General features: G+C 72.5%; 195 protein-coding genes, 5 tRNA genes and 4 pseudogenes (2 of these 204 cut by a window edge). 110 read left to right on the forward strand and 94 right to left on the reverse strand.

Going from position 1 to position 230,686, the window contains the following annotated elements; translation table 11 throughout:
* A protein-coding gene (locus tag FHS34_RS00755) for a fumarylacetoacetate hydrolase family protein (protein ID WP_184958381.1) crosses the window boundary here: on the forward strand, positions 1-464 show its 3' portion. Its footprint begins 394 nt before the window's first position; only the last 464 of its 858 coding nucleotides appear in the window; the start codon falls outside the window, past its left edge; it ends in the stop codon at positions 462-464.
* 189 nt (positions 465-653) lie between these two features.
* Here FHS34_RS00755 and FHS34_RS00760 read toward each other — a convergent pair whose 3' ends face one another.
* The gene (locus FHS34_RS00760) at positions 654-1,145 is read right to left on the reverse strand and encodes a heme-degrading domain-containing protein (protein ID WP_184958383.1); all 492 of its coding nucleotides are present in this window, start codon (positions 1,143-1,145) and stop codon (positions 654-656) included.
* A complete protein-coding gene (locus tag FHS34_RS00765) occupies positions 1,145-2,218 on the reverse strand; it encodes a Gfo/Idh/MocA family protein (RefSeq protein WP_184958385.1) in 1,074 nt (357 codons plus the stop codon). Before FHS34_RS00765 ends, FHS34_RS00760 begins: the two co-directional genes overlap by 1 nt.
* Before the next feature lie 125 nt (positions 2,219-2,343).
* Here FHS34_RS00765 and FHS34_RS00770 point away from each other — a divergent pair, with 125 nt between their 5' ends.
* The 14 genes from FHS34_RS00770 to FHS34_RS00835 all read left to right on the forward strand — a co-directional run bounded on the left by FHS34_RS00770 (position 2,344) and on the right by FHS34_RS00835 (position 16,623).
* A complete protein-coding gene (locus FHS34_RS00770; RefSeq protein ID WP_225817711.1) occupies positions 2,344-3,651 on the forward strand; it encodes an ROK family transcriptional regulator in 1,308 nt (435 codons plus the stop codon).
* Positions 3,652-4,234: 583 nt separating this feature from the next.
* On the forward strand, positions 4,235-4,594 hold the full coding sequence (locus FHS34_RS00775; protein WP_225817712.1) for a hypothetical protein: 360 nt from the start codon (positions 4,235-4,237) through the stop codon (positions 4,592-4,594).
* 405 nt (positions 4,595-4,999) lie between these two features.
* The gene (locus FHS34_RS00780) at positions 5,000-5,923 is read left to right on the forward strand and encodes a hypothetical protein (RefSeq protein ID WP_221508396.1); all 924 of its coding nucleotides are present in this window, start codon (positions 5,000-5,002) and stop codon (positions 5,921-5,923) included.
* A 258-nt stretch (positions 5,924-6,181) separates the two neighbouring features.
* Positions 6,182-6,937: a GntR family transcriptional regulator gene (locus FHS34_RS00785; protein WP_184958392.1), complete on the forward strand. Its 756-nt coding sequence runs from the start codon at positions 6,182-6,184 to the stop codon at positions 6,935-6,937.
* Positions 6,938-7,070: 133 nt separating this feature from the next.
* On the forward strand, positions 7,071-8,195 hold the full coding sequence (locus tag FHS34_RS00790) for a TIGR03364 family FAD-dependent oxidoreductase (RefSeq protein WP_184958394.1): 1,125 nt from the start codon (positions 7,071-7,073) through the stop codon (positions 8,193-8,195).
* Between the two features lie 5 nt (positions 8,196-8,200).
* On the forward strand, positions 8,201-8,908 hold the full coding sequence (locus FHS34_RS00795; RefSeq protein ID WP_184958397.1) for a phosphonatase-like hydrolase: 708 nt from the start codon (positions 8,201-8,203) through the stop codon (positions 8,906-8,908).
* A 1-nt stretch (position 8,909) separates the two neighbouring features.
* Positions 8,910-9,962 (forward strand): ABC transporter ATP-binding protein, encoded by a 1,053-nt coding sequence (locus FHS34_RS00800; protein WP_184958432.1) that lies wholly within the window; start codon positions 8,910-8,912, stop codon positions 9,960-9,962.
* Positions 9,952-10,842, forward strand: a complete 891-nt coding sequence (locus FHS34_RS00805; RefSeq protein ID WP_221508398.1) for a 2-aminoethylphosphonate ABC transporter permease subunit — start codon at positions 9,952-9,954, stop codon at positions 10,840-10,842. Before FHS34_RS00800 ends, FHS34_RS00805 begins: the two co-directional genes overlap by 11 nt.
* Positions 10,829-11,626 (forward strand): ABC transporter permease, encoded by a 798-nt coding sequence (locus FHS34_RS00810; protein ID WP_184958434.1) that lies wholly within the window; start codon positions 10,829-10,831, stop codon positions 11,624-11,626. Before FHS34_RS00805 ends, FHS34_RS00810 begins: the two co-directional genes overlap by 14 nt.
* 47 nt (positions 11,627-11,673) lie before the next feature.
* The gene (locus tag FHS34_RS00815) at positions 11,674-12,729 is read left to right on the forward strand and encodes a 2-aminoethylphosphonate ABC transporter substrate-binding protein (RefSeq protein WP_184958436.1); all 1,056 of its coding nucleotides are present in this window, start codon (positions 11,674-11,676) and stop codon (positions 12,727-12,729) included.
* Positions 12,730-12,919: 190 nt separating this feature from the next.
* A complete protein-coding gene (locus FHS34_RS00820) occupies positions 12,920-14,401 on the forward strand; it encodes an alkaline phosphatase family protein (RefSeq protein ID WP_184958444.1) in 1,482 nt (493 codons plus the stop codon).
* Between the two features lie 77 nt (positions 14,402-14,478).
* Positions 14,479-15,261, forward strand: coding sequence for an HAD-IIA family hydrolase (locus tag FHS34_RS00825; RefSeq protein WP_184958452.1), 783 nt, complete (start codon positions 14,479-14,481; stop codon positions 15,259-15,261).
* Between the two features lie 114 nt (positions 15,262-15,375).
* Positions 15,376-15,951, forward strand: coding sequence for a hypothetical protein (locus tag FHS34_RS00830; RefSeq protein ID WP_184958454.1), 576 nt, complete (start codon positions 15,376-15,378; stop codon positions 15,949-15,951).
* A 6-nt stretch (positions 15,952-15,957) separates the two neighbouring features.
* Positions 15,958-16,623, forward strand: a complete 666-nt coding sequence (locus tag FHS34_RS00835) for a class F sortase (protein ID WP_184958456.1) — start codon at positions 15,958-15,960, stop codon at positions 16,621-16,623.
* Positions 16,624-16,635: 12 nt separating this feature from the next.
* Here the strand turns inward: FHS34_RS00835 and FHS34_RS00840 are convergent, their stop codons facing one another.
* Together FHS34_RS00840 and FHS34_RS00845 are read right to left on the reverse strand one after the other, a co-directional pair.
* A complete protein-coding gene (locus FHS34_RS00840; protein WP_184958459.1) occupies positions 16,636-17,325 on the reverse strand; it encodes a FadR/GntR family transcriptional regulator in 690 nt (229 codons plus the stop codon).
* A gap of 76 nt (positions 17,326-17,401) precedes the next feature.
* Positions 17,402-17,475 (reverse strand) — tRNA-Lys (locus FHS34_RS00845).
* 185 nt (positions 17,476-17,660) lie between these two features.
* Here FHS34_RS00845 and FHS34_RS00850 point away from each other — a divergent pair.
* From FHS34_RS00850 to FHS34_RS00870, 5 genes and pseudogenes are all read left to right on the forward strand, one after another.
* Positions 17,661-18,938 (forward strand): peptidoglycan-binding protein, encoded by a 1,278-nt coding sequence (locus tag FHS34_RS00850; RefSeq protein ID WP_184958461.1) that lies wholly within the window; start codon positions 17,661-17,663, stop codon positions 18,936-18,938.
* Between the two features lie 93 nt (positions 18,939-19,031).
* Entirely contained in the window at positions 19,032-20,168 is a 1,137-nt protein-coding gene (locus FHS34_RS00855; RefSeq protein WP_184958463.1) for an SPFH domain-containing protein, read from the forward strand.
* A gap of 123 nt (positions 20,169-20,291) precedes the next feature.
* Complete coding sequence (locus FHS34_RS00860) at positions 20,292-20,897, forward strand: lytic polysaccharide monooxygenase auxiliary activity family 9 protein (protein WP_184958465.1); 606 nt, start codon at positions 20,292-20,294, stop codon at positions 20,895-20,897.
* Between the two features lie 118 nt (positions 20,898-21,015).
* Entirely contained in the window at positions 21,016-21,483 is a 468-nt protein-coding gene (locus FHS34_RS00865; RefSeq protein WP_184958467.1) for a DUF3592 domain-containing protein, read from the forward strand.
* Positions 21,484-21,523: 40 nt separating this feature from the next.
* Positions 21,524-23,217: pseudogene (locus FHS34_RS00870) on the forward strand (AMP-binding protein).
* On the opposite strand, the gene FHS34_RS00875 reads toward FHS34_RS00870, so the two are convergent.
* The 6 genes from FHS34_RS00875 to ehuB form a co-directional block, all read right to left on the reverse strand.
* A tRNA-Lys gene (locus FHS34_RS00875) sits at positions 23,183-23,256 on the reverse strand. The pseudogene FHS34_RS00870 and the gene FHS34_RS00875 sit on opposite strands and share 35 nt — an antisense overlap.
* A gap of 116 nt (positions 23,257-23,372) precedes the next feature.
* Positions 23,373-24,125 (reverse strand): IclR family transcriptional regulator, encoded by a 753-nt coding sequence (locus FHS34_RS00880; protein ID WP_184958469.1) that lies wholly within the window; start codon positions 24,123-24,125, stop codon positions 23,373-23,375.
* 195 nt (positions 24,126-24,320) lie between these two features.
* Positions 24,321-25,118, reverse strand: coding sequence for an ectoine/hydroxyectoine ABC transporter ATP-binding protein EhuA (gene ehuA / locus FHS34_RS00885; RefSeq protein ID WP_184958471.1), 798 nt, complete (start codon positions 25,116-25,118; stop codon positions 24,321-24,323).
* Positions 25,108-25,758 carry an ectoine/hydroxyectoine ABC transporter permease subunit EhuD gene (ehuD, locus tag FHS34_RS00890; protein WP_073900418.1) on the reverse strand — a complete coding sequence of 217 codons (651 nt, stop codon included), beginning with the start codon at positions 25,756-25,758 and terminating at the stop codon, positions 25,108-25,110. The genes ehuA and ehuD overlap by 11 nt, the downstream gene beginning before the upstream one ends.
* Positions 25,755-26,474 carry an ectoine/hydroxyectoine ABC transporter permease subunit EhuC gene (gene ehuC, locus FHS34_RS00895; RefSeq protein ID WP_184958473.1) on the reverse strand — a complete coding sequence of 240 codons (720 nt, stop codon included), beginning with the start codon at positions 26,472-26,474 and terminating at the stop codon, positions 25,755-25,757. Before ehuC ends, ehuD begins: the two co-directional genes overlap by 4 nt.
* Complete coding sequence (gene ehuB, locus FHS34_RS00900; RefSeq protein WP_184958475.1) at positions 26,471-27,388, reverse strand: ectoine/hydroxyectoine ABC transporter substrate-binding protein EhuB; 918 nt, start codon at positions 27,386-27,388, stop codon at positions 26,471-26,473. The genes ehuC and ehuB overlap by 4 nt, the downstream gene beginning before the upstream one ends.
* A 46-nt stretch (positions 27,389-27,434) precedes the next feature.
* On the opposite strand from ehuB, the gene FHS34_RS00905 reads away from it, so the two are divergent.
* Positions 27,435-27,929: a DUF3830 family protein gene (locus FHS34_RS00905; protein WP_184958477.1), complete on the forward strand. Its 495-nt coding sequence runs from the start codon at positions 27,435-27,437 to the stop codon at positions 27,927-27,929.
* Between the two features lie 59 nt (positions 27,930-27,988).
* Here the strand turns inward: FHS34_RS00905 and FHS34_RS00910 are convergent, their stop codons facing one another.
* Both FHS34_RS00910 and FHS34_RS00915 read right to left on the reverse strand, forming a co-directional pair.
* Positions 27,989-29,395, reverse strand: coding sequence for an amidase (locus FHS34_RS00910; protein WP_184958479.1), 1,407 nt, complete (start codon positions 29,393-29,395; stop codon positions 27,989-27,991).
* Positions 29,396-29,412: 17 nt separating this feature from the next.
* Positions 29,413-30,366: a D-2-hydroxyacid dehydrogenase gene (locus FHS34_RS00915; RefSeq protein WP_184958481.1), complete on the reverse strand. Its 954-nt coding sequence runs from the start codon at positions 30,364-30,366 to the stop codon at positions 29,413-29,415.
* A gap of 127 nt (positions 30,367-30,493) precedes the next feature.
* On the opposite strand from FHS34_RS00915, the gene FHS34_RS00920 reads away from it, so the two are divergent.
* The 5 genes from FHS34_RS00920 to FHS34_RS00940 all read left to right on the forward strand — a co-directional run bounded on the left by FHS34_RS00920 (position 30,494) and on the right by FHS34_RS00940 (position 33,230).
* Entirely contained in the window at positions 30,494-31,279 is a 786-nt protein-coding gene (locus FHS34_RS00920; RefSeq protein WP_184961255.1) for a maleate cis-trans isomerase family protein, read from the forward strand.
* On the forward strand, positions 31,276-32,007 hold the full coding sequence (locus FHS34_RS00925; RefSeq protein WP_184958483.1) for a maleate cis-trans isomerase family protein: 732 nt from the start codon (positions 31,276-31,278) through the stop codon (positions 32,005-32,007). The genes FHS34_RS00920 and FHS34_RS00925 overlap by 4 nt, the downstream gene beginning before the upstream one ends.
* A 109-nt stretch (positions 32,008-32,116) precedes the next feature.
* The gene (locus FHS34_RS00930; protein ID WP_184958485.1) at positions 32,117-32,485 is read left to right on the forward strand and encodes a DUF8844 domain-containing protein; all 369 of its coding nucleotides are present in this window, start codon (positions 32,117-32,119) and stop codon (positions 32,483-32,485) included.
* A 30-nt stretch (positions 32,486-32,515) separates the two neighbouring features.
* Positions 32,516-33,166 carry a bifunctional DNA primase/polymerase gene (locus FHS34_RS00935; protein ID WP_184961257.1) on the forward strand — a complete coding sequence of 217 codons (651 nt, stop codon included), beginning with the start codon at positions 32,516-32,518 and terminating at the stop codon, positions 33,164-33,166.
* A tRNA-Lys gene (locus tag FHS34_RS00940) sits at positions 33,157-33,230 on the forward strand. Before FHS34_RS00935 ends, FHS34_RS00940 begins: the two co-directional genes overlap by 10 nt.
* A gap of 238 nt (positions 33,231-33,468) precedes the next feature.
* Here FHS34_RS00940 and FHS34_RS00945 read toward each other — a convergent pair.
* A complete protein-coding gene (locus FHS34_RS00945; RefSeq protein ID WP_184958487.1) occupies positions 33,469-34,728 on the reverse strand; it encodes a M6 family metalloprotease domain-containing protein in 1,260 nt (419 codons plus the stop codon).
* 321 nt (positions 34,729-35,049) lie between these two features.
* On the opposite strand from FHS34_RS00945, the gene FHS34_RS00950 reads away from it, so the two are divergent.
* The gene (locus tag FHS34_RS00950; protein ID WP_184958490.1) at positions 35,050-36,855 is read left to right on the forward strand and encodes a putative bifunctional diguanylate cyclase/phosphodiesterase; all 1,806 of its coding nucleotides are present in this window, start codon (positions 35,050-35,052) and stop codon (positions 36,853-36,855) included.
* Here the strand turns inward: FHS34_RS00950 and FHS34_RS00955 are convergent.
* From FHS34_RS00955 to FHS34_RS00975, 5 genes are all read right to left on the reverse strand, one after another.
* The gene (locus tag FHS34_RS00955; protein WP_184958492.1) at positions 36,834-37,931 is read right to left on the reverse strand and encodes an LLM class flavin-dependent oxidoreductase; all 1,098 of its coding nucleotides are present in this window, start codon (positions 37,929-37,931) and stop codon (positions 36,834-36,836) included. The two genes, FHS34_RS00950 and FHS34_RS00955, sit on opposite strands and share 22 nt — an antisense overlap.
* Before the next feature lie 119 nt (positions 37,932-38,050).
* Positions 38,051-39,388 (reverse strand): AAA domain-containing protein, encoded by a 1,338-nt coding sequence (locus FHS34_RS00960; protein WP_184958494.1) that lies wholly within the window; start codon positions 39,386-39,388, stop codon positions 38,051-38,053.
* Positions 39,385-40,974, reverse strand: a complete 1,590-nt coding sequence (locus tag FHS34_RS00965; protein ID WP_184958496.1) for an amino acid adenylation domain-containing protein — start codon at positions 40,972-40,974, stop codon at positions 39,385-39,387. The genes FHS34_RS00960 and FHS34_RS00965 overlap by 4 nt, the downstream gene beginning before the upstream one ends.
* The gene (locus tag FHS34_RS00970) at positions 40,965-42,239 is read right to left on the reverse strand and encodes a hypothetical protein (protein WP_372478610.1); all 1,275 of its coding nucleotides are present in this window, start codon (positions 42,237-42,239) and stop codon (positions 40,965-40,967) included. Before FHS34_RS00970 ends, FHS34_RS00965 begins: the two co-directional genes overlap by 10 nt.
* Positions 42,136-43,080, reverse strand: coding sequence for a phosphatase PAP2 family protein (locus FHS34_RS00975; protein ID WP_184958498.1), 945 nt, complete (start codon positions 43,078-43,080; stop codon positions 42,136-42,138). Before FHS34_RS00975 ends, FHS34_RS00970 begins: the two co-directional genes overlap by 104 nt.
* A gap of 240 nt (positions 43,081-43,320) precedes the next feature.
* On the opposite strand from FHS34_RS00975, the gene FHS34_RS00980 reads away from it, so the two are divergent.
* Entirely contained in the window at positions 43,321-43,917 is a 597-nt protein-coding gene (locus FHS34_RS00980; protein WP_184958500.1) for a histidine phosphatase family protein, read from the forward strand.
* Between the two features lie 178 nt (positions 43,918-44,095).
* Here FHS34_RS00980 and FHS34_RS00985 read toward each other — a convergent pair whose 3' ends face one another.
* Positions 44,096-45,589 (reverse strand): NsdA family TPR-like regulatory protein, encoded by a 1,494-nt coding sequence (locus FHS34_RS00985; protein ID WP_184958502.1) that lies wholly within the window; start codon positions 45,587-45,589, stop codon positions 44,096-44,098.
* Positions 45,590-45,854: 265 nt separating this feature from the next.
* On the opposite strand from FHS34_RS00985, the gene FHS34_RS00990 reads away from it, so the two are divergent.
* The 3 genes from FHS34_RS00990 to FHS34_RS01000 all read left to right on the forward strand — a co-directional run bounded on the left by FHS34_RS00990 (position 45,855) and on the right by FHS34_RS01000 (position 47,694).
* Positions 45,855-46,265 (forward strand): hypothetical protein, encoded by a 411-nt coding sequence (locus tag FHS34_RS00990; protein ID WP_184958504.1) that lies wholly within the window; start codon positions 45,855-45,857, stop codon positions 46,263-46,265.
* 34 nt (positions 46,266-46,299) lie between these two features.
* Complete coding sequence (locus tag FHS34_RS00995) at positions 46,300-47,181, forward strand: spermidine synthase (RefSeq protein WP_184958506.1); 882 nt, start codon at positions 46,300-46,302, stop codon at positions 47,179-47,181.
* Between the two features lie 165 nt (positions 47,182-47,346).
* A complete protein-coding gene (locus FHS34_RS01000) occupies positions 47,347-47,694 on the forward strand; it encodes a hypothetical protein (RefSeq protein ID WP_184958508.1) in 348 nt (115 codons plus the stop codon).
* 76 nt (positions 47,695-47,770) lie between these two features.
* On the opposite strand, the gene FHS34_RS01005 is transcribed toward FHS34_RS01000, so the two are convergent.
* Positions 47,771-48,283: a hypothetical protein gene (locus tag FHS34_RS01005; RefSeq protein WP_184958510.1), complete on the reverse strand. Its 513-nt coding sequence runs from the start codon at positions 48,281-48,283 to the stop codon at positions 47,771-47,773.
* Positions 48,284-48,382: 99 nt separating this feature from the next.
* Here FHS34_RS01005 and FHS34_RS01010 point away from each other — a divergent pair, with 99 nt between their 5' ends.
* The 3 genes from FHS34_RS01010 (at position 48,383) to FHS34_RS01020 (ending at position 52,077) form a co-directional block, all read left to right on the forward strand.
* Positions 48,383-49,087 (forward strand): response regulator transcription factor, encoded by a 705-nt coding sequence (locus FHS34_RS01010; protein ID WP_184958569.1) that lies wholly within the window; start codon positions 48,383-48,385, stop codon positions 49,085-49,087.
* Positions 49,084-50,487, forward strand: a complete 1,404-nt coding sequence (locus FHS34_RS01015; RefSeq protein WP_184958572.1) for a sensor histidine kinase — start codon at positions 49,084-49,086, stop codon at positions 50,485-50,487. The genes FHS34_RS01010 and FHS34_RS01015 overlap by 4 nt, the downstream gene beginning before the upstream one ends.
* Positions 50,488-50,619: 132 nt before the next feature.
* Positions 50,620-52,077: a glycoside hydrolase family 18 protein gene (locus tag FHS34_RS01020; RefSeq protein ID WP_184958580.1), complete on the forward strand. Its 1,458-nt coding sequence runs from the start codon at positions 50,620-50,622 to the stop codon at positions 52,075-52,077.
* 90 nt (positions 52,078-52,167) lie between these two features.
* Here FHS34_RS01020 and FHS34_RS01025 read toward each other — a convergent pair.
* A pseudogene (locus FHS34_RS01025) lies at positions 52,168-52,380 on the reverse strand (family 1 glycosylhydrolase); the annotation flags it as partial.
* Between the two features lie 14 nt (positions 52,381-52,394).
* Positions 52,395-53,474 carry a LacI family DNA-binding transcriptional regulator gene (locus FHS34_RS01030; protein WP_184958582.1) on the reverse strand — a complete coding sequence of 360 codons (1,080 nt, stop codon included), beginning with the start codon at positions 53,472-53,474 and terminating at the stop codon, positions 52,395-52,397.
* Positions 53,475-53,969: 495 nt separating this feature from the next.
* Here FHS34_RS01030 and FHS34_RS01035 point away from each other — a divergent pair, with 495 nt between their 5' ends.
* From FHS34_RS01035 to FHS34_RS01055, 5 genes are all read left to right on the forward strand, one after another.
* The gene (locus FHS34_RS01035) at positions 53,970-55,289 is read left to right on the forward strand and encodes an ABC transporter substrate-binding protein (RefSeq protein WP_184958586.1); all 1,320 of its coding nucleotides are present in this window, start codon (positions 53,970-53,972) and stop codon (positions 55,287-55,289) included.
* Positions 55,290-55,629: 340 nt separating this feature from the next.
* Positions 55,630-56,622, forward strand: coding sequence for a carbohydrate ABC transporter permease (locus FHS34_RS01040; protein WP_184958588.1), 993 nt, complete (start codon positions 55,630-55,632; stop codon positions 56,620-56,622).
* A gap of 14 nt (positions 56,623-56,636) precedes the next feature.
* On the forward strand, positions 56,637-57,557 hold the full coding sequence (locus FHS34_RS01045) for a carbohydrate ABC transporter permease (RefSeq protein WP_184958590.1): 921 nt from the start codon (positions 56,637-56,639) through the stop codon (positions 57,555-57,557).
* 258 nt (positions 57,558-57,815) lie between these two features.
* On the forward strand, positions 57,816-59,258 hold the full coding sequence (locus FHS34_RS01050) for a GH1 family beta-glucosidase (protein WP_184958592.1): 1,443 nt from the start codon (positions 57,816-57,818) through the stop codon (positions 59,256-59,258).
* A 127-nt stretch (positions 59,259-59,385) separates the two neighbouring features.
* Positions 59,386-60,441 carry a LacI family DNA-binding transcriptional regulator gene (locus FHS34_RS01055; protein WP_184958594.1) on the forward strand — a complete coding sequence of 352 codons (1,056 nt, stop codon included), beginning with the start codon at positions 59,386-59,388 and terminating at the stop codon, positions 60,439-60,441.
* Between the two features lie 36 nt (positions 60,442-60,477).
* Here FHS34_RS01055 and FHS34_RS01060 read toward each other — a convergent pair whose 3' ends face one another.
* On the reverse strand, positions 60,478-61,104 hold the full coding sequence (locus FHS34_RS01060; protein ID WP_225817714.1) for a TetR/AcrR family transcriptional regulator: 627 nt from the start codon (positions 61,102-61,104) through the stop codon (positions 60,478-60,480).
* A 118-nt stretch (positions 61,105-61,222) separates the two neighbouring features.
* Here FHS34_RS01060 and FHS34_RS01065 point away from each other — a divergent pair, with 118 nt between their 5' ends.
* Positions 61,223-62,680, forward strand: coding sequence for a DHA2 family efflux MFS transporter permease subunit (locus FHS34_RS01065; protein WP_184958596.1), 1,458 nt, complete (start codon positions 61,223-61,225; stop codon positions 62,678-62,680).
* 8 nt (positions 62,681-62,688) lie between these two features.
* Here FHS34_RS01065 and FHS34_RS01070 read toward each other — a convergent pair.
* The 4 genes from FHS34_RS01070 to FHS34_RS01085 form a co-directional block, all read right to left on the reverse strand.
* Positions 62,689-62,761, reverse strand: a tRNA-His gene (locus FHS34_RS01070).
* 128 nt (positions 62,762-62,889) lie between these two features.
* On the reverse strand, positions 62,890-63,492 hold the full coding sequence (gene orn / locus FHS34_RS01075; protein ID WP_184958598.1) for an oligoribonuclease: 603 nt from the start codon (positions 63,490-63,492) through the stop codon (positions 62,890-62,892).
* Positions 63,493-63,617: 125 nt separating this feature from the next.
* The gene (locus FHS34_RS01080; RefSeq protein ID WP_184958599.1) at positions 63,618-64,835 is read right to left on the reverse strand and encodes a helix-turn-helix domain-containing protein; all 1,218 of its coding nucleotides are present in this window, start codon (positions 64,833-64,835) and stop codon (positions 63,618-63,620) included.
* Between the two features lie 378 nt (positions 64,836-65,213).
* Complete coding sequence (locus tag FHS34_RS01085; RefSeq protein WP_184958601.1) at positions 65,214-65,483, reverse strand: hypothetical protein; 270 nt, start codon at positions 65,481-65,483, stop codon at positions 65,214-65,216.
* A gap of 313 nt (positions 65,484-65,796) precedes the next feature.
* Here FHS34_RS01085 and FHS34_RS01090 point away from each other — a divergent pair, with 313 nt between their 5' ends.
* Both FHS34_RS01090 and FHS34_RS01095 read left to right on the forward strand, forming a co-directional pair.
* Complete coding sequence (locus FHS34_RS01090; RefSeq protein WP_053710488.1) at positions 65,797-66,324, forward strand: universal stress protein; 528 nt, start codon at positions 65,797-65,799, stop codon at positions 66,322-66,324.
* A 144-nt stretch (positions 66,325-66,468) separates the two neighbouring features.
* Positions 66,469-67,029: a GPR1/FUN34/YaaH family transporter gene (locus tag FHS34_RS01095; protein ID WP_184958603.1), complete on the forward strand. Its 561-nt coding sequence runs from the start codon at positions 66,469-66,471 to the stop codon at positions 67,027-67,029.
* Between the two features lie 151 nt (positions 67,030-67,180).
* Here the strand turns inward: FHS34_RS01095 and glmS are convergent, their stop codons facing one another.
* Both glmS and FHS34_RS01105 read right to left on the reverse strand, forming a co-directional pair.
* Positions 67,181-68,998 (reverse strand): glutamine--fructose-6-phosphate transaminase (isomerizing), encoded by a 1,818-nt coding sequence (gene glmS / locus FHS34_RS01100; RefSeq protein ID WP_184958605.1) that lies wholly within the window; start codon positions 68,996-68,998, stop codon positions 67,181-67,183.
* 45 nt (positions 68,999-69,043) lie between these two features.
* Positions 69,044-69,301 (reverse strand): hypothetical protein, encoded by a 258-nt coding sequence (locus FHS34_RS01105; RefSeq protein WP_184958607.1) that lies wholly within the window; start codon positions 69,299-69,301, stop codon positions 69,044-69,046.
* A gap of 165 nt (positions 69,302-69,466) precedes the next feature.
* On the opposite strand from FHS34_RS01105, the gene FHS34_RS01110 reads away from it, so the two are divergent.
* Positions 69,467-71,032 carry a purple acid phosphatase family protein gene (locus tag FHS34_RS01110; protein ID WP_184961262.1) on the forward strand — a complete coding sequence of 522 codons (1,566 nt, stop codon included), beginning with the start codon at positions 69,467-69,469 and terminating at the stop codon, positions 71,030-71,032.
* Positions 71,033-71,054: 22 nt separating this feature from the next.
* Here the strand turns inward: FHS34_RS01110 and FHS34_RS01115 are convergent, their stop codons facing one another.
* Positions 71,055-71,972: a DUF4429 domain-containing protein gene (locus tag FHS34_RS01115; protein ID WP_184958609.1), complete on the reverse strand. Its 918-nt coding sequence runs from the start codon at positions 71,970-71,972 to the stop codon at positions 71,055-71,057.
* 79 nt (positions 71,973-72,051) lie between these two features.
* On the opposite strand from FHS34_RS01115, the gene FHS34_RS01120 reads away from it, so the two are divergent.
* Positions 72,052-73,653 (forward strand): beta-N-acetylhexosaminidase, encoded by a 1,602-nt coding sequence (locus FHS34_RS01120; protein ID WP_225817715.1) that lies wholly within the window; start codon positions 72,052-72,054, stop codon positions 73,651-73,653.
* Positions 73,654-73,709: 56 nt separating this feature from the next.
* Here the strand turns inward: FHS34_RS01120 and FHS34_RS01125 are convergent, their stop codons facing one another.
* From FHS34_RS01125 to FHS34_RS01150, 6 genes are all read right to left on the reverse strand, one after another.
* A complete protein-coding gene (locus FHS34_RS01125; RefSeq protein WP_184958613.1) occupies positions 73,710-75,479 on the reverse strand; it encodes an IucA/IucC family protein in 1,770 nt (589 codons plus the stop codon).
* Positions 75,476-76,000, reverse strand: coding sequence for a GNAT family N-acetyltransferase (locus FHS34_RS01130; RefSeq protein WP_184958615.1), 525 nt, complete (start codon positions 75,998-76,000; stop codon positions 75,476-75,478). Before FHS34_RS01130 ends, FHS34_RS01125 begins: the two co-directional genes overlap by 4 nt.
* A complete protein-coding gene (locus FHS34_RS01135; RefSeq protein ID WP_184958617.1) occupies positions 75,997-77,283 on the reverse strand; it encodes a lysine N(6)-hydroxylase/L-ornithine N(5)-oxygenase family protein in 1,287 nt (428 codons plus the stop codon). The genes FHS34_RS01130 and FHS34_RS01135 overlap by 4 nt, the downstream gene beginning before the upstream one ends.
* Positions 77,267-78,709 carry a lysine decarboxylase DesA gene (desA, locus tag FHS34_RS01140; protein WP_184958619.1) on the reverse strand — a complete coding sequence of 481 codons (1,443 nt, stop codon included), beginning with the start codon at positions 78,707-78,709 and terminating at the stop codon, positions 77,267-77,269. Before desA ends, FHS34_RS01135 begins: the two co-directional genes overlap by 17 nt.
* Before the next feature lie 113 nt (positions 78,710-78,822).
* A complete protein-coding gene (locus FHS34_RS01145) occupies positions 78,823-79,674 on the reverse strand; it encodes a siderophore-interacting protein (protein WP_184958621.1) in 852 nt (283 codons plus the stop codon).
* Positions 79,675-79,729: 55 nt separating this feature from the next.
* Complete coding sequence (locus FHS34_RS01150; RefSeq protein WP_184958623.1) at positions 79,730-80,776, reverse strand: ABC transporter substrate-binding protein; 1,047 nt, start codon at positions 80,774-80,776, stop codon at positions 79,730-79,732.
* A gap of 300 nt (positions 80,777-81,076) precedes the next feature.
* On the opposite strand from FHS34_RS01150, the gene FHS34_RS01155 reads away from it, so the two are divergent.
* The 3 genes from FHS34_RS01155 (at position 81,077) to FHS34_RS01165 (ending at position 92,112) form a co-directional block, all read left to right on the forward strand.
* Positions 81,077-84,784 (forward strand): LamG domain-containing protein, encoded by a 3,708-nt coding sequence (locus FHS34_RS01155; protein ID WP_184961264.1) that lies wholly within the window; start codon positions 81,077-81,079, stop codon positions 84,782-84,784.
* A 158-nt stretch (positions 84,785-84,942) separates the two neighbouring features.
* Positions 84,943-91,569 (forward strand): RHS repeat-associated core domain-containing protein, encoded by a 6,627-nt coding sequence (locus FHS34_RS01160; RefSeq protein WP_184958625.1) that lies wholly within the window; start codon positions 84,943-84,945, stop codon positions 91,567-91,569.
* Between the two features lie 90 nt (positions 91,570-91,659).
* The gene (locus tag FHS34_RS01165; RefSeq protein WP_184958627.1) at positions 91,660-92,112 is read left to right on the forward strand and encodes a hypothetical protein; all 453 of its coding nucleotides are present in this window, start codon (positions 91,660-91,662) and stop codon (positions 92,110-92,112) included.
* Positions 92,113-92,207: 95 nt separating this feature from the next.
* On the opposite strand, the gene FHS34_RS01170 is transcribed toward FHS34_RS01165, so the two are convergent.
* The 4 genes from FHS34_RS01170 to FHS34_RS01185 are packed head-to-tail and all read right to left on the reverse strand — an operon-like array spanning position 92,208 to position 97,871.
* Complete coding sequence (locus FHS34_RS01170; protein ID WP_184958629.1) at positions 92,208-93,368, reverse strand: acyl-CoA dehydrogenase family protein; 1,161 nt, start codon at positions 93,366-93,368, stop codon at positions 92,208-92,210.
* A gap of 5 nt (positions 93,369-93,373) precedes the next feature.
* A complete protein-coding gene (locus FHS34_RS01175) occupies positions 93,374-94,315 on the reverse strand; it encodes a hydroxymethylglutaryl-CoA lyase (protein ID WP_184958632.1) in 942 nt (313 codons plus the stop codon).
* Positions 94,312-96,243, reverse strand: a complete 1,932-nt coding sequence (locus tag FHS34_RS01180) for an acetyl/propionyl/methylcrotonyl-CoA carboxylase subunit alpha (protein WP_184958634.1) — start codon at positions 96,241-96,243, stop codon at positions 94,312-94,314. Before FHS34_RS01180 ends, FHS34_RS01175 begins: the two co-directional genes overlap by 4 nt.
* A gap of 11 nt (positions 96,244-96,254) precedes the next feature.
* The gene (locus FHS34_RS01185) at positions 96,255-97,871 is read right to left on the reverse strand and encodes a carboxyl transferase domain-containing protein (RefSeq protein WP_184958637.1); all 1,617 of its coding nucleotides are present in this window, start codon (positions 97,869-97,871) and stop codon (positions 96,255-96,257) included.
* A gap of 97 nt (positions 97,872-97,968) precedes the next feature.
* Here FHS34_RS01185 and FHS34_RS01190 point away from each other — a divergent pair, with 97 nt between their 5' ends.
* From FHS34_RS01190 to FHS34_RS01200, 3 genes are all read left to right on the forward strand, one after another.
* Complete coding sequence (locus FHS34_RS01190) at positions 97,969-98,574, forward strand: SACE_7040 family transcriptional regulator (RefSeq protein WP_184958639.1); 606 nt, start codon at positions 97,969-97,971, stop codon at positions 98,572-98,574.
* 199 nt (positions 98,575-98,773) lie between these two features.
* Positions 98,774-99,931 carry an acyl-CoA dehydrogenase family protein gene (locus FHS34_RS01195; protein ID WP_184958641.1) on the forward strand — a complete coding sequence of 386 codons (1,158 nt, stop codon included), beginning with the start codon at positions 98,774-98,776 and terminating at the stop codon, positions 99,929-99,931.
* 36 nt (positions 99,932-99,967) lie between these two features.
* Positions 99,968-100,843 (forward strand): acyl-CoA thioesterase, encoded by an 876-nt coding sequence (locus FHS34_RS01200; protein ID WP_184958643.1) that lies wholly within the window; start codon positions 99,968-99,970, stop codon positions 100,841-100,843.
* A gap of 319 nt (positions 100,844-101,162) precedes the next feature.
* Here FHS34_RS01200 and FHS34_RS01205 read toward each other — a convergent pair whose 3' ends face one another.
* From FHS34_RS01205 to FHS34_RS01215, 3 genes are all read right to left on the reverse strand, one after another.
* Complete coding sequence (locus tag FHS34_RS01205; RefSeq protein WP_184961360.1) at positions 101,163-101,567, reverse strand: hypothetical protein; 405 nt, start codon at positions 101,565-101,567, stop codon at positions 101,163-101,165.
* Positions 101,568-101,640: 73 nt separating this feature from the next.
* On the reverse strand, positions 101,641-102,429 hold the full coding sequence (locus FHS34_RS01210) for a phosphatase (RefSeq protein ID WP_184958645.1): 789 nt from the start codon (positions 102,427-102,429) through the stop codon (positions 101,641-101,643).
* 78 nt (positions 102,430-102,507) lie between these two features.
* A complete protein-coding gene (locus FHS34_RS01215; RefSeq protein ID WP_184958647.1) occupies positions 102,508-104,304 on the reverse strand; it encodes a PucR family transcriptional regulator in 1,797 nt (598 codons plus the stop codon).
* Between the two features lie 234 nt (positions 104,305-104,538).
* On the opposite strand from FHS34_RS01215, the gene FHS34_RS01220 reads away from it, so the two are divergent.
* The 6 genes from FHS34_RS01220 (at position 104,539) to FHS34_RS01245 (ending at position 111,774) form a co-directional block, all read left to right on the forward strand.
* On the forward strand, positions 104,539-105,999 hold the full coding sequence (locus FHS34_RS01220; RefSeq protein WP_184958649.1) for a sodium:solute symporter family protein: 1,461 nt from the start codon (positions 104,539-104,541) through the stop codon (positions 105,997-105,999).
* A gap of 56 nt (positions 106,000-106,055) precedes the next feature.
* The gene (speB, locus tag FHS34_RS01225) at positions 106,056-107,036 is read left to right on the forward strand and encodes an agmatinase (protein WP_184958652.1); all 981 of its coding nucleotides are present in this window, start codon (positions 106,056-106,058) and stop codon (positions 107,034-107,036) included.
* A complete protein-coding gene (locus tag FHS34_RS01230; RefSeq protein ID WP_184958654.1) occupies positions 107,033-108,718 on the forward strand; it encodes a thiamine pyrophosphate-binding protein in 1,686 nt (561 codons plus the stop codon). Before speB ends, FHS34_RS01230 begins: the two co-directional genes overlap by 4 nt.
* Before the next feature lie 32 nt (positions 108,719-108,750).
* On the forward strand, positions 108,751-109,173 hold the full coding sequence (locus tag FHS34_RS01235; RefSeq protein ID WP_184958655.1) for a hypothetical protein: 423 nt from the start codon (positions 108,751-108,753) through the stop codon (positions 109,171-109,173).
* A gap of 137 nt (positions 109,174-109,310) precedes the next feature.
* The gene (locus tag FHS34_RS01240) at positions 109,311-110,651 is read left to right on the forward strand and encodes a VanZ family protein (protein WP_225817716.1); all 1,341 of its coding nucleotides are present in this window, start codon (positions 109,311-109,313) and stop codon (positions 110,649-110,651) included.
* A 181-nt stretch (positions 110,652-110,832) separates the two neighbouring features.
* A complete protein-coding gene (locus FHS34_RS01245) occupies positions 110,833-111,774 on the forward strand; it encodes a serine hydrolase (protein ID WP_184958657.1) in 942 nt (313 codons plus the stop codon).
* A gap of 65 nt (positions 111,775-111,839) precedes the next feature.
* Here the strand turns inward: FHS34_RS01245 and FHS34_RS01250 are convergent, their stop codons facing one another.
* The gene (locus tag FHS34_RS01250; RefSeq protein ID WP_184958659.1) at positions 111,840-112,220 is read right to left on the reverse strand and encodes a hypothetical protein; all 381 of its coding nucleotides are present in this window, start codon (positions 112,218-112,220) and stop codon (positions 111,840-111,842) included.
* 358 nt (positions 112,221-112,578) lie between these two features.
* Here FHS34_RS01250 and FHS34_RS01255 point away from each other — a divergent pair, with 358 nt between their 5' ends.
* The 5 genes from FHS34_RS01255 (at position 112,579) to FHS34_RS01275 (ending at position 120,783) form a co-directional block, all read left to right on the forward strand.
* On the forward strand, positions 112,579-113,502 hold the full coding sequence (locus tag FHS34_RS01255; RefSeq protein WP_184958661.1) for a serine hydrolase: 924 nt from the start codon (positions 112,579-112,581) through the stop codon (positions 113,500-113,502).
* 53 nt (positions 113,503-113,555) lie between these two features.
* Positions 113,556-114,620, forward strand: a complete 1,065-nt coding sequence (locus FHS34_RS01260; RefSeq protein ID WP_184958663.1) for an esterase-like activity of phytase family protein — start codon at positions 113,556-113,558, stop codon at positions 114,618-114,620.
* Positions 114,621-115,016: 396 nt separating this feature from the next.
* Entirely contained in the window at positions 115,017-118,736 is a 3,720-nt protein-coding gene (locus tag FHS34_RS01265) for an ABC transporter ATP-binding protein (RefSeq protein ID WP_184958665.1), read from the forward strand.
* A 136-nt stretch (positions 118,737-118,872) separates the two neighbouring features.
* On the forward strand, positions 118,873-119,262 hold the full coding sequence (locus FHS34_RS01270; RefSeq protein WP_184958667.1) for a hypothetical protein: 390 nt from the start codon (positions 118,873-118,875) through the stop codon (positions 119,260-119,262).
* 105 nt (positions 119,263-119,367) lie between these two features.
* Entirely contained in the window at positions 119,368-120,783 is a 1,416-nt protein-coding gene (locus FHS34_RS01275; protein ID WP_184958669.1) for a S28 family serine protease, read from the forward strand.
* 199 nt (positions 120,784-120,982) lie between these two features.
* Here the strand turns inward: FHS34_RS01275 and FHS34_RS01280 are convergent.
* From FHS34_RS01280 to FHS34_RS01330, 11 genes and pseudogenes are all read right to left on the reverse strand, one after another.
* Positions 120,983-121,765, reverse strand: a pseudogene (locus FHS34_RS01280) (histidine phosphatase family protein); the annotation flags it as partial.
* Between the two features lies 1 nt (position 121,766).
* A complete protein-coding gene (locus FHS34_RS01285) occupies positions 121,767-122,237 on the reverse strand; it encodes an SRPBCC family protein (protein WP_184958674.1) in 471 nt (156 codons plus the stop codon).
* 12 nt (positions 122,238-122,249) lie between these two features.
* Positions 122,250-122,753, reverse strand: coding sequence for a nucleoside deaminase (locus FHS34_RS01290; protein ID WP_184958676.1), 504 nt, complete (start codon positions 122,751-122,753; stop codon positions 122,250-122,252).
* A 139-nt stretch (positions 122,754-122,892) separates the two neighbouring features.
* A complete protein-coding gene (locus FHS34_RS01295) occupies positions 122,893-124,689 on the reverse strand; it encodes a carbamoyltransferase family protein (protein ID WP_184958678.1) in 1,797 nt (598 codons plus the stop codon).
* 26 nt (positions 124,690-124,715) lie between these two features.
* A complete protein-coding gene (locus FHS34_RS01300) occupies positions 124,716-125,762 on the reverse strand; it encodes an NAD(P)/FAD-dependent oxidoreductase (RefSeq protein ID WP_184958682.1) in 1,047 nt (348 codons plus the stop codon).
* Positions 125,759-126,727 (reverse strand): cucumopine synthase-related protein, encoded by a 969-nt coding sequence (locus FHS34_RS01305; RefSeq protein ID WP_184958684.1) that lies wholly within the window; start codon positions 126,725-126,727, stop codon positions 125,759-125,761. Before FHS34_RS01305 ends, FHS34_RS01300 begins: the two co-directional genes overlap by 4 nt.
* Before the next feature lie 486 nt (positions 126,728-127,213).
* Positions 127,214-129,073, reverse strand: a complete 1,860-nt coding sequence (locus FHS34_RS01310; protein ID WP_184958686.1) for a glycoside hydrolase family 3 protein — start codon at positions 129,071-129,073, stop codon at positions 127,214-127,216.
* Between the two features lie 339 nt (positions 129,074-129,412).
* Positions 129,413-130,660 (reverse strand): MFS transporter, encoded by a 1,248-nt coding sequence (locus tag FHS34_RS01315; protein ID WP_184958689.1) that lies wholly within the window; start codon positions 130,658-130,660, stop codon positions 129,413-129,415.
* Between the two features lie 265 nt (positions 130,661-130,925).
* Complete coding sequence (locus FHS34_RS01320) at positions 130,926-131,726, reverse strand: sugar phosphate isomerase/epimerase family protein (RefSeq protein ID WP_184958691.1); 801 nt, start codon at positions 131,724-131,726, stop codon at positions 130,926-130,928.
* Between the two features lie 18 nt (positions 131,727-131,744).
* Entirely contained in the window at positions 131,745-132,674 is a 930-nt protein-coding gene (locus FHS34_RS01325; RefSeq protein WP_184958694.1) for a bifunctional helix-turn-helix transcriptional regulator/GNAT family N-acetyltransferase, read from the reverse strand.
* A gap of 176 nt (positions 132,675-132,850) precedes the next feature.
* Positions 132,851-133,897 carry a LacI family DNA-binding transcriptional regulator gene (locus FHS34_RS01330; RefSeq protein WP_184958702.1) on the reverse strand — a complete coding sequence of 349 codons (1,047 nt, stop codon included), beginning with the start codon at positions 133,895-133,897 and terminating at the stop codon, positions 132,851-132,853.
* Positions 133,898-134,161: 264 nt separating this feature from the next.
* Between FHS34_RS01330 and FHS34_RS01335 the strand changes: the two genes are divergently transcribed.
* From FHS34_RS01335 to FHS34_RS01350, 4 genes are all read left to right on the forward strand, one after another.
* Positions 134,162-135,313 carry a Gfo/Idh/MocA family protein gene (locus FHS34_RS01335; RefSeq protein ID WP_184958705.1) on the forward strand — a complete coding sequence of 384 codons (1,152 nt, stop codon included), beginning with the start codon at positions 134,162-134,164 and terminating at the stop codon, positions 135,311-135,313.
* Positions 135,310-136,461 (forward strand): dihydrodipicolinate synthase family protein, encoded by a 1,152-nt coding sequence (locus FHS34_RS01340; protein ID WP_184958709.1) that lies wholly within the window; start codon positions 135,310-135,312, stop codon positions 136,459-136,461. Before FHS34_RS01335 ends, FHS34_RS01340 begins: the two co-directional genes overlap by 4 nt.
* Positions 136,458-137,294: a sugar phosphate isomerase/epimerase family protein gene (locus tag FHS34_RS01345; RefSeq protein ID WP_184958712.1), complete on the forward strand. Its 837-nt coding sequence runs from the start codon at positions 136,458-136,460 to the stop codon at positions 137,292-137,294. Before FHS34_RS01340 ends, FHS34_RS01345 begins: the two co-directional genes overlap by 4 nt.
* Before the next feature lie 314 nt (positions 137,295-137,608).
* Positions 137,609-138,034 carry a peptidoglycan-binding domain-containing protein gene (locus FHS34_RS01350; RefSeq protein WP_184958715.1) on the forward strand — a complete coding sequence of 142 codons (426 nt, stop codon included), beginning with the start codon at positions 137,609-137,611 and terminating at the stop codon, positions 138,032-138,034.
* Positions 138,035-138,134: 100 nt separating this feature from the next.
* Here the strand turns inward: FHS34_RS01350 and rbsD are convergent, their stop codons facing one another.
* The 5 genes from rbsD to FHS34_RS01375 all read right to left on the reverse strand — a co-directional run bounded on the left by rbsD (position 138,135) and on the right by FHS34_RS01375 (position 144,071).
* Positions 138,135-138,524, reverse strand: a complete 390-nt coding sequence (rbsD, locus tag FHS34_RS01355) for a D-ribose pyranase (RefSeq protein ID WP_184958736.1) — start codon at positions 138,522-138,524, stop codon at positions 138,135-138,137.
* Positions 138,521-139,498, reverse strand: a complete 978-nt coding sequence (locus FHS34_RS01360) for a ribokinase (RefSeq protein ID WP_184958738.1) — start codon at positions 139,496-139,498, stop codon at positions 138,521-138,523. Before FHS34_RS01360 ends, rbsD begins: the two co-directional genes overlap by 4 nt.
* 79 nt (positions 139,499-139,577) lie before the next feature.
* Entirely contained in the window at positions 139,578-141,527 is a 1,950-nt protein-coding gene (locus tag FHS34_RS01365) for an ABC transporter permease/substrate-binding protein (RefSeq protein WP_184958740.1), read from the reverse strand.
* Positions 141,517-143,037, reverse strand: a complete 1,521-nt coding sequence (locus tag FHS34_RS01370) for a sugar ABC transporter ATP-binding protein (RefSeq protein ID WP_184958743.1) — start codon at positions 143,035-143,037, stop codon at positions 141,517-141,519. Before FHS34_RS01370 ends, FHS34_RS01365 begins: the two co-directional genes overlap by 11 nt.
* A complete protein-coding gene (locus FHS34_RS01375; protein ID WP_184958745.1) occupies positions 143,034-144,071 on the reverse strand; it encodes a LacI family DNA-binding transcriptional regulator in 1,038 nt (345 codons plus the stop codon). The genes FHS34_RS01370 and FHS34_RS01375 overlap by 4 nt, the downstream gene beginning before the upstream one ends.
* A 188-nt stretch (positions 144,072-144,259) precedes the next feature.
* Here FHS34_RS01375 and FHS34_RS01380 point away from each other — a divergent pair, with 188 nt between their 5' ends.
* Positions 144,260-144,595 carry a hypothetical protein gene (locus tag FHS34_RS01380; protein ID WP_184958747.1) on the forward strand — a complete coding sequence of 112 codons (336 nt, stop codon included), beginning with the start codon at positions 144,260-144,262 and terminating at the stop codon, positions 144,593-144,595.
* Positions 144,596-144,917: 322 nt separating this feature from the next.
* Here the strand turns inward: FHS34_RS01380 and FHS34_RS01385 are convergent, their stop codons facing one another.
* The 3 genes from FHS34_RS01385 to FHS34_RS01395 form a co-directional block, all read right to left on the reverse strand.
* Positions 144,918-145,874 (reverse strand): transposase family protein, encoded by a 957-nt coding sequence (locus FHS34_RS01385; protein ID WP_184958749.1) that lies wholly within the window; start codon positions 145,872-145,874, stop codon positions 144,918-144,920.
* Positions 145,875-146,028: 154 nt separating this feature from the next.
* On the reverse strand, positions 146,029-146,895 hold the full coding sequence (locus FHS34_RS01390) for an AraC family transcriptional regulator (RefSeq protein WP_184958751.1): 867 nt from the start codon (positions 146,893-146,895) through the stop codon (positions 146,029-146,031).
* A gap of 311 nt (positions 146,896-147,206) precedes the next feature.
* Positions 147,207-147,824 (reverse strand): TOPRIM nucleotidyl transferase/hydrolase domain-containing protein, encoded by a 618-nt coding sequence (locus tag FHS34_RS01395; protein WP_184958753.1) that lies wholly within the window; start codon positions 147,822-147,824, stop codon positions 147,207-147,209.
* A 1,206-nt stretch (positions 147,825-149,030) separates the two neighbouring features.
* Here FHS34_RS01395 and recD2 point away from each other — a divergent pair.
* On the forward strand, positions 149,031-151,247 hold the full coding sequence (gene recD2, locus FHS34_RS01400) for an SF1B family DNA helicase RecD2 (protein ID WP_184958755.1): 2,217 nt from the start codon (positions 149,031-149,033) through the stop codon (positions 151,245-151,247).
* 178 nt (positions 151,248-151,425) lie between these two features.
* A complete protein-coding gene (locus FHS34_RS01405; protein ID WP_184958761.1) occupies positions 151,426-152,715 on the forward strand; it encodes a citrate synthase in 1,290 nt (429 codons plus the stop codon).
* Positions 152,716-153,341: 626 nt separating this feature from the next.
* Here FHS34_RS01405 and FHS34_RS01410 read toward each other — a convergent pair.
* Both FHS34_RS01410 and FHS34_RS01415 read right to left on the reverse strand, forming a co-directional pair.
* Entirely contained in the window at positions 153,342-155,606 is a 2,265-nt protein-coding gene (locus FHS34_RS01410; protein ID WP_184958763.1) for a heavy metal translocating P-type ATPase, read from the reverse strand.
* 86 nt (positions 155,607-155,692) lie between these two features.
* Positions 155,693-155,932, reverse strand: coding sequence for a heavy-metal-associated domain-containing protein (locus FHS34_RS01415; RefSeq protein ID WP_184958765.1), 240 nt, complete (start codon positions 155,930-155,932; stop codon positions 155,693-155,695).
* A 397-nt stretch (positions 155,933-156,329) separates the two neighbouring features.
* Here FHS34_RS01415 and FHS34_RS01420 point away from each other — a divergent pair, with 397 nt between their 5' ends.
* Positions 156,330-156,965 carry a chaplin gene (locus FHS34_RS01420; protein ID WP_245002066.1) on the forward strand — a complete coding sequence of 212 codons (636 nt, stop codon included), beginning with the start codon at positions 156,330-156,332 and terminating at the stop codon, positions 156,963-156,965.
* A gap of 669 nt (positions 156,966-157,634) precedes the next feature.
* Here FHS34_RS01420 and FHS34_RS01425 read toward each other — a convergent pair.
* Entirely contained in the window at positions 157,635-157,910 is a 276-nt protein-coding gene (locus FHS34_RS01425; protein ID WP_184958769.1) for a hypothetical protein, read from the reverse strand.
* Positions 157,911-157,979: 69 nt separating this feature from the next.
* Complete coding sequence (locus tag FHS34_RS01430) at positions 157,980-158,636, reverse strand: hypothetical protein (protein ID WP_184958771.1); 657 nt, start codon at positions 158,634-158,636, stop codon at positions 157,980-157,982.
* A gap of 452 nt (positions 158,637-159,088) precedes the next feature.
* Between FHS34_RS01430 and FHS34_RS01435 the strand changes: the two genes are divergently transcribed.
* The 3 genes from FHS34_RS01435 to FHS34_RS01445 all read left to right on the forward strand — a co-directional run bounded on the left by FHS34_RS01435 (position 159,089) and on the right by FHS34_RS01445 (position 160,597).
* Entirely contained in the window at positions 159,089-159,577 is a 489-nt protein-coding gene (locus FHS34_RS01435; RefSeq protein ID WP_184958773.1) for a hypothetical protein, read from the forward strand.
* A gap of 222 nt (positions 159,578-159,799) precedes the next feature.
* A complete protein-coding gene (locus tag FHS34_RS01440; protein ID WP_184958775.1) occupies positions 159,800-160,084 on the forward strand; it encodes a hypothetical protein in 285 nt (94 codons plus the stop codon).
* Between the two features lie 222 nt (positions 160,085-160,306).
* Entirely contained in the window at positions 160,307-160,597 is a 291-nt protein-coding gene (locus FHS34_RS01445; RefSeq protein WP_184958777.1) for a hypothetical protein, read from the forward strand.
* Positions 160,598-160,746: 149 nt separating this feature from the next.
* On the opposite strand, the gene FHS34_RS01450 is transcribed toward FHS34_RS01445, so the two are convergent.
* From FHS34_RS01450 to FHS34_RS01470, 5 genes are all read right to left on the reverse strand, one after another.
* On the reverse strand, positions 160,747-161,091 hold the full coding sequence (locus FHS34_RS01450; RefSeq protein ID WP_221508403.1) for a hypothetical protein: 345 nt from the start codon (positions 161,089-161,091) through the stop codon (positions 160,747-160,749).
* Positions 161,092-161,408: 317 nt separating this feature from the next.
* On the reverse strand, positions 161,409-161,714 hold the full coding sequence (locus FHS34_RS01455; RefSeq protein ID WP_184958779.1) for a hypothetical protein: 306 nt from the start codon (positions 161,712-161,714) through the stop codon (positions 161,409-161,411).
* Positions 161,715-161,844: 130 nt separating this feature from the next.
* Entirely contained in the window at positions 161,845-162,189 is a 345-nt protein-coding gene (locus FHS34_RS01460; RefSeq protein WP_184958780.1) for a hypothetical protein, read from the reverse strand.
* A gap of 46 nt (positions 162,190-162,235) precedes the next feature.
* Positions 162,236-162,481 (reverse strand): hypothetical protein, encoded by a 246-nt coding sequence (locus FHS34_RS01465; RefSeq protein ID WP_184958782.1) that lies wholly within the window; start codon positions 162,479-162,481, stop codon positions 162,236-162,238.
* A 254-nt stretch (positions 162,482-162,735) separates the two neighbouring features.
* Positions 162,736-164,148, reverse strand: coding sequence for a condensation domain-containing protein (locus tag FHS34_RS01470; protein WP_184958784.1), 1,413 nt, complete (start codon positions 164,146-164,148; stop codon positions 162,736-162,738).
* 245 nt (positions 164,149-164,393) lie between these two features.
* Here FHS34_RS01470 and FHS34_RS01475 point away from each other — a divergent pair, with 245 nt between their 5' ends.
* On the forward strand, positions 164,394-165,473 hold the full coding sequence (locus FHS34_RS01475) for a zinc-dependent alcohol dehydrogenase family protein (RefSeq protein WP_184958786.1): 1,080 nt from the start codon (positions 164,394-164,396) through the stop codon (positions 165,471-165,473).
* Here the strand turns inward: FHS34_RS01475 and FHS34_RS01480 are convergent, their stop codons facing one another.
* A complete protein-coding gene (locus FHS34_RS01480; RefSeq protein ID WP_184958788.1) occupies positions 165,474-165,674 on the reverse strand; it encodes a helix-turn-helix transcriptional regulator in 201 nt (66 codons plus the stop codon).
* A 292-nt stretch (positions 165,675-165,966) separates the two neighbouring features.
* Between FHS34_RS01480 and iolC the strand changes: the two genes are divergently transcribed.
* The 5 genes from iolC to mmsA all read left to right on the forward strand — a co-directional run bounded on the left by iolC (position 165,967) and on the right by mmsA (position 172,101).
* A complete protein-coding gene (iolC, locus tag FHS34_RS01485) occupies positions 165,967-166,917 on the forward strand; it encodes a 5-dehydro-2-deoxygluconokinase (RefSeq protein ID WP_184958790.1) in 951 nt (316 codons plus the stop codon).
* Positions 166,918-167,024: 107 nt separating this feature from the next.
* Positions 167,025-167,861: a Cgl0159 family (beta/alpha)8-fold protein gene (locus FHS34_RS01490; RefSeq protein ID WP_184961272.1), complete on the forward strand. Its 837-nt coding sequence runs from the start codon at positions 167,025-167,027 to the stop codon at positions 167,859-167,861.
* A 7-nt stretch (positions 167,862-167,868) separates the two neighbouring features.
* The gene (iolB, locus tag FHS34_RS01495) at positions 167,869-168,708 is read left to right on the forward strand and encodes a 5-deoxy-glucuronate isomerase (protein WP_184958791.1); all 840 of its coding nucleotides are present in this window, start codon (positions 167,869-167,871) and stop codon (positions 168,706-168,708) included.
* Positions 168,705-170,582: a 3D-(3,5/4)-trihydroxycyclohexane-1,2-dione acylhydrolase (decyclizing) gene (gene iolD, locus FHS34_RS01500; protein WP_184958793.1), complete on the forward strand. Its 1,878-nt coding sequence runs from the start codon at positions 168,705-168,707 to the stop codon at positions 170,580-170,582. The genes iolB and iolD overlap by 4 nt, the downstream gene beginning before the upstream one ends.
* A gap of 16 nt (positions 170,583-170,598) precedes the next feature.
* Positions 170,599-172,101 carry a CoA-acylating methylmalonate-semialdehyde dehydrogenase gene (mmsA, locus tag FHS34_RS01505; protein ID WP_184958795.1) on the forward strand — a complete coding sequence of 501 codons (1,503 nt, stop codon included), beginning with the start codon at positions 170,599-170,601 and terminating at the stop codon, positions 172,099-172,101.
* Positions 172,102-172,155: 54 nt separating this feature from the next.
* Here mmsA and FHS34_RS01510 read toward each other — a convergent pair whose 3' ends face one another.
* The gene (locus FHS34_RS01510; RefSeq protein ID WP_184958798.1) at positions 172,156-172,986 is read right to left on the reverse strand and encodes an SCO4651 family lipoprotein; all 831 of its coding nucleotides are present in this window, start codon (positions 172,984-172,986) and stop codon (positions 172,156-172,158) included.
* A gap of 431 nt (positions 172,987-173,417) precedes the next feature.
* On the opposite strand from FHS34_RS01510, the gene FHS34_RS01515 reads away from it, so the two are divergent.
* From FHS34_RS01515 to FHS34_RS01530, 4 genes are all read left to right on the forward strand, one after another.
* Entirely contained in the window at positions 173,418-174,872 is a 1,455-nt protein-coding gene (locus FHS34_RS01515) for an APC family permease (RefSeq protein ID WP_184958800.1), read from the forward strand.
* A gap of 267 nt (positions 174,873-175,139) precedes the next feature.
* A complete protein-coding gene (locus FHS34_RS01520) occupies positions 175,140-177,788 on the forward strand; it encodes a CocE/NonD family hydrolase (protein WP_184958802.1) in 2,649 nt (882 codons plus the stop codon).
* Positions 177,785-178,639 (forward strand): ABC transporter permease, encoded by an 855-nt coding sequence (locus FHS34_RS01525; protein ID WP_184958804.1) that lies wholly within the window; start codon positions 177,785-177,787, stop codon positions 178,637-178,639. Before FHS34_RS01520 ends, FHS34_RS01525 begins: the two co-directional genes overlap by 4 nt.
* 91 nt (positions 178,640-178,730) lie before the next feature.
* A complete protein-coding gene (locus FHS34_RS01530) occupies positions 178,731-180,656 on the forward strand; it encodes an AMP-dependent synthetase/ligase (RefSeq protein ID WP_184958806.1) in 1,926 nt (641 codons plus the stop codon).
* A gap of 51 nt (positions 180,657-180,707) precedes the next feature.
* Here the strand turns inward: FHS34_RS01530 and FHS34_RS01535 are convergent, their stop codons facing one another.
* Positions 180,708-181,106: a rodlin gene (locus FHS34_RS01535; RefSeq protein WP_184958809.1), complete on the reverse strand. Its 399-nt coding sequence runs from the start codon at positions 181,104-181,106 to the stop codon at positions 180,708-180,710.
* A 246-nt stretch (positions 181,107-181,352) separates the two neighbouring features.
* Between FHS34_RS01535 and FHS34_RS01540 the strand changes: the two genes are divergently transcribed.
* The 4 genes from FHS34_RS01540 (at position 181,353) to FHS34_RS01555 (ending at position 185,186) form a co-directional block, all read left to right on the forward strand.
* A complete protein-coding gene (locus tag FHS34_RS01540; protein WP_184958811.1) occupies positions 181,353-181,751 on the forward strand; it encodes a rodlin in 399 nt (132 codons plus the stop codon).
* Between the two features lie 243 nt (positions 181,752-181,994).
* Entirely contained in the window at positions 181,995-182,222 is a 228-nt protein-coding gene (locus FHS34_RS01545; protein WP_184958813.1) for a chaplin, read from the forward strand.
* 121 nt (positions 182,223-182,343) lie between these two features.
* On the forward strand, positions 182,344-183,534 hold the full coding sequence (locus tag FHS34_RS01550; protein WP_184958815.1) for a chaplin family protein: 1,191 nt from the start codon (positions 182,344-182,346) through the stop codon (positions 183,532-183,534).
* A 347-nt stretch (positions 183,535-183,881) separates the two neighbouring features.
* Positions 183,882-185,186 (forward strand): glycoside hydrolase family 26 protein, encoded by a 1,305-nt coding sequence (locus FHS34_RS01555; RefSeq protein WP_184958817.1) that lies wholly within the window; start codon positions 183,882-183,884, stop codon positions 185,184-185,186.
* 61 nt (positions 185,187-185,247) lie between these two features.
* Here FHS34_RS01555 and FHS34_RS01560 read toward each other — a convergent pair whose 3' ends face one another.
* The 8 genes and pseudogenes from FHS34_RS01560 to FHS34_RS01595 all read right to left on the reverse strand — a co-directional run bounded on the left by FHS34_RS01560 (position 185,248) and on the right by FHS34_RS01595 (position 194,972).
* On the reverse strand, positions 185,248-186,372 hold the full coding sequence (locus FHS34_RS01560; RefSeq protein ID WP_225817718.1) for a GNAT family N-acetyltransferase: 1,125 nt from the start codon (positions 186,370-186,372) through the stop codon (positions 185,248-185,250).
* Complete coding sequence (locus FHS34_RS01565; RefSeq protein WP_184958822.1) at positions 186,369-187,022, reverse strand: YveK family protein; 654 nt, start codon at positions 187,020-187,022, stop codon at positions 186,369-186,371. The genes FHS34_RS01560 and FHS34_RS01565 overlap by 4 nt, the downstream gene beginning before the upstream one ends.
* Positions 187,019-188,176: a glycosyltransferase gene (locus tag FHS34_RS01570; protein WP_184958826.1), complete on the reverse strand. Its 1,158-nt coding sequence runs from the start codon at positions 188,174-188,176 to the stop codon at positions 187,019-187,021. The genes FHS34_RS01565 and FHS34_RS01570 overlap by 4 nt, the downstream gene beginning before the upstream one ends.
* Entirely contained in the window at positions 188,173-188,934 is a 762-nt protein-coding gene (locus FHS34_RS01575) for a polysaccharide deacetylase family protein (protein WP_184958842.1), read from the reverse strand. The genes FHS34_RS01570 and FHS34_RS01575 overlap by 4 nt, the downstream gene beginning before the upstream one ends.
* Positions 188,918-190,828, reverse strand: a complete 1,911-nt coding sequence (gene murJ, locus FHS34_RS01580; RefSeq protein WP_184958933.1) for a murein biosynthesis integral membrane protein MurJ — start codon at positions 190,826-190,828, stop codon at positions 188,918-188,920. The genes FHS34_RS01575 and murJ overlap by 17 nt, the downstream gene beginning before the upstream one ends.
* A gap of 425 nt (positions 190,829-191,253) precedes the next feature.
* Positions 191,254-192,264: pseudogene (locus tag FHS34_RS01585) on the reverse strand (O-antigen ligase family protein); the annotation flags it as partial.
* Positions 192,265-192,267: 3 nt separating this feature from the next.
* Positions 192,268-193,689 (reverse strand): exopolysaccharide biosynthesis polyprenyl glycosylphosphotransferase, encoded by a 1,422-nt coding sequence (locus FHS34_RS01590; protein WP_184958964.1) that lies wholly within the window; start codon positions 193,687-193,689, stop codon positions 192,268-192,270.
* On the reverse strand, positions 193,686-194,972 hold the full coding sequence (locus FHS34_RS01595) for a glycosyltransferase (protein ID WP_184959161.1): 1,287 nt from the start codon (positions 194,970-194,972) through the stop codon (positions 193,686-193,688). Before FHS34_RS01595 ends, FHS34_RS01590 begins: the two co-directional genes overlap by 4 nt.
* Positions 194,973-195,568: 596 nt before the next feature.
* Here FHS34_RS01595 and FHS34_RS01600 point away from each other — a divergent pair.
* The 6 genes from FHS34_RS01600 to FHS34_RS01625 all read left to right on the forward strand — a co-directional run bounded on the left by FHS34_RS01600 (position 195,569) and on the right by FHS34_RS01625 (position 199,366).
* Entirely contained in the window at positions 195,569-195,808 is a 240-nt protein-coding gene (locus FHS34_RS01600) for a chaplin (RefSeq protein WP_184959163.1), read from the forward strand.
* Between the two features lie 172 nt (positions 195,809-195,980).
* Positions 195,981-196,916 carry a hypothetical protein gene (locus FHS34_RS41860; protein WP_221508405.1) on the forward strand — a complete coding sequence of 312 codons (936 nt, stop codon included), beginning with the start codon at positions 195,981-195,983 and terminating at the stop codon, positions 196,914-196,916.
* Positions 196,917-197,048: 132 nt separating this feature from the next.
* Positions 197,049-197,441, forward strand: coding sequence for a hypothetical protein (locus FHS34_RS43690; RefSeq protein ID WP_308288328.1), 393 nt, complete (start codon positions 197,049-197,051; stop codon positions 197,439-197,441).
* A gap of 200 nt (positions 197,442-197,641) precedes the next feature.
* A complete protein-coding gene (locus tag FHS34_RS01615; protein ID WP_184959165.1) occupies positions 197,642-198,133 on the forward strand; it encodes a DUF5949 family protein in 492 nt (163 codons plus the stop codon).
* Positions 198,130-198,717 carry a vitamin K epoxide reductase family protein gene (locus tag FHS34_RS01620; RefSeq protein ID WP_184959167.1) on the forward strand — a complete coding sequence of 196 codons (588 nt, stop codon included), beginning with the start codon at positions 198,130-198,132 and terminating at the stop codon, positions 198,715-198,717. The genes FHS34_RS01615 and FHS34_RS01620 overlap by 4 nt, the downstream gene beginning before the upstream one ends.
* A 130-nt stretch (positions 198,718-198,847) precedes the next feature.
* Positions 198,848-199,366, forward strand: coding sequence for a hypothetical protein (locus FHS34_RS01625; RefSeq protein ID WP_184959169.1), 519 nt, complete (start codon positions 198,848-198,850; stop codon positions 199,364-199,366).
* A 130-nt stretch (positions 199,367-199,496) separates the two neighbouring features.
* Here FHS34_RS01625 and FHS34_RS43985 read toward each other — a convergent pair whose 3' ends face one another.
* Positions 199,497-199,586, reverse strand: a complete 90-nt coding sequence (locus tag FHS34_RS43985) for a hypothetical protein (protein ID WP_372478611.1) — start codon at positions 199,584-199,586, stop codon at positions 199,497-199,499.
* Here FHS34_RS43985 and FHS34_RS01630 point away from each other — a divergent pair.
* Both FHS34_RS01630 and FHS34_RS01635 read left to right on the forward strand, forming a co-directional pair.
* Positions 199,558-200,031 carry a tyrosinase family oxidase copper chaperone gene (locus FHS34_RS01630; RefSeq protein WP_225817721.1) on the forward strand — a complete coding sequence of 158 codons (474 nt, stop codon included), beginning with the start codon at positions 199,558-199,560 and terminating at the stop codon, positions 200,029-200,031. The genes FHS34_RS43985 and FHS34_RS01630 overlap by 29 nt on opposite strands.
* On the forward strand, positions 200,015-200,881 hold the full coding sequence (locus FHS34_RS01635; protein WP_184959173.1) for a tyrosinase family protein: 867 nt from the start codon (positions 200,015-200,017) through the stop codon (positions 200,879-200,881). Before FHS34_RS01630 ends, FHS34_RS01635 begins: the two co-directional genes overlap by 17 nt.
* Positions 200,882-200,953: 72 nt before the next feature.
* Here the strand turns inward: FHS34_RS01635 and FHS34_RS01640 are convergent, their stop codons facing one another.
* Positions 200,954-201,241 carry a chaplin gene (locus FHS34_RS01640; RefSeq protein WP_184959175.1) on the reverse strand — a complete coding sequence of 96 codons (288 nt, stop codon included), beginning with the start codon at positions 201,239-201,241 and terminating at the stop codon, positions 200,954-200,956.
* A gap of 298 nt (positions 201,242-201,539) precedes the next feature.
* On the opposite strand from FHS34_RS01640, the gene FHS34_RS01645 reads away from it, so the two are divergent.
* Complete coding sequence (locus tag FHS34_RS01645; protein ID WP_184959177.1) at positions 201,540-202,154, forward strand: DUF2087 domain-containing protein; 615 nt, start codon at positions 201,540-201,542, stop codon at positions 202,152-202,154.
* Positions 202,155-202,164: 10 nt separating this feature from the next.
* Here FHS34_RS01645 and FHS34_RS01650 read toward each other — a convergent pair whose 3' ends face one another.
* Positions 202,165-203,124 carry a D-2-hydroxyacid dehydrogenase family protein gene (locus FHS34_RS01650; RefSeq protein ID WP_184959178.1) on the reverse strand — a complete coding sequence of 320 codons (960 nt, stop codon included), beginning with the start codon at positions 203,122-203,124 and terminating at the stop codon, positions 202,165-202,167.
* Positions 203,125-203,290: 166 nt separating this feature from the next.
* Here FHS34_RS01650 and FHS34_RS01655 point away from each other — a divergent pair, with 166 nt between their 5' ends.
* The 6 genes from FHS34_RS01655 (at position 203,291) to FHS34_RS01680 (ending at position 208,111) form a co-directional block, all read left to right on the forward strand.
* On the forward strand, positions 203,291-203,686 hold the full coding sequence (locus tag FHS34_RS01655; protein WP_184959180.1) for a hypothetical protein: 396 nt from the start codon (positions 203,291-203,293) through the stop codon (positions 203,684-203,686).
* Positions 203,687-203,830: 144 nt separating this feature from the next.
* Positions 203,831-204,025, forward strand: coding sequence for a hypothetical protein (locus FHS34_RS01660; protein ID WP_184961362.1), 195 nt, complete (start codon positions 203,831-203,833; stop codon positions 204,023-204,025).
* A gap of 225 nt (positions 204,026-204,250) precedes the next feature.
* Positions 204,251-204,577: a hypothetical protein gene (locus FHS34_RS01665; RefSeq protein ID WP_184959182.1), complete on the forward strand. Its 327-nt coding sequence runs from the start codon at positions 204,251-204,253 to the stop codon at positions 204,575-204,577.
* 225 nt (positions 204,578-204,802) lie between these two features.
* Positions 204,803-205,429 (forward strand): hypothetical protein, encoded by a 627-nt coding sequence (locus FHS34_RS01670; RefSeq protein ID WP_184959183.1) that lies wholly within the window; start codon positions 204,803-204,805, stop codon positions 205,427-205,429.
* 362 nt (positions 205,430-205,791) lie between these two features.
* On the forward strand, positions 205,792-206,334 hold the full coding sequence (locus FHS34_RS01675; RefSeq protein ID WP_184959185.1) for a hypothetical protein: 543 nt from the start codon (positions 205,792-205,794) through the stop codon (positions 206,332-206,334).
* A 709-nt stretch (positions 206,335-207,043) separates the two neighbouring features.
* Positions 207,044-208,111: a CAP domain-containing protein gene (locus FHS34_RS01680; RefSeq protein ID WP_184959187.1), complete on the forward strand. Its 1,068-nt coding sequence runs from the start codon at positions 207,044-207,046 to the stop codon at positions 208,109-208,111.
* A gap of 322 nt (positions 208,112-208,433) precedes the next feature.
* Here the strand turns inward: FHS34_RS01680 and FHS34_RS01685 are convergent, their stop codons facing one another.
* Together FHS34_RS01685 and FHS34_RS44345 are read right to left on the reverse strand one after the other, a co-directional pair.
* Positions 208,434-208,781 carry a hypothetical protein gene (locus tag FHS34_RS01685; RefSeq protein ID WP_184959188.1) on the reverse strand — a complete coding sequence of 116 codons (348 nt, stop codon included), beginning with the start codon at positions 208,779-208,781 and terminating at the stop codon, positions 208,434-208,436.
* Between the two features lie 61 nt (positions 208,782-208,842).
* The gene (locus tag FHS34_RS44345) at positions 208,843-209,175 is read right to left on the reverse strand and encodes a hypothetical protein (protein WP_425578943.1); all 333 of its coding nucleotides are present in this window, start codon (positions 209,173-209,175) and stop codon (positions 208,843-208,845) included.
* Positions 209,176-209,345: 170 nt separating this feature from the next.
* Here FHS34_RS44345 and FHS34_RS01695 point away from each other — a divergent pair, with 170 nt between their 5' ends.
* Complete coding sequence (locus tag FHS34_RS01695) at positions 209,346-209,621, forward strand: hypothetical protein (protein ID WP_184959190.1); 276 nt, start codon at positions 209,346-209,348, stop codon at positions 209,619-209,621.
* Between the two features lie 356 nt (positions 209,622-209,977).
* Here the strand turns inward: FHS34_RS01695 and FHS34_RS01700 are convergent.
* Positions 209,978-210,050, reverse strand: a tRNA-Arg gene (locus FHS34_RS01700).
* Positions 210,051-210,369: 319 nt separating this feature from the next.
* On the opposite strand from FHS34_RS01700, the gene FHS34_RS01705 reads away from it, so the two are divergent.
* The 7 genes from FHS34_RS01705 to FHS34_RS01735 all read left to right on the forward strand — a co-directional run bounded on the left by FHS34_RS01705 (position 210,370) and on the right by FHS34_RS01735 (position 220,401).
* Complete coding sequence (locus FHS34_RS01705) at positions 210,370-211,977, forward strand: dynamin family protein (protein ID WP_184959198.1); 1,608 nt, start codon at positions 210,370-210,372, stop codon at positions 211,975-211,977.
* A gap of 645 nt (positions 211,978-212,622) precedes the next feature.
* Positions 212,623-214,797: a GTPase gene (locus tag FHS34_RS01710; protein ID WP_372478566.1), complete on the forward strand. Its 2,175-nt coding sequence runs from the start codon at positions 212,623-212,625 to the stop codon at positions 214,795-214,797.
* Between the two features lie 366 nt (positions 214,798-215,163).
* Positions 215,164-215,640, forward strand: coding sequence for a single-stranded DNA-binding protein (locus FHS34_RS01715; RefSeq protein ID WP_184959228.1), 477 nt, complete (start codon positions 215,164-215,166; stop codon positions 215,638-215,640).
* A gap of 330 nt (positions 215,641-215,970) precedes the next feature.
* On the forward strand, positions 215,971-217,359 hold the full coding sequence (locus tag FHS34_RS01720) for a Cys-Gln thioester bond-forming surface protein (protein ID WP_184961276.1): 1,389 nt from the start codon (positions 215,971-215,973) through the stop codon (positions 217,357-217,359).
* Between the two features lie 283 nt (positions 217,360-217,642).
* On the forward strand, positions 217,643-219,307 hold the full coding sequence (ettA, locus tag FHS34_RS01725) for an energy-dependent translational throttle protein EttA (protein ID WP_184959230.1): 1,665 nt from the start codon (positions 217,643-217,645) through the stop codon (positions 219,305-219,307).
* A 6-nt stretch (positions 219,308-219,313) separates the two neighbouring features.
* Positions 219,314-219,727 (forward strand): acyl-CoA thioesterase, encoded by a 414-nt coding sequence (locus FHS34_RS01730; protein WP_184959232.1) that lies wholly within the window; start codon positions 219,314-219,316, stop codon positions 219,725-219,727.
* Positions 219,724-220,401 carry a DUF8185 domain-containing protein gene (locus tag FHS34_RS01735; protein WP_184959234.1) on the forward strand — a complete coding sequence of 226 codons (678 nt, stop codon included), beginning with the start codon at positions 219,724-219,726 and terminating at the stop codon, positions 220,399-220,401. The genes FHS34_RS01730 and FHS34_RS01735 overlap by 4 nt, the downstream gene beginning before the upstream one ends.
* A gap of 75 nt (positions 220,402-220,476) precedes the next feature.
* Here the strand turns inward: FHS34_RS01735 and FHS34_RS01740 are convergent, their stop codons facing one another.
* The 4 genes from FHS34_RS01740 to FHS34_RS01755 form a co-directional block, all read right to left on the reverse strand.
* Positions 220,477-221,427, reverse strand: coding sequence for an ABC transporter ATP-binding protein (locus tag FHS34_RS01740; protein WP_184959236.1), 951 nt, complete (start codon positions 221,425-221,427; stop codon positions 220,477-220,479).
* Between the two features lie 223 nt (positions 221,428-221,650).
* A complete protein-coding gene (locus FHS34_RS01745; protein WP_184959238.1) occupies positions 221,651-224,398 on the reverse strand; it encodes an FtsX-like permease family protein in 2,748 nt (915 codons plus the stop codon).
* Between the two features lies 1 nt (position 224,399).
* A complete protein-coding gene (locus FHS34_RS01750; RefSeq protein ID WP_184959240.1) occupies positions 224,400-227,729 on the reverse strand; it encodes an ABC transporter permease in 3,330 nt (1,109 codons plus the stop codon).
* 151 nt (positions 227,730-227,880) lie between these two features.
* Positions 227,881-228,285: a globin gene (locus FHS34_RS01755; protein ID WP_184959242.1), complete on the reverse strand. Its 405-nt coding sequence runs from the start codon at positions 228,283-228,285 to the stop codon at positions 227,881-227,883.
* 75 nt (positions 228,286-228,360) lie between these two features.
* Here FHS34_RS01755 and FHS34_RS01760 point away from each other — a divergent pair, with 75 nt between their 5' ends.
* Entirely contained in the window at positions 228,361-229,338 is a 978-nt protein-coding gene (locus FHS34_RS01760; RefSeq protein WP_184959244.1) for a methyltransferase domain-containing protein, read from the forward strand.
* Between the two features lie 51 nt (positions 229,339-229,389).
* On the opposite strand, the gene FHS34_RS01765 is transcribed toward FHS34_RS01760, so the two are convergent.
* Positions 229,390-230,686, reverse strand: the 3' portion of a protein-coding gene (locus tag FHS34_RS01765; RefSeq protein WP_184959246.1) for an FHA domain-containing protein. 518 nt of this gene lie beyond the right edge of the window; only the last 1,297 of its 1,815 coding nucleotides appear in the window; the start codon falls outside the window, past its right edge; it ends in the stop codon at positions 229,390-229,392.

Below are 230,686 nucleotides of genomic sequence, written 5' to 3' on the forward strand. Positions count from 1 at the left end.
TCGTCATCGGCCGTACGGCCCGCTATCTGGACTCGGCCGAGGAGGGGCTCGCGCACGTCGCCGGGTACGCGGTGGCGCACGACGTCTCCGAGCGGGAGTTCCAGATCGAGCGCGGCGGGACGTGGGACAAGGGCAAGAACTGCGAGACGTTCAACCCGCTGGGGCCGTGGCTGGTGACGGCCGACGAGGTGGCCGACCCGCAGTCCCTGCCGCTGAAGCTGTGGGTGAACGGGGAGCTGAGGCAGGACGGTACGACGGCCGAGCAGATCTTCCCCGTGGGGGAGGTCGTGCGGTACCTCAGCCGGTTCATGACCCTGCACCCCGGTGACGTCATCAACACGGGGACGCCGGCCGGCGTGGCGATGGGGCAGCCCGAGCCCAAGCCGTATCTGCGGGCCGGGGATGTGGTCGAGCTGGAGATCGAGGGGCTCGGGCGGCAGCGGCAGGAACTCAAGGACGCGTAGCGCTCCGCTGGGGGCGGCGGGGAGGTGCGGCGGGGAGGTGCCGGGCCGCTTTCGGGTGCGGGTGGGGTGTGGCTGGTCGCGCAGTTCCTCGCGCCCCTTGGGTTGGGGCGGCCGGCCCCGTTGCAAGGCTTGTGGTGTTGGTTTTCGGGTGCTGCCGGCCTGGGGGCGTGGCGTCGGTCGCCCGTTCCCTCAGCCGGTTGGACGGTCGAGGAACTGTTCCAGTGCCTCCACCACCAAACGGTGGTCCTGGAGCTGGGGCAGGCCGGAGACGGTCACCGTGCCGATCACTCCGGCGCCGTCGACCGTGATCGGGAAGGAGCCGCCGTGGGCCGCGTAGACGTCCGGGTCGAGACGGGAGGACTCCTCGAACGTCGTGCCCTTGGCCCGGAAGCGGGCGCCGACCAGGTAGGAGGCGGCGCCGTAGCGCTCCACCACCCGGCGCTTGCGGGCGATCCAGGCGTCGTTGTCCACGGTGGAGCCCGGCAGGGCCGCGTGGAACAGCTGCTGGCCCGCGCGGTGGATGTCGATGGCGACCGGTGCCTGACGCTCCCGGGCCAGCCCGACCAGCAGGGAGCCGAGGGCCCAGGCGTCGTCGTGGGTGAACCGCCGGAACACCAGGCGCCGTTGCTGCGCCTCCAGTTCCTCGACGGACGGGGCGGGTTCGGAAGTGATCCGCGGCATCAGAGGCTCACCGTCACCTTGTCCCGGGCGGACCTGCGGGCCGCTTCCAGCACGTCGAGCGCGGCAGCCGCCTCCAGGGCGGTCACCGGGTTGGGGCCGGCGCCGCGCAGGGCGTCGGCGACGGCCGCGTAGTAGGCGGGGTAGTCACCGGGCAGGGTCGGTACGGGCGTACCGCCGCCGGACATCGGGGACTCACCGGACCCGACGCGACCCCACAGCGACTCGTCCTCCACGCCCCAGTCGGCGATGGTGTCGGGGCGGCCGCCCTCGCGCAGGGCCGCCTCCTGGGGATCCAGGCCGTACTTGACGTAGCCCGCGCGGGAGCCCAGCACCCGGAAACGGGGGCCGAGTTGGGCGGCCGTCGCGGAGACGTAGAGGTGGGAGCGGACACCGTTCGCGTGGGTGAGCGCGATGAAGGTGTCGTCGTCGGTCTCGGCACCGGAGCGTCGGACGACCGCCTCGGCGTAGACCTCGGTGACCGGGCCGAAGAGGACCAGGGCCTGGTCGACGACATGGCTGCCGAGGTCGTACAGCAGACCTCCGATCTCTGCCGGGTCGCCGGACTCGCGCCAGCCGCCCTTGGTCTGCGGCCGCCAGCGTTCGAAGCGGGACTCGAAGCGCCAGGCGTCGCCGAGTTCACCGTCCGCGAGGAGCCGGCGGAGGGTCAGGAAGTCGTTGTCCCAGCGGCGGTTCTGGAAGACCGAGAGGAGCAGGCCGCGCTCCTCGGCGAGGGCGGCGAGATCGCGGGCCTCGGCCGCGGTGCCGGCGATCGGCTTGTCCACGACCACCGGCAGGCCCGCCTTGAGAGCGGCCGTGGCCAGCGGGACGTGCGTCTTGTTCGGGGAGGCGATGACGACGAGGTCCAGCTCGCCCACGCGGTCGAACAGCTCGTCGGGGGAGGCGGCCGTCGTCACGTCCGGGAACTCGGCGCGGGCCTGCTGCTGCCGCTCCGGGTTGGAGGTGACCACCGTGTCCAGGGCGAGGCCCTCGGTGGCGGCGATCAGCGGGGCGTGGAAGACGGAGCCGGCCAGGCCGTAGCCGATCAGGCCGACGCGGAGGGGGGTAGCAGTCATGCCTCCCACTTTGGCAACGCTGTTGCGAAAGTGCAAGCGGCGAGGAGAATGGGGGCGTGGACAGGACGAGGGCGACGGCGGGGACGACGCGGAGGACGACCGTGGGGACGACGGCGAGTGTGGCGGTGAGTGCCTCTGAGGGTGCCCCTGGGAGGGCGACGGCGAGGAGCGGTGGACCGGCGGGGGCGAACCTGGGCGTGGTGCGCAGTCACAACGCCGCGCTGGTGCTGGGGCTGCTGCGGGACGCGGGGGCCGAGGGGATCAGCCGGCTGGAGCTGGCCGAGCGCACCGGGCTGACCCCGCAGGCCGTCAGCAAGATCACCGCGCGGCTGCGGGAGCAGGGGTTCGCGGCGGAGGCCGGACGGCGGGCGTCGACCGGGGGCAAGCCGCGGACCGTGCTGCGGCTGGTGCCGGAGGCGGGGCACGCGGTCGGGGTGCATCTGGACCGCGACGAGCTCCGGGTGGTCCTCGTGGATCTGAACGGGACCGTGGTGGGGGAGCGGCGCGGGGAACTGGACCTGGGAGCGGGCGCCGAGGCCGTGCTGGGGGCGGTGTGCGCGGCGGTTCGCGGGGTGGTGGGGGAGCTGGCGGTCGCGGAAGCGGCGGGGGTGGAGGAAGCGGCGGGGGTGGCGGGAGGTCGTGGTGGTAGGGCTGCCGGTGTTCGTGATGCGGGCGTCGGTGGGGCAGGGCTCGCTGGGGTGGGGTCGCTGGTGGGGGTGGGGGTCGCGCTGCCCGGGCCGTTGGATCACACGCGTGGGGTGCTGCACCGGGTCACCGGGTTCACCGAGTGGGACGGCTTTCCGCTGCGGGACGCGCTCGCGGAGCGGCTCGGGGTGCCGGTGGTGGTGGACAAGGACACCAACGCGGCGGCGCTCGGGCTGGCGGTCGGGGGCGCGGCGGACGCGGCGGACACGGCGGGTGGATCGGGCGGGGCGAGCGCGTCTGGCGGGGCGGGCGCGTTGGGTGGGTCCTTCGCCTATCTGCACCTCGGTACCGGGCTCGGGGCCGGGCTGGTGTTCGGCGGGAGCGTGCATCGCGGGTCGCGGACCGGGGCGGGGGAGTTCGGGCACCAGGTGATCCAGCTGGACGGACCGCTGTGCGACTGCGGCAACCGGGGCTGTGTGGAGGCGCTGTGCCTCGGGGCAGCGGCGCGCGGGGAGGTGGCCGAGGCGGCGCGGGTGCTGGGGGTGGCGGCCGGGAATCTGGTGGGGCTGCTGGACATCGACGTGGTGCTGCTCGGGGGGCGGACGGTCGCGCGGTCGCCTGAGGCTTACGTGCGGGGGGTCGGCGAGGTGCTGGGCGCGCGGGCCCGGCGGGAGGGGCTGAGCGAGGGCTCCGTACCGGTGCGGGTCGCTCCGCGGGGGGAGCGGGTGGTGGCCGAGGGCGCGGCGCAGTTGCTGTTGGCGCCGCTGTTCGGGCGGGGGGACGTCTGACGCGGCGATCGGTGCCGGAACCGGGCGCCCGGGGATGAGCGCGCTCGCCCGCACCGGCGCCGGCGGGCCATGACGGTGGGGCGTCTCTACCTGGATGGGCGCCGTCACCCGGAACAGGCGTCGCTATCTGGATGGGCGTCGCCACCCGGAACAGGCGTCGCCACCTGGACGGTCGTCGCCACCCGGAACAGGCGCCGCCACCCGGATTGGCCGCCGTCACCCGGACAGGCGCCGCCACCTGGATGGTCGTCGCCACCCGAATGGGCGTCGGGGAATCGGGCGACCACTCCGACCTGGTGACCAGCCACCGGCCCACGCGGTCGGCGCCCCGTCTGCGCGCCCAGCCTCCGCCCGGCGCACTGACCTGCCCCCGGACCTCGGATTCGGCCCCCACCTGCGCGGTCGGCCCTCACACGTGCGTTCGGCCTCGAACCGCGCAACCCGGCCTGATCCCCCCGGCGCCTGGCGTCACTCTGTGGCCCACTCCGGACGCGGTCCCGCCCCCCCGCCCGCCGTGTGCGAAGGAAGATGGGTCCGGGTACTCGACGCACCCGGTCTTCCCTTCCGGCAAGGAGGGCACGAAGTGGATTCGACCAGGATGAGAACGGCCGCGGGCCTGCTGGGAGCCGTCGCGCTCTGCCTCGCGGCCCCCGCCCAGACCTTCGCGGGCACGCACCGGGCACCGGACCGCAAGCCCGTCCTCTGCGGCACGGACCAGGCGTCCGGGCTCGCGGTGTGGGCCGCCGACAAGGGGTCCTGCACGACCGCCGTCCAGGTGGGGGCCGCCTACACCAAGGCCGCACGGGACTCGGCGCGCGCGCCCGTGGAGGTCCGCGTGGCCGGAGCCGCGTGGAAGTGCCGGGAACGCCAGGGCGACCCCAACCCGTACCTGGAATGCGTCAGCACGAGTGACGGCGGCCGATGGGTCAGGCTCTCCTCCTGACCGGGAATCCCACCCCGGAGGTCCCTTCATGGTGTCCATCCGTCTTCCGCTCGCCGCGCCGGCACCGCCGCGCTTCTCGCGCTCTGCCCGACGGTCCATGCCTCGCCCGCCACCGCCCGGACCGCCTGCGACCAGGCCCTGGCGGCCGCCGACCGGGCGGAGCACGACTACCAGGCCCTGAAGGAGGAACTGCGGCGGATCACCGCCGACGGGGGGCACCCGGACGCCTCCCAACGGCAGGCGCTCGCGGACGCCGAGGCGAAGACCGTCTCCACGGCGTCGCAGGCGCAGCGCGTCTGCGGTCCCTGACGCGGTGCCGGGCGTGCGCTGATCGGGGGGACCGCGCGGACGTACCCGGAGTGGCGGCCCCGGACGCCCCGGCGCTTCCGGCATGGTCATGTGTTCATGCGACTGCGCACGTCCCTGTCCCTCGGCCTGGCCGCAACCGTCGCCACCGCCACCCCCCTCCTCCTTCCGGCATCGGCGGCGCACGCGGCCGCCGAGTCCGCCTGCGCGAGCACCGACGCGCGGGCCTTCCCGCTGGCCACCCGGATCCGGGGCGGACCCGGCTCCTACGAGGCCGGGGGCGGATACGGCACCTGGTACATCGACCTCACCAACACCACCGGCCGGACCTGCGCCGGCGTCCACCCGGTCGTGGTCCTGGTCGACGACAAGCGCGCCCTGCGGGCGAACCAGCCCCAGCTGGAGTTCTACGACGGCCCCCGGGCCCGGCCGGTGACCTTCGAGACCACCGACGAGCAGGAACTGGTCGGTGTGCTGGACGCACCCGGGTTCGGCGGGTTCAGCGTGCCGGCGGGCAAGACCGTCAGCGTGCGGGTCCGGCTCGCGCTCACCTCCGACGCCGAACCCGACCAGGTGACCGTCAGTGCCGCGGCCGTGCAGCGGCGGAACGGGGACGGGGACTGGGTCGGTCAGTCCAACGCGTACCGCTTCGGGATCGACCGGGAGGAGGGGGGCGCCCGGGAGACTCAGGACGCCGAGGAGACCCAGGACACGGAAGAGGCACGGGAAGCCGAGGAGACCCGGGGTACGCAGGACGCGGGGAAGACCCCGGGCACGGAAACGCGGGGCACCGGGGACGTCCCGGACAGCCAGGACGCCCAGGAGACCGCGGGCGTGCCGACCCGGCCCGGCAGCGAGCCGCCCACCCCCGGCGCCACCGGTACCCCCTCCCCGGCCTCCTCGGCCCCGGCGTGGCAGCTGGCCGGAACCGGGCCGGGCCTCGCCCTGGGACTGCTCGCCGCCGTCGTCACCCTGTCCGGCCTGGGCGCCGCCGCGTTGCTCCTGGCCCGCACCCGCCGCTGACCGGGCCTGTCACGTCGGCCCCTTCCCGCCGCCCGCACCCGCCGCTGACCGGGCCCGCCCTCCGTCGGCCTCTTCCGGCCGGCCGCTGAGCCAGGCCACGTCCGCCCCCTCCCTCCCCTCCCCCCCCCGCCGCCGAGCCGGACCCCATCCCACAACCCCTCGTCCCCCGCCCGCGTCGTCCCCTTCCCGCCGCCCCCGCCCTCCGCCGAAGCAGGTCCCGTGCCCCGCCCCTTCCCCCCGGTCTGCGACGATCTTTGCGTGGACTACCCGAACGACCAGGCCCCCGGCGCCCCCGTCCGCTCCGGCATTCCCGAGCACGGGCGCATTCCCAAGTACTACGCGGTGAAGGCGCGGATCGCCGCGCTGCTGGAGGAGCTGGGGGAGGACAGCGTCATCCCCACCGAGCGGGACCTCGCCGAGCGGTACGACGTGGCCCGCGAGACCGTGCGGCAGGCCGTGCGGGAGCTGGTGCTGGAGGGGCGGCTGCGGCGCCGGGGCCGCGGGACGGTCGTCGCCGGGCCCAAGCTGGCCCAGCCGCTGTCCCTCGCCAGTTACACCGAGGGCGTGCGCCGGCAGGGACGGGAGCCCGGCCGTACCCTCGTCACCCTCGACCGGTTCCCGTGCCCGGAGGCGCTCGCCGCCGAGACCGGGCTCACCCGGGGCGAGCCCGTCTGGCACCTGGAGCGCGTGCTGCTCGCCGACGACGAGCGGGTCGGCCTGGAGAGCACGTACGTCGCCGTCGAGCGGGTGCCGCGGCTGGGCGACGACTTCGACCCGGACTCCTCCTTCTACGCCTATCTGGAGGGCCAGGGCATCGTCTTCGGCGACGCCGACGAGCGGATCGAGACCGTGCTGGCCACGCCCCGCGAGGCCCTGCTCATCGGCACCCCGCCCGCCCTGCCGATGCTGCTGATCCACCGGGTGTCCCGGGACACCGAGGGCCGCCCGCTGGAGCGGGTGCGGTCGCTGTACCGGGGCGACCGGTTCTCCTTCACGGCCCACCTGCAGGGCTGAAAAAGCAAGCCCTCGGACCCCGGAATCTCCGTAACGTATTGATAACGGGTCTAGCCCAAAAGTGATGGGTCGTTCACGCTCTCGTTGTCAGCCGGATGTCTCCGGTTACCGAATCGCGAGGAGCGTTGCCGTCGTGAAAGTGACAGTCGTCGGAGCCGGCGTGGTGGGCACCATGCACGCCTGGCAAGCAGTGGAGCGCGGCCACCAGGTCGTCCAGATCGAGCGCGAGGCCGAGGCGCGCGGCGCCTCGCTGCGCAACTTCGGGCAGATCTGGGTCAGCGGGCGCGCCGGTGGAGAAGAGCTGGAAGCCGCCCTGCGGGCGCGGGAGCTGTGGGAGGAGATCGGCGGCCGGGTCCCGGCGCTCGGCTTCCGGGCCATCGGATCGCTCACCCCGGTCCGCGGGCCCCTGGAACTCGCCGTCGCCGAGGCCGCCGTGGCCCGTCCCGACGCCGCGGCCCGCGGCTACAAGCTGCTCACCCCGGGCGAGGCCCGCGCGATCAACCCGGCCCTGCGCGGCGAGTTCACCGCGGCCCTGTACTGCGAGCGGGACGCGGCCGTGGAGCCCCGTACCGCACAGCTCGCGCTGCGGGCCGAGCTGCTGAAGTCGCCGAACTACACCTTCCTGCCGGGCCGCGAGGTGCGCGAGGTGACCGGCGCCGGCACCGTCCGCGACGACCACGGCGACGTGCACCACGCCGACGCCGTCGTCCTGTGCACCGGCGCCTGGCTCGGCGGACTCGTGCGCGAACTGGCGGGACCCGGTCTCCCGGTGCGCCGCGTCCGGCTGCAGATGATGCAGACCGACCCGCTCGGCGAGCCGCTGACCACCTCGGTCGCCGACGCCGACAGCTTCCGCTACTACCCGGCCTACGCCTCCCCGGCGCTGGACGAGCTGAACGCCCGGCAGCCGCAGCCGGAGACCGCCGCCGCGCACCGGATGCAGCTGCTCATGGTGCAGCGCGCCGACGGCGGCCTGACCATCGGCGACACCCACGAGTACGAGCACCCCTTCGCCTTCGACACCGTCGAGGAGCCGTACGAGCACCTCACCGGCGTCGTGGAGTCCCTCCTCGGCCGGCCGCTGCCGCGCGTCCGGCACCGCTGGGCGGGGGTGTACGCGCAGTGCACCGAGCCGGGCAAGGTCGTGCACCGCCGGCAGGTGCACGAGGGGGTGTGGCTGGTCACCGGGCCCGGCGGGCGCGGGATGACCTGCTCCCCCGCGATAGCCGAGACCACCGCGAACGAACTGGGCTGGTGAGCTCCATGAACACCCTGACCGAAACCCCCGAGAACATCCGTCTCGTCGTCCTCGACATGGCCGGCACGACCGTCGCCGACGGCGGACTGGTCGAGCGCGCCTTCGCGGCGGCCGCCCGTGAACTGGGCGTCGAGCCCGGCTCCGCCGAGCACGCCGAGCACCTGGCCTACGTCCGCGCCACCATGGGCGAGTCCAAGATCTCCGTCTTCCGGCACCTGTTCGGCGACGAGGACCGGGCCCAGCGCGCCAACACCGTGTTCGAGAAGGCGTACGGCGAACTGGTCGACGCCGGTCTGATCGCGCCGGTCCCCGGGGCCCGCGAGGCCATCGAGGAGCTGGCCGCCGGCGGCCGTACCGTCGTCCTAACCACCGGTTTCGCCCGGGTCACCCAGGACGCCATCCTGACCGCCCTCGGCTGGCACGGCCTCGTGCCGCTCACCCTGTGCCCGGCCGACGCCGGCGGGCGCGGGCGGCCGTACCCGGACATGGTGCTGGAGGCGTTCGTCCGGACGAAGGCGGCCGAGGACGTACGGCAGGTCGCCGTGGTCGGAGACACCTCGTACGACGTGCTCAGCGGCGTACGGGCGGGAGCCGGAATCGTCGCCGGTGTGCGCACCGGGGCCCACGGCGACGACGCGTTCCGCGCCGCCGGCGCCACGCACGTCCTGGACTCGGTCGCCGGCCTGCCGACCCTGCTCGCGGGAGACCGGTGAGATGGGCATCCGCTTCGACTCCGTCACCGTCGCCTACGACGGCAACGTCGTCCTCGACTCCCTCGACCTGACCGTCGAGCCCGGCGAGGTCATGGCGCTGCTCGGGCCGTCGGGCTCCGGCAAGACCACCGCGCTGCGGGCGGTCGCCGGGTTCGTACGGCCCGTGTCCGGGCGGGTGCTCCTCGGCGGCAGGGACGTGACGGACCTGCCGCCGTACCGACGGGGCATCGGGATGGTCGTCCAGAGTTACGCGCTCTTCCCGCACATGCGGGTCGAGGAGAACGTGGCCTTCGGACTCCGAGCCCGCAAGGCCCCCAGGACCGAGATACGGCAACGGGTCGCCGAGGCCCTGGAGATGACCGGTATGGCCGGCTACGCCCGCCGGCATCCGCGCGAGCTGTCCGGCGGACAGCAGCAGCGGGTCGCCATCGCCCGGGCGCTGGCCATCCGCCCGGACGTCCTGCTCCTGGACGAGCCGCTGTCCGCGCTGGACGCACAGCTGCGCTCCGGCATGCTCACGGAACTCGCCCGGCTGCACCGCGAGTTGCCGGACCTGTCGATGCTGTACGTCACCCACGACCAGGTCGAGGCGCTGACGCTGGCCGACCGGATCGCCGTCATGGACAGGGCGAGACTCCAGTCCTGCGGCACGCCCAGGGAGCTGTACCGGGCCCCGGCCGACGAGTTCACGGCGTCGTTCGTCGGCAACGCCAACCTGTTGCCGGTGACCGTCGGCTGCGGCGGCGTCGACTTCGCGGGGGCCGGACTGAAGGTCGGCACCGGCGACGCCGTCGCGGGGGCGCGGGCCACCCTGTGCGTACGGCCGCACCTCGTCGGCCTCGGGGAGGGCCCCAACCGGCTCACCGGCACCGTCACCGAGATCCAGTGGCGGGGCGCCACGCACCGGCTGTACGTGGAGGTCGACGGGCACACGCTCATGGCGGACGTGCGCGAACTGAGGGATCCGCCCCGGCACGGGGACCGGGTGCACGTGCACTTCGCCGCCGAGGACGCGGTGCTGCTGCCCGCGGGGGTGGCCGGCGATGGCAGCTGACCTGGTCACGCGGACCGTGGGCACCCTCCCCCGGACGACTCCGGCGAGCCCCGGGCCGGGGAAGGTTCCCGAAGCCCCGCGGAACACCCGGCCACGGCGATGGGGGGCGGCGCTGTGGGCCCTTCCCCCGGTCCTGGCCCTCGGCCTCTTCTTCCTCTACCCCCTGGCCCTCGTCGTCCGGCAGTCCCTCCAGCCGGACACCGGAGGCACCTCCCTCCGGCCGTACGCCGACATCTTCGCCTCCGAGGCGTTCCGGCACGCACTGTGGACCACCGTCTGGCTGGCGTCGGCCTCCACCGCCGGCTGCCTGGTCCTGGGTTTCCTGCTGGCGCTGGTCATCGCGTTCGTGCCGTTCCCCGGGGCGAAGGCGGTGGCGCGGTTCATCGACGTGTACCTGTCGTTCCCGTCCTTCCTCATCACGCTCGCCCTGCTGTTCGTCTACGGCACCACCGGCATCGTCGGCTCGTTCCAGTTCCTCACCACACCCTGGGGCGTGCTGCTGGCGGAGGTCACCTACTTCACGCCGTTCGTGATGCGCCCGCTGCTCGCCGCCTTCGGGCAGCTCGACACCGCCCAGCTGGAGGCGGCCGGATCGCTGGGTGCGCGGGCACCGCGCATCGTGCGGCAGGTGATCCTGCCGGAGGCGCTGCCCGCGCTGGCGGCCGGCGGCAGCCTCGTCCTGGTGCTGTGCCTCAACGAGTTCGGGATCGTGCTGTTCACCGGCGCGAAGGGGGTCACCACCCTGCCCATGCTCGTCTACAGCAAGGCGATCCTGGAGTCCGACTACCCGGGCGCCTGCGCGGTCGCCGTCGTCAACGTCCTGATCTCCGTGGGCCTGTACGGCCTGTACCGGGTGGTGAGCCGTCGTGCTGGTGCATAGCCGCAAGGCCAGGTGGGCCGTGTGGGCGGTGTTCCTCGTCCTCTTCCTGCTGCTGTTCGCGCTGCCCCTCCTCGTCGTCCTCGGCGCCTCCTTCGCCACTCACTGGTCCGGCGTCCTGCCCTCGGGCATGACCACCGCCAACTACCGCGTCGCCACCCGGGGCGAGGCCCTGGAGGCACTCACCACCAGCCTGGTCACGGCCGCCGTCGCCAGCCTGCTCGCGCTGACCGTCGGCACCTGGGCCGCGCTCGCCGGGGCGGCCCTGAGGAAGCGGTACCGGCGCCTGCTGGACGCCCTGTTCGTCCTGCCGGTCGCCGTGCCCTCGGTGGTGGTCGGACTCTCGGTCCTGGTGGCGTTCTCCCAGCCGCCGCTGCTGCTCAACGGCACCCGGTGGATCGTGATCGTCGCCCACACGGTGCTGGTCACGGCCTTCGCCCACCAGTCGGTGTCGGCGGCCCTCGCCCGCCTCGACCCGGCCTTCGAACAGGCCGCCGCCTCCCTCGGCGCCCGGCCCTCCTACGTCCTCCTGCGGGTGCGGCTGCCGCTGCTGCTGCCCTCGCTCACCGCCGCCGCCGGCCTCTGCCTCGCGCTCTCCATGGGCGAGCTGAGCGCCACGATGATGCTCTACCCGCCCGACTGGACCCCGCTGCCCGTCCTGATCTACGCGGCCACCGACCGGGGTGCCCTGTTCACCGGGTCCGCCGTCGCCGTGGTCCTCATGGCCGCGACGCTGCTCGTCCTCCTCGCCGTCTCCCGGGTCCGCACCCGGGCGTCGTACCGCTGACACCTCCTCCCCGAACGCCTTTCACCACGCCAGGAGTTGGCCTCGCCATGCCCAGAAACCGCCTCCCGCTCGCCGTAGCCCTCGCCCTGCTCGCCACCCCCGGACTGTCCGCCTGCGGCGGCTCCTCCGCCGCCTCCGACGCCAAGGTCGTCACCGTCTACAGCGCCGACGGCCTCAAGGGCGAGAACGGCGACGGCTGGTACGACCAGGTCTTCGAGGACTTCGAGAAGCAGACCGGCATCAAGGTCGAGTACGTCGAGGGCGGCTCCGGCGAGATGGTGCAGCGCGCCGTCCGCGAGAAGAGCAACCCGCAGGCCGACGTGCTCGTCACCCTGCCGCCCTTCATCCAGCAGGCCGGCAGCAAGGGCCTGCTGCAGAAGTACGCGCCCAAGGGGTCCGACCAGGTCAGCGGGGCCGACAAGGCCGCCGACGGCACCTGGACCTCCGTCGTCAACAACTACTTCGGCTTCGTCTACAACAAGAAGGAGCTGAAGCAGGCGCCCCGGACGTGGGACGAACTGCTCGACGGCACGTACAAGAACAAGCTGCAGTACTCCACCCCGGGTGTGGCCGGCGACGGCACCGCGGTGCTCATCAAGGCGATCCACGACTTCGGCGGCAAGGACCAGGCGCTCGCCTACCTGAAGAAGCTCCAGGCCAACAACGTCGGCCCGTCCGCCTCCACCGGCAAGCTCGCCCCCAAGGTCGACAAGGGCGAACTGCTCGTCGCCAACGGTGATGTGCAGATGAACTACGCCCAGACCAAGACCATGCCCAACCTCGGCATCTGGTTCCCGGCCGGCACCGCAGGCAAGCCCACCACCTTCGCCCTGCCGTACGCGGCCGGCCTGGTCACCAAGGCGCCGCACAGCGAGAACGGCAGGAAGCTGCTCGACTTCATGCTCGCGCAGCGGCAGCAGCGGGAGGTCAGCGAGATCGGCGGCGGGTTCAGCGCCCGCCAGGACGTCAAGGCCACCGACGCCAACGCCATCGCGCTGACCCGGCTGATGGACGGCGTCGAGGTCTTCGAGCCGGACTGGGACGACATCGACAAGAACCTCGCCTCGTACGTCGAGGACTGGAAGTCCGCGACCGGCAGCTGAGCCCTCCGGGGGTTCGGCCGCCCCACTGGTCCCGCCGTCCGAATCCGACCCGCCGTCGTGGCCGGTCGCGCAGTTCCCCGCGCCCCTGGGGCGCTGGTGCCGTACCGCCCCTGGTTCTGCCGGGGGCGGTGTCATGCCCGCGCGTGCACGTTCATCCCTTCATCTACGGAGGTCCTCCGTGTCGTCCCGCATGTCCCGTCGTACCTTCCTCGTCTCCGCCGCCGCCGTGGCGGCGGCCGCCGGACCGGTCACCGGTGCCGCCCGTGCGGCCGCCCGCACCCCCAAGGTGCTGGTCATCGGCCTGGACGGCGCCCTGCTCAGCCGCATCAAGGACGCCGACGCGCCGAACCTGGACGCCCTGACGGCCGCCGGCCTCACCGCACCCAGCAGCATCTACGCCAACCCGCTCGCCCCCACCCTGTCCGGCCCCGGCTGGTCGACGATCATCACCGGTGTCTGGCCCGACAAGCACAACGTCAAGGACAACAACTTCACCGGCGCCCGGTTCACGCAGTACCCGGACTTCCTCACCCGGGCCGAGACGGCCCGGCCCGCCCTGTCCACCTACGCCGTCGCCTCCTGGAACCCGATCACCGACACGGTCTTCTCGGCGAAGGTCGACACCCGCGTCTCCACGCCGGGCGCCGAGTACGACACCGGCACCACCTCTCGCGCGGTCGCGCGGCTGCGGGACGGCGACCCGGACGCGGTCTTCGTCCACCTCGACAACATCGACCACGCCGGCCACAGCTACGGCGCCGCCTCCCCGCAGTACCTGGACGCCATCCACGGCGCCGACGCCCAGGTCGGCCAGATCGTGGCCGCCGTGAAGGCCCGGCCCACCTATTCCGCCGAGGACTGGCTGATCATGGTCACCGCCGACCACGGCCACACCGACACCGGCGGCCACGGCGGCTCCACCCTCCAGGAACGGCAGACCTTCCTCATCGCCACCGGCCCGACGCTCGCGCCCGGATCGGTGCGGTACGACGTGAAGATGCCGGACGTCGCCGCCTCCGCCCTCGCCCACCTCGGCATCGCGATCGACCCCGCCTGGGACCTGGACGGCCGCCCGGTCCAGCAACCCGCCCCCGACGACTTCGACACCCTGCGCGGCGTGCTGCGGTCCCGCGCCGACGAGACCGGCATCCCGGCGGGCGTCCTCGGCTTCACCCACACCCCGCCCGCCGGCTGGTCCGTCGACAACTCCGCGATGGGCGGCGCCGGGGTCACCGAGTGGCGCGGCTGGACCTTCACCACGGACGAGTTCTGGACCCAGGCCCAGCGCGACCAGAACCGTGAGTGCAACGTCCGGGCCCGGAACGTCTTCGCGGTCGCCGACGGCGACGAGTGGTACGACAAGGCGCTCACCGGCAGCTTCGACTCCACCCTGGTCAGCCCGGCCTATCCGGTCACCGGCGCGGGCACGGCCGTGCTGACGTACACCACCCACTACCGGCAGGAGGCCCCGCAGAAGGGCGAGGTCCTCGTCTCCTACGACGACGGCACCCCGGTGACCGTGCGCACGTACACCGCCGACGTGCCCTCGCGCACCGAGACCGTCACCCTCCAGGTGCCCGCGGGGGCGACCAGCGCCCGGGTCCGCTTCCGGTACACCGGCGGCAACAACTGGTTCTGGGTGATCGACGGGGTCAGGATCGGCGGGTCCTGACTAGGCTGGGGGCGTCGGTACGCCGTGGTTCCGGCGCCCCCAGCTTCTCGCCCGTACATCCGCAGGAGACGCACAACATGGCAGACCGCAAGCCCGTCGAGTCGTGGCTCACCGACATGGACGGCGTACTGATCCACGAGGGCGTGCCGATCCCCGGCGCCGAAGCCTTCCTGAAGAAGCTGCGTGAGTCAGGCCGGCCCTTCCTGGTGCTCACCAACAACTCCATCTACACCGCCCGGGACCTGCACGCCCGGCTGCGGCGCATGGGCCTGGACGTGCCGGTGGACAACATCTGGACCTCGGCCCTGGCCACCGCCCAGTTCCTGAACGACCAGCGGCCCGGCGGCAGCGCCTATGTCATCGGTGAGGCCGGCCTGACCACCGCGCTGCACGACATCGGCTACATCCTCACCGACCACGACCCCGACTTCGTGATCCTCGGTGAGACCCGCACCTACTCCTTCGAGGCCCTGACCAAGGCCGTCCGGCTGATCAACGCCGGCGCCCGGTTCATCGCCACCAACCCCGACAACGTCGGCCCCTCCACCGAGGGTGACCTGCCCGCCACCGGTTCGGTGGCCGCCCTGATCACCGCCGCCACCGGCAAGAAGCCGTACTTCGTCGGCAAGCCCAACCCGCTGATGATGCGGGCCGGGCTGAACGCGATCGGCGCCCACTCCGAGACCTCGGCGATGATCGGGGACCGCATGGACACCGACGTGCTCGCGGGCCTGGAGGCCGGGATGCGCACGTTCCTGGTGCTCAGCGGTGTCACCCAGCCCGAGGACGTCGACCGCTACCCGTTCCGGCCCTCGCAGGTCGCCGACTCCATCGCCGACCTGGTCGACCTGGTGATCTGAGCGCGGGCACCGCCCGGCCGAAACCCGGCATCACCCGTTCGGAGCAGCGGGGCGCCTCCCGAGGATGCGGGAGCGCCCCGCCCGGGGGAGCCTCCAGATATCTGGAGGTTAACGATGGGCTCACTACGCCTCACTCTCTGTACGGGGATCCTCGCCGCCACCGCGGTCGCCACGGTCGCTCCCGCGGCCCGCGCGGCGGACGGCGGCTCGGTCACCGTGACCCCCGCCTCCCCGGCTCCGGGCACCGACGTCGCGCTGCGGGTCGGCGGCTGCGCCGGGGCTCAGGGCACCGCCGCCTCGTCCGCGTTCGTGTCCGACGCCCGGCTGACCGGCGCCGAGGGCATCCTGAACCGCGCCCAGGGCGTCCTGACCGGCGAGACCCGCGTCCGTACCGACCTGGAGCCCGGCGCCTACGCCGTGAAGGTCACCTGTTCCGACCGGGTGATCACCGGCAACCTCACGGTCGGCGGGACGGGCGGCGCCCAGCCCGCGGAGCCCATCGTCCCCACCTCCGGCGCCTCCCCGGTCGCGCCGGTCCAGGCGGGCGGCGGCGGCACCGCGCACTTCGCCACGGTGGCCACCAGCGGCTCCGGCCCCGACACCGGGCAGGCGGTGACCGGGCTGGCGCTCGCCGGGATCGCCGCGGCCGCCGTCGGGCTGCGCGCCCGCCGGAGCCGCGGTACCGGCTGAGCGCTCATGTCCGACGACGACCAGGGGCGCACCACCGGCACCGGGCGCCTCGTCACCGGCCTGGCCTGGACGCTGCTGCTGTTCGCGCTGTGGCTGTGGGGACGCGGGGTGACCGACGTCGAGGGGAGCACGGCCGGCCCCGCCACGGGTGACGTCTTCGCCGCCGGCCTGCCCGCCGGCCTGCCGCGGGCGGCCCGCCCCCTGGGCGACGCGGTGCCCCAGCGCGTCGACATCCCGGTCCTGGGCGTCCAGGCCCCGGTGGTGACCCGCGGTCTGGACGCCCAGGGCGCGGTCGACCCGCCGCCCTACGACCAGCCCGGGGTGGTCGGCTGGTACGGCGGCGGTCCCAAGCCGGGCGCCGCCGGGGCGGCCGTACTGGTGGGGCATGTCGACACCGAGACCCGGCCGGCCGTGTTCTACCAGCTCAGCACCCTCAAGCCGGGCCAGACGGTGAAGGTCTTCCGCGCGGACGGACGGGTCGCGGAGTTCACCGTCGACGACGTCCGCGTCCTGCCCCGGGAGGGTTTCGACGCCCGGCAGGCGTACGGCCCCCGGAAGGCCGGCCGGGCCGAACTCCGCCTGATCACCTGCGGCGGCACCTTCGACCGCGCCACCCGCAGCTACACGGCGAACGTGGTCGTCTCGTCGTACCTCACCGGGACGGCCGGCTGACCGTCGGGCGGTTCAGTGGTGGGACACGGCCATCCGGGACAGGCGGGTGCGCACGTTGCCGAAGTGGTCCCGTATGGCCCGCTCCGCCCGCGGGGAGTCGCCGGACCGGACGGCGTCCAGGATCTCCCGGTGCTGGCGGCAGGTGACCCGCGGGTCCTGCGGCACGTCCACCAGGTCCTGCTGGACCCGGTGGAAGGCGTCCCAGAACGCCTCCAGCACCTCGCCGAGCAGCACGTTGTCCAGTCCCCGGTAGAGGGTGGCGTGAAAGGCGCGGTCGGTCTCGGCGAGCCCGGTCCCCTCGGCGGCCTCCCGCTCCATGCGCTGGACGAGTGCCTCCAGCTCCACGAGGTCCGCCTCCGGCAGCCGCCCGGCGAGCCGTGACACCAGCCCGGTCTCGACGGCCTCGCGCAGCTCCAGCAGCTGGAGCAGCGAGTCCTCGCCGCGGTAGTGGCCGGCGACGGTCCGGAAGGCCAGGCCCTCGATCATCGGCGCGAACGACATCGGGCCGACGTACGTCCCGAAGCCGTGCCGGATCTCGACGATCCCCATCGCCTGGAGCGCCTTCAGGGCCTCGCGCACCGAGTTCCGGCTCGCTCCGAGCAGCCTCATCAGCTCGGGCTCGGTGGGCAGCGGGGCGCCCGAGGGCAGCCGCTGGTCCACGATCAGCTTCTTGATCCGCTCCTGAAGGTCCCGGGCTGCCATGGCCAGAGGGTATCCGGCCATTCGGGGAGAGGGCAGACGAAAAGCCCCCCGCTTCCGCGAGGGGCTTCTCCGTCGGTGCGCCGCCAGGGACTCGAACCCCGGACCCGCTGATTAAGAGTCAGCTGCTCTAACCAACTGAGCTAGCGGCGCCTGCTGACAGAGAAAACTCTACCTGACCTTCCGGGGTGCTTCCGACCACCCCCAGATGACCCGTCCGTCGCCCGGGGGCCGTGTACATCGTTCGGACCGTCAAAATGCGCGTTCCGAAAGCGGTTGGGAAACTGATCAACGTGCACACTCGCGGACAATTCACCCCCGAATGTGAGGCAGATCGCATGACCACTCCGGTGTTCGAGGAAGTCGACCCCGCGAGCGATTGCGACTGTCCCGGTTGTGTCCACGGCCGGCGGCGGGCTCCCCGCCCGCTGCCCGGCCGTGGTCATCCCGCGGCCCGCGGGGTGGTGGTCGTGGCCGCCGCCTCCGCCGCCCTCGGCACGGTATCCCCGGCCGCCGCCCTCACCCCCGGCCACTCCCCGCACCGCCAGGCCGTGCCCGGCGACGGCGAGACCGACACCCCGCAGGGCAAGAAGGCCCCGCTGCACGGCCCGGCGGGGAAGCCGATCGAGACCCCCGCCGTCCCCATCCCCGCCACCACCCGGACCGACATCATCAACCGGGCCAAGGTGTGGGTGGCCGCCAAGGTGCCGTACAGCATGACCGCCTTCTGGTCCGACGGCTACCGCCAGGACTGCTCCGGCTACGTCTCCATGGCGTGGGGCCTGCCGAACAACGAATGGACGGGCAGTCTCGACCAGTTCGGAGTGAAGATCACCAAGGAGGAATTGCAGCCCGGCGACATCCTGCTCTACCACAATCCGGACAACCCCGAGAAGGGCTCGCACGTCGTGATCTTCGGCGGCTGGACGGACCACACCCACGACTACTACACGGTCTACGAGCAGACACCCCCGCGGACCCGCCGCCAGACCACCCCGTATCCCTACTGGAGCAACACCAGCAAATACGTCCCCTACCGCTACAAGGGCCTGCCCCAGAGCGCGGCCGGCGCCCAGGCGGCGGCCGGCGCGAAGGCGGCGACGCCCTTCCCGGGCGCGGCCTACTTCGGGCCCGGCGCCGACAACAAGTACGTCACCCGGCTCGGCGAGATGCTCGTCGCCCGGGGCGGGGGCGCGTACTACGCCAAGGGCCCGGGGCCGGTCTGGGGCGAGCCGGACCGGCGCGCCACCCAGGCGTTCCAGCGGGCCCAGGGCTGGAAGGGGTCCGACGCCGACGGGCTGCCGGGCCGGCACACCTGGGATCTGCTGGTCACGGGCAAGGGCAAGGACATCGGTCCCCGGCCCGCGCCGCACGCGGTGCCCGGCTATCCCGGCCGGCAGTACTTCCGGCCGGGCGCGAAGAACGACCACGTCACCCGGCTCGGCGCCCAGCTGGTGAAGAAGGGGTTCGGCCGGTTCTACACCCTCGGCCCGGGCCCGCACTGGGGCGAGGCGGACCGGCGGGCCGTCGAGGCGTTCCAGCGCACCCAGGGCTGGCGGGGCGGCGCGGCGGACGGCTACCCGGGTCCGGAAACCTGGCGCCGGCTGTTCGCCTGAGCCCGGGCCGGGGCCGGCCGTCCGGCCCCGGCCCGTTCCCGCACATCCCCCACCCCCGTTCATGACGCGTCTGGCGCGGAGGCTGGAGCACGCATGAGTACGACCACATCCCACACGCCATCCGAATCCGAGGGGCAGTCGGACGGCGCCGGTGCCGGGCCCGGTACCCGGCCGGCGCGCCTGATCCACAACGAGGTGACCACCGAGATCCCCGTCCACCTGCTGTTCCGGGACGACCCCGACCCGGTGAAGGTGCCGCTCAGACCGGCGGTGGTGGCCCGCAGGCAGGGCACCGGCGAGCAGCCCCGGCTGCGCCGGCCGGCGCCCGTGCGCAGACGGCCGCTGCCGGAGGTCGACCCGGAGCTGGTGGAGCGCCCCGCGCGGGTGCTGCCGGGGGCGGCCGGGCTGCTCGCCGGCGCCTGCGGGCTCACCGGCTGCCTGGCCACCACCTGGTGGGCGGGGCTGCTGCCGCCGCTCGCCGCTCAGGCGCTGCGCCTGCCGGTGTCCGTGGGCTGCGGCCTCGGTCCCGCGCAGTGGGCCGCGTACGCCGGGGCCGGGACGCTCGGCGCGTTCGGCTTCGGCGGGCTGGCCCGGGGGCGGACCGGGCGGGCCTGGGTGCTCGGCCTGTTCGGGCGGTACCGCGGGACGGTCCGGCGCACCGGGCTGCTGTGGGTGAACCCGCTGGTGCGCCGCCGCCGGGTGGACGTGCGGCTGCGGCACTGGCGGAGCGAGGCGATGCCGGCGACGGATCCCGACGGGATGGCGCTGCGGGTGGCCGTGCTGGTGGTGTGGCGGGTGCGGGACAGCGCCCGGGCCCTGCTCGGTGTCGAGGACCACGAGACGTATCTGCGCGAGTGCGTGGAGGCGGCGCTGGCCCGGGTGCCGGTGGAGCCGGCCGGCGGGACGCGGGGCGGGACGACCGCGGCCGGGGACGCGCTGACCCGGCTGGTGGCCACGGAGGCGGCGCCGGTCGGCCTGGAGGTGTTCTCGGTGCAGCCGGTCCGGGTGGACTACGCCCCCGAGGTGGCCGCCGCGATGCACCGGCGCCGGATCGCCGCGCTGGACGCCCGGCAGCGGGCCAGCATGCTCACCTCGGTGGTGGACTCGGTGGAGGACACGGTGACCCGGCTGACCATGCGCGGTCTGGTCGAACTGGACGACTACGAGCGCAAGGTGCTGGTCCGGGACCTGACGGTGGCGTTCTGCTCGGGTCGCTCGGAGCCGGTCTGACGGGCGGCCGCAGCGCGCTCGCGATTGGTATGGACATGTTTAACTCGCACCAATAATCTGAGACTTGGTCTAGACCTACCTGCACGGCTCACCGAACTCCCCACGTTCTCCAGGAGCGGCAGCATGCGCACCAAGACCAAGTTGTCCGCGGTCGTGCTGGGCGCGGTGACCGCCGGAGCCTTCGCGCTCTCCAGCGGCGGCGCCAGCGGTCACGGCTACACCGACCTCCCCATCAGCAGGCAGAAGCTCTGCCAGAACGGCACCGTGACGAACTGCGGCTCGATCCAGTGGGAGCCGCAGAGCGTCGAGGGCCCGAAGGGCTTCCCGGCCGCCGGCCCCGCCGACGGCCAGATCTGCAACGGCGGGCTGAGCCAGTTCGCCCAGCTCAGCTCGCCGAGCACGCCGTCCGGCGCGGCCTGGCCCACCACCCGGGTGACGGGCGGCCAGTCGTACACCTTCCGCTGGCAGTTCACCGCCATGCACGCCACGACGGACTTCAAGTACTACGTCACCAAGCCGGGCTGGAACCAGAACCACAACCTCTCCCGCTCGGACCTCAACCTCACCCCGTTCCTGACGGTGCCGTACAACGGCCAGCGCCCGCCGGCCACGCTCAGCCACAGCGGCACCCTGCCGTCGGGCCTGAGCGGGCGCCACGTCATCCTCGCGGTGTGGACGATCGCCGACACGGGCAACGCGTTCTACGCCTGTTCGGACGTCACCTTCTGACCCGCGTCCCGTCACAGCACGGAAACTGAGGTTCCCTTGAGGGCCGGCGCGCGTTCCGCCGGATAGGTTCCCGCCACGCCGGTCTTCCGGAGCGGCGCACCGACCTCGGGGGAACCTCATGTTCGAATCGCTCTTCTACCTCGCGCCCACCCTCATCATCGCCGGGGTGGGCTACGCCGCGTACCGGATGGTGCAGCGGGCGCGGCGGATCAGCAGGACGTGGGACCACGGGCTGACGGCCGAGGCGCGCTGCCTGCGGACGTACGCCACGACCAGCGGGGGCGGCGGCAACACGTCCGTGCACACGACCCTGCACCACGTCTACGAGTACACCACCCGTGAGGGCCGCACGATCCGGTTCGAGGAGGAGGGCGGTGCCGGCACCGTACTGGAGGGTGACTTCGTCACCGTGCGGTACCTCCCGGAGCAGCCCTACCTGGCCACCGCGCTCCCGCGGTCCCGCGGCCGGCTCGTCGCCGAGTCCGGCTGCCTGCTGGCCTTCCTCGGCGTGATCACCGTCTTCTGCCTGGTCTTCATGCTCGTGGCGCACATGATGTTCTCGGAGCCCGGCGGCGTCATGCCGTGACCCTCCACTTCTGACGCATCGTCAGTTAATCTGCCCCGCCATGAGGTCCACGACGGGTACGGTCGCCGAGCTGGTCGCGGCGCGGTGGGGGGACCACCGGCCCGGGCTGTGGTGCGAGGACCGGGTCCTGACCCACCACGAAGCGGCCGTGGGCGCCGCCGCCCGGGCCGCGCTGCTGGCCGACCTGCTCCCGCCCGGCGCCGTACCGCACATCGGGGTGCTCCTCGACAACACCGAGGAGTTCCCGCTCTGGCTCGGCGCCGCGGCCCTGGCCGGGGCGGCCGTCGCCGGCGTCAACCCCACCCGGCGGGGCCCCGAGCTGGCCCGGGACATCCGGCACACCGAGTGCCCGCTGCTGGTCACCGAGCGGGCCCACCTGCCGCTGCTGGCCGGGCTCGGCCTGACGGAGGGGCCGCCCCGCACGGGCGGAGCAGGGCGCGGGGGAGTGCGGCTGCTCGTCACGGACACCCCGGAGTACGCCGGCCTCCTCGCGCCTTACTCCGGTGCCGTGCCCGACCCGTCCCGGGCGGCCCCGGCCGACCGGCTGCTGCTGTACTTCACCTCCGGCTCCACCGGCGCCCCCAAGGCCGCGCTCTGCTCCCAGGGCCGGCTGGCCGCGGCCGGGCGGGCCCTGGTGGGGCAGTTCGGGGTGGGCGCGGACGACGTGCACTACGTCTGCATGCCGATGTTCCACGGCAACGCGGTGATCGCGGACTGGGCTCCCGCACTGGCCGCCGGGGCCGGGGTGGCGCTGCGCCGGCGCTTCTCCGCCTCCGGCTTCCTGCCCGACGTGCGCCGCTACGGAGCGACCTACTTCACCTACGTCGGCCGGGCCGTCCAGTACGTCCTGGCCACCGAGCCGAGGCCCGACGACCGGGACAATCCGCTGCGGCTCGGCTTCGGGACGGAGGCGGGCGCGGTGGACGCGGCCGCCTTCGAGCGGCGCTTCGGGGTGCGGCTGGTGGAGGGGTACGGCTCCTCCGAGGGCGGGGCGGCGATCCAGTGGGCGCCCGGGACCCCGGCGGGCGCGGTGGGTCCGGCCGGGCCCGGCCTGGTGGTGCTGGACCCGGACACCGGCCGGGAGTGCCCGCCGGCCCGCTTCGACGGCTCCGGGCGGCTGCTGAACGGGGACGAGGCGATAGGCGAGCTGGTCAACCGCGCCCCGAACCCCTTCGAGGGCTACTGGCGCAATCCGGCCGCCGAGGCGGAACGGCGCCGGGCGGGGGCGTACTGGACGGGTGATCTCTTCTACCGGGACGCCGAGGGCTACCTGTACTTCGCGGGCCGCACGGACGACCGGATCCGCGTCGACGGGGAGAACCTGGCCGCCGCCGTGATCGAGAACATCGTCGCCCGCTACCGGGGCGCGGACGCCGTCGCCGTGTACGGGGTGCCGGATCCGGTCACCGGCGACCAGGTCATGGCGACCGTCGCCGGGAGCTTCGACCCGGCCGGTTTCGCGGCGTTCCTGCGGGCCCAGCCGGACCTCGGGACGAAGATGGCGCCCCGGTTCGTGCGGGTGGTGGAGCGGATGCCGGTGACGGCGACGAACAAGATCCACCGGGCGCGGCTGCGGCGGGAGGGCTTCGTGTGCGCGGATCCGGTGTGGTGGCGGCCGCCGGGGGAGGAGTCGTACCGGAGACTGACCGCGGAAGACGTCGAGGGGCCCCTCGCTCTCGCGAGAGACCCCTCGATCTCGTGCGCCGCCAGGGACTCGAACCCCGGACCCGCTGATTAAGAGTCAGCTGCTCTAACCAACTGAGCTAGCGGCGCATGACTCCCGCCGACCGCGTATTTTCTTCCCCGCGGCTGGCGACGAAGAAAATACTACCTGCTCCCGAGGGGTGCTCATGACCACCCCGGGAGCGCCCCCGCGGTGCCGGCCGTCCCTAGATCGTCAGGGACAGCAGGACCGGTGCCGCGTTGCGGTTCAGGGTGTCCGCGGCCTGCTTCAGCCGGTGCGCGTGTTCCACCGGCAGGGACAGGGCGAGGCAGCCGACCGAGGAGCCCGCGGTGATCGGTACGGCCGCGCAGACCGTGCCGACCGCGTACTCCTGGAGGTCGAGCACCGGCACCGTCGGCGGCTGCGACTCCAGTCGGGACAGCAGCAGCTTGTCGCTGGTGATGGTGCGCGAGGTCAGCCGGGCCATCTTGTGCCGGGAGAGGTGGTCGCGGTGGGCGTTGTGGTCCAGCTGGGTGAGCAGGCTCTTGCCGACGGCCGTGGCGTGGGCGGAGCAGCGGAAGTCCACCCACTCGTTGACCGCCGGGGTGGCCGGCCCTGCGGCGTACTGGGTGACCCGGACCTCACCGTCGACGTACCGGCTCATGTAGACGGCCGCGCCGACCGAGTCGCGCAGCCGGTCCAGGGTGTGCTGGATCTTCTCGCCCAGGGCCCGCTCCCGGTCGTGCGCCGAGGTGAGCCGGCGCAGGGTGTCGCCGGTGACGTACGCCCCGCCGGTGATCTGCTCGACATAGCCCTCGCGGCGCAGCATCCGCAGCAGGGCGGTGAGCCGCTCGGGGCCGAGGCCCGTGCGGCGGGCCAGCTCGGTGTCGGTGACGCCGGCGGAGTGCCGGGCCACGCTCTCCAGCACGCGCAGCGCGTCCTGGGCGGAGTGGTACGGGGCGGTCGGCTCGATCCTCATGTCGGTCCCCCTCGGCCGCGATCCGGGTCGGCGGATCGTCTCCACGATAGCCGTCAAAGGGCTGCCGGGGAGAGGGGGTTGGCGAGATTCCGGCCCGTGCGCCCGTGCTCCCAACTGCGACGGAGATCCTCCGGCATATGCCAGGGTCATGCCCCAGTGACCGGGCCTCGGCACTTCCCCCGGCCCCCGCCCGGCTCACAGCACCGCGCTGATGAATTCCCGGGTGCGCTCCTGCTCCGGATCACCGAAGATCTTCTCCGGCGCCCCGGCCTCGATGACCCGGCCCGCGTCGAACATCAGCACCTGGTCGGAGATGTCCCGGGCGAAACCCATCTCGTGGGTCACGCACAGCATCGTGATGTCGGTGCTGCGCGCGATGTCCCTGAGCAGGTCCAGCACGCCCGCGACCAGCTCCGGGTCGAGCGCGGAGGTCACCTCGTCCAGCAGCAGCACCTGCGGCCGCATCGCCAGCGCCCGGGCGATCGCCACCCGCTGCTGCTGACCGCCGGAGAGCCGGGTCGGCTTCGCGTCGCACTTGTCGGCCAGGCCCACCAGGTCCAGCAGCTCCCGGGCCCGCGCCTCGGCCTCGTCCTTCGACAGGCCCAGCACCCGGACCGGGGCCTCGGTGAGGTTCCGCAGCACCGACATGTTCGGGAACAGGTTGAACTGCTGGAACACCATCCCGATCTTCTTGCGGACCTCCCGGACCTGCTTCTCCGGCGCCGGGAACAGCGGCTGCCCGTCGACGGTGATCGTGCCCTCGTCCGGCTTGGTGAGGGTCATCAGGAGTCTGAGGATCGTGGTCTTGCCGGAGCCCGAGGGGCCGATCAGGGTCACGTGCTTGCCGGGCTCGACGGAGAAGTTCAGGTCGTCGAGCACGGTGTTGGTCCCGAAGCGCTTGGTGACCCCCTCCAGGCGGATCAGCTCACCGCCGGCCACGGCCGTGCCGGTGCTCGCGTCGGGTTCTTTCGTCAAGGGGGTGTCAGCGGACAAGGCGTCGCTCCAGGGCTCGCATCAGAAGGGAGGCCAGATAGGAGATGAGGATGAAGGCCACCCCGATCACGGTCAGGGGTTCGGTGAACTGGAAGTGCTCCTGGGAGAAGAGCCGGGCGTGCCCGAGCATCTCCAGCACGGTGATCACCATCAGCAGGGGCGTGTCCTTCAGCATGGAGATCACGTAGTTGCCCAGCGCGGGCACCACCCTGCGGATCGCCTGCGGCAGGATCACCGCGGTCCAGGTCCGCGCCCGGGGCAGGTTCAGCGCCGTGGCCGCCTCCCACTGGCCGGCCGGCACCGCCTCGATACCCGCCCGGTAGACCTGCATCGTGTACGTCGAGTAGTGCAGGCCGATCGCGAACACACCGGTGGCCAGTGCCGAGAAGGTCAGGCCCCACTCGGGCAGCACGTAGAACAGGAAGAACAGCTGGACCAGCAGCGGGGTGTTGCGCACGAACTCGGTGACCACCCCGACCGGCCAGCGCACCCACCGCGTCGGCGTCCGCATCAGCAGCGCCCACACCAGACCGAGGGAGAAGGACAGCAGCGACCCCAGGGCCAGGGCCTGCAGGGTGACCAGCAGTCCCTTCCAGAAGTCCGGCATGAAGTCGCTCACGGCGTTCCAGTCCCACTTCATGCGACCCGTCCCCCCACTCCGGTCGTCTGCGCCCGCTTCAGCTCACGCGCCGCCGACTCCGTCCCGGCGTCCTTGCCGACCCCGGCCTTCAGCCGCTTCTCCAGGGAGCGCATCAGCCGGGTCAGCACGAAGGCGATCGCGAAGTAGATCAGCAGCACGTACGTGTAGATCTCCGCGCTCTGCTGCAGCGCGAGCCGCACCAGATTGGCGCTGAAGGTCAGATCGCCCATGCCCATGACCGACACCAGCGCGGTGCCCTTGAGCAGCTCGATCAGCAGGTTGCAGAAGGAGGGGATCATCTCCGGCACCGCCTGCGGCAGCACCACCAGCCGCAGCCGCTGCCAGGGCGTGAAGCTGAGCGCGATCCCGCCCTCCTTCTGCGCCGGCTCGACCGCGTTCAGCGCGCCGCGCACGATCTCCGAGCCGTACGCGCCGTACGTCAGGCCGAGCGCCAGCGTGCCCGCCCACATCGGCACCAGCTGCCAGCCGAACGCGACGGGCAGCACGAAGAACACCCAGAAGATCATCACCAGCGCGGAGGTGCCGCGGAACACCTCGGTGTAGAAACCGGCGACGAAACGCACGATCCACAGCCGGTGGGTGCGCGCCACGCCGACGACGAACGACACCGCCGTGGTCAGCAGCGCGCTGAACACGAGCAACTGGACCGTGGTCCATATGCCCTTGAGTACGAGTTCCCAGAGCCCCGAGGTCATCCGCCGCACAGCTCCTTCGCGGTCAGGTCCGTCATCTCGGCCTCGGTGAACCCGAAGGGCCGCAGGATGCGGAGCAGCTCCCCGCTCTTCTTCAGCTTGCGCAGCTCACCGTTGAAGGCGTCCCGCAGCCGCGTCTCGGTCGCCCGGAACGCGAACGCCCCGCCGTCGGTGTGCGGTTCGCCCTTGACCAGCGGGGTGAAGGGCTTGGTGGCCTCCGCCTTGGACGACTTCTTGACCACCTCACGGGTGGTCAGCGCGGTACCGGCGAAGACGTCGACGCGGCCCGCCTCGACGGCGTTCAGCCCGGCGACCTGGTCGGGGACGATCAGGATGTCGCTCTCCTCGTACCCGGCCTCGACCGCGTACTGGATCTCCGCGTAGCCGGTGCCGGTGGCGAACTTCGCCTTCTTCGCCACGACGTCCCGATAGGAGTGCAGCCCCTTCGGGTTGCCCTTGCGGACGATGAAGGAATCCAGCATCTGGTAGTCCGGATCGGCGAAGATCACCTGCTCGCAGCGCTCGGGGTTGACGTACATCCCGGCGGCCACGACGTCGAACTGCTGTGAGTTGAGCCCCGGGATCAGCGAGCCGAACTCCGTCGGCACCGGCTGCACCCGGTCCACCCCGAGCCGCTTGAAGATCACCTTCGCCAGTTCGGGCGCCTCACCGGTCAGATTCCCGTCCCTGTCGATGTACCCGAAGGGAATCTCACCGGCGATCCCGAGCCGTACCACGCCCTGCGCGCGCAGCCTCTCCAGCAGATCGCCGCCGTCCTTCCCGGACGCCGACGCCACCCGCGTACAGCCCGCCGCGCCCAGCGCGCCGAGCGAGGCGAGGCCCGCGAGCACCGAGCGCCGGGTGTGTCTGTGTTCCGGCCGTGTTGTGTGTACGTCGTTCCCAAGTGGTGGAGCCATGGCGGCGCGGCTACCCAAGCGCACCTGGGCTATGCACCCTGGTTCCATGGCCGATCGATTCGTCACCGTCTCGCTCGACAAGCGGGACGTGCACTGCACGGCACGACTGCTGGACGACCGCGCGCCCCTGACCTGCGCGGCAGTGTGGGAGGCACTGCCGCTCACCGGCGACGTCTACCACGCCAAGTACGCGCGCAACGAGATCTACGCCCTCTTCCCGCCGTTCGCCTCCACGGAACCCCCACTGGAGAACCCGACGGTCACTCCGATTCCCGGCGACCTCTGTTACTTCTCCTTCGCCGGAACCGAACTGGGCACGCGGGCCTACGGCTACGACCGCGAGGTCCGCCCCGGCGCCACGGTGGTGGACCTGGCCCTGTTCTACGAGCGCAACAACCTGCTCCTCAACGGCGACGTCGGCTGGGTGCCCGGCATCGTCTGGGGCGAGATCGTCGACGGCCTCGACCGGATGGCCGAGGCCTGCAACGACCTGTGGCGGACCGGGGCGGCGCAGGAGACGCTGTCCTTCCGGCGGGCGTAGGCCACTTCGCCGGGCGCGGGTCGCCGGACCGCCGGTCTCCGTCTGCCGCCGTGACGGCGCTAAGCCACCGTGGTGGGGACCGGCGGTGTCGCGGCCACCTCGGCCTCGTACAGCGCGTGCGCGGCCCGCAGCACCAGGTCGTCCCGGTGCCGGGCCGCGACGAGCTGCAGGCCCACCGGCAGACCGTCCCCGTCGGCCCCGACCGGCACCGTCGCCGCGGGCTGCTGGGTCAGGTTGAACGGGTACGTGAACGGTGTCCACCCCGTCCAGCGCCGGAACACCGACCCCCTCGGCACCTCCACCCCCGCCTCGAACGCCGTCACCGGCAGCGTGGGCGTCACCAGCAGGTCGTACCGCTCGTGGAAGCGTCCCATCCGCCGCCCGAGGTTCATCCGGACGTCCACCGCGGCCAGATACTCCAGCGCGCTCATCCGGGCACCCCGCGCGCAGATCTCCCGCAGCCCCGGATCCAGCAGCTGCCGGCGGCGCGGTGAGAAGCTCTGGGTCAGCCGGGCCGCGCCGCTGAACCACAGGGTGTGGAAGGCGTCCACCGGATCGCTGAAGTCGGGGTCGGCCTCCTCGACGTACGCCCCGAGGTCCGCGAGGCGGGCCACCGCCCGCCGCACCGCCGAGGCGACCGCCGGCCGGACCGCCACCTGACCGCCCAGCGACGGCGAGTAGGCCACCCGCAGCCCCCGCACGCCTCCCCGCAGCGCCTCTCTGAAGGAGCCCGGCGCGGCCGGCAGCGCCGACCAGTCGCGCGGGTCGGGGGCGCCGATCACGTCCAGCAGCAGCGCCGCGTCCGCCGCGTCCCGGGTCATCGGACCCGTGTGCGACAGCGTCCCGAACGCGCTCGCCGGATACAGCGGCACCCGGCCGTACGTCGGCTTCAGCCCGAAGATCCCGCAGAACGCGGCCGGAATGCGGATGCTGCCGCCCCCGTCCGTGCCCAGCGACAGCGGGCCCGCGCCGAGCGCCACGGCCGCCGCGCTGCCGCCGCTGGAGCCGCCCGCGGTGCGCGCCGGGTCGTGCGGGTTGCGGGTGATCCCGGTCAGCGGGGAGTCCGTGACGCCCTTCCAGCCGTACTCCGGCGTGGTCGTCTTGCCGATGAACACCGCTCCGTGCTCCCGCAGCCGGGCCACCGCAGGCGCGTCCTCGTCCCAGGCACCCTGCTCGGAGACGGTGGCGGAGCCGCGCAGGGTGGGGTGGCCCCGCATCAGCAGGATGTCCTTGACCGTCACCGGCACCCCGTCCACCGCCCCGGCCGGCTCACCGCGCCGCCAGCGCGCCTCCGACTCCCGGGCCCGGGCGAGCGCGTCCTCCTCGGTGAGCCGCACGAACGCGTTCACCTCCGGCCGGCTCCGCCGCGCCCGCTCCAGCGCCTGTTCGGTCGCCTCCACCGGACTGAACTCACCCTTGCGGTAACCGTCGAGGAGCCGGACGGCGGTCAGGTCGGTGAGCTGCATGCACCCTCCAGGGGGGTTCAGTGACCGGGCACGTAACCACGCGTCTTGTCGACCACGTTCGGCAGAGATCTGCCCGCCGCCCACCGCTCGTACAACTCCACGAACTGCACGCCCAGTTCGTCCCGCCAGCCGACCGTGTCCCCGCTCATGTGCGGGGAGACGACCAGCCCCGGCAGCTCCCACAACGGGCTGTCGTCGGGCAGGGGTTCGGCGGCGAACACGTCCAGGGCCGCGCCCGCGATCCAGCGCCGGGTCAGCGCCCGGGCGAGGGCCTCCTCGTCGACCAGACCGCCCCGGCCGACGTTCACGAAGAACGCCGAGGGCTGCATCACGCCGAACCGGTGGGTGTCGAACATGCGGTACGTCCGGTCGGTCAGCGGCGCCGCCGCGATCACCCAGTCCGCGCGGGAGATCAGCCGGTCCAGGTCGTCCGGCCCGTGCACGCCGGTCCGCGACACCCGGCCGACCAGGGCCGTCGTCACGCCCAGCGCCTTCAGCGTGCGGGCGATCGCCCGGCCGATCGGACCGGAGCCCACCACGCACGCGCGCGTGCCCGCCACCCGCCGGGTCTCCCGGTGCCGCCAGGTCCGCTCCCGCTGGTACTCCAGGGTGCGCGGCAGGTCCTTGGCGGCCGCCAGCACGAGGGCCGCGACGTACTCGGCGATCGGCTGGTCGAAGATCCCGCGCGCGTTGGTCACCACCGTGTCCGACGCGGCCAGCTCCGGGCACATCAGATGGTCCACGCCCGCGCTCGCCGTGTGCACCCAGCGCGGCCGGGGCCCATCGCCGGGCCACGCCTCGCGCACCGCGTGCGAGGTGAAGTCCCACACCAGCAGCACGTCCGCGCCGGGCAGCCGCTCGGCCAGCCGTCCCGCGTCCGTATGGACGATCCGGGCGCGGCCGGTGAGGCGGCCGAGCCGGGGCGGCGGATCGGCGTCCAGGACCAGAAGGGTGGGGGGTGTCGGCGTCATGCGGGGCGGCTCCCGGCGTCTGACATGCACGGATTGACCACGCTCGCACCCGAACCTACCTTCGTCAACACGGGCGTACCCACGATCCGTTGCCCACTCGTCTCTCAGCGTGAGGCCGGTGTCAGCCATGGACGTCTCCTTTCTCGGCGGCCCCCGCCCCCAGCGTGGTGTCGGTGTGGTGGCCCCCTTCGACTTCGCCCTGGACCGGGAGCTGTGGCGCTGGGTGCCCGACGACGTCTCGCTGCATCTGACCCGGACCCCGTTCGTGCCGGTCGAGGTGAGCCTGGACCTGGCCCGGCTGGTCAGCGAGCACGAGACCCTCGGCGAGGCGGTCCGGGCGCTGACCGCGGTCTCCCCCGAGGTCGTCGCCTACGCCTGCACCTCCGGCAGCTTCGTCGGCGGGATCGCCGGGGAGCGGGCGATGTGCGCGGCGATGTCCGTGGCGGGCGCCCTGCCCGCGCTGACCACCTCGGGGGCGCTGCTGGAGGCGCTGGCGGAGCTGGGCGCCCGGCGGGTCGCGCTGGTCACGCCGTACACCGTGTCCGTCACCCGGGCGCTGGAGGACTACGTGGCGCAGGCCGGCGCACGGGTCACCGGCTGCGCCTACATGGGGCTGACCCGGCACATCTGGCGGGTGCCGTACCGGGACGTCGTCGACATGGCCCGCCGGGCCGCCCGCCCGGGCACCGCCGACGCCCTCTTCCTCTCCTGCACCAACCTGCCCACCTACGACGTGATCCCCCAACTGGAGGCCGAGCTGCGCATGCCGGTGATCTCGGCCAACCAGGTCACGATGTGGGCTGCGCTGCGCCGACTGGGTACCCGGGCCGTGGGGCCCTATCAGGCGCTGCTGGACGACGCCGCCCGGGTATGGCCCGTACTGCCCGAAGAACAGCAGGAAGGCTGGACATGACCGCACTCGGATTCCTCTACCCGGGCCACTCCGCCGAGGACGACTATCCACGTATCGAGCAGCTCCTGGGCAGCGACATCCGGGTGGACCTGATCCACACCGACATCGGCGAGGACGCGCACCGGGTGGACGCGCTGCGGGAGATGGGGTCCGCCGAGCGGCTCGCCGCGGGTGTGGAGGGGCTGCGGCTGGCCGGGGCCGAGACGGCGGTCTGGGCGTGCACCAGCGGCGGCTTCGTCCACGGCTGGGAGGGCGCCCAGGCCCAGGTGCGCACCCTGGCCCGGCTGGCGGGCATGCCGGCCTCGTCGACGTCCTTCGCCTTCGTGCACGCGGCCCGGGAGATCGGCGTACGGCGGGTCGCCGTCGGCGCCACCTATCCGGAGGACGTCGCCGGTCTGTTCGCGGACTTCCTGCGGGCCGGCGGCCTGGAGGTGACCGGGACACGGTCCTCCGGGATCGTCACGGCGGCGGAGGTCGGCACCTGGGGGGAGGAGGAGGTGCTCACGCTGGCGCGGGCCGCGGACTGTGCCGACGCGGAGGCCGTGCTGCTGCCGGACACCGCGCTGCACACCGCCGCCCACCTGGGGCTGCTGGAGAAGGCGCTGTCCAAGCCCGTGCTCACGGCCAACCAGGTCACCGTGTGGGAGGGGCTCAGGCTCGCCGACCGGCGGGTGAACGCGCCCTCGCTGGGGACCTTGTTCACCCGGGAGCCGCTGGTGCAGGCATAGCCCCCCGGCCCGCTCTCCTCGTCGTACGTCCCCTTGCGCGGGCGCGGGACAATGGACGGTGGCCCACCCGAAGGCGGTGACGGCGAACCGTACGAGGAGGAGTGAAGACATGGCGGAGCCCACGCCGCGTCGTAACGAACCGCGGCTACGCCCCGCGCCCCTGCTCTTCGAGCCCGCGGAGGCGGCCTCGGATCCCGAGCACTTCTTCGACCTGGAGTCGATCGAGGATCCGCGGGAGCTGCTGGCCCGGGCGACGGAGCTGACCCAGGCGTTCCGCGCGGCCGCCGACCGGGCCGTGGAGTTCCAGGCCGTCGCGGCGGCCCAGCTCGCCGACCCGCGCCGCTTCGACCGGCTGACCCCGGCGGACATCGCCGACCGGGCGGAGTGGACCGAGGACTACGCGAAGAGGATGGTCGAGTTCGGGCGGGACCTGATGCGCGGAGAGGGCGAGGGACGGACGACCGCCGACCCGCTGTAGCAGCCCGGGGGCATATGCCAGGCGGGCAAGATACTCCTTCCCGGTCGCTCCTGTCCCGTCTTTCCGCAACCCTGGAGAACGGCCCGCTCACCCGCTGTACATGTAGATGTCATGAGCAGCGCCCAGAACGTCACGTGTGTCAGCTCCGACGGCGTCTCCTGGCTCGCGTCGGCAGGAACGTATCCCCGGAGCACCCTCGCCCTGTGGCGGGAGCGTCCGGACGCCCCGGTCGTCCTGCCCTGCGGCACCGTCTTCGACGTGGTGAGCGCCCCGGCGGTCTTCGGCCGCCGGATGGTGGACCGGCTGTGGGACGAGGGGGCGGGATCGGGGCCGGTCGCGGTGTTCCGCGGCCGGATGCTGCTCTTCGTCGCCCCGGGCACGGCCCAGCGGCTGCCCTCGCTGCTGGCCTGGGAGGAGTGGGGGTCCCAGCGGGCGCAGGAGGTGCCGCCGCTGCTGTGCCACGGCACGGGTGACGCGGTGACCGTGCCGCCCCTGACCGGCGGCGACACCCCCGCAGGCGCCCGCTGGCTGGTCGCCCCCGACACCCGGCACCCCTGGCTGCCCGGCCCCGAGGTCATCCTCTGGGCGGCCGTACGGGCCGCCCGGTCCGCCGTACGGATTTCGATTTTTCCTCCCGCCGACCAGGATGCTAAGGTCTACGACGTCAGCAGGCGCCGCTAGCTCAGTTGGTTAGAGCAGCTGACTCTTAATCAGCGGGTCCGGGGTTCGAGTCCCTGGCGGCGCACGATGACGATGGCGATCCATGTCCGCGGAGAACGCGGACCTGGGTCGCCATCTCTGTTTCTGCGCGGCTTCGCCGCGCGCTGCGGGGGCTTCGCCCCCCCGCACCCCCCATCGGACCGGCATCGTGGTCGTCGGCGGTAGGGGGAGCCGGGTTCGCCGGGAGTGGCGCGGCGCCGGGTTTCCGGGCGGCTCGCCGGTCCTGACCCCCTCGGCCGGCGGCGTGGGTGCCGGCCGGTGAGTCAGTCGGTGGGGGCCGGAGTGATCTTGACTGTCCATGCCCCGGATGCCGTGCGGCCCTCCGCCTCCACCCGTACGCCCTCCCCGGGCACGGTGAAGCTCTCCCCGAGGGCGACCGGTGCGTCGGCGAGCGGCGGGTAGACCGAGTTCTCCCAGCAGGCCTCGGTGCGCGGGTGGGCGTCCACGACCTGGACCGGGCCGTCGCCGGACGCGGCGCCGCCGCGCACCCGGTAGACCAGGATCCCCTGGCGGCAGGACGCGCGGTCGGTGCCCGCCGCGCCGCGCGCCTCGAAGGCGAGCGCGCTGTCCGGGCCGGTCCGCACCACGGCCAGCTTGGCGCCGTGCCCGAGGCCGAAGGCGGGGGCGCCGCCCGTACCCGGCACCGGGACTCCGGGCCCGGCCGCGAGGGGTTCCAGGGTGAGGCGGGTCGGTGTGGTCCCCCGCACGCACACCACCTGGCGCGGATCCAGCCAGCCGAGCTTCCACTTGTGCCAGCCGAACAGATCGGGCGCCAGCCCGAACTGGCTGCCCATCAGGTCCCAGTCGCCGACATGGGTGTCCCAGTCGCCCTTGCCGTCGACCGGACGGTGGTAGAGATCGGGCAGGTCGAAGACGTGTCCGGTCTCATGGGCGAGGACGAGACGGTCCGGCGGATGGTGTTCGAACACCGTGACGACCCTGCGGACATCGGTGCCGTCCACGTGCAAGGGCGTGTCGAGATTCACCACTTTGGTGGCATCCGAGTCGACACCGGGTGCGTCCGGATCGGCGACGAGATACACGACCTGGTAGCGCGAGAAGTCGACCTCCCTGTCCGCCACGGCGAAGGCGTCGTGCAGATAGGCGGCCCGGTCCTCGGCGTTCCAGTCCCGCCTCATGGCGTACGAGGCCGACGGCCGCGGCATGCGCAGCCAGCGCTTCAGGGGGTGCGGGCGCAAGGTGAACCTGCCGTAGGAGGCCTGCTCGTAGAAGGCGCTGGTGGCGGGGAAGTGGTCGGCCGCCAGTTCGGCCGGGGTGGTGCGCGGGGCCGCGTCCGGGAAGGAGAGGAAGACCAGCACGGCGTCGAGCGTGCCGGTCGGCCGGGTGTAGGCCGCGCTCCAGGTGTCCACGCCCTCCGAATGGTGGGCCTCGGTGCGGTGCAGGGCGCAGGGGGTGGTCGAGAAGGGCTCGGCGGCCGAATGGCCGGTGAGGATCGAGGTCGCGGCGAGCGCCGACATCGTGGTGAACACGGCGGCGGTGCTGCGCAGCTTGGGCACGGACATGACCTCCGGATGCGGTTCGCGGGACCCGCAACCAGATTGCTGGTATTCATTGCGTTATGCCCTGTTCGCCTGCACCGGAAGGGTGAGTGCGCCCCCGTCGTACGCTGGCGCGCTCCGGCGCTCGACACCCGGGAGTACTCACGGAACGTCACAAGTGGTCGGAGGCCTGAAGAACCCGTCCAGGTGCGGGCAGAAACGATCTGTCAGAACCTGTGCTCTGTCCGGGACACTGGAGAGTGGCTGGAAGGGCCCGGGGCCAGCCTCTATGATCGGCACACTTTCCGGCACGGACAGAGATCGAGTGCACTGCGGGAGCGAGCGGTGAGCGGAACGTCCGAAGGGCCGACGCCCGCGGCAGACCTCGACCGGTCAGCCGTCACAGACAGTCACCACACCACCTACTACCGTGTCTTCGCGGCCGCCCCGCTCGCCATGGCGGTCGTGTCCCCCGAGGGCTTCGTCGACACCGCGAACACCGCCCTCGGTGAACTGCTCGGCACCGATCCGGCCACGCTCACCGGGCGGGTCGCCGCCGACCTGGTGGACCTGGCCTCGGACGCCCGCAGCCGGCACGCCTACCACGAGGTGCTGCGCGGCCGGCAGGCCCGCCTGCGCTGCACCCGCAGGATCAAACACCCCGAGGGGCACGTGGTGTGGGTGCAGGTCACCGTCACCCCACTGGCCGAAGGGGAACCCGGCGTCCTGATGTCGGTCGCCGACATCAGCGCCCGCCGCGAACTCCAGGCACAGCTGAGGCACTTGCAGATGCACGACCCGGTGACCCGGCTGCCCAACCGCACGCTGTTCTTCGAGCGGCTCACGGCCGCGCTGGAGGCGGGGGCGGACGAGCAGGGCGGTACCGGCCGGGTCGGCCTGTGCTATCTGGACCTCGACGGCTTCAAGGCCGTCAACGACACCCTCGGCCACCGCTTCGGCGACCGGCTCCTCGCGGCCGTGGCCGAACGCCTGACCCGGGTCGCCGACCAGACCGGGTACGCCCGCGCCGTCACCCCCCTGGTGGCCCGGCTCGGCGGTGACGAGTTCGCCCTGCTGGTGGAGGACTCCACCGGCACCGAACAGCTCGCCGACCTCGCCCAGTCCGCGCTGAAGGCGCTGGAGGACCCCTTCGACCTGGCCGGGCAGCGGCTGTCGCTGACCGCGTCCATCGGTGTCGTCGAGCGGCACGCGGCGGGCACGACCGCGACCGGTCTGATGCAGGCGGCGGACACCACGCTGTACTGGGCGAAGGCCGACGGCAAGGGGCGCTGGACGCTGTTCGACCCGGAGCGCAACGCCCACCGCATGACCCGTCAGGCGCTGTCCTCCACCCTCCGGCCCGCCATCGAACGCGGCGAGTTCGCCCTCGAGTACCAGCCGCTGGTGGCCATGGAGGACGGCCGCCTCAACGGCGTCGAGGCCCTGATCCGCTGGCACCACCCGCAATTCGGCACGCTGACGCCGAATCGGTTCATCGGACTGGCCGAGGAGGACGGCTCGATCGTGCAGCTCGGCCGCTGGGCGCTCGCCACCGCCTGCCGGCAGGCCCGCCGCTGGCAGCTGGACCGGCCCGGTGAACCGCCCATCTTCGTCAGCGTGAACGTGGCCGTGCGGCAGGTGTGGGACTCGGACCTGGTGGCCGACGTCGCGGAGACCCTCGCCGAGACCGGGCTCGCCCCGCACCTGCTCCAGCTGGAGCTGACCGAGTCCGCGGTGATGGGCTCGGCGGGCCGCCCGCTCCAGGCCCTGCAGGCCCTCAGCGACATGGGTGTGCGCATCGCCATCGACGACTTCGGCACCGGCTACTCGAACCTCGCCTACCTCAGCCGCCTGCCGGTCTCCGCGCTGAAGCTGGACGGCTCCTTCGTCCGCGGCTTCCAGTACGAGGAGGCCGCCAAAGGGGCCGTGCCGAACCCCGCCGACGAGGTCATCGTGGAGGCGATGATCCAGCTCGCCCACCGGCTCGGCCTGACGGTCACCGCGGAGTGCGTGGAGACCTCGGCCCAGGCGACCCGGCTGCGCCGCATCGGCTGCGACACCGGGCAGGGCTGGCTGTACTCACGCCCGGTGCCGCCGGATCGTATCTCCGAGCTGCTGGGGACGGGGGCCTACGCGGTCGGCAACCCGTAGGCGTCCGCGATCAGCTCGTAGGAGCGCAGGCGCAGTTCGCCACGGTGGGCGTGGGAGACGAGCATCAGTTCGTCGGCGCCGGTGCGCTTGTGGAGGTCGTCGAGGCCGGAGCGGACCTCGTCGGCCGTGCCGTGCACGATGTTCGACGTCCAGGAGGTGAGGAACTCCTCCTCCATCGGGCTGAACTCGTGCCGCTCGGCCTCCTCCGGGTCGGGGAACAGGCCCGGCCGGCCGGTGCGCAGCCGGAGCATGTTCAGCGCCACCGCCCGGGTCTGCCGGCGGGCCTCCCGCTCGTCGTCCGTGGCGAGCGCGGACACGCCGATGAGCGCGTACGGCTCGTCGAGGACCGCGGAGGGGCGGAAGGTCTGCCGGTACAGGTCCAGGGCCGGGATGGTGTTCTGCGCGGAGAAGTGGTGAGCGAAGGCGAACGGCAGACCGAGCGCGCCGGCCAGCCGGGCGCTGAACCCGGAGGAGCCGAGGAGCCAGACCGGCGGACGGTGCGCGGACTGGACGCCGCCCGGGGCGCTGCCCTGCACCGGCCCCGGGATCGCGTGGATCCGGCCGTACGGGTGCCCGTCCGGGAAGTCGTCGTCCAGGAACCGGGTCAGCTCGGCGAGCTGCTGCGGGAAGTCGTCGGCGCCCTCGGCGAGGGTCTCGGTACGGCGCAGCGCGGCGGCCGTGGCCCCGTCCGTGCCCGGCGCCCGTCCGAGGCCCAGGTCGACCCGCCCCGGGGCCAGCGCCTCCAGCGTGCCGAACTGCTCGGCGATCACCAGCGGGGCGTGGTTGGGCAGCATGACGCCGCCCGAGCCGAGCCGGATGCGGTCGGTGTGGGCGGCGAGGTGCGCCAGGATCACGGCGGGCGAGGAGGAGGCCACGCCGGGCATGGAGTGGTGCTCGGCGACCCAGTACCGGTGGAAACCGCGGGACTCCGTCAGCCGGGCGAGCGCGACGCTGGTGCGCAGGGCGTCGGTGGCGGTACTGCCCACGCCGACGGTCACCAGGTCCAGTACGGAGAGGGGGACGGGTGCGGTCCCCTGCGTCGTGCCCCGGATCTCGTCTGCCTCGTCTGCCGACACGGTGTCGCCTCCTGATCGCGAGCGTGAACTGTCCTCGCGGTGCTAACAGGAGGCTGTCCCCGCTTATTCCGCGGCCGCCCGCCGGGGCGCGTGCTCACCGGCAGGGGGCCGGGCCGGGGTCAGGGGCGCCAGGGCACCCGGTGTTCCGACAGGTGGGCCAGGACCGCGTGGTTCGCCTCCCAGCCGTCCGGGAACTTCACCAGCGTGCCCAGCTGGACCGGCTCCGTGGACGGGTAGTCGTCCAGGAGGCCCGTCACGCCGGCGCGGCAGACCACGATGCACGCGTGGCGGTGGCGGGAGGCCAGGACGCACAGGCGGCCGGTCTCCAGGTGGAAGGCGGTGGCGTCGGGGCGGCCGGAGAGCGGGTGCAGGACGACCGTGACGTCGTACTCACGGCCCTGGAGACGGTTCGCGGTGTCGACCGTGACGCCCCGCACGCCCAGCTCGGCCAGGGCCGCGCGGACCGCCGCCGCCTGGTCGCGGTGGGCCGTGCCGACGGCGACGCGGTCGGCGGTCAGGGGCGTGGGCGCGGGGGAGCGCTCCGAGGTCGCCGCGCCGCCCCGGTCCAGGAGGCGGCGGACCACCGTGGCCACCGCCCGGACCGCCTCGGGGTCCGTGCGCGGGGTGTGCCGGGCGGGCAGCTCCAGCAGGCCCCAGCCGGACTCCGCGGCCTCGTCGATCACCCGGTCCGGACCGGAGCCGTCGGACGGGACGGCGAAGGCCAGGCGGCGGTCGCCGTGGTCCGTGCCGCTGCGGAACGGGGTGTACGGGTAGAAGGCGTCCGAGACCAGCGGGGCCGCGGACGCCGGCAGACGCCAGGAGACCGGCAGGCGGTGCTGGGGGAGGTCCGCGTTGTGCGCCAGGAGGGTGGTCACCGCGGAGGCCGAGGGATCGTACGACAGGCCCGCCCACTGCTCGCTGCCCACGATCGCGAACGGGTCCAGCTGCCCGGGGTCGCCCACGAACAGCGCCCGCTCGAACAGGCCCGCGACGGCCAGCAGCGAGTCCGAGCGCATCTGGTACGCCTCGTCGACGATCGCGTGCCGCCAGGGCTCGTCCACCTTCACGTGCGCCCACTTCGCGGCGGTGGACAGGACGACCGGCAGCCCGCCCAGCTCGGCCGCCTTCGCCGACGTACGCACCTGCGGCAGATCGTCCAGCGCCTTGTCGTACGCGTCGGTGTCGCTGCTGTGCAGGCGGCCGACCGGCAGCTCCGGGTTCTTCTCCGCCAGGCGCAGGACCAGGTCGTCGACCTGGGCGTTCGTCTGGGCCACCACCATCAGCGGGCGCCCGGCCTCGGCCAGTTCCAGGGCCGCGCGGACCACCAGGGTCGACTTGCCGGCGCCCGGCGGCGAGTCCACCACGACACCCCGCTCGGTGCCGTGCAGCGTGTCGTGGAGGATCGCGTCGGTGGCGCGGCCGGCCGCCGCTGCGGGATCGAAGTCGACGGTCGTCACAGCACGTCCTCCTCGGTCACGGTGTCCGGTGCCTCCGGCGCGGGCTCACCCGGCGGGCCGCCGTGCGTCCACGGGGTCTCCTCCGGCTCGGGCAGCTTCGCCCCGCCGCGCTGCTCGTGCTCGAAGAGGGTGAAGCAGACCCGGTCGCCCTTCTCCGGCACGGACCCGGGCTCGGGCTCCTTGCCGCGGCCCATCTTGTCCAGGATCCGCAGCACCAGCACGCCGTCGCCCTCGCACCCGGCGTACTCCGCCGACTGGGGCCTGCCCTCCAGCGAGCGGTACACCTTGGCGCGCTCCGCCAGATGCGGCCGGTCGTCCGTGCGGACCGTCACCAGCGGGCGCGGGCTCGGCCGCCTGCCCTCGCTGTACGCCATCACGACGTCGGTCACCTCGCCCGCGAACGCCTCCCCGGCCAGCCGCCGCCCGGCCATCTCCAGCGGATCGTCCAGCGCCTCCTGCGCCTCCAGACGGGCCTGCTCCCGCTCGCGCGTGGCCAGCTTGTTCGCCGCCGTCACCGCGTCGTCCCGGCGCGGCTGCGGGGGCTCGCCGGCCAGCACCCGGTCCCGGTGCCCGGTGAACGACCAGCGGTCCCGGGTCCAGCGCCCCTCCACATGCGCGCCCGCCGGCAGCGCCCGCAGCAGGTCCAGGCCCCGCCACACCGCGTCCCAGGTGGGCCGGGTACGGCTCGCGACGAGGTCACGGACGTCCCGCTCGGCCGCGGTGAGCGCGGCCAGCCGGTCGTCGGCCTCCAGCGGGTCCTCGGCGGCGGCCAGGGCCGTACGCGCGCGGTCATAGCGCTCGATCGCCGGGGCCAGCAGCTTGTTGTCGAACGCCGGGTCGGTCGCGGGACCGGCCGGCGGGCACCGCAACTGCCCGTCCGGGTCCCGCTCCAGCTCGGCCCGGCGGGCGGCCTCGGCGCCGGTCAGGCCGTCCGGCGGGGCGATCCAGGCGAGCAGCGCGCCCAGGTGCTGGTCCTCCAGACCGGACTGGCCGGTCGCCCAGTGCCGGGACAGCACGTCGGTCAGGGCGAGCAGCAGCGAGGAGCCGGGGACCCGGGACCGCTCGCCGTAGTGGGTGAGCCAGCGGCCGAGCAGCGGCACCCGGGGCGGCGCCGGATAGGGCGCGTCCGGGTCCTGCTCGGCGGTGCGCCGGAACCGCATCGAACGGCCCAGCAGCCGTACGAGGTCCAGGCCCGCGCGGCTCGGCACGATCAGCTGGGGCGCGTCCGCGCACAGCTCGGCCTCCACCTTGACCCGCTTGCCGGTCTCCGGGTCGGTCTCGGTGCGCTCGGCCGCCTCCACGGACCCGGCGTACGCGTCGATGTACGGCAGGACGACGTCGGCCAGGTCGGCGAGGAACGTGAAGCGCAGGTCGCGGTCCCGGGGCTGCGGTACGACCAGCAGCCGGGGCGCGTCCCGGTCGGTGCCGACCAGCGCGCCGAGCGGGGCGCCGGTCTCACCGGCGGTGGTCAGCGGCACGAACACCAGCGGGCGGTCGGACAGGTGCCGGTGCCGCACGGTCGCGGCGGGCTGTGCCCGGCCGCTGCCGACGGCCTCCAGCCGGGCGAGGGTGGTGATCAGGGACACGCGGACACCTCCCCGGCCGCCGCCCGGGCGGCCTCCGCGTGCGCGGACGGCGCCCGGCCGGCCGCGCGCAGGGCCTCCGCGCGCAGGGCCGCGGCCTCCTCGGCCGACCGCAGGGCTTCCGCGCGCAGGGCGGCCGCCCGGCGCAGCGCGGCGACCGCCGGGTCGTCCGGGTCGCCCCTCTCGCCGTGGGCCGCCGCGAGGACCTCCTCGACCGTGGCCAGGCCGCCCAGTTCGGCCCGCAGGGGCCGGCCGAGGCGGGTGACCGCGCCGGCCGCGCGGGCGCTGTCCCGGCAGTGGAAGGCCAGTTCGCAGGCCGACAGGCACTCCGGCGCGTAGGTCGCGGGCACCGCCTCCACGGACGCCGTCAGCTCCTCGGCAGAGCGGTCGGGAGCGAAGCAGGTGCCCTCGGGCAGCGCACCGGCGATCTCCTCGACGCGGGTGAGCCGGGCCAGCTGGCGCGCGGTGACCGCGCGCTGCTTGCGGACGTCCACGGCGGAGCCCGTGGGCAGGTTGGAGAAGTCCCTGGGGCACACCAGCAGCACCCGGTGGTGGACCCGCGGGACGGGATCGAGACGGGAGGCGACCTCCTCCAGCGCCAGCACGTACACCGCCGCCTGCCGGGCCGCCGCGCCCACCTTCGCCGGGTCCGCGGAGCCGTCCACCATCGGGAAGGACTTGATCTCCACCACCGACCAGCCGCCGTCGGGGTGCACCACCACCGCGTCCGGCTCCAGGAAGGCGAGCGAACCCGCCACGTCCAGCGCGAGCATCGGATGGTCCAGCAGCGTCCAGCCGCCGGCCCCGGTGGCCTCCCGCAGCGCCAGTGCCGTACGGGCCGTGCGCCCCTCGGGGCCGTGTGCGGTCAGGTCGGGCACGGCCGCGCCGGCCGGCGGTTCCGCGCCCGGGTCGAGCCGGGCGTGCGCCAGCCGCAGCAGCTCCGCGCCGCCGTCCGCCTTCACCCGTGCCTCGAACGCGTTGCCCCGGGTCAGCGCGAACTGGGACTGTCCGAAACCGGAGGGCGCGCCCAGCGCGCCGGCCAGCCGGGCCTTGTCCACCCCGGCGCCGTCCAGGATCGCCCGCCGGGCACACCCCGGGTTGGCCGCGAGCGCCGCGAGAGCGCGCGCGTCCAGGGACTTGGCCGGCACGTCGGGACCGCGCAGCTCAGCGAGCCGGTGCCGGAGCCTCTTCTCCCGCGTCGGTGGGGGAGGCGTCCGGTCCGGCCGCGGGGTCGAGCTGCGACTCGCGCTGCCGTGGAATTCGCTCACCCGCGGAAGTCTGGCATCCGGCACTGACAATCGGGGAACCCGCGGTCGGCGTGACCGGTGCGGTGCGGCGCGACAGCCGGACCCGGAGCAGGTTCGCGGCCCGCATCACACGCGGTGCCAGCAGGAGACCGACGCCCATCACGGCGACGCCCGCGACCGCGTCCAGGAAGTAGTGGTTGGCGGTGCCCATGACCACGAGCGCGGTCACCAGCGGGTAGAGGACGCCGAGGACCTTCGTCAGGCGGGTGCCGCCGTACCGCCACAGCATCACACCGCACCACAGCGCCCAGCCCACGTGCAGACTCGGCATGGCCGCGTACTGGTTGGTCATGCCGCCCATGCCGCGCGGGGCGCTGGCCTCGCCGCCCCACCAGCCGTACGAGCTGTACTGGGCCATCGTGTCCACGAAGCCGTGGTCCGCCGAGAGCAGGCGGGGCGGGCAGGTCGGCAGCAGCGTGAAGCCGATCAGGCCGATGAACGTGGACGCCATCAGCCAGGTGCGCGCCGCGCGGTAGTGCCGGGCGTGCACGCGGAACAGCCACACCAGGATGACGGGCGTGACCAGGTAGTGCAGCGAGGCGTACCAGAAGTCGGCCGGCACCCCGAGCCAGGTCTCCCGGGTGAACAGCCGGTTCAGCGGGTGCTCGGCGTTGAGGTGCAGTGCCTTCTCGACGCGCAGGATCGTCAGGCCGTGGTCGACGGCGCCGGCGACGTCACCGCGCGCGAGGAGCCGGCCGGCCGAGTAGCAGCCGTAGACCAGCAGGATCAGCGGCAGCTCGGTCCACCAGCGCAGCCGGGATCGGGGGGCCACCTCGGTGCCCGGTGTCTCGGTCTGCGGCAATCCGATCGCCCTCCCCCTTCTGCTGTGCGGTGCGCCCCGGCGGGCGACCGTGCCACTTTACGGTGTCCCTACGACGCCCATGCGGGGTGCTCCGTCATCCCCGGCGCGGGCTCAGCTCTCGAAGACGCCGGGATCGCCCGCCGGGTTGCCTGTGAGTGGCGTGCGCGATGATGGAGGAACCGAATCCAGTTGTCGTTTCCGTGATGTCCACCTGGCGTCACGCTCCCGGAGAGGTCTCCCATGGCACCGCGCATCCTGCTGGCCCGGCACGGACAGACGGCATGGTCACTGTCCGGCAAGCACACCGGTAGGACCGACGTACCGCTGCTGGAGGAGGGCCGGCGCGGGGCCAAGCTGCTCGGTGAACGGCTGCACCGTCCCCCGCTGGACGGGCTGGACGGCGTGGAGGTGCGCACCAGCCCGCTCTCACGCGCGCGTGAGACATGCGAGCTCGCCGGGTTCGGTGAGCGTGCCGAGCGCTGGGACACGCTGATGGAGTGGGACTACGGCGCGTACGAGGGGATGACGCCGGCCGAGATCCAGGCGGTCCGGCCGGGCTGGCTGATCTGGCGGGACGGGGTTCCCGGGGGCGAGACCGTGGCCGACGTCACCGCGCGCGCGGACGAGGTGGTGTCCTGGGCCCGCTCGGCCGACCGTGACGTCCTGGTCTTCGCCCACGGCCACATCCTGCGGTCCGTCGGCGCCCGGTGGCTGGGCCTGCCCCTGGACTTCGGAGCCCGCATACGCCTGAATCCGACCTCGCTGTCCGTCCTCGGCTGGGCCTACGGCGAACCGGCCCTCGAAAGCTGGAACGACACAGGCCACCTCGCAACCTGACCGCCCCCAGCAGCCGTCGGCCCCGCGCCCCCGAAGGGGCGCGGGGAACTGCGCGACAAGCCACCACCAACCCGGGGACCGGCGACCACAGACGGCCCCACCCCGCGCCCGGAACCAGCCCTGGCCCAGCACGGCCCGGGGACCGGCGACCACAGGGCACCCCACCCCGGTCCCGGAACTAGGCCTTCCCCACTCGCGGCGTGGACGCGTGCCGGTCCAGGAACTCCGAGACCCCCGACGCCCGCCGATGCGGCAACAGCACCCGTGCCGTCCCCGCCAGCATGCCCTGGATGCGCGAGGACTGGACCTGGTCCAGCAGGCACAGCACCCGCAGCCCCGCCTCCGCCGCCTCGTCGGGACGCCCCTCACGGGCGAGATCGTCGGCCAGCTCGGCCGTGTAGAGCGCGATGTTGCGCGTGAAGTGCGGATCCTGCAGCCGGGCCGCCCGCCGAGCGTGCCGGGACGCCCGCCGCCAGTCGCCCAGCGTGGACCAGCACTGCGCCTCCAGCCCCTCCAGCTCGGCCTCGCCGTAGAAGCTCATCCACTCGGGGTCGGCGTCCGAGCGGCCCCGGGCGAAGTAGGTCTGCGCGCGGACCAGTGCCTGCTCGCAGCCGGTGCGGTCGGCGAGCCCCGCCCAGCCGCCCGCCTCGCGCAGCGCCAGCAGGGACATCAGCCGGTCGGAGCCGAGCGGCTGGGCGGCGCGCTGCGCGGCCTGCGCGGCCCGGACCGCCTCCCGGGGCCGGCCCGCGTCCCGGGCGAGGAACGCGGTGTTGCAGAAGGCGTGCGCCTCCAGCCCCGGGTCTCCCGTCATCCGGGCGGTGGCCAGCGCCTCCGCGTAGTGCGAGCGCGCGTCGTCGAAGCGGCCGGAGTCATGGGCCAGCCAGCCGACGGAGATGGCGAGTTCACCGGCGCCCGAATGCAGCCGGTCGGCGGTGGTCTGCCGGGTCGCGCCGGCGTCGAGCAGCGCGTAGGCCGCGCGCAGCGGAGCAGCCGCCCGCCGGTACAGGCCGTCCGCGCCGTGCCGGTCGTCGAGCAGCCGGATGCGGCGGACCGCCTCCTCCAGCGCCGTGGCCTCGGGGGTCCCGACGCGCCGCAGCGGCCGTTGCGCCGCCGCGGCGCCGGTGGTGAGCCCCAGCGGGGCCAGCGTGGCGGCGGCCACCGTGGCGCCTCCGCCGGTCATGAATGCGCGACGCAGCACGTCGCTCTCCTCGTGGTTCAGGGGGTCTTTCTCATGGGGGTCCCCCCTGTTCGAGCGAAGCCGAGAACGTGGGGGAGGTTCTTGCGGGTCCTGCGGGTCATACGGCTCGAGGGCCCCGCGTGGCTCACCGGCCACCCCGTCGGGGGCGGACGCCTCCGACGTCTCCCCGGCCGTGCGCGCCGCGCGTCCGCGGACGGACGAGCGGGGCGCGAAGCCGAGGTCGGTGAGCGTGCGACCGGGGAACATATGCAGGAACACCCGTTCGTACGCGTAGTTGGGGCAGCGGATCTCGCCCGCCTCCACCCTGCCGATGTAACGGGCGTCACAGCTCACCCGCTCACCGATCTCACGCGCCGCCCGCCGCACCAGCGCCGCGAACTCGGCCGGTGAGCGCCGACCGCGCAGCTGCCGGAAGGCCGGATTCGGCCGGGGTGGCCGTTCGGGCTGGGACGAGGTCACGGTTGACGACGCCATGGCCGGGTCCTCTCGTGCGAACCGTCGAACCATGCCGGGGCCAAGACGATTTCGGGACGAGTCGCCCTGTGACGCCCTGGTTCCAGCGGGCATGAACGTACCTGCTGTGACGGACCCGCCACGCGGTGTTTGGCTACAAACCGGATATCTCATCCAAGATCTGCCATGAAGTGCCATCCTTTGCGGCGCACTTGTGCCGTAGCCGTTGACAGGCTCGCGCGTTGGATCCCATGGACCGCAACAGGGCTGCGTGGTGGAGGCCGGCATGGAGACCAGCCAGAGCGACGAACCTTGCACGTCGCCGTCGTCGTCCGCGTCCGCGGCGGGTGACCCGGCATGCGACCTCGTGACGGTGCCGGCCCGGCAGGGGCTGGAGGCGGTCGACATCCTGCGGCGCGGCGCCGCGGACGCGGTGGGACCCGTCCTGCACGACGACGGCTGCGACACCCTCGGCTTCCTGGTTCCGGCCGGTACGGCCGCCGGCTGGGACGTCCCCGGCAGCACCTGCACCAAGACGGACGGGCGCGGGCTGCGGCTGAATCCCGCGGCGCCGGTGGAGGGCTCCGACTGGCTGCTGCCGCCCGGCGAGGCCGACCTCGCCACCGACCCGGTGGTGCTGCGCCGGGCCCTGGGGGAGGCGGCCCGGATGATCGAGGCGGCCGACAGCTGCCGGTGACGCGCGCCCCCGCGACAGCTGCGAAAATGGGCGGATGGGCAGGTCCAGGAGCACGTCCGGGAAGACAGGGCGCAGGTCGGCCGCCGTCGCGGCCGTCGAGGAGCCGGTCGACGGCGGGCTCGCGCAGCTCGTTCCCGACCCGGACCGCGGCCGGGCCTGGACGCTGCTGATCGACGGGGCCCCGCAGTCGCACGTCGACCTGGACGACCCGGCGTACCTCTCCTTCGAGTACCAGCGCCGCCTCGGGCACGTCATCGACCTCGTCGCCCCGCCCGGCAAGCCCGTGCACGCCGTGCACCTCGGCGGCGGCGCGTTCACCCTCGCCCGGTACGTCGCCGCGACCCGGCCCCGCTCCACCCAGCAGGTCGTGGAACGGGACGCGAGCCTGGTCCAACTGGTCCGCCGCGAGCTGCCGCTGGACCCGGGCGCGCGGATCCGGGTGCGCGCGGTGGACGCCCGCGCGGGCCTGGCCAAGGTGCCGGACGGCTGGGCGGACCTGGTCGTCGCCGACGTCTTCAGCGGCGCCCGCACCCCGGCCCACCTCACCTCCACCGAGTTCCTGGACGAGGTCCGCCGGGCCCTGAAGCCGTCCGGGGTCTACGCGGCCAACCTCGCCGACGGCCCGCCGCTCGCCCACCTGCGTGGCCAGATCGCCACCGCCGCCGCCCGGTTCGGCGAACTCGCGCTGATCGCCGACGCGGCCGTGCTGCGCGGCAAGCGCTTCGGCAACGCGATCCTGGTCGCCTCCGACCTGCCGCTGCCGCTCGCCGAACTCACCCGCCGGGCGGCCTCCGACCCGCACCCCGGCCGGGTCGAACACGGCAAGCCGCTCACCGACTTCACCGGTGGCGCGGCGCCCGTGACGGACGATGCCGCGGTGGCCTCCCCGGCACCGCCGCCCTCGGTATTCCGCTAGGATCCCGCGGCCCGGGCCGGACCGACTGCCGAGGGGTTCCCGGTCGGCCACATACGGTCTTTCTTGATACAACTCCCGCCATTTCGGGACGCTTCCGCGTGTCACTTCGCGATTGCTGCTGATCTGGTGGTCCGTCACTTCGGATGGAACCGAAAGGAAACGGTCATGAGCGCTGCTGTCCGACGGACCGCCTACGCCCTGGGCGCGGTCGCCGCGGTCCTTCTCGCCCTGGTCGCGTTCAACACGTTCACCTCGACCTCGGCCGGCGCCGCGGTCTCCAACCCCATCGTCAGGTCCCAGTACTTCACCACCGGCGCCAGCACGATCTACTGTCCGGGCGGCTACGTCGCCACCGGCGGCGGCGTAGGCGTCGACCTGCAGGACAGCATGTACGTCGCGCGCACCGAGCCCGTCCAGAGCGGCGGCCAGCCGGTCGGCTGGAAGGGCGAAATCCGGCAGCGGTCCAACGGCGCCGCCGCCAGCGGCACCGTCTACGTCGTCTGCGCCCAGTGACCCCGGCGCGCGTGCCGTCGTAGCACCACGATGAGGGCCGCCCCGGCCGACCGGTCGGCCGGGGCGGCCCTTCGGCTCAGTAGGTTCCGACCTCCACCCGTGGCGGCCCGTCGTGCCAGGTGCAGAACACCGACACCCGGTCCGCGCCGCGGGCGAACTCCACCCGGATCCAGCTCTCCGTCTTCCACACCTGCATCGACCAGCCGGTTCCCGGCGTCGCCGAGACGAGCGTGGCGTCGGCCGGACCGAGGTCGAACACCGCCCGGCCGCCGTCGGTGTCGTAGGCCCTGACCCGGCCGGAGCCGGTGGCCGAGGCGGTGGGGGACGGGGTCCGCGGACGGGCCGGGGTGCGGGCGGGCGTCGGCGTCGGCGAGGCCGGCCGCTGCGGTGACGGGGTGGCGGACGGCGAGGGCGCCCGGGACGCGGACCGCACGTCCCGGGCCGCCGGGTCGGCAGCCGTGACCGGCAGGGCGCGCGGCGGGTCGTACGCCGTCCCCGCCATCACCGTGTGCACGCCCCACCACGACAGCGTGGCCGCCGCTCCGGTGGCGAGCAGCCACGCCAGTACGTGTACGAGTCCTCTGCGCATCGCGGGCCATACTGCCCCAGCGGGACCGCGGTGCGCACATGCCCCGAGTTGTCCACAGGCGCCCGCCCGGCGTCGTCCGCATGGCGTACGGTGCGGCGCATGGCAAGTGTGCTCGTGGTCGAGGACGACCAGTTCGTACGCTCGGCGCTCATCCGGCATCTGACCGACGCCGCACACACCGTGCGCAGCGTCGGGGCGGCACTGGAGGCGCTGCGCGAGGTCGCCCACTTCCGTTTCGACGTGGTCATCCTGGACCTCGGACTGCCCGACCTGGACGGCTCCGAGGCGCTGAAGATGCTCCGCGGCATCACCGACGTGCCGGTCATCATCGCCACCGCCCGGGACGACGAGACGGAGATCGTCCGGCTCCTCAACGCCGGGGCGGACGACTACCTCACCAAGCCGTTCTCCGTCGACCACCTCTCCGCCCGTATCGCGGCCGTGCTGCGCCGGGCCCGGTCGGCCGGTGCCGAGGCCACGCCCTCGGCCGTGCTCCGGGTCGGCGGCCTGGCCGTCGACCCGCTGCGCCGCCAGGCCGAGCTGGACGGCGTCCGGCTCGACCTCACCCGCCGCGAGTTCGACCTGCTCGCCTTCCTGGCCGGCCGGCCGGGCGTCGTCGTCCCGCGCAAGGAACTCCTCGCCGAGGTCTGGCAGCAGTCCTACGGCGACGACCAGACCATCGACGTCCATCTGTCCTGGCTGCGCCGCAAGCTGGGGGAGACGGCCGCCCGGCCGCGCTATCTGCACACGCTCCGGGGCGTCGGTGTGAAGCTCGAACCGCCCGTGGACGGTGACCCGCGATGAGATGGGCGCTCGTCAAGGTCTGCCTGGCGGTCACCACGATGGTCGTGGTCGCCTTCGCCGTGCCGCTCGGCCTGGTCGTCAAGGAGATGGCCCGCGACCGCGCCTTCGCGGGCGCCGAGCGGGAGGCCGCCGCGGTCGCGCCCGCGCTGTCCATCACCACCGACCGAGACGAGCTGGAGCGGGTGGTGGCCTCGGCCGGCGCCGACTCGGGGATGGCCGTCCACCTGCCGGCCGACACCGGCCGGGCCGCGCTGGACCTCGGCCGGCAGCGCGCCGCCGCCCGCGACATCCAGGCCGTCCGAAGACTCGGCCGCGCCTCCACCAGCACCGTCCCCGGCGGCTCCGCCCTGCTCCAGCCGGTCGCGCTCGGCTCCGGCGCCATCGCGGTGGTCGAGGTGTACGTGCCCGAGTCCGAGATGACCAACGGCGTGGGCACGGCCTGGGCGGTGCTCGCGGCCGTCGGTCTCGCGCTGATCGTCGGCTCGGTCGCGGTCGCCGACCGGCTCGGCGTGCGCATGGTGCGCCCGGCCCGGCGGCTGGTCGAGGGCGCGCACGAACTGGGCGAGGGCAAACTGGGCGCCCGGGTGCCGGAGGACGGCCCGACCGAACTCCGGCTGGCCGCGGTCGCGTTCAACTCCATGGCCGACCAGGTCGTCCAGCTCCTCGCCAACGAACGCGAGCTGGCGGCCGACCTCTCGCACCGGCTGCGCACCCCGCTCACCGTCCTGCGGCTGAACACGGCCTCCCTCGGTGCCGGACCGGCCGCCGAGCAGACCCGGGCCGCCGTCGCCCAGCTGGAGCGCGAGGTCGACACCATCATCCGGACGGCCCGGGAGGCCAAGCCGCAGACGGCCGCGGCCGGGCCCGGCGCCGGCTGCGACGCGGCCGAAGTGGTCCGGGAGCGCATGGAGTTCTGGTCCGCGCTGGCCGAGGACGAGGGCCGCAAGTGGCGGCTGGCCGGCGTCGGCCGGCCGGTGCGGCTGCCCGTGGCCCGCGCGGACCTGGCCGCCGCGCTCGACGCCCTGCTCGGGAACGTCTTCCGGCACACCGCCGAGGGCACCGCCTTCGCGGTCGACGTCCACAACGGCGAGGACGCGGTGATCGTGCTCGTCTCCGACGCGGGCCCGGGCATACCCGACCCGGACGCGGCGATGGCCCGCGGCCGGGGCTCCGGCACCACCGGCTCGACCGGCCTCGGCCTCGACATCGTCCGCCGGCTCGCCGAGTCCACCGGCGGCGACGTCCGCATCGGCGCCTCGGTGCTGGGCGGCACCGAGGTGCGGATCTGGTTCCAGCTCGACGGACGGAAACCGGTGGGCCGGGGCCACCGGGGGGCGATGCGACGGCGTCGGCCGCGCCGACTGGTCTCGACCTTTAACCGATCCCGATCGCTTCCTTAAGCGCACCATAAGGTATTCAACCCCCGCCTAGAACAGGCCATTTGTCCGAATCCGGCTCGCTAGCGTGCTGCCGCACCCCACAGGGTCGACACCCCCTGTGACCCCCGTGAAGCAGTGAAGGCAGGCACGCGCATGAGCACGCACCGGCGCAGGATCAGTGGCAGGAACAAGGCGATAGGCGGCCTGGTGGCCGCGGCCGTGATCGGCGGCGGCGCGGTCCTGCTCACCGGCACCGCCAACGCGGCCGGCGTGAACGCCGCGTACACCAGGACCAGCGACTGGTCGACCGGCTACACCGCCCAGTACGTCGTCACCAACAACAGCGGCCAGGCCGAGAAGACCTGGACGCTGGAGTTCGACCTCCCGGCGGGGGCCCGGCTCAGCTCCCTCTGGAACGGCGAGTCGAGCGTCAGCGGCCGGCACGTCACCGTGAAGCCGGCCACGTGGGACACCACGGGCCTCGCCCCCGGAAAGTCGGTGACCGTCGGCTTCGTGGTGAGCGGCAGCGGCGACCCGACGGGCTGCCGGATCGACGACACCCGGTGTTCCGCGGACAGCGGCGCCACCCCCGAGCCGAGCGGCCGGCCCACCGAGCCCCAGTCCCCGGCTCCGACCCCCACCAAGCCGACCGCCACCCCCACCCAGAGCGCCACCCCGACCCCGACCTCCACGGGCGGCCCCGGCAGCGGTACCACCGCCTCCGCCGGCTTCGCCCCCTACGTCGACACCTCCCTCTACCCCGCCTTCGACCTCGTCGGCTCGGCCGACGCCACCGGTGTGAAGAACTACAACCTCGCCTTCGTCACCGACGGCGGCGGCTGCACCCCCAAGTGGGGCGGTGTCACGGACCTGACCGGCGACGCCGTGGCCGCGCAGATCGGCGCCCTGCGCGCCAAGGGCGGTGACGTCCGGGTCTCCTTCGGCGGTGCCTCCGGCTCGGAGCTGGCCACCACGTGCTCCTCCGCGGACGCGCTGGCGGCGGCCTACGGCAAGGCGGTCGACGCGTTCAAGCTGACCAAGGTCGACTTCGACGTCGAGGGCGGCGCGCTGCCGAACACGGCCGCCAACACCCGCCGCGCCCAGGCCATCGCCAAGCTCCAGGCCCGGCACCCGGGTCTGGACGTCTCCTTCACCCTCCCGGTGATGCCCGAGGGCCTCACCCAGGACGGCGTGAACCTCCTCGCCGACGCCAAGTCCAACGGCGTGCGGATCGGCACCGTCAACATCATGGCCATGGACTACGGCCCCGCGTACAGCGGCGACATGGGCACCTACGCCGAGCAGGCCGCGACGGCCACCCAGGCCCAGGTCAAGAGCGTACTGGGGCTGTCCGACCCCGCTGCCTGGAAGACGGTCGCGGTCACCCCGATGATCGGTGTCAACGACGTCTCCTCCGAGGTCTTCAAGGTCGACGACGCCACCCAGCTGGTGGACTTCGCCAAGTCCAAGGGCCTCGGCTGGCTCTCCATGTGGTCCGCGACCCGCGACAAGCAGTGCGAGGGCGGCCCCAAGCCCACCGCCGACGCCACGTGCAGCTCGATCACCCAGGCCAAGTCCGCGTTCTCGAAGGCGTTCGGCACCTTCAACTGACCTCCGCACCACAGCCGCTCCCGGCCGGACCCCCGCGTCCCGGCCGGGACGCACGTCCCGAAGGCCCTGAGCGGCCGGCACCGGCGCCGGCACCCCCGTCCGGGCCGTCTCCCCGTACCACCGCGCGCTCGACTTCGGCGTTCGCTCCAGCGTCGTGTAGTCCACGTGCACCGCGCCGAACCGCTTGCCGTAGCCGTACGCCCACTCGAAGTTGTCCAGCAGGGACCACAGGAAGCAGCCGCGGACGTCGGCGCCGTCGCCGAGGGCGCGGTGGACCGCGGAGAGGTGCCCGTACGAGCGTGCCGGGCGATCGTCCGTCAGGCCGACTCGCGGACCACCAGCTCCGTCGGCAGCACCACCCCGCGCTTCCCGGAGCCGCGCTGGGCGATCTCCTCCAGCAGAAGGGCCGCCATGGCGCGGCCCATCTCCTCCAGCGGCTGGCGGACGCTGGTCAGCGGGGGGTCGATGTGCCGGGCCACGACCGAGTCGTCGAAGCCGATCAGCGCGACGTCGCCCGGAACGCGGCGGCCCGCCGTGCGCAGCGCTGGTACCGCGCCGGAGGCCATCACGTCCGAGGCGGCGAAGACGGCGTCGAGATCCGGGCGCCGGCGCAGCAGTTCACCCATGGCCGCGCGTCCGCCCTCCTCCGTGAAGTCGCCCTGCGCGACCAGGTCCTCCTCGACGGTGAGCCCGGCCTCCCGCAGCGCCTCCCGGTAGCCGTCGAGCCGCGCCCTCGCCACGTCCATGTCCAGCGGGCCCGTGATGGTGGCGACGGACCGGCGGCCGGCCGCCAGCAGATGCCGGACGGCGAGCCGGGCGCCGCCCCGGTTGTCCGCGCGGACATGGCCGAGCCCCTCCCGGTCGCCGCGCCGCCCGGCCAGCACGGTGGGCACGGCCAGTTCCTCCAGCCGGTCGGGCAGGGTGTCGTCGCCGTGGACCGCCATCATGAGCACCCCGTCCACGCGCTGGGCGGCCAGATAGCCGGCGAGGCGGTCGCGCTCCCACGCGTCTCCCGTGAGGACCAGCAGCAACTGCATCCCGGCGCCGGTGAGTCCGGCGGACACGCCCCGGATGATGCCCGAGAAGTACGGCTCGGAGAACAGCCGGTTCTCGGCGTCGGGCACGACCAGCGCCACCGTGTCCGTACGGCGGGTGGCCAGGGAGCGGGCCACGCGGTCGGGGACGTAACCGAGTTCCGCGATCGCCCGCTCGACGGCCGCCCGGGACCGGTCGCTGACCTTCGGGGAACCGTTGATCACCCGGGAGACCGTGCCGCGCCCGACGCCGGCGCGGGCCGCCACGGCGTTCAGCGTCGGGCGCCGGACGTCCACGGCGTTCAGGGTCGGCCGCCGGACGTCCGCGGTGCTGCGCGGCTGCGGCTGTTCGGCAGGGCTCATCGTTCACCTTCCGGCGTTCCGTGGGACGGGTGCCTCATTCTGGCCCAGCGACTCGCCCAACCGCCGCGTGGCGGGCGGTGGTTGGCCGGTTGCGGGCATTGACCCGCCCGGTGACCTGCCCCGACGCTGTACGGGAGAGCCGGACGGCGGGCCGGGCGGCCCGGCGGGGGGCGACACGTTCCCGTGACGCGCGGAACACGCTTACGCAACAACGCCGTCTTCAAGTCTTGACACCCGGGCCGGCACCAACGAGTCTTCCGGCATGCCGCGTGGGAGCGGTCCCACGGGGTGACCGAGGGCCCTCTCCCACCGGGATCGAACCACCCATGGCCTTCCCCTCCACCTTGCATGGCACATCGTTGACCAGCACCTTTCCGCCGTACACCGTGTGCTGTTGGCTGGCCGCTGCTCGAACCGAGAGGGCAGGTCCGGACCACCGTGCGCGGCGGTCCGAATCCTGAGGTCCCGTTCCCCACTGGAACAAGGAGTAGTGGAATGCGCATCACCCGCACCGGCGGTGCTCACGGCCGCAGAGCAACGGCCGTGGCCACGACGGTCCTGACGGCCTCCGCACTGCTGCTGACCGGCTGCAGCAGCGACGACGACTCGGACAGCGCGGACGCCAACGGGAACATCACCCTCACGGTGGCCGACTTCGGGCAGTTCGGCTACAAGGAGGCCGACCTGTTCGCCAAGTACCACGAGCTGCACCCGAACATCACGGTCAAGGAGGAGACCACCGCCAACGAGCAGGACTACTACCCGAAGCTCCTTCAGCAGCTGAACACGGGCAGCGGTCTCGCCGACGTCACCGGCATCGAAGTCGGGCGCATCAAGGAGGTCGTCGACACCCAGGCGGACAAGTTCACCGACCTCGGCAAGGTGATCGACGTGAACGACTGGGTGTCCTGGAAGGAGAAGCAGGCCACCGCCGAGGACGGCGCGGTGATCGGCGCCGGCACCGACATCGGCCCCATGTCGCTGTGCTACCGCAAGGACCTCTTCGGGAAGGCGGGCCTGCCCACCGACCGGGAGGCCGTCGCCAAGGCCGTCGCCGGCGGCTGGGAGGACTACCTCAAGCTCGGTGAGCAGTACAAGAAGAAGGCACCCTCCGGCACCTACTTCATGGACTCCGCGTCCGCCATGTACAACGCGGTCGTCAGCTCCTCCGCCCAGCAGTACTACGACGCCGACGGCAAGCCGGTCTACAAGGACAGCCAGTCCGTGCAGCAGGGCTGGAACCTGGCCGCCGAGGCCGCCGACAAGAAGCTGTCCCAGGGCCTGCCCCAGTTCACCGACGCCTGGACGGCGGCGCTGCGCAAGGGCAGCGTGGCCACCGTGGCCTGCCCCGCCTGGATGGCCGGCCAGATCTCCACCAACTCCGGTGACTCCTACAAGGGCAAGTGGGACATCTCCCGCGCCCCCGGCTCGACCGCCGCCAACTGGGGCGGCTCCTTCCTGGCCGTGCCCAAGAACGGCAAGCACGCCAAGGAGGCCACGGAGCTGGTCAAGTGGCTGACCGCCCCCGAGCAGCAGGCCGCGGTGTTCAAGGCGATCGGCGTCTTCCCGTCCAACAAGAAGGCCTACGAACTGGCCGACGTGAAGAACGCCAAGCTCCCGTACTTCAGTGACGCCCCCATCGGGCAGATCTACGCCGAGGAGGCCAAGTCCATCCCCGAGGCGGTGCTCGGCCCGAAGGACGCCACGATCAAGGACACGGTCTCCACCCAGATCAACAACATGGAGCAGCACGGCACCTCGCCCGACGACGCGTGGAAGGCCGCGACCGACTCGATCGACAAGGCGCTCGGCTAGCCGCCCCCGGGTGCGGGGGCCCGCCGGCCGTCCGCACCCCGCCCGCGCGGGCGCACCGCCCGCCGCCGTACGCGGCGGACGGGCCCCCGGTACGCGGCACGGGCCCGCGCGGGTGAGCGTCCGACGACCCGAGCGGCGCCCCGGGAAGGGCGCCGCCGCGGGACCGCCCGGCGGGGCCCGGCAGCCGACGGCCGGGACCCGCCCCACACGCACGTCAGGCCGGGGCGCGGGCCGTTCGCCACCGCACCGGTCCGCGCGGGGAGCGGCGGACCGGCCCCGGCCCCCCCGGACGCGACCCTCGCCCCCACCCGGCCGAAACCTCCAGGGAAGGACTCCCTCCGTGGCAACGACAACCCCCGCCCGGGGTGCCTACAGCCCGCCGCCCGGCGGCACCGGTGCCGCGCCGCACGGACGCGGCACATGGCGCGCCCGGCTGTGGCGCTTCGACGACAAGGCGTCGCCGTACGCCTACATCGCCCCCTTCTTCCTGATCTTCGGCGCCTTCGGGCTCTACCCGCTCCTCTACACCGGCTGGATCGCCCTGCACCGGGTGGAGATGACGAGCCTCGACCGGTCCGAGTGGGTCGGCTGGGACAACTTCGCCCGGATCCTCCAGGACTCCGAGTTCTGGACGGCCGTCTTCAACACCTTCGTCATCGGTGTCATCTCCACCGTCCCGCAGCTCCTGGTGGCGCTCGGTCTCGCCCACCTGCTCAACTACAAGCTGCGCGCCAGCACGTTCTGGCGGACCGTCATCCTCACCCCGTACGCCACCTCGGTGGCCACGGCCGCCCTGGTCTTCGCGCTGGTCTTCCGCGCCGACGGCGGCATCCTCAACTGGGTGCTGCACTTCTTCGGGGCCGGCAACACCGACTGGGGCAACGGGGAGTGGACCTCGAAGATCGCCATCTCGGTCATCGTGATCTGGCGCTGGACCGGCTACAACGCCCTGATCTACCTGGCGGCCATGCAGGCGGTTCCCACCGACCTGTACGAAGCCGCCGCCATCGACGGAGCGACGCGCTGGCAGCAGTTCCGCAAGGTGACCATTCCCTCGCTGCGGCCCACGATCCTGTTCACCATCGTCATCTCGACCATCGGCTCGATGCAGTTGTTCGGTGAGCCGCTGCTGCTGCAGGGCGGCACCCTCGGCTCGATCGGCGGCAGCGAGCACCAGTACGAGACGCTCAGCATCTACCTCTTCAACTACGGCTGGAAGCTGGGCCACCTGGGTCCGGCGGCGGCCGTGGCCTGGGCCATGCTCGTCCTGCTGCTGCTCATCGCCCTGATCAACTGGATCGTCGGCCGGTTCGTGCGCAAGAGCGCGGCCTGACGGGAGCGACTTCGATGACCACTGCCAGTCCCACCAAGACCGCGCCGGGTCTCGCCCCGGCCCCGCTCCCCGCCACCCCCCGCAAGGGCCGTGCCCGTCTCCGGCTGGGAGCCGGCCGGCAGCTCAGGGGCGGCCCGTTCACCTACGCGGCCCTCGTCGTCGTCGGCCTCGGTTCGGTCTTCCCGCTGTACTGGACGCTGGTGGCCGCCTCGCACGACCAGCAGCGGGTCCTGGACAGCCCGCCGCCGCTCGTGCCGGGCGGCAGACTGTGGAGCAACCTCCAGGCGGCCTGGGACCAGGCCCACCTGGGCAAGGCCATCGTCAACAGCGTCATCGTGGCCGGCTGCATCACCGCCGCCACCCTGTTCTTCTGCACCCTCGCCGGATACGCCTTCGCCAAGATGCGCTTCCGCGGCCGGGGCGTGCTGATGACCGCGGTCATCGCCACGCTGACGATCCCGCCGCAGCTCAGTGTCGTCCCGCTGTTCATGATGATGTCGGACATCGGGTGGAGCGGAAAACTGGAGTCGGTCGTCTTCCCGACCCTGGTCGGCGCCTTCGGTGTCTTCTTCATGCGCCAGTACCTGCTGGAGGCCCTGCCGTACGAGCTGATCGAGGCGGCCAAGGTCGACGGGGCGAGCAACATACGCATCGTGTGGAACGTGGTCCTGCCCGTGGCCCGGCCCGCGATGATGGTGCTGGGCATGCTCACCTTCGTACAGGCGTGGAACGACTTCTTCTGGCCCTTCCTCGCGCTGAACCAGCAGGACCCCACCATCCAGGTGGCGCTCGGCCAGCTCAGCGCCTCCTACACCCCCGACCAGAGCATCGTCATGGCCGGAGCGCTGATCAGCACGCTTCCCCTGCTGCTGGTCTTCGTCGTCTTCGGCAAGCAGATCGTCGGAGGGATCATGGCGGGCGCGGTCAAGGGCTGAGGCGGTTCACCGCCGCCGGGCCGGCCGCCCCGGTGCCGCCCCGGTGCCGTCCCGGTCCCCGTGACCGGCGCCCGTCCGCCCGGCCCCCTGCCGTGCCCGGTCCGGTACCGCCCGCCTCCACGGGCCGCCCCGCAGCGGGCCGTTCCGGACCGGGTGCCTCCGGGCCCTCCCCGCCGTGCTCGTGCACCGCGCCCTCCCTCCAGCCGAACTCCCGGACCGCCGTCCCTGTCTCACATCCCCCTTGGGAGCGTTTTCACGATGACCGCCGTACGACCCGAGACCACGGCCCAGCCGCTCTCGGACACCTCCTTCCCGACCGGATTCGTCTGGGGTGCGGCCACCGCCGCCTACCAGGTGGAGGGCGCCGCCGCCGAGGACGGCCGCACCCCTTCCATCTGGGACACCTTCAGCCGCACTCCGGGCAAGGTCCGCAACGGCGACACCGGCGACATCGCCGCCGACCACTACCACCGGTACCGCGACGACGTGGCCCTGATGAAGGACCTCGGCCTCAAGGCGTACCGGTTCTCCATCTCCTGGTCCCGGGTCCAGCCCACCGGCCGCGGCCCCGGCGTCGAGCGCGGCCTGGACTTCTACCGCCGCCTCACCGACGAGCTCCTGGAGGCGGGCATCACACCGGTCGCCACCCTCTACCACTGGGACCTGCCGCAGGAGCTGGAGGACGCGGGCGGCTGGCCGCACCGCGACACCGCCCACCGCTTCGCCGACTACGCCGACATCGCGGCCCGCGCCCTCGGCGACCGGGTCGGGATCTGGACCACCCTCAACGAACCCTGGTGCTCGGCGTTCCTGGGCTACGGTTCCGGCGTGCACGCGCCGGGGCGGACCGACCCGGCCGCCACCCTGCGGGCCGCGCACCACCTCAACCTGGCCCACGGCCGGGCCGTCGGCGCGCTGCGCGAGGCCCTGCCCTCGTCGGCGCGGACCTCCATCACCCTCAACCTGCACCAGGTGCGCCCGCTCACCGACAGCCCCGGCGACGCCGAGGCCGCGCGCCGCATCGACGCGGTCGGCAACCGGATCTTCACCGGGCCCGTGCTGGACGGCGCCTACCCCGAGGACCTGCTGTCCGACACCCGTCACCTGGTCGACTGGGGACAGCTGGTGCGTGACGGGGACCTGGCGGAGATCTCCCGGCCCATCGACCTGCTCGGCGTCAACTACTACTCGCCGACCGTGGTCTCCCTGGCCGCCGACGGAGGCGCCGGCACCAGGAACGACGGCCACGGCGCGAGCGACCACTCCCCGTGGACCGGCTGCGAGGGCGTCGCCTTCCACCTCGCCAACGACGAGCTGACCGCGATGAACTGGGCCATCGACGCGAGCGGACTGCACACGCTGCTGACCGGGCTGGCCGCCTCGCACCCGAGGCTGCCGCTGATGGTCACCGAGAACGGCGCCGCCTTCGACGACTACGTCTCCCCCGAGGGACGGGTCGACGACCCCGAGCGGATCGCCTATCTGCACTCCCACCTGGACGCCGTCCGCCGCGCCATCGCCGACGGGGCCGATGTGCGCGGCTACTTCCTGTGGTCGTTGCTGGACAACTTCGAGTGGTCCTACGGCTATTCGAAGCGCTTCGGCGCCGTCTACGTCGACTACGCCACCCAGCGCCGCATCCCCAAGGCCAGCGCCCGCTGGTACACCCGGGTGATCGGGGGCAACGCCCTGCCCGTCTGACCGGCGCCGGGCGGCGGGCGCGGTCCCGGCCGGGGCCGCCGCCCGGCCGTCGCCCGCGGGATCCGGGGCGCCGCCGCCACGGCTGTTACATTCCTGGCCAGACGGCGGTGAGCGGAAGGCGGCGACTATGGCAGGCAACGGTGTGAGAGGCCGGGGCGGCCGGCGGCCCACCCTGGAGGAGGTCGCCGCCCGGGCCGGGGTCGGGCGGGGCACGGTCTCCCGGGTGATCAACGGCTCGCCCCGGGTCAGCGACGCCACCCGTGCCGCCGTCGAGGCGGCCGTCGCCGAGCTCGGCTACGTTCCCAACACCGCGGCCCGCGCCCTCGCGGCCAACCGCACCGACGCCATCGCCCTGGTCGTCCCCGAGCCGGAGACCCGGTTCTTCGCCGAGCCGTACTTCTCCGACATGCTGCGCGGGGTCGGCGCGGAACTCGCCGACACCGAGATGCAGTTGCTGCTGATCTTCGCCGGCAGCGACCGGGAACGGCAGCGCCTGGCCCAGTACCTCGCGGCCCACCGCGTCGACGGCGTCCTGCTGGTCTCGGTGCACGCCGACGACCCGCTGCCCGATCTCCTGGCCCAGCTGGAGATCCCGGCCGTGATCAGCGGTCCGCGCTCGGCGGCCGAGCCGCTCACCTCGGTGGATTCGGACAACTACGGCGGCGCCCGCTCGGCGGTGGAGCACCTGCTCGGCCGGGGCCGCCGCCGGATCGCGCACATCACCGGCCGGCTGGACGTCTACGGCGCCCAGCGCCGCGTCTCCGGCTACCGCGACGCCCTGCGCGACGCCGGTCAGGAGGTGGACGAACTCCTCATCGAAGCGGGCGACTTCACCGAGGAGGGGGGCTGCCGCGCGATGACGGCCCTGCTCGAACGCCGCCCCGGCCTGGACGCGGTCTTCGCCGGCTCGGACGTGACCGCGGCCGGCGCCCGGCAGGTGCTGCGCGAGGCGGGCCGCCGCATCCCCGACGACGTCGCCCTGGTCGGGTACGACGACTCGGCCATCGCCCGCCACATGGACCCGCCGCTCACCAGCGTCCGCCAGCCCATCGAGGAGATGGGCCGCGCGATGATCGACCTCCTGCTCACGGAGATCGCCGACCGCCGCCCGGCCGCGTCGCAGGGGCCGGACCGCCGTCAGGCGGTGCTGGCCACGGAGCTGGTGGTACGGGCGTCCTCCTGACGCAGTCCGCAGTCCGCCGGGTGCGTTCCGGCGGTCCTAGGAAGCCCGTCCGGCGTCCGGGCGGGCCGCCTCCCAGCCCCGCTCCAGCAGGTCGAACGCCGCGTTGACGGCGGCCTCCGGGTCGGCGGCGCCGCCGGCCAGGGCCCGGGCCTCCAGGGCCAGATGGGCCAGGGCCGCGCAGACGGGGTCGTCGGCGGGGGCGCCGGTGTCGGCGGCGATCGCCTCGGTGAGGGCGCGTTCGTGCCGCATCCACATGCGCCGGTGGTATTCGACCAGCGCCGGTGTGCTGTTGACCAGCCTCTCGAAGGCCGCGATCTGCTCGCCGTACTCCGCCTTGACGGCCCGGGTGCCCAGCATGTGCGTGCGCAGCGCCGTCAGGAGCGGTGTTCCGGGCTCCCGCTCGCGCACCGCCGCGACCAGGGCCTGTTCCACGTCCGCGTCCAAGTCGAAGAGCAGCGCTTCCTTGCTCGGGAAGTGCTTGAAGAGGGTCGTGGTGGAGACGTCCGCCGCCTCCGCGATGTCCCTGATGCTCACCTGGTCGAAGCCGTGTTCCAGGAACAGCTCCAGGGCCGCGTCCGCCAGTGACCGGCGGGTCGCGGCCTTCTTGCGTTCGCGGCGGCCCATGGCCGGCCCCTGTCGCCCGGCACTCGTCGTCTCGCTCATGCCGGCCAGCCTACCCGGCTTGGTTGCCTCGCCCAAAAAGTTGACTCGTTGCACTTAGTGAGTCGGTGTGCTTTTCTGGGGTCGTTCCCACCCCCCACTCCGGAAGGAGCACTTCGTCATGCCTGTCACCAACGTCCGCCGGACGTTGCTCGGGGTCATGCTCGCCATGCTGCTGGCGATGCTCGACAACAACATCGTGGGCACCGCGATGCCGACGATCGTCCGCGACCTGGGAGGGTTCGAGCACATCTCCTGGGTCGTCACGGCCTACACACTGGCCACCGCCATAGCGACCCCGATCTGGGGCAAGCTCGGCGACCTCCACGGCCGCAAGCTCACCTTCCAGGCCTCGATCACGGTCTTCCTGCTCGGCTCGCTCCTCGCCGGCGCGGCCCACTCGATGGCGCAGCTGATCGAGTTCCGGGCCCTTCAGGGCATCGGCGCGGGCGGCCTCGCCGCCGGGGGATTCGCCCTGGTCGGCACCCTCGTGCCGCCCCGCGAGCGCGGCCGGTACCAGGGCATGACCGCCACCGTGATGGCCGTCGGCGTGGTCGGCGGACCGCTGGTCGGCGGATTCGTCACCGGACACCTCGGCTGGCGCTGGGCGTTCTACGTCAATCTGCCCCTGGGCGTGGCCGCGCTGATCTGGGTGCAGCTGCTGCTGCGGCTGCCCGCGCCGGCCCGGCCGTCCCGGCCGCGCATCGACTGGCCCGGCATCACCGTGCTGACCGTGACGATCGGTTCGGCCGTGCTCGCGGCGACCTGGGCGGGTACGACGTACGCCTGGACGTCCTGGCAGGTGCTGCCGGCGTGGGCGGTGGCCGTCTTCGGCACGGCCGGCTTCGTGCTGGTGGAGCGGCGGTCCCCCGAACCCCTGCTGCCGCCCCGCGTCTTCACCGGACACCGCAACTTCCCGCTCGGTGTCGGCCTGCTGGCGGCGGTCGGCGTGGTGATGTTCGGCTCGGCGCTCTACCTGCCCCTCTTCCAGCAGACGGTGCAGGGTGCCACGGCCACCGACTCGGGTCTGCTCCTGCTGCCGATGATGCTCCCGGTGGTCCTCGCCTCCCACCTCGCGGGCAAGGTGATGTCCCGCACCGGCCGGTACAAGGTGTTCCCGGTGCTCGGCACCCTGCTGCTCACGGCGGGCGCGCTGCTGCTCGCGACGATGGACACCGGAACCTCCCGGCTCACGGCCGGATGCGCCATGGCGCTGCTCGGCCTGGGGCTGGGCTTCACCATGCAGATGGCCACGACCATCGCTCAGAACAGCGTCGGACTGCGGGACATGGGCGCGGCCTCGGCGGCGACGAACCTGTTCCGCACGCTGGGCGGCTCGCTGGGTGTCGCGGTCTTCGGCTCGCTGTTCGCCCGGGCGGTGCCGGCCACGGCGGCGGGGGAGGCGTACCGGCAGGCGGTGGCCACCGGCACGCGGCACGTCTTCCTCACGGTCGCCGGGGTGTGCGCGGTGGCGTTCGCGCTGGCGCTGCTGGTGAAGGAGGTGCCGCTGCGGGGCGGCCCCGGCGGGGCGAAAACGCATCAGCCGGTGACCCCGTCTCGCGACGAAGTCACCGGCTGATGACTCAGGGTGAGTGACGGGACTCGAACCCGCGGCATCCTGGACCACAACCAGGTGCTCTACCAGCTGAGCTACACCCACCATGACCGGCGGTGGAACTTGTCGTTTCCCCGACCGGCCGAGAAGAAGTCTACAGGGTCAGAAGGGGTGCTCGCGCACACGTTTTCGCGCGGGCCGCGGAGCGGGCTCCGGGGAGCCCGCGCGAACGGCTACTGCGCGGGCAGGACGTGCTTGGCGGCGATCGACTTCGCGGTGTCGGAGTCCGGGCCGGGCTGCGGCACGAAGATGGCCTCGCGGTAGTAGCGCAGCTCGGCGATCGACTCGCGGATGTCGGCGAGGGCCCGGTGGTTGCCGTTCTTCTCCGGGCTGTTGAAGTACGCCCGCGGGTACCAGCGGCGGGCCAGCTCCTTGATCGAGGACACGTCGACGATCCGGTAGTGGAGGTAGTCCTCCAGGGTCGCCATGTCCCGCAGCAGGAAGCCCCGGTCGGTGCCCACCGAGTTGCCGCACAGCGGCGCCTTGCCGGGCTCCTTCACGTACTCCTTCACATAGGCCAGCACCTGCTCCTCGGCGTCCTGGAGGGTCGTGCCGTTCTCCAGCTCGGCGAGCAGCCCGGACGCGGTGTGCATCCGACGCACCACCTCCGGCATCGTCTCCAGGGCCCGGGCCGGCGGGCGGATGACGATGTCCACCCCCTCGCCGAGTACGTTCAGCTCGGAGTCGGTGACGAGGGCGGCCACCTCGATGAGAGCGTCGTCGGACAGCGAGAGGCCGGTCATCTCGCAGTCGATCCACACCATGCGATCGTTCATGTGTCTCACCTTACGGCGAGCCGCGCTGAGCTGGACCGACCGTGCGGCGACCTTGTCGGCGCCGGGGCACGGCGAAGGGGGCGGAGTCCGGCTCCGCCCCCTTCGCTCCTTCGTCCGTCCGCCGCTCAGCTGCCGCTGCGCGGCCCCGGCAGCAGGCCCACCGCGCCGGCCGCGGCCCGGCGGCTCTGCATCGGCACCCCGCCGTCCCGGTGGTCGTGCAGCAGGGCCGGCGGAGGCACCGGCCCGGGACCGGTCAGGCCCGGGGGCATGCCCGGCTGGCCGGGCGCCGGCACCGAGGGCTCCACCTCACCCGGCCGGTCGCTCTGCGGCCGGCGGGCCCGGTAGGCGGCCCGGTAGGCGGCGGGTGACGAGCCGAGCTGGCGGCGGAAGTGCCCGCGCAGCGCGACGGGGGAGCGGAACCCGCACCGGCCCGCCACCTCGTCCACGGAGTAGTCCGACGTCTCCAGCAGCCGCTGCGCCTGCAGCACCCGCTGCGTGATCAGCCACTGCAGCGGAGCACTTCCGGTCAGCGAGCGGAACCGGCGGTCGAACGTGCGGCGGCTCATGTAGGCGCGTGCCGCCAGTGTCTCCACGTCGAACTGCTCGTGGAGGTGTTCCAGCGCCCAGGCGACGACCTCGGCCAGCGGGTCGGCGCCGATCTCCTCGGGTAAAGACCGGTCGAGATAGCGCTCCTGGCCGCCCGCCCGGCGCGGCGGGACCACCAGGCGCCGGGCGAGCGCGCCGGCCGCCTCGTTGCCGTGGTCCGTCCGCACGATGTGGAGACAGAGATCGATTCCGGCCGCCGTACCCGCCGAGGTGAGCACGTCGCCGTCGTCGACGAACAGCTCCCGCGGATCGACGTGCACCGACGGATAGCGCTTGGCCAGCGTCGGCGCGTACATCCAGTGGGTGGTCGCCGGGCGGCCGTCCAGCAGTCCGGCCGCCGCGAGCACGAACGCGCCCGTGCACAGCCCGACGATGCGGGCACCTTCCTCATGTGCCCGGCGCAGCGCGTCGAGCGCTTCCTCCGGTGGTGGCGAAGTGATCGAACGCCAGGCCGGTACGACGACCGTCCCGGCGCGTGAGATCGCCTCCAGCCCATGTGGTGCGGTGAGTTCGAGGCCCCCTGTGGTCCGCAGCGGGCCTTCCTCACCGGCACACACCAAAAGGCGGTAGCGCGGCACGCCGGCGTCCTGGCGGTCGATCCCGAACACCGACAGTGGAATGGAACTTTCGAAGATGGGGCCGCCGCTGAACAGCAGCACCGCGACGATCTCCTTGCGGCGTCGCCCGGAAAGTTTCCGGGCCGCGGCATCCGGCGTGGCAGTGGAGTCGTGGCTCATACTGCTAAGCCCCCCTCGGTGGTCGCGGCTCCTCGGTTGTGTCGCTCCTGCACGTTTCCCCTCGGTCCTGCACGAGTCCCCCGCCGTACGACAGTCAAGATCGAATTTACTGGCTCCCGCGATCCCGCGGTGACCAGTTCGACACGCCGGACATTGTCGACATGACAACTTGGCGTGAAGCATTCGATCACGAAGCGTTGCACTCGTGAGCCGTGCAGGGAAGTGCGCCTTGTCGCAGTGGCCAAACCGCGTAGGGTGCGCAGCGGCCCCTGGACCCTTTCCGTGCAGGTGGAACGGGGGTTGAGGGGTGCTTCCGACCCCTCCTGGCCGATATCCAGAAGTTGGCTGAAAACCAGCGTTCGAAGGTGCGGAAACAGGTCAGTCGACCGGTGTACGCCCCCGCGTGTGACGTCCGCCTCTTTGCGTCGCGCAACGCCCGGCGCACCGCTCCGAGCGGCGCAGCAGCAGCCGGCACAGCGCCGTGACGGCGGCCAGGCCCAGCGCGGTTCCGGTGGCGCCGGCCAGCGAGGTGCCGTACCAGACCAGGACCACGGGCACGAGTACGCAGCTGAACACGGCCCAGCGGATCACATCGCTCGCGGTGTCCGGCGCGGGGTGCGGGTCGCTGCTGGATCGGCGTCCGGGCATCTCGTACTCCCTGGGGCGGTGGCTCACCCCGGTTCAACGTCCGTTCGACCGGTCGGTCACCGGCCGTACCACTGTGAACCCTGCGCAAACCGCCTGTACGGGGCAGCAACCATTGCGTTACGGGCGCGGCTCGTGCATGCTCCGGTGAACCCCTACGGACGTCGGGGGGCCGCTCACGGAGCGTGCGCGGTATCTGGGCTCAGGAGGCGTGCCGCCGTACCCTTGGGGGTATGGGCTTGGGAAGGTGTTTCCCGGACACAGCTCTGCCGCACTCTGTCGTCCCCCCATAAAGGATCACAACGCCGAGACAGTCATGGCCGGTCACGAATTCTTCGAACCCGCGGACCGCAAGCGGCCGGTCGCCGATCCCACGGCGGCCGATCCCCTGGCGGCGGAAGAGTCACGCCCTTCCTGCGATCCCGCCTTCCGGCACGGAGTCGTCGTCGGCTTCGACGGCTCCACCTCGAGTGAGCGCGCCCTCGCCTACGCGATCGGCATGGCTCACCGCTCCCACTCCGGCCTGATCATCGTCCATGTCGCCAACCGGTTGCCCACCACCGTGTGGGCGGGCTGCGAGCCGCCCGTCTTCGTCGACGTGCCGGACCACCGCACCGAGGTCCTGGGGCTGGAGCTGGCCTGTGCGGACTATCTGGCCGAGGTGCCGTGGATCCTGGTCGAGCGGGGCGGCGACATCTGCCACGAACTCGAGGAGGTCGGCCGTGAGTACGAGGCCGACGCGATCGTCGTCGGTTCCACGCACGGCATCGTCGGGCGGATCTTCGGCTCCGTCGCGGGGCGGCTCGCCAAGCGGGCGCAGCGGCCCGTGATCGTCATTCCCTGACGCGATCCCGGGTTCCCCGTCTCCTCACGCTCCGTCAACTCCCTTTGTGCAACGCGAAACTACTCGCGCGTAGAGGTGGTTTGTGCCCTTGTGAAGGGCATATACCGGTCACCGCGCAACTGCACAGCACGAAGGGAGCCCGCCGTGGACAACGAAGTTCCCGCGGGAAGCGGAAGCACCACCGTGGTCGGCCGACTCGCCCTGGGGATAACCCTGTTGGCGTTCGGGCTCGGCACGACCGGTGTCATCGACGGCGTGGCCGCGTCCGACGCGGTCTCAGTGGCCCACTACGTGGGCGGAGTTGCCCTGTTCCTCGTCGGCCTGCTGGCCTTCCGTGGCGGTGACGGCGTCTCCGGTACGGGCTTCGTGGCCCTCGGGGCCCTGTGGTTCACCTGGGCGGTCGGCGGTCACTCGTCCGCCGACGCGGCCGGTCTCTTCCTGCTCCTGTTCGCCCTCGTGGCCCTCACGCTGACCCTCGCGGGCGGGGACGGTCTCGGACAGGTCGTGCACGGGCTGCTGTTCCTGGCGATGCTGGTGCTGGCCGTCGCGGCCTTCGCCGACAGTTCCGCTCTCGCGAAGGCCGGCGGCTGGGTCGCGGTCGCCTCCGGTGCGGTGGCCTGGTACGCGGCGACGGCGGCGGTGGCGCACTGGCCGACGGTGCTTCCTCGGCGTGCCGCCGGCCGGGGGGTGACGGCCACCGGCTGAACCTCAGCGGCATGAGAAGGACCCCCGCGTGCTTGGTGGCCACGTGGGGGTCCGCTCTGTTGTCGCGCCTGTGCGGGTACGTGGGGGTTGCTCGCGCCCACGCGGCGGAGCCGCATGTCGAACACAGCCCCGCGCCCCTGAGAGGTGCGTTCTACTCCACCGTCACCGACTTCGCGAGGTTTCGGGGCTTGTCGATGTCGCGGCCGAGGGCCTTCGCCGTGTGGTACGCGAGGAGCTGGAGCGGGATGCCCATCAGGATCGGGTCCAGCTCGTCCTCGTTCTTCGGGACGATGACCGTCTGGTCCGCCTTCTCCTGGTGCTGGTGCGCCACCGCAAGGATCTTGCCCGAGCGGGCCTTGATCTCCTCCAGGGCCGCGCGGTTCTTCTCCAGCAGGTCGTCGTCGGGGACGATGGCGACCGTGGGCAGGGCCGGCTCGATCAGGGCCAGCGGGCCGTGCTTCAGCTCGGAGGCGGGGTAGGCCTCGGCGTGGATGTAGGAGACCTCCTTGAGCTTCAGGGAGGCCTCACGGGCCACCGGGTAGCCCCGGACGCGGCCGATGAAGAGCATCGAGCGGGCTTCGGCGTAGGCCTCCGCCAGCTCCTTGATCTCCTCTTCCTGCTTGAGGATCTCGTTGATCTGCTCGGGCAGCTTGCGCAGGCCCTCGATGATCCGCTTGCCGTCGCGCACCGAGAGGTCGCGGGTGCGGCCCAGGTGCAGGGCGAGCAGCGCGAAGGCGACCGTGGTGTTGGTGAAGCACTTGGTGGAGACCACGCAGACCTCCGGGCCCGCGTGCACGTAGACGCCGCCGTCCGCCTCGCGGGCGATCGCGGAGCCGACCACGTTGACCACGCCGAGGACGCGGGCGCCCTTGCGCTTCAGCTCCTGGACGGCCGCGAGGACGTCGTACGTCTCACCGGACTGGGAGACCGCGATGTACAGGGTGTCGGGGTCGACCACCGCGTTGCGGTAGCGGAACTCGGAGGCCGGCTCGGCGTCGGCGGGGATGCGGGCCAGCTCCTCGATCATCTGGGCGCCGATCATGCCCGCGTGGTACGAGGTGCCGCAGCCGAGGATCTTCACGCGGCGGATCTGCCGGGCCTCGCGGGCGTCCAGGTTGAGGCCGCCGAGGTGCACGGTGGAGAACCGGTCGTCGATGCGGCCGCGCAGCACGCGGTCCACGGCGTCGGCCTGCTCGTGGATCTCCTTGTGCATGTACGTGTCGTGGCCGCCCATGTCGTACGACGCCGCCTCCCACTCCACGGTGGTCGGCTCGGCCGAGGTACGGGTGCCCTCGGTGGTGTACGTCCGGAAGTCGTCGGCCTTGAGCGTGGCCATCTCGCCGTCGTCCAGCGTCACTATCTGCCGGGTGTGGGCGACCAGGGCGGCGATGTCCGATGCGACGAACATCTCCTTCTCGCCGATGCCGAGGACGACGGGGGAGCCGTTGCGGGCCACCACGATGCGGTCGTTGAAGTCGGCGTGCATCACCGCGATGCCGTAGGTGCCCTCGACCAGCCGCACGGTCTCGCGGACCTTGTCCTCCAGCTTCTCGGCCTGGGAGCGGGCGATCAGGTGGGTGAGGACCTCGGTGTCGGTCTCGGAGAGGAACTCGACGCCGTCCGCCTCCAGCTTGCGGCGCAGGTCCGCGGCGTTGTCGATGATGCCGTTGTGGACGACGGCGACCTTGCTGTCGGCCGACATGTGCGGGTGGGCGTTCACGTCGGAGGGGGCGCCGTGGGTGGCCCAGCGGGTGTGGGCGATGCCGGTGGTGCCCTTGAAGCGCGCCGGGACCTTGGCCTCCAGGTCGCGCACCCGGCCCTTGGCCTTCACCATCCGCAGACCGGGCGTCTTCGGGGAGGTGACGACGATGCCCGCGGAGTCGTAGCCGCGGTACTCCAGCCGCTGCAGACCCTCCAGGAGCAGAGGGGCGACGTCACGCTTCCCGATGTATCCGACAATTCCGCACATATATAGAGGTATCCCTTGGCTGTCGCTGGTCCGGTCCGGCTGGTCTCAGCCGTAGACCATGCGGCGCAGCTGCCTGAGCGTCAGCTCCGGCGGCGCCACCGCCCGGTATTTCAGGTCCGCCTCGATCCGTTCGAAGATCTCCGCGTTCACCAGGCCCTGGGCCTGCAGTTCGCGGTGGCGGCGACGGACGAACTCCTGGGTCGTCTCGTCGAAGAAGGCGAGCACGTCCTGGACCACCCGCAGCGCCTCGCCCCGGCTCAGGGCGGTGGACCGCGTCAGGTGATCAAGGAGTTCGTCGTGCACCCGGTAGATCCTGGAGCACCGGAGCCGGTTTCGCAAGAATCGTGCCCGATTTCGGGCAGACCCCTGTTGAAACTCTTATGGTGCTCTGTTCGCGCACCGTCCATCCTGTGTCCTGCGTCTCGTCGCCCGAACCGAAGAGTTTCAGACGTCATGGACATACCTCGTATGGGAGTACCCGAGAAGCTGGCCGCGCGCATGAGCATGGCCGAGCAGCATGAGTACCTGCGCGCCAGGTTCTCGCGGCGCACCATGATCCGGGGCGGGGCCGTCACGCTGGGCGCCGTCGCGGGTGGCGCGTTCGTGCCGGGCGCCACCGCCCAGGCCGCCGTGCCGACGCAGCGCGGCTCTTCCTCCGCCGAGTCGGTCGACGGCGCCCTCGTCGCCCCCTTCGGCCGCCACCTGGCCTGGGGCAACGACCCGCGCACCGAGATCACGGTCTCCTGGCAGGTGCCGGTCGCCGTGCAGAAGCCGTTCATCCGCGTCGGCGCCCACCCGTGGGACCTCTCCCGCAAGATCGAGGCCGAGGTGCGCACCCTGCACACCCCGGCCGGTGTCGGCGCCGGCGGCGACCACACCCAGTACTACCTGCACGCCCAGCTCACCCACCTGCGCCCCGGCAGGACGTACTACTACGGCGTCGGCCACCAGGGCTTCGACCCGGCCGAGCCGCACCTGCTGGGCACCCTCGGCACCTTCACCACCGCCCCGGCCCACAAGGCGCCGTTCACCTTCACCGCCTTCGGTGACGAGGGTGTCGGCTATCACGGCCTGGCCAACAACGCCCTGATCCTCGGCCAGAACCCGGCCTTCCACCTGCACGCCGGCGACATCGCCTACGGCGACCCGGCCGGCCAGGGCAAGACCACCGACACCGGCTTCGACTCGCGCACCTGGGACCAGTTCCTGCACCAGACCGAGTCGGTCGCCAAGCAGGTCCCGTGGATGCCGTCGTACGGCAACCACGACATGGAGGCCTGGTACTCGCCGGGCGGCTACGGCGGTGAGGACGCCCGCTGGACCCTCCCGGACAACGGCCCCGACCGGGAGAACCTGCCGGGCGTCTACTCCTTCTCCTACGGCAACACCGCGGTCATCTCGCTCGACGCCAACGACGTCTCCTTCGAGATCCCGGCAAACCTGGGCATATCCGGCGGAACTCAGACCAAGTGGCTGGAAACCCAGCTGAAGAGGTACCGGGCGTCGAAGGACATCGACTTCATCGTCGTCTTCTTCCACCACTGCGCCTACTGCACCTCCGTCGCGCACGCCTCGGAGGGGGGCGTGCGCCAGGAGTGGGTGCCGCTGTTCGAGAAGTACACGGTGGACCTGGTCATCAACGGCCACAACCACCAGTACGAGCGCACCGACGTCATCAAGGGCGACAAGGTCACCAAGAAGCTGCCGATCGGCGGCACGGCCTACCCCGAGACGGAGGGCGTGGTCTACGTCACCGCGGGCGCCGCGGGCCGCAGCCTGTACGCCTTCACCGCTCCGGACTCCTACGAGGGCCACGAGCACGAGACCGACTCCGTGGCCTCGTTCGTCAACACCAAGGACGGCAAGGTCAACGAGACCGTCGGCTGGTCCCGGGTGCGCTACCTCGACTACTCCTTCCTGCGCGTGGACGTCACGCCCGCGCCGCGGGGCCGTCAGACCACGCTGACGGTGTCGGGCATCGCCGAGACCGGCAACCGCATCGACCACTTCACGGTGTCCCGCAGGGCGAAGTAGCCGTCCCGGAGACGGGCGGTCCTCACATCCGCCTGAGGACCGCCTGCTTGGCCAGGGCGAACTCGTCCCCGGTCAGCACCCCGTCGCGGTGCAGCTCGCCGAGCTCGCGCAGCCGGCGCAGCAGCGCGTCGTGATCCTCCCCGGCCGGCTCCCCGGCCGGCTCCCCGGCCGGCCGGGGCAGGCTCCGCCGTGCCTCCGGCTCCGGCGCCACGGGTCGGGACAGGCGCGCCCGCGCCGCCGCCGTGGGGTGCGGGAGGCGTGCCTGCACCGCCGCCGCGACCAGGGCCATCAGCGGATCCCTCTTGAAGCCCCACAGCTCGACGGCGTTCGGGTCGTACTTGGGCGGTGCGGCGACCGGGGCGCCGTGCACGAGGAAGCGCAGGTGCCCGTTCTCCAGGCCGGCCGCCGGCTGCCACTCCACACCGCTCACGTCCGCGAGCGGGATGGTGCGGGGGCCGGACGACGCCTTGGCCTCCTCCGTCTTCCAGTTCCACTCCAGCCGCACCCGCTCCCCGTCGAAGCCCGCCGTGCCGTCCCCGGCCGAGGCGGACACCGGCAACGCGGGACCCGGCAGCAGGTACCCGTCGACCGGGTCCGCGGAAATCCCGTCCAGCAACAGGGCGTTGCGCACCTCGTCGGCGAGGTACTCGGCGACGCCGTACCGGTCGGGCTCGACGGTGAGCCGGTACGGGTCCTGGGCCTCGGCGAGCCGGCCGCCGGTGGCCTGCAGCAGGGGGTCCGCGCCGTCGCGCAGCCGCAGCCTGAGCCGCCCCGACTTCTTGCCCTGCTCGACGGAGATCCCCGCCAACGCCCGGAACGGCACGACGAGTTCGCCCAGCTCACGGCGGAGCAGGCCCACGCTCCTGTCCCGGCCCGGAGTGATGCGCACGGCATCGTTGTCGAGGATCCAGGTGCCGTCCTTCTGGATGATTTCCGCCATGCGGGGATTGTTTCACCCGATCTGCGGGACAGTGGTCTCGACCACGTCTGACGGTCGACCCCCTCCGAAGGGAGCGCATGTGAGACGGAACCACAGCACGACTCCCCGAACCCCCCGCGTCCTCGGATCCCTGCTGCTGCTCGCCGCGGCCGGCGTCTCCACCCTCGGCGCGGCCCCCGAGGCACGGGCCGCCACCACGGTCCCGCTGGACCGGGTGGTCCCGGCACCCGCCTCGGTCTCCCCGGGCGGGACGCCGTACCGCATCACCCGCGCGACCGGCATCCGCGTCGACGGCTCCGCCGAGGTCCGCCGCGTCGGCACCTACCTGGCCGGCATCCTGCGCCCCTCCACCGGCTATCCGCTGCCGGTCACCGAACGGGGCGCCGGCGGTATCCGACTCCGGCTGACCGGGGACGACTTCGGCGCCGAAGGCTACCGGCTGCACAGCGGCGCCGACGGGGTCACCCTCACCGCGCGCACCCCCGCGGGGCTCTTCCACGGCGTCCAGACCCTGCGTCAGCTTCTGCCGCCGGCCGTCGAGAGGAGGACGGTCCAGCGCGGCCCCTGGCAGATCGCCGGAGGCACCGTGCGGGACCGCCCCCGCTACGCCTACCGGGGCGCCATGCTGGACGTCTCCCGGCACTTCTTCACGGTCGCCCAGGTCAAGCGGTACATCGACCAGCTGGCCCTCTACAAGATCAACGAACTGCATCTGCACCTCAGCGACGACCAGGGCTGGCGCATCGCGATCGACTCCTGGCCGCGGCTGGCCTCCTACGGCGGCTCCACCCAGGTCGGCGGCGGCCGCGGCGGTCACTACACCAAGGCCGACTACCGGGAGATCGTCCGGTACGCGGCCTCCCGCTATCTGGAGGTCGTGCCCGAGATCGACATGCCCGGCCACACCAACGCGGCCCTGGCCTCCTACGCCGGGCTCAACTGCGACGGGGTGGCACCCCCGCTGTACACCGGCACCAAGGTGGGCTTCAGCTCGCTGTGCGTGCCCAGGGAGATCACCTACGACTTCGTGGACGACGTCGTCCGGGAGCTGGCCGCCCTCACCCCCGGCCGCTATCTGCACATAGGCGGTGACGAGGCGCACTCCACCGCCCACGCCGACTACGTGACGTTCATGGACCGCGTGCAGCCGGTCGTCGCCGGGTACGGCAAGACGGTCGTCGGCTGGCACCAGCTCACCGGCGCCCACCCGGCCGAGGGCGCCCTCGCCCAGTACTGGGGCCTGGACGGCACCGCCGCGGCGGAGAAGGCGCGGGTGGCCGAGGCGGCCCGGAACGGCACCGGGCTGATCCTGTCCCCGGCCGACCGGGTCTACCTGGACATGAAGTACACGCGGGACACCGTGCCGGGCACCAAGTGGGCGGGCCTGGTGGAGGTGAGACGGTCCTACGACTGGGACCCGGGCGCCTACCTCGCCGGGGTTCCCGCCTCGGCGGTCAGGGGCGTCGAGGCGCCGCTGTGGTCGGAGACCCTGAAGACCTCCGCCGACATCGAGTACATGGCGTTCCCGCGGCTCGCCGGAGCGGCGGAGCTGGGCTGGTCACCGGCGGCACGCCACGACTGGAACGCCTACAAGGCGCGCCTGGCCGCGCAGGGCCCGCGCTGGGACGCCCTCGGCATCCGCTACTACCGGTCGCCCCAGGTCCCCTGGCCGACGCGCTGACCTGACACCGGCGGACACCCCGGGGACCGTACTCCGGGGTGTCCGTCCGGTGGGGTTCAGCGGCCGCTGAGCGGGTTCGGCAGGGTGCCGACCAGCTGGAGGGCGCCGGACGGGTCGGCGAGGTCCACCATCTGCCTGTTGTCGCGCAGCTGGAGCCGGTTGAGGCAGGACAGGGCGAACTCGGGGGCGAACAGGTCGTACCGGCGGAACCTGTCGGCCAGTTCCGGGTTCGCCTCCTGGTACTCGCGGGTGACCTCGGCGACCGTGCGCCAGAAGCCGTCCTCCTCCAGGACTCCCTCGGTGGCGAGGTGGGCGGCGAGGAAGCGGAAGAAGCAGTCGAAGACGTCGGTGAAGATCGACAGCAGCTTCGTGTCCTCGGGGACGTCGACGCGGATCCGCCGTACCTCGGGCGGCAGGGCCGCGTCCGGGTCCATGACGGCTATCTCCTCGGCGATGTCCTTGTAGACCGCCCGCCGCACCACGCCGTCCTCCAGCACCAGGATCACGTTCTCGCCGTGCGGCATGAACACCAGGTCGTAGGCGTAGAAGCTGTGCAGCAGCGGGGTGTAGTAGGCCCGCAGATAGCCGCGCAGCCACTCGGTGGGCGTCAGGCCCGAGCGGGCGATCAGCGCGCCGGCGAAGGAGGCGCCCTCGTGGTCCACGTGCAGCAGGGAGGCCATGGTCGCGAGCGACTCGCCGTCCCGCAGCGAGGGCACCGGGCTCTCCCGCCACAGCGCGGCCAGCATCTTGCGGTACGGCGAGTACCGGTCGGTGGCCCGCTCGTACTCCAGGTGCCGGTAGCCCACGGCGGCCCGCTCCCGGATGATCGTGAGGCCGGTCGCCTTCAGCACCGGGTCGTTCTCGATGAGCTGGGCCAGCCAGTCGTTGATGGCCGGGGTCGCCTCCATGTAGGCGGCCGACAGACCGCGCATGAAGCCCATGTTGATGACGGAGAGGGCCGTCTTCACGTAGTGCTTGTGCGGGGCGCTGGTGTTGAAGAAGGTCCGGATGGACTGCTGGGCCAGGTACTCGTCGTCGCCCTCGCCGAGGCAGACGAGGTGGCGCCGGGCCACCTCGGCGGCGAAGGTGACGCTGAGCTTGTTCCACCACTGCCAGGGGTGGACCGGGATGAACAGGTAGTCGGCGGGGTCCAGGCCCTCGCCGGTGAGCACGGCACGGAACCGCTCCACCGTCTGGTCGCCCAGCTCCTCACGCAGGAAGGACTCGTACTCGATGCCCACGCCCGCCGTGAACGCGGCCCGGGAGCGGTGCGCGGCCAGCCACACCAGCCGGACCGGGCTCGCCGTCTCGGGGGCGTACGACAGGTACTCGTGGACGCCGAAGCCGAGCCGCCCGTTGTTCGCGACGAAGCACGGGTGGCCCTCGGTCATCCCGGTCTCGATCGCCTGGAAGCCGCTCTCCGCCAGCTCCGCGGAGGTGACGCGGGGCTTGGTGAGCTTGTAGCAGGTGCCCGAGAGGGTGGAGGAGATCTCCTCCAGGTAGACCGGCAGGATCTCGTCGCTCAGGCCCAGGGAGTCCTTCAGCTCGATGAAGAAGTCCAGGGCGGCGAGCGGCAGTTCGCCGCCGTCGCGGTGCCGGGTGATGGAGTCGGGGTCGATCTGCCAGTGGTCCAGGGTCCGGCGTACGGCGCAGAACCGGTAGGCGGTCAGTCCGTCGTCGCTGCGGACGACGTACCGGCCGCCGTCCTCCTCGGGCGTGAGCAGGCGCTCGTGCGCGAACTCGGCGAGGGCCTTGCGCAGCAGCAGCCGGTTGGCGGCCGCCCAGCGCTCGGGGGACAGATGGGCCACGGTGTCGGCGAGGGTCATGCGGTCACCGCCTTCTCGAACCGCTCGCGGGTGCAGAAACTCAGCAGGGCCCGCTTCTCCGGCTTGTCGATCTCCCGCTCGGCCACGAAGCCGACGGCCTCGTTCAGGGCGTGCACGGCCTTGTTGCGGACGTCCGGCTCGACGACGACGCGCTCCACGGCCGGATCCTCGAAGAGGCGGGCCATGACGGCGGTGATGACGGCCTTGGTGAACCCGTGCTCGGGGCTGTCCGTGGCCGGGGTCAGGAAGTGCATGCCGACGTCCCCGGGCCGCGCTTCGTACAGCCCGGCCAGTTCCCGGTGCGCGGGGTCGTACTGCTCCATCAGGAAGGCGGGTTCGCCGTCGCGCAGTCCGAGCAGTGCGTGGTGGTGCTCGTCGGCCGCGATCTCCATGTAGGCGCGCTCGACGTCCTCCGGTCTCGCGTCCTGCATCATCCAGAAGGCCGCCTTGGGATGGGTGACCCAGGAGTGCAGGAGCTCGCCGTCCTTCAGCGGGTCGACGGTACGGAAGGTGAAAGTCATACGGCGAACTCCTGGAACGCGATGGTCTTCTCGACCGGGTAGTACTCGGTGCCGAGCAGCTCGCGGATGATGTACGAGTTGCGGTACGCGCCCATGCCCAGGTCCGGGCTGGTGATGCTGTGGGTGTGGACGCCGGCGTTCTGGAGGAAGACGCCACGGCCGGTGACGTCGACGGTGTAGTTGCGGGCGACGTCGAAGCGGCCGTGGCCGTCGAAGCGGAGCCGGTCCCGGAGCGGGGCGAGGAAGGCGGGCGGCGTGTAGTGGTAGCCGGTGGCCAGGACCAGGCCCTCGGTGCGGATCTCGAAGTCCTTGTCCTGCTCGTCCTGGTGGAAGCCGAGGGTGTACATGCCGTCGCCGTACTCCGCCGTGCGCAGCGTGGAGTTGGTGAGCAGCCGGGTGGGGACCGGGCGGTCGCCGCTCTCCACGTCCTTCTGGTACAGCAGGTCGAAGATCGAGTCGATCAGATCCGCGTTGATGCCCTTGAACAGGCCCTTCTGTTGCTTCTCCAGCCGGTAGCGGGTCTCCTCGGGCAGCGCCCTGAAGTAGTCGATGTAGTCCGGGGACGTCATCTCCAGGGTCAGCTTGGTGTACTCCAGCGGGAAGAACCGCGGGGAGCGGGTGACCCAGTCGAGCCGGTAGCCGTGGACGTCCGTCTCGGCGAGCAGCTCGTGGTAGATCTCGGCGGCGCTCTGGCCGCTGCCGACGATCGTGATGGACTTCTTCTTCTGCAGCTCCGCCTTGCGGTGCATGTACTGGGAGTTGTGCAGGAAGTCCCCGTCCAGGCCCTGGCAGGCCGGCGGGACGTAGGGGACCGTGCCCGTGCCGAGGACCAGGTGGCGTGCCCGGTAGGTGTCCCCGGCCCCGGTGCGTACGACGTACAGCTCGTCCTCGTACGTCACCTCGGTGACCGTGGTGCCGAAGCGGACACTGCTCAGCCGGCCGGCCGCCCAGCGGCAGTAGTCGTCGTACTCGACGCGCAGCGGGTAGAAGTTCTCGCGGATGTAGAACGAGTACAGTCTTCCCTTCTCCTTCAGGTAGTTCAGGAAGGAGTACGGCGAGGTCGGGTCGGCCAGGGTGACCAGGTCCGACATGAACGGGGTCTGGAGGTGGGCGCCGTCCAGGAACATGCCGGCGTGCCACTCGAAGTCCGGCTTTGACTCCAGGAAGACGCCGTCCAGTTCGGTGATCGGCTCGGTGAGGCAGGCGAGGCCGAGGTTGAAGGGGCCGAGCCCGATGCCCACGAAGTCGTAGGTCTTGCTCGGGCTTTCAGGACGCGCGGTCAAGGGACACTCCCAGGTACTGCTCGGCATGGCCGGCGATCAGGTCGAGGACGGTGGCGATGTCGGCCGTCGTGGTCTCGGGGTTGAGCAGGGTGAACTTCAGGTACTGGCGGCCGGCCACCTTGGTGCCCGCGACCACGGCGTCGCCGGAGGCGAACAGGGCCTTGCGGGCGTAGAGGTTGGCACGGTCGATCTCGGCCGGGTCGGTGACGGCCGTGGGGATGTAGCGGAAGACGAGGGTGGACAGGCCGGGTTCGACGACGACGTGGTAGCGGGGGTCGCCGGCCAGCAGCTCCCAGCCCTCCCGGGCCAGGTCGCAGACCTCGTCGAAGAGCTGTCCGATGCCGTCGGCGCCCATCGTGCGCAGGGTGAGCCAGAGCTTGAGGGCGTCGAAGCGGCGGGTGGTCTGGAGGGACTTGTCCACCTGGTTGGGAATACGTTCCTGCACCATGCGGCGCGGGTTGAGGTACTCGGCGTGGTAGGTGGCGTGCCGCAGGGTGGCCTCGTCCCGGACCAGCAGGGCGGAGGAACTGACCGGCTGGAAGAAGGACTTGTGGTAGTCGACCGTGACGGAGTCGGCGCGCTCGATGCCGTCGATGCGGTCCCGGTACTTCAGCGAGGCGAGCAGCCCGCAGCCGTAGGCCGCGTCCACGTGCATCCACACGTCGTGCCGGGCGCACAGCTCGGCGATCTCGGGCAGCGGGTCGATGGAGCCGAAGTCGGTGCTGCCGGCGGTGGCGACGACGGCCATGGGGACCAGGCCGTCCTTCGCGCAGCGCTCCAGCTCGTGGGCGAGGGCGAGCGTCTGCATGCGCTTGTCCTGGCCGACGGGGATCGCGACGACGGCGTCCGGTCCGAGGCCGAGCAGCTTCGCGGATTTCTGCACGCTGAAGTGGCTGACCTCGGAGGCGAAGATGCGCAGGCCGGCGAGGTCGCCGCTCTTGGCCTCCTCCCGGGCGAGGAGGAGCGCCTGGAGGTTGGACTGGGTGCCGCCGGAGGTGAAGACGCCGTCGGCGGCGGGGCCGAGGCCGATGCGGGCGGCCGTCCAGTCGATGAGCTTGCGCTCGATGAGGGTGCCGCCCGCGGACTGGTCCCAGGTGTCCAGCGAGGAGTTGACCGCCGAGAGCACGGCCTCGCCGAGCACCGCCGGGATGACGACCGGGCAGTTGAGGTGGGCGAGGTAGCGGGGGTGGTGGAAGTAGACCGCGTCCCGCAGGTAGACGTCCTCCAGTTCGTCCAGGGCGGCGGAGGTGTCGCCCAGCGGACGGTCGAGGTCGATCTCGTCGACACGGGGGGAGAGGGCGTCCACGGTGACGCCGGTGAACGGACGGTCGATGGTGGCGAGTTTGGCCGCCACCCGCTCGACTCCTTCGGTCACGGAGCGGCGGTAGTGCTCCGCGGTGAGGCCATTGAGCAGGTGCGAGCGCATGTGGGGGTCCTCCGAGGGGACAGTCCGTGGCGGATCAACTTAGGTTAGCCTAACCTAAGTTCTTTGTTCCAGGTCATGCCTCTCCCGTGACCGGGGTCACCTCAGGGGGGTGGTTACTCCGCGGCGCGGAGCTGCTCCTCCGTCATCCCCTGGCGCCAGTAGCCGACGAACGTGACGCGCCGCCGGTCCACCGCGCGTTCTGTGACGAAGTGCCGCCGCAGCGCCTTGACCTGACCGGACTCGCCGGCGATCCACACATACGGCCGCTCGGCGTCCGGCAGCCGGGCGGCCCGTACGGCGTCGACGGCCATGGGGGAGCCGTCGTGCCGTACGAGCCAGGTGATCTCCGCGTCCGCCTCCGTGGACACGTCCTGGATGTCACCGGCGTGCGGCACTTCCAGCCAGGCCCGGACCCGGGTGCCGGCGGGGAGGGATTCGAGGATCGCGGTCGCGGCCGGTACGGCCGTCTCGTCACCGCACAGGACGACGAGACCGGTGCCCTCGGGCGGACGGAAGCGGATCGCCCGGTTGTCGGCGAGGGCCGGTCCGAGCAGCAGGACCCGGTCGCCGGCGGTGGCGCGCGAGGCCCAGCGGGAGGCCGGACCGGCAGGGGCGGCGCCGGACGCGACGCCGTGCAGGGCGAAGTCGATGTCGATCTCGGCCGTGTGGCCCAGGGCGTCCCTGCGCAGGGCCCGCAGGGTGTACGAACGCATCACCGCCCGTATGCCGTCCGGCAGTTCACGCCAGCCCTGCCACCAGCCGTCGCCCAGCTCCAGCGGGACGACCGGCTCGGGCTGGCCGGGGTGCGGAAGAAACAGCGAGAGCGACTGGTCCCGCCCGTCGGAGTGGAAGGCGTGCAGATCGGCGCCGGCGAACGTGACCCGGACCAGGGACGGCCCGAGCCGCCTCGTCCGTACGACCTGGAGGGAGAAGAAACGGAACGGGGCGGCTACGGCCGTTGTCATGGGGGCTCCTGATGTACGTCAGGTCTTCAGATGTGGGGAGGCGGGGCGGCTGTGCCTAGCCGACCTTCTTGGCCTTCTCCAGGGCCTCGGCCAGGCTGGTGAGCAGCGGTACGCACTTGTCGTAGGAGAGGATCGGCTCGGGGGAGCGGCCGATGACCTGGCCGGCCTTGACGGCGGGCAGCTTCTTCCAGGTCGCCTTGGTGATGTCGGCCGGCTGGATGGCCGAGGTGCGGTCGTCCATCATGATGATGTCGGCCTGGTACTTGTCGACGTTCTCCCAGCTGAGCGACTCGTACCAGCCGCCGCCCTGCTTCTTGGCGCTCTCCGGCGGCTCGACGACGTTCACGCCGAGGGACTTGAAGTACTCCAGGTCGATGGAGAGGTTGCTGCCGGAGACGTAGAACAGCTGGTCGCTGGCGCTGCCGGCCATCACCTTGATGCCGGGCTTGGCCTTGGCGGCGGCGCGCAGCCGGGCGGCGGCGTCCTCGAAGCGCTTCTTGGCATCGGTGACCTTGGCGGCCTTCATGTCCGCGCCGAGCGACTCGGCGAGGCTCCACATGCGCTGCAGCGGCTCGGTGAGCGGGCGGTCGTAGACGGAGATGCCGACGCTGGGGGCCAGTTGGGCGATCTTCTTCTTCGACTCCTCGGGGACGTACCAGAGGGAGCCGGCGTCGTCGAACATCGTCGTGATGAGCACGTCCGGCGCGAGGGAGGCGTACTTCTCGATGCTGAACTGGCCCCAGGTGTTGCCGAGGACCGTCAGCTTGCTGACGTCCATGTCGCCGGCCTGGACGTCGGGCTTGCCTGCGGTGGTCTTCGTCGGGCCGAAGACGCCCTTGACCTGGATGCCGTAGTCGTACAGCGCGGCGCCGACACCGGTGAACGCGACGATGTTCGCGGGGACCTTGTCCAGCTTCACGGCCGTGCCGCGGTCGTCCTTGAAGGACCAGGGGCCGGACTTGCCGTTCTTGGCGGCCGTACCGGTGTCGCTGTCCTTGCCCTTGCCGTCCCCGCAGGCGGCGAGCGCGGCACCGAGTCCGAGGGCGCCGCCCGCGACGAGCAGGCCGCGACGAGTGGGGTGGGTGGCACGGGCTTGGGACATGGGTATGACTGCTTTCGAACGGGGCGAAGCGCCCGCCGGACAAGTTCAGCAGTCAGGTTAGCCTAACCTCAGTTGATGTCCAGTGGCCGTGCGGAGCCGGAATTCCCGCCCCTCAGGCCGGTTGCGACTGTGATCGACCCCCTTGTTCCCGTGATCGCGGCGGTGTTGAATGTCCCGGCCCTTATGAAGATCAGATGAGAATGCGGGAGAGAAGCGCCAATGCGGTTGCACATAGGTGAAGGAACGGCGCGCCGAAGACGGAACCGAGGTGTGTACGCCCTGACGACGGGCGTCACTTCGATGGCCCTGCTCGCGTCCCTGGCGCCGTTCACGGCGACCGCCGCGACGCTCGCCGGCAATCCGAGCCGCACACAGGTGGCCGGAATCGACCACGCCACCGCCGCCGGGCGCGCGGCCGCCACCGGCAAGCAGGTCGAGGTCACCGGCGACCGGACCGAGTACTCGACCACGATGGCGAACCCGGACGGCACGTTCACGCTGACTCAGTCCGCGGTGCCGCAGCGGGTGCACGACGACGACGGTTCCTGGGACCCGGTGGACACCACGCTGGTGCGGCGACCGGACGGCACCGTGGGGCCGAGGTCCGCCGTGGTGGATCTGTCCTTCTCCGGGGGCGGCCACACCCAAATGGTTCGTTTGGGCAACGAGCGGGGCTCGCTGCGGCTGAACTGGCCGGGCAAGCTGCCCGATCCGCGCCTCGAGGGCGCCAAGGCCGTGTACCCGGAGGTGCTGGACGGGGTCGACCTGGAGCTGACGGCCACGGCGGAGGGCTACCGCGAGGTGCTCGTCGTGAAGTCCGCCCAGGCTGCCGCCAACCCCGCGCTGGAGCAGATCCGGTTGTCCGCCTCGACGACCGACCTGGAACTGACTCCGGGAGCCGGTGGTGGTCTGCGGGCGGTCGACGCGGACGGCAACACCGTGTTCAAGGGCCCCGCCGGACAGATGTGGGACTCCGCGGGCCAGGCCGGTGACGCCACGGGCGGCGCACACACCCAGCTGGCGCGCGTCGGCGTGGCCGCAGCGGGCGGCACGAACTCCGCGACGGCCGCCCCCGCCGCCGCGGGGGAAGTGCCCGACCCGGTCGAGGAAGGCACCCAGCCGAGCGCCGGCGACACCAGCGCGGTGATGCCGGTGCACGTCAGCGGTGACTCGGTCAGCGTCAAGCCCGACCTGGAACTGCTGCGCGGCGACGACACCGTGTACCCCGTGCGGATCGACCCCTCGGTCGGTCTGGGGGTCTCGGAGCGGACCGTGCTGTCCTCGGACGGCGACAAGTTCTGGCAGTTCGACGGTGACTACGGCGTCGGCCGGTGCAGCGTCTCGGGCCCGTACTACTGCGGCAGCAACTACACCAACCGCATATACTTCGAGTTCTCGCCCTCGAAGCTGGCCGGCAAGTACATCCTGGACGCCACCTTCCGCGCCCACGAGACGTGGTCCTTCAGCTGCACGCCCAAGTGGGTCGACCTGGAGCGCACGGACAACATCTCCGAGGGCACCCGGTGGCCCGGGCCCGCGCAGCTGGACCAGATGGGCGACCGGCTCGTCTCGGCGGGCCGGGGCACGCAGTGCAGCCCGGACCAGCCCGACGAGTGGATCGAGTTCAACGACAACCCCGACGAGGCCGACGAGAACCTCGCCTCCACGGTGCGCAGTTTCGCCGACGGCAAGATCTCGCGGCTGACGCTGATGCTGCGGGCCAAGGACGAGTCCGACCCCGAGGCGTGGAAGCGGTTCGACGACAACGCCGAACTCAAGGTGAACTACGCCTTCAAGCCGGGCGTGCCCACCAGCGTCGGGGTGATCCCGGGCGACGGCACCACCGCGTACTGCAAGACGTCATCCTCCGACCCGCTGATCGTCACGCGGGTCGACCCCATGGTCCAGGCCCGGGTGCAGACCCAGGTCGAGGCCCACCTGGGCGACGAGGAGGGCTCGCTGCAGGCGGAGTTCGTCGTGGAGCGCGGGGACGACGCCGCCTGGCACCAGGTGTGGACGGGCTACCGTCCGGACAGCGGCTGGGACCCCGACGAGACCCTGGAGAAGCTGCGCACCTCCAACCGTGCGGACGGCGGCCTGTACCGGCTCCGTTCACGCACCCAGTCGCACTGGTCCTACAGCGGCAAGTCCGGTGATCTGTTCTCGTCGTACTCCGCCTGGTGCTACTTCAAGATCGACTCGACCGCGCCGAAGGCCCCGGTCATCACCACGGGCACCCCGTACACCGAGTGCACGGCCAACCTGTGCGAGGGCAAGGGCGGTCCGGGCGTCCCGGGCAGCTTCACCTTCAAGCCCAACGCGGCGGACAAGGACATCACCGGCTACCGCTGGCGGCTGCTGACCTCGTCGGCCAAGGACGCCAAGGTGGTCACCGGGGCGTCGTACACCGCCAAGGACGTGACACCGTCGCTGTCCGGCACCCAGGTGCTGTCGGTGGAGGCCAAGGACGTCCGCGAGCGCTGGGGCACCCCCGCCGAGTTCAGCTTCAAGGTCGCCCCGGCGGCCGGGCCGACCGGTGTCTGGCACTTCGACGACGCCGTGTCCGGCTCCACCGCGACCCTCGCCAAGGACTCCGCGACCGAGGGCACCCGGCACGACGCCACCCTCTACACCGCCGGTGCCGGCTGGTCCTCGCTGGCCCGGCGCGGCGACGCCGACTCCTCCCTGTGGCTGGACAGCACCGACCCGGCCAAGCAGCAGGGCTACGCGGCCACCGCCGCCCCGCCGGTGAACACCAAGGACTCCTTCACCGTCTCCAGCTGGGTCTACCTCACGGACGCCTCGGTGAACCGGGTCGTGCTGACGGCTCCGGGCACCTACGGATCCGCGTTCACCCTGTACTACTCGGCGAGCTACAAGAAGTGGGTGTTCAACCGGACGGCCGGTGACGTCAAGGACAGCCCCGTCTACCTGCGCTCGCTCGGTGACGCCACCAACCCGCCGCTGAAGGTGTGGACGCACCTGTCCGCGGTCTTCGACACCAAGAACGACACCGACAAGACCAACGACACCGTCCAGCTGTACGTCAACGGCCGCCCGCAGGGCAAGCCCGTGGTGCTCAACACCCTGTCGACCGCCTACCAGCCGTGGGCCTCCACCGCCGGTCTCCAGATCGGCCGTTCGCTGGTCGGCGGCACGTGGGGCGAGTACTTCCGCGGCCGCATCGACGAGGTCAGCGTCTGGCAGCGGGTGCTGACCCCGGACGAGATCGCCCAGCAGGCACAGCTGCTGGAGAACGGCGTCCCCGCCAACGAGCTGGTGGCCGCCTGGGACGCGGGCGCCTCCACGGGGACCCAGGTGAAGGAGATCTCCTCGTACGGCGTCGCGAGCATGACGCTGTCGGGATCCGGCGCCACCCTGGACGGCGAGAACAACGCCCTGGTCCTGGACGGCACCGCCGGTTACGCGTCCATGACCGGTCCGGTCGTGGACGAGAGCGGTTCCTTTACCGTCTCCGCCCGGGCCAGGCTCGACTCCGCAGGGCTGGCCGACAAGCCGGTCGGCTACCAGGCCCAGGTCGCCGCGCAACAGGCGAGCGCGGGTGAGTCCTCGTGGGCGCTGTGGGTGACCAAGCCCGCCGCCGACGTCTACCAGTGGAAGTTCACCCGCACCGCCGTCGGCAGCGACGGGAAGGTCACCCAGAGCGCCGAGGTGCCCGCCGGCGACGTCGCCGAGACCGACACCTGGGTCCAGGTCACCGGCGTCTACGACGCCCAGGAAGCCTGGGAGTGGACCGACCCGGCCGACGCCGCCAAGACGGAGACCCGCTACGGCAAGCTCCACCTGTACGTCGGCGAGTTCGACCAGCCCTCCGAGGGCGCGGCCGGCTTCACCGCCCCGCAGTACGGCTCCGGCTCCCTCTCCGTGGGCCGCGGCAGCCAGGGCGGCTCCACCGGGCACTACCTGCCCGGCGCCCTGGAGACCCTGCGCGTGTGGACCGGCGCGATGACCGCCGACCAGATCCGCTCGCAGGTCCTCGAAGGCTGACCCACCACCGGCCGGCCCGGACGGAAGACCTCCGCCCGGGCCGGCCGGACACCTCCGCGCGCCGAAGAGCGCGCTCCACAACCTGCGCGAGCCCCGCGCGCACCGTCGCGCCGGGGCCCCGTGCGCACCCTATGTGACCTTTCCAGACAGAGGATTCCATGCCATATCGACCACCGGTGCGGCCCGCACCGGATCGCACCGGCCCGGCCCGGGTGCCCTGGCTGCGCCGCGTCAGCGCGATCGTCAGCCTGGGCATGCTGCCCGGTCTGCTCGCGCCCGCCGCCGCACTCGCCGCCGACCGCGATCCACTGGGCCGGCCCGAACTGTCGGCGCCGCACGCCCAGAACGTGGTGCGGTTCAAGGCCAGGAACGACGCCAGGTCCGCGGCGACGGTGAAGGCCGCCGCCGAGGCGGACCGCACGGCCGCCGCCCGCGCCGGCAAGGACCGGGCGCGCGGGACCTCCTGGCCCGTCCACGGCGCCACGCGGCTGACCATGCCCGCCTCCGGCGCCGCGAGCGCCGAGGCCGGCGGACTGCCCGTGACGCACGCCCCGCCCGCCGGCCGCGGTACGCGGCGCGCCGCCTCCGTCTCCGTCGAGGTGCTGGACCAGAAGGCCACCAGGGCCCTCGGCGTCAAGGGCGTCGTGCTCAAGGTGACCGGCCCCCAGGGCGGTGGCCGGGCCAGGCTCGGCATCGACTACGCGGACTTCGCCTCCGCCTACGGCGGTGACTGGGCCGGCCGGCTCTCGGTGCTCCGCCTGCCCGACTGCGCCGCCGAACCGGCCGCGGCCAAGACGGGCAAGTGCCACTCCGCGACGCCGGTCCGCACCGTCAACTCCCGTGACAGGGAACGCGTCACCGCGGACCTGACGTTCGGCGCGGCCACCACCGCGAAGTCCGCCGCGGCCACCACCGCGAAGTCCTCCGCGAAGACCGCCGCGGGGGCCACCAGGTCCGCGCCGGCCGTCGGAGCCGCCGGGCAGACGATGATGCTGGCCGTGGCCGCCGGCAGCGCCTCCGCCGATGGTGACTACAAGGCGACACCGCTGTCCGCTTCCTCCACCTGGGAGGCCGGCAACAGCTCCGGCACCTTCACCTGGAGCTACCCGCTCAAGGCGCCTCAGGCCGCCGCCGGCCCGGCCCCGCAGCTGGAGGTCTCCTACGACTCGGGCAGCGTGGACGGCCGTACCGCCACCACCAACAACCAGGGCACCCAGGTCGGCGAGGGCTTCGACATCACCTCGTCGTTCGTCGAGCGCAAGTACGGCTCCTGCGACGACGACGGCCAGGACGGCAAGTACGACCTGTGCTGGAAGTACGACAACGCCTCGCTGGTGCTGAACGGCAAGGCCACCGAGCTGGTCAAGGACGACACGACCGGCGAGTGGCGGCTGAAGAACGACGACGCCTCGAAGGTCACGCACTCCACCGGCGCGTCCAACGGCGACGACGACGGCGAGTACTGGACCGTCGTCACCGGCGACGGCACCACATACGTCTTCGGACTGAACAAGCTCGACGGCGCGGGCACCGACGACCGCACCAAGTCGGTGTGGACCGTCCCGGTGTTCGGTGACGACGAGGGCGAACCGGGCTACTCCGACGGCACCTCGTTCTCGGGCCGCGACAAGAAGCAGGCCTGGCGCTGGAACCTCGACTACGTCGAGGACACCCACGGCAACGCCATGTCGTACTGGTACGAGGACGAGACCAACAACTACGACAAGCTGGGCGACGACAACACCGGCACCCAGTACACCCGTGGCGGCTACCTGAAGGAGATCCGCTACGGCCAGCGCGCCGGCGCCCTGTTCTCCGCCACCCCGGCCGCGTCGCACAAGGTCGTCCTCACCTACGCCGAGCGCTGCGTCGCCTCCGGCACGGGCTGTGACTCGCTGACCGAGGACACCCGGGACAACTGGCCCGACGTGCCGTTCGACCGGATCTGCAAGGACGGCGACAAGTGCCCGTACCTGGACAGCCCGACGTTCTTCACCCGCAAGCGGCTCACCGGCGTCAGCACCTACGCCTGGGACGCGGCGGCGGCCACCCCCGCCTTCGCGCCCGTGGACAGCTGGGAGCTCAAGCAGCTCTACCTGGACCCGGGCGACACCGGTGACTCCACCGACCAGTCGCTGTGGCTGGACGAGATCAGGCACACCGGCAAGCACGGCACCGACATCGCCCTCGACCCGGTCAAGTTCTCGCACGTCTTCCTGCCCAACCGGGTGGACAGCCCGAGCGACGACATCCTGTCCTTCGAGCGGCCCCGGTTGAAGACGGTCGTGTCCGAGACCGGCGCGCAGACGATCGTCGACTACATGCCGGCCGACTGCGTGGCCGGGCAGACCATGCCGCAGCCCGACGAGAACACCAAGCGCTGCTACCCGGTCTACTGGTCGCCCAACGGCGAGCAGACCCCGGTCCTCGACTGGTTCCAGAAGTACCCCGTCAGCGCGGTGCGCACCACGGACCCGCTCGGCGGCTCCGAGGCCGTGCAGCACACCTACCAGTACTCCGGCGGCGGCGCCTGGCACTACAACGACGACCCGCTGACCCCCGCCAAGGAGCGCACCTGGTCCCAGTGGCGCGGTTTCGCCCGGGTCACCCACCTCACCGGCCCGTCCGGAGGCACCCAGAGCAAGACGGTCTCGGTGTACCTGCGGGGCATGGACGGCGACCGCGTGCTCGGCTCCGACGGCAAGACCGTGGACCCGGACAAGCGCAAGACCGTCACGGTCACCGGTGTGAAGGCCGCCGAGATCACCGACTCCGACCAGTACGCCGGCTTCACCCGGGAGACCGTCGCCTACGACGGTGACAAGGAGGTGTCCGGCACCGTCAACGACCCCTGGTCCCAGCGCACGGCGACCCAGCACAAGTCGTACGCCGACACCGAGGCGTACTACCTGCGGGTCGGCGCCTCGCACGCCCGCACGGCGATCACCAGCGGCCTGACGCCGTACGACCGCACCCGCACCACGGCCAACACGTTCGACGACCACGGCATGCCCGTCACGGTGGAGGACCGCGGCGACGACGCCGTGACCGGCGACGAGAAGTGCACCCGCACCTGGTACGCCCGCAACGACGCCCTGGGCCTGACCTCACTGGTGTCGCGGACCCGGATCGTGTCCAGGGCCTGCTCCGTCGCCGACTCGGCGCTGGACCTGCCCGCCGATCACACCCGTCCCGGTGACGTGGTGTCCGACAAGGCCACCGCGTACGACACCCTCACCTGGTCGGCCACGCAGAAGCCCACCAAGGGCGACGGCCGCTGGGCCGGCCGCGCCCAGGGGTACGGAAGCGACGACCAGCCGCAGTGGCAGCAGACGGCCGTCACCGAGTACGACACGCTCGGCCGGCCCACCCTGGTGAAGAACGCCGACGACGTCGTCACCTCGACGACGGCCTACGATCCGCCGGCCGGCGGCCCGCTGACCAGGACCACCATCGGCAACGCCAAGAAGTTCCAGACGGTCACTGTGAAGGACTTCGCCACCGGCGCCGACCTGAAGGTCACCGACGCCAACGGCAAGGTCACCGAGACGGAGTACGACAGCCTGGGCCGGGTCACCAGCGTGTGGCTGCCCAACCGCCTCCGTGCCCTGAACAAGTCCGCCAACTACGTCTACGCCTACAGCGTCAATTCGACCTCGCTGCCCTGGGTGTCCAGTGCCTCGCTCAAGGGCGACGGCTCCGGTTACAACACCACCTACGAGATCTTCGACTCGCTGCTGCGCACCCGTCAGGTGCAGGCCCCGTCCGCCGTGGGCGGCCGGGTCATCGCCCAGACCCTGTACGACGGACGCGGCCTGGCCGTGACCGCCCAGTCCGACATCTGGGACGACAAGGCCGCCCCGTCCGGCACGCTGGTGCAGATAGACGGCGGCCAGGCGCCCAAGCAGACCGACACGGTCTACGACGGCATGGGCCGGGCGACCAGGGCGACCACGAAGACCTACGGCGTCGCCAAGTGGTCGGTCGACACCACCTACCAGGGTGACACGGTCCTCACCAGCGCCCCGGCGGGCGGCTCGGCCAACGCGGTCGTCACCAACGCGCTCGGCGACACCGTCGAACGCCGTGAGTACGCCGGATCCCAGCCGACCGGCACCGACTACATGACCACCCGCTACGGGTACGACGGGGCGGACCGGCAGAAGTCGATCACCGCACACGACAAGTCCGCCTGGTCGTACACGTACGACCTGTTCGGCCGCCAGGTGACCGTCACCGACCCCGACAAGGGTGACACCGTCACCGACTACGACGACCTGGACCAGGCGATCAAGTCCACCACGGACGGCGGCAAGAAGGTGCTGCTGTTCGAGTACGACGTCCTCGGCCGCAAGTCCGGTATGTGGCAGACGTCCAAGACCGACGCCAACAAGCTGGCGGCGTGGACCTTCGACCAGCTCGCCAAGGGCCAGCAGGACACGGCCGTCCGCTACGAGGGCGGGGTGGCCGGCAAGGCCTACACCCAGCAGGTCACCTCGTACGACGCTCTCTACAAGGTCACCGGCAACAAGCTCGTCCTGCCCGCCGGGGACCCGCTGGTCGCCGCGGGCGTGTCCAGCACGCTGTCCTTCTCCACCGGCTACAACCTCGACGGCACGGTGAAGCAGGCCGCCGCGCCCGCCGTGGCCGGGCTGCCCGCCGAGACGGTGTCCTACACCTACGACGCCCTCGGCCAGGTGCAGACCGCGAAGGGCACCACGGGCTACCTCCAGTCGGTCGCCTACTCGCCGCTCGGCGACGCGCGCCAGCTGACGCTCGCCACCGACCCGACCAGCGCGAAGAAGGTCTACCTCAACAACGACTACGAGGCCGGCACCCGCCGCCTGACCCGGTCGTACGTCACCGACGACGTCCACGGCTACATGCTCCAGGAGCTGAAGTACGGCCAGGACGACGCCGGCAACATCACCTCGGTCTTCGACGGCACCACGCTGGGCGGCACCGGCAAGGCGGACTACCAGTGCTTCGCCTACGACGGCCATCGCCGGCTGAGCGAGGCATGGACGCCGAAGACGGCCGACTGCGCCGCCGCCGGCCGCACCACGGCCAACCTCGGCGGAGCCGCGCCGTACTGGACGAGCTACCAGTACAACGACTCCGGCCTGCGCTCCCAGCAGGTCGAGCACAGCGCCTCCGGTGACGTCACGACCGACTACAAGTACGGCACGGCCAAGGGCCAGCCGCACGCCCTGTCCTCGACGGTGAGCGGTTCGAAGACCGTGTCGTACACCTACGACAGCACCGGCAACACCGAGACCCGGCCCGGCACCCAGGCCACCCAGAGCCTGGTCTGGAACAGCGAGGGGAACCTGGCCACCGCCGGCGAGCCCGCGGCCGGCGGCAAGCCCGCCACCGGCACCGGATACCTCTACGACGCCAGTGGACAGCTGCTCATCCGGCGGCCCACCACGACCGACGGCGAGACCGTGCTCTACCTCGGGACCACCGAGGTCCGGCTCAAGGTCAGCGGCAACGGCGCCACCAAGGCGCTGTCCGGTGCCCGCAGCTACAAGGCGGGCGACACGATCATCGGCGTCCGCACCTCGACCGCGGGACAGACCGGCACGAAGCTGTGCTTCCTCGCCGGTGACAACCACGGCACGTCGAGCCTGGCGATCGCCTCGGACACGCTGGCCTTCGTCAAGCGCTACACGGCGCCCTTCGGCGCCCCGCGCGGCACGGCGTCCGGCAGCTGGCCCGACGACAAGGGTTTCCTCGGCAAGCCCGCCGACCAGACCACCGGTCTCACCCAGCTCGGCGCCCGGCAGTACGACCCGGCCATCGGCCGGTTCCTCAGCGTCGACCCGCTGCTGGAGCCGGAGCGCCCGCAGACCCTGAACGGGTACGCGTACGCCAGCAACAGCCCGGTGACCAACTCCGACCCGGCCGGCACCTCGGACGGTCTCGGTGCCCTGCTGGGGCTGATCGGTGCCGTGATCGGCGGCGCCGTCGGCGGTGTCATCGGCGCGGTGGGCGCCGCGATCACCGTGGCCGGCTCGCTGGGCGGCGGTGGTGGTACGGCCCCGACCAACCCCAGCGGCTGGACCGCCATGGGCGAGACCTGGCGTCCCGGGGCGACGTACAACTTCATCACCAAGTCCTGGGACACCCCGTTCAACCCCGTCGGCAAGTCCGTCGACCTGTTCGCCGGGATCCCGGACTGGGGCATCGTCTCGGACCCGAAGGCCGCCAACCAGTGGGAGTCCTCGCGCTCCCTGTTTCTCGGCTGGCTGTGGGGCGGCGGCTACCCGCTGAGCGACCACCAGGACTTCCGCGGCGGCGACGCGTTCACGGCGATCCTGGCCAAGGACGACACGGTCTCCGGCTGGCGGTCCCGCATGGTGGGGCAGGCCCGTGAGGGCAGCAAGGGTGTCTTCGCCAAGGAAGTCGACATCCAGTACCAGGACAAGGGACCGGACCCGGGCAGCTCGATCTGGCACGCCAACTCGCTGCGCGGCTTCGCCAACGACATGCTCGGGATCTTCAGCGGCGGAAGGCTGGGCACGCCCAACGAGGCGGACGCCTTCCTGGGCACCTGGTCCGGCACCGCGAAGATCAAGACGATCAACAAGAAGGAAGGCTCGGTCACCCTCCAGTTCACCGCCTACAACGAATCCGACTGGCGCTCGGCGACCCACGTCATCCCGCGGTCGTGGAACCCCGCGTTCAAGGACACCTTCGGTGCCCATGTGCACGAGGACTTCTCCTGGGAGGAGAAGTGGCCGGTCAACACCTGTGTGAACTATTCGGACTGGCTCCAGTAGCCGCGTCCGTCAGCTAGAAGACCGTGGGGCCGGGCGTCCGCTCGCGGCCCCGGCCCCACGGCCTGTCGTTTCCGTCCCTAGGATGAAACCGTGTTCAAGGCCCCACCACGTCCGGCGCGCTGGACCGCTGTCCTGCTGCTGCCCCTGCTGCTGGTCGCCGCCTGTGGCGCCGAGAAGAGGTCGACCGTCCCGGCCGACCGCATCGTCGGCACCTGGACGGCGGCCGACGGCGAGGAGATGTCCTTCGCCGCCGACCGCTCCTTCACGTCGTCCGGACTCGACTCGAAGAAGCTCTCCGAACAGCGGTGCCCGGGGCAGAAGGCGACCGGGACCTGGGCGTTCTTCGCCGATCAGGGCGACGGTCTCTACGGGACGTCGGCCAGGGCCACGTCGGGTTCCCAGATCGGGTTCACCTTCGACGACGAGGCCGAGGGCCCCTGCACGATCACCCTGAGCGTGGTCGAGGACGGCAAGACCCTGTGCGCCACCGCCGACGCCGACGACCCCTGCGGCCTCGGCGTCCGCTTCACGCGGCGCAAGTGACGCCGGTGCCCGCGCGGCCCGTGGGCCGGTGAGACCCCGGACACGCCGACGGCCCGGACCGCCCCCGCGGGCGACCGGGCCGTCCTGCGTCGCTCTCAGCCCACCAGGCCCAGTTCCCGCGCGATCAGCATGCGCTGGACCTCGCTCGTGCCCTCGCCGATCTCCAGGATCTTGGAGTCGCGCCACATGCGGGCCACCGGGTACTCGTTCATGAAGCCGTAGCCGCCGTGGATCTGCGTGGCCTCACGGGCGTTGTCGACGGCGACCGTGGAGGAGTACAGCTTGGCCAGCGCCGCCTCCTTCTTGAACGGCTCGCCCGCCACCAGACGGGACGCCGCGTCGCGCCAGGCCAGCCGGGCCGTGTAGGCCTTCATCTCCATGTCGGCGATCTTGAACTGGATGGCCTGATTGGTGCCGATCGGACGGCCGAACGCGTGGCGCTCCTTGGCGTACTTCACCGACTCGTCCACACAGCCCTGGGCCAGGCCCGTCGCGAGCGCCGCGATGGCGATGCGGCCCTCGTCCAGGATCCGCAGGAACTGGGCGTAGCCGCGGCCCTGCTCGCCGAGCAGGTTGCCGGCGGGTACCCGCACGTCCTGGAAGGAGAGTTCACGGGTGTCCGAGGCGTTCCAGCCGACCTTGGAGTACGGCGCCGCGACCGTGAAGCCCGGCGTGCCGGACGGGACGATGATCGCCGAGATCTCCGGACGGCCGTCCGGCTTGCGCCCGGTGACCGCGGTGACCGTGACCAGACCCGTGATGTCCGTGCCCGAGTTGGTGATGAAGCACTTCGAACCGTTGATCACCCACTCGTCCGTGTCCGGGTCCAGGCGGGCCGTGGTGCGGGTCGCCCCGGCGTCCGAGCCGCCGTCCGGCTCGGTCAGGCCGAAGGCGCCCAGGATCTCGCCCGCGCAGAGCCGGGGGAGCCACTCGCGCTTCTGCTCCTCCGTACCGAAGAGGTGGATCGGCATGGCGCCCAGCGAGACGCCCGCCTCCAGGGTGATGGCCACCGAGGAGTCCACCCGGGCCAGCTCCTCCAGGGCGATGGCGAGCGCCAGGTAGTCGCCGCCCATCCCGCCGTACTCCTCCGGGAACGGCAGCCCGAACAGACCCATGCGGCCCATCTCGCGGACGATCTCGTACGGGAACTCGTGCCGCTCGTAGAAGTCGCCGATCTTCGGCGCCACGACGTCGTGCGCGAACTCCTCCACCGTACGGCGGAGTTCCTCCAGCTCGGGGCTGAGACGGTGGTCCATGCTGATCACTGGTCCTTGTGGGAGAGAGCGCGGACGGTACGGGACGGGCTGGGCCGGTCCAGATGGGCGGCCATCCACACGCTGGTGGCGGTCAGACGGCCGAGATCGACCCCTGTCTCGATGCCGAGGCCGTGCAGCATCCATACGAGGTCTTCGGTGGCGAGGTTGCCGGTGGCGGACTTGGCGTACGGGCAGCCGCCGAGGCCGCCCGCGGAGGCGTCCACCGTGGTCACACCGTGCTGGAGGGCCGCCAGGGTGTTGGCGAGCGCCTGTCCGTAGGTGTCGTGGAAGTGCACGCCGATCTCGTTCGTCGGCACGCCCTCCTCGTTGAGCAGCGAGAGCAGTTCGAGCACATGGCCGGGGGTGGCCACGCCGATCGTGTCGCCGAGGCTCAGCTCGTCGCACCCCATGTCCCGCAGGGCCGTGCAGACGCGGGCCACCTGGTGCAGCGGCACCGCGCCCTCCCACGGGTCGCCGAAGCACATCGACACATAGCCGCGCACGTGCGCGCCCTCGTCCTTCGCGTGCCGTACCACCGGCTCGAACACCGCGAGCGACTCGTCCACCGTGCGGTTGAGGTTGGCCCGGGCGAAGGACTCGGTGGCGCTGGCGAACACCGCGACGCGGTCGGCGCCGAGGGCCAGCGCCCGGTCCAGTCCGCGCTGGTTCGGCACCAGCACCGGAAGGGCGGCCCCCAGGCCGCTGACGAGCGGGAACAGCTCCTCCGCGTCGGCGAGCTGCGGCACCCACTTCGGGTGCACGAAGCTCGTCGCCTCGATCGTCGTCAGGCCCGCCCCGGCCAGTCGGCGGATGAACTCCGCCTTGATCTGCGTCGGTACGGCCGACTTCTCGTTCTGCAGCCCGTCGCGCGCGCCGACCTCGTGGATCCGCACCCGCGCGGGCAGATCCTGGGCCGGTACGACCATGGGCAGTCCCTCGGCGGTCACGGAGCCACCTCCTCGTGCGGCGCGATGACGGCCAGCACCTGGTCCATGGCGACCGTGCTGCCCGGGGTGACGTCCAGCTCGGCGACCGTGCCGGCGTGCGGGGCGGAGATGACGTGCTCCATCTTCATCGCCTCGACCACCAGCAGGCTCTGCCCGGCGCTCACCTCGTCCCCGACGGCCACCTTGACCACGGTGACCGTGCCGGGCATGGGCGCGGTGAGAGAGTCGGCACCCGCGTGCGCGGCACCGCTGAGGGACGCGGCCACCGGGTCGTGGTCCCGCACCTGCCAGGCGTCGCCGTCCCGGCCGATCCAGTCACCGGCCCGGTGGAAGGTGTGGCGGACGCCGTCGAGGGTGACGCCGACCGTGGCGTCGGTGACGGTCGCGGTGCCCCGCGGGGTGTACGCCACCGGGTCCTGCACGCGCAGGTGGAAGACGGGCGGCTTCGGGGTGCCGCCGAGGCGCCAGCCGCTGGGCACCGAGAACGGGTCGACCCAGCCGTCCGCGCGGGGCCGGAGCGCCTGCGCCCGGACGGCCGCCGCCGCCTCGTAGACCTCCTCCGGCACGTCCGTGCCGACCAGGTCGTCCACGACCCGCTCGACCAGGCCGGTGTCCAGATCGCCCCGCACCACGGCCGGGTGGGCCAGCAGCCGGCGCAGGAAGCCCGCGTTGGTCTGCACGCCCAGCGTGACCGTCTCCGCCAGGGCCGCCCGCAGCCTGCGCAGCGCCGTCGCGCGGTCGGGGCCGTAGGCGATCACCTTGGACAGCATCGGGTCGTACAGGCTGCCCACCTCGGTGCCCTCGCTGAGCCCGGAGTCGGTGCGGACGCCGTCGCCCTGGGGCTCGTCCAGCAGCAGCACGGTGCCGCCGGAGGGCAGGAAGCCGCGCGCGGGGTCCTCCGCGCAGATCCGGGCCTCCACGGCGTGCCCGGTCAGCGTCACGTCCTCCTGCGTGAAGCCCAGCCGCTCCCCGGCCGCCACCCGCAGCTGCCACTCGACCAGGTCGAGCCCCGTGATCAGTTCCGTGACCGGGTGCTCCACCTGGAGGCGGGTGTTCATCTCCATGAAGTAGTACTGCGAGGGGTCGTTGCCCGGCACGATGAACTCCACCGTGCCCGCGCCCCGGTACCCGCAGCTGCGGGCCGCCTGCACGGCCGCCTCGCCCATCGCGGCCCGGGTCTCCTCGTCGAGGAGCACGCTCGGCGCCTCCTCGATGATCTTCTGGTGGCGCCGCTGCAGCGAGCACTCGCGCTCGCCGAGGTGGACCACGTTCCCGTGGCCGTCGGCCAGCACCTGGATCTCGATGTGCCGGGGCCGGTCGACCCACCGCTCCACCAGCAGGGTGTCGTCGCCGAAGGAGGCGCGGGCCTCGCGACGGGCGGCGGCGATCTCCTCCTCCAGGACGGAGACGTCCCGCACCAGCCGCATGCCCTTGCCGCCGCCGCCCGCGGACGGCTTCAGCAGCACCGGTACCCCGATGTCCCGCGCGGACGCGGCGAGGTCGGCGTCCGACAGCCCGCTGCCGCTCGAACCCGGCACGACCGGCACCCCGGCCTTCCGCACGGTCTCCTTGGCCCGGATCTTGTCGCCCATGAGGGCGATGGCGTCCGCCGGCGGGCCGATGAAGACCAGCCCCGCCTCCTCGCAGGCGCGCGCGAAGCCCGCGTTCTCGGCGAGGAAGCCGTACCCGGGGTGGACGGCCTGGGCGCCGGTGCGGGCGGCGGCCTCCAGCAGCCGCTCCACCGACAGATAGCTCTCGGCGGCGGACGCCGGACCGATCCGTACCGCCGTGTCGGCCTCCCGGACGTGCCGCGCGTCGGCGTCGGCGTCGGAGAAGACCGCCACCGAGCGCACGCCCAGCGAGCGGAGCGTACGGATCACGCGGACGGCGATCTCGCCCCGGTTGGCCACCAGCACTGTGTCGAACACGGTTCCCCTCCTCACATCCGGAAGACGCCGAACTGGGGTTCTCCCAGCGGCGCGTTGGCGCAGGCCGTCAGGGCGAGGCCCAGCACCTGACGGGTCTCCAGCGGGTCGATGACGCCGTCGTCCCAGAGCCGGGCGGTGGCGTAGTAGGCGTTGCCCTGGCGCTCGTACTGCTGCCGGATCGGCGCCTTGAAGCCCTCTTCGGCGTCGGCCGGCCAGTCCTCGCCGCGCGCTTCCAGCTGGTCCCGCTTGACGGTCGCGAGGACGCTGGCGGCCTGCTCGCCGCCCATGACGGAGATCTTGGCGTTGGGCCACATCCACAGGAAGCGGGGGGAGTAGGCCCGGCCGCACATCGAGTAGTTGCCCGCGCCGTACGAACCGCCGACCACGACCGTCAGTTTCGGCACGCGGGTGCAGGCCACCGCCGTCACCATCTTGGCGCCGTGCTTGGCGATGCCGCCCGCCTCGTAGTCCTTGCCCACCATGAAGCCCGAGATGTTCTGCAGGAACACCAGCGGGATGCCGCGCTGGTCGCACAGCTCGATGAAGTGGGCGCCCTTCTGGGCGGACTCGGCGAACAGGATGCCGTTGTTGGCGACGATCCCCACCGGGTGGCCGTGGATCCGGGCGAAGCCGGTGATCAGGGTCTGCCCGAACTCGCTCTTGAACTCGGCGAACCGGGAGCCGTCCACCACGCGCGCGATGATCTCGCGCACGTCGTAGGGGGTGCGGGAGTCGACCGGGACCGCGCCGTACAGGCCGTAGGGATCGACCTTCGGCTCGACGGAGGGCAGGACCTCCCAGGGGAGGGACTGCCGGGCCGGGAGCGTGGCGACGATGTTCCGCACGATCCGCAGGGCGTGCGCGTCGTCCTCGGCGAGGTGGTCGGTGACCCCGGAGACCCGGGAATGCACCTCGCCGCCGCCCAGCTCCTCCGCCGTGACGACCTCGCCGGTGGCGGCCTTCACCAGCGGGGGACCGCCGAGGAAGATCGTGCCCTGGTTGCGGACGATCACGGCCTCGTCGCTCATCGCCGGGACGTAGGCCCCGCCGGCCGTGCAGGAGCCGAGGACGGCCGCGATCTGCGGGATGCCGGCGCCGGACATCCGGGCCTGGTTGTAGAAGATCCGGCCGAAGTGGTCCCGGTCGGGGAAGACCTCGTCCTGCATCGGCAGGAAGGCCCCGCCGGAGTCGACCAGGTAGACGCACGGCAGCCGGTTGTCGAGGGCCACCTCCTGGGCGCGCAGGTGCTTCTTCACCGTCATCGGGTAGTACGTGCCGCCCTTGACCGTGGCGTCGTTCGCGACGATCACGCACGCGCGTCCGCTGACCCGGCCGATCCCGGCGATCACGCCGGCGGCCGGGGCCTGTCCGTCGTACATCCCGTCGGCCGCCAGGGGGGCCAGCTCCAGGAAGGGCGAACCCGGGTCCAGCAGCGTGTCCACCCTGTCCCTGGGCAGCAGTTTGCCGCGCGCCGTGTGCCGGGCGCGCGCCTTCTCACCGCCGCCGAGGGCCGCCGCCGCCAGTTTGGCGCGCAGCTCCTCCACGAGCGCGAGATGGGCCTGTTCATTGGCCCGCCAGCCCTCCGACGCGGGATCTGCCGCGCTCCGAAGCTCCGGTGCCTCCTGCATCCTGCGGTCCCCTCACCCGGTGGTCGAACCTGTTAATGAGCGTTAACCATTGCGTCCAGGTTAACGAGCGCTAACCGCGCTGTCTAGAATTGGCCGTATGGTCAGCAGAACCGATGCCCCGACCCGCCGCGAGCAGATCCTGAAGGAGGCCGCGCGGCTCTTCGCCGAGCGCGGTTTCCACGGCGTCGGCGTGGACGAGATAGGCGCCGCGGTCGGCATCAGCGGACCCGGTCTGTACCGGCACTTCCCGGGCAAGGACGCGATGCTCGCCGAGCTGCTGGTGGGCATCAGCGGGCAGCTGCTGACGGGGGCCAGGCGCCGCCTGGCGGAGGCCGACGGGCGGACCGGCGCCTCGGAGGTCCTGGACTCGCTCATCGAGGGCCACATCGACTTCGCGCTCGACGACCGCCCCCTGATCACCCTGCACGACCGGGAGCTGGACCGCCTGCGCGACAGCGACCGCAAGCTGGTGCGGCAGCTCCAGCGGCAGTACGTGGAGCTGTGGGTGGAGGTGGTCCGTGAGGCCCACCCGGCGCTGACCGAGCCGGCCGCCCGCTCGGCCGTCCACTCGGTGTTCGGGCTGCTGAACTCCACGCCCCACCTGGGCCGCGCGGGCACCCTGCCCGGCCGGGGCACCACGGCGACCCTGCTGCACCGGATGGCCCGGGGGGCCTTCGCTGCGGCGGGCACACCCGAGGACTGACCTCGGCCGGCCGACGACCCCGCCGCCGGGGTCGCGCCTCAGTGCTCACCTGATCGTCGACCCGCGCACCGGGACGACAACTGACGCCGCTCATCCGTCCGTGCCGGGCGGGTGGCACAACTCACCCTGGACGCCTCCGCGTACTGGCCGGTATCTTCGACTCTGAGCAAGCGCTTAGACAGACGTGGAGGTGGGCGGCGTGCGCCGTACGGTGTTCAACGAGGATCACGAGGCGTTCCGGGAGACCCTCCGCGCCTTCATCGAGGCCGAGGTCGTCCCCGTCTACGACGAGTGGTTCGCCGCCGGCCAGGCGCCGCGCGACTTCTACTACAAGCTCGGCGAGCTGGGCATCTTCGGCATCAACGTGCCCGAGGAGTTCGGCGGCGCGGGCATGGACAGCCACAAGTTCGAGGCCGTCCTCTACGAGGAGACCGCCCGCGCGGGCGTCCAGTTCGGCGGCTCCGGCGTGCACGTGCTGCTCGCCCTCCCGTACATCAAGATGCTCGCCACCGACGAGCAGAAGAAGCGCTTCCTGCCGAAGTTCGTCAGCGGCGAGGAGATGTGGGCCATCGCGATGACGGAGCCGGGTACCGGTTCCGACCTCGCGGGCATGAAGTCCACCGCCAAGCTGTCCGAGGACGGCACGCACTACGTGCTCAACGGCGCCAAGACCTTCATCACCGGCGGTGTGCACGCCGACAAGGTGATCGTCTGCGCCCGCACGGCCGCGCCCACCGCCGAGGACCGCCGCCACGGCATCTCCCTGTTCGCCGTGGACACGAAGTCCGAGGGCTACTCCGTCGGCCGCAAGCTCGACAAGCTCGGCCTGAAGACCTCCGACACCGCCGAGCTGGCCTTCGTCGACGTCAAGGTCCCGGTCGAGGACCTGCTCGGCGAGGAGAACAAGGGCTTCTACTACCTCGGCCACAACCTCGCCTCCGAGCGCTGGGGCATCGCCTTCGGCGCCTACGCGCAGGCCAAGGCCGCCGTCCGGTTCGCCAAGCAGTACGTGCAGGAGCGCACCGTCTTCGGCAAGCCGGTCGCCCACTTCCAGAACACCAAGTTCGAGCTGGCCGCCTGCCAGGCCGAGGTGGACGCCGCCGAGGCCGTCGCCGACCGCGCCACGGAGGCCCTGGACGCCGGCGAGCTGACCCCCGCCGAGGCCGCCTCCGCGAAGCTCTTCTGCACCGAGGTCGCCCACCGCGTGATCGACCGCTGCCTCCAGCTGCACGGCGGCTACGGCTACATGAACGAGTACCCGATCGCCCGCCTGTACGCGGACAACCGCGTCAACCGCATCTACGGCGGCACCAGCGAGATCATGAAGTCGATCATCGCCAAGGACATGGGCCTGTAGGGTCCCCGCGATCACTGGCCGGTACCACCACAAGCCATGAGCCAGGCACTCCAGGATCTCCTCGATCTGCTCGACCTCGAACAGATCGAGGAGAACATCTTCCGCGGCCAGTCCCGCTCCGCCGTCGTGCCCCGCGTCTTCGGCGGGCAGGTCGCGGCGCAGGCGCTGGTCGCCGCCGGGCGGACTGTCCCCGCGGACCGGCCCGCCCACTCCCTGCACGCGTACTTCCTGCGCCCCGGCGACCCCGGCGCCCCGATCGTCTACACCGTGGACCGCATCCGCGACGGCCGGTCCTTCACCACCCGGCGCGTGGTCGCCGTCCAGCACGGCAAGCCGATCTTCCATCTCTCGGCGTCCTTCCAGGTGCACGAGGAGGGGCTGGAGCACCAGGCGCCGATGCCCGCCTCGCCCGACCCGGCGACGCTGCCGACCTCCCACGAGCGGCTGCGCGGCTACGGTCATCTCGCCCCCGAGGTCGTCGAGAAGTTCCTCGAGGCCCGTGAGGCGATCGACCTCAGGTACGTGGACGAGCCGCCGTACGGGCAGTACGGCGAGCCGCGCGAACCCCATTCCCAGGTGTGGTTCCGCACCAACGGCAAGCTGGGCGGTGCCGTCGACGAACCGCTGCTGCACGTCGTCCTCGCCACCTACGTCTCCGACATGACGCTGCTCGACTCCGTGCTGCTCGCGCACGGCCGCGGCGGCTGGGCCGTCGGGGACGTCGTGGGAGCCTCCCTGGACCACGCGATGTGGTTCCACCGGCCCTTCCGCGCCGACGAATGGCTGCTGTACGACCAGGAGTCGCCGTCCGCGCACGGCGGCCGGGGCCTCGGCCAGGCGCGCATCCACACCCAGGACGGGCGGCTCGCCATCACGGTGATCCAGGAAGGCGTGGTGCGCGTCCCGAGGTGACCGTGACGGGGGTGCCGTTCGAGATGACGAGTGCCGCCAGCGGTACTACGCTCTTTGAGTGAAAGCCGCAGCGAACGGCATGCCCTGTACACGGGATTCCGGAACCGCGGGATCCGCGTTCGCAGCACCCGGTCACGCGACCATGCGCGGGTGGGCTGCGAGGGTGTCGGTGAATACGCCGTTTCGTTCAGTCCGGCTGCGGTGACACCTCAAGACCGCGCCGCATCTTCCCCTGTTTGTCGCGGCGACGGCCATCCACCTCGCGCCTTCCCGCTGGGAATCGCGAGAGACGATGGAGATGGAAGGTACTCCCATGCGATCACAGCGCACTAGGCGCCTCGTCGCGCTGTCCGCCTCCGGTCTGCTGCTGGCAGGCGGAGCCGCGCTCGGCACGGCCGGCACCGCCTTTGCCTCCTCGGACCATGGCGACCACGGTTCCTACAGCTGGGACAGTGGCGACCACGGCTGGTGGGGCGACGACGATGACGACGACTACGGCTATGGCGGCGGCCATGGCGACTACGGCGACGACGACGGTGGCTACGGTGGTGACCACGGCGGTGGCTACGGCGGTGACCACGGTGGTGGTTACGGTGGTGGCGACCACGGCGGTGGCGGCGGCGACCACGGCGGCGGTGGCGGCGACCACGGCGGCGGTGGCGGCGGTCACGGCGGCGGCGGTGGCGGCGGTCACGGCGGTGGCGGCGGAGGAGGGGGCGGTCACTGAACCGACGACGGACTGACCACGACGTGCGGCCCCGGCCCGGGGGCCGCACCTCCGCGTGGTCGCCGCCGCGTCAGGCCAGGTTCGCCGCGGCGAGCAGATAGGCCGTCATCGGGTCGTAGTGGCGCGGGCTGACCACGTGGTCGTCGAGCGGGACGACCACCTGCAGGGTGCCCTCCGCCTCGGCGAGGAACAGCGCCGGGTCGTTGCAGTCGGCGTACCCGACGGAGTCGACACCGTGCTGTCCCGCGTACCCGGCCCAGCCGTGGTCGGCCACCACCAGGTCCGGCAGCGGGCGCCCCTCGCGCTCAAGTCCGGTCAGAATGGCCCGCATCGGCTCCCCGGAGTGGGTGTGCCAGAGCGTCGCCCCGTGCTCCAGCACGGCGACGTCCGCGAACTGCATCACGTAACCCTCGTCCGTCTGCAGCCCGTCCGGGATCACCACGATCTCGCAGCCGGCGGCGCGCAGCGCGGCGGCCGTGGCGCGGTGCACGTCCAGCAGGCCGCCCGGGTGACCGGTCGCGAACAGCACCCGCTGGCGCCCCTCGGCCGCCTTGCGCAGCCGCGCCGCCAGCCGCTCCAGCGCGTCCACGGTCAGCTCGGGGTCGATGGTGTCCTGCCCGTACCGGTACTCGGGATCGTCGTTGACGCCGACCCGCTCCGCCATGACCGCGAGCACGTCCTGCTCGTCCGTCCAGCGGTCGCCCAGCTCCAGGCCGAACCAGAAGTTGCGGACCCCGTTGGCGAGCTGACGGTAGTGGGAGAGGTTGTTCTCGCGGGGCGTGGCGACGTCCCCCGCGATACGGGTTCGCACCAGGTGGTCGACGAGCTGGGCGCGGCTGGGTGTCCCGGATATCGGCATGCCTTCCATTGTGAGGCAGCGCGCCGCGGGAGTCTTCGGCATATCGGCCCCTGGGACAGGCGTCACTCGCCCCTGCCGTCAGCCCCGTCGCAGCGCGAACCACAGCTCCATGCGTACGTCCGGGTCGTCCAGGTCGGCCCCCAACAGGCCCGCGCAGCGGGCGATCCGCTGCCGGACGGTGTTGCGGTGCACGCCCAGCGCCACCGCCGCACGGTCCCAACTGCCGTGCAGCGACAGCCAGCTGCGCAGGGTCTCGGCGAGCGCGGGCTGTCCCGAGAGAGGGGCGAGCAGGGACCGGGCGTGCGTCTCGGCGTCCGCCGGCGGCACCAGGTCCGCCAGCGCGGGGCGGGCGGCGTGCCGGAGCAGCGGGGCGCGGGTGGCGCGGGCCCGGGCGAGGGCACGGGCGGCCTGGGTGTCGGCGGCCGGCCACTCGTGCGGCTCGGCCGGGGCACTCACCCCGAGCGTCCAGCCGGGCTGCGGCGCCGGTTCCCGGTCCGCCGGCACCAGCACCCGTACGACGTCCCCGCCGAGGTCGACCAGCGGCGAACCCAGGGCGGCGCCGAGCGCGGAGGCGGCGACCGGGTCCGGGGCCTGGGCCTCCGGCCGGGCGTGCACGACGAGCCACCGCCCGGCGCCGAGCAGCGGGGCCACCTCCCCGGGCGGGGCGCCCAGCAGCAGCCGGACGAGCGCGGAGGACCGGGCCGCGCCGGCCCCGCTCTGGTGCTCCCCGGTCAGCAGGGTCAGCAGCACGGCGGCGATGGAGGCGATGGTGTGATCGCCGGGTTCGCGGCGGGGGGTGGCCACGCCGAGCACGAACCCCTCGCCGGCCCCGAGGGCGTACACGGCGAGGTGGGTGTCGCCGAAGGCGTCGGTGGCGGAGCTGGGCTGCGGGCGGGGCGGGGGAGCACCGGGGGCGGCCGACGGGGTGGCGGCCGGCTGGGGCCGGGCAGATGAGGTGATCGGGGTGAGCCGGGTGCCTGGTGGGGTGGTGGTCGGGTGGGGACGGGTGCCCGGTGGGGTGGTGGGCGGCTGGGGACGGGTGCCCGGTGCCGGGGGCGTGCCCGGGGCGTGGGGCCGGCGGTCGGTGGGGTCCGGGGGTGTCGTCGTCCTGGCCGCCGGCCGGACCACCCCGGCCAGCGCCGCCAGCGCCGCCCCGGCACCCTCCACCGGCTCCCGCCCCGCCCCCGCGCCGACCGCGGGCTCCCGCCCCGCCCCCGCGCCCACCACGGGTTCGCGGCTCGCCCCCGGCTCCCGGCCCGCCCCCGGGCTCGCCGCCGGCTCCCGGCCCGCGCCCGCGACCTCCGTGCCGTCGGGGCCGTACAGCACCGCCCGACCGCCCAGGCGCTGGGCCAGCTGGCGCAGCACGGACGGGACCGGATCCTGCCGTGCGGCGGCCACCGCGAGGCTCTGCTGGGCCTCGGTGACGCGCCGCAGCTCCGCCAGCCGGGCCTGCGCCATCAGCTGCCACACCGCGCGGGCCACGCCGGAGAACGTGGTCTGCGGCGGGACCTCCAGCAGCGGCAGGCGCCGGCTCTCGCAGGCGGCGACCAGGGCCGGCGGCACCGTGTCGTGCACGGGTGCCAGCCCGAAGCCGAGGGCCGCGCCGCCCGCCGCGACGATCCGGGAGACGTAGTCGTCGAAGTACGCGCTCACGTCCGGCCCCTCCGGGATGTGCACCCCGGCCGTCAGCAGCAGCTCGCCGCCCAGCAGGTACGGGTACGGGTCGGCCATCTCCGAGGTGTGCGCCCAGTGGATCACGATCCCCGGGTCCGTCGGCCCGGCGATCTGCCGCAGCCCCAGGTCCTCCCTGGCCAGCAGGGCCGACAGCGTGACCGGTGGGGTCGGTGGGACGGCTGGGGTGATCGTCTCCGGCATGATGTGCGTTTCCTCCATCCCGTCCCGTTCATATGGATGAAACGTACTCTTCGCAGTCGCTTTCCAGCCACCTAGTGTCGACACCGAACGGCAGCCGCGGGTACGGGCGGATGTCCCCGCGATCCGCTGCCGTCACCCCCGTCTCCGGAGCACCCCTTCTCCCCCGAGGGGCCCGCCCGGAGACCCCCGTATCTGCACGACACGCCACCGACAGTGCGCGAAGGAGGGCCCCACATGGCCGTCGACTACACAGTGATCGTCGTCTATCTCGCCGGCATGCTGGCCATGGGCTGGTGGGGCATGCGCCGCGCCAAGTCCAAGAGCGAGTTCCTGGTGGCCGGCCGGCGCCTCGGCCCGGCGATGTACTCCGGCACCATGGCGGCGATCGTCCTCGGCGGCGCGTCCACCATCGGCGGTGTGGGTCTCGGCTACCAGTACGGGCTCTCCGGCGCCTGGATGGTCTTCACCATCGGCCTCGGCCTGCTCGCCCTGTCGGTCTTCTTCTCCGCGCGCATCGCCCGCCTGAAGGTCTACACCGTCTCCGAGATGCTGGACCTGCGCTACGGCGGCCGGGCCGGTGTGATCTCGGGCGTGGTCATGTGGGCGTACACCCTCATGCTGGCGGTGACCTCGACCATCGCCTACGCCACGATCTTCGACGTCCTGTTCGACCTGAACCGCACGGTCTCGATCATCATCGGCGGCGCGATCGTCGTCGCGTACTCGACCCTCGGCGGGATGTGGTCCATCACGCTGACCGACATGGTCCAGTTCGTCGTCAAGACCATCGGCGTGCTCCTGCTCCTGCTGCCCATCGCGGTGGTCAAGGCGGGCGGCTTCTCGGAGATGAAGGCCAAGCTGCCGACCGAGTACTTCGACCCGCTGGGCATCGGCGGCGAGACGATCTTCACCTACGTCCTGATCTACACCTTCGGCATGCTGATCGGCCAGGACATCTGGCAGCGCGTGTTCACCGCCCGCAGCGACAGGACCGCCAAGTGGGGCGGCACGGTGGCCGGAACCTACTGTCTGGTCTACGCCCTCGCCGGCGCGGTGATCGGCACGGCCGCCAAGGTGCTCTATCCCCACCTCGGCAGCCCGGACGACGCCTTCGCCACCATCGTCAAGGACGAACTCCCCATCGGCGTGCGCGGCCTGGTGCTCGCCGCCGCCCTGGCCGCCGTGATGTCGACCTCCTCCGGCGCCCTGATCGCCTGTGCCACCGTCGCCAACAACGACATCTGGTCGCGACTGCGCGGGATGGTCCGGCGGGACGGCGAGGAGCACGACGAGGTCGCGGGCAACCGCGCCTTCATCCTGATCATGGGCGTCGGCGTGATCGGCACCGCGATCGCGCTGAACAACGTGGTCGAGGCGCTCACCGTGGCCTACAACCTCCTCGTCGGCGGCCTGCTCGTGCCCATCCTCGGCGGCCTGCTGTGGAAGCGCGGCACCGTCCAGGGCGCCCTGGCCTCGGTGATCGTCGGCGGCCTCGCCGTGATCGGCCTGATGGCCGGCTACGGCATCCTCGCCAATGAGCCCGTCTACTACGGCCTGCTGGCCTCCCTCGCGGTCTACGTCGCCGTCTCCCTGGCGACGAAGCCCACCGACGAGAGCGTCCTCGCCACCTGGCGCGAGCGCCTCGCCGGGCGGTCCCCCGAGCTTCCGTCCGAACCGGTCCCGACTCCCCAGTAGAGTCATATGAAAAGCAGTACATGCGCGATGAAGCGCAAGAAAGAAGGCATTTCACTATGAGCAGCAACGAGACGCCCCGCGGCCCTGTCGACTCCTCCCGCATCCCGCGGTACGCCGGCCCCGCGACCTTCGCCCGGCTGCCCCGCCTCGACGAGGTCGGCACCGCCGACGTCGCCGTCGTGGGCGTGCCGTTCGACTCCGGCGTCTCGTACCGGCCGGGCGCCCGCTTCGGCGGCAACGCCATCCGCGAGGCGTCCCGGCTGCTGCGCCCCTACAACCCCGCGCAGGACGCCTCGCCCTTCGCCCTCGCCCAGGTCGCGGACGGCGGCGACATCGCCGTGAACCCGTTCAACATCAACGAGGCCGTCGACACCATCGAGGCCGCGGCCGACGACCTGCTCGGCACCGGCGCCCGCCTGATGACCCTCGGCGGCGACCACACCATCGCGCTGCCGCTGCTCCGCTCGGTCGCGAAGAAGCACGGCCCGGTCGCCCTGCTGCACTTCGACGCCCACCTGGACACCTGGGACACCTACTTCGGCGCCGAGTACACGCACGGCACCCCGTTCCGCCGCGCGGTGGAGGAGGGCATCCTCGACACCTCCGCCCTCTCCCACGTCGGCACCCGCGGGCCGCTGTACGGCAAGCAGGACCTCACCGACGACGAGAAGATGGGCTTCGGCATCGTCACCTCCGCGGACGTCTACCGCCGGGGCGCCGACGAGGTCGCCGACCAGCTCCGCCAGCGCATCGGCGACCGCCCGCTGTACATCTCCATCGACATCGACTGCCTCGACCCGGCCCACGCGCCCGGCACCGGCACCCCGGAGGCGGGCGGCATGACCTCCCGCGAGCTGCTGGAGATCCTGCGCGGTCTGGCGTCCTGCAACCTGGTGTCGGCCGACGTGGTCGAGGTCGCCCCGGCGTACGACCACGCCGAGATCACCTCGGTCGCGGCCTCCCACACCGCCTACGAACTCACCACCATCATGAGCCGCCAGATCGCGGCGGCCCGGAAGGACGCGGAAGCGAAGTGACTCACGACCACGACCTGGTACTCCGCCCGACCGAGGCGCAGATCACCGCCGCCCTGAACCCTCCCCCGGGGCGCAACGGCGGAGACCTGGTCGTGGAGACGCTGGCCGGGCTCGGCGCGACCACGGTCTTCGGCCTGCCCGGCCAGCACGCGCTCGGCATGTTCGACGCCCTGCGCCGCTCCTCGCTGCGCTACATCGGCCTCCGGGTGGAGAACAACGCGGGCTTCGCGGCCGACGCCTACGGCAGGATCACCGGCGAGGCGGCCCCGCTCCTGCTCTCGACCGGCCCGGGCGCGCTGACCTCCCTCGCGGCCCTCCAGGAGGCGGCGGCCGCCTCCGCCCCCGTCCTGGCGATCAGCAGCCAGATCCCCACGGCGGGCCTGGGCGGCGGCCGGCACGGCTACCTCCACGAACTCCCCGACCAGGCGGCCTCGTTCCGCGGCGTCGTCAAGTCGGTCCACACCGTCCGCACCCAGTCACAGATCCCCTCCGCGATCGCGGCGGCCTGGCAGTCGGCGCTGACCGCCCCGCACGGCCCGGTGTGGGTGGAGATCCCGCAGGACGTGCTCCTCGCCGAGACCGCCCTGCCGGTGGTGACGGCGATGGACGCGACCCCGGACGACCTGGTCCCGCGCCCCGAGCTGACGGCGGTGGCCGCCGACCTGCTGTCGAAGGCGGCCCGTCCGGCGATCATCGCCGGCGGCGGAGTCGTACGGTCCGACGCCTCCGGCAAGCTCCTCCAGCTCGCCGAGAAGCTGGACGCGCCCGTGGTCACCACCTTCGGCGGCAAGGGTGCCTTCCCCTGGGAACACCCGCTGTCGATGCGGTCCTGGCTGGAGGACCGCCACACCACGGACCTCCTGGAGGACGCGGACGTCCTGCTGGTGGTCGGCTCCGGCCTCGGCGAACTGTCCTCCAACTACCACACGTTCAAGCCCCGTGGCCGAGTGATCCAGATCGAGGCCGACGCCGGCAAGCTGGAGTCGAACCACCCCGCCCTGGGCATCCACGCGGACGCGCGCCTGGCTCTCCAGGCACTGCTGGAGACGGTGACCGACCGCACCGACGCGGCGGCGCCGGAACGGGTGCGCGAGCTCCTGCGGAAGGTCGCCGACCGCATCGCGTCCCAGGAACTCACCCTGGAACAGGACGTGCTGGCGTCGGTCCGCCGGGCGCTCCCCGCCGGCTCCCCGTCCTTCTGGGACATGACGATCCTGGCGTACTGGGCCTGGTCGGCGTTCGACCCCCGGGGCGCGAACACCATGCACTCGGCCCAGGGCGCCGGCGGCCTCGGCTACGGCTTCCCGGCGGCCCTCGGCGCGGCGGCGGCGGACCCGGCCCGGCCGGTACTGGCGGTGTCGGGCGACGGCGGAGCCCTGTACTCGATCGCCGAGCTGGCGACGGCGAAGCAGTACGACCTCCCCGTCACCTGGCTGATCGTGGACGACGGCGGCTACGGCATCCTCCGGGAGTACATGACGGACGCCTTCGGCCAGGCGACGGCGACGGAACTCACCCGCCCGGACTACGTGGCCCTGGCGGAGTCCTTCGGCGTCCCCGGGGTCCGCACGACCCCGAAGACCCTGGAGGAGGACCTGGCGAAGGCCCTGGCCTCCCCGGGCCCGTCGGTGGTCGTCCTCCCGGCGCTGCTGCGGATGTTCGCGCCGACCCACCTGGATTGAGTCCGTGCCGCCGGGCTCCTATGATCATGGGCATGTCCGCCCTGCGTGAGCGTTCCGCCCACAGTCGACTGACCCCCGGTGAGCAACTCCTGGCGTACGGCTCCGTCGTCCCCGCCAAGAGCGCCAAGGGCGTCGGTGTCGGCGCGGCGGTCGCGAACCGGCTGGTCAACTCCGTCGGCGCGCAGGCCGGCGAGGCCGGCAGCATCGCCGCGCAAGTGCCGCCCACGTCCGGCGCGCTGCTGCTGCGCGTGACGGACCAGCGCGTCGGGCTGGTCCGGCCCCTGGACGGCGCCCCGGTGTGGGAGGTGCAGCGGGCCTGGGTGACCCGGGTCGAACGCCGGCCCCGGACACAGCTGATGGCCCGCTTCCGGCTGCACTTCGCCGACGGCTCCTGGCTCGCCTTCCTCACCATGCGCCGCCGCACGATCGAGCAGTTCCGCGAACTCATCGGCTGACCCCGGCCGGAACCCGGCCGGTCCCTCTCGGCACGGCGGCGCCGGAGCGGAACTGGTTCTGCCCGCGCGGTCGTCCTCCGTGGTGATCATGAACGTGCGGCCCTGACCAGGCTGTCACCGGCGGGGGAGTGCGAGACGTGTTCGAGGCTGTGTTCGGCGACGATTACGGGTTCCTGGGCGGGCTCACCGCCGTCGCGGTGGTGGCCGGCGGGGTGGCGTGGGGCGTCGCCCGGCGGCAGGGGGCCGCCCACGCCTTCTGGTGGGCTCCGCTGGGCTTCTGCCTCACCGGTGTCCTCGGGGTCACCCTCGGCCTGCGGGCCGGTGAGCCCGGCGCCGCCGAGTGCGTGATCAACCATGAGCTCACCGAGCCGCTGTACACCACCCAGGGGCAGTGGAACCTGGCCATGTTCGTGCCGGTCGGACTGTTCGGGGTGCTCGCGCTGCGCCGGCCGGTGCCGGTGCTCGCCGGTGTGCTCGCGCTGCCCTGTCTCGTCGAACTCGCCCAGGCCCTGGCCCCGTTCGCCGGCGGCATCTGCGACAGCGCCGACGTCGAGATGAACGCGGGCGGGGGGCTCGTCGGCGTGGCGGTGGGGCTCCTGGCGGTGCGCGGCCGGGTCGCCTGGCGGGCCTGGGGCAGGACCAGCCTCGTCCTCCTGGGGGCGCTCGGCCTCGTCGGCATCACCGTGCTCCGCAGCGCCGTCACCCTTGACCACGTCGACGGCTCCAGCGTCCGGGACGCACACGGTGCCGAACGGGCCGTCGCGGAGCGGCTCGTACGGCAGGCTTCCGGCGACCGGTACGAGGTCGGGAGGGTGCAGATCAGCCCTGGTCTCGACGGTTACAACGGGTTCATGTACATCCAGGTGTCCGGAGGGGCCTCGGCAGAGCTGATGTGGCCCGGTGGACGCCGGCTCACCGTCGAGTTCGGCGGCGGTTCCGGCCCGGGTCTCACCGTCCCCGGCGCCGGCCCGGCGCGTGACGCCCGGGACGCCTACCGCATCGCCCGCACCTACATGCACGCCCACTACCCGTGGGCGGAGTCGGCCTCCTGGCACACGACACGGGCGGCCACCCAAGAGCAGGACGGGGACGGGTGGGTCACCTCCTGGCGTTTCCGGGAGCGCGGGGTGGCCATGCCCCGCAGCCTCGACGTGCGGATCGACCGGGCCGGGCGCGTGTACGGCCTGACGGCCGACTTCGGACCCACGCACGTGGACGTGCCGGCCGAACTGCTGACGGCACGGCAGGCGGAGGAGGCGGTCACGCAACGGGAGCGGAAGTACGGCGCCGCCACCAAGGCGCTGCGGATCCGCGCCCTCGACCTGACGACGGAGCGCACCAAGGGCTATCGGGGCCCTTGGCGCGCCGTGTGGTCCGTCGAGGTCGCCGACCCGGGATGCGAGCCGGACGAGGAAGGGGGCGGCTGCGATCCCTACGTCGCGGTCGTGGACGCCGCGACCGGGCGGCTCACCGAGTGACGCGTTCCCTGCCGGCCGAGGTGCCTCCCGCCCGGCCCCACCCCGGCGCGGATCTCGAACTCGCGCCCTGCGAACATGCGTACAACTTCCGGCACCCCTGACGAGTCCAGTCAGACAGCGCACGGGTGCGCTCAAAGGCGTTCAGGGGGACGCCCGTACGACGTTCAAGGGGGACCATTTCATGACTCACCGGACATTCGGCCGGACCGGCGCGCTCGCGGCCACCGTGAGCGCCGCGCTGCTCATACCGGCCGTCACCGCCGCCACCCCGGCCGCCGCGGCCACCCCGGCCGCCGCGGCCGCACCGGCCGTGACCTGTACGTCCGCCAAGGCGGGCCTGGCCGCCAAGCTGAAGAAGGACATCACGGCCGCCCTCGCGAACCGCAAGGGCACCGTCGCCGTCGGTCTGTACGACCGCAGCACCAAGACGACCTGCACGCTGCGGGCCACCAGCGCCTACGACTCGGCCAGCACCGTCAAGGTCACCGTGCTCGCCACGCTGCTCTGGGACGCCAAGAAGCACAACCGGTACCTGACCACCACCGAGCAGTCGCTCGCCAAGGCCATGATCACCCAGTCGGACAACAACGCGACCAGCAAGCTCTGGAAGCAGCTGGGCCTGACGAAGATCAAGGGCTTCCTGACCGCCGCGGGCATGACCAAGACCGTGCCGGGCACGGACGGGTACTGGGGCCTGACCCGGGAGAACGTCAACGACGAGCAGAAGCTGCTGAAGCTCGTCACCGCCAGGAACAGCGTGCTGAGCGACAACGCCCGTGCCTACATCCTGAAGCTGATGGGCCAGGTCGTCTCCTCGCAGCGCTGGGGCACCCCGGCCGGCGCGCCGTCCGGGGTCGCCGTGCACGTCAAGAACGGCTGGCTGCAGCGGTCCACGCACGGCTGGCGGGTGCACAGCCTGGGCACCTTCAACGGGGCCGGCCACGACTACATGATCACGGTGCTGACGCAGGACAACAGCACCATGAGCTACGGCGTGACCACCATCCAGAACGTCGCCAAGGCGATCCACAAGGACCTGGTGCCGACCACCGCCGGCGTCACCCGCTACGTCCCGACCAGCCGGCCGCGCGAGGCGTTCGTCGCGGTGCCGCCGCAGGGCTGAGAGCCGGGCCTCGCGGCGCCGACCGTGAGGCCCCGCCCCGTCCCGCCCCTTCCTCGCCGGCGTGCCTAGTCGGCGGGGACCGTGAGTGCCACGGTGTCGCCGCCCGTCACGGCGAACGTGCCGGACTTCCCGGCGGCGACCGTGTCGCTGTGGACCACCGCGCCCGCCGGGGTCTTCTCCGTCAGGGTGAGGGTCCGGTTGGTGAGGTTGGTGACCGCGAACTGGGTGGCCCCGGCCTGGACGCCGTCGCCCTGCTCCGTGATGCCCGGCACGAACAGGAACGTCTGCAGGGTCACCAGGTTGCCCGTGCTGCCCTTCTGGATGATCAGCACGTCACCGGTGGCCGCTGCCGCCGGACCCGCCGAGGCCGCGACCGCGCCGAGCCCCGCCAGCAGCGCGAGAACGGCTCCGACCGCGGTGCGGCGTCTGCCGGTTGAGGTACCCATCGTCTTCCCCTCCCTGGTCGTGCCCCCGGCCCGCGTCGGGCCGGCGGCCGTGGCGCAGAGCCTCGCGGGACCCGCCGCGGTCGTGGAAGAGGCACGGCAGGGCGCACGAGGGCACACGGGCGGCGCCGAGCCCGGTGGGGAGCCGTCACCGTCCTCACGTCGCCCGCCGCCCGCCGCCCGCCGCCCGCCGCGCCGACGGGTCCGGGTGCCAGGGGCCATCCCCCTGATCGTCCCAACTCCCGTACTGCGAACATGCGTACAGCCGTAGTCCGTCCCCGGCCGCCGCGGCAGGCGGGGCCGGGACGCGACCGACGGCGTCCGCAGGACGACCGAAAGACGTTCAAGGGGGAACCACTTCATGACCCACCGGATATCCGGCCGAGCCGGGGCGCTCGCGACCGCCCTCGGCGCCACGCTGCTCGTCTCCGCCGTCGCGGCCCTCCCGGCCGCGGCGGTGCCCACGCCCGCCGTCAACTGCACGTCCGCCAAGGCGGGTCTGGCCGCCAAGCTGAAGAAGGACATCACGGCCGCCCTGGCCGGCCGTACGGGCACGGTCGCCGTCGGCCTGTACGACCGCTCCACCGACACCACCTGCACGCTGAACGCCGACACCGCGTTCGACTCGGCCAGCACCGTCAAGGTCACCGTGCTCGCCACGCTGCTCTGGGACGCAAAGAAGAGCAACCGGTACCTGACCGACACCGAGGCCGACCTCGCCACGGCCATGATCACCCAGTCGGACAACGACGCGACCAGCAAGCTGTGGAAGCAGCTCGGCATCGCGAAGATCCAGGGCTTCCTGACCGCGGCCGGGATGACGAAGACCGTCCCGGGGGCGGACGGGTACTGGGGCCTGACCCAGGAGAACGTCACCGACGAGCAGAAGCTGCTCAGGCTGATCACCGCCAGGAACAGCGTGCTGAGCGACAACTCCCGTGCCTACATCCTGAAGCTGATGGGCCAGGTCGTATCGGACCAGCGCTGGGGCACCCCGGCCGGCGCGCCGGCCGGCGTCGCCGTGCACGTCAAGAACGGCTGGCTGCAGCGGTCCGCGCACGGCTGGCGGGTGCACAGCCTGGGCACCTTCGACGGGGCCGGCCACGACTACATGATGACGGTGCTGACGCAGGACAACAGCACCATGGACTACGGCGTCGCCACCATCCAGCTCGTCGCCAGGGCGATCCACAAGGACCTGGTGCCGGCCACCGCCGGCGTCACCCGCTACGTCCCGACCAGCCGGCCGCGCGAGGCCTTCGTCCCGGCGCCGCCGCTGGGCTGACGCTTCACCAGGCGGACTCCCGCGCGTCACGGGCCGGTTCTACGGTGACGGCCATGCGCCTGACAACCGTACTCGCCACCCTCACCGCCGGCCTGGCGGCGGCCACCTCCCTGGCCGCCGCCGGGCCCGCCGGTGCCAACACCCATGAGCGCAACGCCTGTTCGGCCGCCGTGTCGATCGACCGCTTCTCCGACGCGCTCGACAAGACGACGTACGACGGCACCTTCGCCGGGAACTTCTCCGCCCTCGCCGTGGACCGGGACGGCTCGCTCGCGGCCCTGGGCGACCGCTCGTCCCTGTTCCGCCTGGACGCCCGTACCCTGCGGCCGGAAGGGGTCGTCCGCCTCGCCGACGAGAAGGGCGCCGACCTGGACTCCGAGGGCCTGGTCGTCGACGTCCCCCAGTCCCGGCTTCGCCCGGGCGGCGGGACCCCCGCCGGCACCCTGCTCGTCAGCTCCGAGACCGAGCCGTCCGTCCGCCGCTACTCCCGCGCCGGCGCGATCCTCGAGCGGCTCCCGGTGCCGCCCTCCCTCCAGGTCGCCCCGGCCGGCCGCGCCACCGCCAACCAGACCTTCGAGGGGCTGACCCTGCTGCCGGGCGGCCGCACCCTGCTGGCCTCCATGGAGTACGCGATCGCGGGTGACGCCACGGGTACCGTCCGCTTCCAGACCTGGCGGCGGACCGAGGGCGGCCGCTTCCGGCTCGCCGCCCAGTACGCCTACCGCGCCGACGCCGGCCTGGGCGTCCCTGAGGTCCGGGCCGTACCCGACGGCCGCCTCCTGGTCCTGGAGCGCGGCTTCACCGCCGGCGTCGGCAACACGGTCCGCCTCTACCTGGCCGACACCCGCCGTGCCACGGACACCAGCGGCATCGAGAACCTGACGGGCCAGGACGGGGTCCGGCCGGTCCGGAAGACCCTCCTCACGGACCTGTCCGCCTGCCCCTCCCTGGGCGCCACGGCGAAGCAGCCCCAGCCGAACCCCCTGCTGGACAACATCGAGGGCATGACCGTCACGGGCCGTGACCAGGAGGGCCGCCTGCGCGTCCTGCTGGTGAGCGACGACAACCAGAACGCGGCACAGACGACGAGGTTCTACTACCTGCGGGTACGAGTCTGACCCCGGCGCGGCGGCCGACCAGGGGGCGCGGGACCGTAGCGACACCCGCCCGCGCCACACGAACGCGCCCGACCACGCCCCGCGCCCCGCGGCCGCCGCACGCCCGCCCCCGCCGACAACCGGACCCGTCCGCGCCCGCGGCCACCCCACGACTGCACCCGACCCACCTCCGCCGCACGCCCCGCGCCCCCGTCCGCCCCGCGGGCGCCCACCGCACGCCCCCCCCGCATGCCCCGCGCCCCCCCGCCAGCCACGCGCGCGCCGCACCCGCACCCCCCGCACAGCCGCCCCCGGGCCCGCCCCCGCCCCGGTGATTTGTTACGGCGGGATGAAATCGCCCGCCGCGGGCGTTGGTGTCTTGCGGTAGAGCAGGCCGAAAAACAGGAGGGCACCGGCGTGGCACCGCAACGGGGATGGGCAGGACGACTGGCGAGCTACGCCTGGCGTCACCCCAAGGACGTGGTCCTCGCCCTCGGCTCCTCCCTGGCCGGCATGGCCGTGCTGGCCGTCGTCCCGCTGATCACCAAGGTGATCATCGACGACGTGATCGGCGACCACAGCCGCGCCATGACCCCCTGGGCCGGTGCCCTCGTAGGCGCGGCGGTCCTGGTCTACGCCCTCACCTACATCCGCCGTTTCTACGGCGGCCGGCTCGCCCTGGACGTCCAGCACAACCTGCGGACCGAGATGTACGACACGATCACCCGGCTGGACGGCCGCCGCCAGGACGAGCTGTCCACCGGGCAGGTCGTCGGCCGGGCCACCAGCGATCTCCAGCTGATCCAGGGCCTGCTCTTCATGCTCCCGATGACCATCGGGAACGTCCTGCTCTTCCTGATCTCCCTGGCGATCATGGCGTGGCTGTCGCTGCCGCTGACCCTGGTCGCCCTGGCCGTCGCTCCCGCCCTCGGCTGGATCGCCAGGCGCAGCCGCACCCGGCTGCACCCCGCCACCTGGTACGCCCAGGCCCAGGCCGCCGCCGTCGCCGGAGTGGTCGACGGCGCGGTGAGCGGCGTACGCGTGGTGAAGGGCTTCGGGCAGGAGGACCAGGAGGCCGGCAAGCTGCGCGAGGTCGGCCGCCGCCTCTTCGCGGGCCGCCTGCGCACGATCCGCCTGAACAGCAGGTTCACCCCGGCCCTGCAGGCCGTCCCGGCGCTCGGCCAGGTCGCCATGCTGGCCCTCGGCGGCTGGCTCGCCGTACGCGGTCACATCACGCTCGGCACCTTCGTGGCCTTCTCCACCTACCTGGCCCAGCTGGTCGGTCCGGTCCGGATGCTCGCGATGGTCCTCACGGTCGGCCAGCAGGCCCGTGCCGGCACCGAGCGCGTCCTGGAGCTGATCGACACCGAGCCGACCCTGCGGGACGGCACCAGGGAGCTGTCCGCCGACGCGCCCGCGACCGTCGAGTTCGACGACGTGTCCTTCGGGTACGACCACGACCGCCCGGTCCTCGACGGGCTCAGCTTCGAGATCCGCTCCGGCGAGACCCTCGCCGTCGTCGGCTCCTCCGGCTCCGGCAAGTCCACCCTCTCCCTGCTCCTGCCGCGCTTCTACGACGTCACCCACGGTGCCGTCCTGATCGGCGGCCACGATGTCCGTGAGCTGACCCTGGAGTCGCTCAGGGCGGCGATCGGGCTGGTCCCGGAAGATTCGTTTCTCTTCTCCGCCACCGTCCGCGAGAACATCGCCTACGGCCGCCCGGACGCCACCCGGGAGGAGATCGAGGCCGCTGCCCGCGCCGCCCAGGCGGACCGTTTCATCAGCGAGCTGCCCGACGGCTACGACACCACGGTCGGCGAGCACGGCCTCACCCTCTCCGGCGGCCAGCGCCAGCGCGTCGCGCTCGCCCGCGCCCTCCTCACCGACCCGCGCCTGCTGGTCCTGGACGACGCCACCTCGGCCGTGGACGCCCGGGTCGAGCACGAGATCCACGAGGCGCTGAAGCAGGTGATGGAGGGCCGTACGACCCTGCTCATCGCCCACCGCCGCTCCACCCTCAACCTCGCCGACCGCATCGCCGTGCTCGACGGCGGCCGGCTCGCCGACCTGGGCACCCACGAGGAGCTCCAGGAGCGCTCGGCCCTCTACCGCCGTCTGCTCACCGACCCCGACGAGCTGGGCGGGGTCTCCCCGGGCCACGCCCTGCCGGCCGAGCCGCGGGCGGACACCTCCGTCCGCGAGGAGCTGGACGCCGAGTTCGACGCCGAGCGGGGCGTGACCCCCCGGCTGTGGACCGGCGACCGCGAGCCCAAGGACCCGGCGCTCACCGGCACCCCGGCCACCCCGGAGCTGCTCGCCCAGGTCGAGGCGCTGCCCCCGGCCACCGACACCCCCGACATCGACGAGGGCCGCGCGGTCCTGGCCGAGGACTCCTACGGCCTGCGCCGGCTGCTGCGCGGTTTCGGGCGGCCCCTCCTCGTCAGCCTGCTGCTGGTCGCCGTGGACGCGGGCGCCGGTCTGCTGCTGCCGGTGCTGATCCGGCACGGCATCGACTCCGGTGTCTCCGAGATGGCGATCGGCGCGGTGTGGTCGGCCTCCCTGCTCGGCCTGCTGACCGTGCTGGTGCAGTGGGCCGCGCAGACCGGCGAGACCCGGATGACCGGCCGCACCGGCGAACGCGTGCTGTACGCGCTGCGGCTGAAGATCTTCGCCCAGCTCCAGCGGCTCGGCCTGGACTACTACGAGCGCGAGCTGACCGGCCGCATCATGACGCGCATGACGACCGACGTCGACGCCCTGTCCACGTTCCTCCAGACGGGCCTGGTCACGGCGTTCGTCTCGGTCGTCACCTTCTTCGGCATCATGGTCGCCCTGCTGGTGCTCGACGCCTCGCTCGCCGTGGTCGTCTTCGCCACCCTGCCCCCGCTGGCCGTGGCCACCTTCTTCTTCCGCCGGGCGAGCGTGAAGGCGTACGAACTCGCCCGTGAGCGCGTCTCGGGGGTCAACGCCGACCTCCAGGAGACCGTGGCCGGGCTGCGGATCGTGCAGGCCTTCCGGCGGGAGCGGGACGGCGGGCGGCGGTTCGCCGAGCGCAGCGACGGCTACCGGCGCGCCCGGATCCGCGGCCAGCGGCTGATATCGGTCTACTTCCCGTTCGTGCAGCTGCTGTCCTCGGTCGCCGCGGCGGGCGTGCTGATCGCGGGCGCGGGCCGGATCGAGGCGGCCACCCTCACCACCGGCGCCCTGGTGGCGTACCTGCTCTACATCGACCTCTTCTTCGCGCCCGTCCAGCAGCTCTCCCAGGTCTTCGACGGCTACCAGCAGGCCACCGTCTCGCTGGGCCGCATCCAGGAGCTGCTGCGCGAGCCGACGTCCACGAAGTCCGCCGACGAGCCCGCCGAGGTGCCGTCCCTGCGCGGTGACATCGTCTTCGAGGACGTGCGCTTCGCCTACGGCGCGGAGGAGGCGGCGCTGTCCGGCATCGACCTGCGGATCCCGGCCGGGCAGACGGTGGCCTTCGTCGGCGAGACGGGCGCCGGCAAGTCGACCCTCGTCAAGCTGGTCGCGCGGTTCTACGACCCGACCGCCGGGCGGGTCACCGTCGACGGCGCGGACCTGCGCGGCCTGGACCTCACCTCCTACCGGCACCGGCTCGGCGTCGTCCCGCAGGAGGCGTACCTCTTCCCGGGCACCGTCCGTGACGCCATCGCCTACGGCCGCCCCGACGCCGACGACGCCGAGGTCGAGGCGGCGGCCCGGGCGGTCGGCGCGCACGAGATGATCGCCACGCTGGAGGGCGGCTATCTGCACGAGGTCGCCGAACGCGGCCGCAACCTCTCGGCGGGCCAGCGCCAGCTGATCGCCCTCGCCCGCGCCGAGCTGGTCGACCCGGACATCCTGCTCCTGGACGAGGCCACGGCCGCCCTGGACCTGGCCACCGAGGCCCAGGTCAACCACGCCACCGACCGCCTGGCGGGCCGCCGTACCACGCTGGTGGTGGCCCACCGCCTCACCACGGCGGCCCGCGCGGACCGGGTGGTGGTGATGGACCACGGCCGGGTCGCCGAGGACGGCACCCACGAGGAACTGCTGGCCCGCGGCGGCCGGTACGCCGAACTGTGGCGGACCTTCATCGGCCGGTCCGAGCCGGAGGAGCCGGTCGGCGCCGCCCGCTGAGCCCTGGGCCGGCCGGGTTCGTACGGGGACCCGGCCGACACGCATCGATGACGGTCGTGCAACCATCCGACACACTCGTGCGTCCGTACATCAGTACGGACACGGGGGTGCGTGACCGGGTACGGGGAGGACGACAGTGGACAGTGGTGTGATACGCCGACGGCTGGCGCTCGGCGCGGCCGTGCTGGCCGCGTCCGGAGCGCTCGCGCTCACGGCGACGGGTACCGCGCAGGCCGCGGACGGCGGCTGTGCCGGGCACGAGGTGCGCACCCTGCCGTTCAGAACCGGCGTCACCCACGTCTACAAGAGCGGCGACTACGTCTGCGCCGTCACCGTCGCCCGGCACTCCGGCGCCGCCCAGAGCATGGCGGTGAGCGTGCAGGCGCGCGGCAACCGGCCGGTCGTCGACAAGGGCCGTTACAAGTACCACGCGGGCCCGGTGACGGTGAACACCGGGCACCGCTGCGTCTGGATCAGGGGCGCGGTGGGCCGGTACACGGTCAGCTCCGGCTGGATCCTGTGCTGAGCGACTGATCTCGGCCGCCGCGGCGGACCGCGCAATTCCCTCTGGTGGGACGGCAGTTGCTGGGATAACTTCCGGCGCACATCTGTCTCACAGGGGAGAGTGCGCATGCGCAAGGTGCTCAGATGGCTGCTCGCGTTCACGGTGCTCATAGGCACGTGGAGCGCGGCGGCCGGGGCGGCCACCGCCGCCGGGTCCGAGCCCACCGACATCAAGGACCGGCTCCTGTCGATACCCGGCATCAGCCTGGTCCAGGAGAAGCCGTACCCCGGCTACCGCTACTTCGTCCTGAACTACACCCAGCCGGTCGACCACCGCCACCCGGACCGGGGCACCTTCCAGCAGCGGATCACCGTGCTGCACAAGGACACCAGCCGCCCCACGGTCTTCTACACCAGCGGCTACAACGTCTCCACCAACCCGTCCCGCAGCGAACCCACCCGGATCACGGACGGCAACCAGGTCTCCCTGGAATACCGCTACTTCACCCCCTCCCGCCCCGAGCCGGCCGACTGGTCCAAGCTCGACATCTGGCAGGCGGCGAGCGACCAGCACCGGGTGTACCGGGCGCTGAAGGGGATCTACTCCGCCAACTGGCTCGCCACCGGCGGCTCCAAGGGCGGCATGACGGCCACCTACTACGAACGCTTCTACCCCCGTGACATGGACGGGGTGGTGGCGTACGTGGCCCCCAACGACGTCGTGAACAAGGAGGACTCGGCCTACGACCGCTTCTTCACCCGCGTCGGCACGAAGGAGTGCCGGGACCGGCTGAACGCCGTGCAGCGGGAGGCGCTGGTGCGCCGCGCCGCGCTGGAGAAGAAGTACACCGCGTACGCCGCCGAGAAGGGCTACACCTTCGAGACCGTCGGCAGCCTGGACAAGGCGTACGAGGCGGTCGTCCTGGACTACGTGTGGGGCTTCTGGCAGTACAGCCTGCTGAAGGACTGCGACTCGATCCCGGCGGACGCGGCCACGGCGACCGACGACGCGATCTGGACCTCGGTCGACACCATCTCCGGCTTCTCCGCCTACACCGACCAGGGACTCGCGCAGTACACGCCGTACTACTACCAGGCCGGCACCCAGCTGGGCGCGCCGACGATCCACTTCCCGTACATCGAGAAGGGCCTGGTCCGCTACGGCTACCAGCCGCCGCGCAACTACGTGCCGCGCTCCGTCCCGATGCGCTTCCAGCCGGGGGCGATGCGGGACGTCGACGGCTGGGTACGGCACCACGCCACCCACATGCTCTTCGTCTACGGCCAGGACGACCCCTGGGGCGCGGAACGCTTCCGGGTCGGCGCGGGCGCCCGTGACTCCTACGTCTTCACCGCGCCCGGGATGAACCACGGCGCGAACGTGGCGGGCCTGGTCCCGGACCAGAAGGAACTGGCCACCGCCCGCATCCTGACGTGGGCGGGCGTGTCCCCGGCCGCCGTCGCCCAGGCCAGGCCCCTGGCGGCCTACGACTCCCGGCTGGACGGCCGGGACCTGGAGCGGGAACCCACGCTGCGGCCGTAACCCGGCTCCACCACGGCGGCCACGACGGCCGGCCCGGGACGCCCCCACTGCCGAACACGGGCCTGGGGGCCCCGCGCGACCGTCGCGGCCGTCGCGGTCCACGCAGCCTCCGACAAGCAGGAGAGCCCCGGCTGCCCGCGCGAGCCTCAAAAGTCGAGAGGGGCTCACCCAAGATCCCCGGTGCGGCGGGAGGGCCCGCCTACCGGAGGTGGCCCGTGTCGTTCAGCAGGTGGACCGACGCGGCCCCGTCCGACCGGTACACCACCGCCGACAGGGACGCCGCCGCCAGCTCCATGCGGAACAGCGACTCCGGCGGCGCTCCCAGCGCCAGCCGCACCAGCGTCCGCAGCGGGCCGACGTGCGAGACCACCAGCACCGTCCGCCCCGCGTGCCGCGCCAGCAGTGCGTCCCTCGTCACCGCCACCCGCCGCGCCACCGACTCGAACGTCTCGCCGCCGCCCGACGGCGCCGCCGCCGGGGACCTCAGCCAGGCCGCGAAGTCGTCCGGGTGGCGCTCACGTGCCTCCGCGAAGGTCAGCCCCTCCCAGGCGCCGAAGTCCGCCTCCCGCAGGCCGTCCTCGACGGCCACGTCCAGCCCCAGCCGCGCGGCGACCGTCCGGGCCGTCTCCTGGCAGCGCCGCAGCGGCGAGGTGACGACCGCCCGCACGCCGCCGCGGGCGGCCAGCGCGGCCGCGGCGGCCGCGGCCTGCCTGTGCCCGGTCTCCGACAGCGCCGGATCCGGGCCGCCGCTGCCGGACAGCCGCCTGTGCGGCGTCAGCGGCGTCTCACCGTGCCGCAACAGCAGGAGCGTCGTGGCCGGGCCCCCGCCGGCGGGCCGGCCGGAGGCGGCCGGAGCGGCCTTCGCCGGCGCGGCTGCGGCCGCCGGCCCGTCCTCGGCCCCGGTGTCGAAGCGCGCCGTGGATCCCGACGGCTCCCGCCTCCCCCCGGCGGGGCCCACCTCCGTCGCCACGTCCACGGGCCGGCTATTCCTTCGGCAGTGCGAAGTGGTCCCGCACGGCGTCGGTCTGCTTCTCCATCATCGCGATGATCGCCTCGACGACCCCGGGGTCCGCGTCCTCGGCGATCGTCAGCTCCCGCGACCACTCGAAGAAGCTGCGGTGCGGGTCGTTGGTGATCGGCCGGACACGAATGGTGGCGGCATAGCCGTCGACACCCGTGGCCGGCGCCACCGCCCGGTAGGTGGAGGACCGCTCCACCTCGTCGCGCCCGGCGATCTCCTGCTGGACGAGCCCCTCGTTGAACACGAGCGTGAAGTCGTACCGCGACGGCACCTTTTCGAGCGAGCCGCCGTCGGCCCAGTGCACGTTCTTCACCGCGGGCCCGGACACGATCCGCACGACCTTCATGGGGTCGCGGACCTCGGACCAGACGCTGTCCGGTCCGGCGTCGAGGATCGTCGAGTGGTACATCGTGTGCTTGCGCTGGATCGCCACGAGAGCTCCTTGTCAGTAGTCGATGCGGTCGGACTTGGCCACCCACGCGTCGAACGGCGCCGTACGGCTGGGCAGATCGAGCCGCTCGATGGCCAGCGGCCACATCGACTGGGGCTTCTTCTCGAACAGGTCGTAGAACTTGCGGTCGTCGAAGCCGGCCACCGCCGCGTCGTCCCGGTCGGCGGCGAAGACGATCCGGTCGACGCGCGCCCACAGCGCCGAGGAGAGACACATCGGGCACGGCTCGCACGAGGTGACCAGGACACAGCCGGCGAGCGAGAAGGTGTTCAGCTCCTGGCAGGCGGCACGCATCGCGCTCACCTCGGCGTGCGCCGTCGGGTCCAGGTTCGTGGTGACCTTGTTGTTGCCGAGCGCGACGATCTCGCCGGCTCTGGCGACGAGGGCACCGAAGGGGCCGCCGCCGTTCGCCACGCTGTCGGTGGCCAGCTGGATCGCCTTCTCCAGCCAAACGCGCTCGATGTCCTGGGCGGTGGGTTCCAGGGTGTGTGCGGTCATGGTCACTCCATTTCGGGGGAGAGGGGGTTGCCCGGATACCGCGGAGGCACGGCCGGGACGATGAGGAATCCGCGCGGCTGGACGCCGGCGATGTGTTCCGGAGCGACCGGAGCGGGGGCGGGCGGGGACTGCCGGGCCATCAGGACGTCCCCGCCTTCCCCACGAGACGGTTGCCGAGCACCAGGTAGTCGATCTCCGTGCCGAGGAAGCAGTTCAGGGCGTCGGACGGTGTGCACACGATCGGCTCGCCCGCCACGTTGAAGGAGGTGTTGATCAGACAGGGCACGTCGGTCAGCGCGGTGAACCGGCGCAGCAGGGCCGCCAGCCGCGGGGTGTCCTCGTCGGTGATCGTCTGCACCCGGGAGGTGCCGTCCACATGGGTAGCCCCGGGGATCACGTCACGGAACTCCGGCCGTACCGGGAACACGAAGGTCATGTACGGGGAACGCGTCTTGCGGCCCATCTCGAAGACCTTCGGCGCGTCCGACTCGAGCACGAGCGGTGCGAACGGGCGGAACGGCTCCCGGTGCTTGACGCGGGTGTTGATGATGTCCTTGATGTCGGGGAAGGCGGGGTTCGCGAGGATGCTGCGGTGCCCCAGCGCCCGCGGGCCGTGCTCGATCCGGCCCTCGTACCAGCCGACGACGACCTTCTCGGTGAGCAGTTCCGCCACCCGGGTGACGACCTCGTCGTCGCTCAGCCTGGTCCACTCCACCCGGCCGGCGCACTCCCGCAGGGCCTGCTCGATCGCCTCGTCGTCGTACTCCGGTCCGAGGTACGGAGTGACCGGTGGCGCGGACTTCCGCCCGCCGGCTCCGTCCGGGTGGTGGACCCAGGCGTGGACCGCGGCGCCGATGGTGATGCCGGTGTCGCTGGCGCCGAAGCTCACGTGCATGTCCTCGAACCGCGAACCCTCGAACAGCGGGGTGTTGTTGAGGCAGTTCAGCGCCACCCCGCCCTCGAACAGCAGGTGGTCCAGGTCCGTCTTGGCCTCCAGCGCGCGGACCTGGTGGCTCGTGACGACGGTCAGCATCTCCTGCGCCGCGGCAGCCACCCGGGCCGTGTACTCGAGGGTGTCCTGGAAGGGACCGAAGTACTTCTCGAACAGGGCGTCGAGGCCACGGGGGTTGTCCGTCTCCAGGGGCCTGCTGAAGGAGTAGCGGCCGTCCTCGTGCAGTTCGACGAGGTCCTCGAGGAACGGGTTCGGCACCGGCGGCTCGGCGTACCCGGACAGGCCCATGATCTTGTACTCGTCGTTGTTCGGCACGAAGCCCAGGAACCGCGTGATCGCCGCGAACAGGAGCCCGATCGAATGGTGCGCGCCGATGGTCGACTCGTCGAAGACGCGGACGCGGCCGTCGCGGATCTCGCCGAGCAGCGACGAGTACCGCTCGGCGCGGCCGTCGCTGACGAGGAACGCGGCGTCCTTCATGCCCGCCATGTAGTAGCCGGTCATCGCGTGGGCCAGGTGGTGCGGAACGAACACCACCTTGTCCGGATCGGGAGTGAAGCCGGTGCGGGCCGCGAAGTCGGCGAGGATCGCGTCATGGCTGACGGCCCCGGTGAACAGCTCACCGATGCCGCTGAGGAGATCCAGCTTCGCCGCGGGCACCATGGGCGCGGCCGTGATGTCGGACAGCATCCCGTCCAGGACCTCGGCGGAGAAGTCCCAGGGAACGGCGATGAGATCGACGTCGGAGAACTCCAGCCCCGCCTGGTCGAGGCACCATCGCACGGCGTTGACCGGGAAGTCGGTGGTCTTCTTCTGCCGGTTCAGCCGTTCTTCCTCCACGGCGGCGACCAGTTCACCGTCGACCAGCAACGCCGCACCCGCGTCGTGGCCGAGGAGGTAGTGCTTCTCGGTGCCGACCGCGCCGAAGCGCTCGGCGAAGATTCCGCAGACGCGGCTGAAACCGTTGCACCCCAAGACGATCATGGTAATTCCCTTCTCTCGGGGAGCGGTTACGCGCCGGCCAGGAGGTCGCGGACGGTCTCTCCGGCTGCGGGCGCCTGGCACAGCCCCTGGCCGGAGAACCCGGCCGCGTAGAGGAAGGAGCGGGAGGGATGGCGGCCGATGAGGCCGGTCCCGTTGGGGCTGGCGTCGAAGGCTCCGCTCCACCCGCGGTGCAGGCGGATGCCGTCGAGCGCCGGGTAGGTGGTGCCGAGCAGGCGGGACAGCCGCTGGAGCCACGCCTCCCGGGACTCCTCCGGACCGGGGCGGCCCATCCCGACGAGGACGCGGTCCTTCCAGCTCCGGATCCGCAGGCCGGAGGAGGCGTGCAGGGTCATCGGCAGGGTGCCGAGCGGGGTGGCGGGCGGGTCCGTGAGGAGCAGCTCGACGGGGTACGTGGTCACGGGGAGGTCGACGTCGGCCATGGAGGCGACCGTTCTCGACCAGGGGCCGGCCGCGCAGATGACGGTCCCGGCCAGGATGCTGCCCGTGGAGGTGTGGACCCGCCCGTCGGGGTCGATGCCGGTGACGGTGGTCTCCGTGCGCACGACGGCGCCGGCCTGCTGGGCGGCCGCGGCATAGCCGCGCACGATGGCGGCGGGGTCACAGGCGTAGGCGTCGGGTGACCAGGCCGCCGCCAGGACGGCGCGCTCGTTGAGCAGCGGGTTGAGCCGCACCGCCGCGGAGGGGCTCACGAGTTCGACGTCCACTCCCGCGGCCCGCTGTGCCGCCTCGGTGCGCCGGAACTCCTCCACCTGCCGCTCCTCGGTGAACACCACCAGGAAGCCGACGCGTTCGAGGCCGAGGGGGGTTCCGGTCCGCTCGGCGAAGGAGTGGTAAGCGGCCATGCTGCGGACGGCGAGGCCGCCGGTGTGGGGGTCGCCGGGGAAGTAGGTGCGCAGGACGCCCGCGGTGGCCGCGGACGCTCCCGATCCGAGCGTGCCGCGCTCCAGCAGGACGGTGCCGACACCGGCCTCGGCGAGATGGCACGCGATCGAGGTGCCGACGACTCCTCCGCCGATGACGAGGGCGTCCGTGCGTTCGGGCAGCGCGCTCATGATCCCTGCCCCGCTCCGGCGGTGCTCAGCCGGCGCAGCTGGTCCGCCGCGTCCCACGGGAACAGGTGCAGGTTCCAGCCGCCCAGGCAGTTGATGTAGAGGGCGAGCTGGCTCGCCACGGCCAGGAAGTCCTCGCGGTCGAGGCGGTCGAGGCAGGACAGGAAACGCTGGGTGAAGCCCCACAGCTTCTCCAGGCCGCAGTAGCCCAGGAACTCGGCCGGGACACCGGTCAGCAGGCGGGCCATCTGGCGCAGGGAATCCAGCGGCATGCCACCGGTCACGGCCCGCACCAGGCCGCCGTAGGCGGCGTAGCCCAGCGGGCGCGTCTCACCGTTGACGAACAGCAGGGTGGGCAGAACCGTCTCGTAGGTGCCGGCCCCGGAGGGAATCCAGCCCCGGTGCAGATCGGCGAGCTCGGGCGGCTCGGACAGCCAGATCCGCTCGGTCTCGGCGTGCACGTCCTTCAGCAGGCGGTCCGCGTCGGGGTCGGTGGCGGTCAGAAGGGGGATGCGGTGGCCGCCCGCCACGCCCGCCCTGCGCACCTCGACCAGGATCTGCTTCTTCGTGGAGTAGACGGCGTCCCACACCGCGTGCCCGGCCTCGACCAGCGCCGGCATGTCCTCCGGCCGGACCCGGCCCACCGGGGAGGCGGGCATCGGCTCGGTCAGCGGGCCGTACTTGATGCCCAGATGCTGCAGCGCCGAGCAGAACACCGTCCCGTCGGGCGCGTCGCGCCGGTCGGGGATCCGGTGGGACGCGGGCAGGTGCAGCAGCGAGTGGATCGGGGCCACGTGATACAGGTGGGAGCCCGCCACCAGCGTGTGTCCTTGCAGGCTCTGGTAGGGCAGCGCTTCCCACAGCGCGTCGGCCAGTGCGGCGTTGCGGTCGTCGAGCTCGGCGGTGACGGTGATACCCAGATCAGGCCAGGCGATCTCGATGTTCCGACCGGACAACGTCTCAGTCAAGGTTCTCCCCCTAGTCAGGCATGTCGGGACGAGCGGGCCGAGTGATCGGCCGACGGTGGTCCGTGCCGGTCCCGACCGTCGCGCCGTACGCCGGCGGCCGGTGCTTTCCCCTCATCTGGCACGTGGGAGGTGGCGCGCGGCACTCATCCCTTGCTTCCGCCGCAACCGCCATGCGTCGTTGCGACTTGTACGAGGAGTACACAGCCAACCGAGTGAAGTCGGCCAGGCGTGGAAGGCATGAAAGCGTCCGCAGGTCAGGGCCGTTTCTTTCGTAGTTTTGTACAAGGGCCGGCCGGACCTGGGGACCGTGGAAACTCCCACCCCTCCCGCCCTGGAACGTGCTCGGGGCGGCGGGTCCCGAAACAGCGCGGGGCGGCTCCGGGCGGTCCCGTACGGGCCACGCACGAGGCGTGATCACGCGGGAAAGCCCGGCCGCCGCCCGGCCGCGCCCCGCGGCTCACCCTCCGGCGAACCGCGGAACGCCTCTCAGTACGTCAGTCCGTGCCCGATCGGGAACAGCACCTGTGCGGGGTCGTCCGCCCGCTGCACCGGCACCGGCAGCTTCCCGCGGGGCGACATCCGGCCGGCGATCGCCCGTGCGGCGGCGCGCAGCTCCACGTCCGTCCAGCAGTACGTCGCCAGGCAGGCCCTGGCCGAGGGGAGCTGCGCGACGTCGTACGGGTTGCGGATCGCCACCACGGCCACCGGCCTGCCCGTCGCCACGAGACGGTCCACCAGGGTCCGCTGGGAACTGCCCGCCGTCACGTTGTACGTGCCGACCACCACCGCGTCCGCGTCCCGTGCCGCCGCGACGGCCTTGTCGATGGTCGCGGCTGAGGGCGCCGTGCCGGTGGACAGGGCCGTGGCGGTGAAGCCCAGCTCGGTGAGTGCGGTGGCCAGGACGCCGGTGGGCGGACCCGTCGTGCCGGACGGGGAGGCCGGGTCGGCGCCGACGACCAGGAGCCGGTTCTCCCGGCGGCGGTCGAAGGGCAGCACGCCGTCCTCGTTGACCAGCAGGGTGGTGGTGCGTTCGGCGATGCGGTCGGCGGCGGCCAGGTGCGACTTGACACCCACGGTGCGGTCGACGTCCGCCGGGCTCGCCCAGGGGTGGTCGAGGACTCCGCGCCGGGCCTTCAGCCGCAGAATGCGCAGGATCGATTCGTCCAGCCGGGCCTCGGTCAGCTCGCCGTCCTGGACGGCCTTCAGCACCGCGTTCCAGGCCACGTCGAGCGCGGGCGGGTTGAGCAGCTGGTCCACGCCGGCCTTGAGCGCGAGCACCGGCACCCGGTCGTCGCCGTACTTGGTGCGTACGCCCTGCATCCCGAGGGAGTCGGTGATCACGACCCCGTCGTAGCCGAGTTCGCCGCGCAGGATGCCGGTGAGGATCGGGCGGGAGAGGGTGGCCGGGTCGCCGGACCCGTCCAGGGCCGGGAACTGGATGTGCGCGGTCATGATGGAGTCGATGCCCGCCCGGATCGCGGCCCGGAACGGCACCGCGTCCAGCTCCTCCCACAGTTCCCGGCTGTGCGTGATGACCGGGAAGCCGTAGTGGCTGTCGACGGCGGTGTCCCCGTGGCCGGGGAAGTGCTTGGCGGTCGCCGCCACCCCGGCCGACTGATAGCCCTTCACCTCGGCGGCGACCAGTCCGGCGACCGCGTCCGGATCGGCGCCGAAGGAGCGGACCCCGATGACCGGGTTGGCCGGGTTGACGTTCACATCGGCGTCGGGGGAGTAGTCCTGGTTGATGCCCATCGCGCGCAGCTCGGCGCCGGAGATCCGGCCGAGGGTCCGGGCGTCGGAGCGGGAGCGGCCGGCACCGATCGCCATCGCACCGGGGAAGAGGGTGGCGGGCTCGCCGACCCGGCACACCGCGCCGTGCTCCTGGTCGGTGGCGATGAGCACCGGCAGGCCGCGCGGCTGGTCCAGCGAGGCCCGCTGGATGCCGTTGGACAGGCCGGCGATCTGGTGGGGATCGCGGGTGTTGTGCGCCCACGTGAAGTAGATGATCCCGCCGACCCGGTACTTGGCGATCAGCTCGGCGGCGGTGCGGACGCCGATCTCCTTCAGGTTGGCGTCGATGTCGGCCTGGTCGGGGGCGGTGGCGGAGTGGCCGTAGACCCGCATCACGAAGAGCTGGCCGACCTTCTCCTCCAGCGACATACGGGAGATCAGGGCGCGCAGCCGGCGGTCGTCGTGGGGGGCGGCGTGGGCGGTCGTCGGTACGGTCAGCGCGGCGGTGAGGCCCGCGGTCGCGGCGAGGACGGCACGTCTGGACGGCCGTGCGGTGCTTCCCGTGCCGGTGTCGCTTCCCGTGCCGGTGCCGCTTCCCGTGCTGGTGTCGTGCACGTGCGCTCCTTCCAGAGGAGAACCGCTGAAGGAAACTTCCGAGGAGTCACCAATATCCGGGAAGTTTCTTTCCGTCAAGGGAATGCACAGTAACCAGGAAGCCGCCGCCGACCGCGTATTCACGGGGCGCGTCCAGCCCCTGGACGCCCCGTCATGTCCTTCGCCGTGACGGGCCTGCGCACGCCCGGGCTGACGTACGGCGACCCCGGCTGCGTACGCAAGACGTTCCCCGGCTTCCACGAGGCGTTCGCGGCGCTGCCCGCCGTCGGCCGACGGGGCTCTCGGCGACCACCACCGGAGGCCTCGGGCCCGGCGCCCGAAGCAGAGCGCGCCCGCCGCTCACGCTCCGTCCGGTTCCGTGGCCGGCCTGCCTGCCGCGCGCAGTTCGGGCGTCGCCGTGGCCACCGCGGCGACCGCCAGCACACACAGCACACCGCCCGTGACCAGGGAGGTCACACCGGAGGTCCAGCCGGCGAGGAGGCCGCCGCGCACATTGCCGAGGTTCGGGCCCGCCTGGCCGACGATCTGCTCGGCCGCGGTGACCCGGCCGAGCAGCGCGTCCGGGGTGCGGGTCTGCACGAGAGTGGAGCGGGCGACCACCGCCGTGGCGTCCGCCGCCCCGGCGACCACCAGCAGGGCGAGCCCGGTCCAGGGGTCGCCGGACAGACCGAAGAGGACCAGGGCGGCGCCCCAGGTGGCGGACGCGCTCAGCATCACCGGACCCGGCCGGCCCAGCCGGGTCAGCGCGCCGGACAGCCCGGTCGCCATGACCCCGCCGACCGCCAGCGCCGACAGGAACAGCCCGAGCGTGCGCGGGTCGCCGCCGAACCGCTCGGCGTTGACCAGCGGGAACAGGCTCACCGGGAACGACAGCACGGTGGCGGCGAGGTCGGTGATCAGCGCGCCCCGCACGACCTGGTGCCCGGCCAGGAACCGCAGCCCGTCCAGCACCCCGTGCAGCCCCGCCCGGGACGGCTCGCCCTCGGGCGGCAGCGCGGGCAGCCCGAAGGCGCCGTAGAAGGCGAGGCCGAAGCTGAGGGCGTCCAGCAGATAGCAGACGCCGATACCGAACCAGCCCAGCAGCACACCGGCCAGCGCGGGGCCGAGCAGCATCATCGACTGGCCGGTCACCTGTTGCAGCGCCAGCCCGGCGGCCACCTGCTCCCTGGGCAGCAGCCGCGGCAGGAACACCCCGGCGGCCGGGGCGCCGAGCGCGCCGAAGGCCGACTGCACGGCGACGAGCAGCAGCACCGCGGCCACCGGCACGTGTCCGGTGAAGCCCTGCACCGCGAGCAGCAGGGAGCAGGCCGCCTGGCCGACGGTGGCGACGAGGAAGACCCGGCGCCGGTCGGCCCGGTCCGCCCACGCCCCCGCGAACAGCCCGAACGCCACCAGCGGCAGGGCCTGCGCGAGGCCGACCGCACCGGTCCAGGCGGTGCTGTGGGTTCTGTCCCACACCTGGTACATGACCGTCACCATGGTCATGAACCCGCCCAGCACGGACACGGTCCGCCCGATCAGCAGCCGCCGGAACGGGGGCGAGGTGCGCAGCGGCCGTACGTCGACGAACGAGCGAGTGAGGGTCATGAGCGAGAGCGGGCACACGGCCCCGACGGCTGAATCACCGGGGGGAGGCTACCCGCGCCCCAACTCCCCGGCCAACGAATTACCCACCACCCCACCACCCCGAGCCCCCGCAGGGAGCGCGGGGGACTGCGCGCTCAGCCACACACGACGCTGACCCGACGACGGTCCCGAGCCCCCGCAAGGGGCGCGGGGAACTGCGCGCCCAGCCACACACCACCCGCAGCCGACGGACTTCCTACCCGGCCCCCACCCCCCCCGCGTCCCTCTACGCCGTCTCCCCCAACACCTTCAGCACATGCTCCCGCCCCCCACTCAACAGCCCCGGAAGCGGCGCAGCCGACTCGTACCAGCGCTTCTCGTACTCCCAGCACAGCCACCCGTCCCACAGCCGCCGGGACAGCACATCCACACACTCGGTGAGCGGAAGCACCCCCGCGCCGAGCGGCAGCGGCGCGGTGTCCTCGGCCGAGGCGATGTCCTTGACCTGGACATAGCCCAGATGCGGAGCGAGAGCCGCACAGGTCTCCGCCGGCTGCTCACCCCCGAGCCACGTGTGCATCACGTCCCACAGCGCGCCCACCTGCCGGTGCCCGACCGGACCGAGGATCCGGATCACGTCCGCCCCGGTGCGGTGCGAGTCGTGGGTCTCCAGCAGGATCCGGACCCCGAGCGCGGCGGCGTCCTCCGCGGCCGTGCCGAGCCGCCGCGCGGCGACCGCCTCCGACTCCTCGCGGGGCAGGTCCGGGTCGGCACCGGGGAAGACCCGGACGAAGGGCGCGCCCAGGTCATGGGCGAGCTGGAGGAGGTCCCGGATCTCCGCAAGGACGGGCGCGTCCTCGCCCGGGGCGGCGACGCGCGTGTACCCGGCGATGCCCAGCACCTCCACGCCCGCGGCCCGGAACAGGGCCGCGGTCTCCGCGCGTTCGGCGGGGGACAGGCCAGGATGCACCGGTTCCTCGGGATGGGCGCGCAGCTCGACGCCGTGATAGCCGTGGGCGGTCGCGAGCGCCAGGACCTCAGGGACGGGCAGGCCGGGGACACCGAGAGTGGAGAAAGCGAGCTTCATGGGCACCCTAGGTACCCCTCAGTCGCCGGGTCCATGCAACTCCAGCCGCCAGTCCTGCCCGACGAGGTCCTTGCCGAAGGAACGGTGCGGCTTCTCGGTGCCGAGGACGAAGCCGTGCCGCAGGTAGAGGCGGCGGGCGCTGCTCAGCACGTCGTTGGTCCACAGCACCAGGTCGCGGTAGCCGGCCCCGCGGGCGAAGTCGATCACGGCCCGCACCAGCCGGTCGCCGACGCCGTGCCCGCGCGCCTCGGGCTCGACTAGCAGCAGCCGCAACCGCGCGGTGCCGGGTGCGTCGTCCCGTACGCACATCACACACCCCACCGGCCGCCCCGCCAGCTCGGCGATCCAGACCCGCTCCAGATGCGGGTCGTGGTCCTCGGCGAAGTCGGCGACGATCCGGGCGACGAGCCCCTCGTACTCGGCGTTCCACCCGTACTCCGCCGTGTACAGGGCGGCGTTGCGCTGCACGATCCAGCCCAGCTCCCCGGGCAGCGGCTCCCGCAGTCCGACACCCCCCTCGGGCCGCTTCTCCTCCCCGAGGATGTCCTGGATGGTCCGCATGGCCTCGGCCAGCCGGGACCGGTCCCCGGGGGCCACGCCGTCGAGCAGCGCGCCGATGGTGTCCTGGGCCCGCTCGTCCAGCAGCGCGGCGGTCTCCTGCCCGGCCGCGGTCAGGGTGACCCGGCGCCGGCGCGGATCGCTCTCCGAGGGCCCGCGCGCGATCAGCCCGGCCTCCTCGAAGCGGTTCAGGATCCGGCTCAGGTACCCGGCGTCGAGACCGAGCAGGCCACGGAGGTCGGCCGCGTCGAGCGAAGGGGCGTGCGCCAGCTCGTACAGCACGCGGGACTCGGTGAGGGTGTACGGCGCGTACAGCCGGCGCCCGTAGTCGAGGGCGCCGATCAGCCCCGTGTAGAACCGGTTGAACGCGCGGATGTCCTGGACGGTCATGATCGCCCCCGGATGCTTGACTGAGTCAGAGATCCCGCGAGCGTAACCCGCCCTCACCACCACGTCCACGCCTCAGACAAGAGACGACACGCCCCCCACAAGGGGCGCGGGGAACTGCGCGCCCAGCCACCACCGACCCGCACCCGGCAACCGCCGGAACCCCCCCGCAACGGCCCTCAACTCCGCGGCACCCCCGTGGACCCCCGTACCATCAACTCCCCACGCACCGAGGCGATCCCCCCGGGCGGCGGCTCCTCGCGGCCCATCGCCACGCGGCCGGCCCGCGCCCCCGCCTCCGCCAGCGGCAGCCGGACCGTCGTCAGGGCGGGCACCGCGTCGATGCTGAACGGCAGGTCGTCGAACCCGGCCACCGAGACGTCCTCCGGAATGCGCAGCCCGGACTCGCGCAGCGCGGCACAGGCGCCCAGCGCGACGGAGTCGTTCGCGGCCACGATCGCCGTCAGGGAGGGATCGCGGCGCAACAGCTCCAGCGTGGCCTCGTAGCCGGACCGCCGGTCATAGCGGCCGTACACCGTCCAGCCGGCGTCCTCCTCGATGCCGGCCGCCGCCAGCGCCGCGCGATGGCCCTCCAGCCGGTGCCGGGTGGTCGTCCGCTCCTCGGGCCCGGCGATGTAACCGAGCCGCCGGTGGCCGAGGCCGGTCAGGTGGCCGGTGAGCGCGCGGGCCCCGCCCCGGTTGTCGAAGGTCAGCGCGACGGCCTGGGTGTCCGGCGACGGCGGGCGCCCGCACAGCACCACCCGCGTCCCGGCCTCGGCCAGCTTCCGCAGCTTCGTCGCGACCGCCGCCGCGTGCGGCGCCTTCTCCACGGCCCCGCCGGTCAGCACCACGGCCGCGGCCCGCTGCCGCTGCAGCAGGGTGAGGTACGTCAGTTCGCGCTCCGGCGACCCGCCGGTGTTGCAGACGACCGCCAGGCGCTCCCCGCCCGCACGCCCGCCCGGCCCGCCGATCTCGGCCTGGATCGCGCTCGCCATGATCCCGAAGAAGGGGTCGGCGATGTCGTTGACGAGGATGCCCACCAGGTCGGAGGTGGCCGCGGCGAGCGCGCTGGCGGGGCCGTTGAGGACGTAGTCCAGCTCGTCCACCGCCCGCAGCACCCGCTCGCGTGTGGAGGCGGCGACCGGGTAGTTGCCGTTCAGCACGCGCGACACCGTCGCGGGGGAGACCTGGGCGCGGGCCGCCACGTCCGCCAGGGTCACCGTCATCTCGTCGTCCTCCGGTCGCGCATCTCGTCCTACGTCTTTCACAGACGGCTGGTACGCCCTCGTAGACAGCCAGGCATGGGTCCTGGTTCCGAGCAGACCTTAAGGCCATGACTCCCGGTTGTTCGCCCCCTCGAACAACTCGAAGCGGACACGGTCTTGTACGGACCCGGTCCGGAGGGCTAGCTTCCCCTGACGGGAAAGCGCTTGCTACGCGATCGACGCGGCTACTCAACGGGGCGTCCGGCGCCCACGAAGGGGACTGACGTGACACGTAAGACGGTGCGTATCGCCATGAACGGCGTGACCGGGCGCATGGGCTACCGCCAGCACCTAGTCCGGTCGATCCTCGCCCTGCGCGAGCAGGGCGGCCTCGACCTCGGCGACGGCACCGTGCTCTGGCCCGAACCGGTCCTGGTCGGCCGGCGCGAGCACGCACTGCGGGAGATCGCCGAACGGCACGGCCTCGACCACGTCTGCACCGACCTGGACGCCGTACTCGCCGACCCCGCCGTCGACGTCTACTTCGACTCCCAGGTCACCTCCGCCCGCGAGGAGGCCCTCACCAAGGCGATCGCGGCCGGCAAGCACATCTACACCGAGAAACCCACCGCCGCCGGCCTCGACGGTGCCCTCGCCCTCGCCCGCCTCGCCCGGGACCGGGGCGTCAGGCACGGCGTCGTCCAGGACAAGATCTTCCTGCCGGGACTGCGGAAGCTGAAGCGGCTGATCGACGGCGGCTTCTTCGGCCGCGTCCTCTCCGTCCGCGGCGAGTTCGGCTACTGGGTCTTCGAGGGCGACTGGCAGCCGGCCCAGCGCCCGTCCTGGAACTACCGGGCCGAGGACGGCGGAGGCATCGTCGTCGACATGTTCCCGCACTGGGAGTACGTGCTCCACGAGCTGTTCGGCCGGGTGAGGTCCGTCCAGGCCCTGGCCGCCACCCACATCCCGCAGCGCTGGGACGAACAGGGCAAGCCCTACGACGCCACCGCCGACGACGCCGCCTACGGCATCTTCGAACTGGAGGGCGGCACGATCGCCCAGATCAACTCCTCGTGGGCCGTGCGCGTCCACCGCGACGAACTGGTGGAGTTCCAGGTCGACGGCACGGAGGGGTCGGCCGTGGCCGGTCTGCGCAGGTGCCGCGCACAGCACCGCGGAGCGACCCCCAAGCCCGTGTGGAACCCCGACCTCCCGGTCACCGAGGTCTTCCGTGACCAGTGGCAGGAGGTGCCCGACAACGCCGAGTTCGACAACGGCTTCAAGGCCCAGTGGGAGCTGTTCCTCAAGCACGTCTACGCCGACGCCCCCTACCACTGGGACCTGCTGGCCGGCGCCCGCGGTGTGCAACTCGCCGAGCTGGGCCTGAAGTCCTCCGTCGAGGGGCGCCGCATCGTCGTACCGGAGATCGCCCTGTGACCATCCGTCTCCCCGCCGCGGACGGCACCCTGCGCCGCCACGAGCCGCGCACCGAGCCCCTGGCGGTCGCGCCCGGCACCCCCTTCACCTCCCGTACCGTCTTCGCGGCGGCCCACGTCGTGGCCGACCCGTACGCGGACGTCTCGCCGGACTCGCCCGCCGCGGTCGACTGGGACGCCACCCTCGCCTTCCGCCGCCACCTGTGGTCCCACGGGCTGGGCGTCGCCGAGGCGATGGACACGGCCCAGCGCGGGATGGGCCTCGACTGGGCGGGCGCGGCCGAGCTGATCCGGCGCAGCGCGGCGGAGGCGCGCGCCGTGGGCGGCCGGATCGCCTGCGGAGTCGGCACCGACCAGATCACCGGCGGCACGCTCGCCGGGATCCGCGCGGCCTACGAGGAGCAGCTCGCCGTGGCCGAGGAGGCGGGCGCCCAGGCCGTCCTGATGGCGTCCAGGGCACTGGCCGCCACCGCCGACGGCCCCGAGGACTACCTGGAGGTCTACGGCCACCTCCTGCGCCAGGCCGCCGAGCCGGTGATCCTGCACTGGCTGGGCCCGATGTTCGACCCCGCACTGGAGGGCTACTGGGGCTCCTCCGACCTGGACGCCGCCACCGACACCTTCCTGCAGGTCGTCGCCGCCCACCCGGACAAGGTGGACGGCGTCAAGATCTCCCTCCTGGACGCCCGGCGCGAGATCGACCTGCGTCGCCGCCTCCCGCGGGGCGTGCGCTGCTACACCGGTGACGACTTCCACTACCCCGAGCTGATCGCGGGCGACGAACGGGGCTTCAGCGACGCCCTGCTCGGCGTCTTCGACCCGCTGGGCCCGCTCGCGGCCGAGGCGGTACGGGCCCTGGACACCGGCGACGCCCAGGGCTTCCGCGCCCTCCTCGACCCCACCGTCGAGCTGTCCCGGCACCTCTTCCGGCCGCCCACCCGCTTCTACAAGACGGGCGTGGTCTTCCTCGCCTGGCTCGCGGGCCACCAGTCGCACTTCACGATGGTCGGCGGCCTCCAGTCGGCCCGTTCCCTGCCGCACCTCGCCCGTGCCTACGAACTCGCCGACACCCTGGGCCTGTTCCCGGACCCGGAGCTCGCGCAGGAGCGCATGCGGACCCTTCTCTCGCTGCACGGAGTGACGCCATGAGCACGGACCTCGCCCGCTTCTCCGTCAACCAGATGACGGTGAGGCAGCTGTCGCTCCCCGAACTGGCCGACGCCTGCCGTGCGTCGGGCGTCGGCCAGGTGGGCCTGTGGCGGGAGCCGGTCCGGGCGTACGGCGTGGAGGCGGCCGCCAAGCTGGTCCGCGACGCGGGGCTGACCGTGACGACCCTGTGCCGCGGCGGCTTCCTCACGGCCCTCGACCCGGGCGAACGCGCGGCGGCCCTGGCCGACAACCGCCGAGCGGTCGACGAGGCGGCCGCCCTCGGCACGGACACCCTGGTCCTGGTCTCGGGCGGCCTCCCGCCGGGCTCCAAGGACCTGCGCGCGGCCCGCGAACGTGTCGCGGACGCGCTCGCCGAACTCGCCCCCTACGCCGGGGACCACGGCGTACGCCTCGCCATCGAGCCCCTGCACCCCATGTTCGCCGCCGACCGCTGTGTGGTCTCCACCCTCGGCCAGGCCCTGGACCTGGCCGAGCGCTTTCCCGCGCACCAGGTCGGGGTGACCGTGGACACGTACCACGTCTGGTGGGACGACCGGGCCCCCGCCGAGATCGCCCGCGCGGGCGCGGCGGGCCGCATCCACGCCGTCCAGCTCGCCGACTGGACCACCCCGCTGCCCGAGGGCGTCCTCAACGGCCGCGGCCAACTCGGCGACGGCGCGATCGACATGCGGCAGTGGAAGAACCTCGTGGACTCCGCCGGCTACACCGGCCCCATCGAGGTCGAGCTGTTCAACGAGCGGCTGTGGACCCGGGACGGGCGGGAGGTGCTGGCTCGGACGGCGGAACGGTTCGTGGAGCACGTGATCCGCTAGCGGTCCGCCGCCCCGCGAAAAATCTCGGCGGACCGTGCAACCCTTCCCGCGATTTTCGTGTCGTATCTGTCGTCGGAACCACGGGGGACCCCGGGGGGGAATCGGGTTCCGGCGGGGGAGGGGAAAACCGAGGGGGCGTGTCCAGGCCGACGGGCCGGAGACGCCCCCTCGAAGCATCCGGGCCCACGCGGCCGACCAGGACGAACACCGCGACACGCCGAGAGCTACACGCGTTGATTTCATGATCATCTTCTGCGAGTCTCGTGATCGCCCGAGAGGTTCGGGCAGCACGACTCGCACACGGGGGAATCCTGATGAGCCTCAAGTCCACGATCGTCAGGAGCGGTGTGGCCGCCGCTCTGACCGGCGCCGCGCTGATGGGCGCCGCCACCTCGGCCGGCGCCAGCACGGGCGCCGCCTACATCGGCTCCGGCAAGCCGAACGGCGGCGCCGCGGTGTGGTGCGTCCAGCACAACATCAACTACTGGCTCGCCACATCCGGTTCGGACGCGCCGACCATCGCCGAGGACTCCACGTTCGGGCCCGCCACCCAGGCGGCCATCAAGGAGTTCCAGGGTGAGATGGGGCTGACGCAGGACGGCACCGTCGGCCCGAGGACCGGGAACGCGATCATGTCGCACGGCGACCCGTACTACACCGGCTCCAACATGCCCAACGACGCCTCGCACCAGGGGAACAGGTCCGCCTACTGCTACACCTACCTGCCCACCACCTGGTAGTCGGCAGCGGCCTCCGCGACACCCGGCAGGGCCCCGCTCCGGCGAGGTCCCGCCGCGTCCGTGCGCGGCCCGCACCGAAGTCCGGCCGGCAGGACGGGCCCTAGAAGAACACCCCGCAGCGCAGCAGCACGTTCGCGTACGGCCGGGCCTCGCCGGTACGGACGATCAGCCGCGCCCCCGCCGACAGTTCCTTGAGCCGCTCGTGCGGGACGAGGGCCAGCCCCGGGAAGCGGCCCTCCAGCAGCTCCGTAGCCGCCGGATTCGCCGCCCGTACCTCCTCCGCCGCCGTGGCGCCCTCCACCACCAGCTCGGCCAGCAGACCGTCCAGCACCTCCGCGAAGGACGGGACACCGGCCCGGAAGGCGAGGTCCACCAGACGCGGCCCGTCCGGAACCGGCATGCCCACGTCGCACACCAGCACCCCGTCGCCGTGCCCCAGCCCGGCCAGCGCACCGGCCAGCCGGCGGTTGAGGATCCCCGCCTTCTTCACCGCGACCCGCCCCGCTCACCCGCGGCGGGCGCTCCGCCGGCAGCCCTCCCGGTGGCGTCCGGCACGGCGCCGCACAGGGCCTCGACCTCCTGCGCCGTCGGATACGACTCCTGCGCGCCCCGCCTGGTCACGGCCGCCGCGCCCACCCGCGCCGCGTGGGCCGCCGCCTCAGCCAGACCGGCACCCGCACCCAGCCTCCAGGCCAGCGCGGCGGTGAACGCGTCGCCCGCACCGGTCGTGTCCACCGCGCCCACCCGCACCGACGGCACCCGCGTCACGCCCCGGCCGTCGCACACCAGCGCCCCCTCCGCGCCCAGCGTCACGACCACCGAACGCGGCCCCTGAGCCAGCAGCAGCCGCACCCAGTCCGCGGGCTCCCCGCTCACCCGGGCGTCACCGAGGATCACCCGCGCCTCGTGCTCGTTGACGATCAGCGGATCGCAGGCCGCCAGCACCTCCGCGGGCAGCTCACGCGGCGGCGACGGATTCAGCACGAAGCGGCTGCCCGGCGCCAGGTTCCGCACCACCTCCGCGACCGTCTCCAGCGGGATCTCCAGCTGCGCCGACACCACCCGGGCGGTGTGCAGGAGGCGCGCGGCCGCCCGGACGTCCGCGGGCGTCAGACGGGAGTTGGCGCCCGGCGACACCACGATGCTGTTGTCGCCCTCCGGGTCGACGGTGATGAGCGCGACGCCCGTCGGGGCCCCGCCCACCAGCACGCCCGCCGTGTCGACCCCGGCCGCGCGCAGGGAGTCGAGCAGCAGCCGGCCGTGGCCGTCGTCGCCGACCCGCGCCAGCAGGGCCGTGCGCGCGTCCAGCCGGGCGGCGGCGACCGCCTGGTTGGCGCCCTTGCCGCCCGGGTGCACGGCCAGGTCGCCGCCGAGCACCGTCTCGCCGGCGGCCGGCCGCCGCTCGACGTCGATCACCAGGTCGGCGTTGGCCGATCCCACGACCAGGAGGTCGTAGTCGTACATCAGTTGACTCCCCTGAGAGATGACGCCGGGCGGGCCGCCCCCGGGAAGTCCCCCGGAGGCACCCGCCCGTCCGTCCGTGTCAGCCGCTGAAGCCGGCCACGTTGTCCTTCGTGACCACCTTCACCGGCACCTTGACCATCGGCTCCACCTTGTCGCCCCGGACCGCCTTCAGGGCGTTGTCCACGGCGATCCGGCCCAGCTGGCTGGGCTGCTGGGCGACCGACGCGTACAGCGTGCCGTCCTTGACCGCCGTCAGTCCGTCCGGGGTGCCGTCGAAGCCGACGACCTGCACGGACTTCCCGGCCCTGGAGCCGAGCGCCTTGATCGCGCCGAGGGCCATCTCGTCGTTGGCCGCGATGACACCCTGCACGTCCGGATGGGCCTGGAGCAGGTTCGACATCACGTCGAGGCCCTTGGTGCGGTCGAAGTCGGCCGGCTGCTGGGCCAGCACCTGGATGCCCGGGTAGGCCTTGAGCCCCCGGGCGAACCCGGCCGCCCGCTCCCGGGCCGCCGACGTGCCCGCCTGCCCCTGGAGGATGACGATCTTCCCCTTGCCGCCGAGCCGCTCGGCGACGGTCTTCGCGGCCAGTTCACCGCCGGCGACGTTGTCGGAGGCCACCAGGGTGTCCACCGAGGCCTTGTTGACGCCCCGGTCGACGGCGACGACCGGGATCCGCGCCTTGTCGGCGGCCTTGACGGAGTTGCCGGCCGCGTCCGAGTCCACCGGGTTGACGATGATCGCGCCCAGGCCCGAGCTGGTGAAGTTCTGCAGCTGGTTGGCCTGCTGGGAGGCGTCGTTCTGGGCGTCGGTGACGGTCAGGTCCACGCCCAGCTTCTCCGCCTCGGCCTGGGCACCCGCCCGGATCTGCACGAAGAAGGGGTTGTTGAGCGTGGACAGGGACAGCCCCAGCCTCGGGTTCGTGGACGAGGAGGAACCGCCGTGCAGGAAGGAGGTGGCGCCGACGACGGCGACGGTGACCACGGCGGCGAGCGCGTACGTCACCGCCTGCCTGCCCTTGGGCCCGCCGGTGCCCGCGGCCACCGGAGTCGCCCCGGCCTTGCGGCGCACGGTGTCCAGCAGCACCGCCAGCGCGATCACGACACCGATCACGACCTGCTGCCAGAAGGCGGACACGCTCAGCAGGTTGAGACCGTTCCTGAGCACCGCCAGGATCAGCGCGCCGATCAGCGTGCCGGAGGCCTTGCCGGTGCCGCCCGCCAGCGAGGCGCCGCCGATGACGACCGCGGCGATCGCGTCCAGTTCGTAGCCGTCGGCGGCCTGCGGCTGAGCCGAGGACAGCCGGGCCGCCAGCACGATGCCGGCGACCGCGGCGAACAGCCCGGACAGGGCGTAGATGGCGAGCTTCTGCCGCTTCACCCGCAGGCCCGACAGCCGCGCGGCCTCCTCGTTGCCGCCGATCGCGTACATGGACCGGCCGATGTAGGTCCGCCCGAGCACGAACGCGGCGATCAGCCCCATCAGCACCATGACCAGCACCGGCACCGGCAGCCAGCCGCCGAGGGTGTCCCCGAGGTGCGAGACGGAGCCGGGGAAGGCGATGGGGGAGCCCTGCGAGATCACCAGGGCGAGACCGCGGCCCACCGACAGCAGGGCCAGCGTCGCGATGAACGGCGGCAGCTTGCCGTAGGCGATGAGGAAACCGTTCACCAGGCCGGCCGCGACACCGGTGGCGACGGCGAGGATGACCGCCAGGGCGACCGGCACCCCGTGCTGCGTCGCGCTCCAGGCCAGCACGGTCGCCGACAGCGCGGCCACCGAACCCACGGACAGATCGATGCCCGCGGAGACGATCACGAAGGTCACGCCGAAGGCGAGGATGGCCGTGACGGCGGCCTGGACACCGATGTTGAGCAGGTTGTCCGTCGTCAGGAAGTCACCCGACAGCGCCGACAGGGCGATGACGAGGACGATCAGCGCGGTGAGCGCGCCGTTGTCGAGGAGCAGCCGGCGCAGGGCCCCGGGGGCGCCACCCGCGCCCGGCTCGCTCTTGAGCGTGTCAGTGGCCACGGGGGGCCTCCTTCTCGGTGGTGGGAGTGCTGACGGCGAGGGACATCACCGCGTCCTGCGTGGCCTCGTCGGCGGAGAGCTCACCGGCGATCCGGCCCTGGGCCATCACCAGCACCCGGTCGCTCATGCCGAGCACCTCCGGGAGATCGCTGGAGATCATCAGTACGGCGGCCCCGGCGGCGGTCAGCTCGTTGATCAGCTGGTAGATCTCGACCTTGGCGCCGACGTCGATCCCGCGCGTCGGCTCGTCCAGGATCAGCACCCTGGTGTCGGCCAGCAGCCACTTGCCGATGACGACCTTCTGCTGGTTGCCGCCGGACAGCGTCCGCACGTGCTGCCCGAGGCCCGCCATGCGCACCCCCAGCTGCCCGGCCATCCGCTCGGCCGCCGCGTACTGCGCCCGGCGGTCCACGAGCCCGGCCCGGGTCGCCGAACGGAGGGTCACCAGACCCAGGTTCTCCGCGACGGAGGCGTCCAGCACGAGCCCCTGGCCCTTGCGGTCCTCCGGCACGAGCCCGATCCCGGCCGCCATGGCGGCGTTCACGTCATGCCGCCGCAGCCGGTCACCCAGGACCCGCACGCTCCCGGCGTCGTAGGGATCGGCGCCGAACACGGCACGTACGACCTCCGTCCGGCCGGCCCCCACGAGCCCCGCGATGCCGACGACCTCCCCGGCGTGCACGTCGAAGCTGACGTCGTGGAAGACCCCGTCACGGGTGAGGCCCTCGACGCTGAGCAGCGCGGCGCCCCGCTCGGGCCGCTCCCGCGGGTACTGCTGCTCGATGGACCGTCCCACCATCAGCCGTACCAGTTCGTCCTCGGGCGTGGCGGCGGGCACCTGCCCGACGCTGCGGCCGTCCCGGATGACGGTGACGCGGTCGCCGAGGGCGGCGATCTCCTCCAGGTGGTGCGTGATGAAGACGACCCCCACGCCGTCCGCGCGCAGCGACCGCACGATGGCGAAGAGCTTCTCGACCTCCTCCGAGGTGAGCACGGCGGTCGGCTCGTCCATGATGAGCACGCGCGCGTCCAGGCTGAGCGCCTTGGCGATCTCGACCATCTGGAGCCGCGCGATGCCGAGTTCCCGCACGCGCGCGCGTGGCGAGACGTCGACACCCACGCGCGCGAGGAGCCCCTCGGCGTCGGCCTCCATCCGCTTGCGGTCGATCATCCCGAAGCGGCGCGGCTGCCGGCCCAGGAAGATGTTCTCGGCCACGGTCAGATCGGGCACCAGGTTGAACTCCTGGTAGATGGTGGCGATCCCGAGCCGCTCGGCGTCCTGCGCGCCATGGATGCGCACCTCCCGGCCGTCGACACGGATCCGCCCGGAGTCGGGTGTGTAGGCCCCGGAGAGCATCTTGATCAGCGTGCTCTTGCCGGCGCCGTTCTCACCGAGCAGCACATGGACCTCGCCCCGGCGCAGGTCGAAGTCGACGCCGTCGAGCGCGACCACGCCGGGGAAGGTCTTGCGAATGCCCTCGATGCGCAGCAACTCGTCCGGGTTGCTCACGACGTGCTCCTTTGCACTGGGGAGAGGGACGGTGTGGGGGTGGCCGGCTCACCGCACGAGCGGCGCGCGACGAGCCGGGCGGGCAGGGTGACGGAGCGCGGGGGGCGCCCCTCGATCCGGTCGACCAGCGCGCGTACGGCGAGACGCCCCAGCTCGCCCGTCGGCTGGGCGATCGCGGTGACCGGCGGATCGGTGTGCACGAACCAGGGGATGTCGTCGAACGCGGCCAGCGCGATGTCGTCGGGCACGCGCAGCCCACGCGCGCGTACGGCGTCCAGCGCGCCGAGCGCCATCAGGTTGTCGGCCGCGAAGACGACCTCGGGCGGCTCGGGCAGGTCCAGGAACCCCTCGGTGACCCGCCGCCCGCTCTCCGCCTGGAAGTCGCCCTGGCCCGTATAGGCGTCCGGGAGCGGAAGCCCGTGCTCGGCCAGGGCGGCCCGGAAGGCCTCGACGCGCTCGCTGCCGGTCGTGGTGGCGGCGGGGCCCGCGATGATCGCGAGCCGCCGGTGCCCGAGCCCGTACAGATGCGCCACGAGATCCCGTACGGCCGCCCGCCCGTCGGCCCGTACGACCGGCACGTCCACCCCGGGGATCCACCGGTCCACGAACACCATCGGGGTGCCCGCGCGCGCGGCGTCCAGCATCAGGGGCGAGCCGCCGTCGGTCGGGGAGACGAGCAGCCCGTCGATCCGCCGGTCGAGCAGGTTCCGCACGTGGTGGTCCTGCAGCTCGGGCCGTTCGTCGGCGTTGCCGATGATGACGCTGTAGCCGAGCGCCCGGGCCTCCTCCTCGACGGAGCGGGCCAGCTCGGTGAAGTACGGGTTCAGCACGTCGCTGATGACGAGCCCGAGGGTGTGGGTCTGGTCGGTCCGCAGGGACCGGGCGACGGCGTTCGGCCGGTACCCCAGGTCGGCCACGGCGGCCAGCACGCGCGTGCGGGCGTCGGCGCTGACGGACGGGTGCTCGTTCAGCACCCGCGACACGGTGGCCACGGAAACCCCGGCCGCCGCGGCGACGTCCTTGATGCTCGCCATCGCCGGCTCCACCTCCTCGTGGAATCGATTACACACCCGCTGCAGGAGATTGGAATCGATTACACGGCGAGGGACAACCCCCTGCCCGCATCCCGAAACCGGATCGTGACCGGCCACGAGAAGACCTAGGCTGCCCCCGGGGTGCGCGGGTGGCATGCCCGCGCCAATCAACGGGAGGAGCATCGGACATGCACGCACGCCGAATTCTCGGGGCGTCCCTCGCGGCCGCCGCGCTGGCCGGAACCACGCTGGTGGCGGGCACCCCCGCCGTCGCCGCGACGAACGCGTCAGCGGCGAGCTGCACGGCGAAGGCCCTGGAGACCGTGATCATCCGCGACCGCACGAGCACCAGTGGCACGGCCCTCGCCCAGCTGAACAAGGGCCAGACCGCGTCGTCGCCGTGCCAGATGTACTACGGCGGCTCGTACACCGCCTGCGGCATCACCAGCACCCGCTGGGTCAAGGTCACCAAGAGCGGCGTCACCGGTTACGTGGTCGGCACCTGCGTACTCCAGCCCGCCTGACCCGTTCGCCGGGCCGGACGGTTCCACACCACCCGGCCCGGCCACGGGCCCCCACCACACACAACGGCCCGGCGCGCAGCGCCCGCACTCAGCGGCCCCCAGCAGCCTGCCCCCTCAAATCCAGCGCCCCTGACATCCAGCCCCCCACGGCCAGCCCCTGATATCCAGCAGCCCACGGCCAGCCCCTGACCACGCCCAATGGACTCAGAGGCCGGCGAGGGGACGCGGGCTCAGAGGCCGGAGAGGGGGTGGGCGTGGCTTACGGCCTGCCCCACGATTGATATCTGGGCGTACCGGCCTGGGGTTCGGCTGGGCGGGTTGCTCAGCGGGTCATGGTGCGGGCAAGTACGAGTTCGGTGCTCTGCTGGTGTCGGGTGATGCGCCGGGCGGCGCGGTCGGAGACCAGGCCGGCGACGGCCAGGTGGATCTCGCCGTAGTCCTCGCGTCGTCCGGTGTACCGCTGGAGGGGCCGCCACTGCCGATGCTCGGCGTTGGTGTGCTCGACGCAGAGCCGGCGGGAAGATTGCCGGCGTCGCAGCTCGCGCCACCCGTACCGCTCGGTCAGCGGCGTGTTGTCGATGTCTTTCGGCTTCCGTGGCGGGGCGCTGATCTGGCCGGGGAACTCGTTGGCCAGACCGCGGTAGCCCTCGTCTACTTCGGCTTTAGCGTCCGGATGGAGGCGGAGCTGCTCGGCGATGCCCTCGGTGCGGATCGCGGTCTGGTCGTGCATGCGGCCGGGCCGCACTGCGCCGGAGTACAGGGTGCGTCCCTGCTGGTCGCTGATCGTGGTGGTCTTGATGGTGTTCTGGCGGCGCTTGCCGGAGACGAACGCCCGCCGTCCTGGACGGTGCGCCTGCGGACGTCGCACCTGGGTCTCGGTGCCGTCGATCCGCAGCGTGACGTTCTCCGCTTCGGCGTAGGCGAACGCATCGGCCAGGGTGCGCAGTCGCAACCCGGAGCGACCGGGCACGGCGAAACCACGCGCGGCCAGCAGTGGGCGAATCTCACTGATTGCCCGGCCGATGGTGGATGATCCCACCTCGTAGATCACGGCCAGGGCCTCGTGGGTCAGACGGGTGCGCAGGTGGACCAAGGTGGCCAGCACCCGGTCGGTGGAGGACAGTTCACAGTTCGGCCCGGCTCCCCGGTGCCGTCGGCGGGCGCCCCGGCGCCGCTCGTGCCGTCCGGACTCACAGCGTGCTTGCCAGCGTGGCGCGAGTTCTTGGATCAACTCGCCGAGATGGTGGCACGACAGACCGCAGAGGGAAGGATGGGACATGGCCGTGCGGATGTGCTTCTTGATCACACTCGAAGAACCCGCACGGCCCGCCTCCTGTCACGGCCGAACCTCGATCATTCGCGGGGGCGTAAGCCGAACAAGCGGCTGTACGAATACGGCGGGCGACTCGGCAAGCCGTAGCCGGCGTCGGGGTTCAGCCGCCGACTCGCTCCACCGGAATCCAAACCTCCGCGTCCGCGTGCGTACCGTCCTCGGACACCCGCGTGCGCGAGAGTGATGGACCCGGCCGGCTCCGGTACGGGTTCGACGGGAACCACTGCGTGTACACATCCCGCCAGAGGTACTGCACCGCCAGCGGAAACTCGCCCGAGGACTCGAACACCGCCCACGTCCCCGGCTCGACGTCAAGGCTCTCCGAAGCGCCGGGCACCTCCGCGTCGCTCACCACCCCGTGGAAGTAGTCGATTTCGGTGCCCTCCGCATCGTCCGCGGAGTGGTTGCTGACAGCGGCCACGACACCGGCGGGCTCCCCGTCCACGTACTCCTCCCAGCGCCCCAGTGTCTCCTTGCCGATGCTCTTGACGAACTCCACGATGGCCGGGTTCATCCCCTCGTAGACCAGCGGGACCTGTGTCCCCCTGCCCATGAGCCTGAACCCGTCCTTCTCCACTACCCGGTACCGCATGCTGCTGCTCCCTTCGACGATCAGCCGGAAGGACATCCGGGGCTGGGAGTGCAGCGCGGCACCCGTCCGCCGCGCCTCGCCGGGTCCGACCCCGTGCACGGCGCGAAAGGCACGCGCGAACGCCTCGCCCGAGCTGTACCCGTACCGCACCGCGACATCGAGCAGCGTCCGCTCCCCGGCGAGCACTTCGGCCCCGGAGAGCGTCAGCCGGCGGCGGCGGATGTACTCGGAGAGCGGGATCCCCGCCAGCGCGGAGAACATCCGCCGGAAGTGGTACTCCGACGTCATGGCGATACGGGCCAGCTCGGCCGCGTCGATAGGCTCATCAAGGTGGTCCTCGATGTAGTCCATGGCCTGATTTAGCCGCTCCAGCACCCCTGGCCGTCCTTCCCTTACTGATCTCCACGCTAGGGAAGACCCACTGTGCCGGACCCGACATCCTGTGCCCGGTGCGGTCGGGTCAGCTCGCTGCCCTGGTGTCTCGCATGACCTCATTACGCAGTGCCAGACGGCGGAGGCCACGCATGCCTGACGGCTCGGACTACGGCGGCACCAAGGAGGCTGGCGCCACGGTCGCCCTCGCACTGCGGCCCGAGGGGCATACCGCCCGGGACACGCTGATCAGGGCCCACGATGAGGCGCCGTACCGGCGGGGTCTGCCCCGCGATCAATCGCGGGGCAGACCGTTAGAGGCCGGCGAGGAGGTGGGCGAGGGGATCGGGTACGCGGTCGGCGTCGAGGGCGTCGACGAGGACACGCCCGTAATGAATCTTGCGCCCCTTCTTCGTGCCGAGGAAGCGCCGCAGCTGCTGCTCCGAGGTGCGCCCCTGCTGCGCGGGCTGGCGCAGAAAGGTCCGCAGGGCGCGCAGGTCGCCCTCCGCCCGGACCAGCTCCTCCACGCGCGCCACGCCCAGCGCCCGAATCAGCTCGTCCTCCAGATCAGCCGCGCACACGAAGAACCCCTCCTGCGCCGCGCCGGCCCGCTCCCAGCCGCGGGCGTAATACCGGCGCTCGGCCTCGTCGCACAGCCCCGTGAGGCGCAGCCCCAGACCGACCGGCCCGAGGAGCCCGGCGAAACGCCCGACGCTCATCGCCCCGCCCATCGGCAGGACGCAGACCCCCTCGGCCGCCAGGTCACGGCCGCGGCGCGCGGCCAGCGCGTCGACGGCCGCCGCGTCGCTCGGCCCCTCCAACAGGACGGCCACCCGCACGGGCAACCGCGCGGCCAGCGCGCGTGCGGCCCCGCCGTCCCCACCGGCCGCCCACGCACCGACCGCCTCCCGGAACTCCCCCATGCCATCCATGAGTCGAGTCTCCGCCGCCCCGAGCCACCGCGACAGGCATTTTCCCCGGGCCCCCGCCAGGGCGCCCTGCGCAGCAGGGGTAATTGGTGGATCCGTGCCACTGAGCGCAGACGAATCAGCAGGTGGGAAAGCGAGCCCAAGCCCGTGACGCGGCACAGATCTGCCAATTGAGGGTGAGCGGCGGTTCGAGTGCTCCCAGGCACTCAGTCAGGGCCGCGAACAGCCGCTTCTCCGACCCAGGGATCAGGCGTCGTGTGGGGCCGACCGGCAGACGTACGAACGCGAACGCGCTGGGGGCCGACCGGCCACAAGTATCCCCGACACCGAACGCCGCCAACGCCCCCGGCGCCCATGCGAGAGGCGTCCGCGCACCCCCCACTACCCGTGACCCGCTGAACCCACCCGGCGTCCCTGCGAGGCGCGTCCGCGCGCCCCCCCCACTACCTGTGACCCGCCGAACTCACCCGGCGTCCCTGCGAGAGGCGTCCGCGCACCCCCCACTACCCGTGACCCGCTGAACCCACCCGGCGTCCCTGCGAGAGGCGTCCGCGCACCCCCGCCGACAGCACGCCCTCGGCCCACTCAAGGGCCCGGTACCGGCCTGGGCCACTGCCTTTGCGGCCCGCTCCAGCACGACACTGGCCGAGAAGCGAGCGGCCCGACGGCCACCTGCTCACTCCGTGCCGATCAACTCCGTCACATTCGTACAGCGGGCAGCACTTGGCAACGCCGGACCTCGCCGAAGCCGGCCTCAGCCGTACCCACCGAAGCCGGACCCAGCCCGGCCCCGCCAACGCACGGACCCCGAACCGCACACACGATGACGCCACGGCCGGCCCCGCTCCACCCCCCATCCCCGTCACACCCCAGCCCGGCCCGGTCATACCCGCACCCCGTCGCACCGCCACCCCTGTCACACCCTCCCGGTACCGTCGCACCATGGATCGACAGGCGGGGAACTCCAACTCCACGAGCTCCACGGGCCCCATGAGCACGGGCCCCACCCCCACGAGCTCCACGCGCCCCCCTGCCCCCAGCCCCACGCGCCCCACACCCCCCACCTCCGCGAGCCCGGGCCCCACCCCCAGACCCCCCACCGGCCGCACCCCCACCCCCACACGCCCCCCGAACCCTTCCCCGTCCCCAACCCCCTCCCCCTCCCCTCCCCCCACCCCACCCCACCGCCACCCAGCCACGCTCGAAGGGGTGCTGGAGCGGATCACGTATGCCAACGAGGAGAACGGATACACGGTCGCCCGTGTCGACACCGGCCGGGGTGCCGGGGAGCTGCTCACGGTGGTGGGCGCGTTGCTCGGTGCCCAGGTGGGGGAGTCCCTGCGGATGGAGGGCCGCTGGGGTTCGCATCCGCAGTACGGCAAGCAGTTCCTCGTCGAGAACTACACGACCCTCCTGCCGGCCACGGTCCAGGGCATCCGCCGTTACCTCGGCTCCGGTCTGGTCAAGGGCATCGGGCCGGTCTTCGCCGACCGCATCACCCAGCACTTCGGTCTGGACACGCTCCGGATCATCGAGGAGGAGCCGAAGCGGCTGATCGAGGTGCCGGGGCTCGGGCCGAAGCGGACCGGGAAGATCGCGGAGGCCTGGGAGGAGCAGAAGGCGATCAAGGAGGTCATGCTCTTCCTGCAGACCGTCGAGGTGTCGACGTCGATCGCCGTGCGGATCTACAAGAAGTACGGCGACGAGTCGATCTCGGTCGTGAAGGAGCAGCCGTACCGGCTCGCCGCCGACGTCTGGGGCATCGGCTTCCTCACCGCCGACAAGATCGCCCAGTCGGTCGGCATCCCGCACGACAGCCCGGCGCGGGTGAAGGCCGGCCTGCAGTACGCGCTGTCCCAGTCCGCGGACCAGGGCCACTGTTTCCTGCCGGAGGAGCGGCTGATCGCCGATGCCGTGAAGCTGCTCCAGGTCGACACCGGGCTGGTCATCGAGTGTCTCGCGGAGCTGTCCGAGCCTGCGGAGGAGGGGGCGGATCCGGGGGTCGTACGGGAGAAGGTGCCTGGTCCCGAGGGGGATTCGGAGCCCGTCAGCGCCGTCTATCTGGTGCCGTTCCACCGTGCCGAACTGTCCCTGTCCGGACAGCTGCTGCGGCTGTTGCGGACGGACCAGGACCGGATGCCGGGCTTCCGGGACGTGGACTGGGGCAAGGCCCTCGGCTGGCTGAAGGCGCGTACGGGAGCCGACCTGGCGCCGGAGCAGGAGGCGGCCGTCAGGCTCGCGCTGACCGAGAAGGTGGCCGTGCTGACCGGCGGGCCGGGCTGCGGCAAGTCGTTCACGGTGCGCTCGATCGTGGAGCTGGCCCGGGCCAGGCGGGCCAAGGTGCTGCTGGCGGCGCCGACGGGGCGCGCGGCCAAGCGGCTGTCCGAGCTGACCGGAGCCGAGGCGTCCACGGTGCACCGGCTGCTGGAGCTGAAGCCGGGCGGGGATGCCGCCTACGACCGGGACCGGCCGCTCGACGCGGACCTGGTGGTCGTGGACGAGGCGTCGATGCTGGACCTGCTGCTCGCCAACAAGCTGGTGAAGGCCGTACCGCCGGGGGCTCACCTGCTGTTCGTCGGTGACGTCGACCAGCTGCCCAGTGTCGGCGCCGGGGAGGTCCTCCGGGATCTCCTGGCCGACGGCAGTCCCGTCCCGGCCGTCCGGCTCACCCAGGTCTTCCGGCAGGCCCAGCAGTCCGGTGTCGTCACCAACGCGCACCGGATCAACGCGGGGCGGCATCCGCTCACCGACGGGCTGAAGGACTTCTTCCTCTTCGTCGAGGAGGACACGGAGGCAGCCGGCCGGCTCACGGTCGACGTCGCCGCGCGGCGGATTCCGGCCAAGTTCGGGCTGGACCCGCGCCGGGACGTCCAGGTGCTCGCGCCGATGCACCGGGGGCCGGCCGGCGCGGGCGTGCTGAACGGGCTGCTCCAGCAGGCCGTGACGCCCGGGCGGCCCGATCTGCCGGAGAAGCGGTTCGGCGGCCGGGTCTTCCGCGTCGGCGACAAGGTCACCCAGATTCGCAACAATTACGAGAAAGGGAAGAACGGCGTCTTCAACGGCACCGTGGGCGTCGTCACCTCGCTCGATCCGGTCGACCAGCGTCTGACCGTGCTGACGGACGAAGACGAGGAGGTTCCGTACGAGTTCGACGAGCTCGACGAGCTGGCCCACGCGTACGCGGTGACCATCCACCGCTCTCAGGGGAGCGAGTATCCCGCCGTGGTGATTCCGGTCACGACCGGGGCGTGGATGATGCTCCAGCGGAACCTGCTGTACACGGCGGTCACCCGGGCCAGACGGCTGGTCGTCCTCGTCGGTTCACGCAAGGCGATCGGGCAGGCGGTGCGCACGGTGTCGGCGGGACGGCGTTGTACGGCCCTCGACTTCAGGCTCGGCAAAAATGATCGATCAAACGAGTCGTAAAGGTCACAGAGCACTTCCGGATGCCCCTCGGAGGGGGCAGGATGAGCAGGTTGACGGCACTGAGTGCCGCCAATAGGCCCAATGGTCGACCCCGAGTGCACTCTCCTGAGCCAAATGGGGGATGGTAGAGACAGTCAGGGCACCTCGAAGATGAGGCACTACGTCGGTGAGGGAAGACGTGAGCGACAACTCTGTAGTACTGCGGTACGGCGACGGCGAGTACACCTACCCGGTGGTCGACAGCACCGTCGGCGACAAGGGCTTCGACATCGGGAAGCTCCGCTCCCAGACCGGTCTGGTGACCCTGGACAGCGGGTACGGCAACACGGCCGCCTATAAATCCGCGATCACCTACCTCGACGGCGAGGCGGGCATCCTCCGCTACCGCGGCTACCCCATCGAGCAGCTGGCCGAGCGCTCCACCTTCCTTGAGGTGGCGTACCTGCTGATCAACGGCGAGCTGCCCACCGTCGACGAGCTCTCGACGTTCAAGAACGACATCACGCGGCACACGCTGCTGCACGAGGACGTCAAGAACTTCTACAAGGGCTTCCCGCGCGACGCCCACCCGATGGCCATGCTGTCCTCGGTCGTCTCGGCGCTGTCCACCTTCTACCAGGACAGCCACAACCCGTTCGACGAGAAGCAGCGCAGCCTCTCCACGATCCGGCTGCTCGCCAAGCTCCCGACGATCGCGGCGTACGCGTACAAGAAGTCGATCGGCCACCCGTTCGTCTACCCGCGCAACGACCTCGGCTACGTCGAGAACTTCCTGCGCATGACCTTCTCGGTCCCGGCGGACGAGTACGAGCTGGACCCGGTCGTCGTCTCCGCGCTCGACAAGCTGCTGATCCTGCACGCCGACCATGAGCAGAACTGTTCGACCTCCACGGTCCGCCTGGTCGGCTCCTCGCAGGCGAACATGTTCGCCTCGATCTCGGCCGGCATCAGCGCCCTGTGGGGCCCGCTGCACGGCGGTGCCAACCAGTCGGTGCTGGAGATGCTGGAGGGCATCCAGGAGTCCGGTGGGGACGTCGACTCCTTCATCCGCAAGGTGAAGAACAAGGAGGACGGCGTCCGCCTGATGGGCTTCGGCCACCGGGTCTACAAGAACTTCGACCCGCGCGCCAAGATCATCAAGGCTGCCGCGCACGACGTCCTCTCCGCCCTCGGCAAGTCCGACGAGCTGCTGGACATCGCGCTGAAGCTGGAGGAGCACGCGCTCTCCGACGACTACTTCGTCTCGCGCAGCCTCTACCCGAACGTCGACTTCTACACCGGTCTGATCTACCGGGCCATGGGCTTCCCGACCGAGATGTTCACGGTCCTGTTCGCCCTCGGCCGGCTGCCGGGCTGGATCGCCCAGTGGACCGAGATGATCAAGGAGCCGGGTTCCCGCATCGGCCGCCCGCGCCAGATCTACACGGGCGTCGTCGAGCGCGACTTCGTTCCGGTCGAGGAGCGCTGAACACACCGAGTACCAGGGTCTGCCCGTCGGGGCGGGCCCTGAGCCGGTGCCGGAGAGACGGCGACAGCCGGAGAGCCGGCGACAAGCGGAAGGCGCCCTGAGACGCCGGTCCCCCCACGGGCCGACGACCAGGGCGCCTTCCCATGTCCCGGTGCGGATTCCCCCCACGGGATCCGGCCGGGCGCTCGGAGAGGACAGCGCCTGAATCGCTGTCTGAGCACAACGAGCAGAACTCGCCGTGCTCCAGTGATGCGGTGCGATCTGCCGGGACAACGCACGCTGGGAGGGCCGCTCAAAGCTTCCCGGTGTACGTGCCCCGGCAACGCATCTCTGAGGAAGTCCCCCAAGACATCCTCAGATGCCAGTCAGCGCCCCCCAAGACGCTGGTCTGACATCGCCAACTTAGACCTTCGAACCCCTTCGATGGTTACGTTCGCATCACTGTGATCTGCGTCTCTTGCATATGTCCCTTAGGTACGCAAGAGCCCCGATACGGCAATCGGGACCCAAGCGTAAGGATGATGCGCGAGCCTTGTGAAGAGCTTATGTGAGGCGCGCGCCGGACTCCAGGGGGACCGGTACATCGATCCGCATTGATCCGTGTCGGTCCCGCGGGCGCCGCCGGTTCAGCGGAAGGCCCGCAGCCGCAGACTGTTGGTGACCACGAACACCGAGGAGAAGGCCATCGCCGCCCCCGCGATCATCGGGTTGAGCAGTCCGGCGGCGGCCAGCGGCAGCGCGGCGACGTTGTAGCCGAAGGCCCACGCCAGGTTTCCCTTGATGGTGGCCAGCGTCCGGCGGGACAGCCGGATCGCGTCCGCGGCCACCCGCAGGTCCCCGCGCACCAGCGTCAGATCGCCGGCCTCGATCGCCGCGTCCGTGCCCGTGCCCAGGGCGAGGCCCAGGTCGGCGGTGGCGAGCGCGGCGGCGTCGTTCACCCCGTCGCCCACCATGGCCACGGACCGTCCCTCGCGCTGCAGCCGTCGTACGACGTCCACCTTGTCCTCGGGCAGCACCTCGGCGTACACATTCCCGGGGTCGATGCCGACGCTCCGCGCCACCGCCTCGGCGACCGTCCGGTTGTCCCCGGTGAGCAGTACCGGCGTGAGCCCCAGGCCGCGCAGCTCGCGGACCGCCTCGGCGCTGGTGTCCTTGACGGCGTCGGCGACGGCGAGCACTCCGCGGGCCCGTCCGTCCCAGCCCGCCACGACGGCCGTACGGCCCTGCTGCTCGGCCTCCCGTGCCGCGCGGGCCAGCTCCTCCGGGAGGGTGTCGTAGAGGCGCCCCACGGCCACCTCACGGCCGTCCACCCGTCCGCGCACGCCGCGCCCGGGCACGTTCTCGAAGTGTTCGACCGCCGGCAGGGCGCCGGCCCGTTCCTCCGCGCCGGTGGCGATCGCGCGGGCCACGGGGTGCTCGGAGGCGTGCTCCAGGCCGCCCGCGAGCCGCAGCAGTTCCTTCTCGTCCTCGCCGTCGGCGGCGTACACCGCCTGCAGGCTCATCCGTCCGGTGGTGACCGTGCCGGTCTTGTCCAGGACGACCGTGTCGACGCGGCGCGTGGACTCCAGGACCTCGGGGCCCTTGATCAGGATGCCGAGCTGGGCGCCCCGCCCGGTGCCCACCATCAGCGCGGTCGGCGTCGCGAGGCCCAGCGCGCAGGGGCAGGCGATGATCAGTACGGCGACGGCGGCGGTGAACGCGGCGGCCGTGTCGCCGGTGGCACCCAGCCAGGCGCCGAATGTACCGAGCGCGACGAGGATGACCACGGGGACGAACACGGCGGAGATCCGGTCGGCGAGCCGCTGCACCTCCGCCTTGCCGTTCTGGGCGTCCTCCACCAGCCGCGCCATCCGGGCGAGCTGGGTGTCCGCGCCGACCCGCCCGGCCTCCACGACCAGCCGTCCGCCCGCGTTGACCGTGGCGCCGGTGACCCGGTCGCCGGGGCCGACGTCGACCGGCACCGATTCGCCGGTCAGCATGGACGCATCCACCGCGGAGACGCCCTCCACCACCGTGCCGTCGGTGGCGATCTTCTCGCCGGGCCGTACGACGAACCGGTCGCCGACGGTCAGGGACGACACCGGCACGCGCACCTCGCGGCCGCCCCGCAGCACCGCCACGTCCTTCGCGCCCAGCTCCATCAGGGCCCGCAGGGCGGCCCCGGCGCGCCGCTTGGAGCGGGCCTCCAGGTAGCGGCCGAGCAGGATCAGCGCGACGACCCCGGCGGCGACCTCCAGATAGATGGTGGAGGCGCCGTCCATGCCGGAGACGGTGAAGCGGAACTCGTCGCGCATGCCGGCCATGCCCGCGTCGCCGAAGAACAGCGCCCACACAGACCAGCCGAACGCGGCCAGCGTGCCGACCGAGACCAGGGTGTCCATGGTGGCGGCGCCGTGCCGGAGGTTGGTCCAGGCGGCCCGGTGGAAGGGGGCGCCGCCCCAGACGACGACCGGTGCGGCGAGGGTGAGCGAGAGCCACTGCCAGTTGTCGAACTGGAGCGCGGGGATCATCGCGAGCAGCACCACGGGGGCGGCGAGCAGCGCGGAGACGAACAGGCGGTGCCGGAGCGCGCCGAGTTCGGGGTCCCGCCCGGGGCTCTCCGTCCCGGCCTCGGGTCCGGGCTCCGGCGGCGCGGGTTCCCCGGCCGTGTAGCCCGTCTTCTCCACGGTGGCGATCAGGTCGGCGACCCGGACGCCGTCGGTGATCGTGACCTGGGCCTTCTCCGTGGCGAAGTTGACGGTGGCGCTCACGCCCGCCATCCGGTTGAGCTTCTTCTCCACCCGGGCGGCGCAGGAGGCACAGGTCATTCCGCCGATGAGCAGTTCGACCCGTTCGGCGCCGGACGTTTTGGCCGTGGTCCCGGCCGCTGTCTTGGTGGTGGTGCTGGTCATGTCCGGACTCCAGACATCGGACCGGACCGTACGGATCCAGTATCAGCTGGTCGGCACGGCCCGGTCGGGAAAGGGAGGGGTCTTTCTCAGGCCTTGCCGGCCAGCTCGAAGCCGGCCTCGTCGACGGCGGCGCGCACGGCCTCGTCGTCCAGCGGGGCGTCGGAGACGACGGTCACCTCGCCGGTCGACGCCACCGCCTTCACCGAGCTGACGCCCGGGATCTCGGAGATCTCGCCGGAGACGGAGCCCTCGCAGTGGCCGCAGCTCATGCCGGTGACCTTGTAGACGGTGGTGACGGAGCCCGCGGTGTCGGTCTGGGCGGTCATGTCGTTACTCCTCGTCGAGGCGTGTGGGGCCGATGGGGTCCGCGATGGGAACCCACGCTGTTCACACTATACCCCTAGGGGGTACTTACCAAGGCTCGCAACCTCTTCCGGGGCGCCGTGGTGGGCCGAGTGGCGCACGGCCGGGCCGGTCGCCCGCGGGCGGCGCCGGGCGGCGGAGCGGACCCGGCCGCTCCGGCTCGGGCGGCGCCCGCCCGGGGCTCCCGGAACCCTGCCCGCCGATCACTCAGAGTGAGTAAGCGTCGCCATCCCATAACCCTGATGGGTCCGCTGCGTTCTATGGGGTGCGGGTGAGTGCCCGCGACGATGTCAGGAAGGCAGGAAACCCATGAGACGGACTACCCGAACCGGTGTGATCGCGGTCGCCGTGACTGGCGCGATGGCCGTGACGCTCCCGGTGTCCGCCGCCTTCGCGGCCGACGGGGCCGAGGCCGATGGTACGGCGGCCGGCTCGCCCGGGGTGCTCTCCGGCAACACCATTCAGGTCCCGGTGCACGTGCCGCTGAACGTCTGTGGCAACACGGTGGACGTCGTGGGGCTGCTCAACCCGGCCGCCGGCAACAGCTGCGAGAACAAGGGCGCCGGGAAGGGCGACGGCGCCGGCAAGAGCGATGGCTCGATCACGTCCGGCGGGTCGTCGGCGCACGGCAGCGCCACGGACTCGCCCGGGGTGCTCTCGGGCAATCTCGTCCAGCTCCCGATCCACGTGCCGGCGAACGTCACCGGGAACAGTGTCAACGTGGTCGGGGTGGGCAACCCCGTCATCGGTAACCACTCGGTCAACGGTTCCGGCGAGCATCCCGAGTCCCCGGTCCCGAAGCCCCGGTCCCCGAAGCCCGTGGCACACGTCCGGTCCCACCCGGCCCCGCGCGTCACGCACACCCCGCGGCCGGTCGCGTCCTCACTGGCCCGCACCGGAGCGGACCTCACGGTGCCCGCAGCCGCAGGCAGTGTCGCGCTCCTCGTCGCGGGTGGGGTCCTGTACCGCCGCTCCCGCCCGGCCCGCACCCGCTGACCGGCACGCCACGGCCCCGCCCGGTGTGCCCCGGGCGGCTCGGGCGGACGGCCGCGCCCCGCATCCTCGGTGCGGGGCGCTGATATCCGTACGCGGCCGGACCACCCCTTCGGGGGCCGTGGCGGTGCTGCCGTGTCGAACCCTGCTTCGTCCGGTGCCGATTCCCCGTGGGCGGCCCCGGTCTCGTGAACCCAAGGCCGCGCGCGTCCGCGCGTCTGCTCCCCGGGGCACCCCGTCCCACCGGCCGGACGGCGACCGGCCGAAACCATTCCAAGTGGTTACAGGAGTGAGGGAAAGGGTTCACGGGCACATAGAGGGACGGGACGGCTGTGGCAGTGGTTCGTTCCCCCACGGCACTGCCACAGCCCCACCCGCCTACGCCTGGGGAGACGTGGTCACGGCCTGGCCGTCGTCAGCGCCACGACCCCCCTCGGGCCGTTTCCGGCTGTTCGCGGGCGCGTCTGCTCGAAGCCCCCGCCGTCACCGATGAGTACGGTGACGGCGGGGGCTTCGGCCGTGTGATCCGGTGAAGGGCCTCGACGGCGCCGGCACGTACCGGAACAAGGGGGAAGGACCCGCACGGGCGCCGAAGTCGCCCACCCCATGTGCATGCGGTGGGGGACCGGACGAGATGATCCGTGCGGGTCCGGAGGGCGGGGCGGCAAGCTGTCAGAGCGCCTGGTTGTTGCATCCCATGTCGGAACCGAGGTGGCTCTGCTGCGCACCCGGGTTGCCCTCGCCGTTCAGCAGGTTGCCTGCCAGGCCGGTGAGAGCGCCGACGCTGCCGATCACCTCGATGTTCATGTCGTGCGAGCGGCACTCGATGCCCTGCGTGATGTCGAGGTCGTGGCCCCGCTCACCGTGGGCGAAGGCGGTGGTGCTGCCGAGGGAGCCGACACTGCCGAGGAGGGCGCCCACGAGGACGGCCTTGTGAAACTTGTGCATGGATACTCCGTTGGTCGAGCGGATGAGATGTGCGACGGATCGAGTCGGTGGACGCCGACGGGGAGGCCGTCAGCCGAGCCGGGGAAGACCCAGCTGGCCGAGGGGAGGTGCCGCGACCTGGCCGAGGCCCACGGGAGACAGCTGCGGTACGCCCGGCGACCCGAGCGCCGGGTTGACGAGCGGGTTCACCTGCGGGTTGATCTGCGGGTTCACCTGCGGCATGACATGCATCGGGGGCTCCGGGGCGAACGCCTGGGGCATGCCTACCTGCGGCGCGACCTGGGGCATGACCTGCGGCATGACCTGCGGCACGACCTGAGCCGGCTGAGCCGGGGCGGCCTGCATCGGCTGCGGTGGGGCGGCCTGCGCCGGCTGCTGAGGGTACGGCGTTGCGGTGGCCTGCGCCGTGCCTTGCGACGAGGCCGCGGCGGAGGCGTAACCGGACTGCTGCGGCGCCTGCGGGGCGTACTGCGGTGCCGGCTGGGGAGCGTACTGCGGGGCGGGCTGGGGTGCCGGCTGGGGAGCGTACTGCGGGGCGGCGGGCTGGGGTGCCGACTGGGGAGCCGGTGCCGGGGCCGCGGTCTGGGGAACGGATTGATCGGGAGCTGACGCCGGTGTGGCACCGCCTGGTGCGACAGCAGTGTCGGCATGGCTGACGCCGGCGGCGATGCCGGACAGACCGCTGGCCGCTGCTACGACGAGCGCGGCCTTGTGGAGCTTGCGCATGAAACCCTCGACCCTTCGATACCTGAAAGCAGATCAGTGCGGTCGCGCGTGCAGTCGGTGCGATATCCGCACCGCGTCGTCGGCAGCAATCACTCGAGTGGCACGCGGACTTCACGTCGGAGCCGACAGCGAATTCCCTGGCCCCTCTGCAGGTCTTCGGGTGCTGCCCTCTCTGCACCGGAACGAGAATCGCCTCGCCGTGGTCACGGCGCCTCAGGGCCCGTCACCCATTTGCCGCGCGTCACGGGTCCCCGTGGCCGCGCGCCCCCTTGCGTCAAATGGGTGACCACGGCCAGGCGCCCGTATCCGGGTCCGCGCCCGCTTCGTTCCCCACGGGGCAAGAACGACGGCTCACCGCAGCCGTATCGGCAGCAGGAGCAGCGGCAACTGCGGCGCCTGTTCCGGCATTTCACCAGGTTTCGTACACAGGTCAACGAAGGGCCGAGGATTTCATGCGCAAGCTTCACAAGGTCGCGCTCGTCGTCGCAGCGGCCGGCGGTCTGTCCGGCGTCGGTGCCGGCCCAAGCTCCGCCGCCACCCCCGCCTACACCGGGCCTGCCCCGGCCCCTGTCTCGCAGCCCGACGCCCAGGCCGCGGCCGCCACCAACGCCCAGGCCAGCGCACAGACCTACGGCTCGCCGGCCCCGCAGCAGGCAGCTCCGCAGCGGGGGACCGAAGTCGCCCCGCAGGTCAATCCGCAGCTGAACCCTCAGATCAGCCCTCAGATCTCTCCGCAGGCCCCCCAGGCCTCCTCGTCCGAGCAGGGTGCGCCGAGCCAGACGAACCTGTTCCGCCCGTACCAGGAGTGCAGCCCGCAGAACCTGCTGGCCGCGAACGTACCGGTCGCCCTGCTCGCGGCCTCCGAGACCCGGGGCGTGGACTGCACCCAGGCCAACAGCCAGGCGAACTCCTTGGCCAGTGCCAGCGCCAACGCGCGGTAACGGCAACGGCGGTCGCGTCTGACGTCCGGCACGGGCCCCTCGGGAATGACACCCGACGGGCCCGTTCGCGTGCTCTGAAGCCTTCGGGTTCTCCTGACGATCCATCACGAAGACGGCGCGTCGCTACCAATGTCCCGATATAGCGCTATTAATCTTCCATAACTGTAAAGCCGATCTACCACAACAGATCGCATCCACTCGCACACTCTCATCGGAGAAGACATGCGCAAGCTTCGCAGCGTTGCCGTTCTGGTCACCGCCATCGGCGCCCTCGGGCTCGTCGGCGGCACGGCCCACGCCGACCAGGGCGGCAAGGACGGACACGGCGACAAGTTCAAGATCACGCAGAGCTCGAACTGCAAGTCGCACGACCTGAACCTCGACCTGCTGGGCGAGGTCGGGCTGCTCAACGGCGTGCTGGGCAACGCGCTGAACGGCGAGGGCAACCCCGGCGCCCAGGCCACCGACATCGGCTCCACGATGGGCTGCAACAACAGCGCCCTCTAGGGCCTCCGCCGGCGCGCGACGCCGGACGGCACATGGTCCCGGCGCCGGGCTTCACGCCGGGCGCCGGGACCATTCACATGCGCGAGCGGGCTGCCGGAGCAAGGGGCATGTGAGCCCGGCCCGCCGCCGGAATTCCTTCGGATGCCCCGCAACAGCGTTCCTCACACAGACGACATGACGGCCCGTCACGGGCCTTCTCCACCAGACCTCACCGGAGATGACATGCGTAAACTCCACACGGCCGCCGTCCTCATCGCCGCATTCGGCAGCATGGGGCTCCTGGGCGCCGGCACGGCCCACGCCGATCAGGGCTGGGGCAAGCGCGGCGGCGACAGCTTCGACATCACACAGTCAAGCACCTGCACGTCGCACGACAGCAACCTCGACGTCCTCGGCGAGGTCGGTATCGGCAACGGTCTGGGTGGCAACCTGGCGAACGGCGAGGGCAACCCGGGCGCGCAGCAGTCGTCCCTGGGCTCGACCATGGGCTGTGACAACAGCTTCGGCGGCTAGCAGAACCGCATCTCTGCCCGGTGCCCCGGCCGACGGCCGGGGCACCGGGCTTTTCCGTCCCGCAGCCGAGCGCATCGGGCGGGGAGCGGAAACCGGTAACTGAAAAGCCGGACCAGAAACCGTCCTGGTCCGGCCTGTGCCGTGAATGTTCAGAACTCGAAGCGCGGCTTCTTGAAACCCTTGGGCAGCGGAGCCGTGTTGGAACAGTCCACGACCGGACCGGAAGCGGCGGACCCGCCGTCCACCAGTTCCTCCTCCTGGAACACCACACGCGGACGGTCGGCCGTCGAGCAGTCCTGCTCCTGGCGGACGAGGTGTGTGCCGTCTTTGTCGGTATGGATCTCGTTCTTGCGGACGCAGACGGTGTCACCCTGAGCGTTGGTCCTGCAATCGCTCGAGGGCTCGTCCGCGTAAGCGTGTCCGGCGCCGACGCAGACCGCGGCGAGACTTCCGACGAGCGCCGAGGCGGTGGCGATCTTCCGGGGACTGAACATGTGCTTCGTTCCTTTACGACGGAGGCCCGGGCGCGTGTGCCGTTGACCGGCGTGCGCCCGGGCCCGAGAGGTCGGAGTGGATGCCGTGCCGGGGCGAGCCTTCGGTCGCGTCCGGCGGCGGGACGGCCGCAGCCCGGACGCGTGACCTGATGGTTCGTCACGCGTCCGGGCTGCCATCGCCGCGGGTGTCATTGGCGCACCGTCGGGGGACCGGGTAGGTGCGGGGCCGGGCGTCGAGTTCGGGGGATGCGCATCAGGCTTCCATGGAAGGCGATACGTCCGAGACGGGGTCGAGAGAATGAGCCCTCGACGCGACCTCAGTCGTCTTCGCCGTGCTGCTCCTGGCCGTAACCCTCCTCGGGCTGGTCGGCCTTCTTCTCCTCGGGCTGGTCGGCCTTGTGCTCCTCCGGCTGCTTCTGCTCCTCCGGCTGGGCCTCCGGCTGGGCCTGCGGCGGGGCGTAGAAACCGTCGCCGATGGCCACAGCGTTGGCCGACGAGGTCGCCACGGCGTTGGCACGCGGAGCGGCCTCGTCCTCACCGCCGGCGAAGCTCACCCCGGCACCGAGGGCGGACAGGCCCGCAACCGCTGCCGCCACGACCGCAACGCGCTGGAACTTACGCATGTCAGATCCTTTCTCACCCGAGCGCCACGCTCGGCTTGACTACTCGATGTGAGCTTATACACACACATCGTGACATTTAAGGATCTGCGTTCCAGTGTCGCGTCGGGTCGAACGGCCCGGCCCCGGTGGTTCAGGGCAGCAGGCCGGGTGCTCCCTGCTCGCCATCGGGTTCCGGGGGCACCCCGACTGTCGTGGGGTTGCACGTCACCTCGGGGCCGACCCGTGTCACGCCGGTGCCGCCCAGGGGCGCCGGGATCGTCACGGGCTGGACCGGCTTGCAGGTCTCCTGGTGGGGGACGAATCCGTCCTCGGGGACCTCGCCCTCGATCCGCTGGGTGCAGCTGAAGCCGCCCAGGAGATCGCTGACGCAGGTTCCCGGCCCTGATCCGGTGTTCGCGTGGGTGATGCCGGCGCAGGTCATCACGAGGCCACCGATGAGCCCCGAGACGGCTGCGATCTTCTTCCCGCTGATCATGTGATGTGTCTTCCTTTGCAGTGACCCGGCCCCGGCCGCTCCGGGCTCAGCCGGTGAAGGCGTTGTTGTACTGACCGCAGGTGGTGTCCGCGGTGCCGGCGAGACCGAGTACGCCGATCGGGACGTCGTTCTCGGCGACCGTCTGCGGGCTGCACTCCTGGTAGGGGCGGTAGAGGTCGGACACCTGGAGTCCGCCGTCCGCGGGGGCGGCGATGGCGGTGCCGGCGCCGACGGCGGACAGGCCGCCCGCCGCCGCCACTGCTGCGATCACGACCTGCTGAAGCTTGCGCATGGAACCCTCGGTTCTTTGCTTGTACATCGAGGCTGATTGCCTACCGTGACGGCTCAGACACTAGCAGTTACGAGAAGGGGCTTTCCACAATGGACATCAGCTCCGAAGGCATTGACTCGCAATGTCCTCGGACGGGCGTCAAAGGGCCGTACAAAAACCGGATTTGCCGTCCGGTGTTCGGCCGCGGCGCGGGAATCCACATCATGCGTTTTATGGAGCCGGCGTCAACGTGGTTCACCCGGTCGGTGGTTACGTCAGGAGAATGCCAATTCCGCGACCCGCAGGCGGTCGTCGGCCGGCATGGAGCTGATCAGTTCCCGCAGTCCCTCGACGTACCGTCGCACGTTCTTGTAGGCGACGTCGGTGTCCGGGTAGCGGCAGGCGAACCACAGTCCCTCGTGCAGCCGGTTGACCCAGGCGCACACTTGGTCGCCGTAGGAAACCCGGATGAGTCCGTAGGCCTTCTTCTCGGTCCAGCGGGCCGAGCCGGGAGTGGGGCGAGCATCAACATACGAGACGATCGAGTACATATCGGGTGATGTTGGACGGAAGTCCGCGCCGAGCAGCCGCAGTACGCGCGCCAGCGGAATGCGTGCCAACGACCGGTTGGCCCGCAGTTCGGCGCGGACCGTGGCGAGCGCGCCGTCGAAGTCCCGTGCCGCGGGGACCTCGATCGGTGCGCCGCCGACGTACCAGCCCACGGAGTCCGACCACGCGGACTTCACTCTGGTGTGGAAGGGCACGACCGTGCGGTAGACCGGCTGCCCGCCGAGTTCGTGGACGATCAGGCTGGTCGCGGCCAGGATGCCCACCAGGCTGCCTCCGTAGGGGCGGCAGTGCTCCTCGAACGCGGCGGCGGTGTCCGCGTTCACGAGCGGCTCGCACATCAGCTTCTGGGTGGGCAGTTCGCCACCGGGCTGCAGACCGAGGTCGACCGGGAAGGTCGGCAGCCTCCCGTCGCACCGGCCGATGAACTCCCGCCAGCGCGCGACGATCGTGTGGGTGTCGTCGATTCCGTCCGCGTTGGCCCGCTCCTGCTCGCAGAAGTCGACGTAACTTCCCGCGGGTGTGCCGATGGCGGGCCGTCCCGTGACGCCCGCGAGATAGAGTTCGTGGACTTCGTCCGGGATGCGCTGGAGGGAGTAGGCGTCGACGTTGGTGTGGTCGAAGGCCATGTACACGCTGGTGGAGTCGTCGCGTACGACCGCCGTGTAGATGAGGTTCGGCCAGCCCAGTGCGTCCGCCGCGACGTCGAATCGATCCTGCATGTAGCGGACCAGTGCCTCCGGGTCGGCGAAGTCGCCGATCACCTCGCGGTGCAGTGACACGTCGTTGTCGCCGAGTGTGAACCGGTGCATGTCGTCACCGGTCCACCGGAAGCCGCTGCGCAACGTCTCGTGACGCAATGTCCAGTCCCGCAGGGCCTGTTCGAGTGCGTCGAGGTCGGCCCGGCCGGGCAGGTCGAACGCCGTGCCCAGCCAGGTCGGTACGAAAAGCCCGTCCTGGCGTACCGAACGCGCCGTTCTGATGTGCGACTCCTGGATGTACGCCGGCGGCCGCGGATCCGGCGGCAGAGCTGCCGCCGCCGCGACGGTCGCCTTGCTGAACGTCCACTCGACGAGCCGTCCGGGCCGGACCTCGCAGCGCTGAATGTCAGAAATTCGCAAGCTGACGTCTCCTTCGCAGAAGACACCAGCTTGTTCGCGGGGGAGCCGAGTGCGCGCGATGGCCGCTGTGTCGCGGCAATTTCAGCGGAACGTGTGATACCTCGAACGGTGAAGCGATTACCTGTTCATGGCCGGGTGACACCGAACGGCTTTCCACCAGGAGGAGTTGACGAAACCGCCGGGGGAGGGCGGTGGGTTCCCGGCGCAACGGCCCCGTGAAATCCAGTCTACCGAAAGGAGCATGCATGCGAGCCGTGGTCTTCGAACGGTACGGCGACCCCGCCGAGGTACGTGAGCTGCCCGATCCCTCCCCGGCCCCGCACGGCGTGGTCGTCCGCGTCGAGGCGACCGGCCTGTGCCGGAGCGACTGGCACGGCTGGATGGGGCACGACCCGGACATCACGCTGCCGCATGTGCCGGGGCACGAACTCGCGGGCGTGGTCGAGGCGGTGGGCGGCCGGGTGACCCGGTGGCGGCCCGGCGACCGGGTCACGGTGCCGTTCGTCTGCGCCTGCGGCAGCTGTCCCTCCTGTGCGGCGGGCGACCAGCAGGTGTGCGAACGCCAGACCCAGCCCGGCTTCCACCACTGGGGCTCCTTCGCCGAGTACGTCGCGCTCGACCACGCCGACGTCAATCTCGTCGCCCTCCCGGACGACATGGCGTACGGCACCGCCGCCGCCCTCGGCTGCCGCTTCGCCACCGCCTTCCGGGCCGTGGTGCAGCAGGGCCGGGTGGCGGCCGGCGAGTGGGTCGCGGTGCACGGCTGCGGTGGGGTCGGCCTGTCCGCGGTGATGATCGCGGCGGCCTCGGGGGCCCGGGTCGTCGCGGTCGACGTGTCCCCCCGGGCCCTGGAACTGGCCCGGCGGTTCGGTGCCGCCGAGTGCCTGGACGCGGCCGGTGTGCCCGACCCGGCCGCCGCCGTCCGCGAGCTGACCGGCGGCGGCGCCCACCTCTCCCTCGACGCGCTCGGCTCGCCCGCCACCTGCGCGGCGTCCGTGAACGGGCTGCGCCGCCGCGGCCGGCACGTCCAGGTCGGCCTGCTGCCCTCGGCCGACGGCACCACCCCGGTCCCGCTGGCCCGTGCGATCGCCCTGGAGCTCGAACTCCTCGGCAGCCACGGCATGGCCGCCCACGCCTACCCCGGCATGCTCCGCCTGGTCCGCACCGGCGTGCTGCGCCCCGACCTCCTGGTGACCCGGACGATCACACTCGACGCGGCCCCGGCGGCCCTCGCGGCGATGGACACGGCACCGGCGGCGGGGGTCACGGTCATCGAGCCCCGGCGCCGACGGCCCGGCGGCCCCCCGTTCCCCGCCGCCGGGTGATCAGCCTTCTCTGCGGCCCCGGTTGCCTGGGCGGGAGGCGACCCAGGCACGGACGGTGTCGGCGTACCAGTAGGGCTTGCCGCCCTCGACATGGTCGGGCGGGGGCAGCAGCCCGTGCTTGCGGTAGGACCGCACGGTGTCCGGCTGCACCCGGATGTGGGCCGCGATCTCCTTGTAGGACCAGAGCCTTCGGTCGGTCATGGGTCGTACCTCCCCGCGCACGCCGCGGCGGCGGCCTGGTACGGCCGCCGGGGGGACCGGGCGCTGTGCTGGCGATCACCAAGCCTGTTCCCGGTGAACGACGCAGAGTGACCGGCGGAGGCCGCCTGTAGGCCGGGTGTGACCGAGGGTTCGCGTACGCGTGACATGTGTGACAGGAAGGGGGTGTTTGTGACACTCCGGCCACCACCTGGTCCGAATGTCTGGACAAAACATTGACAGGGTCCGGTGGACGGGCTAGAAAACCGTGGAGAGCCATGACGAAGGGAAGCCGATGGCCTACGACCTGATCACCATGGGGCGGATCGGAGTGGACCTCTACCCGCTGCAGACCGGTGTCCCGCTCGCCCAGGTGTCGTCCTTCGGCAAGTTCCTCGGCGGCTCGGCGGCGAACGTCGCGGTCGCCGCGGCCCGGCTCGGCCGGCGCACCGCCGTGATCACCCGCACCGGCGACGACCCGTTCGGCGCCTATCTGCACGAGGCGCTGCGCGGCTTCGGCGTCGACGACCGCTGGGTCACCCCCGTCCCCGGACTGCCCACCCCGGTCACCTTCTGCGAGGTCTTCCCGCCGGACGACTTCCCGCTCTACTTCTACCGGCAGCCCAAGGCCCCCGACCTGCAGATCGACGCCCACGAGCTGGACCTGGACGCCATCCGCGGGACCCGGATCTTCTGGGTCACCGGCACCGGCCTGAGCGAGGAACCGAGCCGTACGGCGACCCTCGCGGCCCTCGCCCACCGGGCCCGGACCGGGACCACGGTCTTCGACCTCGACTGGCGCCCGATGTTCTGGAGCGACCCCGGCGAGGCCCGCACCCTCTATGCCGAGGCCCTGCGCCACACCACCGTCGCCGTCGGCAACCTGGACGAGGTGGAGATCGCCACCGGGGTGCGCGAACCGCACGCCGCCGCCCGCGCGCTGCTGGACGCCGGGGTCGAGCTGGCCGTGGTCAAACAGGGACCCAAGGGAGTCCTCGCCGTCCACCGCGACGGCGAGTCGGCCGAGGTCCCGCCGCTGCCCGTCACCGTCCTCAACGGGCTCGGGGCCGGGGACGCCTTCGGCGGCTCCCTCTGCCACGGCCTGCTGGCCGGCCGGGACCTGGAGACGGTCATGCGGCACGCCAACGCGGCCGGCGCCATCGTCGCCTCCCGCCTGGAGTGCTCCTCCGCGATGCCGACCCCGGACGAGGTGGCCGCCGCGCTGGACGCCGGAGCGGTCCTGTGAGGGCCGGCCGGGTCGCGGGCACGCACACCGAGGGCGGGGACGCCGGCCGGCGCCCCCGGGTCGACGTCGCCGAACTCGTCCGGGTCCGCACCCACCACCCGGAGGCGATCGCCGAGGCCGCGGCCCGCCGGGCCCGCAGACCCCTGCTGACCGGGACCGGCCGGCTGATGATCGTCGCCGCCGACCACCCGGCCCGCGGCGCCCTCGGCGTCGGCGACCGCAGGCTCGCCATGGCCAACCGCGCCGACCTGCTCGAACGCCTCTGCCTCGCACTGTCCCGGCCCGGCGTCGACGGCGTCCTCGCCACCGCCGACATCCTCGACGACCTGCTCCTCCTCGGCGCCCTGGACCACAAGGTCGTCATGGGCTCGATGAACCGCGGCGGTCTGCAGGGCGCGAGCTTCGAACTCGACGACCGCTTCACCGGCCACCGCCCCGAGGACATCGAGCGCCTCGGCTTCGACGCGGGCAAGCTGCTGCTGCGCGTCGACTACGCCGACCCGGGCTCCCTCACCACCCTGGAGTCCACCGCCCGCGCCATCGACGCCATGGCCGCGCGCCGGCTGCCGGTGTTCGTCGAGCCGTTCATCAGCCGCCGCACCCCCGAGGGCAGGCTGACGAACGACCTGTCCGCCGAGGCGGTCACCCGGTCCATCGCCATCGCCTCCGGCCTCGGCGGCTCCTCGGCCTACACCTGGCTGAAGGTGCCCGTCACCGAGAACCCCGACGACATGGCCAGGGTCATGGAGACCTCCACGCTGCCCGCCGTGCTTCTCGGCGGGGACGTCGGCGACTCGCCCGAGGGGCAGGACGCCGCCTACGAGAAGTGGCGGGGCGCACTCCGACTTCCCACCGTGCGCGGCCTGGTGGTCGGCCGCTCGCTGCTGTACCCGGCGGACGGCGACGTGACCGCCGCCGTGGACATCGCCGTAGGACTGCTGTGAGGGCCGAATGACCAGCACCGACCTGCATCTGCCCAGGGGCACGACCGCGAACGCCCGGTACGCCCTGGACATCGGACCCGAGACGGCCGGCTGGACCCACAGCAGCCTGCGCGTCGCCGAGTTGACGCCCGGTGGCAGTCATGTGTTCGCCACCGGGGACAGTGAGTGGATCGTGCTTCCGCTGGAAGGCGGATGTGCCGTACAAATTGAGACTGCGGCAGCCGAGAAGGACGAGTTCCAACTCCTGGGCCGGGACAATGTGTTCGCGGCTGTCTCCGACTTCGCGTACGCCCCCCGGGATGCCCGGGTCCAGATCGCCTCCGGCGCGGGAGGCCGCTTCGCCCTGGCAGGAGCGAAGTGCGAGCGACGACTCCCCGCCCGCTACGGCTCCGCGCCGGAGGTCCCCGTCGAAGAGCGCGGCAGCGGCACCTGCGCCCGCCGGGTGCGCAACTTCGCGTCCGCGGACTCCTTCGACTGCGACCGGCTGATCGCCGTGGAGGTGGTCACCCCCGGCGGCAACTGGTCCTCGTACCCGCCGCACAAGCACGACGAGTACCGGCCGGGCGAGGAGTCCGAGCTGGAGGAGATCTACTACTTCGAGATCGACGGCCCGGGCGGTCTCGGCTACCAGCGTGTCTTTCCCTCGCGCGAGGGCGGTTCCGACGTCCTCGCCGAGGTCCGCTCCGGCGACGCCGTCCTCGTTCCGGACGGCTGGCACGGCCCGTCCATCGCCCAGCCGGGGCATGACATGTACTACCTGAACGTCATGGCGGGACCGGGCGAGACCCGGGAGTGGCGGATCTGCTTCCACCCCGACCACGGAGCAAGCACAGGGAGCTACCGATGACGATCCGGCTGACCGTCGCCCAGGCGCTCGTCCGATTCCTCGCCGCCCAGTACACCGAGCGGGACGGCGGGCGGCAGCGGCTGATCGGCGCGACCTGGGGCATCTTCGGCCACGGCAATGTCGCGGGGCTCGGCCAGGCCCTGGTCGAGTACGCCGACGTCATGCCGTACCACCAGGGCCGCAACGAACAGTCCATGGTGCACGCGGCGGTCGGCTACGCCCGCCAGTCGAACCGCCTGTCCACGCACGCGGTGACGACCTCGATCGGCCCCGGCGCGACCAACCTCGTCACCGGCGCCGCCCTGGCCACCGTCAACCACCTCCCGGTCCTGCTCCTGCCCGGCGACGTCTTCGCCACCCGGCCCGCCGACCCGGTCCTGCAGCAGCTGGAGGTGCCGTACGCGGGCGACGTCTCGGTCAACGACACCCTGCGCCCGGTGTCGCGGTACTTCGACCGCGTCACCCGCCCCGAGCAGCTGATCCCGAGCGCACTCCAGGCCATGCGGGTGCTCACCGACCCGGTGGAGACCGGCGCGGTGACGCTCGCCCTGCCGCAGGACGTCCAGGCGGAGGCGTACGACTGGCCGGAGGAGTTCTTCTCGGCGCGCGTGTGGACCGTACGGCGGCCGGGCGCGGACCCGACCGAGCTGGCCGAGGCGGTCCGGGTGGTCCGCGAGGCGCGCAGGCCGCTGGTCGTCGCCGGCGGCGGGGTCCACCACAGCCGGGCGGAGGAGGCCCTCGCGGAGTTCGCGTCGGCGACCGGCATCCCGGTCGCCTCCACCCAGGCCGGCAAGGGCTCGCTCCGGTACGACCACCCGCAGGACGTCGGCGGGGTCGGCCACACCGGCACCGCGACCGCCGACGAGCTGGCCCGCACCGCGGACCTGGTGATCGGCGTCGGCACCCGCTACACCGACTTCACCACCGCCTCCGGCACCCTCTTCGAGAACCCGGACGTCCGCTTCCTGAACCTCAACATCGCCCCCTTCGACGGCCACAAACTGGCCGGCCTGCCCCTGGTCGCCGACGCCCGCAGCGGCCTGGGCGAGCTGACCGAGGCGCTGGTGATGCACGGGCACAAGGTGGCGGAGCCGTACGTCACCGAGTACACCGAGGACAAGGAGCGCTGGGAGCAGCGCGTGGACGCCTGCTTCGAGGCCGGGGAACCCGACGTACGGCCGAGCCAGCCGCAGGTCATCGGCGCCCTGGACGCCCTGGTGGACGAGTCGGACATCATCATCAACGCGGCCGGTTCGCTCCCCGGCGACCTGCACAAGCTGTGGCGGACGCGGTCGCACGACCAGTATCACCTGGAGTACGGCTACTCCTGCATGGGCTACGAGATCCCGGCCGCGCTCGGCGTGAAGCTCGCCGCGCCCGGACGGAACGTGTGGGCACTGGTCGGCGACGGCACCTATCTGATGATGCCGACCGAGATCGTGACCGCCGTGCAGGAGGGCATCGCGATCAAGATCCTGCTCGTGCAGAACCACGGGTACGCGTCCATCGGCGGTCTGTCGGAGTCGGTGGGGGGAGAGCGGTTCGGCACGGCGTACCGGTTCCCGACGGACGAGGGGACGTACACGGGCGCCCCGCTCCCCGTCGACCTCGCCGCCAACGCGGCCAGCCTGGGTATGCGGGTGCTGCGCGCGAAGACCGTACGGGACCTGCGCACGGCGCTCGCCGAGGCGCGGGCCGCCGACACTCCCACATGTGTCTACGTGGAGACCGAAACGTCCGACACTGTGTCGGGCGCGCCTCCGGCGCAGGCCTGGTGGGATGTTCCTGTGGCCGAGACCGCGACCCGACCGTCGGCGGTCAAGGCACGAGAGCTGTACGAGCGGCATGTCTCGACCCGACGCCGCCATCTGTAAGAAGGAGTCTCTGGGCATGACGAAGATCGTCAACCACTGGATCGGCGGCAAGACCGTCGAAGGCGCGTCGGGCGCGTACGGGCCGGTCACCGACCCGGCGACCGGCGCGGTGACCACGAAGGTCGCGTTCGCGTCGGCCGAGGAGGTGGACGCGGCCGTCGCGACGGCCAAGGACGCGTTCGCCACCTGGGGCCAGTCCTCGCTCGCCCAGCGCACGACCATCCTGTTCCGGTTCCGCGCGCTGCTCGACGCGCACCGCGACGAGATCGCCGAGCTGATCACCGCCGAGCACGGCAAGGTGCACTCGGACGCCCTCGGCGAGGTCGCGCGCGGTCTGGAGATCGTCGACCTGGCGTGCGGCATCAACGTCCAGCTGAAGGGCGAGCTGTCCACGCAGGTCGCCAGCCGCGTCGACGTCGCGTCCATCCGGCAGCCGCTCGGTGTCGTCGCCGGCATCACCCCGTTCAACTTCCCGGCGATGGTCCCGATGTGGATGTTCCCGATCGCCATCGCGACCGGCAACACCTTCGTGCTGAAGCCGTCCGAGAAGGACCCGTCGGCCGCGATCAAGATCGCCGAGCTGCTGTCCGAGGCCGGTCTGCCCGACGGCGTCTTCAACGTCGTCCACGGCGACAAGGTGGCCGTCGACCGGCTGCTGGAGCACCCGGACGTCAAGGCCGTCTCCTTCGTCGGCTCGACCCCGATCGCCCGCTACATCCACACCACCGCCTCCGCCCACGGCAAGCGCGTGCAGGCCCTCGGCGGCGCCAAGAACCACATGCTGGTCCTGCCGGACGCCGACCTGGACGCGGCGGCGGACGCGGCCGTCTCCGCCGCCTACGGCTCCGCGGGCGAGCGCTGCATGGCCATCTCGGCCGTCGTGGCGGTCGGCTCCATCGGCGACGAGCTGGTCGACAAGATCCGCGAGCGCGCCGAGAAGATCAAGATCGGTCCGGGCAACGACCCGGCCTCCGAGATGGGCCCGCTGATCACCAAGGTCCACCGCGACAAGGTGGCCTCCTACGTCGAGGGCGCGGCGGCCGAGGGCGCCGAGGTCGTGCTCGACGGCACCGGTTACACCGTCGAGGGCTTCGAGGACGGTCACTGGATCGGCATCTCGCTGCTCGACAAGGTGCCGACCAGCGCGAAGGCGTACCAGGACGAGATCTTCGGCCCGGTGCTGTGCGTGCTGCGCGTCGACACCTACGAGGAGGGCGTGGCCCTCATCAACGCCTCGCCGTTCGGCAACGGCACCGCGATCTTCACCCGGGACGGCGGCGCCGCCCGCCGCTTCCAGCTGGAGATCGAGGCCGGCATGGTGGGCGTGAACGTGCCGATCCCGGTGCCGGTGGGCTACCACTCCTTCGGCGGCTGGAAGGACTCGCTCTTCGGCGACCACCACATCTACGGCAACGACGGCACGCACTTCTACACCCGCGGCAAGGTCGTCACCACGCGCTGGCCCGACCCGGCCGACGCCCCGGCGGGCGTGGACCTGGGCTTCCCGCGCAACCACTGAGCCGGACGGCACGGTGCCCCGCCCTCCGCGCAGGAGGGCGGGGCACCGGTGCGTTCAGCCCTGCCGCTTCCGCTGGTCCTTGATCACTTCCGTGAGGTCGGCGATGCGTGCCGCGGGCGGGGTCCTGACGGCGGCCGTCTTGCCGAAATCGTCGAAGTCCATGGTCACCGTCATGGTGCCCATCTTCTGCTTGAGCCGCACCGGGAGGTCGTCGGAGCCGACCCACACGTCCGTCACGACGGAGGCCGTCCCGGTCGCCTTGGCCAGCGGGCTGTTCTGGCCGTAGACGTCCTTGAGCTTGCCCATGCGGTCGGCGTCGACCACTGCGCGGTAGTGCGTGGCGCGGTGTCCGTTCACCGTCTGCGTGCCGAGGTCGGTGACGTCCTTGGCGTACTTCAGGCCCTTCATCGAGGCCGAGGGGCTGCCGTTGTCGCCGGCGAGGGCCTGGGCGCCCTTCTCCCCGAACACGGCCGAGCCGTCGACCTTGATCCAGTCCTTGCCCTGGTACGGGCCGGAGGGGAAGGCGTCGACGTCGTAGTAGTAGGCGCCGTGGACGAACAGGACGTGCGTCTTCGGCGCGTGGTTCACCGCCTGCATGTTCGCGGCCCTGGTGTCCATCTGGACGTCGAAGGCGTACCCGTCCCCCCAGGAGTAGGTGCCCTCCATGGCGATGGGCCTGCCGTTGCCGAGGTCGGTCGACATCCGCACCTCGGCCGAGCCCAGCTCCTCCGTCCGGTCCGTGGCCCTGGCCAGCGCGGCCATCGCCCGGTCGGCCTCGCCGACCGTCTTGACGGCCGACTTCACGCTCTCCGAGCCGCAGCCGGAGGCCGTCACCAGGGCCGCCGTCGTGAACGCCACCCAGGCGGCGGTGTGTCGCATCCTCATGTCCCACCCCAAGTGCTGTGTGCCTGCTGTGCGGGGCGCACTCTATCCAGCGCCACTGACATGAACGCGACCGGTTTATGCGTCCGGATACCGGACGGGTTGACATTTTTTTGAAACGCCGGCTGCGGTTCCCGTTCATGCGGGATGAAACGGGTGACGAAGGAATTGACGGAAGATGACCTTTGAAAGCAAGGTCACATTCCACTGAAGCTTGATGGATGCGCCTAGGGGGCGTCACGGCCTGGGAAAGTGATGCGACGCGAGGTCATCCCCAAGTGCGGATTCCGAAGGTAAACGGCCATTGACGCGGCGGTTTTCGTCGGGGTTCTATGCAGCGCCGGGAGCGGACGAGACGAACGTACGACGATCCGCCGGAGGCGATAGCGCTCCCGACCCCACCCTCAGTCGCACGAGTCGATCGGAACCGCCGTATGACCGACACGCTCCAGAAGTCCGTGGCCGACCCCCCGACGGCCCCCGCGCCGGGGCTGAAGCGGTCCATCGGTGTGGTCGGCGGCACGCTGCTGACGCTGTCCTGCGTCACGCCCGCCTCCACGCTCTTCGTGGTCGTCCCGGACCTGTTCGGCTCCCTCGGCACCGCCACCGCCCTGACGATCGCCATCGGCTCCCTCCTCTGTATCGCCGTGGCGTTCTGCTACTCGGAGCTGGGCACCCTCATCCCCAGCGCCGGCGGCGAGTACGCCATGGTGTCGACGATGGCCGGACGGCTCGCGGGCTGGCTGGTCTTCGTGCTCTCCCTGCTGGTCGTCATGATCGTGCCGCCGGTGATCGCGATGGGCACGGCGGACTACCTCGCCCCGATCGTCCACCTCGACCCGTCCCTGACCGGCGCCGGCGTGATGCTGCTCGCCACCCTCGCCGGCCTGCTGGACCTGCGCGCCAACGCCTGGATCACCGGCATCTTCCTGGTCCTCGAGGTCATCGCCGCCGGAGTCGTCGCCCTGCTGGGCTTCACGCACGGCCACCGGGGGGCCGGCAGCCTCGTCTCCCTGCAGGTGGCGGGCGGCGGCGGCCACGCGGACACCGTGACGGCCATGCTGATCGTCTCCGGGCTGGCCATCGCCCTCTTCGTCACCCAGGGCTTCTCGACCGCCGTCTACCTCTCCGAGGAACTGGAGGACCCGCGCCGCAACGTCGCCCGCACGGTCCTCGCCACCCTCGCCATCTCCACCGTGGTCATCCTGGTGCCGGTCGCCGCCATCACCATGGGCGCCTCCGACCTGACGGAGCTGACCGGCGGCGACATCAGCGCCATGGTCACCGCCTGGTCCAACTCCGCCGTCGGCACCTTCGTCAGCCTCTGCGTGGCCCTCGCGATCATCAACGCGGGCATCGTCATGGTCATCCAGAACTCCCGCGTCCTGTTCGCCTCCGCCCGCGACAAGGCCTGGCCCGGCCCGGTCAACACGGTCTTCTCCCGGCTCGGCCGCTTCGGCTCCCCCTGGGTGGCCACCCTCGCGGTCGGCGTCCCCGGCGCGCTGCTCTGCTTCGTCAACCTGGACACCCTGTACGGCGTCACCGGCGTCTCGGTGACCGGCATGTACCTGCTGGTCGCGGTCGCCGCGCTGCTCGCCCGCCGCGGCTCCCACAAGCACACGCCCGCCTGGCGGATGCCGCTGTGGCCCGCGGTGCCGGTCCTGCTCATCGCCGTCCTGGCGTACATCCTGACCCAGCAGGAGACGAGCTACCTGCTGTGGACCGGCGGCATCACCGCCGTCGCCACCCTCTACTGGGCCCTGTACCTGCGCCCCCGCCGCGACACCCACTGGCTGGTGACCATCCCGGCGGACGCCCAGATCCCCCAGACCCCGGCGGCCGTCCCGGCCCAGGCCGGCCCGCCGGCCGAGGAACTCACGCGCCGCTGATCCCCCGAGAGGCCGTCGAGGCGGACCCCGCGCCCTGAGCGCCCCGGACGGGCGGCGAGGGGCGCGGGGCCGTACCGGCGTACGGTCCCGCCGCACCGGGCGTGACCGGCCACGGCGGACCCGCGGCCGGCCGGTCCCGCCGGAGACCGGGCCGACCGCCGTACCGCGATCGCGGTACGGCGCGGCGGACTCGTACTCCCGGGGGAGGGGGCGCCGGTCACCCCGGGGTCGGCAGCGCCTCCTCCCGTCGGCCCGTACCGTTGACGCATGGATCTTCGACTGCCCGCGCTGCGGACCCTGCTGCGCCGGCCGCGTCGGCTCACCGCCTCCGCGGCCGCCGTCGTGGTGCTGGCCGGCGCCGGGACGTGGACGGCGGCCGTCGCCTCCGACGACACGCCCTCCGTGCGCCGCAGCGACCGGATCATGGCGGTCGACGGGGTGCGCCTGGACACCTCGTACTTCACCCCGGCCGGCGCCGGCCGCCACCCCGCCGTCCTGCTCGCCCACGGCTACGGCGGCAGCAAGGACGACATGCGGCGGCAGGCCGAGGACCTCACCCGGGCCGGATACGCCGTCCTGACCTGGTCCGCGCGCGGCTTCGGCCGGTCCACCGGGAAGATCGGGCTCAACGACCCGAAGGGCGAGGTCGCCGACGTCTCCCGGCTCCTCGACTGGCTGGCGAAGCAGCCCGAGGTGCGGCTCGACAAGCCCGGCGACCCGCGCGTGGGCGTGGCCGGCGGGTCCTACGGCGGCGCGATCTCCCTGCTCGCCGCCGGACACGACCGGCGGGTCGACGCCATCGCCCCCGCCATCACCTACTGGAACCTCGCGGACGCCCTGTTCCCGAACGGCGTCTTCAAGAAGCTGTGGGCCGGCGTCTTCGTCAACACCGGCGGCGGCTGCGCGAAGCTCCAGCCCGAGCTGTGCCGGATGTACGAGCGGGTCGCCGAGTCCGGCACCCCCGACCCGGCGGCCCGAAAGACGCTGGAGGAGCGCTCGCCGTCCGCCGTCGGCGACCGCGTCAAGGTGCCCACCCTGCTGGTGCAGGGCCAGCGGGACTCCCTGTTCACCCTCGACCAGGCCGACGCGGCCGAGAAGGCGATCCGGGCCAACGGCGCCCCCGTCGACGTCGACTGGATCGCCGGCGGACACGACGGCGGCGACATGGAGACCGGCCGGGTCGAGGCGCGCATGCGAGCCTGGTTCGACCGGTACCTGAAGGACGACAAGGGCACCGACACCGGACCGGCCTTCCGGATCACCCGCACCGGAGGCGTCGACTCCACCAACGGCACGGCCCAGTTGCGCGGCGCCGGCGCGGACACCTACCCGGGCCTGCGCGACCACCGCCGCGCCATCGCCCTCACCGGCGGCGAACAGCACGTCGCCAACCCGGCCGGCGCCAGCCCGCCCGGCGTCTCGGCGCTGCCCGGCCTCGGCGGCGGCGGCCTCGCCCAGCTGTCCGCGCTCGGCGTCGGCGTCTCCCTGGACTTCCCCGGCCAGTACGCGAAGTTCGACTCCGCACCGCTCACCCGCGACCTGCGGATCACCGGCACCCCGACCGCCACCGTCCACATCACCTCCACCCGCGACGACGCCGTCCTGTTCGGCAAGGTCTACGACGTCGGACCCGGTGGCACCCGACAGGTGCTGCCCGCCCAGCTCGTCGCTCCGCTGCGGGTGACCGGCGCCAAGGCCGGCAAGGACGTCACCGTCACCCTCCCGGCGATCGACCACGAGGTGCAGAAGGGCCACCGGCTCCGCCTGGTCCTCGCCTCCACCGACCTCGGCTACGCCTCACCGGCGGCCCCGGCCGACTACACCGTCTCCCTCGAAGGAGACCTGAGCGTGCCGACGGCCCCCGCCGTCACCACCGCCGCGGCCCCCCTGCCCGCCTGGGTCTGGTGGCTGCCCGCGGCCGGCGCGGTCGCCGCCCTCGCCCTGCTGCTCACCACCCGCCGCCGCACGGACGCCCCCGCGCCCGACCCGGAGCTGGCCGACGTCCCGCTCGTGATCAAGGACCTGAGCAAGCGGTACGCGAAGTCCACCGACCGGTACGCCGTCCGCGAGCTGTCCTTCCGCGTCGAGAAAGGCCAGGTGCTCGGCCTGCTCGGACCGAACGGCGCGGGCAAGACCACCACCCTGCGCATGCTGATGGGCCTGATCCGGCCCGACGACGGCGAGATCCGCGTCTTCGGCCACACGATCCGGCCCGGCGCGTCGGTGCTCTCCCGGGTCGGCGCCTTCGTGGAGGGCGCGGGCTTCCTGCCCCATCTGTCCGGCCGGGAGAACCTGGAGCTGTACTGGCGGGCCACCGGCCGCCCGGCCGGGGACGCCCACCTGGACGAGGCCCTGGAGATCGCCGGGCTCGGCGACGCGCTCGCCCGCGCGGTGCGCACCTACTCGCAGGGCATGCGCCAGCGCCTCGCCATCGCGCAGGCCATGCTGGGCCTGCCCGACCTGCTCATCCTGGACGAGCCCACCAACGGCCTCGACCCGCCCCAGATCCGTGAGATGCGCGAGGTGATGATCCGCTACGCGGCCGCCGGCCGTACGGTGATCGTCTCCAGCCATCTCCTCGCCGAGGTGGAGCAGTCCTGCACCCACCTGGTGGTGATGGACCGCGGCCGGCTCGTGCAGGCCGGTCCGGTCCGGGACATCGTCGGCTCCGGCGACACCCTGCTGGTCGGCACCGCCGCACCCGTGGAGGAGCCCACGGTGGAGAAGGTCGCGGCGCTGGACGGTGTCGCCTCCGCCGTGCGCACCGACGACGGGCTGCTGATCCGGCTCGAACCCGGTGGCACGGCCGAGCGGCTGGTCGTGGAGCTGGTCCGGCTGGAGGTGCCGGTCGCCTCGGTCGGCCCGCACCGACGCCTGGAAGACGCCTTCCTCACCCTGATCGGAGGTTCCGCATGAGCGCGCTCACCGAGGTCGCCTCCGGCTACCGGGCGGGGCACACCCTGCCGCCGCGGGTCGAGCTGGTCCGCCAGCTCAAGCGGCGCCGCACCCTGGTCATGGGCGCGGTCCTGGCCCTGCTGCCCTTCGTGCTGCTGATCGCCTTCGCGATCGGCGGCACCCCGGAGGGCCGGAACAACCAGGTCACGCTGATGGACACGGCCACCGCCTCCGGCGCCAACTTCGCCGCCGTCAACCTCTTCGTGTCGGCGGGCTTCCTGCTGGTGATCCCGGTCGCCCTGTTCTGCGGGGACACGGTCGCCTCGGAGGCCGGCTGGTCCTCGCTGCGCTATCTGCTCGCCGCGCCCGTGCCCCGCGCCCGGCTGCTGTGGTCCAAGCTGGTCGTGGCGCTCGGGCTGAGCCTCGCCGCGATGGTGCTGCTGCCGGTCGTGGCGCTCGCCGTCGGCTCGGCCGCCTACGGCTGGGGCCCGCTGGAGATCCCCACCGGCGGCGCGCTGGACACCGGTACGGCGGCGCAGCGCCTGCTGGTGGCCGTGGCCTACATCTTCGTGGCCCAACTGGTCACCGCCGGGCTGGCGTTCTGGCTGTCGACCAAGACGGACGCCCCGCTCGGCGCGGTCGGCGGCGCGGTCGGCCTGACCATCGTCGGCAACGTCCTGGACGCCGTCACCGCGCTCGGCCACTGGCGCGACTTCCTGCCCGCGCACTGGCAGTTCGCCTGGGCGGACGCCGTACAGCCGCATCCCGAGTGGTCCGGGATGATCCAGGGCGCCGCGGTCTCCGTGACGTACGCCCTGGTGCTGTTCGCCCTCGCCTTCCGGGGCTTCGCCCGCAAGGACGTCGTCTCCTAGCCGTCCCGCACGTCCCATTGACCTTCCCTTACTTCTGAGTAAGTTGACCCACCGGTAAGGACCGTCGGCCGTACCGCCACCGGGAGCCGTCATGGGCGTACGCAGGGATCTGAAGCGGGCACGCAGGCGCACCGGTCTCGCGGACCGCGCCTCGGTGGAGATCGTCCGGGACCCCTCGGGCACGGTGCGCGAGGTGCGGGCCGCGCCCCTGGCGCCCCCGCTCGCCTCCGGCTCCCTGGCCGACCTGCCGTTCGGGCACGCCGCCGGGACCCCGGACGCGGTGCTGCTGCGCCGCCGCGAACGGGACGGTTGGCGGCCGGTCACCGCGGCCGCCTTCGCCGCCGAAGTGGCCGCCGTGGCCAAGGGGCTGATCGCCGCCGGGCTCGAACCGGGCGGCCGGGTCGTGGTGATGTCCCGCACCCGCTACGAGTGGACGGTCCTGGACTTCGCCGTCTGGGCGGCCGGCGGCCGGTCCGTGCCGGTCTACCCGACCTCCTCCGCCGAACAGGTGGAGTGGATCGTCCGCGACTCCGGCGCCCGGTTCGCCGTCACCGAGACCGCCGCGAACGCGGCCACGGTCACCACCGGCACCGCCGGCCACCCGCGCTCGCCGAGGCTGTGGCAACTGGACTCCGGCGCCCTCGCGGACCTCACCGCCCTCGGCCGGGACATCCCCGACGACGAACTCGCCGAGCGGCGCGGCGCGCTGACCCCCGACACCGTCGCCACCATCTGCTACACCTCCGGCACCACCGGCCGGCCCAAGGGCTGCGTCCTCACCCACGCCAACCTGCACGCCGAGGCCGCCAACACCGTCGAGCTGCTCCACCCGGTCTTCCAGGCCGTCACCGGCCGGGCCGCCTCCACGCTGCTCTTCCTGCCGCTCGCCCACATCCTCGGCCGCACCCTGCAGCTCGCCTGTCTGCTGGCCCGCATCGAGACCGGCCACTTCCCGAGCGTCAGGCCCGACGAACTCAGACCCGTCCTCAAGGAGTTCCGGCCCACTTTCCTGGTCGGGGTGCCGTACCTCTTCGAGAAGATCCACGACACCGGGCGCGCCACCGCCGAGCGGACCGGCCGGGCCGCCTCCTTCGACCGCGCCGAACGGATCGCCGTCCGCTTCGGCGAGGCCCATCTGCGGACCCTCCTCGGCACCGGCACCGGCAAGGGCCCCGGCCCCGGCCTGTACGCCGCCCGGGCGCTGTACGACCTGCTGGTCTACCGCCGCATCCGCAAGGAACTGGGCGGCCGGATGCGGTACGCCGTCAGCGGCGGCTCCCCGCTGGACCGCGACCTCAATCTGTTCTTCCACGCGGCCGGCATCGTCGTCTACGAGGGCTACGGCCTGACCGAGACCAGCGCCGCCGCCACGATCGTGCCCCCGCTCGGCCCCCGCCCCGGCACCGTCGGCCGGCCGGTGCCGGGCGTGTCCGTGCGCATCGCCGACGACGGCGAGGTGCTGATCCGGGGCGGCATCGTCTTCGGGGCGTACTGGAACGACCCGGCCGCCACCGAGGACGTGCTCCGGGACGGCTGGTTCGCCACCGGCGACCTCGGTGCGCTGGACGGCGACGGCTATCTCACGATCACCGGCCGCAAGAAGGACATCCTCGTCACCTCCGGCGGCAAGAACGTCTCACCGGCCGTCCTGGAGGACCGGCTGCGCGGCCGGTCGCCCGTCGGCCAGTGCGTGGTGGTGGGCGACAACCGGCCCTTCGTCGCCGCCTTGATCACCCTGGACCCGGAGGCGCTCGCCCACTGGCTGTCCGTACGGAAGCTGCCGCCGGACACCCCGCCGGCCGAGCTGGTCCGCGACGAGCGGCTGCGGGCCGAGGTGCAGCGGGCGGTCGACCATGCCAACGAGGCCGTCTCCCGCGCCGAGTCGATCCGCGCCTTCGCGCTGGTCGAGGGGGAGTTCACCGAGGAGAACGGGCTGCTGACCCCCTCGCTGAAGGTCAGGCGGCACGCGGTGACGGCCGCGTACGCCGAGCAGATAGAGGCGCTGTACCGCCGCTGACACGACGAAGCGGGGCGCCGGACCACTCGGCGCCCCGCTTCGATCACCGGATCACTTGTCCGCGTTCGAGGACAGGACCGAGACGTCCTCCAGCAGGTGCGCCAGCGCGCCGTCGCGCTTGACGTTCGAGGAGTTCTCGGTGCACTGCTGCTGCATGTGGTCGGACAGGATCGGAACGTCCTGGATCGCTCCTCCGATGGCCGCGTCGACCGAGGCCGGAATGTCGTTCACGGCGATGCAAGGCTTGTTGAAGGACCCCTGGATGAGAGCGAGCTGCGGGCTCATCTTCCCGTACGTGGTCGAGTTGCCGAAGGCCTGCCATCCCGCGTTGCCGTTCGCGACGGTCGGGCCCTGGTCGTTCCCGACCGCCAGCGCCTGCGGTGCCGCGGCAGCGGAGGCGCCCAAGGCGGAAGCGGCGACAGCCGCAGTGGCAACAAGCTTCTTGATCACTAGGCCAATCCTTTCTGAGGAAACCCCGTACCGGAGCGCCCTGCTCAACTCTGCGGATCCCGCGTGGTTTCTCCCGTTCACCCTGTCGGCCGAAGGGGTGGACCGTGATGTGTTCTTCGGATCGGTGACTTCCTGTCACCTCCCTCGCTGTTTACGCTCCAACAGAGTGAATAAGCGGAACCATTCCCTATGTGCCGGGTTGATGAGGCCGTAGGGCATGCGTCGCTACGAGGAAAGGAACGCGAAGTGCTCAAGAAGGCAATGGTCGCCGCTGCGACCGTCGCTTCTGTCGTGGGAATGGCGGTGGCGGCCGCGCCGCAGGCGCTTGCCATCGGCAACGACAACGGACCGACCGTCGTGAACGGCAACGACAACATCTCGTCGTTCGGCAACTCGGCGACGAGCGGCAACCTGAGTCCGCAGCTCTCGCTGGTGCAGGGCTCGCTCAACAAGCCGTGCTTGGGCGTCCAGGACACCGACGTCGCCGTCGACGCGGCCATCGGCGGCACCATCCAGGACATCCCGGTGCTCTCGGACCACGTCCAGCAGCAGTGCAGCGAGAACTCCACGAACAGCAAGCGGGACGGCGCGCTCTCGCACGTCCTGGAGGACCTTTCGGTTCTCTCGGCGAACACCGAAGGCTGACTCCACGTCGGCTGGCCCGGGCAGTCCGCTGCATGGTCTGCGGATCGCCCGGGTGTCTTTGTGTTCCGTGAAATCCAGGCGAGGGAGTCGCGTGAAAGATCGGTGCGATCGAGTGATTATCGCGCGGTTCGCGTTCCATGCTCTCCCATTGCGTCTAACCCTCGTTCCATACCACGACCGTTCACGTCGTGCGCACACGATTCTGGCCGTCGTCGGGGTATGACTCCAAAGAAGGGAACATTCATGAAGAAGACTGTTGCTGTCGTCGCGGGCGCCCTCATGCTCCTGGGCGGTGCGGCACCCGCCTTCGCCGACACCGGGGCCGAGGCCGCCGCGGTCGGTTCCCCCGGTGCCGCCTCCGGCAACGCCGTCCAGGTCCCGATCCACCTGCCGGTCAACGCCTGCGGCAACACGGTGGACGTCATCGCTCTGCTGAACCCGTCGTTCGGCAACGCCTGCGTCAACGACTGAGCTTCTCGCACACCACGCACAGCCCCACCGGCTGCGTACTGGCCGGCCTCGGACCGTCGATCCGTCGATTCTTCGTTCCGGGGCCGGCTTTCCCATTTCTTCGAGCAGGAAGACCACGAGATTGCGACAGACTCTCAGCAAGGGCATGGCCGTGGCCGCCGTCGCGACCGGCATGCTGTCCTTGTACGGCGGTGCCGCGCTCGCCGACTCCCGCGCGCACGGCGCCACTCAGGATTCCCCCGGGACAGTGGCCGGGAATCACGTCCAGGCTCCGGTGAACGCGCCGGCCGACGCCTGCGGTGCCTCCACCGGCGTGGTGGCCGCGCTGAACTCGGCGGCCGGTGACTCCTGTGCTGCCGCCGATCACAGTACGGAGGGGCAGGAGAGCAGCCGGCACGTCGACGAGGCCGTCGGCACCGGTGACTCCGACAACAGCGGTTCCAAGGGCGCCGACGACGAGCCCACTCCCAGCAGCAGCCACTCCGCACCCCCCTACGGCGATGACGAGGCGACCTCACCCGCCTACGGCGACAGCGAGACCAAGTCTCCTTCGTACGGGGATGAGGAGACCAAGGCGCCTGAGACCAAGTCTCCTTCGTACGGGGATGAGGAGACCGAGGCGCCTGAGACCAAGTCTCCTTCGTACGGGGATGAGGAGACCGAGGCGCCCGAGACCAAGTCTCCTTCGTACGGGGATGAGGAGACCAAGGCGCCCGAGACCAAGTCTCCTTCGTACGGGGATGAGGAGACCAAGGCGCCCGAGACCAAGACTCCTTCGTACGGTGACGAGGAGACCAAGGCGCCCGAGACCAAGACTCCTTCGTACGGTGACGAGGAGACCAAGGCGCCCGAGACCACGGCACCTCCCTATGGCGGGAAGGAGACCACAGCACCTCCGTACGGTGGTGAGGAGACCACCGCGCCTCCCTACGGTGGCGAGAAGACGACTTCGCCTCCCTATGGTGGTGAGGAGACCACCGCGCCTCCCTATGGCGGGAAGGAGACCACACCACCTCCGTACGGTGGTGAGGAGACCACACCACCTCCGTACGGTGGTGAGGAGACCACGCGGCCTCCCTACGGTGGTGAGGAGACCACGCCGCCTCCGTACGGTGGTGAGGAGACCACACCGCCTCCGTACGGTGGTGAGGAGACCACACCGCCTCATCACGGCTGGCACCACCCCAGGCCGGAGCTCTCGCACACCGGTGGTGAGGCCCGGGCCATGATCGCGACCTCGGCCGTCAGCGCCGTGCTGATCGCTGCCGGAACGATTCTGTACCGGCGAGGCCGGTCCGCCTCCCGTCGGTAGCGCGTCGGGTGCCGGACCAAGCGTCCGGCACCCCGCCGTGCCCCCGTGCTTCCGCGTCGTGCAGCATCCTTCTGCGCCGGACCGGCTCAGGCAGCCGCGGTCGCCCGGCACCTCACGGGCCGTCACATCTCCCCACCTGGCACCTCCCCCATCGCTCCACCCGCTCGCGCACCCATCGGAACCCCGCGCAGGCTCGTGACCGTCTTCCGCTGGCCCGTACGGGGGTCCGTGCGACCCGGAAGAGGCAACCGGGCTGGCGCCGGTCGTACTGATGTGACTGGCTGTCAGTACGAACGCCCTGACACCGCCGGACGGACGACGGAGGGCGAGTGGAGAGAGGAGCCGGCATGACCGCACAGCGGCGCAGGGCCCGGCCCGGGCGGCCGGTCGTGCTAGCGGCGTCGGTCGTCGGGGCGGTCACCCTGGCGGTCGGCTCCGGGTTCGCCGCGAGCCCGGGTACGGCCCGGGCGGCGGACCCGCCCGCCCCGGCCCCGGCGCCCACGACCGTGCCTGCCGGCCCGGCCGTTCCCGCGTCCCCGGCCGTTCCGGCCCCGACGGCGGCGCCGACACCTCCGGCGGCCAGGGGGACCCCCGTGCCCGTCCGGGCCGTCCGGCCCTTCGGAGCGTTTCTCGACTCCGGTCCCAGCGGGGTCGCGCACATGGCCCAGCTGAGTCGTTGGCTCGGCGGGACCGAGCTGAAGGTCGCCCACACCTATCTGCCCGGCGGCAGCTGGCAGGACATCGAGGGGCCACCCGGCTTCCTGGACGTCTGGGCGCACTGGCGGCGGGGGAAGGCGGACCGGACGCTCGTCCTCAACGTGCCGATGCAGGAGCGCAACGAGGAGGACGTCCCGGACGACCAGGTGCGGCTGCTGCTGCGGCAGGCTGCGGGCGGCGCGTTCGACCAGCACTTCAGGACCCTCGCCGAGCGGCTGGTGGAGCTGGGGGTGCCGGACACGGTGATCGTGCTCGGCTGGGAGATGAACGGCATCACCTACACCCACCGCTGCGGACCGGACCCGGCCGCCTGGAAGGCGTACTGGAACAGGATCGTCGCCACGATGCGGTCGGTGCCGGGGCAGAAGTTCCGGTTCGACTTCACGCCGAGCCGCGGCCGGGACGCCGTGCCCTGGACCGAGTGCTATCCCGGGGACGACACGGTCGACGTCATCGGCATGGACTCCTACGACCAGCCGAGCGGGCTGTCGTTCGACGAGCAGGTGAAGGAGCCCTACGGGCTCCAGCAACACGTGGACTTCGCGAAAGCCCACGGCAAGCCCATCTCCTATCCGGAATGGGGGCTCTTCCGCAACGGCGACAACGCCGAGTACATGCGGCGCATGCTCGCCTGGATCGACGAGCACCGGCCGCTGTACAACACGCTGACCGACTACTGCCCGCACGGCGTGTGGCAGTGCTCGGCCAACCCCCGTGCGTCGCTGGTCTACCGGACCGCCCTGTACGGCCTCACCCAGCCGCCCGCGCCCACGCCGGCCCCGGTCTCGCCCCCGCCCCCGGCAGCCCTGCCCGAGCCGGCACCCGCCACCGGCCCCCCGGCCGTCTGCTCGCCGCTGAGCCTGGGCGACTGGGCCGAGCACTGGCTCGACAGACAGCCCTGCGCCGGCTTCGACTGGTGGTCGCGGACACGCTAGGGCCCCTCGTCCGGTTCATGCCGGGCCCGCGGGTGGCCCGGCCTGATCCAGACGCAAGACCCTAGCCCTGGCCGCGTTCCCGCCACCGGTGCCGCACCTCCCTGCCGCACTGTCTGGCGGCCACGCCGCTCAGCGCGGCCGCCAGCAGCGGGGCGGTGCGCCGACGGGCCATGAGAAGTCGCTGGTTGACGACCCGTTCGGGCCGCCAGTGAAGCTTGTACGATTCGTCGCCGCGCAGCAGGCTCAGCACGCCGCGCCCGCCGCCGGTGTGCTCGGTGCAGGCGTCCAGCAGCATCACAGCCACGTCCGCCTTCCGGTCCCTCAGGCCCGGATGGGCACCGTAGAGGTAGCCGCCGGCCAGGCTGTCCGAGAGCAGGGTCAGATCGACCGCCAGTACCTCGTCGCCGATCAGGAACTCGGTGACCACCGCGTTCCCCGAGCGCACCATCGGTGGCACCGCCCGCATCAGGTGCTCCCGGAACCTGGGCCGCAGATGCTCGCTCGTCACCTTCCGGCCCTGCCACTGCAGCCGGTGCAGCTCCAGCAGCCGGCCGAGTGCAGCGGCCGCCTCCTCCGGGCCCACAGTCCGCCGCCGCACACCCAGTGCGGTCAGCCTGCGCAGCTTGGCCCGCGCCCGCTGGCTCGTCTTGCCCGACGACAACCGGGCGATCAGCTCGTCCATGGGCACACCGGGCAGCTCCAGGCACAGCGAGTCGCGGACCCTGTGACGCGGACCGCACCAGTGGTCGTACACCCGCTCCACCGCACCGCCCGGACGCACCTCGCGGAAGTCGACCAGTGCCGTGCAGGCGGCGTCCGCGAGCGCATCGGTGAGCGTGCCCGCCGCCCTTCCGTCGTCCGTGTCGTCCAGGAGCACGTCCGTGTAGTCGGAGATCGGGCCGCCGAGCGGCACCAGCGCGGGCAGCGGCCGGCTCACCAGCATCAGCGGCGCGACGGCGACCAGTTCGCCGCCGGCCCGCACCAGGAGCAGCCTGAGATGCCCGGGCCGGCCGTACGACAGCCACCACGAGTGCAGCCACGCATGGCTCTGGAAGGGGGTGGCGGCGGAGCACTTCCCGAACAGCCGGCCCCAGTCCGGGGCCAGCGCCGCGAAGGCCGCCTCGTCGGTGACGAACTCGGCGGTGAGAACCGGGCACGCGGTGCGTGCCGTGAAGGTGGCGGTCACAGCCGGCCGCGCGCATCGGCGGCGACGGCCGGGCCGGGCACCGAGGCCCGCACGCACTCGTCCTCGGGCCGGCATCTCGGCCGCACCAGCAGCGCGAGGCCGCCGAGCAGCCCGCCCGCGCTCGCCCCGATCAGACCGGTCACCCCCGCGGAGGGCGAGGACGGCTCGGTCGGCGGCACCGCGGGGGAGAACTGCATCAGGTCCACGTGGGTGGCGGCCTTGGCGGCGTCGGCGTGCCGGGTGAGCGCGCGGGCGACCGCGTTGGCCATGCCGGCGGCCCGGGCCGGGCGGGGCGAGGTGGCGGAGACGGCGACCATGGGGGCGTCCGGCGAGGTCGCGGTACGCACACTGTCCCGCAGGGTGGCCATCGGCACCCCGGCCCGCGCCTGGGCGTCGGCGAGCACCGCGACCTGGGTGGCGACCCGGCCGTAGGCCTGTGCGAAGCCGAGCGCGGTGGCGGTGTCGGACTGCTCGCCGGGGACGGCGACGACATAGCTGGTCGCCGTGTACTGCGGGGTCCGCAGCACGCCGTAACCGCCGCCCAGCAGCCCGCCCGCGAGGACGCCGGCCGCCACCAGCGACCAGGGGGGGAGTGCGCGCAGACGGGAGAAGCGGGAGGGGCCGGGGCGCCGGGTGGGGTTCTGGGTCATGAGGGGCCGACTTTCTCGGGGGATCGGGGCTTCGGGACCGGGTGGGCGAGCGCCGCCGCGTAGACGTCCATCAGCCGGGCGGCGCTGCGGGTGATGCAGTAGTGGCGGGCCGCCTCGGGAGTGGTGCGCGGGCCGGGGCCGGCGGCACGGACCCCGGCGAGCGCGCGGGCGTAGGCGCCGGCGTCGCACGGGAGGCGCACCGCGTCCGGGGCGGACCGGGGAGGCAGGTCCTGAAGGGCCGGGCAGGAGGTGTAGCGCACCGGCAGCCCGGCCGCGAGGGCCTCCACGACCGCGAGCCCGAACGCCTCCTCGGGCGAGGGGGAGGCGAATACGTCCATCGCCGACGCCAGCGCGGGCAGGCCGGGGCCGGGCGAGCCGTCGGGCAGGTACGGCCGCTCCCCGGCGAACAGCACCCGGTCGGCCACCCCCGCCTGCCGCGCGCACCGCCGCAGGGAGGGCTCCTGCGGGCCGCCGCCGGCCAACAGCAGCCGGCAGTCGGCGGGCAGCTCGGCGAAGGCGCGGACCAGGACGTCGAAGCGTTTGCCGGGGGCGAGCCGGCCGATGCCGCCGACCACGAACGCGTCCTCGGGCAGCCCCAGTTCGGACCGGGTACGGCGGCGGGCCGCCGGGTCGAAGGCGAACCGCGTCAGGTCGATGCCGTTGGGTACGACCGCGATGCGCGGCTCGGGCACCCCCCAGCGGGTGAGCCGGCCGGCGACGGTGGGGGACACGGCGACGGTCGACCGGCCCAGCCGCTCGCCCAGCAGATACAGCGCCCGGACCCCCGCGGTGAGCGGCCGGCCCTCCATCTGCGTGTCGCCCAGGGAGTGTTCCGTGGCGACGACCGCGCGGACCCCGGCCAGCCGGGCGGCGATCCGGCCGTACAGGCAGGCCCGGTACAGGTGGGTGTGCACGAGGTCGTACCGGCCGCGCCGGACGATCCGGGCGAGCCGGGGCAGCGCGGCCAGGTCGCGGTTGCCGGCCATGCCGAGGTGGGTCACCCGCACCCCGTCTGCCGCCAGCCCGTCGGCGACCGGCCCCGGGTTGGTCAGCGTCACCACCTCGCACTCCACCGGCAGGTGCCGCAGCAGCAGCCGCAGTTGCTGTTCGGCGCCGCCCACCCCGAGCCCGGTGATGATGTGCAGGACCCTCACCGCAGCCCCTCCACGGGACGTCGGCGCAGCCGGTGCAGCCGGCGCTTGAGGACCAGGCGTACGGCGGTGTCGTTCTGCCCGACGTGCACGCGGGGCAGGACGTGCGTGCCGTTCAGCTCGCCGGGATCGATGGCGCACGCATAGTGGTAACCGGCCGACCGTACGGCCTCCACGGCACGCCGGTCGACCGTGCCGTACGGGTAGCAGAAGCCGGTGACCGGGGCGCCGGTCAGCTCCTCCAGCACGGCCCTGCTCTCGGCGGTCTCGGCCCGCAGCGAGGCGTCGTCGGCGCGTGTGAGGTCGACGTGGGTGAGGCCGTGCGAGCCGATCTCCACGCCCGCGGCGGCCGCCCGCCGGATGCCGTCGGCGGTCAGCAGCGGCTTGCGGGGGCCCAGCGGGTCCCAGGCGTTGTCGCCGCCCAACCGGCCGGGCAGCACGAACAGGGTGGCCGTGCATTCCCAGCGCCGCAGGAGAGGCAGGGCGTTGTCGAGGAAGTCGGCGTACCCGTCGTCGAAGGTGAGACCCACCAGGTCCCGCCCCTCGCCGCGCGCGCGGGCGGCGAGCAGCTCGGCCACCGACACCCCGCGCAGGCCCCGCCGGCGCAGCCAGCGCAACTGCCCGTCCAGTCGGCCGGGGGTGACCGTGATGCGGTACGGGTCGTCGGTGCGATCGCCGACCGAGTGGTACATGGCGATCCACGGGACCGGGCCGGGGGCCAGGGGCCGGGCGGCGGCCGTGGACTCAACGGAGGACGGCATGGGTGAGCCTTCGGGTGAGAGTGCGTACGGAACGGAGCACGGTGGCGCAGCCCTGGGCGTCCAGGGCGCGCCCGAGCAGCAGGAACACGACGCTCACCGTGGCGCCGCCGACGGCGAGTCCGACGAGCGGCGTTGACGGCAGGGCCGCCGCCTGCGCGCCTGCCACGGCTGCGACCGTCGCCGCCCGCAGCGGCCGGCTCAGCTCGCGCAGTACGGGCCCGGTCCGGATGGGCACTCCGCGGCGCCCGGTGCCGGCGAGCAGCAGGACGGCGGTGAGGGTGATGCCGGCGGCGTTGGCGGCGGCGATCCCCTCGACCCCCCAGGGGCCGACCGCCCAGGCGCCGAGCCACGAGGTCGCGATGATCCCCGCGGTCATCGCGGCCACCGGGTACCAGGTGGCGCGGCCCGCCGAGAAGCAGGCGCGAACCAGGACGCCGGTCAGGGTCTGGCCGAGCAGGCCGAGCGCGTACACCCGCATGACACCGGCGGTCGCCGCGGTGTCCTGGGCCGTGAACGCCCCCCGTTGGAACAGCAGCCCGACCAGCTGCGGCGCGCAGGCCACGACCGCGGCCGTGCCGAGCAGCACCAGACAGGCGGCCAGTGCCAAGTCGCGCTCCACCCGGTCCCGGGCCCGCTCGGTGTCGCCGTCGGCCAGTGCCCGCGCCACCACCGGGAAGGTGACCGTGCACAGCATCAGCGACATCGTCATCGGGAGCTGCGCGACCTTCTGCGCGTAGTTCAGGTGCGAGATGGCTCCGGCGGGCAGCCCGGAGGCGAGGAACCGCTCGATCAGCACCTGCGACTGCCGGCACAGTGCGAAGAGCAGCACGGTGGCCAGCAGCGGCACGTCCAGCGGCTGCGTCGCGGCGGCGGCCTTGACGCCCGCCCGTCCGCTGGGCCGGCGCAGCTCCCTCACCAGCGACGGCAGCTGGATCGCCACCATCAGGCAGCCGCCCGCGGCGACCCCGAACGCGGCCGAACGTACGCCCCAGTGGCCGCCGAGCGCGTACATCGCCGTGACGATGCCGATGTTGTGGACGACGTAGATCGCGGCCGGCGCCAGGAAGCGGCGATGGGCGCGCAGGGCGGCGCTGCAGTACCCGGCGAGGCCGAAGGTCAGCACACAGGTGGCGGTGAGCCGGGTGCAGTCCACGGCGAGGGAGGGGACCGGCAGACCCGGCGCGAGTACGGCGACGAACTGCGGTGCGGCCAGCGCGAGCAGTGCCCCGACCGCCGTGAACGCCAGCGCCAGCCGGGGCAGGGTGCCGGCGGCCAGCGACCGTACCGGATCCCCGGGCGCCCCCTGCGCGCGGCGGGCCAGGGCCGCGCTGAACGCCGGGATCAGCGCGAAGGCCAGCCCTTCCTCGATGAGCAGCGTCGCCGCGAACTCCGGCACGGTCCAGGCCACCAGGAAGGCGTCGGTGTCCTGTCCGGCCCCGAACAGCCTGGCCAGTGACTGGTCCCGTACCAGCCCGAGCAGCGCCGCCGCGACCGAGAGGGAGGCGGTGACGAGGGTGGCCCGGGCGAGGAAACGGCCGCTGGGCGGAGCCGGGCCGGGGGTTGGAGGGGCCGGTTCGGGGGACCGGGGGTTCGGGCCGGGGGGCGGAGGGGAGGTCGGTGGCGGTGGGGCCGGGGCGTGGGGTCCGGGTGCCGTGGTCGGGGAGAGGGCGCTCCCGGTGCGGGGAACTCCCGTGCCGGGGGCGGGGGGTACGGCGGAGCGCGCCGACGGGAGGGTGACCCCGCCCGGCCCGGCCGTCCGTTTCGGCCCCGCGCCCTCGGCCGTCCCGTCCGGTCCCGTGGTCCCGGCCGTCCCCTCCGGCCCCGTCTGCGCGAGGGGCTGCCCGGCCGCGTCGGCCCCCGGTCCCGGTGCCCCACCGGTCGTACGGCTCGTCATCCCGCCCGCCTCCGCCCCCGTACCGAGAGGCGGACAGCGCCGGGCACGGGGGAGGGACAGGGCGCCGTCGTCGTCATCACGGGGCCGCCTCCCCCGCCCTCCGGCTGCCACCGGGGCGGTACGGCGCCCTGCCCGCCGGTTCCGAGCCGGTCGCCGCCCACCAGCGCCCACCAGGCGACCAGTCCGAAGCACACCGCCGTCAGCACGGTCGAAGGGCCGCCGATGTCGGCGTACCCGAAGTCCACGAGCTGCCACACCAGCAGCCCGCCGGCGATCAACGCGCAGTCCCGGCCCCGGCCGCCGGCCGCACGGGTCCGCCGCAGGCCGCGCAGGCAGCACACCAGCAGGGCGAGCCAGCAGCCCGCCAGGCAGACCAGCCCGATCAGCCCCTGTTCGCCGAGGACCAGCAGATACATGTTGTGCGGCGAGAGCAGCGGCTGCCGGCGGAACGCCGCACCCGCGCCCTCGGTGTCGCTGCCCGAGGACAGCGCGAGCGAGGCGTGCCCGTCGCGGTACTCGGGAAAGCCCTTCAGGCCCACACCGGCCAGCGGCCGCTCCCGCCACATGTCGGTGGCCGCGGCCCACATCGTGTACCGGTCGGTGACCGACTGGTCGGGCGCGTCGGTGACCCGCGTGATGCTGTCGATCCGCTCCTGGAGCATCGCCGTGCCCACGCCCAGCCCGCCCACCAGCACCACGCCCGCGGCCACCACGGCCGCCCCGATCCGCACCGCCCGGCGCGGCCCGGCCAGCACCAGCTGGACGGTGAGGGTGACCGCGGTGGCGATCCAGGCACCCCGGCTGAAGGACAGCGCGAGGGGCACCGTCAGGGCGCAGGCGCAGCAGGCGGCGGTCACCCGCTCCCGCACCGCCGGCCGTCCCAGCGCCAGGCCCACCGCGCACACCAGCCCGAACGACACGACCGTCGCCATGCCCATCACGTCCGCCGCCCCGAAGGTGCCGACCGCCCGGATGTCCGCGCCCTGGTAGGAGGCCCCGGTCCCGGTGACGTACTGGTGCACCCCGAGCGCCCCCTGCCAGCCCGCGAGGGCCACGACCGACCAGGCCAGCAACCGGAAGTCGGCCCGGTCGCGGACGAGGAGCAAGACCGCGGCCGGGACCAGGACGAAGACCTGCAGATAGCGGCCGAGGCCGGTGATCCCGGCGCCCGGCGACACCGCGTGCAGCGCGGCCAGCGCGAGGCCGGCCACCGGCAGACCGAGGATCACCGCGGCGGCCGGGGTGAGCGGGCGGCGCCGCGCGCGCAACAGCCGTACCGCGCAGAAGACGACGACCACCGCGGACAGCACGTCGGCGGGACCGGCTCCGCCGTCGCCGCCGGGCGCGACCGGCAGGGCGAGCAGCCCGACCACCGCGAGCACCGGCAGTACCGGGGACAGCCGGGCGGGGCGCCACAGCGGCAGGGTGAGGGCCATCGGTCAGCTCCCCGTGGAACGCACGAGCGCGGCGGCGGTGCGCAGCAGGATGCAGACGTCCTGCCACAGGGACCAGTTGTCGATGTAGGCGTTGTCGAAGCGGGCCCGGTCCTCGATGGAGGTGTCACCGCGCAGCCCGTTGATCTGGGCGAGTCCCGTGATGCCGGTCCGCATGCGGTGGCGGGCCGCGTAGCCCGGGTGGAGCCTGCTGAACTGGTTCACGAAGTACGGTCGTTCGGGCCGGGGGCCGACCAGGCTCATGTCCCCCCGGAAGACGTTCCACAGCTGGAGCAGTTCGTCCAGCGAGGTCTGCCGCAGGAACCGGCAGAAGGGGCTCATCCGCCGCTCACCCGCCACGCTCCACCGGGTGGCCGCCTCGTGCTCGTCGACCGGGCGGTGGGTGCGGAACTTCAGCAGGGTGAAGGGGCGGCCGTCCTTGCCGACGCGCTCCTGCCGGAACACCACCCCGGGCCCCTCGGTCAGCCGCAGCACCGTCGCACACACCAGCAGCACCGGGCTGACCAGCACCAGCAGCACCCCGGACACCACCACGTCCAGCAGCCGCTTGCCGGCGCTGCCGGGTCGCCGCGTGCGCAGGTCCAGACCGCGCACGGCGAACCCGGCGAGCCGGTCGCGCGTCTCGTACGCCGACGGCTCCGCGTCCACCTCCCACAGCGTGCAGCCCGATTCGGCGAGCGCCCGCAGCAGAGGCCGCTTCTCGGTGCGGGCGGTCGGGTGGACGGTGAGGACGATCCGCACCCCGTTCTGGACAAGGGCCCGCTCCACCTCCTCGCCGGTGGTGAGCACCGGCAGCCCGGCGGCGCTCTCCGGGTGCTCCGCGACCACGCCCACCGGCCGCACCCCGCAGCGCGGATGCCGCAGCAGGGCGGCGGCCACCCGCTGTGCGGTGGTGGCGGGCCCGATCACCAGGGCGGTCCGCGGGTGGCGCAGCAGCGCGACCCGGCGCCGCCAGTGCACCAGGCCCCGGCACGTTCCGGCCGCCGCCGTGTGCAGTGCGCAGCCCAGCAGCAGGGTCCGGGCGTCGAGGGAGAGTCCGGGGTCGTACGCGGCCAGCAGCGCGGCCAGGCCCAGCCAGGTCACCGCGATCCGCCCGCACACCGCGGGCAGTTCGTCGAGCACACCGGGCACCGGCCGGACGGAGCGCGGACGCAGCAGCAGCGTGCCGGTGACCAGGGCGCCGACCAGCGTCGGCCGGCCGGCGGCCCCGTCCAGCGCGACGGCGCCCACCAGCGTGGCGAACAGGTCGGCGGCGAACAGCGGCAACCTCGAGCGCGGCCTGGCGGGCCGGCGCCGCAGCGGGAACCGAAAGCCGCCGGCAGGGCGGCGCGGCAGTACGGAGACGGACCGGAACCCGTAGTCCCGCGGCTGCGCTCCTGGGGAGGGAACGGTGGTTTCCGGGGTCACGAGACGATCGACTCCCTGCACTCGGAGCGCACGAGCCGGGCTGTTGCGCCGTCGGCCGCCGGGGTTTGGACGAAGAGTTCGTGGTAGACGGCCGCGATCCGCTCGGCGGTGTGCCGCACGTCGTGCAGGGCCAGGACGTGCCGGCGGCCCTGACCGCCCAGTGCCGCGCGCAGCGCCGGATCGGACAGCAGCCCGGTGATCGCCCCGGCCAGCGCCACCGGGTCCTCCGGCGGTACCAGACAGTGCTCGGCGAGTGCGGGCGGCAGGCTCTCACGGGCCCCGTCGACGTCGGTGACCACGACGGGCCGTCCGCAGCCCAGCGCCTCCAGCGGGGCGAGCGCCATACCCTCCCAGCGCGAGGGCAGCACCACCAGGTCGGCGGCCCGGTACCAGGGCACGATGTCGGCGACGGCGCCGGCGAACTCCACCGAGGGATGCGCCTGCCGGCGCAGCTCCTCGTGGTCCGGGCCGTCGCCGACCAGCACGAGCCTGGCTCTCGGCAGCACGCCGAGGACGTCCTGCCAGGCGCGCAGCAGGACGTCCTGGCCCTTCTGCCGGCAGAGCCGGCCCACGCAGACGACGAGGGGCCGGGACGCCGCCTCGGCTTCGCCCGAGGCGGGGTGGCCGTTCGCGCCGGCACCACCGGTGCGGCCTTCGTGGTCGGGCGCGGCCCGGCCCGGTGGGGGCTTATCTCTCCCGGCGGCCTGCGGCGCCCGTGGGTGCGGGGCCAGCGAAGCCGGCGAGAAGCGGGTGGTGTCGATGCCGTTCGGAACGACCGTGTACGCGGCGTGCACCCCGGCGCGCAGGCCGGTCGCGCGCTCCGCTTCGCTGACGCACACCACCCGGTCCGCCCAGCGCGCCCCCCACCGCTCCCAGCGCAGCGCGAGTGCCGCGGTGAGTCCGCCGACCGCCTCGAAGGACCAGGCGTGCGGCTGGAACACGGTCGGGGTCCGCCCGCGGACCGCGAGCCGCGCGGCCAGACCGGCCTTCGCGCTGTGCGCGTGCACCAGTTCGGGCCGGACCTCGTCGATCAGCCGTACGAGCCGTCGCACCTCACCCGGCAGGCCGGGTCCCGGGGACCTGCCCGCCCGCCAGTCGCGGACGTCGGCGCCCAGCGCCCGCAGGTCCGTGGCGAGCGCACCGTCGGGGCAGGCGATCGTGACCCGCTGGCCCGCCGCGAGCTGAGCTCTCGTCAGGTCGGTCACGACGCGGGCCACACCGCCGTCGACGGGTTGCGCGAGGTGCAGGACCCGGGGCCGCAGGGCGGGTGCTGACTGGTGCATTCGCGGGATACCTCGCTCACGGGACGCTCGGGACTGCGGGCGTGAACGCGTCTTCGGTTCCGGGCGTCCACGAGGCGGAGGGCGCGCCGGCCCACGCCACGTCCGCGTGGGAAACGAGCCGGAAGCCCGGCTGGTCACCACCGTGCCTCAGAGCCGGTCCGAGACCGTGCACGTCGTGGTCGTAGACGACCGTGTCGGCGCAGGCAGGCACCCGCCCGGCCGGTACGGCACCCCGGTTCGCCGGCCGTGGATCCGCTACGTCGTTCGCGGGGCCACACGGAGCCGCGCGGTGCGACCGGCGTACGCCGGAGGCCGGTGGCGAGGGTGAGCGGAAGCCCGGTCCCGGCAGCCTCGTACGCCCTGCCGCCGACCCTTCCTCGGTGGAGGGCGGGCCGCACGACGGGGGAGTGCGGTCACGTAATGCCATCGGCCATTCGCATCTATCGGTCTAAAAGGTGCGAAGTGTTTTTAAAGGTGTGATCATGTCTCTTCCGTACATCACCCCATTGGCGGCACAACCCGCGCGAGGGCCGCGCGTTGACACAGCGCCGGGTGTCCGCCCGGACGTTTGTGTCGACCCCAAGGAGCACTTCTCCATGTCGCGTATCGCGAAGGGCCTGGTCCTGACCTACGCCGCCGTCGCGGCCGTCGCCGCTGGTGCCGGCGTGGCCGCCGCCGACGCCGGCGCCACCGGTTTCGCCGCCAACTCGCCGGGTGTCCTGTCGGGTAACGCCGTCGAGGTCCCGATCCACCTGCCGATCAACGTCTGCGGCAACACCGTCGACGTCATCGGTGCGCTGAACCCGGCGTTCGGCAACGCCTGCGTCAGCGACTGACGTCGGAACGCAGATCTTCCGGCCGGCCGCCCACCCCGCGCATGCGCTGCGAGGCGGACGGCCGGTTTCGCGCTCCCTCGGACGGATCACAGCGGGTGTGTGAGCGGTTGCGCCGCGCGATGGGCGAACAGACGGTGGGCACAGGTCCCACTGTTCGCCGAAAGGAAAGTCCATGCGTGATCTGCCCGCCCGGCGTCTCGCGTCCACCGTCCTCTGTGCGGCCGTCCTGGTCGGCATCACCGGCCCGGCCGTCGCCGCCGCCGACACGGCCCGGCATCAGGGGCGTGTCCCCGCCCCTGTCCCGGCCGCGGCGAAGGAGAAGCTGCTCGCCCAGGCCAGAGCCCTGGGTGATACGAACCCCGTGCTCTCTCCGGTCGTCGAACTGCTCGACCAGTCGCTGCAGAAGGGCAAGCTCCCCGCCGACCGGGCCCGACAGCTGGGCGAGGCGGCGAAGGAGGCTGTGGCCAGGGCCGCCGCCGACCCGAAGCCCGCGACGCCGACGGCCACTGCCGCTCCGACGGCGACCGCGAAGCCCGCGACGCCGACGGCCACTGCCGCGCCCACGACAACCGCCAAGCCCGCGACGCCGACGGCCACTGCCGCGCCCACGACAACCGCCGAGCCCGCGAAGCCGACTGCGACCGCGAAGCCTGCGGCCGAGGTGTCGCCCACGGCGCCGGTGACCGCGAAGCCCGCGGCCCCGACGGGCACCGCCGCGCCCACGGCGACCGCCAAGCCCGCCACCCCCACCGCGTCCGCGGCGCCGGCCGCGCCCACGGCCTCCGGCGTCCCCGCGTCCCCTGCCGCTCCCGCGAGTTCCGCCGCCCCCGCGGCCCTCACAGCCCCTGTGGCCGCACGGCACGCGAACGTCGGCGTGCCCTCCTCCCGCGACCTCCTCGGTGACGCGCTCAGCGCAGTGCAGACCGCGATCGACAACCTGGTGAAGGCGGTCACCGACGGCCTCGACCAGCTCCTGTCGTCCGCCGACGACGTGGTGTCCGGCCTGGTAGACCTGCTGACGTCCGTCCTCGGTGGCGGCCTGCCCACGAACACTCTGGCCGAACTTCCCTCGCCGGCCGCGCTGCCGAGCCTGCCCACGACCGGCTGAGCCGGGGTTCCGCCGGCCCGGTCGGGGATTTCATATGTCTTCTGCGCGTGGGGTTTCCGGCTCGTCCGGAACTCGTTGGGCACGGTGTCAGAATTCCCTGCGGCGACTTGCGTTGCCGATGAAAGGAACACGATGAAGTCCCTGAAGGCTGCCGCCGTCGTCGCCGGAACCGTGGCTCTCGCGGGCATCACCGCGCCCGCGTTCGCCGACGACACCTCCGACTGGACGCCCACCAGCCTCAACGGTGCCGTCAACAAGCTCACCGAGGAGCCCATCACCCTCAAGGACGCGATGCCGATCAGGCACCAGCCGGACGTGGTCGACACCAAGAGCACGGGCTCGCTGCGCCACGAGGGCAAGGGCAAGGGCAAGGGCAAGGGCAAGGGCAAGGGCAAGGGCAAGGGCAAGGGCACGGGCAAGGGCAAGAGCACGGGCAAGGGCACGGGCAAGAGCACGGGCAAGGCCGTCGGCACCACGTCGAACCAGCACAAGCCACTCCTCGGTGGGCTGCCCCTCCACGGCTGACACCCCGTCCCCGCACCCGGAACACTCAGGAGGCGAGAGGCCGGACACGTAGGAGGCGAGGGGCCGGTACCGCACCCGCGGCACCGGCCCCCGGCCTGTTCGAGGCCAATTCCCTCGTTCGTGTGGAGCGCTCCCGGGCGCTGGTCCGGAAGGGTGAGAAGTCGTCCGGCGGTGCCAGGGGGCGCCGGTACGGTCGCGCGGTGACCACAACCCCCCTCGAGAACCGTCCCGCCGGGCTCGGCACGCTCGTCGTCCTGGCCTGGAGCGGCGAGGCCCCCGACGGCTCCGACATGCCCTACCTGCTGGCCTACTCCCTCGGTGACGCCGCGGGCGGCCCGGAGGCGACCGCCGCCGCGGTCGAGCGGCTGCTGGTGAGCAACGGGCTGCCGGTCGGCGGCGAGCTGATCGACGGCACCGGCCGGCCCGGCCTCCCGGTCAGTCTGCTGGTGGCGGCCGGCCAGGCCGTCGTCCGAATGCCGCAGATGGTCGCCCAGGCCGACGCGCCGCCGGAGTGGCTCGCCGCGGTCAGGGAACGTGGTTACGCCTATCTCGTCTTCACCACCCGCGCCTGGCCCGAGGGCGCGCCCGGCCAGGTCGTCGAGCCGGCGGCGCTGGCCGCGTTCGCCGGTGCCGAGGAGACGCTGCAGGCCGCGGCGCACGTCGTCCTGCCGGTCACCAGCCTGCGCGGATGACGTCCAGGGCCCCCGCCGGTGACAGGGGGTTCGGTCTACTCCTGGTGATCACCGGCGCGGCCGGACTGCTCGCCTCCTGGGTCATCACCCTGGACGAGTTCAAGCTGCTCGAGAACCCCGCGTTCGTGCCCGGGTGCAGTCTGAACCCGGTGGTGTCCTGCGGGAGCGTGATGAAGAGCGACCAGGCCTCGGTCTTCGGGTTCCCCAATCCGATGCTGGGGCTGGTGGCCTACGCCGTGGTGATCTGCGTCGGCATGAGCCTGCTGGCCGGCGCCCGCTTCCCCGGCTGGTACTGGCTGCTGTTCGAGGCCGGTTGCCTGTTCGGCATCGGGTTCGTCTCGTGGCTCCAGTTCGAGTCGCTGTACCGGATCGACGCGCTCTGCCTGTGGTGCTGTCTGGCCTGGATCGCCACCATTCTCATCTTCTGGTACGCCACCGCACTCATCGTTCGAGCCGGGTTCCTGCCCGCCCCCGGCCGGCTGAAGCGCTTCTTCGGTGAATTCGGCTGGGTGCTGCCCCAGCTCCATCTCGGAGTGATCGGAATGCTCGTACTCACCCGCTGGTGGGACTTCTGGACGAGCTGACCATCGCCCGGACGGCTGTGACCAGCTGACAAATACGGCAATCGGGCGAAAAGTGAACTGGTGGCGAATTCCGGCTCGTTACCCGGTACGGACGTCGATTCCCCGCATCCTGAAAGGGACCGTACCTGACATGAAGCCGACCACCCGAGCAACGCTCGCCGCCGTCATCACGGGCGTCACGGCCGCCGTGGGGGCCGCGGCCACCCCCGCCGTCGCCGCGACCGGCACGATCCCGGTCCCCGTGCCGCTGGACGGCGTCTCCAGGTCCCTGGGTGTGGAGATGCCCCAGGCCGTCCTGGACGTGCCGTTGCTGACGCCGGGGGTGCCCGAGGGGCCGCGCTTCGTCACCGGGCGGCTGATGCCGGAACGCACCGTTCCCCAGGTGCCGATCAGGGGTGCCCTGCCCGGCGTGAACCTCCGGACGCCCGTGCCGCACCTCATCGGCGGCGGGGCCGACCACATCGGTGTCGGCACCCCCGCCTCCGCCCTGCGCACCCTCACCCCCGGCCTGGCCCTGGACGCCCCGCTGACCCCGCCGAACCCGGGCCGTGCCGACCTCCCGGACCTGAAGATGCCGCAGGCCGCCGTCATCGGCCCGGTCCTGCAGACCGTGGCCGGCGCGGACCTCAGCACGGGCCCGGGACGGTAGCCGCGCACGGCCGGACCGCCGTCCGGCCGCACGGCCGTACCCGCCGTACGTACGGCCACACGGCCGCACGGCCGCACGGCCGTACCCGCCGTATGGCTCTACGGCGGTGACCCCGCGCCCCCTCGGCCGGTTAGCCGGTACGGACATCTGAACCCGGACGAGGAGCGAGCATGGCTGTGGGTGTGGGCGGAGTGGCGGTCGGCGCGGAGCAACAGGCCACAGCGGAACCCGTCAGAAGGTCACGGCGGGAGGTGGCGCGGGGGCTGCTGGGCTCCGCCGCCGTGCTGGCGATGGCCCCGGTCGTCGCCGCTTCCCGGCCCCTGCCCACCGCCGGGCCGGCAGACGCCGGAGCCTTCGACGAGACGTACCGGGGCCGCCGTATCCAGGGAGTGCAGGTTTCCGACACGGGCCGCACGCTGGTGGACGGCGTTTGGCAGATCACCGTCGACGGCCGTCCGCTGCACCTGATGCGCCGGGCCGACGGCACCTGGCTGAGCATCATCGACCACTACACGTCGTATCGCACGCCGCTGGAGGCGACACGGGCGGCAGTGGACGAGCTGGGGCCCCACCGGAAGTTGCGCGACCTGGCGCCGGGCCGGTTCGGCGGCGAGCACTCCGGTGTGCACACGGGGGAGGGCGGACAGCATGGTGTACGTGCGTAAGGACGTCAGCACGCTCACCGCCGGGGAGCGCAGAAGGTTCGTGAACGCGCTGCTGGAACTCAAGCGGCGTGGTGAGTACGACGAATTCGTCCGCCTGCACATCGACGTCTACACCGCCGACGGCGAGAACGGACTGCGCAGCGCCCACATGGCGCCCTCCTTCCTGCCCTGGCACCGCAGGTTCGTGCTGGAGCTGGAGCGGGCGCTGCGTCGCGTCGACTCCTCGGTGACGGTCCCGTACTGGGACTGGACCCGGAACCGCAAGGCGACGTCCGTGCCATGGACGAAGGATCTGCTCGGCGGGAACGGCAGGCGCTCCGACCGGCAGGTGACGACCGGCCCGTTCGCCTACGCGGCGGGCCACTGGACCATCAAGGAGGGGGTCACCGACGGCAGGTTCCTCACCCGGGACCTGGGCCGCGCCGCCGCCCCCATCCAGCTGCCCACGAAGAGCGAGCTGCAATGGGCACTCGCCGATCCCGTCTACGACGTGCGGCCCTGGAACTCCACCGTCCGCAAGGGGTTCCGCAACAAGCTGGAGGGCTGGGGGAGCGGCAGCGGCAGCGCCTCCTGGCTCAACCACAATCGAGTGCACCGGTGGGTCGGCGGCGCGATGCTCGGCGGCGCGTCCGTCAACGACCCGGTGTTCTGGATGCATCACGCCTTCCTCGACCTGCAGTGGACGCGCTGGCAGCGGGCCCACCGCAGCCACCGCTATCTGCCGGCCGAGCCGCCCGGGGCCGGTGACGCTCAGCACGGGCGGGTCGTCGCTCGGCACGAGAAGCTCCCGCCGTGGGACGAGACGCCGGACCAGCTGGAGGATCTGAGCAGGATCTATCGCTACGGCTGAGCACCTGGTCGTGGACGTGGGGGAGCCCCGGCGCTCGGAGTGCCGGGGCTCCCGTCCGCTGTGCCGGTCCGCTCAGTTGCCGTACCCGTTGCCGCCGGGCGTACCGGGCGTGTCGTGGTCGTCGATGTTGGCGCAGGCGTTGCCGAAGGCCGGGTTCAGCAGGGCGATCACGTCGACGGTGTTCCCGCACACGTTGACCGGGACGTGGAGCGGAACCTGGACCACGTTGCCGGACACCACGCCGGGCGATCCGGTGGCCGCGCCGAGGGCGCCCGAGTCGGCGAGGGCCAGCCCGGACCCACTGACCACCACGGCACCGGTGCCGAGAGCGACAGCGGCTGCCTTCGCGATGCGAGACATCACGTTCTCCTTTTGTAGCTCGGTAAGCGCGGCGGCCAGACCAGCCGCCGCACTCCCCGTTCAACGGCGGGGCGCGGGGTGGGTCACGCAGATCAGCCGGGGATCACCCGTTCAACGGCCGGTCTGTCCGGGAGGGAGTCCCGGGTGAGGTGGCGGGGTGTGTCCGGCGGGGTGTCCAGGGTGAGGTGGCGGGGTGTGGCCGGCGGGGTGCCCGGGGGGAAGCGGCGGGGCTGCCGCGGCGCGGAACCGCGGGGAAATTCACGGGCGCGCGGCGGGGCCGGTCTCCTACCCTCCGGCCATGGACACCGACAACGTTCCCGATACGCGCGAGCGGTCCCGGCAACTGATCGGTCTGCTGGCCGACGAGAGCCGGCTGCGGGCCTTCGCCGCGATCGCACTGGGCGCGCGGAGCGCCGGCCAGGTCGCCGAGACGGCCGGCCTCCCGCCGAGGGAAACGGCCCTCGCGCTGCTCAGACTGCGCGAGCAGGGTGCCGTGACCGGCCGGGGCCGGGAGGCCGCCGGGGGTCGGAGCGGCCGGAGTGAGAACGGCGGGGCGCTGCCCGGCGGGGCGGAGGAAGGGCTCGCGGTCTCCTACGACCTGCTGCGCGAGCTGGCCCGGCCGGAAAGGCCCGCGCGGCCGGCCGGCGGCGGCACACTGGAGACTTTCGTACGGGACGGCCGGCTGGTGCGGCTGCCCGCCAGGTGGACCCGTAAGCAGCAAGTGCTGCGGCACATCGCGGAGCAGACCTTCGAGCCGGGCGTCGCCTATCCGGAGCGGGTCGTGAACGAGCGCCTGCGCGCCTGGTGCCAGGAATCCGACGAGATCGACCATGTGACGCTCCGGCGCTATCTCGTGGACCTGGGCGAGCTGCGCCGGAGCGAGGGCGTCTACGAACGTGTGGCGGCCGCCTGACCGGACGGCCTCAGGGCAGCCGCCGCAGCGGGGAGCCCGCCAGATAGGCCTGGATGTCCTCCACGGCCTGGCCGTAGTACGTCGCGTAGTTGGCGCGCGAGACGTAGCCGAGGTGGGGCGTGGCGAGGAGCCGGGGCGCGCTGCGCATCGGATGGCCGGCGGGCAGCGGCTCGACGTCGAAGACATCGACGCCGGCGCCGGCGATCCGGCCCTCGCGCAGCGCGGCCAGCAGCGCGTCCTGGTCGACGATGGCCGCGCGGGAGGTGTTGACCAGGTAGGCGGTCGGCTTCATCAGGGCGAGTTCGGCGGCGCCGACGAGACCGCGGGTGCGGTCGCCGAGGGCCAGATGGATGGAGACGAAGTCGCTGTCGCCCAGCAACTCCTCCTTGGAGGCGGCCAGTTCCACACCGGCCTCCCCGGCGCGCTCCTTGGTGAGGTTCTGGCTCCAGGCGCTCACCCGCATGCCGAAGGCGAGCCCGACCTGGGCGACCCGGCCGCCGATCTTGCCCAGCCCGAGCAGCCCCAGCCGGCGGCCGTGCAGATCGGCGCCGACGGTCGACTGCCAGGGGCCGTCGCCGCGCAGGGCGTTGCTCTCCTGGACGATCCCGCGGGCGAGCCCGAGCAGCAGTGCCCAGGTCAGCTCGACCGGCGGGGTGCTCGAACTCGCCGTACCGCACACGGTGACGCCGTGCGCCTCGGCGGCGGCGTAGTCGATGACGCTGTTGCGCATCCCGGAGGCGACGAGCAGCTTGAGCCGGGGCAGGCGGGCGATCAGGGAGCCCGGGAAGGGGACGCGTTCGCGCAGGGTGACGACGATGTCGTAGTCGGCGAGGGCCGCGGCGAGGGCGTCCTCACCGTCGAGGTGCTCGCGCAGCGGGACGACGTCCACCTGATCCTCGATCACCGACCAGTCGGCCGATTCGGCGGCCACCCCCTGGAAGTCGTCCAGCACCGCACACCGAAGCCGCATGTCGTCTCCCTTCCCCGGGCGACTGTACCGATCGGCCCCGGAACGCGACCGACAGGGTCACCCCGCCCTTCGCCCCGCGACTCCCGGGCCCCCCGTCCCCGGTCAACTCCTACCGGCCAACTCCCCCTGGCCCGCTCCTCTCCCCCCAGCCTGGAAGAGTGGCCCCATGCTGCTCGAACCCGAGAACACGCTGTTCGTCCGTGGTGCCACGCCCGTGCTCCTGCTGGCGGGGGCGCCCGTCCACGACGCCCTGCCGCAACTGAGCGCGCCCGACGGGGCGATACCCCTGTGCGAGGGCTGGAGCATCGTGCCCCGGCTCACCCTGTGCGTGGTGGACGGCCCGGGCGACCACGGAATCGTGGTGCCCGCCCTCGCCGCGCCGGTGGTCGGCGAGGCCGACGGCGGTACGGCGCCGGGCGACATGGCCGACTGGTGCGCGGACGCCGAGCAGGCCGGCGGCGCGGTCGTCCTGTCGCTGGACCGGCTGCCCGAGACGCTCGACTGGTCCGCGCTCCTGTCCTCGGGCACCACGCGCGGAGGCTTCCTGCCCGCCCTGGCCTGACACCACGTGACACCGGCTTGGCAGACCGACAGCACACCCGCCGGCCGGCCTGCCGAACCCGGCCCCGCCGAACCTTTCGCGCCGAGCGACTCGGAGCGGGATTTTTCTGTTGAGCACCGATGGGTGATCGGCAACCATGGGCCCATGAGTCACGGCTTACGTCGCATCACCGGACTGACGATCATGATCGCGGGCATCGCGTTGGGTGCCTGGGTGGCCTTCGGGTCCCCACAGCACTGGCACGGCGCCCAAGCCCTGGGGCGCATGGCGCTGGGCCTGGGATCCCTGGGGATGATCAGCGCCTCACCCCGCCTGATCTTCCCCGACGCCTCGGATTGATCACCGAAGACGCGGCGGTGCCCGGCGACACGGCCCCCCGCCGGCAGAAGCGACCGGCCGCCCCAGCAGAACCCGAACCAGAGACCAAGCACCGAGAAGACGCTCGGCACGACGCGGGTCACCCCCGCTGACCTGCTCCTCCCGCCCTGCCGGTCCGTGTCCGCGACGGTTGGCCTGACCTGGGGAAAGTGCTGGGCCGACGGGTGACGAACGGGCGAGGCCAGGGTGGTCAAGGCGATCAACACGGCCAACGGTTCACCGGGCGCCGACACCCTCCGGCTGGCCCGCAAGTGCACCTACAAGCTGACGTCCCCGAACGCGACCGATCCCGCGAACGGCCTGCCCACCGTCACCAGCGAGATCACGATCGAGGGCAACGGCGCGACGATCACGCGCGCCAAGTCGGCCTCGGACTTCCGCATCCTGTTGGTGGGCGCGTCGGGCACCCTGATGCTCAACAGGACCACGATCAGCGGCGGCCGGGCGACGGACTGCCGCTCTTCCCCGGAGGCGCGGTCTGCGGGGGCGGCATCAACAACCAGGGAACCCTGACGGTGAACCACGGCAAGGTGGTCCACAACGCCGCCGGCTCCGCCACGGACGGCATCGTCGTGGAGGGCGGTGGCATCGACAGCGACGGCACCGCAGCGACGGCACCGCGACCGTGAACGACACCGACATCAGTGACAACACCGCCATCTAACCGGCAGCACCGCGAGCAGTGCCGACGGCGGCGGACTCGCCAACGACGGCCCTCTCACGCTCAAGCGCAGCCGGGTGACCGGCAACATCGTGCGCGTCGCCGAGAACGCCGGCAGCTTCGCGTTCGGCGCCGGCTACGCCGTCTTCGCGAAGACGACCATCGACCACAGCACCATCAGCGGCAACCGTGCCGACGCCCCGCGCGGGACCGCGCGTGGCGCTCTGGCGAACGCCTCCCCGGAGGGCATTACGGTGACCGACACCGTCATCAGCCGCAACGCCACCAGCGCTCCGGGCGGCACCGCCACGGGCGGCGGAGTCGCCAACAACTCTCCCCTGGACATGATCAGCACCCGTGTCCTCGACAACACCGCCACGGCCGCGGGCGGCGTCGCACGAGGCGGCGGGATCAGGAACGGCCCCTTCGGCACGCGCGCCCTGAAGAGCAGCGCGGTGCGGGGCAACCTCGCCAAGGCCGTGGACGGCGGCACCGCCCAGGGCGGTGGGATCTTCCACGCCGCCGGCACCCAGGCCACGGGCTCCACGGTCCTGAACGACAGCTTCGTCACGGCCAACAAGGCCGACGACGGAGGCGGCATCTTCACGGCGTCCGGCACGGTCACGCTGAACAACACCGTGGTCCAACGCAACAGAGCCGAACAACTGCGCCCACCGAAAAGCGTCCCCGGCTGCACCGGCTGAGCCCATGGGTGGGGCCCGCCACGAGCAGTGCGGGCCCCACCTGCCAGGTGCGCCGGGTCTGGCGGGTCTGCCGGTCCGCCTGATGTCGCTTTCGCGAGCAAGGGTGTTGTCACTGAGGGCGCATGCGACTCCGCCGACGCACACGACCGGCACATCAGCTCCGACCGGGTGATTTGCCGTTCCCACGCAGTGGACGCACGGCCCGCCCGACGAAGTGGATCAACGCTATTTCGAATCGACCGTCGCTGGCCTCTGAGCTGGGCCTCTAGCAGCGCGGCAGGCCGCATACTCGTCGGCGTCGACTCACATTCAACTGGTTCTTCACGTGCGACGATCCCGGTTGCAGTGCACACTTCTCCGCCGTGGAGATCATCAAGGGGGAGCTTCGGCGTCTTCGGTCCGGTCTCGGATCTGATGACATGCAACAGCGGCCTTTCCTCGTCCGGGTCCGGTTCACCGCCGAGAGTCCGGCACGCGTCATCGCGGATGCTCGTGCCGTGCTGAACTGTGTGGTCGAGCAGACGGACACCTGGCCCGCGTTCGAGCGGTGGCCGGAGCTGTTGCCGGCCTGGTTCGTGCAGCGGAGTGCGCCGGAACATGCGGAGTTGAGTGCTGGCTGGTCGTTCGATGTCCGGGCCTGGTTCCGGAAGCGGCGGGCGACGGCATCTAGGCAGAACGCGCATTTGGATCAGGGGCCTTGGACGCTGTCAGGCTGGCTTTGCGACTTCGACCCGACCGAGGAGGGCATGGGTGACGACCGTAGCTGGTGGTGGTGGGACGCGGGCTCGGATGAGCCGGGCACCGGCTGGGTCGAGGTGGCCACCACCGGTTGGCCATTCGGCAGCGGTTCGCTGTTCTGGCTGATCGAGGCCAGCGGTGGCCGGTATCTCGAGTATGGGGCGTAAGCGTCGCGGACCCAGGAGCTGGTAGGTGCTGTGCAGTAAGCGCGTTGACCACCGCTTCAGGAGTCCGATCACGGGTTGCGCGGAGGCACTTCAGCCCGTTGCAGCACGGCCACCTCTGACTGTTCCGGCCCAATGGTGTTCGCCAGCGTTGATGTCGGTCAAGGATGCCAGGGGGTGGCGTCCTTCCCTCATTGAGGACGTCGGCGAGAGCCTGCGCCTGGTCCGGCGTGATACCGAGTGCGAGCGGCACCCGACGGGGACTGCATGTTGTTGTACGACTCGCGATGTCGGGCGAACGAGTGCAGTCTGGATTTAAGGGTTGCCTCGCGGCGCAGCGCGAGGTGGAGGCGCGGACACACAGCGGAACGCCATCTCATTCCGCCGGAATCGCGGACGCTATGTGCACAAGTCTGATGTCTTGATTTCCTGAAGACGAATGTGCACGCCGACGACTGCCTGACGGCCGCAGTGACCGCGCAGGGGCATCAGTGCGCCGACGCCTTCAACATACGCGGCGGAGCATCTTACAACTCTGTCTCGCGCGGGATGCGGCGCTCCTTCTGGTTCCTTCTGGAAGAGAAGTGATTTCTCCTCTTCCCCAGGGCTCATCACCCTCTTCGTGTCCCACATCGACCGGTAGTCGCCGACTGCTCCAGGAAGCCGCCGCGGCCCACCGAGCAGGGCCCAAGATCCGAGAGGTTGGTCGAGCATGACGAAAAGTCGACCAGGACGAATAGCTCGTGGAGCGGCGATTCTAAGCGCCGCACTGATCAGTGGGCTCCTTGGGCTCACGGGCCCTTCCCAAGCGCAAACCGGATCCCAAGTCACCGATGCCGAGCGCAATGCCGTTCTCGCCCAGCACAACCAAGAGCGCCAAGCGGTCGGCGTACCACCTTTGGTGTGGAATAATCAACTCGCCGCCGATGCGCAGGCCTGGGCCGCTCTCGGAACGGGGAAGCACAGCGATCCCAATACAGGACAAAGGCCCGCCGACCAGGGCGAAAGCCTGTACGAAGCCTGGGGAACCCCCACGCCCGCCCGTGACTCCATAGCCCGTGATGCGGCGGCTTGGTGGGCCAGCGAGAAGCAGTACTACAACGCCGATCCAAACAAAAAGATCGATCCGGCCCATGCGGTCAACGACCTCGATCCTGCGAAGAGGACCAATTTTTACAGGTGGGGTCATTACACGCAGATGGTGTGGTCATCCACCAGGGAGATCGGCTGTGGGATAAAGCAGGGTGCGCCCAAGCCCAACGGATGGTTTGTGGTGTGCCGGTACCGCTCCGCAGGTAACATCGCGGGACAGACGCCCTATCCGCCCGGACAAGCGCCGCCCCCTGCGGGGCGAATGGCAACGGTGGCCGGTGAGGATGTAGACGTTTACAACGTCAAGAATGAGCCGGACGGTGCTGGGCGGGTGATTGGCATCCTGCGCGTCGGCCAACAAGTCGAGCTCGTGGGAAGCTGTGAGCGGGAATCCTGGTGCCAGGTCGCCGGACGCAACGTCCCCGGTGGCAACGGCTGGGTTTGGGGGCACCTGCAGTTCGGACAAGCGCCGCCCCCTGCGGGGCGAATGGCAACGGTGGCCGGTGAGGATGTAGACGTTTACAACGTCAAGAATGAGCCGGACGGTGCTGGGCGGGTGATTGGCATCCTGCGCGTCGGCCAACAAGTCGAGCTCGTGGGAAGCTGTGAGCGGGAATCCTGGTGCCAGGTCGCCGGACGCAACGTCCCCGGTGGCAACGGCTGGGTTTGGGGGCACCTGCAGTTCTGAAGATTGGCGGAGTCTCAATGGGCCGTCTCAATCTGCCTTGAGGGCACCCAGCAGCCGGCCTACTGACCACCGGTCTCGCTGACCAGCGAAGCTGACGAAGCCCACGGCTCTGACGAGGTCGGATGCCGTGGGCTTCTGTCGTTGTCGGTTGAGGTCGAGCGGCTTCGCACGGCCCGGAGACGGCCCAGGCCGATCACTCCACCACTCTCGTACCACTGCCGTGTAACAGTTGCGGACAGTGAGTTACCAACTCGGCTCGTTGACCGAAGAATTGGCCTATGACACTCAGCCGGGCCAGAGGTAACCACCTCGCGGCCGGCACTCAATTCGACCAGACGGGCGAGGACATCCAAGCAAAGGCGTCTGCAGTTCGGTTGGCCAGTGACCGGATACGCCAAGAGTCGGTGATGTCGGTCCAGCCTTCGAGGTATACGTCGCGGGCGCCGTGCTCTGCTGCTTGGTCATAAAAGAGGGTGAACCTGTAGACCCTGCCGTCTTCGGAGATGACTTGCCCGTCCTCGTGATCGGGGCCCTCCTGCAAGAGATCGACGACGACCGTCCGGTGCGGATCGAGCCCCTGGCCCTTCAGGAGCTCCCGCAACCGGCTCCACATCTCGTATTCGCTGGTTCGCAGAAGAGCGGTGTACTGAACGACGATGCTTGACGCCATGACCCCATGATCGGCGCGGCACCTGGTGAAGGGAAGCGAGCCGACGAGGCCAAGGCCAGCGCTAGGTCGCGTCCGCAACTCCACCTAGGTTGCGGACCTCGATGCGCGCGCCCTCCTCCCACGTAAAGGTTCTGGTGGTGCCGTCGGTCACCGCCGCCCTGAACCCTCGTGAACGGCTCTGGATGAGACGGAAACTGAGCGGGGCTCCGATGGAACGAGTGGAGGCTGAGCCGTTCACCGATGGCGGCAACGACGCCGTGGCGCGCCTCCCGGGACGCAACTCCCCCGGAGTCTTGATCCAGGGGGACACCCTCAGCACCCGCAACCGGCCGCCGACGATGCGGGCGTGGAAGCAGATGGAGAACTGCTGGCGGTCCTCGTCGTCGTAGGCCATGACGTGCCCGGGGTTCGTGTAGGTCCCAACCGACCAAACCGGTCACCTCCACGTCGAACCGGTTTCTTCCTTCGTCTCGCGGAGAGCCCCGTCGGGGCCGACTCGCCCAGATCGATGCCGCCTCCGCGCAGGGCTCACAGGTCGTTGCCGGTCTAGAGGAAGCCGTAGCCGTGAGGGACGTGATCCTGCCCGCCCCCGATGCGGTGGATCAGTGGTGTGAGTTGCTGATCCGCACGGCGACCCGGGAGGTCGGAAAGCAGTGGACCGACCCGGGCGAGATTCACGAGCGGCGCGACCTGAAACGTCGTGCCGAGGGCGGGACGCGCACGGTGCCGGGGCATCCGGCTCTCACTCGCGTCCTGCGGCAGTACATCGCCGACGAACAGCTCCGACCGGGTGATTTGCTGTTCCGGGGTAGTTCGGCGGCATCCTCCCCGGTTCCGTGATCCGAAGGGCCTGGCGGCGTGCGCGCGAGGCCGTACTGCCCCGAACGTCTTCGAGTCGCCGACGGGACGCCCGCCCAGGTGGCGGAGTGGGCCGGTAACAGCGTCGCCGTGCTCCTGGCCACCTACGCCCGCTGCATCGACGGCCAGCTGCCTGATCTGAAACGGCGGCTGGAAGCTGCGGGCGATCTACCAGAGGCGGAGATGCCAGGCGCTGGCTGATCTTCCCCGGGCCGGGAACTTCGACACGTATGCGCCACGGCCACCTGCGAGAACCCGGTGACGGCCGACGAGGCTTTGTCGAGCTAAACCGCCCCTGACCAGCGAAAAGCCCTCCCGAGGGGAGGGCTGGGCTTGGGCGCCCCCGGCAGGACTCGAACCTGCGGCCAAGCGCTTAGAAGGCGCCTGCTCTATCCACTGAGCTACGGGGGCCGGTGGGTGGCCTCGTGCCTGGTGCCCTGGTGCGGGCTGATCCGTGACGTTGCCGGGGACAAGGATAGGGCTCCCGGTTCCTTGACCCTGTCGCTTCGCCTCCGTGGCTCAATGTGGAGGTTCGGTGAAGCGGTCCTGATAATCGCAGGCAGGTACGAATCGTGCACCGCTTTTGGCGTCTGCCGCACCGGGTGTTGTGCACTCGTTATGCCTGGACAGCGCCCGTGTCCCGGTCATCCCTTGTGCCCTTTCTGTCCTGTCGGCACGCAGACGAGTCCATATGCTTCAGAATTCCCCTAAAATTGGGCATTCTTCGCATGTGGTGACCTTGGACGTACGGCCCCAGCTGCTCGACACACTTTCCGCTCTGCGCGACCGTGTTGCCGCCGCACGCTTTCCGCTGCCCCTGGCCGGGGCGCCACGCGCGCGTGCCAACCGCGACGAACTCCTCGCGCAGCTCGACGACTATCTCGTTCCCCGACTGCGGCACCCCGAGGCGCCGCTGCTGGCCGTCGTCGGCGGCTCCACGGGCGCGGGCAAGTCGACCCTCGTCAACTCCCTGGTCGGCCGGCGGGTGAGCGAGGCGGGCGTGCTCCGTCCGACCACCCGGACGCCGGTCCTCGTCTGCCATCCGGAGGATCATCACTGGTTCAGCGGCATGCGCGTGCTCCCCGACCTGACCCGCGTGTGGGCGCCCGACCGGGACCCGGTCGACGACTTCCTCGTCCGCGACGAGGAGCCGACGCGCGTGCTGCGCGTCGAGACCGCCGACACACTCCCGCGCGGGCTCGCCCTCCTCGACGCCCCGGACGTCGACTCCCTGATCGAGGACAACCGTGTCCTCGCCGCGGAGCTGATCTGCGCCGCCGACGTCTGGATCATGGTCACCACGGCCGCCCGCTACGCCGACGCCGTCCCCTGGCACCTGCTGCGCACCGCCAAGGAGTACGACGCGACCCTTGTCACCGTCCTGGACCGGGTACCCCACCAGGTCGTCTCCGAGGTCTCCCGGCAGTACGGCGCCCTGCTCACCAAGGCGGGCCTCGGTGACGTACCGCGCTTCACCGTGCCCGAGCTGCCCGAGTCCGCCTGGGGTGCCGGCCTGCTCCCCGCGACCGCCGTCGCGCCCCTGAAGAGCTGGCTCGTCCACCACGCCCACGACTCGGCCGCCCGGCAGCACGTCATGGCCCGTACGGCCCACGGCCTGCTCGACTCGCTCAGATCCCGCATGCCCGAGCTGGCCAACGCCGCCGCCGCCCAGTACGCGGCGGCCCTCCGGCTCACCTCCGCCGTGGAGGCCGCCTACGACAACGAGCACGCGCGCGTGCGGGCCCGCCTCCAGGCCGGCGCCGTACTCGCCGGGGACGCCCTCAAGCGGTGGCGCGCCTTCCCCCTGGACTGCACGGCCGGGGAACTCCTCGACGCCCTCGTGGAGAGCCTGGCCGCCCTGCTGCTGTGCGCCGTCACCGCCGCCGACGAGCGCGTCGACGACGTCTGGCGGCGCGAACCCGCCGCCGGCGCCGTGGAACTAGCCGGCCGCGACACCTCCCTGGAGAACGCCGAGCACCGCATCGGGCTCGCGGCCCGCCGCTGGCGGCGCGAGCTGGAGGAGTACGCCGAGGAAGAGGTGCGGGTACTGGAGCGCACCGGCGCACCCGACCCGGAGCTCGTCGCCGCCCTCGTCGCCACGGCGGTGCTGGGTGGGCGCCGGGCGCGTACGGCGGGCGAGGGACTCGCCGAGCGGCTCGGGGCGCACGGCGTGCTGCGGCTGCGCGACCGGGCGGGACGGCTGCTCGGCGAGCACGTGGACCGTGTCATGCACGCCGAACGCGAGCGCCGTCTCGCACCGCTCGACGCCCTGAACGTCCAGCCCGACCCCCAGGCCGAACTCATCGCCGCGCTGTCCGTACTGCAGAAGGAGAGGTGACCGGTGACCGCCGTCACTGACCAGAACCACACGGAGCACACCGACCACATGAGGCGCACCGAGCACGGCAGCGGCAGCGGCGACACGGGTTCCTCCGGGCACAGCGTTCACACCGGTTCGGGCGCCCTGGACGGCGTCGAGCGCACCGGCGGTTTCCCGCAGGTGCGACTGAGCCTCGTGAAGGAGCCGCGCGGCGACGACGACCCAACCTGCCACGACCGTCCCGGTGCCGATCGCCCTGGTGCCGATCGCCCCGGCAGGGATCGCCCTGGCACCGACCGTTCTGGCACCGACCGTTCTGGCACCGACCGTCCTGGCACGGATCGTCCCGGTGCCGGTCGCGCCATGGATCTCCGGCCCGCCGTCGTCCGCCTCTCCGACGGCCTGGGCGGCGGCCAGGGCCAGGGTCATGATCCGAGTCGGGGCCAGGAGCAGGAGCAGGAGCACGAGCAGGTGCAGAGCCTGAGTCGGGGGCAGGGCCAGGGCGAGGTCCGGAGCCTGGGCGAACAGCCGGGCCACGGCGCGGGCCAGGGCGGCGAGGCCGGGGCCCGGGACCTCGCCGGGCTGCTGGGCGGGGACGGCGACGACGACCGGGAAGAGGGCCGGGGCGAGGCCGGGGACGCCGGCGGGGGACGGCACGCGCGCGTGAAGGGCGAACAGGCCTACAGAGGTGAGGCGCGAGAGGAGGACGAGGCAGGCGACGAGGGCCGGAACGGGGACGAGAAGGGCGAGGGCGCGGGCCGGGAGCGCCACGCGCGCGTGCAGGGCGAGAACGCCGAGCGTGACCTTCCCGCGCGCGGGCGCGGCCCCGACGACGGCGTTCCCGTCCCCCGCCCGCAACCCCGTTCCCCGAAGCCACGCACCGCGGCCGACGCCACACCCGCCAGGGCGACGGCCCCCGGCACCGCAACCGGCACCGCCCCAGGCGCCTCGACCGCTCCCGGCGCCTCGACCGCTCCGGGCACGGCGACCGCTCCCGGCACGGCGACCACCCCCAACGCGGCGGCGACCGCCCCTCACGCCGCGGCTGCTGTCCCCGACACGGCGGCCTACGCCGACGCCGACGCCGGCACCGGCACCGGTAAGGACGGCGACGCCGATTCCGCCGAGTCCTGGGACGACGGCCTCATCGCGCGGCGCGTCACCGAGGCCACCTCCGCCGCCCTCGCCGCCGAGCGCGCCTCCGCCGCGGAGACCGGCCAGCGCGGACCGGCCGGCCATGCGCCGGCCCCACTGGCGTACGACGGCCCGCTGCGCTCCCGCCTGGACGCCCTGCGCGAACTCGTCGGGCTCTCCCGTACCCGCCTGGACAGCCAGACGCTCGCCGAGGCGGGCCGCGTCCTGGACGAGGCCGCCGCCCGCCGCAAGCTGTCCGGCCGGCACACCGTCGTCGCCCTGGCCGGCGCCACCGGGAGCGGCAAGTCACAGCTGTTCAACGCCCTCGCCGGAGTGGCCATTTCGGAGACCGGCGTACGCCGCCCGACCACCGCCGCGCCCATCGCGTGCAGCTGGAGCGACGGCGGGGCCGCCCTCATCGACCGGCTGGGCATCCCGGGCCGGCTGCGCCGCCGCCCGATGCACAGCCCGGACAACGAGGGGCAGTTGCGCGGGCTGGTCCTGGTCGATCTGCCCGACCACGACTCCGCCGCCGTACAGCACCGCGAACAGGTCGACCGGATCCTGAAACTGGTCGACGCGGTCATCTGGGTGGTCGACCCCGAGAAGTACGCCGACGCCGTCCTGCACGAGCGGTACCTGCGGCCGATGGCCGGCCACGCGGAGATCATGTTCATCGTCCTCAACCAGGTGGACCGGCTGCCCGGGGACGCCGCCCACCAGGTCCTGGACGACCTGCGGCGGCTGCTGGACGACGACGGCATCGCTCTGGGCGAGCACGGCGAACCGGGCGCCACCGTGCTCGCGCTGTCCGCGCTCACCGGTGACGGCGTCGGCGACCTCCGCGAGGCGCTCGGCCAGTTCGTGGCCGAACGCGGCGCGGCGGCCCGCCGGGTGGCGGCCGACCTGGACGCCGCCGCCGCCGAACTGCGGCCCGTGTACGCCACCGGGCGGCGGGCCGGCCTCAGCGAGGAGGCGCGCGAGGAGTTCGCCGCGCGGCTCGCGGACGCGGTGGGCGCCACCGCCGCGGGCGAGGCCGCCGAGCGGGCCTGGCTGCGCAACGCCAACCGCGCCTGCGGGACGCCCTGGTTGCGGCTGTGGCGCTGGTACCAGGGCCGTGGCGAGTCCACGACGGGCCGTATCGCATTGCGTGCCCAGGCGGACGAGGAGGCCACGGCCCGCCAGCGGGTGGAGCAGGCGGTCCGCACGGTCACCGACCGGGCCTCGGCCGGGCTGCCCACGCCGTGGGCGCAGGCGGTGCGCGAGGCGGCCGTACGCGGGTCGCAGGGGCTGTCCGAGGCGCTGGACAGCCTGGTGGCCCGGGCCGGCCTGCCGCCGGGCCGCCCGCCGCGGCCGGGCTGGTGGCCGGTGGCCGTACTGGTCCAGGCGGCGATGACCCTGCTGCAGATCGTGGGCGGTGCGTGGCTGGCCGGGCAGATCGCCGGAGTGATGGCGCCCAACCTGGGGGTTCCGGTGCTGCTGATGGTGTGCGGGATCGTCGGCGGGCCGCTGGTGGAGTGGGGCTGCCGGATGGCGGCCCGGGGACCGGCGCGGCGCTACGGGCAGGAGGCGGAACGGCGGCTGCGGGAGGCGGCGGCGAGCTGCGGCCGGGCCAGGGTGCTCGATCCGGTGGCGGCGGAGCTGCTGCGGTACCGGGAGGTGCGGGAGCAGTACGGGAGGGTCGTGCGCTCCGGGGTGGGGTGAGAAGGCGGCTGGTCAGGGGTGGGTGGGGGCGCGGGGGAACGGGGAGCCACCCGCACGGGGGGAACGGGGAGCCATCCGCACGGGGGGAACGGGGAGTCACCCGTGCGGGTGGCGGAGTTTTCCACAGGCGGGTGGTCGTCCACAGCGCTCAGCGGGCCCGGCCCGGCGGAGGCAGTCTGAGGTCACGGCGATCGCACGGCGGGTCCGGCCGGAGGACACGGCGGGACCGGTGCGGGCGGTCGGCGGGACGTGCGGGCACGTACGGCAGTCGTACGGGCCCGGCACGGCAGACGCAGCCGTACGGGACGGGCCCGTACCTGTGTCCGCCCGGCCGGAAGGGGACGGGCGGGGGAGGGGAGCGAGGACATGAACGAGACGATCGTCTGCGTGGTGGGGAACGTGGCGACCCAGCCGGTCTACCGCGAACTGGCGGCGGGGCCGTCGGCCCGGTTCCGGGTCGCGGTCACCGCGCGCTACTGGGACAGGGAGAAGAACGCGTGGACGGACGGGCACACCAACTTCTTCACGGTGTGGGCCAACCGTCAGCTCGCGGTCAACGTGGCCGCGTGCGTGGAGGTGGGCCAGCCGGTGGTCGTCCAGGGCCGGCTGAAGGTGCGCACGGAGACACGGGAGGGACAGCAGCAGTGGGCCTCCGCCGACATCGACGCCGTGGCGATCGGCCACGACCTGTCACGCGGTACGGCGCTCTTCCAGCGCGCGGCCAAGCCGGAGGGCACGCCGGCGGCGGCCCGGCCGGAGCCGAACTGGGAGACACCGCGTCCGGCGGATACCGAGCACGGACATCCTGAGCAACAGGCGCGGGAGGCCGCCACAGTGACGTGACGTCAGCCGTCATCTGCTTGCGGCGAGCCGTAGTTGACCGTCTCTGCCGTCCCTGTGCGTGCCGCGTGAGCATGCTGTACAAACCGGTGGATTTGTCGATACGGCCAGCTCACGGGCGATCCCGGCGATAACGATTACGGATCGGATCGGCCATCGGATGATCCGACCGGCGGGTCGGGCTGCGGCTGATCCATAGGATGCCGGGCGAGCCCCTAGGGGCTGCTGATTCTGCTGGTGGGACCGTCCCCCACGTCCAACGGGTCCTGCTCGAAGGGGAATTCTGTGCTTGCTGCGCTCTCTGAGTTCTGCCGGTCCACCGGAACGACCCGTCTGGCCGCCGCCACGACGGTGTCCGGCCTCGTGGCGGCCGGCGTGCTGTCCGGCGCCGGTACGGCCGCGGCCGACGAGAGACCGCAGACGCAGGGCGGGGCGACGGCCACGATCAACGGTCTGAAGACCTACGGCGAGGCCGTGATCCACGGCGACGGCGGCGACCAGCAAGTGTCGGCGGGCCTGTTCGAGATGTCCGTGGACGGTGGCGGCACCCTGCAGACGTACTGCGTCGACCTCCACAACCCGACCCAGCGGGACGCCAGATACGAGGAGACGCCCTGGAGCGGCACCTCGCTGGGCGCCAACAAGGACGCGGGCCGCATCCACTGGATCCTGGAGCACTCCTACCCCCAGGTGAACGACCTCGCCGCACTCGCACGGCAGGCGGGCACGAGCGGGCTGACCGAGCAGGACGCGGCGGCCGGCACCCAGGTGGCCATCTGGCGCTACTCCGACGGAGCCGATGTCGACGCCGTCGACCCGCAGGCGGAGAAGCTCGCCGACTACCTGGAGAAGAGCGCCCGGAGCGTCGCCGAGCCGCAGGCCTCGCTCACCCTGGACCCGCCCGCGGTCTCCGGCCGGCCCGGCGACCTGCTCGGACCGGTGACCGTGCACACCAACGCGAGTGAGGTCACGGTGAGCTCGTCGACGGACGCCGCCACCACCGGGGTGCGGATCATCGACAAGACCGGAAAGGTGATCACCTCGGCGGAGGACGGCAGCCGGCTGTACTTCGACATCCCCGAGGACGCGGCCGGGGGTCCCGCCCACGCCTTCGGCAGCGGGGGAGGAACCGCCGAGCTGACCGTGCAGGCGTCGACGACCGTCCCGGTGGGCAGGGCCTTCGCCTCCGAGAGCCGCAGCCAGACACAGATCCTGGCCGGCTCCAGCGAGTCCACGGTGTCCGCGACCGTGACGGCCCTCTGGGCCGCCGAGGGCGCCATACCGGCGATCTCGGCCCGCAAGAACTGCGCCAAGGGCGGCGTGGACATCACCGCGGTCGACAAGGGCGACGAACCGTTCGTCTTCCGGCTGATGGGCGTCGAACACACGATCCCCGCGGGCACCTCCCGGACCGTGACCGTGCCGCTCCAGGAGGACCAGGCCTACGACTTCACGATCACCGGCCCGCACGGCTTCAGCCACCGCTTCACCGGCGTCCTGGACTGCAAGACCCAGGGGGCGATCACCACGCAGACGGCCCAGCTGCGCAACGAGCCCAGCCCGGCCACGGTGGGCGGCGGCACGGTGGACACCACCGACCTGGCCGCGACCGGCGGCTCCGCGATCACTCCCATGATCGCGGGCGTGGCCATCGGCCTCGTCGTGATCGGCGGCGCCGTCCTGGTCGTGCTGCGCCGGAAGGAGACCGAGGCGGCCGAATGACACCGGCCGGCCTCCGGACGGCGCGGGCGGCTTGAACACCACCCGCGCCGGCCGACGCCGAGGCGCCTCGGCCGGGCTGCCGGGCCGGGCCGTCTCCTGGCCGGGTGAGGGTGCCCCGGGGCCGACGGGCGGCGACCGACGGTGCCGGACGGGCCGTCGTCGACGGCCAAGAAACCCCAGGTCACAGCGCCCGGATGAGACGGGTTTCCGCCCAGGGCTGGCGGTACGGCAAGATGGGGTGTATCTGCCCACTGCCAGATTTCAAGCTGCCGGACGGTTTCTCTTGGCTGAGTTCATTTACACCATGCGCAAGGCGCGCAAAGCGCACGGCGACAAGGTGATCCTCGACGACGTCACCCTGAGCTTCCTGCCGGGAGCGAAGATCGGTGTCGTCGGCCCGAACGGTGCCGGTAAGTCGACCGTGCTGAAGATCATGGCCGGTCTCGAGCAGCCGTCCAACGGTGACGCGTTCCTGTCGCCGGGCTACACCGTGGGCATCCTGCTCCAGGAGCCCCCGCTGAACGAGGCGAAGACCGTCCTGGAGAACGTCCAGGACGGCGTCGCCGAGGTCAAGGGCAAGCTCGACCGGTTCAACGAGATCGCCGAGCTGATGGCGACCGACTACTCCGACGCGCTGCTCGACGAGATGGGCAAGCTGCAGGAGGAGCTGGACCACGCCAACGCCTGGGACCTCGACGCCCAGCTGGAGCAGGCCATGGACGCGCTCGGGTGCCCCCCGGGCGACTGGCCGGTCACCAACCTCTCCGGTGGTGAGAAGCGCCGCGTCGCGCTCTGCAAGCTGCTCCTCGAGCAGCCCGACCTGCTGCTCCTCGACGAGCCCACCAACCACCTCGACGCCGAGTCCGTGAACTGGCTGGAGCAGCACCTCGCCAAGTACCCGGGCACCGTCGTCGCCGTCACCCACGACCGGTACTTCCTGGACAACGTGGCCGGCTGGATCTGCGAGGTCGACCGCGGCCGCCTGCACGGCTACGAGGGCAACTACTCCAAGTACCTGGAGACCAAGGCCACCCGCCTCAAGGTCGAGGGCCAGAAGGACGCCAAGCGGCAGAAGCGGCTCAAGGAAGAGCTGGAGTGGGTCCGCTCCAACGCCAAGGGGCGCCAGGCCAAGTCCAAGGCCCGTCTCGCCCGGTACGAGGAGATGGCCGCCGAGGCCGACAAGATGCGGAAGCTGGACTTCGAGGAGATCCAGATCCCGCCGGGCCCGCGCCTGGGCAGCGTGGTCGTCGAGGTCGACAAGCTGAACAAGGCCTTCGGCGAGAAGGTCCTCGTCGACGGGCTCTCCTTCACGCTGCCGCGCAACGGCATCGTCGGCGTCATCGGCCCGAACGGCGCCGGCAAGACCACGCTGTTCAAGATGATCCAGGGCCTGGAGACCCCGGACTCCGGCGACATCAAGGTCGGCGAGACCGTCAAGATCTCCTACGTCGACCAGAGCCGCGAGAACCTCGACCCCAAGAAGACGCTGTGGGAGGTCGTGTCCGACGGACTCGACTACATCAACGTCGGACAGGTCGAGATGCCGTCCCGCGCCTATGTGTCCGCCTTCGGGTTCAAGGGCCCGGACCAGCAGAAGCCGTCCGGTGTCCTCTCCGGTGGTGAGCGCAACCGCCTCAACCTGGCGCTGACCCTGAAGCAGGGCGGCAACCTGCTGCTCCTCGACGAGCCCACCAACGACCTCGACGTCGAGACCCTCTCCAGCCTGGAGAACGCGCTGCTGGAGTTCCCCGGCTGTGCCGTGGTCGTCTCCCACGACCGCTGGTTCCTCGACCGGGTCGCCACACACATCCTCGCCTACGAGGGTGAGTCGAAGTGGTTCTGGTTCGAGGGCAACTTCGAGTCGTACGAGAAGAACAAGATCGAGCGGCTCGGCCCGGACGCCGCGCGTCCGCACCGTGCCACCTACAAGAAGCTGACCCGGGGCTGATCGGTCTTGCGCCACCTCTACCGCTGTCCCCTGCGCTGGTCCGACATGGACGCGTACGGACATGTCAACAACGCGGTCTTCATCCGTTACCTGGAGGAAGCCCGCATCAACTTCCTGTTCCGCCCGGACAAGGAGTTCAAGCAGGGGTCCGTGGTGGCGCGCCACGAGATCGACTACAAGCGGCAGCTCGTCCACCGGCACCACCCGGTCGACATCGAGCTGTGGGTCAGTGAGATCAAGGCCGCGTCCTTCACCATCTCCTACGAGGTGAAGGACGAGGACCTGGTCTACGTACGGGCCTCGACGGTGGTCGTGCCGTTCGACTTCGAGACCCAGCGGCCCCGCCGGATCACCGCGGAGGAGCGCGAGTTCCTCCGGGAGTACACGGACGAGGCCGACGAGGAGGCCGTCGCCGCATGACGGTGCTGCACCTGGCCGACGAGACGGAGGCGGCGGACCTCGCCGCCTTCCTCTCCCGGCTGCTCCACTACGACCGTGGAGCAGCGGTGCGCCTGCAGGCGGCCGGTACCGCCCTCGCCGTCTTCGGCCGGCCGCCGTCCTTCGAGGTGCTGGCCGTCCGCGCGGTACGGCTGGCCAAGCCGTACGAGGACGGGCTCGACGTCACCCTCGACGTGACCGTCTCCGCCGGTGAGTTCCTGGAGTCCGTGGACGAGCGGGCGGCCACCGCGGCCGTCCCCGGCGCGGTCACGGGACCGCCGTGGGCCGGTGTGCTGCCGCCGCGCGCCGGCTGGCAGCCCGAGCCCGGGCTGCCCGCACCGGACGCGCTGCGCGGCACGGTCGCCGCGGCCGTGGCCGAATTCCGCTCGCGCACCGAGGAACTGGGGCCCGAGGGCCGTACCCGGGCGGAGCTGGACCGGATCGGGCGGGACATCTGGTCCCGGCAGATCAACGGCACCGGGCTGCCGGTCCGGGCCGTGCACGCGGCCCAGTCGCTGGGCTTCCTGCGGCCGGGGACCGGGCCCGAGGACACCGTGCTGTTCTCCTCGGGGGCGTGGCTGCGGCTGCGCACGCCGTACGGGTCGGTGGCCGTGCGCCAGTCGGGCCTCGGGACCTTCGGGCTCAGCGTGCGCTGAGCCGCGCGCACTTCTCGTCGGCGTCTATCACCGCGTGCCGTTCTGCGTCGATCACTGCGTGCCGTCCGGCGTCGATCATCGCGCGTCGTCCGGCCAGACTCCGATGTGGTCGGACTCCAGCTCCAGGGCCACGCGGTCGCGCATGTCCAGGGCGCGGAGGTAGTCGGCGGGCAGCTGGAGGCGGCCCGCGCGGTCGAGCATGGCGTACTCGCGGGCGACGACCGTCTCGTGGCCGGTCGCCGCGTCGATCTCGCTGCGGCGCAGCACCTCGGTGGAGGTGCGGCCGTCGCGGATCGCCACCGTACGGCGGACCTCGCCCGCCACCGCCTGGTCGTGGGTGACGACGACGATCGTGGTGCCGAGGGTCTCGTTCGCCGTGCGGAACGCCTCGAAGATCTGCGTGGCCGTCCGGGAGTCGAGTTCGCCGGTGGGTTCGTCGGCGAGCAGCACCGCGGGTCCGTTCGCGAGGGCCACGGCGATCGCGACGCGCTGCTGCTGGCCGCCGGACATCTGCTGCGGGCGGCGGTCCCGGCAGTCGGCCACCTGGAGCAGCTCCAGGAGTTCCAGGGCGCGTTCCGTGCGGGCCCGGCGGCCCTTGCGGGTGCCGGAGAGCTGTAGGGGCAGGGCGACGTTCTGGGCCGCGGTGAGGTAGGGGAGAAGGTTGCGGGCGGTCTGCTGCCAGACGAAGCCGACGGCCTCGCGGCGGTAGGCGAGGCGGTCGGCGGCGGTCATGGTGAGCAGGTCGCGGCCGGCGACACGGGCCGCGCCGGCGGTGGGGGTGTCCAGGCCGGCGAGGATGTTCATCAGCGTGGACTTGCCGCTGCCGGAGGCGCCGACCAGGGCCATGAGTTCGCCCTCGCGGACGAGGAGGTCCAGGCCCTGGAGGGCTTGGACCTCCACGCCGTCCGTGGTGAAGACACGGACCAGGCGGTCGCAGGTGATGAGCGCGTCGTGGCCGTAGGCCGGGCGGTCCCTGGCTTCGCTGACGCGGTTCGCCAGGTCGGTGAGGCTCGGGTCGGTCGTCATGGGGTCTCCTGCGTGGGTGCCCGGTGCGGTGGCTGGGCGGGGCTGGGGTCGCTCGCCCGCGCTGCCGGGGTGCCGCCGCGCCCACCCGTGCCGCCCCAGCGGCACGACTGCCCGCGGCTGGGTGGGTCCGGCTGTCCGCGGCCCGGCCGGTCCGACTGTGCGCGGCTGGGTGGGTACGTCCGTTCGCGGCGCAGTGGGTGCGGTCGGCTGGGGGTGAGGGGGCTCATTGGGTGTCCCCCGCGCGGAGTTCCGTCACCGAGCCCCGTCGCCCCGACCACCATGCCTGGAGGGCCGCGACGCCCGTCGACGCGGCCAGGACCAGCAGTGCCGGGACGACGAGGGACCAGGTGTCGGGGCGCAGCTCGGCCTCGGCCGGCGGTGCCGGGGCGGACGGCAGGGCGATCGCCGTCAGGTCGACGCCGGGGGAGAGCAGACGGATCGCGGCCCAGCCGGTCAGGGCGCCCCCGAGGGCGGCCAGCAGGGCCTGGGGGAGGGATTCCAGGACCAGCAGACGGCGGCCCTCCGCGCGCGTGAGGCCCATCGTGCGCAGGCGGGCGAGGAGCGCGGCCCGTTCGGGCGCCGCCCGGAGCAGCGCGAGGAGCAGGGCGAGGACCGCGAAGCCGGCGCCCGCGGCGACCGCCGCCGTGTAGACGTGCTCGGCACCGGTCTGGAGCGGCGAGTCGGCGTACCGGGCGCGTTCCTCCGCCCGGGTCCGGACGGCGGCCGCGCCCGCGACGGCATGGCGCAGCGCGCCCGCGTCCACGTGCGCGCCGGTCACCAGGAGGGTCGTGGGGCGGCCCGCCCCGGCGCCGAGGCCCGCCCGGTTCACCACGAGGAAGTCGGGGCCGGGGACGGCCGGGGTGCGGTCGCGGACCAGGACGATGCGCACGGTGACCGAGCTGCCGTCCTCCAGCCGCACCGGGAAGGAGCGCCGGGTGCCGTACGCGGAGGCGACGGAGGGCGAGGCGACGGCGGCCAGCGTGCCGGAGCGGCCCGCCAGACGGTCGGCCGGGAAGGCGCCCGGACCGGTGCGGGCGGTCAGCTCGCCGTAGGCGTCCGGATCCACGCCCACCAGTGGTACCGCGTCCTGGCCGTTCGCCGGTTCGGCCTGGTGGGCGATGCTCACCGCGGTCGCCGCGCCGACCCCGGGGACCGCGCGGACGCGGGCGGGGAGGTCCGCCGGCAGCGGGGCGGCGGAGTCCGCGCGGGCGTCGGCGCCGACGGTGAGCAGGGCCGCCCGGTCCCGGGCCCCGGCCACGCCCGCCAGCACCGAGCCGCCGAACGCCGCCGTGGTCAGCGCGGTCAGCAGGGCGAGGAGCGGGAGCACCGCGGAGGCCTGGGCGCGGCCCGCGCGGGCCAGGGAGAGGTGGCCGATCGCGCCGCGCAGCCGCCCGGCGGGGCCGGACAGCCGGCGCAGCAGCAGCGGGTGGAGGCGGAGCAGCAGCAGCGCGGCGATGACACCGATCAGGACCGGGGCCACCGCCACCAGCTGGTCGCCGCTGGTGCCGCGCCGGCGCAGGGTGGCCACCGCCCCGACGGCCAGCACCAGCAGGGTCAGCTCGGCGACCGTGCGGCGGCGGGACGGCCGTACCGAGGTGACGTCCTCGCGCACGGCGGTCAGCCGTACCGTGCGGTGGGCGAAGGCGGCGCGCACGGGGAGGGCCGCGCAGCCGGCGAGGACGGTGGCCAGGGCGGCGGCGACGGCGGGACCGGTCCGCCCGGCGGGGACCGCGACCAGGGCCACGGCCAGGCCGAGCGCGCCCGCCGGTACGGCGGCCACCGCGGTCTCGGCCAGCAGCCGTCCGGCGAGCCCGGACAGGCCGGCGCCGCGAGCGCGCAGCAGGGCGAGTTCGGCGCGGCGCCGGTCGGCGGCCAGGCCGCCCGCCATCAGCAGGACGACGGCGACGACCGTCCCGGTGCCCGCGGCGGCGACCAGGACCAGCGGCGAGATGCCGGAGCGCAGCCGGGAGAAGGAGGCGAGGGTGTCGTCCAGGTCGGTGCCGATGTCGGCGCCGTCGCCGGTGACGGCGCGGACGCGTTGCAGGGCCGGGCCGGACTCCAGGGCGGCGACGGCCGGCCTCAGCCGGTCCAGGTCGTGGGCGTGCAGGGCCCGCGGGTCGGGTGCGAGGTGCCAGTAACGGGCCGGGTCGGTGCTGGTGCCGAGCAGGGCGGGGGCCGCCTCCGGGGCGAGCAGCAGCGCGCCGAGCCAGTACTTGTCCGGGTCCGGGCCGGGCGTCGGCAGGGTCACCAGGCTGGGGGTGCGCAGCAGCGGGACGGTGGACCAGTAGGCGCCGCCGGGGTCGCGCGGGACGAGGATGCCGGTGACCCGGACGGCGAGCGGGGGACGGCCGGGCGCCGGCACGTGGACGACCGAACCCACCCGGATGTGCAGGCCTTGGGCGGTGGCGGCGGTCACGGCGGCCTCCACCTCGCGCGTCGTCCCGTCCACCGGGTGCGGGGCGCGCGGCAGCCGCCCGCCGCGGACGCGGGCGTGGCCGGCGAGGCCGCTCTGCGCGGCCAGCGAGACCTGGGCCGGCAGCCCGGTCGGCCGGGGCAGCCACGGGTCGGGCACCGCCCGGCTGACGGTGCTGCCGACGCCGTACGCGGACTGCTCGCGGTCGACGGCCAGCGGGCCGCCGACCGTGCCGAGCACCTTGCGGTACTGCCGTTCCAGCGCGGCGGGGCGCATCGCCGCCGCCCGTTGTCCGGGCGGCAGGCCGAGGTCGGGCTGGGGCAGCGACACCCGCAGGGTGGTGTGGTCCGGTCCGGCCTGCCGCAGCGCCCGCCGCAGGCCCGCGTCCTCATACCGGTCCACCGCCCGCGGGAAGGCACCGGCGAGGCACGAGGCCAGGGCGACCAGCAGCGCGAGCGCGGCGGCGGCACCGGGCGCGGCCCGCAGCCGGGTCCGCACCCACGGGGCGGCCGCGGGAGCCGGCCGGTGGGTGGCCGGGCGCGGCACCGGACGGCCCATCTCACTCACCTCCCCGGGCGCGCAGCGCCCGCGCCGGATCCGTCCGGCGCACGGCCGGTACCGCGGCCACCGCCAGCGGCACCACGGCGACGGCGGCGAGCAGCACCGCCACCCGGCCGGGCGGCAGCAGGACCAGCAGATCGGGTACCGGCCGGGTCGCCTCGCCGGTCAGGACGATCAACGGCAGGACGGCACGGGCCAGTACGGTGCCCAGGCCCAGGCCCACGGTGAGCGCCAGACCCACCAGGACCGTCTGTTCGGCGGCGACCGTCCGGGCCAGCTGGCGGCGCGGCGCGCCGAGCGCGCGCAGCACGGCGAACTCACCGGCGCGGCCCCGCTGCGCGCCGGCGGCACCGACGGCGAAGCCGACCGCGGCGAGCGCGGCCGCCACCACGGCCGCCGCCGTGAACGCGGCCTCGGGACCGGCGCCGAAGGGGTCGTCGCGCAGCTCGGCGGCGATCTCGTCACGCGCCACGACCTGGCCCGGGCCGACGTCCGGCAGGGCGCGCAGGGCGGCGGTCACCCGGGCGGCGTCGCCGCGGGTGGTGCCGAGCCACCACTCGGTGGGCACCGCGCTCTCGCCGTACCGGGCCTGGAGCACCTGGTTCAGGGTGCGCAGGTCGAGCAGGACGGCTCCGCCGTCGTGGGCGCCGGTGGCGGTGGGGTCGGCGGTGGCGGGCAGGGCCCGTACCGCCCGGACGATCCGGACCTGCACCGTCCGGTCGCCGAAGGTGAGGCCGACGCGCTGCCCGGGGCGGGCGCCGGCCGCGGCCAGGTAGCGGTCGGTGGCGAGGGCCGGTATCTCGGCGGGCGCGGGCCGGGTCACCTGGAGCCGGAGCGTGACGGTGGCGATCGTCCAGATGTCGGCGCCCGGGAGGTAGCCGGTGCCATAGGCGAAGGTCAGCGGGCGGGTGCCGGTGACCCGGGGCCGGGTGGGGCTGGTGGTGGCGCTCGGCACGGCGGCGCCGCCGGCCTCGGCGGAGGTGGTCCACCGGGCGGGCAGCGCCAGCGGGTGTTCCTTGCCGTCCGCCCCGGCCGCCGTCAGCTCCTCGACGCTGAACAGGTGCCGTTCGGCGCGCTCGGCGGGTTGGGTCAGGTCCAGGCGCAGCCCGGTGAGGGTCGCCGGGCCGGCGGCGGTGCCGAGGACGAGGGTCAGGGTGTGCGGGCGGCCGTCGGCGGGGAGCTGCCCGGCGGGAAGTCGGTACGGCACCCCGGAGCGGTCCGCCAGCGTCACCGTCACCGCGGTGGTGGTGCCCGGCCCGGCCGAGCTGCGCAGGCGTGCCGTCAGCCGCAGCCGGGCGGTACCGGCCGGCACCCGGGCCCCGGCCGGGGCGCCCCGGGGCGCGAGCCGGGCCAGCAGCGGCCGCAGGGGTTCGTCCGCCAGGTCGGGGCGCATGCGGACCGTGTCCGCCGCGTGTGCGGTGTCCAGGGCCAGCACGGTCGCGGTGCGGTCGCCGGACAGCGGCTGGGCGCCGCGCACGGCCGGCGCGGCCGTACGGACGTGCGGCAGGCCGGCGTACAGGTCGGTGCGGCCGAACTCGTCCTCCCCGGCGGCCAGCACCCGTACGTCCGCCCCGGCCCGGAAGTCGGCCTGGTCGTCCTGCGAGCGGTCCCAGGAGGCGGCCTGTCCGATCGCGAGCATGCCCAGCGCGACGGCGAGGACGAGCAGCAGCACCGGCCCCGCCCCGCGCGCGGTGCGCCGGCTGAACTGCCAGCCGGCCAGGGCCACCGGCAGCCCGCGCCCGCCGGCCGCCCACCGCTCGGCGAACCGCGCCACGGGCGGCAGCAGCCGCAGGGTGAGCACGGTCCCGGCGAGCAGGGCCAGCGCGGGCGCGGCCACCAGCAGCGGATCGACACCGAGCGCGCCCGTCCGGTCGGCGGCCACCCCGCCGGAGCCCTGCCGGCCCAGCTGCCAGTACGCCACCCCGGCGACCGCGAGCAGCCCGAGGTCGGCGCCGGCCCGCAGCGGGGCCGGGACGGCCCGGGAGCCGGCCGGCCGTGACGCCTTGCGGCGCAGCCTCGGCGGCAGCGACCAGGTGCGCCGGGGGCCGGTCCGCCGCGGCCGCGCCTGCGCCCCGGCTCCCGTCACCGCGGGGACGGTCACCGCCAGCGCACAGCCCAGGGCCACCGCGGCCGCCACCAGCCAGACGACGGGCCGGCCGGCCGCCGGGAGGTCCAGGCGCAGGCCGAGCCGGGCGAGCGGCCCGTGCCCGGCCAGCAGGGCGGTGAGCGGGCCGGCGAGCAGCGGCGCGCACACGGCGGCGGGCAGCGCGAGCAGCAGGCCCTCGGCCGCGGCGAGGGCGGCGATCCGGGTGCGGGCGGCGCCGCGGGCCCTGAGCAGCCGGGTCTCGTCGGCCCGTTCGGTGCTGAGCAGCCGGGCCACCAGCAGCAGGGCGTACCCGGCGAGCAGCACGAGCTGGAGGGCGACGATCAGCAGGGTGGAGCGGGCCACGAGCAGCGAACGGTCCACCCGGTCCAGCACGTCCGGCAGCGCGGTCTGCGACACCGTCGTACCGCTCAGCGCGGTCTGCCCGCGCAAGGCCCCGCTGCCGTCCCGGGCCGCCGTGCGCAGCTCGTCGATCCGTCGCGTCGGCACCGTGGCGAAGTCCGCCGACGCCAGCCAGCCCGTCGTCCCGGTGCTGACCCGGCCGCCGGTGAGGACGGCGGGGTCGGCGAGCAGCGGGCCGTACGTGGTGAAGCCGGACTTCCGCACCCCGCGGCCGAGCAGGTCGTCCAGCCGCCAGTACGGGTCCGTGACCGAGGCGGGGCGGTACACGCCGACGACCCGGACCCGGACGGCGGGGCCGTCCAGCCGGTTCGCCAGGGTGAGCCGGTCGCCGGGCCGCAGCCGCAGGACGCGGGCGGCGGTCCGCGGGAGGGCCACCTCGATGTCGTCGGCACCGGCACCCTCGCGCGGGAGGCGGCCGGCGGTCAGCCGCAGCCGGCTGTGGTCCAGGGCCGCTACGTACGTCAGGTCCGGGTCTTCCTGCCGGTCGGCGGCCGGCCGGAGGGAGCGGGGCAGGGCGTACGGTCCCGAGCGGCGCAGGGTCCGCACGGTCACGGGCAGGCCGTCGAAGGTCTTCCGGGCGCCCGCGCGGACGGCGGTGTCGGCCGCGGCGCGCTGGGCCAGGGGCACGTCGGCCTTGACGATCAGCGCCGTGTCGGCGGCGTTGCGCGGGTCGGCGAGCACATGGCGCAGCGCCGCGTCACCGATGGCGCCCGAGTACGCGGTGAGCGTCGCGAGCACCGCGGTGGTCAGCACGACCGTCAGCAGCGCGGCGCCCAGCAGCAGGCGGTGCGCACGCGCGCGTGAGAAGACGAACCCCGTCACCCGGCCCCCCGTGTGTCCGGCGCTTCCAGACCTTCGGGCGATGCTGACAGAGGCGCGGGGGGCGGGGTAAGCGGTTGTCGGCCGGTCTACACCGGATTGTGATCGGAATACGGCAACGCGTGACCGGAATCCGACCTTCAGTGACGGGCCGTCAGTCCGGGGTGTTCACCATCGAGGCGGCGGCGTACGTCAGGTAGTTCCAGAGCGTCCGCTCGTGCTCCTCGGACAGCGCCAGTTCCTCCACGGCCACCCGCATGTGCCGCAGCCAGGCGTCGTGCGCCGCACGGTCCACGGTGAACGGGGCGTGCCGCATGCGCAGCCGGGGGTGGCCGCGGTTCTCGCCGTAGGTGGTGGGGCCGCCCCAGTACTGCATCAGGAACAGGGCCAGCCGCTCCTCGGCCGGGCCCAGGTCCTCCTCCGGGTACATCGCCCTGAGGGCAGGGTCCCCGGCGACCCCCTCGTAGAAACGGTGGACGAGCCGGCGGAAGGTCTCCTCCCCGCCGACCTGCTCGTAGAAGGTCTGCTCCTGAAGCGTGCCGCGCCGAATCTCATTCACGGATCCATGGTCTCAGACGGGGCGACCCAGGACTCAAGCCCTAGGACCGGCCCCGCTCGCCCCTACTGTGGACCCATGGGCGCCTACGACACCGAGTCCGAGGGTCCGGCCGCCGCGGCGCGGGCCGCGCTGGTGCGGGAGATCGACGCCGAGGGGGCCTGGGACGGGGACCCGGTGTGGCGGGAGGCGTTCGCGACGGTTCCCCGGCACCTGTTCGTGCCGTACTACTACGTCGCCGGACCGCGCGGCTACGAACGCCGCTGGGGCGAGAGCCCCGACCCGGCGGCCCGCGCGCGCTGGCTGTGCGGCGCCTACGCGGACGTGCCGCTGGCCACCCGGCTGCGCGACGGCGAACTGCTCTCCTCCAGCAGCCAGCCCTCCCTGATGGCACGGATGCTGGTCGCCCTGCGGGTCGAGGACGGCGACCGGGTCCTGGAGGTGGGCGCCGGCACCGGCTACAACGCGGCCCTGCTCGCCCACCGGCTCGGCGCCGACGACCTCGTCACCACCGTCGACCTGGAACCGGAGATCACCGAGTCCGCCCGGCGGCACCTCGCGGCGGCCGGCCACCATCCGGTCGTGGTCACCGGTGACGGCGCGCGCGGGGTGCCCGCACGCGCCCCCTTCGACCGGATCATCGCCACCTGTGAGCTGCGCACCGTGCCGCGCGCCTGGCTCGCCCGGTGCCGCCCGGGCGCGCGCGTCCTCACCCCGCTCGCCACCGGCCTGCTCGCCCTGACCGTGCGGGACGCCGAGCACGCCGAGGGCCGCTTCCTGCCCCGGGCCGCCTTCTTCGTGCCGCTGCGCGGCGAGCGCGGGGCGGAGCCCGGGGGCGGCTGTCCGGCCGTGGTGCCGGGCCGGGCCCGCGAGCAGGAGCCGTTCCGCTTCCTGCTCGCGCTGACCCGGGGCACCCTCGGCCCCGAGGAGGCGTACTCCCTGTGGCTGCGGGAGGGCCGGCCGGACCGCGGACGGTACGGCGTCACGGTCGCCGGCGGTCACGCCTGGGCGTGGCTGGACGACCCGGAGGGGCCGTACGCCTGGCCCCTGCCGTGATCCCCGTGGGGGAGTTTCGATCTGGATCAGGTCGGATCCAGACGAAAGACCCTAGCCCCGGCGGACGGTGATCGTCGTCCAGGCGCCCACATGCACCCGGTCGCCGTCCTGCAGCGGGACCGGCACGAACGGCTGGATCGGCTCCTCCGACATGTTCACCGTGGTGCCGTTCGTCGAGTTCTGGTCGACGACCGCCCAGCCGCCGTCCGGCTGCTGCACCAGCACCGCGTGCTGGTGCGAGACGCCCGGGTCCTCCGGCGGCACCGCCAGGTCGACGTCGGGGGTGTCGCCGGTCGAGTGCCGGCGGCGGCCGATGGTGAGCTGGTTGCCGGTGAGCGGGCGCTGCTGCTCGGGCGAGTACGCGGGCAGGTTCAGGCCCGCGGCCTCGGGGCCGGAGCGCTGCATCATCGCCATGAAGTACTCGCGGTCCGGACCGATGGTCGCGACCCAGGTGGTCCGCTGCGGCGCCTGCGGGAAGCCGTTCGGTCCCTGCGGGGCCTGGCCGGCGCCGGGCTGCGGGTAGCCGTACCCGCCGGCCTGGCCGCCGGGTCCCTGGCCCTGACCCGGTCCCTGGCCCGGTCCGGCGGGACCGGAGGACGGCGGGGAGAGCACCCAGTCGTCGTCCCCGCCACCGAAGGAGGGGCCGCCCGGGGGCCGGCCGGTCTCCTGCGGGTACGCCGGAGCCGGCGCCCCGGACTGCTGGAACGCCTGCGGGGCAGCACCGGGACCGGCGGGCGGCGTCGGCCCGGGCGGCGGCGGTGCCGGACGGGAGGGGTCGCCGCCGAAGCCCGAGGGGCCGGGCGCAGTGGGCCCACCGGGACCGGAGGGCGCACCCCCGAAGGCCGGCGAGCCGCCGGGTCCGCCGGGACCCTGCCCCGGACCGCCGCCGAAGCCGGAGGGTCCGCCGTGACCCTGTCCCTGTCCCGGGCCGCCGCCGAAGCCGGACGGGCCGCCGGGACCTTGCCCCTGGCCGCCCCCGAAGCCGGAGGGTCCGCCGGGACCCTGTCCCTGACCGCTCCCGAAGCCGGACGGGCCGCCGGGGCCGCCGGGGCCCTGCCCCGGACCGCCGCCGAAGTTGGAGGGTCCGCCGGGACCCTGTCCCTGACCGCCGCCGAAGTTGGAGGGGGCGCCGCCGCCGGGGCCCTGCCCCGGACCGCCGCCGAAGCCGGACGGGCCTCCCGGACCACCGGCACCCGGACCCGGACCCTGTCCAGGACCCTGCGCCGCACCCGGGCCCTGACCCGGACCCTGGCCCTGACCCGGACCCTGGCCCGGTCCGTGTCCCGGGCCCTGGCCGAAGGCCGGCGGGGGCCCCGGCGGGCGCTGGTTGCCGCCGCCGAACGCGGGC

Origin of the sequence: Streptomyces echinatus (assembly GCF_014203595.1) — a bacterium.
In the GTDB taxonomy this organism is placed as follows: domain Bacteria; phylum Actinomycetota; class Actinomycetes; order Streptomycetales; family Streptomycetaceae; genus Streptomyces; species Streptomyces echinatus.

Excerpts from the sequence above, each read along its gene's own strand:
- FHS34_RS00760 (WP_184958383.1), bottom strand. The coding sequence starts at position 1,145 with ATGCCGCGGATCACTTCCGAACCCGCCCCGTCCGTCGAGGAACTGGAG.
- FHS34_RS00765 (WP_184958385.1), bottom strand. The coding sequence starts at position 2,218 with ATGACTGCTACCCCCCTCCGCGTCGGCCTGATCGGCTACGGCCTGGCC.
- FHS34_RS00780 (WP_221508396.1), top strand. The coding sequence starts at position 5,000 with ATGCGACTGCGCACGTCCCTGTCCCTCGGCCTGGCCGCAACCGTCGCC.
- FHS34_RS00795 (WP_184958397.1), top strand. The coding sequence starts at position 8,201 with ATGAACACCCTGACCGAAACCCCCGAGAACATCCGTCTCGTCGTCCTC.
- FHS34_RS00800 (WP_184958432.1), top strand. The coding sequence starts at position 8,910 with ATGGGCATCCGCTTCGACTCCGTCACCGTCGCCTACGACGGCAACGTC.
- FHS34_RS00805 (WP_221508398.1), top strand. The coding sequence starts at position 9,952 with ATGGCAGCTGACCTGGTCACGCGGACCGTGGGCACCCTCCCCCGGACG.
- FHS34_RS00815 (WP_184958436.1), top strand. The coding sequence starts at position 11,674 with ATGCCCAGAAACCGCCTCCCGCTCGCCGTAGCCCTCGCCCTGCTCGCC.
- FHS34_RS00820 (WP_184958444.1), top strand. The coding sequence starts at position 12,920 with ATGTCCCGTCGTACCTTCCTCGTCTCCGCCGCCGCCGTGGCGGCGGCC.
- FHS34_RS00825 (WP_184958452.1), top strand. The coding sequence starts at position 14,479 with ATGGCAGACCGCAAGCCCGTCGAGTCGTGGCTCACCGACATGGACGGC.
- FHS34_RS00830 (WP_184958454.1), top strand. The coding sequence starts at position 15,376 with ATGGGCTCACTACGCCTCACTCTCTGTACGGGGATCCTCGCCGCCACC.
- FHS34_RS00835 (WP_184958456.1), top strand. The coding sequence starts at position 15,958 with ATGTCCGACGACGACCAGGGGCGCACCACCGGCACCGGGCGCCTCGTC.
- FHS34_RS00840 (WP_184958459.1), bottom strand. The coding sequence starts at position 17,325 with ATGGCAGCCCGGGACCTTCAGGAGCGGATCAAGAAGCTGATCGTGGAC.
- FHS34_RS00850 (WP_184958461.1), top strand. The coding sequence starts at position 17,661 with ATGACCACTCCGGTGTTCGAGGAAGTCGACCCCGCGAGCGATTGCGAC.
- FHS34_RS00855 (WP_184958463.1), top strand. The coding sequence starts at position 19,032 with ATGAGTACGACCACATCCCACACGCCATCCGAATCCGAGGGGCAGTCG.
- FHS34_RS00860 (WP_184958465.1), top strand. The coding sequence starts at position 20,292 with ATGCGCACCAAGACCAAGTTGTCCGCGGTCGTGCTGGGCGCGGTGACC.
- FHS34_RS00865 (WP_184958467.1), top strand. The coding sequence starts at position 21,016 with ATGTTCGAATCGCTCTTCTACCTCGCGCCCACCCTCATCATCGCCGGG.
- FHS34_RS00880 (WP_184958469.1), bottom strand. The coding sequence starts at position 24,125 with ATGAGGATCGAGCCGACCGCCCCGTACCACTCCGCCCAGGACGCGCTG.
- ehuD (WP_073900418.1), bottom strand. The coding sequence starts at position 25,758 with ATGAAGTGGGACTGGAACGCCGTGAGCGACTTCATGCCGGACTTCTGG.
- ehuC (WP_184958473.1), bottom strand. The coding sequence starts at position 26,474 with ATGACCTCGGGGCTCTGGGAACTCGTACTCAAGGGCATATGGACCACG.
- ehuB (WP_184958475.1), bottom strand. The coding sequence starts at position 27,388 with ATGGCTCCACCACTTGGGAACGACGTACACACAACACGGCCGGAACAC.
- FHS34_RS00905 (WP_184958477.1), top strand. The coding sequence starts at position 27,435 with ATGGCCGATCGATTCGTCACCGTCTCGCTCGACAAGCGGGACGTGCAC.
- FHS34_RS00910 (WP_184958479.1), bottom strand. The coding sequence starts at position 29,395 with ATGCAGCTCACCGACCTGACCGCCGTCCGGCTCCTCGACGGTTACCGC.
- FHS34_RS00915 (WP_184958481.1), bottom strand. The coding sequence starts at position 30,366 with ATGACGCCGACACCCCCCACCCTTCTGGTCCTGGACGCCGATCCGCCG.
- FHS34_RS00920 (WP_184961255.1), top strand. The coding sequence starts at position 30,494 with ATGGACGTCTCCTTTCTCGGCGGCCCCCGCCCCCAGCGTGGTGTCGGT.
- FHS34_RS00925 (WP_184958483.1), top strand. The coding sequence starts at position 31,276 with ATGACCGCACTCGGATTCCTCTACCCGGGCCACTCCGCCGAGGACGAC.
- FHS34_RS00930 (WP_184958485.1), top strand. The coding sequence starts at position 32,117 with ATGGCGGAGCCCACGCCGCGTCGTAACGAACCGCGGCTACGCCCCGCG.
- FHS34_RS00945 (WP_184958487.1), bottom strand. The coding sequence starts at position 34,728 with ATGTCCGTGCCCAAGCTGCGCAGCACCGCCGCCGTGTTCACCACGATG.
- FHS34_RS00980 (WP_184958500.1), top strand. The coding sequence starts at position 43,321 with ATGGCACCGCGCATCCTGCTGGCCCGGCACGGACAGACGGCATGGTCA.
- FHS34_RS00985 (WP_184958502.1), bottom strand. The coding sequence starts at position 45,589 with ATGGCGTCGTCAACCGTGACCTCGTCCCAGCCCGAACGGCCACCCCGG.
- FHS34_RS00990 (WP_184958504.1), top strand. The coding sequence starts at position 45,855 with ATGGAGACCAGCCAGAGCGACGAACCTTGCACGTCGCCGTCGTCGTCC.
- FHS34_RS00995 (WP_184958506.1), top strand. The coding sequence starts at position 46,300 with ATGGGCAGGTCCAGGAGCACGTCCGGGAAGACAGGGCGCAGGTCGGCC.
- FHS34_RS01000 (WP_184958508.1), top strand. The coding sequence starts at position 47,347 with ATGAGCGCTGCTGTCCGACGGACCGCCTACGCCCTGGGCGCGGTCGCC.
- FHS34_RS01005 (WP_184958510.1), bottom strand. The coding sequence starts at position 48,283 with ATGCGCAGAGGACTCGTACACGTACTGGCGTGGCTGCTCGCCACCGGA.
- FHS34_RS01010 (WP_184958569.1), top strand. The coding sequence starts at position 48,383 with ATGGCAAGTGTGCTCGTGGTCGAGGACGACCAGTTCGTACGCTCGGCG.
- FHS34_RS01015 (WP_184958572.1), top strand. The coding sequence starts at position 49,084 with ATGAGATGGGCGCTCGTCAAGGTCTGCCTGGCGGTCACCACGATGGTC.
- FHS34_RS01020 (WP_184958580.1), top strand. The coding sequence starts at position 50,620 with ATGAGCACGCACCGGCGCAGGATCAGTGGCAGGAACAAGGCGATAGGC.
- FHS34_RS01030 (WP_184958582.1), bottom strand. The coding sequence starts at position 53,474 with ATGAGCCCTGCCGAACAGCCGCAGCCGCGCAGCACCGCGGACGTCCGG.
- FHS34_RS01035 (WP_184958586.1), top strand. The coding sequence starts at position 53,970 with ATGCGCATCACCCGCACCGGCGGTGCTCACGGCCGCAGAGCAACGGCC.
- FHS34_RS01045 (WP_184958590.1), top strand. The coding sequence starts at position 56,637 with ATGACCACTGCCAGTCCCACCAAGACCGCGCCGGGTCTCGCCCCGGCC.
- FHS34_RS01050 (WP_184958592.1), top strand. The coding sequence starts at position 57,816 with ATGACCGCCGTACGACCCGAGACCACGGCCCAGCCGCTCTCGGACACC.
- FHS34_RS01055 (WP_184958594.1), top strand. The coding sequence starts at position 59,386 with ATGGCAGGCAACGGTGTGAGAGGCCGGGGCGGCCGGCGGCCCACCCTG.
- FHS34_RS01060 (WP_225817714.1), bottom strand. The coding sequence starts at position 61,104 with ATGAGCGAGACGACGAGTGCCGGGCGACAGGGGCCGGCCATGGGCCGC.
- FHS34_RS01065 (WP_184958596.1), top strand. The coding sequence starts at position 61,223 with ATGCCTGTCACCAACGTCCGCCGGACGTTGCTCGGGGTCATGCTCGCC.
- orn (WP_184958598.1), bottom strand. The coding sequence starts at position 63,492 with ATGAACGATCGCATGGTGTGGATCGACTGCGAGATGACCGGCCTCTCG.
- FHS34_RS01080 (WP_184958599.1), bottom strand. The coding sequence starts at position 64,835 with ATGAGCCACGACTCCACTGCCACGCCGGATGCCGCGGCCCGGAAACTT.
- FHS34_RS01085 (WP_184958601.1), bottom strand. The coding sequence starts at position 65,483 with ATGCCCGGACGCCGATCCAGCAGCGACCCGCACCCCGCGCCGGACACC.
- FHS34_RS01090 (WP_053710488.1), top strand. The coding sequence starts at position 65,797 with ATGGCCGGTCACGAATTCTTCGAACCCGCGGACCGCAAGCGGCCGGTC.
- glmS (WP_184958605.1), bottom strand. The coding sequence starts at position 68,998 with ATGTGCGGAATTGTCGGATACATCGGGAAGCGTGACGTCGCCCCTCTG.
- FHS34_RS01110 (WP_184961262.1), top strand. The coding sequence starts at position 69,467 with ATGGGAGTACCCGAGAAGCTGGCCGCGCGCATGAGCATGGCCGAGCAG.
- FHS34_RS01115 (WP_184958609.1), bottom strand. The coding sequence starts at position 71,972 with ATGGCGGAAATCATCCAGAAGGACGGCACCTGGATCCTCGACAACGAT.
- FHS34_RS01125 (WP_184958613.1), bottom strand. The coding sequence starts at position 75,479 with ATGACCCTCGCCGACACCGTGGCCCATCTGTCCCCCGAGCGCTGGGCG.
- FHS34_RS01130 (WP_184958615.1), bottom strand. The coding sequence starts at position 76,000 with ATGACTTTCACCTTCCGTACCGTCGACCCGCTGAAGGACGGCGAGCTC.
- desA (WP_184958619.1), bottom strand. The coding sequence starts at position 78,709 with ATGCGCTCGCACCTGCTCAATGGCCTCACCGCGGAGCACTACCGCCGC.
- FHS34_RS01145 (WP_184958621.1), bottom strand. The coding sequence starts at position 79,674 with ATGACAACGGCCGTAGCCGCCCCGTTCCGTTTCTTCTCCCTCCAGGTC.
- FHS34_RS01150 (WP_184958623.1), bottom strand. The coding sequence starts at position 80,776 with ATGTCCCAAGCCCGTGCCACCCACCCCACTCGTCGCGGCCTGCTCGTC.
- FHS34_RS01155 (WP_184961264.1), top strand. The coding sequence starts at position 81,077 with ATGGCCCTGCTCGCGTCCCTGGCGCCGTTCACGGCGACCGCCGCGACG.
- FHS34_RS01160 (WP_184958625.1), top strand. The coding sequence starts at position 84,943 with ATGCCATATCGACCACCGGTGCGGCCCGCACCGGATCGCACCGGCCCG.
- FHS34_RS01170 (WP_184958629.1), bottom strand. The coding sequence starts at position 93,368 with ATGGACCACCGTCTCAGCCCCGAGCTGGAGGAACTCCGCCGTACGGTG.
- FHS34_RS01185 (WP_184958637.1), bottom strand. The coding sequence starts at position 97,871 with ATGCAGGAGGCACCGGAGCTTCGGAGCGCGGCAGATCCCGCGTCGGAG.
- FHS34_RS01190 (WP_184958639.1), top strand. The coding sequence starts at position 97,969 with ATGGTCAGCAGAACCGATGCCCCGACCCGCCGCGAGCAGATCCTGAAG.
- FHS34_RS01200 (WP_184958643.1), top strand. The coding sequence starts at position 99,968 with ATGAGCCAGGCACTCCAGGATCTCCTCGATCTGCTCGACCTCGAACAG.
- FHS34_RS01210 (WP_184958645.1), bottom strand. The coding sequence starts at position 102,429 with ATGCCGATATCCGGGACACCCAGCCGCGCCCAGCTCGTCGACCACCTG.
- FHS34_RS01215 (WP_184958647.1), bottom strand. The coding sequence starts at position 104,304 with ATGCCGGAGACGATCACCCCAGCCGTCCCACCGACCCCACCGGTCACG.
- FHS34_RS01220 (WP_184958649.1), top strand. The coding sequence starts at position 104,539 with ATGGCCGTCGACTACACAGTGATCGTCGTCTATCTCGCCGGCATGCTG.
- speB (WP_184958652.1), top strand. The coding sequence starts at position 106,056 with ATGAGCAGCAACGAGACGCCCCGCGGCCCTGTCGACTCCTCCCGCATC.
- FHS34_RS01235 (WP_184958655.1), top strand. The coding sequence starts at position 108,751 with ATGTCCGCCCTGCGTGAGCGTTCCGCCCACAGTCGACTGACCCCCGGT.
- FHS34_RS01245 (WP_184958657.1), top strand. The coding sequence starts at position 110,833 with ATGACTCACCGGACATTCGGCCGGACCGGCGCGCTCGCGGCCACCGTG.
- FHS34_RS01250 (WP_184958659.1), bottom strand. The coding sequence starts at position 112,220 with ATGGGTACCTCAACCGGCAGACGCCGCACCGCGGTCGGAGCCGTTCTC.
- FHS34_RS01255 (WP_184958661.1), top strand. The coding sequence starts at position 112,579 with ATGACCCACCGGATATCCGGCCGAGCCGGGGCGCTCGCGACCGCCCTC.
- FHS34_RS01260 (WP_184958663.1), top strand. The coding sequence starts at position 113,556 with ATGCGCCTGACAACCGTACTCGCCACCCTCACCGCCGGCCTGGCGGCG.
- FHS34_RS01275 (WP_184958669.1), top strand. The coding sequence starts at position 119,368 with ATGCGCAAGGTGCTCAGATGGCTGCTCGCGTTCACGGTGCTCATAGGC.
- FHS34_RS01290 (WP_184958676.1), bottom strand. The coding sequence starts at position 122,753 with ATGACCGCACACACCCTGGAACCCACCGCCCAGGACATCGAGCGCGTT.
- FHS34_RS01295 (WP_184958678.1), bottom strand. The coding sequence starts at position 124,689 with ATGATCGTCTTGGGGTGCAACGGTTTCAGCCGCGTCTGCGGAATCTTC.
- FHS34_RS01300 (WP_184958682.1), bottom strand. The coding sequence starts at position 125,762 with ATGAGCGCGCTGCCCGAACGCACGGACGCCCTCGTCATCGGCGGAGGA.
- FHS34_RS01315 (WP_184958689.1), bottom strand. The coding sequence starts at position 130,660 with ATGACCCTCACTCGCTCGTTCGTCGACGTACGGCCGCTGCGCACCTCG.
- FHS34_RS01320 (WP_184958691.1), bottom strand. The coding sequence starts at position 131,726 with ATGAAGCTCGCTTTCTCCACTCTCGGTGTCCCCGGCCTGCCCGTCCCT.
- FHS34_RS01325 (WP_184958694.1), bottom strand. The coding sequence starts at position 132,674 with ATGACCGTCCAGGACATCCGCGCGTTCAACCGGTTCTACACGGGGCTG.
- FHS34_RS01330 (WP_184958702.1), bottom strand. The coding sequence starts at position 133,897 with ATGACGGTGACCCTGGCGGACGTGGCGGCCCGCGCCCAGGTCTCCCCC.
- FHS34_RS01345 (WP_184958712.1), top strand. The coding sequence starts at position 136,458 with ATGAGCACGGACCTCGCCCGCTTCTCCGTCAACCAGATGACGGTGAGG.
- FHS34_RS01350 (WP_184958715.1), top strand. The coding sequence starts at position 137,609 with ATGAGCCTCAAGTCCACGATCGTCAGGAGCGGTGTGGCCGCCGCTCTG.
- FHS34_RS01360 (WP_184958738.1), bottom strand. The coding sequence starts at position 139,498 with ATGTACGACTACGACCTCCTGGTCGTGGGATCGGCCAACGCCGACCTG.
- FHS34_RS01375 (WP_184958745.1), bottom strand. The coding sequence starts at position 144,071 with ATGGCGAGCATCAAGGACGTCGCCGCGGCGGCCGGGGTTTCCGTGGCC.
- FHS34_RS01380 (WP_184958747.1), top strand. The coding sequence starts at position 144,260 with ATGCACGCACGCCGAATTCTCGGGGCGTCCCTCGCGGCCGCCGCGCTG.
- FHS34_RS01385 (WP_184958749.1), bottom strand. The coding sequence starts at position 145,874 with ATGTCCCATCCTTCCCTCTGCGGTCTGTCGTGCCACCATCTCGGCGAG.
- FHS34_RS01395 (WP_184958753.1), bottom strand. The coding sequence starts at position 147,824 with ATGGATGGCATGGGGGAGTTCCGGGAGGCGGTCGGTGCGTGGGCGGCC.
- FHS34_RS01410 (WP_184958763.1), bottom strand. The coding sequence starts at position 155,606 with ATGACCAGCACCACCACCAAGACAGCGGCCGGGACCACGGCCAAAACG.
- FHS34_RS01415 (WP_184958765.1), bottom strand. The coding sequence starts at position 155,932 with ATGACCGCCCAGACCGACACCGCGGGCTCCGTCACCACCGTCTACAAG.
- FHS34_RS01420 (WP_245002066.1), top strand. The coding sequence starts at position 156,330 with ATGGCCGTGACGCTCCCGGTGTCCGCCGCCTTCGCGGCCGACGGGGCC.
- FHS34_RS01425 (WP_184958769.1), bottom strand. The coding sequence starts at position 157,910 with ATGCACAAGTTTCACAAGGCCGTCCTCGTGGGCGCCCTCCTCGGCAGT.
- FHS34_RS01430 (WP_184958771.1), bottom strand. The coding sequence starts at position 158,636 with ATGCGCAAGCTCCACAAGGCCGCGCTCGTCGTAGCAGCGGCCAGCGGT.
- FHS34_RS01435 (WP_184958773.1), top strand. The coding sequence starts at position 159,089 with ATGCGCAAGCTTCACAAGGTCGCGCTCGTCGTCGCAGCGGCCGGCGGT.
- FHS34_RS01440 (WP_184958775.1), top strand. The coding sequence starts at position 159,800 with ATGCGCAAGCTTCGCAGCGTTGCCGTTCTGGTCACCGCCATCGGCGCC.
- FHS34_RS01445 (WP_184958777.1), top strand. The coding sequence starts at position 160,307 with ATGCGTAAACTCCACACGGCCGCCGTCCTCATCGCCGCATTCGGCAGC.
- FHS34_RS01450 (WP_221508403.1), bottom strand. The coding sequence starts at position 161,091 with ATGTTCAGTCCCCGGAAGATCGCCACCGCCTCGGCGCTCGTCGGAAGT.
- FHS34_RS01455 (WP_184958779.1), bottom strand. The coding sequence starts at position 161,714 with ATGCGTAAGTTCCAGCGCGTTGCGGTCGTGGCGGCAGCGGTTGCGGGC.
- FHS34_RS01460 (WP_184958780.1), bottom strand. The coding sequence starts at position 162,189 with ATGATCAGCGGGAAGAAGATCGCAGCCGTCTCGGGGCTCATCGGTGGC.
- FHS34_RS01465 (WP_184958782.1), bottom strand. The coding sequence starts at position 162,481 with ATGCGCAAGCTTCAGCAGGTCGTGATCGCAGCAGTGGCGGCGGCGGGC.
- FHS34_RS01475 (WP_184958786.1), top strand. The coding sequence starts at position 164,394 with ATGCGAGCCGTGGTCTTCGAACGGTACGGCGACCCCGCCGAGGTACGT.
- FHS34_RS01480 (WP_184958788.1), bottom strand. The coding sequence starts at position 165,674 with ATGACCGACCGAAGGCTCTGGTCCTACAAGGAGATCGCGGCCCACATC.
- iolC (WP_184958790.1), top strand. The coding sequence starts at position 165,967 with ATGGCCTACGACCTGATCACCATGGGGCGGATCGGAGTGGACCTCTAC.
- iolB (WP_184958791.1), top strand. The coding sequence starts at position 167,869 with ATGACCAGCACCGACCTGCATCTGCCCAGGGGCACGACCGCGAACGCC.
- iolD (WP_184958793.1), top strand. The coding sequence starts at position 168,705 with ATGACGATCCGGCTGACCGTCGCCCAGGCGCTCGTCCGATTCCTCGCC.
- mmsA (WP_184958795.1), top strand. The coding sequence starts at position 170,599 with ATGACGAAGATCGTCAACCACTGGATCGGCGGCAAGACCGTCGAAGGC.
- FHS34_RS01510 (WP_184958798.1), bottom strand. The coding sequence starts at position 172,986 with ATGAGGATGCGACACACCGCCGCCTGGGTGGCGTTCACGACGGCGGCC.
- FHS34_RS01515 (WP_184958800.1), top strand. The coding sequence starts at position 173,418 with ATGACCGACACGCTCCAGAAGTCCGTGGCCGACCCCCCGACGGCCCCC.
- FHS34_RS01520 (WP_184958802.1), top strand. The coding sequence starts at position 175,140 with ATGGATCTTCGACTGCCCGCGCTGCGGACCCTGCTGCGCCGGCCGCGT.
- FHS34_RS01525 (WP_184958804.1), top strand. The coding sequence starts at position 177,785 with ATGAGCGCGCTCACCGAGGTCGCCTCCGGCTACCGGGCGGGGCACACC.
- FHS34_RS01530 (WP_184958806.1), top strand. The coding sequence starts at position 178,731 with ATGGGCGTACGCAGGGATCTGAAGCGGGCACGCAGGCGCACCGGTCTC.
- FHS34_RS01545 (WP_184958813.1), top strand. The coding sequence starts at position 181,995 with ATGAAGAAGACTGTTGCTGTCGTCGCGGGCGCCCTCATGCTCCTGGGC.
- FHS34_RS01555 (WP_184958817.1), top strand. The coding sequence starts at position 183,882 with ATGACCGCACAGCGGCGCAGGGCCCGGCCCGGGCGGCCGGTCGTGCTA.
- FHS34_RS01565 (WP_184958822.1), bottom strand. The coding sequence starts at position 187,022 with ATGACCCAGAACCCCACCCGGCGCCCCGGCCCCTCCCGCTTCTCCCGT.
- FHS34_RS01575 (WP_184958842.1), bottom strand. The coding sequence starts at position 188,934 with ATGCCGTCCTCCGTTGAGTCCACGGCCGCCGCCCGGCCCCTGGCCCCC.
- murJ (WP_184958933.1), bottom strand. The coding sequence starts at position 190,828 with ATGACGAGCCGTACGACCGGTGGGGCACCGGGACCGGGGGCCGACGCG.
- FHS34_RS01595 (WP_184959161.1), bottom strand. The coding sequence starts at position 194,972 with ATGCACCAGTCAGCACCCGCCCTGCGGCCCCGGGTCCTGCACCTCGCG.
- FHS34_RS01600 (WP_184959163.1), top strand. The coding sequence starts at position 195,569 with ATGTCGCGTATCGCGAAGGGCCTGGTCCTGACCTACGCCGCCGTCGCG.
- FHS34_RS41860 (WP_221508405.1), top strand. The coding sequence starts at position 195,981 with ATGCGTGATCTGCCCGCCCGGCGTCTCGCGTCCACCGTCCTCTGTGCG.
- FHS34_RS43690 (WP_308288328.1), top strand. The coding sequence starts at position 197,049 with ATGAAGTCCCTGAAGGCTGCCGCCGTCGTCGCCGGAACCGTGGCTCTC.
- FHS34_RS01620 (WP_184959167.1), top strand. The coding sequence starts at position 198,130 with ATGACGTCCAGGGCCCCCGCCGGTGACAGGGGGTTCGGTCTACTCCTG.
- FHS34_RS01625 (WP_184959169.1), top strand. The coding sequence starts at position 198,848 with ATGAAGCCGACCACCCGAGCAACGCTCGCCGCCGTCATCACGGGCGTC.
- FHS34_RS01635 (WP_184959173.1), top strand. The coding sequence starts at position 200,015 with ATGGTGTACGTGCGTAAGGACGTCAGCACGCTCACCGCCGGGGAGCGC.
- FHS34_RS01640 (WP_184959175.1), bottom strand. The coding sequence starts at position 201,241 with ATGTCTCGCATCGCGAAGGCAGCCGCTGTCGCTCTCGGCACCGGTGCC.
- FHS34_RS01645 (WP_184959177.1), top strand. The coding sequence starts at position 201,540 with ATGGACACCGACAACGTTCCCGATACGCGCGAGCGGTCCCGGCAACTG.
- FHS34_RS01650 (WP_184959178.1), bottom strand. The coding sequence starts at position 203,124 with ATGCGGCTTCGGTGTGCGGTGCTGGACGACTTCCAGGGGGTGGCCGCC.
- FHS34_RS01655 (WP_184959180.1), top strand. The coding sequence starts at position 203,291 with ATGCTGCTCGAACCCGAGAACACGCTGTTCGTCCGTGGTGCCACGCCC.
- FHS34_RS01660 (WP_184961362.1), top strand. The coding sequence starts at position 203,831 with ATGAGTCACGGCTTACGTCGCATCACCGGACTGACGATCATGATCGCG.
- FHS34_RS01680 (WP_184959187.1), top strand. The coding sequence starts at position 207,044 with ATGACGAAAAGTCGACCAGGACGAATAGCTCGTGGAGCGGCGATTCTA.
- FHS34_RS01685 (WP_184959188.1), bottom strand. The coding sequence starts at position 208,781 with ATGGCGTCAAGCATCGTCGTTCAGTACACCGCTCTTCTGCGAACCAGC.
- FHS34_RS44345 (WP_425578943.1), bottom strand. The coding sequence starts at position 209,175 with ATGGCCTACGACGACGAGGACCGCCAGCAGTTCTCCATCTGCTTCCAC.
- FHS34_RS01715 (WP_184959228.1), top strand. The coding sequence starts at position 215,164 with ATGAACGAGACGATCGTCTGCGTGGTGGGGAACGTGGCGACCCAGCCG.
- FHS34_RS01735 (WP_184959234.1), top strand. The coding sequence starts at position 219,724 with ATGACGGTGCTGCACCTGGCCGACGAGACGGAGGCGGCGGACCTCGCC.
- FHS34_RS01740 (WP_184959236.1), bottom strand. The coding sequence starts at position 221,427 with ATGACGACCGACCCGAGCCTCACCGACCTGGCGAACCGCGTCAGCGAA.
- FHS34_RS01745 (WP_184959238.1), bottom strand. The coding sequence starts at position 224,398 with ATGGGCCGTCCGGTGCCGCGCCCGGCCACCCACCGGCCGGCTCCCGCG.
- FHS34_RS01760 (WP_184959244.1), top strand. The coding sequence starts at position 228,361 with ATGGGCGCCTACGACACCGAGTCCGAGGGTCCGGCCGCCGCGGCGCGG.